This is a genomic window from Bacillus sp. FMQ74, from assembly GCF_001875785.1.
In the GTDB taxonomy this organism is placed as follows: domain Bacteria; phylum Bacillota; class Bacilli; order Bacillales; family Bacillaceae; genus Bacillus; species Bacillus stercoris.
Map to the genome: position 1 here is coordinate 1 of NZ_MOEO01000003.1, position 230,686 is coordinate 230,686.

The 230,686-nt window shown below is 43.6% G+C and carries 215 protein-coding genes, 1 tRNA gene, 1 other RNA gene, 5 pseudogenes and 1 other annotated feature (1 of these 223 cut by a window edge); of the genes and pseudogenes, 179 read left to right on the forward strand and 43 right to left on the reverse strand.

Annotation, left to right across the window (positions count from 1 at the left end):
- The 4 genes and pseudogenes from BLL41_RS06875 to tagH all read left to right on the forward strand — a co-directional run.
- Positions 1–419 (forward strand): annotated as a pseudogene (locus BLL41_RS06875) (glycosyl transferase family A); the annotation flags it as partial.
- Positions 420–553: 134 nt separating this feature from the next.
- Positions 554–3,256 carry a poly(glucosyl N-acetylgalactosamine 1-phosphate) glucosyltransferase gene (locus tag BLL41_RS06880; protein ID WP_071577274.1) on the forward strand — a complete coding sequence of 901 codons (2,703 nt, stop codon included), beginning with the start codon at positions 554–556 and terminating at the stop codon, positions 3,254–3,256.
- 171 nt (positions 3,257–3,427) lie between these two features.
- Positions 3,428–4,255, forward strand: coding sequence for a teichoic acids export ABC transporter permease subunit TagG (gene tagG, locus BLL41_RS06885; protein ID WP_014665585.1), 828 nt, complete (start codon positions 3,428–3,430; stop codon positions 4,253–4,255).
- A gap of 19 nt (positions 4,256–4,274) precedes the next feature.
- On the forward strand, positions 4,275–5,858 hold the full coding sequence (gene tagH / locus BLL41_RS06890) for a teichoic acids export ABC transporter ATP-binding subunit TagH (RefSeq protein WP_071577275.1): 1,584 nt from the start codon (positions 4,275–4,277) through the stop codon (positions 5,856–5,858).
- A gap of 38 nt (positions 5,859–5,896) precedes the next feature.
- On the opposite strand, the gene galU is transcribed toward tagH, so the two are convergent.
- Positions 5,897–6,775, reverse strand: coding sequence for a UTP--glucose-1-phosphate uridylyltransferase GalU (gene galU, locus BLL41_RS06895; RefSeq protein ID WP_003227944.1), 879 nt, complete (start codon positions 6,773–6,775; stop codon positions 5,897–5,899).
- Between the two features lie 341 nt (positions 6,776–7,116).
- On the opposite strand from galU, the gene BLL41_RS06900 reads away from it, so the two are divergent.
- From BLL41_RS06900 to wecB, 4 genes are all read left to right on the forward strand, one after another.
- On the forward strand, positions 7,117–8,481 hold the full coding sequence (locus tag BLL41_RS06900) for an alpha-glucosyltransferase N-terminal domain-containing protein (protein WP_071577276.1): 1,365 nt from the start codon (positions 7,117–7,119) through the stop codon (positions 8,479–8,481).
- A 34-nt stretch (positions 8,482–8,515) separates the two neighbouring features.
- On the forward strand, positions 8,516–10,036 hold the full coding sequence (locus tag BLL41_RS06905) for a glycosyltransferase (RefSeq protein ID WP_071577277.1): 1,521 nt from the start codon (positions 8,516–8,518) through the stop codon (positions 10,034–10,036).
- A 75-nt stretch (positions 10,037–10,111) separates the two neighbouring features.
- Complete coding sequence (locus BLL41_RS06910) at positions 10,112–12,022, forward strand: glycosyltransferase (protein WP_071577278.1); 1,911 nt, start codon at positions 10,112–10,114, stop codon at positions 12,020–12,022.
- A gap of 21 nt (positions 12,023–12,043) precedes the next feature.
- Positions 12,044–13,186, forward strand: a complete 1,143-nt coding sequence (gene wecB / locus BLL41_RS06915; RefSeq protein WP_071577279.1) for a non-hydrolyzing UDP-N-acetylglucosamine 2-epimerase — start codon at positions 12,044–12,046, stop codon at positions 13,184–13,186.
- Positions 13,187–13,226: 40 nt separating this feature from the next.
- Here the strand turns inward: wecB and tagU are convergent, their stop codons facing one another.
- A complete protein-coding gene (gene tagU / locus BLL41_RS06920; protein WP_071577280.1) occupies positions 13,227–14,147 on the reverse strand; it encodes a polyisoprenyl-teichoic acid--peptidoglycan teichoic acid transferase TagU in 921 nt (306 codons plus the stop codon).
- A gap of 212 nt (positions 14,148–14,359) precedes the next feature.
- Here tagU and BLL41_RS06925 point away from each other — a divergent pair, with 212 nt between their 5' ends.
- The 13 genes from BLL41_RS06925 (at position 14,360) to BLL41_RS06985 (ending at position 31,053) form a co-directional block, all read left to right on the forward strand.
- On the forward strand, positions 14,360–14,683 hold the full coding sequence (locus tag BLL41_RS06925) for a hypothetical protein (protein ID WP_014665577.1): 324 nt from the start codon (positions 14,360–14,362) through the stop codon (positions 14,681–14,683).
- Between the two features lie 27 nt (positions 14,684–14,710).
- On the forward strand, positions 14,711–16,864 hold the full coding sequence (locus BLL41_RS06930) for a SpoIID/LytB domain-containing protein (RefSeq protein WP_071577281.1): 2,154 nt from the start codon (positions 14,711–14,713) through the stop codon (positions 16,862–16,864).
- An 88-nt stretch (positions 16,865–16,952) separates the two neighbouring features.
- Positions 16,953–18,440, forward strand: a complete 1,488-nt coding sequence (locus BLL41_RS06935; protein WP_071577282.1) for an N-acetylmuramoyl-L-alanine amidase — start codon at positions 16,953–16,955, stop codon at positions 18,438–18,440.
- Between the two features lie 206 nt (positions 18,441–18,646).
- Complete coding sequence (gene tarQ / locus BLL41_RS06940) at positions 18,647–20,551, forward strand: (poly)ribitol-phosphate teichoic acid beta-D-glucosyltransferase TarQ (RefSeq protein WP_071577283.1); 1,905 nt, start codon at positions 18,647–18,649, stop codon at positions 20,549–20,551.
- Between the two features lie 236 nt (positions 20,552–20,787).
- Entirely contained in the window at positions 20,788–21,447 is a 660-nt protein-coding gene (locus BLL41_RS06945; protein ID WP_003242561.1) for a sugar transferase, read from the forward strand.
- A 55-nt stretch (positions 21,448–21,502) separates the two neighbouring features.
- Positions 21,503–22,954 carry a teichuronic acid biosynthesis protein TuaB gene (gene tuaB / locus BLL41_RS06950; RefSeq protein WP_071577565.1) on the forward strand — a complete coding sequence of 484 codons (1,452 nt, stop codon included), beginning with the start codon at positions 21,503–21,505 and terminating at the stop codon, positions 22,952–22,954.
- Positions 22,951–24,120: a teichuronic acid biosynthesis protein TuaC gene (gene tuaC / locus BLL41_RS06955; protein ID WP_071577284.1), complete on the forward strand. Its 1,170-nt coding sequence runs from the start codon at positions 22,951–22,953 to the stop codon at positions 24,118–24,120. Before tuaB ends, tuaC begins: the two co-directional genes overlap by 4 nt.
- Before the next feature lie 62 nt (positions 24,121–24,182).
- Positions 24,183–25,568, forward strand: coding sequence for a UDP-glucose 6-dehydrogenase TuaD (gene tuaD / locus BLL41_RS06960; protein ID WP_083427965.1), 1,386 nt, complete (start codon positions 24,183–24,185; stop codon positions 25,566–25,568).
- Positions 25,569–25,652: 84 nt separating this feature from the next.
- Positions 25,653–27,119, forward strand: a complete 1,467-nt coding sequence (gene tuaE, locus BLL41_RS06965) for a teichuronic acid biosynthesis protein TuaE (RefSeq protein ID WP_071577286.1) — start codon at positions 25,653–25,655, stop codon at positions 27,117–27,119.
- Between the two features lie 28 nt (positions 27,120–27,147).
- Positions 27,148–27,828: a teichuronic acid biosynthesis protein TuaF gene (tuaF, locus tag BLL41_RS06970; protein ID WP_071577287.1), complete on the forward strand. Its 681-nt coding sequence runs from the start codon at positions 27,148–27,150 to the stop codon at positions 27,826–27,828.
- A 23-nt stretch (positions 27,829–27,851) separates the two neighbouring features.
- Positions 27,852–28,610 (forward strand): teichuronic acid biosynthesis protein TuaG, encoded by a 759-nt coding sequence (gene tuaG, locus BLL41_RS06975; RefSeq protein WP_071577288.1) that lies wholly within the window; start codon positions 27,852–27,854, stop codon positions 28,608–28,610.
- Between the two features lie 28 nt (positions 28,611–28,638).
- Positions 28,639–29,832 carry a teichuronic acid biosynthesis protein TuaH gene (gene tuaH, locus BLL41_RS06980; protein WP_083427966.1) on the forward strand — a complete coding sequence of 398 codons (1,194 nt, stop codon included), beginning with the start codon at positions 28,639–28,641 and terminating at the stop codon, positions 29,830–29,832.
- A 144-nt stretch (positions 29,833–29,976) separates the two neighbouring features.
- On the forward strand, positions 29,977–31,053 hold the full coding sequence (locus BLL41_RS06985) for an MraY family glycosyltransferase (protein WP_071577290.1): 1,077 nt from the start codon (positions 29,977–29,979) through the stop codon (positions 31,051–31,053).
- Between the two features lie 71 nt (positions 31,054–31,124).
- Here the strand turns inward: BLL41_RS06985 and tagV are convergent, their stop codons facing one another.
- Complete coding sequence (tagV, locus tag BLL41_RS06990) at positions 31,125–32,300, reverse strand: polyisoprenyl-teichoic acid--peptidoglycan teichoic acid transferase TagV (RefSeq protein WP_071577291.1); 1,176 nt, start codon at positions 32,298–32,300, stop codon at positions 31,125–31,127.
- Entirely contained in the window at positions 32,300–32,953 is a 654-nt protein-coding gene (locus BLL41_RS06995; RefSeq protein ID WP_071577292.1) for a YigZ family protein, read from the reverse strand. The genes tagV and BLL41_RS06995 overlap by 1 nt, the downstream gene beginning before the upstream one ends.
- Positions 32,954–33,169: 216 nt before the next feature.
- Here BLL41_RS06995 and degS point away from each other — a divergent pair, with 216 nt between their 5' ends.
- The 30 genes from degS to minJ all read left to right on the forward strand — a co-directional run bounded on the left by degS (position 33,170) and on the right by minJ (position 59,354).
- Positions 33,170–34,327, forward strand: coding sequence for a two-component sensor histidine kinase DegS (gene degS / locus BLL41_RS07000; RefSeq protein ID WP_003227983.1), 1,158 nt, complete (start codon positions 33,170–33,172; stop codon positions 34,325–34,327).
- Positions 34,328–34,409: 82 nt separating this feature from the next.
- Entirely contained in the window at positions 34,410–35,099 is a 690-nt protein-coding gene (gene degU / locus BLL41_RS07005; protein ID WP_003219701.1) for a two-component system response regulator DegU, read from the forward strand.
- A 97-nt stretch (positions 35,100–35,196) separates the two neighbouring features.
- On the forward strand, positions 35,197–36,042 hold the full coding sequence (locus BLL41_RS07010) for a DegV family protein (RefSeq protein WP_003227986.1): 846 nt from the start codon (positions 35,197–35,199) through the stop codon (positions 36,040–36,042).
- Between the two features lie 106 nt (positions 36,043–36,148).
- Positions 36,149–37,531, forward strand: a complete 1,383-nt coding sequence (gene comFA, locus BLL41_RS07015; protein WP_071577293.1) for an ATP-dependent helicase ComFA — start codon at positions 36,149–36,151, stop codon at positions 37,529–37,531.
- A gap of 68 nt (positions 37,532–37,599) precedes the next feature.
- Complete coding sequence (gene comFB, locus BLL41_RS07020) at positions 37,600–37,896, forward strand: late competence protein ComFB (RefSeq protein ID WP_071577566.1); 297 nt, start codon at positions 37,600–37,602, stop codon at positions 37,894–37,896.
- Positions 37,860–38,582 carry a double zinc ribbon domain-containing protein gene (locus BLL41_RS07025; RefSeq protein WP_071577294.1) on the forward strand — a complete coding sequence of 241 codons (723 nt, stop codon included), beginning with the start codon at positions 37,860–37,862 and terminating at the stop codon, positions 38,580–38,582. Before comFB ends, BLL41_RS07025 begins: the two co-directional genes overlap by 37 nt.
- A 73-nt stretch (positions 38,583–38,655) precedes the next feature.
- Positions 38,656–39,075: a TIGR03826 family flagellar region protein gene (locus BLL41_RS07030; RefSeq protein WP_071577295.1), complete on the forward strand. Its 420-nt coding sequence runs from the start codon at positions 38,656–38,658 to the stop codon at positions 39,073–39,075.
- Between the two features lie 80 nt (positions 39,076–39,155).
- A complete protein-coding gene (gene flgM, locus BLL41_RS07035; RefSeq protein ID WP_014665557.1) occupies positions 39,156–39,422 on the forward strand; it encodes a flagellar biosynthesis anti-sigma factor FlgM in 267 nt (88 codons plus the stop codon).
- A 14-nt stretch (positions 39,423–39,436) separates the two neighbouring features.
- Positions 39,437–39,919 carry a flagellar protein FlgN gene (flgN, locus tag BLL41_RS07040; protein WP_071577296.1) on the forward strand — a complete coding sequence of 161 codons (483 nt, stop codon included), beginning with the start codon at positions 39,437–39,439 and terminating at the stop codon, positions 39,917–39,919.
- An 18-nt stretch (positions 39,920–39,937) separates the two neighbouring features.
- Positions 39,938–41,461: a flagellar hook-associated protein FlgK gene (flgK, locus tag BLL41_RS07045; RefSeq protein ID WP_071577297.1), complete on the forward strand. Its 1,524-nt coding sequence runs from the start codon at positions 39,938–39,940 to the stop codon at positions 41,459–41,461.
- Between the two features lie 10 nt (positions 41,462–41,471).
- Positions 41,472–42,368, forward strand: coding sequence for a flagellar hook-associated protein FlgL (gene flgL, locus BLL41_RS07050; RefSeq protein ID WP_040081667.1), 897 nt, complete (start codon positions 41,472–41,474; stop codon positions 42,366–42,368).
- Between the two features lie 46 nt (positions 42,369–42,414).
- Positions 42,415–42,990, forward strand: a complete 576-nt coding sequence (locus BLL41_RS07055; protein ID WP_071577298.1) for a DUF6470 family protein — start codon at positions 42,415–42,417, stop codon at positions 42,988–42,990.
- Between the two features lie 20 nt (positions 42,991–43,010).
- Positions 43,011–43,442 (forward strand): flagellar assembly protein FliW, encoded by a 432-nt coding sequence (fliW, locus tag BLL41_RS07060; RefSeq protein ID WP_071577299.1) that lies wholly within the window; start codon positions 43,011–43,013, stop codon positions 43,440–43,442.
- The gene (csrA, locus tag BLL41_RS07065) at positions 43,436–43,660 is read left to right on the forward strand and encodes a carbon storage regulator CsrA (protein WP_071577300.1); all 225 of its coding nucleotides are present in this window, start codon (positions 43,436–43,438) and stop codon (positions 43,658–43,660) included. The genes fliW and csrA overlap by 7 nt, the downstream gene beginning before the upstream one ends.
- A gap of 144 nt (positions 43,661–43,804) precedes the next feature.
- Entirely contained in the window at positions 43,805–44,716 is a 912-nt protein-coding gene (gene hag / locus BLL41_RS07070) for a flagellin Hag (RefSeq protein ID WP_071577301.1), read from the forward strand.
- A 233-nt stretch (positions 44,717–44,949) separates the two neighbouring features.
- Entirely contained in the window at positions 44,950–45,279 is a 330-nt protein-coding gene (gene flaG / locus BLL41_RS07075; RefSeq protein ID WP_071577302.1) for a flagellar protein FlaG, read from the forward strand.
- 16 nt (positions 45,280–45,295) lie between these two features.
- Positions 45,296–46,792 (forward strand): flagellar hook-associated protein 2, encoded by a 1,497-nt coding sequence (locus tag BLL41_RS07080; protein WP_071577303.1) that lies wholly within the window; start codon positions 45,296–45,298, stop codon positions 46,790–46,792.
- A 21-nt stretch (positions 46,793–46,813) separates the two neighbouring features.
- Positions 46,814–47,215 (forward strand): flagellar export chaperone FliS, encoded by a 402-nt coding sequence (fliS, locus tag BLL41_RS07085; protein WP_014481041.1) that lies wholly within the window; start codon positions 46,814–46,816, stop codon positions 47,213–47,215.
- Entirely contained in the window at positions 47,212–47,553 is a 342-nt protein-coding gene (fliT, locus tag BLL41_RS07090) for a flagella biosynthesis regulatory protein FliT (protein WP_071577304.1), read from the forward strand. The genes fliS and fliT overlap by 4 nt, the downstream gene beginning before the upstream one ends.
- A gap of 9 nt (positions 47,554–47,562) precedes the next feature.
- Positions 47,563–47,940, forward strand: coding sequence for a DUF8042 domain-containing protein (locus BLL41_RS07095; protein ID WP_014665547.1), 378 nt, complete (start codon positions 47,563–47,565; stop codon positions 47,938–47,940).
- 188 nt (positions 47,941–48,128) lie between these two features.
- Positions 48,129–48,698: a ribosome hibernation promotion factor gene (hpf, locus tag BLL41_RS07100; protein WP_071577305.1), complete on the forward strand. Its 570-nt coding sequence runs from the start codon at positions 48,129–48,131 to the stop codon at positions 48,696–48,698.
- A 167-nt stretch (positions 48,699–48,865) separates the two neighbouring features.
- Positions 48,866–51,391 (forward strand): preprotein translocase subunit SecA, encoded by a 2,526-nt coding sequence (gene secA, locus BLL41_RS07105; protein ID WP_071577306.1) that lies wholly within the window; start codon positions 48,866–48,868, stop codon positions 51,389–51,391.
- A gap of 69 nt (positions 51,392–51,460) precedes the next feature.
- A protein-coding gene (gene prfB / locus BLL41_RS07115; protein ID WP_101172229.1) for a peptide chain release factor 2 occupies positions 51,461–52,562 on the forward strand; the annotation gives its coding sequence in 2 pieces (ribosomal slippage) (positions 51,461–51,532 and positions 51,534–52,562; 1,101 coding nt in all).
- Positions 52,563–52,728: 166 nt separating this feature from the next.
- Positions 52,729–53,574, forward strand: coding sequence for a YitT family protein (locus BLL41_RS07120; protein WP_071577307.1), 846 nt, complete (start codon positions 52,729–52,731; stop codon positions 53,572–53,574).
- Positions 53,575–53,622: 48 nt separating this feature from the next.
- The gene (gene cccB / locus BLL41_RS07125) at positions 53,623–53,961 is read left to right on the forward strand and encodes a cytochrome c551 (protein WP_063334742.1); all 339 of its coding nucleotides are present in this window, start codon (positions 53,623–53,625) and stop codon (positions 53,959–53,961) included.
- 232 nt (positions 53,962–54,193) lie between these two features.
- On the forward strand, positions 54,194–54,880 hold the full coding sequence (gene ftsE, locus BLL41_RS07130) for a cell division ATP-binding protein FtsE (protein ID WP_071577308.1): 687 nt from the start codon (positions 54,194–54,196) through the stop codon (positions 54,878–54,880).
- Positions 54,873–55,763, forward strand: coding sequence for a permease-like cell division protein FtsX (gene ftsX / locus BLL41_RS07135; protein WP_071577567.1), 891 nt, complete (start codon positions 54,873–54,875; stop codon positions 55,761–55,763). Before ftsE ends, ftsX begins: the two co-directional genes overlap by 8 nt.
- A gap of 139 nt (positions 55,764–55,902) precedes the next feature.
- Positions 55,903–57,345, forward strand: coding sequence for a carboxy-terminal processing protease CtpB (gene ctpB, locus BLL41_RS07140; protein ID WP_071577309.1), 1,443 nt, complete (start codon positions 55,903–55,905; stop codon positions 57,343–57,345).
- 383 nt (positions 57,346–57,728) lie between these two features.
- Positions 57,729–58,082: a swarming motility protein SwrAA gene (gene swrA / locus BLL41_RS07145; protein WP_015251121.1), complete on the forward strand. Its 354-nt coding sequence runs from the start codon at positions 57,729–57,731 to the stop codon at positions 58,080–58,082.
- 78 nt (positions 58,083–58,160) lie between these two features.
- Positions 58,161–59,354: a cell division topological determinant MinJ gene (minJ, locus tag BLL41_RS07150; RefSeq protein WP_071577310.1), complete on the forward strand. Its 1,194-nt coding sequence runs from the start codon at positions 58,161–58,163 to the stop codon at positions 59,352–59,354.
- Between the two features lie 47 nt (positions 59,355–59,401).
- On the opposite strand, the gene BLL41_RS07155 is transcribed toward minJ, so the two are convergent.
- From BLL41_RS07155 to BLL41_RS07165, 3 genes are all read right to left on the reverse strand, one after another.
- The gene (locus BLL41_RS07155; RefSeq protein WP_071577311.1) at positions 59,402–60,736 is read right to left on the reverse strand and encodes an MFS transporter; all 1,335 of its coding nucleotides are present in this window, start codon (positions 60,734–60,736) and stop codon (positions 59,402–59,404) included.
- 30 nt (positions 60,737–60,766) lie between these two features.
- Entirely contained in the window at positions 60,767–61,336 is a 570-nt protein-coding gene (locus BLL41_RS07160; protein ID WP_071577312.1) for a TetR/AcrR family transcriptional regulator, read from the reverse strand.
- A gap of 74 nt (positions 61,337–61,410) precedes the next feature.
- On the reverse strand, positions 61,411–63,906 hold the full coding sequence (locus tag BLL41_RS07165; RefSeq protein ID WP_071577313.1) for a PEP/pyruvate-binding domain-containing protein: 2,496 nt from the start codon (positions 63,904–63,906) through the stop codon (positions 61,411–61,413).
- A 172-nt stretch (positions 63,907–64,078) separates the two neighbouring features.
- Here BLL41_RS07165 and BLL41_RS23010 point away from each other — a divergent pair, with 172 nt between their 5' ends.
- The 5 genes from BLL41_RS23010 to hag (BLL41_RS07185) all read left to right on the forward strand — a co-directional run bounded on the left by BLL41_RS23010 (position 64,079) and on the right by hag (BLL41_RS07185) (position 70,824).
- Positions 64,079–64,201: a hypothetical protein gene (locus BLL41_RS23010; protein ID WP_256252398.1), complete on the forward strand. Its 123-nt coding sequence runs from the start codon at positions 64,079–64,081 to the stop codon at positions 64,199–64,201.
- A gap of 148 nt (positions 64,202–64,349) precedes the next feature.
- Complete coding sequence (locus BLL41_RS07170; RefSeq protein WP_003228053.1) at positions 64,350–64,580, forward strand: CsbA family protein; 231 nt, start codon at positions 64,350–64,352, stop codon at positions 64,578–64,580.
- A gap of 184 nt (positions 64,581–64,764) precedes the next feature.
- Positions 64,765–66,750, forward strand: a complete 1,986-nt coding sequence (gene uvrB / locus BLL41_RS07175) for an excinuclease ABC subunit UvrB (protein ID WP_003228054.1) — start codon at positions 64,765–64,767, stop codon at positions 66,748–66,750.
- A 7-nt stretch (positions 66,751–66,757) separates the two neighbouring features.
- Entirely contained in the window at positions 66,758–69,631 is a 2,874-nt protein-coding gene (gene uvrA / locus BLL41_RS07180) for an excinuclease ABC subunit UvrA (RefSeq protein WP_071577314.1), read from the forward strand.
- Positions 69,632–69,954: 323 nt separating this feature from the next.
- Complete coding sequence (gene hag, locus BLL41_RS07185; RefSeq protein ID WP_071577315.1) at positions 69,955–70,824, forward strand: flagellin Hag; 870 nt, start codon at positions 69,955–69,957, stop codon at positions 70,822–70,824.
- 199 nt (positions 70,825–71,023) lie between these two features.
- On the opposite strand, the gene BLL41_RS07190 is transcribed toward hag (BLL41_RS07185), so the two are convergent.
- Positions 71,024–71,254, reverse strand: a complete 231-nt coding sequence (locus tag BLL41_RS07190; RefSeq protein ID WP_003235419.1) for a hypothetical protein — start codon at positions 71,252–71,254, stop codon at positions 71,024–71,026.
- Between the two features lie 217 nt (positions 71,255–71,471).
- Between BLL41_RS07190 and yvlA the strand changes: the two genes are divergently transcribed.
- The 5 genes from yvlA (at position 71,472) to BLL41_RS07215 (ending at position 77,553) form a co-directional block, all read left to right on the forward strand.
- Positions 71,472–71,798, forward strand: a complete 327-nt coding sequence (gene yvlA, locus BLL41_RS07195) for a protein YvlA (RefSeq protein ID WP_014665526.1) — start codon at positions 71,472–71,474, stop codon at positions 71,796–71,798.
- Positions 71,799–71,822: 24 nt separating this feature from the next.
- Positions 71,823–72,920 carry a DUF4097 family beta strand repeat-containing protein gene (locus BLL41_RS07200; RefSeq protein WP_040081688.1) on the forward strand — a complete coding sequence of 366 codons (1,098 nt, stop codon included), beginning with the start codon at positions 71,823–71,825 and terminating at the stop codon, positions 72,918–72,920.
- A gap of 4 nt (positions 72,921–72,924) precedes the next feature.
- Positions 72,925–73,122: a PspC domain-containing protein gene (locus BLL41_RS07205; RefSeq protein ID WP_003228065.1), complete on the forward strand. Its 198-nt coding sequence runs from the start codon at positions 72,925–72,927 to the stop codon at positions 73,120–73,122.
- 1 nt (position 73,123) lies between these two features.
- A complete protein-coding gene (locus tag BLL41_RS07210) occupies positions 73,124–73,483 on the forward strand; it encodes a phage holin family protein (RefSeq protein WP_071577316.1) in 360 nt (119 codons plus the stop codon).
- Between the two features lie 200 nt (positions 73,484–73,683).
- Positions 73,684–77,553, forward strand: coding sequence for a lamin tail domain-containing metallophosphoesterase family protein (locus BLL41_RS07215; protein WP_071577317.1), 3,870 nt, complete (start codon positions 73,684–73,686; stop codon positions 77,551–77,553).
- Between the two features lie 18 nt (positions 77,554–77,571).
- Here the strand turns inward: BLL41_RS07215 and nagR are convergent, their stop codons facing one another.
- Genes nagR through nagA form a run of 3 tightly spaced genes read right to left on the reverse strand, consistent with a single transcriptional unit; the run spans position 77,572 to position 80,236 of the window.
- Complete coding sequence (gene nagR / locus BLL41_RS07220) at positions 77,572–78,303, reverse strand: N-acetylglucosamine utilization transcriptional regulator NagR (RefSeq protein WP_071577318.1); 732 nt, start codon at positions 78,301–78,303, stop codon at positions 77,572–77,574.
- A gap of 17 nt (positions 78,304–78,320) precedes the next feature.
- A complete protein-coding gene (gene nagB, locus BLL41_RS07225; protein WP_071577319.1) occupies positions 78,321–79,049 on the reverse strand; it encodes a glucosamine-6-phosphate deaminase in 729 nt (242 codons plus the stop codon).
- Positions 79,046–80,236, reverse strand: coding sequence for an N-acetylglucosamine-6-phosphate deacetylase (nagA, locus tag BLL41_RS07230; RefSeq protein WP_071577320.1), 1,191 nt, complete (start codon positions 80,234–80,236; stop codon positions 79,046–79,048). The genes nagB and nagA overlap by 4 nt, the downstream gene beginning before the upstream one ends.
- A 181-nt stretch (positions 80,237–80,417) precedes the next feature.
- Between nagA and hprK the strand changes: the two genes are divergently transcribed.
- The 5 genes from hprK to hprF are packed head-to-tail and all read left to right on the forward strand — an operon-like array spanning position 80,418 to position 84,304.
- Complete coding sequence (hprK, locus tag BLL41_RS07235) at positions 80,418–81,350, forward strand: HPr(Ser) kinase/phosphatase (protein ID WP_071577321.1); 933 nt, start codon at positions 80,418–80,420, stop codon at positions 81,348–81,350.
- Between the two features lie 13 nt (positions 81,351–81,363).
- Positions 81,364–82,173: a prolipoprotein diacylglyceryl transferase gene (lgt, locus tag BLL41_RS07240; protein ID WP_071577322.1), complete on the forward strand. Its 810-nt coding sequence runs from the start codon at positions 81,364–81,366 to the stop codon at positions 82,171–82,173.
- A gap of 23 nt (positions 82,174–82,196) precedes the next feature.
- On the forward strand, positions 82,197–83,135 hold the full coding sequence (locus BLL41_RS07245) for a nucleoside recognition domain-containing protein (RefSeq protein WP_071577323.1): 939 nt from the start codon (positions 82,197–82,199) through the stop codon (positions 83,133–83,135).
- Positions 83,132–83,782: a pyrophosphatase PpaX gene (ppaX, locus tag BLL41_RS07250; RefSeq protein ID WP_071577324.1), complete on the forward strand. Its 651-nt coding sequence runs from the start codon at positions 83,132–83,134 to the stop codon at positions 83,780–83,782. Before BLL41_RS07245 ends, ppaX begins: the two co-directional genes overlap by 4 nt.
- A 3-nt stretch (positions 83,783–83,785) precedes the next feature.
- Entirely contained in the window at positions 83,786–84,304 is a 519-nt protein-coding gene (hprF, locus tag BLL41_RS07255) for a heptaprenylglyceryl phosphate O-acetyltransferase (protein ID WP_071577325.1), read from the forward strand.
- A gap of 19 nt (positions 84,305–84,323) precedes the next feature.
- Here the strand turns inward: hprF and BLL41_RS07260 are convergent.
- Positions 84,324–84,991: pseudogene (locus BLL41_RS07260) on the reverse strand (pectate lyase).
- A gap of 241 nt (positions 84,992–85,232) precedes the next feature.
- Entirely contained in the window at positions 85,233–85,985 is a 753-nt protein-coding gene (locus BLL41_RS07265; protein ID WP_071577326.1) for a C39 family peptidase, read from the reverse strand.
- Between the two features lie 250 nt (positions 85,986–86,235).
- Between BLL41_RS07265 and BLL41_RS07270 the strand changes: the two genes are divergently transcribed.
- From BLL41_RS07270 to BLL41_RS07370, 21 genes are all read left to right on the forward strand, one after another.
- On the forward strand, positions 86,236–87,411 hold the full coding sequence (locus BLL41_RS07270; protein WP_071577327.1) for an ATP phosphoribosyltransferase regulatory subunit: 1,176 nt from the start codon (positions 86,236–86,238) through the stop codon (positions 87,409–87,411).
- On the forward strand, positions 87,404–88,045 hold the full coding sequence (gene hisG / locus BLL41_RS07275) for an ATP phosphoribosyltransferase (RefSeq protein ID WP_071577328.1): 642 nt from the start codon (positions 87,404–87,406) through the stop codon (positions 88,043–88,045). The genes BLL41_RS07270 and hisG overlap by 8 nt, the downstream gene beginning before the upstream one ends.
- The gene (gene hisD, locus BLL41_RS07280; protein WP_071577329.1) at positions 88,042–89,343 is read left to right on the forward strand and encodes a histidinol dehydrogenase; all 1,302 of its coding nucleotides are present in this window, start codon (positions 88,042–88,044) and stop codon (positions 89,341–89,343) included. The genes hisG and hisD overlap by 4 nt, the downstream gene beginning before the upstream one ends.
- The gene (gene hisB / locus BLL41_RS07285; protein WP_071577330.1) at positions 89,321–89,905 is read left to right on the forward strand and encodes an imidazoleglycerol-phosphate dehydratase HisB; all 585 of its coding nucleotides are present in this window, start codon (positions 89,321–89,323) and stop codon (positions 89,903–89,905) included. The genes hisD and hisB overlap by 23 nt, the downstream gene beginning before the upstream one ends.
- On the forward strand, positions 89,906–90,544 hold the full coding sequence (gene hisH, locus BLL41_RS07290; protein WP_071577331.1) for an imidazole glycerol phosphate synthase subunit HisH: 639 nt from the start codon (positions 89,906–89,908) through the stop codon (positions 90,542–90,544). It abuts the gene before it with no gap.
- The gene (hisA, locus tag BLL41_RS07295) at positions 90,541–91,278 is read left to right on the forward strand and encodes a 1-(5-phosphoribosyl)-5-[(5-phosphoribosylamino)methylideneamino]imidazole-4-carboxamide isomerase (protein WP_071577332.1); all 738 of its coding nucleotides are present in this window, start codon (positions 90,541–90,543) and stop codon (positions 91,276–91,278) included. Before hisH ends, hisA begins: the two co-directional genes overlap by 4 nt.
- A complete protein-coding gene (hisF, locus tag BLL41_RS07300) occupies positions 91,275–92,033 on the forward strand; it encodes an imidazole glycerol phosphate synthase subunit HisF (RefSeq protein WP_071577333.1) in 759 nt (252 codons plus the stop codon). The genes hisA and hisF overlap by 4 nt, the downstream gene beginning before the upstream one ends.
- Positions 92,030–92,659 (forward strand): bifunctional phosphoribosyl-AMP cyclohydrolase/phosphoribosyl-ATP diphosphatase HisIE, encoded by a 630-nt coding sequence (gene hisIE / locus BLL41_RS07305; RefSeq protein WP_071577334.1) that lies wholly within the window; start codon positions 92,030–92,032, stop codon positions 92,657–92,659. Before hisF ends, hisIE begins: the two co-directional genes overlap by 4 nt.
- Positions 92,660–92,904: 245 nt before the next feature.
- On the forward strand, positions 92,905–93,627 hold the full coding sequence (locus BLL41_RS07310; protein ID WP_071577335.1) for a lipoprotein YvcA: 723 nt from the start codon (positions 92,905–92,907) through the stop codon (positions 93,625–93,627).
- Positions 93,628–93,632: 5 nt separating this feature from the next.
- Positions 93,633–95,540 (forward strand): DUF6792 domain-containing protein, encoded by a 1,908-nt coding sequence (locus tag BLL41_RS07315; RefSeq protein WP_071577336.1) that lies wholly within the window; start codon positions 93,633–93,635, stop codon positions 95,538–95,540.
- 14 nt (positions 95,541–95,554) lie between these two features.
- Entirely contained in the window at positions 95,555–95,914 is a 360-nt protein-coding gene (locus tag BLL41_RS07320) for a hypothetical protein (protein ID WP_071577337.1), read from the forward strand.
- A 166-nt stretch (positions 95,915–96,080) separates the two neighbouring features.
- The gene (gene bmrA / locus BLL41_RS07325) at positions 96,081–97,850 is read left to right on the forward strand and encodes a multidrug resistance ABC transporter ATP-binding protein/permease BmrA (RefSeq protein WP_071577338.1); all 1,770 of its coding nucleotides are present in this window, start codon (positions 96,081–96,083) and stop codon (positions 97,848–97,850) included.
- A 125-nt stretch (positions 97,851–97,975) separates the two neighbouring features.
- On the forward strand, positions 97,976–99,430 hold the full coding sequence (locus BLL41_RS07330) for a tetratricopeptide repeat protein (protein ID WP_071577339.1): 1,455 nt from the start codon (positions 97,976–97,978) through the stop codon (positions 99,428–99,430).
- A gap of 379 nt (positions 99,431–99,809) precedes the next feature.
- A complete protein-coding gene (cwlO, locus tag BLL41_RS07335; protein ID WP_071577340.1) occupies positions 99,810–101,219 on the forward strand; it encodes a peptidoglycan DL-endopeptidase CwlO in 1,410 nt (469 codons plus the stop codon).
- Between the two features lie 205 nt (positions 101,220–101,424).
- Positions 101,425–102,375: a thioredoxin-disulfide reductase gene (gene trxB, locus BLL41_RS07340; protein WP_003228139.1), complete on the forward strand. Its 951-nt coding sequence runs from the start codon at positions 101,425–101,427 to the stop codon at positions 102,373–102,375.
- 318 nt (positions 102,376–102,693) lie between these two features.
- The gene (locus BLL41_RS07345; protein ID WP_014481002.1) at positions 102,694–103,170 is read left to right on the forward strand and encodes an 8-oxo-dGTP diphosphatase; all 477 of its coding nucleotides are present in this window, start codon (positions 102,694–102,696) and stop codon (positions 103,168–103,170) included.
- 25 nt (positions 103,171–103,195) lie between these two features.
- A complete protein-coding gene (gene rapZ / locus BLL41_RS07350) occupies positions 103,196–104,083 on the forward strand; it encodes an RNase adapter RapZ (protein WP_003235371.1) in 888 nt (295 codons plus the stop codon).
- Position 104,084: 1 nt separating this feature from the next.
- Complete coding sequence (gene mgfK, locus BLL41_RS07355) at positions 104,085–105,038, forward strand: gluconeogenesis morphogenetic factor (RefSeq protein ID WP_071577568.1); 954 nt, start codon at positions 104,085–104,087, stop codon at positions 105,036–105,038.
- Between the two features lie 22 nt (positions 105,039–105,060).
- Entirely contained in the window at positions 105,061–106,011 is a 951-nt protein-coding gene (whiA, locus tag BLL41_RS07360) for a DNA-binding protein WhiA (RefSeq protein WP_071577341.1), read from the forward strand.
- Positions 106,012–106,034: 23 nt separating this feature from the next.
- Positions 106,035–106,292, forward strand: a complete 258-nt coding sequence (locus BLL41_RS07365) for an HPr family phosphocarrier protein (protein ID WP_003219835.1) — start codon at positions 106,035–106,037, stop codon at positions 106,290–106,292.
- Entirely contained in the window at positions 106,293–107,057 is a 765-nt protein-coding gene (locus tag BLL41_RS07370; protein WP_083427953.1) for an arylamine N-acetyltransferase family protein, read from the forward strand. It begins immediately after the preceding gene.
- Positions 107,058–107,092: 35 nt separating this feature from the next.
- Here the strand turns inward: BLL41_RS07370 and BLL41_RS07375 are convergent, their stop codons facing one another.
- Complete coding sequence (locus BLL41_RS07375; RefSeq protein ID WP_071577343.1) at positions 107,093–107,302, reverse strand: hypothetical protein; 210 nt, start codon at positions 107,300–107,302, stop codon at positions 107,093–107,095.
- 146 nt (positions 107,303–107,448) lie between these two features.
- On the opposite strand from BLL41_RS07375, the gene psdR reads away from it, so the two are divergent.
- The 4 genes from psdR to psdB all read left to right on the forward strand — a co-directional run bounded on the left by psdR (position 107,449) and on the right by psdB (position 112,003).
- On the forward strand, positions 107,449–108,162 hold the full coding sequence (gene psdR / locus BLL41_RS07380) for a two-component system response regulator PsdR (protein ID WP_071577344.1): 714 nt from the start codon (positions 107,449–107,451) through the stop codon (positions 108,160–108,162).
- A complete protein-coding gene (gene psdS / locus BLL41_RS07385; protein ID WP_071577345.1) occupies positions 108,156–109,226 on the forward strand; it encodes a two-component sensor histidine kinase PsdS in 1,071 nt (356 codons plus the stop codon). The genes psdR and psdS overlap by 7 nt, the downstream gene beginning before the upstream one ends.
- A gap of 82 nt (positions 109,227–109,308) precedes the next feature.
- Complete coding sequence (gene psdA, locus BLL41_RS07390) at positions 109,309–110,088, forward strand: lantibiotic ABC transporter ATP-binding protein PsdA (protein WP_071577346.1); 780 nt, start codon at positions 109,309–109,311, stop codon at positions 110,086–110,088.
- The gene (psdB, locus tag BLL41_RS07395; protein WP_071577347.1) at positions 110,063–112,003 is read left to right on the forward strand and encodes a lantibiotic ABC transporter permease PsdB; all 1,941 of its coding nucleotides are present in this window, start codon (positions 110,063–110,065) and stop codon (positions 112,001–112,003) included. Before psdA ends, psdB begins: the two co-directional genes overlap by 26 nt.
- A gap of 34 nt (positions 112,004–112,037) precedes the next feature.
- Here psdB and BLL41_RS07400 read toward each other — a convergent pair whose 3' ends face one another.
- The gene (locus tag BLL41_RS07400; protein WP_083427954.1) at positions 112,038–113,015 is read right to left on the reverse strand and encodes a 2-hydroxyacid dehydrogenase; all 978 of its coding nucleotides are present in this window, start codon (positions 113,013–113,015) and stop codon (positions 112,038–112,040) included.
- A gap of 382 nt (positions 113,016–113,397) precedes the next feature.
- On the opposite strand from BLL41_RS07400, the gene BLL41_RS07405 reads away from it, so the two are divergent.
- Both BLL41_RS07405 and BLL41_RS07410 read left to right on the forward strand, forming a co-directional pair.
- Complete coding sequence (locus BLL41_RS07405) at positions 113,398–113,988, forward strand: beta-class carbonic anhydrase (protein WP_083427955.1); 591 nt, start codon at positions 113,398–113,400, stop codon at positions 113,986–113,988.
- 21 nt (positions 113,989–114,009) lie between these two features.
- Positions 114,010–115,602 carry a SulP family inorganic anion transporter gene (locus BLL41_RS07410; RefSeq protein WP_014665482.1) on the forward strand — a complete coding sequence of 531 codons (1,593 nt, stop codon included), beginning with the start codon at positions 114,010–114,012 and terminating at the stop codon, positions 115,600–115,602.
- A gap of 27 nt (positions 115,603–115,629) precedes the next feature.
- Here the strand turns inward: BLL41_RS07410 and BLL41_RS07415 are convergent, their stop codons facing one another.
- A complete protein-coding gene (locus BLL41_RS07415; RefSeq protein ID WP_071577350.1) occupies positions 115,630–115,950 on the reverse strand; it encodes a MazG nucleotide pyrophosphohydrolase domain-containing protein in 321 nt (106 codons plus the stop codon).
- A gap of 116 nt (positions 115,951–116,066) precedes the next feature.
- Between BLL41_RS07415 and BLL41_RS07420 the strand changes: the two genes are divergently transcribed.
- The 10 genes from BLL41_RS07420 to pgmB all read left to right on the forward strand — a co-directional run bounded on the left by BLL41_RS07420 (position 116,067) and on the right by pgmB (position 128,694).
- Positions 116,067–116,642: an LOG family protein gene (locus tag BLL41_RS07420; RefSeq protein ID WP_071577351.1), complete on the forward strand. Its 576-nt coding sequence runs from the start codon at positions 116,067–116,069 to the stop codon at positions 116,640–116,642.
- A gap of 199 nt (positions 116,643–116,841) precedes the next feature.
- Positions 116,842–117,792 (forward strand): LacI family DNA-binding transcriptional regulator, encoded by a 951-nt coding sequence (locus BLL41_RS07425; RefSeq protein WP_071577352.1) that lies wholly within the window; start codon positions 116,842–116,844, stop codon positions 117,790–117,792.
- A gap of 110 nt (positions 117,793–117,902) precedes the next feature.
- Positions 117,903–119,672, forward strand: a complete 1,770-nt coding sequence (mdxD, locus tag BLL41_RS07430) for a maltogenic alpha-amylase (protein ID WP_071577353.1) — start codon at positions 117,903–117,905, stop codon at positions 119,670–119,672.
- A 95-nt stretch (positions 119,673–119,767) separates the two neighbouring features.
- Complete coding sequence (gene mdxE / locus BLL41_RS07435) at positions 119,768–121,021, forward strand: maltodextrin ABC transporter substrate-binding protein MdxE (RefSeq protein ID WP_071577354.1); 1,254 nt, start codon at positions 119,768–119,770, stop codon at positions 121,019–121,021.
- A gap of 39 nt (positions 121,022–121,060) precedes the next feature.
- Positions 121,061–122,368 (forward strand): maltodextrin ABC transporter permease MdxF, encoded by a 1,308-nt coding sequence (gene mdxF, locus BLL41_RS07440; protein WP_071577355.1) that lies wholly within the window; start codon positions 121,061–121,063, stop codon positions 122,366–122,368.
- Positions 122,369–123,205 carry a maltodextrin ABC transporter permease MdxG gene (gene mdxG, locus BLL41_RS07445; RefSeq protein WP_071577356.1) on the forward strand — a complete coding sequence of 279 codons (837 nt, stop codon included), beginning with the start codon at positions 122,369–122,371 and terminating at the stop codon, positions 123,203–123,205. It begins immediately after the preceding gene.
- A gap of 4 nt (positions 123,206–123,209) precedes the next feature.
- Positions 123,210–124,094, forward strand: a complete 885-nt coding sequence (locus tag BLL41_RS07450) for a DUF1189 domain-containing protein (RefSeq protein WP_071577357.1) — start codon at positions 123,210–123,212, stop codon at positions 124,092–124,094.
- A complete protein-coding gene (locus tag BLL41_RS07455; RefSeq protein WP_071577358.1) occupies positions 124,072–126,345 on the forward strand; it encodes a glycoside hydrolase family 65 protein in 2,274 nt (757 codons plus the stop codon). The genes BLL41_RS07450 and BLL41_RS07455 overlap by 23 nt, the downstream gene beginning before the upstream one ends.
- The gene (gene malL, locus BLL41_RS07460) at positions 126,338–128,023 is read left to right on the forward strand and encodes an oligo-1,6-glucosidase (RefSeq protein WP_071577359.1); all 1,686 of its coding nucleotides are present in this window, start codon (positions 126,338–126,340) and stop codon (positions 128,021–128,023) included. Before BLL41_RS07455 ends, malL begins: the two co-directional genes overlap by 8 nt.
- Positions 128,020–128,694, forward strand: coding sequence for a beta-phosphoglucomutase (gene pgmB, locus BLL41_RS07465; protein ID WP_071577360.1), 675 nt, complete (start codon positions 128,020–128,022; stop codon positions 128,692–128,694). Before malL ends, pgmB begins: the two co-directional genes overlap by 4 nt.
- 42 nt (positions 128,695–128,736) lie before the next feature.
- On the opposite strand, the gene clpP is transcribed toward pgmB, so the two are convergent.
- Positions 128,737–129,330, reverse strand: a complete 594-nt coding sequence (gene clpP / locus BLL41_RS07470) for an ATP-dependent Clp endopeptidase proteolytic subunit ClpP (protein WP_003228214.1) — start codon at positions 129,328–129,330, stop codon at positions 128,737–128,739.
- A gap of 268 nt (positions 129,331–129,598) precedes the next feature.
- Here clpP and BLL41_RS07475 point away from each other — a divergent pair.
- From BLL41_RS07475 to BLL41_RS07515, 7 genes are all read left to right on the forward strand, one after another.
- Positions 129,599–129,674 (forward strand) — tRNA-Arg (locus tag BLL41_RS07475).
- An 813-nt stretch (positions 129,675–130,487) separates the two neighbouring features.
- Positions 130,488–130,622, forward strand: coding sequence for an IS3 family transposase (locus BLL41_RS23275; protein ID WP_141770194.1), 135 nt, complete (start codon positions 130,488–130,490; stop codon positions 130,620–130,622).
- A gap of 956 nt (positions 130,623–131,578) precedes the next feature.
- Positions 131,579–131,893, forward strand: coding sequence for a hypothetical protein (locus BLL41_RS07495; protein ID WP_015483734.1), 315 nt, complete (start codon positions 131,579–131,581; stop codon positions 131,891–131,893).
- Positions 131,894–131,947: 54 nt separating this feature from the next.
- The gene (locus tag BLL41_RS07500) at positions 131,948–132,616 is read left to right on the forward strand and encodes a DUF5819 family protein (protein ID WP_071577362.1); all 669 of its coding nucleotides are present in this window, start codon (positions 131,948–131,950) and stop codon (positions 132,614–132,616) included.
- 21 nt (positions 132,617–132,637) lie between these two features.
- Complete coding sequence (locus BLL41_RS07505) at positions 132,638–133,987, forward strand: DCC1-like thiol-disulfide oxidoreductase family protein (RefSeq protein ID WP_071577363.1); 1,350 nt, start codon at positions 132,638–132,640, stop codon at positions 133,985–133,987.
- Between the two features lie 4 nt (positions 133,988–133,991).
- Positions 133,992–135,074, forward strand: coding sequence for a serine hydrolase (locus tag BLL41_RS07510; RefSeq protein WP_071577364.1), 1,083 nt, complete (start codon positions 133,992–133,994; stop codon positions 135,072–135,074).
- A gap of 413 nt (positions 135,075–135,487) precedes the next feature.
- Entirely contained in the window at positions 135,488–136,000 is a 513-nt protein-coding gene (locus BLL41_RS07515) for a DUF3231 family protein (RefSeq protein WP_071577365.1), read from the forward strand.
- A 35-nt stretch (positions 136,001–136,035) separates the two neighbouring features.
- Here BLL41_RS07515 and BLL41_RS07520 read toward each other — a convergent pair whose 3' ends face one another.
- The 6 genes from BLL41_RS07520 to sacB all read right to left on the reverse strand — a co-directional run bounded on the left by BLL41_RS07520 (position 136,036) and on the right by sacB (position 142,171).
- Positions 136,036–136,356, reverse strand: a complete 321-nt coding sequence (locus BLL41_RS07520) for a DMT family transporter (protein ID WP_071577366.1) — start codon at positions 136,354–136,356, stop codon at positions 136,036–136,038.
- On the reverse strand, positions 136,356–136,691 hold the full coding sequence (locus BLL41_RS07525) for an SMR family transporter (protein WP_071577367.1): 336 nt from the start codon (positions 136,689–136,691) through the stop codon (positions 136,356–136,358). Before BLL41_RS07525 ends, BLL41_RS07520 begins: the two co-directional genes overlap by 1 nt.
- Before the next feature lie 81 nt (positions 136,692–136,772).
- Entirely contained in the window at positions 136,773–137,357 is a 585-nt protein-coding gene (locus tag BLL41_RS07530; protein WP_003244443.1) for a TetR/AcrR family transcriptional regulator, read from the reverse strand.
- Positions 137,358–137,452: 95 nt separating this feature from the next.
- Entirely contained in the window at positions 137,453–139,015 is a 1,563-nt protein-coding gene (gene aspP, locus BLL41_RS07535; protein WP_015384716.1) for an aspartate/proton symporter AspP, read from the reverse strand.
- Positions 139,016–139,122: 107 nt separating this feature from the next.
- A complete protein-coding gene (gene levB, locus BLL41_RS07540) occupies positions 139,123–140,673 on the reverse strand; it encodes a 2,6-beta-fructan 6-levanbiohydrolase (RefSeq protein ID WP_071577368.1) in 1,551 nt (516 codons plus the stop codon).
- A gap of 76 nt (positions 140,674–140,749) precedes the next feature.
- The gene (gene sacB / locus BLL41_RS07545) at positions 140,750–142,171 is read right to left on the reverse strand and encodes a levansucrase (RefSeq protein ID WP_071577369.1); all 1,422 of its coding nucleotides are present in this window, start codon (positions 142,169–142,171) and stop codon (positions 140,750–140,752) included.
- A gap of 673 nt (positions 142,172–142,844) precedes the next feature.
- Between sacB and BLL41_RS07550 the strand changes: the two genes are divergently transcribed.
- The 4 genes and pseudogenes from BLL41_RS07550 (at position 142,845) to padC (ending at position 144,742) form a co-directional block, all read left to right on the forward strand.
- The gene (locus tag BLL41_RS07550; RefSeq protein ID WP_071577370.1) at positions 142,845–143,411 is read left to right on the forward strand and encodes a C1q-like domain-containing protein; all 567 of its coding nucleotides are present in this window, start codon (positions 142,845–142,847) and stop codon (positions 143,409–143,411) included.
- Between the two features lie 62 nt (positions 143,412–143,473).
- Positions 143,474–143,647, forward strand: a pseudogene (gene racX / locus BLL41_RS07555) (broad specificity amino-acid racemase RacX); the annotation flags it as partial.
- Between the two features lie 131 nt (positions 143,648–143,778).
- Positions 143,779–144,234, forward strand: coding sequence for a DUF3237 domain-containing protein (locus tag BLL41_RS07560; protein WP_071577371.1), 456 nt, complete (start codon positions 143,779–143,781; stop codon positions 144,232–144,234).
- Between the two features lie 22 nt (positions 144,235–144,256).
- The gene (gene padC, locus BLL41_RS07565) at positions 144,257–144,742 is read left to right on the forward strand and encodes a phenolic acid decarboxylase (protein ID WP_003219868.1); all 486 of its coding nucleotides are present in this window, start codon (positions 144,257–144,259) and stop codon (positions 144,740–144,742) included.
- A gap of 27 nt (positions 144,743–144,769) precedes the next feature.
- Here padC and BLL41_RS07570 read toward each other — a convergent pair.
- The 3 genes and pseudogenes from BLL41_RS07570 to slrR form a co-directional block, all read right to left on the reverse strand.
- A pseudogene (locus BLL41_RS07570) lies at positions 144,770–144,978 on the reverse strand (hypothetical protein).
- Positions 144,979–144,980: 2 nt separating this feature from the next.
- Positions 144,981–146,450: a para-nitrobenzyl esterase gene (pnbA, locus tag BLL41_RS07575; protein ID WP_071577372.1), complete on the reverse strand. Its 1,470-nt coding sequence runs from the start codon at positions 146,448–146,450 to the stop codon at positions 144,981–144,983.
- A 75-nt stretch (positions 146,451–146,525) separates the two neighbouring features.
- Positions 146,526–146,984 carry an HTH-type transcriptional regulator SlrR gene (gene slrR, locus BLL41_RS07580; protein WP_014665457.1) on the reverse strand — a complete coding sequence of 153 codons (459 nt, stop codon included), beginning with the start codon at positions 146,982–146,984 and terminating at the stop codon, positions 146,526–146,528.
- Between the two features lie 245 nt (positions 146,985–147,229).
- Between slrR and BLL41_RS07585 the strand changes: the two genes are divergently transcribed.
- The 15 genes from BLL41_RS07585 to BLL41_RS07655 all read left to right on the forward strand — a co-directional run bounded on the left by BLL41_RS07585 (position 147,230) and on the right by BLL41_RS07655 (position 162,972).
- Positions 147,230–147,934, forward strand: a complete 705-nt coding sequence (locus BLL41_RS07585) for a YveK family protein (RefSeq protein WP_071577373.1) — start codon at positions 147,230–147,232, stop codon at positions 147,932–147,934.
- Positions 147,935–147,939: 5 nt separating this feature from the next.
- Positions 147,940–148,623 carry a protein tyrosine kinase EpsB gene (epsB, locus tag BLL41_RS07590; protein ID WP_071577374.1) on the forward strand — a complete coding sequence of 228 codons (684 nt, stop codon included), beginning with the start codon at positions 147,940–147,942 and terminating at the stop codon, positions 148,621–148,623.
- A gap of 236 nt (positions 148,624–148,859) precedes the next feature.
- Complete coding sequence (locus BLL41_RS07595; protein WP_177230634.1) at positions 148,860–150,680, forward strand: polysaccharide biosynthesis protein; 1,821 nt, start codon at positions 148,860–148,862, stop codon at positions 150,678–150,680.
- 11 nt (positions 150,681–150,691) lie between these two features.
- A complete protein-coding gene (locus BLL41_RS07600; protein ID WP_071577375.1) occupies positions 150,692–151,837 on the forward strand; it encodes a glycosyltransferase family 4 protein in 1,146 nt (381 codons plus the stop codon).
- On the forward strand, positions 151,834–152,670 hold the full coding sequence (gene epsE, locus BLL41_RS07605) for a glycosyltransferase EpsE (protein WP_071577376.1): 837 nt from the start codon (positions 151,834–151,836) through the stop codon (positions 152,668–152,670). The genes BLL41_RS07600 and epsE overlap by 4 nt, the downstream gene beginning before the upstream one ends.
- The gene (locus tag BLL41_RS07610) at positions 152,663–153,817 is read left to right on the forward strand and encodes a glycosyltransferase family 1 protein (protein ID WP_071577377.1); all 1,155 of its coding nucleotides are present in this window, start codon (positions 152,663–152,665) and stop codon (positions 153,815–153,817) included. Before epsE ends, BLL41_RS07610 begins: the two co-directional genes overlap by 8 nt.
- Entirely contained in the window at positions 153,814–154,917 is a 1,104-nt protein-coding gene (gene epsG / locus BLL41_RS07615) for a biofilm exopolysaccharide biosynthesis protein EpsG (protein WP_003228259.1), read from the forward strand. Before BLL41_RS07610 ends, epsG begins: the two co-directional genes overlap by 4 nt.
- 24 nt (positions 154,918–154,941) lie before the next feature.
- Positions 154,942–155,976 (forward strand): glycosyltransferase family 2 protein, encoded by a 1,035-nt coding sequence (locus BLL41_RS07620; RefSeq protein WP_071577378.1) that lies wholly within the window; start codon positions 154,942–154,944, stop codon positions 155,974–155,976.
- Positions 155,977–155,980: 4 nt separating this feature from the next.
- The gene (locus BLL41_RS07625; protein WP_071577379.1) at positions 155,981–157,057 is read left to right on the forward strand and encodes a polysaccharide pyruvyl transferase family protein; all 1,077 of its coding nucleotides are present in this window, start codon (positions 155,981–155,983) and stop codon (positions 157,055–157,057) included.
- Entirely contained in the window at positions 157,054–158,088 is a 1,035-nt protein-coding gene (locus tag BLL41_RS07630; RefSeq protein WP_071577380.1) for a glycosyltransferase, read from the forward strand. Before BLL41_RS07625 ends, BLL41_RS07630 begins: the two co-directional genes overlap by 4 nt.
- Positions 158,085–159,602 (forward strand): MATE family efflux transporter, encoded by a 1,518-nt coding sequence (locus BLL41_RS07635; RefSeq protein WP_071577381.1) that lies wholly within the window; start codon positions 158,085–158,087, stop codon positions 159,600–159,602. The genes BLL41_RS07630 and BLL41_RS07635 overlap by 4 nt, the downstream gene beginning before the upstream one ends.
- Positions 159,599–160,207: a sugar transferase gene (locus tag BLL41_RS07640; RefSeq protein WP_071577382.1), complete on the forward strand. Its 609-nt coding sequence runs from the start codon at positions 159,599–159,601 to the stop codon at positions 160,205–160,207. The genes BLL41_RS07635 and BLL41_RS07640 overlap by 4 nt, the downstream gene beginning before the upstream one ends.
- Positions 160,204–160,854 carry an acetyltransferase gene (locus BLL41_RS07645; RefSeq protein WP_071577383.1) on the forward strand — a complete coding sequence of 217 codons (651 nt, stop codon included), beginning with the start codon at positions 160,204–160,206 and terminating at the stop codon, positions 160,852–160,854. The genes BLL41_RS07640 and BLL41_RS07645 overlap by 4 nt, the downstream gene beginning before the upstream one ends.
- A 4-nt stretch (positions 160,855–160,858) precedes the next feature.
- Positions 160,859–162,025: a DegT/DnrJ/EryC1/StrS family aminotransferase gene (locus BLL41_RS07650; protein ID WP_071577384.1), complete on the forward strand. Its 1,167-nt coding sequence runs from the start codon at positions 160,859–160,861 to the stop codon at positions 162,023–162,025.
- A complete protein-coding gene (locus BLL41_RS07655; RefSeq protein WP_071577385.1) occupies positions 162,004–162,972 on the forward strand; it encodes a polysaccharide pyruvyl transferase family protein in 969 nt (322 codons plus the stop codon). The genes BLL41_RS07650 and BLL41_RS07655 overlap by 22 nt, the downstream gene beginning before the upstream one ends.
- Before the next feature lie 9 nt (positions 162,973–162,981).
- Here the strand turns inward: BLL41_RS07655 and yvfG are convergent, their stop codons facing one another.
- Positions 162,982–163,200 carry a protein YvfG gene (yvfG, locus tag BLL41_RS07660; RefSeq protein WP_003219905.1) on the reverse strand — a complete coding sequence of 73 codons (219 nt, stop codon included), beginning with the start codon at positions 163,198–163,200 and terminating at the stop codon, positions 162,982–162,984.
- Between the two features lie 78 nt (positions 163,201–163,278).
- Here yvfG and rpoN point away from each other — a divergent pair, with 78 nt between their 5' ends.
- Positions 163,279–164,589, forward strand: a complete 1,311-nt coding sequence (rpoN, locus tag BLL41_RS07665) for an RNA polymerase factor sigma-54 (protein ID WP_071577386.1) — start codon at positions 163,279–163,281, stop codon at positions 164,587–164,589.
- A 222-nt stretch (positions 164,590–164,811) separates the two neighbouring features.
- Here rpoN and lutP read toward each other — a convergent pair whose 3' ends face one another.
- A complete protein-coding gene (gene lutP / locus BLL41_RS07670) occupies positions 164,812–166,503 on the reverse strand; it encodes an L-lactate permease LutP (RefSeq protein WP_071577387.1) in 1,692 nt (563 codons plus the stop codon).
- Positions 166,504–166,730: 227 nt separating this feature from the next.
- Between lutP and lutR the strand changes: the two genes are divergently transcribed.
- The 7 genes from lutR to ganB all read left to right on the forward strand — a co-directional run bounded on the left by lutR (position 166,731) and on the right by ganB (position 175,633).
- Positions 166,731–167,453 carry an L-lactate utilization/bacilysin biosynthesis transcriptional regulator LutR gene (gene lutR / locus BLL41_RS07675; protein WP_071577388.1) on the forward strand — a complete coding sequence of 241 codons (723 nt, stop codon included), beginning with the start codon at positions 166,731–166,733 and terminating at the stop codon, positions 167,451–167,453.
- Positions 167,454–167,633: 180 nt separating this feature from the next.
- On the forward strand, positions 167,634–168,632 hold the full coding sequence (gene ganR, locus BLL41_RS07680) for a galactan degradation operon transcriptional regulator GanR (RefSeq protein ID WP_071577389.1): 999 nt from the start codon (positions 167,634–167,636) through the stop codon (positions 168,630–168,632).
- Between the two features lie 134 nt (positions 168,633–168,766).
- Complete coding sequence (gene ganS / locus BLL41_RS07685; protein ID WP_071577390.1) at positions 168,767–170,032, forward strand: arabinogalactan oligomer ABC transporter substrate-binding protein GanS; 1,266 nt, start codon at positions 168,767–168,769, stop codon at positions 170,030–170,032.
- A gap of 39 nt (positions 170,033–170,071) precedes the next feature.
- The gene (ganP, locus tag BLL41_RS07690; protein ID WP_071577391.1) at positions 170,072–171,328 is read left to right on the forward strand and encodes a galactooligosaccharide ABC transporter permease GanP; all 1,257 of its coding nucleotides are present in this window, start codon (positions 170,072–170,074) and stop codon (positions 171,326–171,328) included.
- A 3-nt stretch (positions 171,329–171,331) separates the two neighbouring features.
- A complete protein-coding gene (gene ganQ / locus BLL41_RS07695) occupies positions 171,332–172,183 on the forward strand; it encodes a galactooligosaccharide ABC transporter permease GanQ (protein ID WP_071577392.1) in 852 nt (283 codons plus the stop codon).
- Between the two features lie 18 nt (positions 172,184–172,201).
- Complete coding sequence (gene ganA / locus BLL41_RS07700) at positions 172,202–174,265, forward strand: beta-galactosidase GanA (RefSeq protein WP_083427957.1); 2,064 nt, start codon at positions 172,202–172,204, stop codon at positions 174,263–174,265.
- A gap of 78 nt (positions 174,266–174,343) precedes the next feature.
- Complete coding sequence (gene ganB, locus BLL41_RS07705; protein WP_071577394.1) at positions 174,344–175,633, forward strand: arabinogalactan endo-beta-1,4-galactanase; 1,290 nt, start codon at positions 174,344–174,346, stop codon at positions 175,631–175,633.
- 53 nt (positions 175,634–175,686) lie between these two features.
- Here ganB and rsbP read toward each other — a convergent pair whose 3' ends face one another.
- On the reverse strand, positions 175,687–176,898 hold the full coding sequence (rsbP, locus tag BLL41_RS07710; protein ID WP_071577395.1) for a phosphoserine phosphatase RsbP: 1,212 nt from the start codon (positions 176,896–176,898) through the stop codon (positions 175,687–175,689).
- Between the two features lie 34 nt (positions 176,899–176,932).
- Positions 176,933–177,742, reverse strand: coding sequence for a sigma factor SigB/phosphatase RsbP regulator RsbQ (gene rsbQ / locus BLL41_RS07715; protein WP_071577396.1), 810 nt, complete (start codon positions 177,740–177,742; stop codon positions 176,933–176,935).
- Positions 177,743–178,023: 281 nt separating this feature from the next.
- On the opposite strand from rsbQ, the gene BLL41_RS07720 reads away from it, so the two are divergent.
- The 9 genes from BLL41_RS07720 to BLL41_RS07760 all read left to right on the forward strand — a co-directional run bounded on the left by BLL41_RS07720 (position 178,024) and on the right by BLL41_RS07760 (position 187,383).
- Complete coding sequence (locus tag BLL41_RS07720; protein ID WP_083427958.1) at positions 178,024–178,929, forward strand: ABC transporter ATP-binding protein; 906 nt, start codon at positions 178,024–178,026, stop codon at positions 178,927–178,929.
- Positions 178,930–179,667: an ABC transporter permease gene (locus BLL41_RS07725; protein ID WP_071577398.1), complete on the forward strand. Its 738-nt coding sequence runs from the start codon at positions 178,930–178,932 to the stop codon at positions 179,665–179,667.
- Between the two features lie 3 nt (positions 179,668–179,670).
- Positions 179,671–180,786, forward strand: a complete 1,116-nt coding sequence (yvfT, locus tag BLL41_RS07730) for a two-component system sensor histidine kinase YvfT (protein ID WP_071577399.1) — start codon at positions 179,671–179,673, stop codon at positions 180,784–180,786.
- 16 nt (positions 180,787–180,802) lie between these two features.
- Positions 180,803–181,405: a two-component system response regulator YvfU gene (gene yvfU, locus BLL41_RS07735; protein ID WP_071577400.1), complete on the forward strand. Its 603-nt coding sequence runs from the start codon at positions 180,803–180,805 to the stop codon at positions 181,403–181,405.
- A 188-nt stretch (positions 181,406–181,593) separates the two neighbouring features.
- On the forward strand, positions 181,594–182,310 hold the full coding sequence (gene lutA, locus BLL41_RS07740) for a lactate utilization iron-sulfur protein LutA (protein WP_071577401.1): 717 nt from the start codon (positions 181,594–181,596) through the stop codon (positions 182,308–182,310).
- Positions 182,311–182,336: 26 nt separating this feature from the next.
- Positions 182,337–183,776 (forward strand): lactate utilization iron-sulfur protein LutB, encoded by a 1,440-nt coding sequence (lutB, locus tag BLL41_RS07745; RefSeq protein ID WP_071577402.1) that lies wholly within the window; start codon positions 182,337–182,339, stop codon positions 183,774–183,776.
- Positions 183,776–184,498 carry a lactate utilization protein LutC gene (lutC, locus tag BLL41_RS07750; protein ID WP_071577403.1) on the forward strand — a complete coding sequence of 241 codons (723 nt, stop codon included), beginning with the start codon at positions 183,776–183,778 and terminating at the stop codon, positions 184,496–184,498. The genes lutB and lutC overlap by 1 nt, the downstream gene beginning before the upstream one ends.
- 109 nt (positions 184,499–184,607) lie before the next feature.
- Entirely contained in the window at positions 184,608–185,642 is a 1,035-nt protein-coding gene (locus BLL41_RS07755) for a glycosyl hydrolase family 18 protein (protein ID WP_071577404.1), read from the forward strand.
- A 97-nt stretch (positions 185,643–185,739) separates the two neighbouring features.
- Positions 185,740–185,971, forward strand: a binding site (T-box leader).
- 68 nt (positions 185,972–186,039) lie between these two features.
- The gene (locus BLL41_RS07760; RefSeq protein ID WP_071577405.1) at positions 186,040–187,383 is read left to right on the forward strand and encodes an amino acid permease; all 1,344 of its coding nucleotides are present in this window, start codon (positions 186,040–186,042) and stop codon (positions 187,381–187,383) included.
- A gap of 40 nt (positions 187,384–187,423) precedes the next feature.
- Here the strand turns inward: BLL41_RS07760 and BLL41_RS07765 are convergent, their stop codons facing one another.
- Entirely contained in the window at positions 187,424–188,341 is a 918-nt protein-coding gene (locus BLL41_RS07765) for a DMT family transporter (protein WP_071577406.1), read from the reverse strand.
- Between the two features lie 99 nt (positions 188,342–188,440).
- Here BLL41_RS07765 and BLL41_RS07770 point away from each other — a divergent pair, with 99 nt between their 5' ends.
- Both BLL41_RS07770 and BLL41_RS07780 read left to right on the forward strand, forming a co-directional pair.
- Positions 188,441–189,319 carry a LysR family transcriptional regulator gene (locus BLL41_RS07770; protein ID WP_071577407.1) on the forward strand — a complete coding sequence of 293 codons (879 nt, stop codon included), beginning with the start codon at positions 188,441–188,443 and terminating at the stop codon, positions 189,317–189,319.
- A gap of 156 nt (positions 189,320–189,475) precedes the next feature.
- Positions 189,476–190,486: an LLM class flavin-dependent oxidoreductase gene (locus BLL41_RS07780; RefSeq protein WP_071577408.1), complete on the forward strand. Its 1,011-nt coding sequence runs from the start codon at positions 189,476–189,478 to the stop codon at positions 190,484–190,486.
- 49 nt (positions 190,487–190,535) lie between these two features.
- Here BLL41_RS07780 and araR read toward each other — a convergent pair whose 3' ends face one another.
- The gene (gene araR / locus BLL41_RS07785) at positions 190,536–191,624 is read right to left on the reverse strand and encodes an arabinose utilization transcriptional regulator AraR (protein ID WP_071577409.1); all 1,089 of its coding nucleotides are present in this window, start codon (positions 191,622–191,624) and stop codon (positions 190,536–190,538) included.
- A gap of 204 nt (positions 191,625–191,828) precedes the next feature.
- On the opposite strand from araR, the gene araE reads away from it, so the two are divergent.
- The 8 genes and pseudogenes from araE to BLL41_RS23280 all read left to right on the forward strand — a co-directional run.
- A complete protein-coding gene (araE, locus tag BLL41_RS07790; RefSeq protein WP_071577410.1) occupies positions 191,829–193,223 on the forward strand; it encodes an arabinose-proton symporter AraE in 1,395 nt (464 codons plus the stop codon).
- A 297-nt stretch (positions 193,224–193,520) separates the two neighbouring features.
- Positions 193,521–194,543: a gapA transcriptional regulator CggR gene (gene cggR / locus BLL41_RS07795; protein ID WP_071577411.1), complete on the forward strand. Its 1,023-nt coding sequence runs from the start codon at positions 193,521–193,523 to the stop codon at positions 194,541–194,543.
- Between the two features lie 46 nt (positions 194,544–194,589).
- Positions 194,590–195,597: a type I glyceraldehyde-3-phosphate dehydrogenase gene (gene gap / locus BLL41_RS07800; protein WP_003219957.1), complete on the forward strand. Its 1,008-nt coding sequence runs from the start codon at positions 194,590–194,592 to the stop codon at positions 195,595–195,597.
- 315 nt (positions 195,598–195,912) lie between these two features.
- Entirely contained in the window at positions 195,913–197,097 is a 1,185-nt protein-coding gene (locus BLL41_RS07810; protein WP_003243051.1) for a phosphoglycerate kinase, read from the forward strand.
- Between the two features lie 30 nt (positions 197,098–197,127).
- On the forward strand, positions 197,128–197,889 hold the full coding sequence (gene tpiA / locus BLL41_RS07815) for a triose-phosphate isomerase (RefSeq protein ID WP_014478011.1): 762 nt from the start codon (positions 197,128–197,130) through the stop codon (positions 197,887–197,889).
- Entirely contained in the window at positions 197,882–199,417 is a 1,536-nt protein-coding gene (gene gpmI, locus BLL41_RS07820) for a 2,3-bisphosphoglycerate-independent phosphoglycerate mutase (protein ID WP_071577413.1), read from the forward strand. The genes tpiA and gpmI overlap by 8 nt, the downstream gene beginning before the upstream one ends.
- 29 nt (positions 199,418–199,446) lie before the next feature.
- Positions 199,447–200,739 (forward strand): phosphopyruvate hydratase, encoded by a 1,293-nt coding sequence (gene eno / locus BLL41_RS07825; protein WP_041850522.1) that lies wholly within the window; start codon positions 199,447–199,449, stop codon positions 200,737–200,739.
- Between the two features lie 97 nt (positions 200,740–200,836).
- Positions 200,837–201,146, forward strand: a pseudogene (locus tag BLL41_RS23280) (MFS transporter); the annotation flags it as partial.
- Here the strand turns inward: BLL41_RS23280 and BLL41_RS07830 are convergent.
- On the reverse strand, positions 201,128–201,592 hold the full coding sequence (locus BLL41_RS07830) for a GNAT family N-acetyltransferase (protein WP_071577414.1): 465 nt from the start codon (positions 201,590–201,592) through the stop codon (positions 201,128–201,130). The pseudogene BLL41_RS23280 and the gene BLL41_RS07830 overlap by 19 nt on opposite strands.
- Positions 201,593–201,718: 126 nt before the next feature.
- Between BLL41_RS07830 and BLL41_RS07835 the strand changes: the two genes are divergently transcribed.
- The gene (locus tag BLL41_RS07835; RefSeq protein WP_071577415.1) at positions 201,719–203,536 is read left to right on the forward strand and encodes a zinc ribbon domain-containing protein; all 1,818 of its coding nucleotides are present in this window, start codon (positions 201,719–201,721) and stop codon (positions 203,534–203,536) included.
- A 35-nt stretch (positions 203,537–203,571) separates the two neighbouring features.
- Here BLL41_RS07835 and BLL41_RS07840 read toward each other — a convergent pair whose 3' ends face one another.
- Both BLL41_RS07840 and BLL41_RS07845 read right to left on the reverse strand, forming a co-directional pair.
- Complete coding sequence (locus BLL41_RS07840; protein WP_071577416.1) at positions 203,572–204,270, reverse strand: zinc ribbon domain-containing protein; 699 nt, start codon at positions 204,268–204,270, stop codon at positions 203,572–203,574.
- Positions 204,271–204,402: 132 nt separating this feature from the next.
- Positions 204,403–205,017: a PH domain-containing protein gene (locus BLL41_RS07845; RefSeq protein ID WP_071577417.1), complete on the reverse strand. Its 615-nt coding sequence runs from the start codon at positions 205,015–205,017 to the stop codon at positions 204,403–204,405.
- Between the two features lie 150 nt (positions 205,018–205,167).
- Between BLL41_RS07845 and BLL41_RS07850 the strand changes: the two genes are divergently transcribed.
- The gene (locus BLL41_RS07850) at positions 205,168–205,803 is read left to right on the forward strand and encodes an NAAT family transporter (RefSeq protein ID WP_083427959.1); all 636 of its coding nucleotides are present in this window, start codon (positions 205,168–205,170) and stop codon (positions 205,801–205,803) included.
- Between the two features lie 17 nt (positions 205,804–205,820).
- Here BLL41_RS07850 and opcR read toward each other — a convergent pair whose 3' ends face one another.
- Positions 205,821–206,378, reverse strand: a complete 558-nt coding sequence (gene opcR / locus BLL41_RS07855) for an opuC operon transcriptional regulator OpcR (RefSeq protein ID WP_071577419.1) — start codon at positions 206,376–206,378, stop codon at positions 205,821–205,823.
- Positions 206,379–206,641: 263 nt separating this feature from the next.
- Here opcR and opuCA point away from each other — a divergent pair, with 263 nt between their 5' ends.
- Genes opuCA through opuCD form a run of 4 tightly spaced genes read left to right on the forward strand, consistent with a single transcriptional unit; the run spans position 206,642 to position 210,083 of the window.
- Positions 206,642–207,784, forward strand: coding sequence for an osmoprotectant ABC transporter ATP-binding protein OpuCA (gene opuCA, locus BLL41_RS07860; RefSeq protein WP_071577420.1), 1,143 nt, complete (start codon positions 206,642–206,644; stop codon positions 207,782–207,784).
- Positions 207,785–207,806: 22 nt separating this feature from the next.
- A complete protein-coding gene (gene opuCB, locus BLL41_RS07865) occupies positions 207,807–208,460 on the forward strand; it encodes a glycine betaine/carnitine/choline/choline sulfate ABC transporter permease OpuCB (protein WP_003228349.1) in 654 nt (217 codons plus the stop codon).
- A 13-nt stretch (positions 208,461–208,473) separates the two neighbouring features.
- Entirely contained in the window at positions 208,474–209,391 is a 918-nt protein-coding gene (gene opuCC / locus BLL41_RS07870; protein ID WP_071577421.1) for an osmoprotectant ABC transporter substrate-binding lipoprotein OpuCC, read from the forward strand.
- 17 nt (positions 209,392–209,408) lie between these two features.
- Positions 209,409–210,083 carry a glycine betaine/carnitine/choline/choline sulfate ABC transporter permease OpuCD gene (gene opuCD, locus BLL41_RS07875; RefSeq protein ID WP_071577422.1) on the forward strand — a complete coding sequence of 225 codons (675 nt, stop codon included), beginning with the start codon at positions 209,409–209,411 and terminating at the stop codon, positions 210,081–210,083.
- A gap of 31 nt (positions 210,084–210,114) precedes the next feature.
- On the opposite strand, the gene BLL41_RS07880 is transcribed toward opuCD, so the two are convergent.
- Complete coding sequence (locus BLL41_RS07880) at positions 210,115–210,648, reverse strand: GbsR/MarR family transcriptional regulator (protein WP_014478002.1); 534 nt, start codon at positions 210,646–210,648, stop codon at positions 210,115–210,117.
- A gap of 283 nt (positions 210,649–210,931) precedes the next feature.
- Here BLL41_RS07880 and opuBA point away from each other — a divergent pair, with 283 nt between their 5' ends.
- The 4 genes from opuBA to opuBD are packed head-to-tail and all read left to right on the forward strand — an operon-like array spanning position 210,932 to position 214,373.
- Positions 210,932–212,077, forward strand: coding sequence for a choline ABC transporter ATP-binding protein OpuBA (gene opuBA, locus BLL41_RS07885; protein ID WP_071577423.1), 1,146 nt, complete (start codon positions 210,932–210,934; stop codon positions 212,075–212,077).
- A gap of 14 nt (positions 212,078–212,091) precedes the next feature.
- Complete coding sequence (gene opuBB, locus BLL41_RS07890; RefSeq protein WP_071577424.1) at positions 212,092–212,745, forward strand: choline ABC transporter permease OpuBB; 654 nt, start codon at positions 212,092–212,094, stop codon at positions 212,743–212,745.
- A gap of 11 nt (positions 212,746–212,756) precedes the next feature.
- Positions 212,757–213,677 (forward strand): choline ABC transporter substrate-binding lipoprotein OpuBC, encoded by a 921-nt coding sequence (gene opuBC / locus BLL41_RS07895; RefSeq protein WP_071577425.1) that lies wholly within the window; start codon positions 212,757–212,759, stop codon positions 213,675–213,677.
- 15 nt (positions 213,678–213,692) lie between these two features.
- Complete coding sequence (opuBD, locus tag BLL41_RS07900) at positions 213,693–214,373, forward strand: choline ABC transporter permease OpuBD (RefSeq protein WP_071577426.1); 681 nt, start codon at positions 213,693–213,695, stop codon at positions 214,371–214,373.
- Between the two features lie 39 nt (positions 214,374–214,412).
- Here the strand turns inward: opuBD and BLL41_RS07905 are convergent, their stop codons facing one another.
- The 4 genes from BLL41_RS07905 to rghR all read right to left on the reverse strand — a co-directional run bounded on the left by BLL41_RS07905 (position 214,413) and on the right by rghR (position 217,519).
- Positions 214,413–216,113: a methyl-accepting chemotaxis protein gene (locus BLL41_RS07905; RefSeq protein WP_071577427.1), complete on the reverse strand. Its 1,701-nt coding sequence runs from the start codon at positions 216,111–216,113 to the stop codon at positions 214,413–214,415.
- 131 nt (positions 216,114–216,244) lie between these two features.
- Entirely contained in the window at positions 216,245–216,571 is a 327-nt protein-coding gene (gene catR / locus BLL41_RS07910) for a catDE operon transcriptional regulator CatR (RefSeq protein ID WP_003242888.1), read from the reverse strand.
- 91 nt (positions 216,572–216,662) lie between these two features.
- Entirely contained in the window at positions 216,663–217,082 is a 420-nt protein-coding gene (locus tag BLL41_RS07915) for a helix-turn-helix domain-containing protein (RefSeq protein WP_071577428.1), read from the reverse strand.
- A gap of 29 nt (positions 217,083–217,111) precedes the next feature.
- Positions 217,112–217,519: a transcriptional repressor RghR gene (gene rghR, locus BLL41_RS07920; protein WP_014665397.1), complete on the reverse strand. Its 408-nt coding sequence runs from the start codon at positions 217,517–217,519 to the stop codon at positions 217,112–217,114.
- 151 nt (positions 217,520–217,670) lie between these two features.
- On the opposite strand from rghR, the gene BLL41_RS07925 reads away from it, so the two are divergent.
- On the forward strand, positions 217,671–217,904 hold the full coding sequence (locus BLL41_RS07925; protein WP_009968172.1) for a helix-turn-helix domain-containing protein: 234 nt from the start codon (positions 217,671–217,673) through the stop codon (positions 217,902–217,904).
- A gap of 33 nt (positions 217,905–217,937) precedes the next feature.
- Here the strand turns inward: BLL41_RS07925 and BLL41_RS07930 are convergent, their stop codons facing one another.
- Entirely contained in the window at positions 217,938–218,711 is a 774-nt protein-coding gene (locus BLL41_RS07930; RefSeq protein ID WP_071577429.1) for an alpha/beta fold hydrolase, read from the reverse strand.
- 148 nt (positions 218,712–218,859) lie between these two features.
- On the opposite strand from BLL41_RS07930, the gene secG reads away from it, so the two are divergent.
- The 6 genes from secG (at position 218,860) to BLL41_RS07965 (ending at position 224,575) form a co-directional block, all read left to right on the forward strand.
- On the forward strand, positions 218,860–219,090 hold the full coding sequence (gene secG, locus BLL41_RS07935; protein ID WP_003220028.1) for a preprotein translocase subunit SecG: 231 nt from the start codon (positions 218,860–218,862) through the stop codon (positions 219,088–219,090).
- Positions 219,091–219,221: 131 nt separating this feature from the next.
- Complete coding sequence (locus BLL41_RS07940) at positions 219,222–219,962, forward strand: alpha/beta hydrolase (protein WP_003242610.1); 741 nt, start codon at positions 219,222–219,224, stop codon at positions 219,960–219,962.
- 18 nt (positions 219,963–219,980) lie between these two features.
- Positions 219,981–222,320, forward strand: coding sequence for a ribonuclease R (gene rnr / locus BLL41_RS07945; protein ID WP_071577430.1), 2,340 nt, complete (start codon positions 219,981–219,983; stop codon positions 222,318–222,320).
- 144 nt (positions 222,321–222,464) lie between these two features.
- On the forward strand, positions 222,465–222,935 hold the full coding sequence (smpB, locus tag BLL41_RS07950; RefSeq protein ID WP_003220025.1) for an SsrA-binding protein: 471 nt from the start codon (positions 222,465–222,467) through the stop codon (positions 222,933–222,935).
- A 176-nt stretch (positions 222,936–223,111) separates the two neighbouring features.
- Positions 223,112–223,474: a transfer-messenger RNA gene (gene ssrA, locus BLL41_RS07955) on the forward strand.
- A gap of 516 nt (positions 223,475–223,990) precedes the next feature.
- On the forward strand, positions 223,991–224,575 hold the full coding sequence (locus tag BLL41_RS07965; protein ID WP_071577431.1) for a hypothetical protein: 585 nt from the start codon (positions 223,991–223,993) through the stop codon (positions 224,573–224,575).
- Positions 224,576–224,608: 33 nt separating this feature from the next.
- Here BLL41_RS07965 and BLL41_RS07970 read toward each other — a convergent pair whose 3' ends face one another.
- Entirely contained in the window at positions 224,609–224,839 is a 231-nt protein-coding gene (locus BLL41_RS07970; protein ID WP_021480611.1) for a hypothetical protein, read from the reverse strand.
- A 1,100-nt stretch (positions 224,840–225,939) separates the two neighbouring features.
- On the opposite strand from BLL41_RS07970, the gene BLL41_RS07975 reads away from it, so the two are divergent.
- The 6 genes from BLL41_RS07975 to azoRB form a co-directional block, all read left to right on the forward strand.
- The gene (locus BLL41_RS07975) at positions 225,940–226,734 is read left to right on the forward strand and encodes an SDR family NAD(P)-dependent oxidoreductase (RefSeq protein WP_071577432.1); all 795 of its coding nucleotides are present in this window, start codon (positions 225,940–225,942) and stop codon (positions 226,732–226,734) included.
- 110 nt (positions 226,735–226,844) lie between these two features.
- On the forward strand, positions 226,845–227,417 hold the full coding sequence (locus tag BLL41_RS07980; protein ID WP_071577433.1) for a TetR/AcrR family transcriptional regulator: 573 nt from the start codon (positions 226,845–226,847) through the stop codon (positions 227,415–227,417).
- Complete coding sequence (locus BLL41_RS07985) at positions 227,414–227,773, forward strand: DMT family transporter (RefSeq protein ID WP_071577434.1); 360 nt, start codon at positions 227,414–227,416, stop codon at positions 227,771–227,773. Before BLL41_RS07980 ends, BLL41_RS07985 begins: the two co-directional genes overlap by 4 nt.
- A complete protein-coding gene (locus BLL41_RS07990) occupies positions 227,770–228,171 on the forward strand; it encodes a YvaD family protein (protein ID WP_071577435.1) in 402 nt (133 codons plus the stop codon). The genes BLL41_RS07985 and BLL41_RS07990 overlap by 4 nt, the downstream gene beginning before the upstream one ends.
- A gap of 172 nt (positions 228,172–228,343) precedes the next feature.
- Positions 228,344–230,245: an FUSC family protein gene (locus BLL41_RS07995; protein WP_071577436.1), complete on the forward strand. Its 1,902-nt coding sequence runs from the start codon at positions 228,344–228,346 to the stop codon at positions 230,243–230,245.
- 158 nt (positions 230,246–230,403) lie between these two features.
- On the forward strand, positions 230,404–230,686 hold the 5' portion of the coding sequence (azoRB, locus tag BLL41_RS08000) for an FMN-dependent NADH-azoreductase AzoRB (protein ID WP_069150319.1). The gene runs 353 nt beyond the window's last position; 283 of the gene's 636 nt are visible here — the first part of the coding sequence; the start codon lies at positions 230,404–230,406; its stop codon lies beyond the right edge, outside the window.

Consider the following 230,686-nt stretch of genomic DNA (forward strand, 5'->3'; position numbering starts at 1 on the left):
TGCCTATGTACTATAAAGAGTTTATGTTTAATCTATTGGAAGCAAATACAGTAACTCTTGAAAACATAAAAAAAGAAAAAGTACTACAAAGTTCATGTACTATTACTTCGATCAAAATAAAAGGGCTTAAACTTGAATTAACAGGGCACTTTATTAATCAATACTATGAGATGCAAGAAAATGATTGGATATATATAAAATATTTTAATAGATTAAAAAAGTGCAAGCGTAAAGAACTGGAAAGAACAATTGAAGTGTGGGGATTTAAATTACGAGATTTTAGATATGCCGGTTTTATTGTTGAAATACCAATTTGGGCCTGTGCTTTTGATTTTGTCCTAAAAACACCTAATGATGTTTTAGACCTTAATCGTGTCAATATTTTTAAAAGTTTGCTTACAAAGATTTTTAAAAAATAGCAAGGAATGCTTTCAATTCATTTTACTACAGTAAATTATTGTTTTTCAAAAATTTAACACTCTATATTTTAATTGTTTTATCTTATTTACCCGGATTCTTTTATATATAAACATTTTGTTAGGAGTAATCTTTTATGAACGAAAAGAGTTTTAATTATGATTTCAGTGTTATAATGCCGATTTATAATGTTGAGTTGTATCTGACTGATGCTATAGAAAGCGTTATTAACCAGACGGTTGGTTTTGAGAATATTCAGTTAATACTTGTGAATGACGACAGCCCTGATAAAAGTGAAATTATTTGTAAAGAATATGCCCAAAAATATCCCAATAACATTATATATGTGAAAAAACAGAATGGCGGAGTGAGCAGTGCCCGAAATTATGGATTAAAGTATGCTGAAGGTAGATATATTCAATTTTTGGATCCAGATGACTTAGTTTCAAAAGAAACTTTCGAAAATGTTTTAAATTTCTTTGAACAACATAAGAATGAAATTGATATTGTAGCAATTCCTATTTTTTTTGAAGAAGGAAGAACGGGAGAACATAATCTAAATAACAAGTTTTCTTGTACAAGAATATTGGATGTGGAAAAAGAACCACAGTATATATTAACCCATTGCTGTTCTACATTTATAAAAAAAGAAGCCTTAAAAAATATCAGATTTGATGAAAACTGTAAAATAGGTGAAGATGCAAAGCTAGTCAATTTAATTATATCGCGAAAGAAAAAATATGGGCTGGTTAAGGAAGCCAAATATCACTATAGAGTCAGAGAAGATGGATCTTCTGCCATGCAAACAGCTAAGGCTAATAAGAATTGGTTTAACCATTCACTTAACACCTTCTCCAAGAGTTTAATTGATATCACAAAGAATCATGAACAGAAAATACCGTTGTTTCTTCAATATATGGTTATGCATGATTTGAAATGGAAATTATTGATCAAGGATATTAGTGAAACACCCCTAGATGAAGATGAATACCAAGAATTTATAACGTTGATTCGAGAAGTGCTATCGTATATTGACGACGATGTCATAATTGATACACAAAGTGTAAGCCATTTTTATCTGTATCATGCTTTGAAAATAAAGCACGGTGAAAATTATAGTAAGTATGTATATGAAAAAGAAACTGAACAAGATTATTTTTTATATAGAGAAGATGAAGTTGTTTCGAAATTATCGAATCAAACTCTAACTATTGAGATTTTAGAAGAAAATAAGGATTCTGTTCATATTGAAGGATTTTGGAGCTCTCTCTTTAATTCTAAAGGCTTTAATTTTTATGCTAAAATTGGAGAAACAAAAATAAAAGCAAAGAAAATAAAAAGAAGTCATAACGATTATATAAGTTTAGGAGAGGTAATAAAAAAATATCCTGGTTTTTCTATAGATATTCCCAAAAGCTATCTTGCTGGCAATCACCATATTGAATTTTTTATAGCTAAAGGTAAAAAAAGAAAAATGGCAAAGCTTCGATTCTTTAAGTATTCAGGTTTGTCAAATGACCTATTTAATGCTTATGCAGCTAAAAAGGATTATATCTTTTATTATAATTATAAAAAATTAATGTTCGAAAAAAACAATGTAAAAAATAGATTTATAAAAGAGTTTCGTTTCTTAAAATCCCTTCATAAATCAGGGGGGAAATCAAAAAAACGAAAATCAGCGATTAAGAAGGCACTTGTGGCAAGAATAGCACACCATGTTTTCACTATTTTTAATAGGAAACCAGTATGGTTATTCATAGACAGACAAGACAAAGCTGATGATAATGCCGAGCACCTCTTTAAATATGCAATCAACAAGAATGATGGGGTAAAAAAATACTTTATAATAAAAAAAGATAGCAAGGATTACGACAGAATTAAAAAATACGGAAAGGTTATACCATACAGATCTTTTAGACATAAAATTTTAACCTTATCCTCTTCCAAAGTAATATCGACACATGCAGATATATGGGTTGTAAATCCATTTTTCAATATGGAGATTTATTTTAGAGATTTATTTAATTTTGAGTTTGTCTTTTTACAGCATGGAATAACAATGGCAGATCATTCTGAATGGTTAAATAAATACAGCAAGAATATCAAATTATTAGTCACTTCAGCGAAACCTGAATACCGGTCTATTGTAAAAGGGAATTACAATTATAAAAGAGAAAACATCTTTTTGGGCGGATTTCCGAGATACGATAATCTTACGAAGAGTGAAGGGGAAAAGCAGCTTTTAATAATGCCGACTTGGAGAAAAGATATTGTATTACCGAAAGATCAGGCAAAAGGAGTAAGACCGTACAACCCCAAATTTAAAGATAGTGAATACTTTGTTAGGTACAATGCCTTGATTAATGATGAGCGGCTAATCGAATTTGCTAAGAACAATAATTATAAAATAACTTTCTTCCCGCACCCAGACATTCAGCAACAGATTGAGGACTTTGAAAAGCATGAGTATGTGGAGTTTGCCGACTATAACAGCAGCTATCAAATGTTATTTAATTCTTCTAATATAATGATTACTGATTTTTCATCAGTTGCGTTTGATTTTGCATACGAGAAAAAGCCTGTGATCTATTATCAATACGAAAAGTCATACCATTTTAAACTTGATTACTATGATTATAAAAAAATGGGGTTTGGTGATGTAATAGAAGATCATAATAGCTTAGTTGATAAAGTTATCTATTATATGAAAAACAATAGTCGTATGGAAGAGAAGTATAGAAAAAGAGTAGATAACTTTTTTGCATATACTGATAAAAATAATAGGAATCGTATTTATAAAGCTATTTTGGAATTAGATAATAATAAAGTTGCTAAGTGAGTTTAATTAGCCCTATATTGACACTTTAATGTAAAGAGAAGTTCTGCGGGACTTCTCTTTACTTTTTAAAAGTGAAAAAAACCTCAATATCTGTTACAATATTCACCGGTGCTTTCAAATTTCTTTAACCGAAAGATCCAAAAAATCATTTAAGTCTAAGGAAGATAAACAATGAATGCATTAGTAAGAATCGTAAAAGAGCAAGTGACATCGTTTCCTTTAATTTTGCGCTTAGCTTCGTATGAGACAAAGTCTCAGTATCAGATGAATTATCTTGGCGTATTATGGCAGTTTCTCAATCCTCTCATTCAAATGCTGGCGTATTGGTTTGTATTTGGTATGGGGATTCGTAACAGCAAGCCAGTCATAACAGGTATTGGAGAAGTGCCTTTTATTGTTTGGATGCTGGCTGGTTTGATCCCGTGGTTTTTTATTAGCCCGACGATCCTCGATGGATCAAACAGTGTATTTAAACGTATCAATATGGTTGCGAAAATGAATTTTCCGATCAGTTCACTGCCTTCTGTCGTGATTGCTTCAAATTTATTTAGTTATTTTGTAATGATGGGTGTTTATGTCATTGTCCTTTTAGCAAGCGGTGTTTACCCTAGCTTGCATTGGATACAATATATTTACTATTTAATCTGCATGATTGTGTTTATGTTTTCATTTAGTTTGTTTAACTCTACAATCAGTGTGCTTGTCAGAGATTATCAATTTCTGCTGCAGGCCGTAACGAGATTATTGTTCTTTTTACTTCCGATTTTTTGGAATATCTCAGAGCAGCTCGGGAAAAACCACCCGAATCTTCTGCCTGTGCTTAAGCTGAATCCGATTTTCTATCTGATAGAAGGATTTAGGAACAGCTTCTTAGACGGAAAATGGTTTTTCCAAGACATGAAGTACACGCTGTACTTCTGGCTGTTCACATTCCTTTTATTGTTGGTAGGTTCTATCCTGCATATGAAATTCAGAGACAAGTTTGTTGACTTTCTTTAATACGTAAGGAGATTGTACGATGAAACTAAAAGTTTCGTTTCGAAATGTTTCAAAGCAATATCATTTGTATAAAAAACAATCGGACAAGATTAAAGGATTGTTTTTTCCGGCTAAGGATAATGGTTTTTTTGCTGTGCGGAATGTCTCCTTTGACGTGTATGAGGGAGAGACAATCGGCTTTGTAGGGATAAATGGATCAGGGAAATCGACCATGTCTAACCTGCTGGCTAAAATTATTCCGCCGACCAGCGGTGAAATTGAAATGAACGGCCAGCCGTCGCTGATTGCGATTGCTGCCGGTTTAAATAACCAATTAACGGGCCGGGACAATGTCCGGCTTAAGTGTTTAATGATGGGGTTAACCAATAAAGAAATTGATGATATGTATGACAGCATTGTGGAATTTGCCGAAATTGGCGATTTTATTAATCAGCCGGTTAAAAACTATTCCAGTGGTATGAAGTCGCGTCTCGGTTTCGCGATTTCCGTGCATATTGACCCTGACATCTTAATTATTGACGAAGCGCTCTCCGTAGGGGACCAAACGTTTTATCAGAAGTGTGTAGACAGAATAAATGAGTTTAAAAAGCAAGGAAAAACCATTTTCTTTGTCAGCCACTCGATCGGCCAGATTGAAAAGATGTGTGACCGCGTCGCTTGGATGCACTACGGCGAGCTACGGATGTTTGATGAAACAAAAACGGTTGTGAAAGAGTATAAAGCATTTATTGACTGGTTTAATAAGCTGTCGAAAAAAGAAAAAGAGACATATAAAAAAGAGCAAACGGAAGAGCGGAAGAAAGAAGATCCTGAAGCGTTTGCCCGTTTCCGCCAAAAGAAGAAAAAGCCGAAATCACTGACTAATGCGGTTCAAATTGCTATTTTGTCTATCCTGACTGTATTTATGGCAGGAACGATGTTCTTTAATGCCCCGCTTCGTACAATTGCTTCGTTTGGCGCTATCCCGCAAAATGAAGTAAAGAATCATCATGGCAATGCAAAGGGCAAGTCAGAGGAACGCTTAACTGCAGTCAATAAGCAAGGGTTTATAGCAAATCAAAAAGCCCCTGCTTATAAGGATCAAGGTTTAAAACAGAAGGCTGACGTTACACTGCCATTCGGTACAGAGGTGACGGTAGCTGCAAAGGGCAAACAAGCAGCGAAAATAAAGTTTAACGGACAGTCTTATTTTGTGAAAAAGAGCGCTGTTGCAACTAACATGAAACATGCTAAATTGCATGCTGCTGTCTTTACGCCTTATGTCTCGCAAAACGCAGCATCTTCCTATGAATACTTTCTGAAATTCCTGGGAGACAGCAGAACCAGCATTCAATCGAAATTAAATGGATATACTGAAGGAAATACAGCTGACGGCAGAAAAACGTTAGATTTTGATTATGAAAAAATCAGCTATGTACTGGAGAATGATAAAGCATCAGAGCTTATTTTTCATAACATTTCTCCTATCAACCCGGCGTCACTATCCTTGAGTGATAGCGATGTATTGTATGACAGCAGCAAGAAGCGTTTTCTTGTGAATACAGCTGATCAGGCTTTTGCAGTTGATAATGAAAAGCATACACTGACTTTGATGTTGAAATAAAAAAAGGCTATTGGATGAATGTCCAATAGCCTTTTTGTTTAGATTTCTTCTTTGTTTAGTAAACCTTCCATAAATGGAACGAGCTGATCGCGAAGCTCTTTATCCTGCATCGCAAACTCAAGAGTGGTTGTGATAAAGCCTAGCTTTTCACCAACATCATAACGCTTGCCTTCAAAATCGTAAGCAAACACTCTTTGAATTTCATTCAGTTTTTGAATGGCGTCTGTGAGCTGAATTTCTCCGCCGGCGCCAACCTGCTGCTCCTCTAAGTACATGAAGATCTCAGGCGTGAATACGTAACGGCCTAAGATGGCAAGATTAGAAGGTGCTGTGCCTTTAGGCGGTTTCTCAACGAAGTTTTTCACCTGATAACGGCGGCCTTCACTTGTCAGCGGGTCAATAATGCCATAGCGGTGTGTTTCTTCTTCGGGCACCTGCTGAACTCCGATAATAGAAGAAAGTGTTTTTTCATATTCATCCATTAATTGGCGCAACCCTGGTGTTTCAGCCTGAACAATATCGTCTCCAAGCAGTACCGCGAACGGCTCATCGCCGATAAAGTTACGCGCGCACCAGACAGCATGTCCGAGACCTTTAGGTTCTTTTTGGCGGATATAGTGAATGTCAGCCAGGTTAGAAGCCTTTTTCACTTTTTCAAGCAGCTCAGTTTTTCCTTTTTCTTCTAGGTTTCTTTCAAGCTCAGGAGAGTAATCAAAATGATCCTCAATCGCACGCTTGCTTTTTCCTGTTACGATAATAATATCCTCAATACCGGCTTCAACAGCTTCTTCAATTATGTATTGAATGGTAGGTTTATCAACGATAGGAAGCATTTCTTTCGGCATTGCTTTTGTAGCCGGCAAGAATCTCGTTCCGAGACCTGCGGCAGGGATTATGGCTTTACGTACTTTTTTCAATTTCAAAGCACCTTCCTTAAGAACAGATTTAGGGTCACTCTTTTGAATGCTGAGTATTTAAAATGTTTAAGTTTCTTTTCTCATCAATACCCTATTTTCATTCTGTTAAACACATTTAATCATATAAGAAAAACCAATATTAAACAAGAGTCAATTCAGTGACTTTGGGGTCGAGGAAATACAAAAAATATCATCAATTGATAGATAAAACAGTTTCAACTGATCCGGTATTTCAAGAAATATAACAGCTTCTTCATCTCTAGAGCCTGCTCAGCAAAAGTGATATAATGTAGTTCTGAAAATATGACGTACGAATTTATTTGAAAGGTATTAAATAGACGATGACGATTAAGGTTTCTACTCCTAAATTAGCATATGTTTGTCAAGAGCTGAATGATGCAAAAAAGTTTAATATCACTACTAACGATTGGAATTATCCAATGGAAATTGTCACTTTACATCATGAGCCCAATGGACCTTCTTCTTTTAAAGATACTGCTGTTATTAATATGTACAGCTACTTTAAAGGTTCTGAACCTCAGAAAGATAAAATCAAGCATCCGATTGAACAAGACGGTTTAACATATATTCAAGAACCAAATAAGCCAATTTACCGCTATTACAATAATGGACGTTATATCAAATATCAAAGGTTTACAGCATCAGGAGAACTTGCTGTTATTGACTACTTTAATGAAAGCAGGCAAAGATTTAAAAGGGAAGAATATGATTCGTCTGGATATGTACACAGCTTAATGTACATGGATCTTGAGACTAACAAACCGAAGCAGCACCTTTATTTAAGGGCAGATGGCACTTGCTATATGACAAAATGGTATAAGAATGATGGAACAACTGAAAAAATTGTCATTTTCGACGAAAAAGAGAATATAGTCAGTGTATTGTATTCAGAAAATGAACTTTCCCGTTATTTTCTAAGCAGCGTAATAAAGGAAACGGATTATTTATTTTTAACTTCTGAAGTCAAGTTATATACAACACTAAAGTCTCTTTCAGTTGAATATTCTTCCATGTATCTAGGTTTTATAGAGACGAATGAGATGTTGGAAAACCCTGAAAAGGAAATAGGCCACCTTGATGCTTTCGTGGTTCCTTCCTTGAAGCGATATCATGACATAATGAAAAGTACGGGGCCACGCACAAACATTTATTACGTTTCTGAAGAGCCGTTTACCCGCAAGCGTTTTGTGGACAAACTCATTGATCAGGTGCCATTTAATAATCAATTGAAAGATATGAATGTTGAGCTGTTAACAGTTGAATGGCAGTCGAAATCTGATTTATATTTGTCAGCCAAGGTTAAATTTAAAGGCGACGTTCCGCCCCATTCTGTTGGCCGTCATAAAATGTATTGGAAGTTAAAAAATAAGAAGAGCGGCACTGAGAGCACATTTGACGCAAAAGTAAACAGCGAGGAAGAACTGACATTTACTGCAAGTGGTATACTTCGTGTTCACTCTGTATTAGATCAGTTGTCCACTCTTGAATTGTATCTCTGTTCTGAGTGGGATAATAGCTTCTTTGCATCCGGTGTGCGAATAACCAATCAAAAGGAAATTCCATTATCAAAACAAAGTATTTCGGGCTGGCAAATTCATTTGGCAGAAGAAAATGATGATTTGCATGTTCAGACAGCCGAGGGATTTCGGAGAAAATTAATGAGACGGCTGTTTGTAAAAAAATAGCAGACAAGGTTTTACCAGAAGAAGGAGCTTGAAGATGAGAAGGATCTTTTCACTAATATATGAAATAGACATTGAAAAAGGCGGCATTACAAGCTCTATGATGTCAAGATCTTTTACATTTGCGGAGCGCGGCCATAAAATCGATTTGGTCACACTTGATTATAAGGATAATTATGATCAGATTGAAAAAGTGCTGAAGAGCGCTGGAAGGCTGCATGCTGATGTAAATATCCTCAATATTTATGATGACTATAAAAATCAGCATAAGCATATAAAAATCGGGGATGCACAACAAAGATATTTTGATCAAAATCGTAATCGCTTTGAAGAGCCATATGCCGTGTATCATAATGAGGAAAAATTAGAAACGGAATACTTTAAGAATGGTTTATATATGAAAAAGAAAAAATGGGATGAGTCAAATAACCTTTTATATGTAGATCATTTCAATGAAAATATGCAAATGACAAAGCGGGAATTCTTTCATGGCGGTTATGTAAATAAAACTGTGATTTTCGATACAAGAAGCAGAAAAATCAATCAAATTCACTACACAGCACCCGACGGTTTCTGTTATTTAACAGAATGGTACCATTTTAAAACAGGAGCCAGTCAAGGTGTTATGCTGTTTGGCCGTGATGAAAAGGAAGCTGTGTTTTTTAAAAACAAGCACCAGTTTCATACACATTGGCTTGAAACGTTATGTAAGAAAGAAAAGGACCCTATTATCATCTGTGACGGAGTCGGAAGTGCTTCAAAAGTAAATGAAATGCGTGCAGGATTGGCAAAACGATATTACTGTGTTCACTCAAATCATTTAGATTATCCTTATATGGTAGGCAGCAAAGTTCGAAACAATCATCAATATGCGATGGAGCATATTAAGGATTATGACGGGCTGATCGTATTAACGAATGAACAAAAAGAAGATATCATGAAGGATTTTGAGTCGAACAATAACATTTTTGTTATTCCTCATGCACCAAGAAGGCTTGAAAAATTACAAACTTATGAAAAAAAGAAAAACGAGTTTGTCATGGTGGCCAGATATCATGAGGAAAAAGGGATCGATAAGGTCATAAAAGCAATGGGAATCGTAAAAAAATACCGGCCGGATATTGTCCTTAATATATATGGCAGCGGTCCCGGCCACGAGGAATACCAGCAATTGATCGATGATCTCAAGTTAGATAATGTACATTTAAAAGGGTATGTCGCAAATCCAGCTCCATTTTATCAACAGGCGCTTGCCACATTATTAACATCAAAATTTGAGGGGTTTAGTCTTGCCATTTGTGAATCGTTTTCGTGCGCAACCCCTGTTATCAGTTTTGATGTGAAATACAGCCCAAGAGAGCTCATAAAAGAACACGAAACGGGAATGCTTGTAGAACCTGATGATATTGAAATGCTGGCTGAAAGTATCATTTATTTGTACGACAACCCTGAGAAAGCCATTCAATATGGAAAAAACGCAAAGAACTTAATGGATACTGAATATAGTGAAGCCCGATTATTTGAAAGATGGGAAGAAGTATTTGAAATGACGAAATAGTGCTTTTTTATACTGTTTTTGTTCATTATATGAGCTTTTGTGAATGAAATAGAAGCGGATAAGGATAGAGGTGTCATGGTGAAAATTACTGCAGCAGTACCCACATACAACTCAGAACATTTTATCTCCCGCTGCCTGGATAGTCTGGTACAACAAACCATGCCGAATAATGAGTACGAAATTATTTGTGTAGATGATTGTTCTCAGGATGGCACGGTTTCAATATTAAAAAAGTACAGTGAACAGTATTCTAATATAACGGTTATAGAACGAGAAAAAAACTCGGGAGGGCCGGGAGAGCCGCGAAATCAAGCGATACGTGCCGCGAACGGTGAATACATTTTTTTTATTGATTCCGATGATTATGTAGGAATCGAAGCGTTTGAGAGAATGTATCAATTTGCAAAACAGCACGATTCAGATATTGTGCTTGGAAAAATGGTTGGTGTAAACGGCAGATCGGTCCCGCAAGCTATTTTTAAGGAAACAAAACCTGAGGCGGATCTTGTAAAATCTCCGCTTGTTTACTCAATCGGACCGACAAAACTTTTTAAAGTCTCTCTGCTTAGAATGCATGACATATATTTCCCCTCTAATATACAGGCTACGGAGGATCAGGTATTTGTCATGCAAGCCTATTTAGAAGCGGACAAAATTTCTGTCTTGGCCGATTATGATTATTACTATGCTGTACAGCATGACGGTGAGCATATGACGTTTGCATACGTTGCGCCTCAAAGCTACTATGGCGCAATGAAGGTAATCATAGATATGATTCGTAATAGCCGTCTTTCTCATAACCGCAAAATGAAGTTTTTGGCGAAGTTTTTAAATCGTCATTTTGATTTTTCTAGAACAACGGACTTTACCGTAACAATTGAGGATGAACAAGAGCAGCAAACATGGATGACAGAGCTTCATCATTTTGTTGAACAAAATATACCACGGGAAATTGATAAGCTTGTTCATTCTCATACGCGGTTAAAATTATACTTTGTACGCAATAATGACCTAAAAGGCTTAAAACAGTTTGAAGCTGATAAAGAAAATATGATCCACTATACGTTAGTTAAAAATGGTCATATCATAGCAAATTACCCCAGCCTTATCCCGTATCATTTAACAGAGAACGAACGGATCATTGATGACAGAAACAAAATCAGTCATTACGTGAGCGAATTTCAAATGAAGGACAACACTTTCACATTAAGAGGGTCGGTTACCCACACGGCTTTACAACCAGAGCAACAAGCAATGCAATCTTTATTCGGCATTTGGGTGCACCGTGATAGAAAAACTGAAAAAATTATTTCTCCGGTGTATGCCAAGGACGGGGAATTTGAATTTCTCACGAAGTTTACTGATTTGGCCGTTAATGAAGAAGATATTGGAGTTTGGGACTTCTTTATTGAATCAGAGATTGACGGTTATAAAAAACGCGCCCGAATTGGCAGCAGCAGAGAAAAATATCCCTATTCAAAGCATGCTAAATATATTGGGAATAACGGGGAATATGCTTTCAGCGCACGGCCGTACTTTACTAAAACCTATGATAATTTATCGGTGGATATCCGAAAGCAGGAAGTTCTGAAAGTCGAATTCAGAAATAATGATTCGGACCAGCATTTAACGTTCATCTTTCCTGGAAGCCAATTGTTTTTTCCGAAGCAATCCTTATTATTGGTTGAGTGTAATAACCAAGAGTTTTTAATACCAATAAAAAATCAAATCAGTTCAGCTGATGGGACAGTGATACAGGTTGATCGGAATCTCGTTGAGCAAAAGTTTGCCCCGGCTTATTTACAAAACACCAATATTGTTTTATCCATTAATTCATATAAAACAACATTGGTTCCGAAAAAGGATGTCAGTGTATACTTTTGCAGTAAAAATATTGAAAAAAAGCTATGGTGCTTTAAAATAAAGAAGAAAGTAGACCTATTTATACAATCGGATCAATCAAAATTCTATCTAACAGCCCGTTAAACAAAGAAACCAGGTGACAATATGAAAAAACTAAAAGTTATGACCGTTTTCGGGACCAGGCCTGAAGCGATCAAGATGGCACCTCTAGTGCTTGAATTGAAAAAATATCCTGAAATAGATTCCTACGTAACGGTCACTGCACAGCACAGACAAATGCTCGATCAGGTGTTAGATGCGTTTCACATCAAGCCTGACTTCGATTTGAACATTATGAAGGAGCGGCAGACACTGGCAGAGATTACGTCTAACGCACTTGTGAAATTGGATGAGCTGTTTAAAGATATCAAACCCGATATTGTGCTTGTCCATGGTGATACGACGACGACGTTTGCCGGTAGCCTAGCCGCTTTTTATCATCAAATTGCTGTTGGCCATGTGGAGGCAGGGCTCCGTACAGGGAATAAGTATTCCCCGTTTCCGGAAGAGCTCAATCGCCAGATGACAGGAGCGATTGCTGATTTGCATTTTGCCCCGACAGGCCAGGCGAAAGACAATTTATTAAAAGAAAATAAAAAGGCCGACTCTATTTTTGTAACGGGAAATACAGCGATTGACGCACTTCGCACAACGGTTAGAGACGGATATTCACATCCTGTACTCGACCAGGTGGGTAAGGATAAAATGATTCTCTTGACCGCGCACCGCCGGGAAAATTTGGGTGAACCAATGGAAAACATGTTCAAGGCCATTCGCAGAATTGTTGAGGAGTTTAATGATGTACAAGTCGTTTACCCTGTGCACCTGAATCCTGTTGTTCGAGAAGCGGCGCAGAAGCATTTTGGTGATTCTGACAGAGTGCATCTGATTGAACCGTTAGAGGTGATTGATTTCCATAACTTTGCGGCAAAATCGCATTTTATACTGACGGATTCGGGCGGTGTGCAGGAGGAAGCTCCATCTCTCGGGAAACCGGTGCTTGTTCTGCGTGATACGACGGAACGGCCTGAAGGAGTGGAAGCGGGAACGTTGAAACTTGCGGGGACGGATGAGGAAAACATTTATCAGCTGGCGAAACAGCTGTTAACTGATCATGATGAGTACAAGAAAATGTCCCAGGCTTCTAATCCGTATGGAGATGGAGAGGCTTCCCGCCGAATTGTGGAAGAATTGCTGTTTTATTACGGGTATCGGAAAGAACATCCGGATTCATTTATAGGCAAATAAAAAAGAAGCTTTGCACATTGTGCGAAGCTTCTTTTTTGTATTACTTTTCGAGGCTTTCCTTCAGCTCTTTTGTGATATCTGAAAGTGCGCTTTCATCAGCTTGGTAATAGTAAATCCCATTGATTTTCGTGCCTGTACCTTTTAGTTCGTGCTGTTTAATATGTTTGCGCGCACCTTTGTAGTCAGACTGGATATCCCACATGTTATCGAAGGTCAAATTCGTTTTCACATTATTCTCAACAACTTTAAACATATCCCCGAATTTCGTGATGGAAGAGATATTAGCGCCTTTATTAATAATGCCTTGGATGACTTGGCGCTGGCGGTCCTGGCGTCCGAAGTCGCCTCTCGGATCCTCTTTTCTCATCCGGGTATAAGCGAGCGCTTCTTTTCCGTTCAGCGTGATTTCTCCTTTGCCGAACGAATAACCGTCATAGCTGAAGGCGAATGTGCTGTTAACGGTAATGCCGCCAAGTGTATCAACAACGTCTCTAAAGCTTTCCATGTTCACTTTTACAAAATAATCAACTGGAACATCAAGGAAGTTCTCAACCGTGTCAACCGTCATCTGCGTGCCGCCGAAAGCGTATGAATGGTTGATTTTATCCATTGTGCCTTTTCCGATAATTTTTGTATACGTGTCACGCGGAATGCTGACCATGTCGGTTGTATTCGTTTTTGGGTTAACGGTCATATAAATGAGCGTATCGGCACGGCCTTTATCGCCGTCGCGTTCATCCACACCCATGATTAAGACGGAAAAAGGATCCTTTTTATTGATACTGACCTCTTTATCCCTCTTTTTCGATTTATCAATGCTTTCATGAATACTTGCCACGGTTGATGCTGCTTTATGCCATAAGTAGTATGCATAGCCGCCAGTTCCGAGTACAAATACGGCCACAATGGCTAAAATGACAAGTAATGCCTTTCTTTTTTTCTTTCTTTTTTCAGCTCTCATTATAAAGTCCTCACTTTTTTGTAATCTAGTACGATTATAAGTTTCTTAATATTTGAAAACAACTAAAATTTGTCTGATTCTTTACAATAGACGGCTGCTTGTAACAAATGTTTCGGTATTTTAAGAAAATCCGCAAAAACTTTTCGTTGTTTTGAAAGAAATCTTAAAATAAGCTTAAAATTGTCGATAAAAAGTGGAGAGGTGATATAGGAATGAAAAAAATTGCTATTTTAATGTTCTCAATGCTGCTTCTTTTGTCTGCGTGCGGCACAGCTCAGAACTCATCAGGAGCAGAAACAAATTCAGACAGCCAGGATACGTCTGCAGAAGAGACTGTAACGAAGGAAGGCACTTTTGCCGGTTTGGCGGACAGCCATACGATTGCAGTTACTATTGATGATAAAGAGACTTCGATTCAGGTTGGTTCAGACCTTCAGGACAAAATGAACAGCATTTCGGAAGGGCAAAAAGTTGTTGTCAAATATACAAAAGATTCAAATGGCGCCTTAATGCTTAAGGATCTTGAGACAAAGTAATAAAAAACTCTTAGGGGGTTCCATGTTTTGAAAAAAATGAAGCTCTTGCTTCTATCATCAGTCACTGCGGCGGTTATAGCATGTCCGGCGTTTATGCAGTCTGCGAAAGCCGCTGATAAAACCATTTCGGTTAAGCTGAGTAATTATGTAGGCAGCAAATCAAGTTTGGATGTCGATATCACAGGCGGCTATGAAATTCCCGGCTCACGAATAGCGGATACGGAGCGATATGGAGGAGCCACCCGTTTCGATGTTGCCAATAATGTAGCTTCTGCCGGGTGGACAAACCCAACGACTGTGGTCATTGTGAATCGGGACGCTTTTGCAGATGCGCTCTCAGCAACACCGCTTGCTAAAAAGTACGATGCACCGATTTTATTAACAGACGCAGATTCGCTAACACCAAAAACAGAAAGCGAAATTGCAAAATTAAATCCTGACAATATTCTCATCATTGGTGGGACAATCAGTGTTTCTAAAAATGTAGAAAACACATTAAAAAAATATGGTTCTATCGATCGAATTGGCGGAGCAACCCGTTACGAGGTTTCTAAAAACATAGCCGATCGGATGGGGAATTACAGCCAGGCAGTAGTGGCCACAGGCATGGTCTTTACGGATGCCTTGTCCATCGCGCCATATGCTGCAATGAACGGTTATCCGATTTTACTTGCGGGAGACAATAACATCCGCAGTGATTACAAAATTCCAAGCAAGGTTACGATTGTCGGCGGTCCGTTGAGTGTCAGCACTGTCGTGGAAGCTACATTAAAAAAGCAGGCAACTGTGAAACGGATTGGCGGGGTGTCCCGATATGAGGTATCTGCCAATATCGTAAAAGAATTAAATATGAAAGCAACAAAGGTATTTATGTCAAATGGTCAAACATTTGCGGATGCATTGACGGGGTCTGTGCTTGCAGCAAAGCAGGGAAGCCCTTTACTGCTGGTTGAATCAGACAGCCTGCCGTCGCCAGTCGCTGATGTAGTGGCGTCAAAAGGAACTCAGTCATTTGCTCTGCTTGGAGGAAGCATCTCTGTCAGTGATGCGCTAAAGAACAAACTGGCAGATACTTTTGCAGGAACTGGGTATACAGTCAAGTTAACCGGCGGAAATCTGGTGCTTTATAAAAACAGTACTGCAATCAAGACGCTTGGAACTTCTTTCACAGCTCAGCCTAAAAAATATGCAACTACAAATTCTATCAGTCTGAATGGAACGCCATATCTCGGAAACATGAAATTTACAATAGAGTCAGGCAAATATATTCGTCCGATCAATGTGAATATCCCCTTTGAAGATTATTTAAAGGGTGTTGTTCCTCATGAAATGCCGGCCAGCTGGCAGAAAGAAGCGCTTAAAGCCCAAGCTGTCGCAGCGAGAACTTATTCCATTAGTTCGGCTGGAAAAGAAGTACAAGACACCACTGCTTTTCAGGTATATGGAGGATATGACTGGAATTCGAAAACTTCAGAAGTCGTTGAAGCTACAAAAGGAAAAGTTTTGAAATACAATGGGAATTTGATTTCAGCTACGTATTCTTCAAGCAACGGCGGCTATACAGAAGCGAGCGGCGAGGTGTGGAGCAGCCAGCTTCCTTATTTAATCGCTAAAAAAGATACATACGACCCGCAAATCAGCTGGTCTCTGTCTTTAAATAAAACCCAGATTGATAAAAGTGCTCTGAATCTGAAAAGCCCTGGATCTTGGTGGAGCTCTAAAAATGAAACAAACTCAGCATATTTGAGCGGTTTGAAAAGCTGGTTTATTAAAAATAAATACAGCAATGCCGAGTCTATCAAAATCACGAAAATATCCAGTGTGAAATTCAGCACGGAGAAAACTGCCGGTCAGCGGCCGGAAACAGCGAGCGTCACATTCTCATATTTCGTGAAAGAAAAATCAAATGGCTATATCCTGTCAAATGGAAGCCTCAGTGAAAAAACTGCAACAATTACTGTACCTGCAACGGAGCTGAGAACGATGCTTGGCGCTTCAAATATGAAGAGTACATACGCTTCTGTCTCAAGCAATACAAACGCCTTTCTCATTAGCGGTAAAGGATACGGACACGGCATAGGCATGAGTCAGTACGGAGCCAATGCCAGAGCAGCGGCCGGACAATCTTTTACAGCGATTTTAAGTTTTTACTATCCGGGAACAACTCTATCAAGCTATTAAAAGATTGATAGAAGTCCAAGGAGGCGAGATGCCTCCTTCGTTCGTTATTTGATTTATGAATCATTATCAATCTTTGGAGGGACTATCTTTGCGGATCTTTCTTAAAAGCATACCCATGCTGATACTAGGAGTCGTGTTATTTGTACCAAATGCGTTTGCGGCCAACTCTGTTACAAGGCTGGATGGAGCAAGCAGATATGAGGTTGCAGTAAATGTATCAAAACAAGGCTGGAGCAGTGCGGACACGGTTGTTGTAGCAAACGGAACAGCATATGCCGATGTATTAACTGCTGCTCCTTTAGCTTATAAATACAATGCCCCGATTCTATTGACAGAATCATCTAAACTGACTGTGCCGACGAGAGACAGAATCAGCCAGCTTAAACCGAGCAAGGTCATCGTCATCGGCGGAACGATCAGTGTTTCTAACAACGTTGTAAGTGACATTAAAAAATTGGGTATTTCCAATGTGGAACGGATCGGCGGAAGAAGCCGCTATGAAGTTGCCCAAAATATTTCTAAAAAATTGTCTTCAAATTCAAAAGCAGTAATCGCAAATGGAACGGCATATGCTGACAGTCTGGCAATCGGTTCGTATGCTGCCCGTAATGGTATTCCAATACTTCTGACGACTGCAAGCTCTATTCCCGAACCAACGAAAAATGCGATGAACAGCAAAGGAACAACATCGACTATTGTGGTCGGGGGAGAAATCAGTGTCTCAAAAAGCGTTTACAGCCAGCTGCCATCACCAACAAGAATCGGCGGGAACAGCCGTTTTGAAGTGGCAGCCAACATAGCGAAAAAGTATTATTCTTCATCAAAAGCAGCATTTGTCAGTAACGGCTATCAATATGCCGATGCTTTAGCCGGTTCTGTTCTGGCGGCGAAGCAAAATCGCCCAATGCTATTTACTGACGCCGGTTCACTGCCGACTGCGACTAGAACAGTCATCGGATCAAACAGCAAGAATACTTTCACAGTTCTTGGGGGAACCATTTCAGTTACCACAAATGTTGTGAACCAGCTGAAAAATGTGATTGTTGGCAAAAAGGTATTTGTGGATGCAGGACATGGTGGTTATGACAGCGGAGCGATCGGTAATGGTTTAAAGGAGAAAGATGTTAACCTTGCCGTTGCTAAGCTTGTAAACAGCAAACTTTCCAATGGCGGAGCAATTCCGATTATGGCCAGATCTACAGATGTTTTCTTAGAGCTTTCTGAGCGGGTTGCAAAAGCAAAAAGCAATAATGCAAACCTGTTTGTGAGCATTCACGCCAATTCAGCGAGCCCGGCAGCAACAGGTACTGAAACCTACTATTATACAAAGTATGAGTCAGAAAACAGCAAACGGCTTGCAACAGAAATACAAAGCAGACTTTATAAAGCGCTCAATACGCAAAACCGCGGTGTGAAAATCGGGAATTTCCATGTCATCAGAGAATCAACGATGCCAAGCAGTTTAGCCGAGCTGGCATTCATATCAAATGTAAACGACGCAAGTAAGTTAAAGAGCGCTTTGTACCAAGAAAAAGCAGCTCAAGCAATATATGAAGGAATTATTGGCTATTATTAATAAGAAATAAGGCGGCTTGCCGGCAGAACCTATCAGGAATTGCCGGCAAGCTTTTTTATACGATAAAATGAGAAAAATTTTAAAGTATACATGCTATGTAAAAGTTTAACAAAATTTAAGGTTCGGCCTATTCTTATTGACAGATGTTTTTGATATAATTATCTGGGCAAAAATATAACCGAACCATTAGGGTAGTGAGGTAATCGATGAAAATAAGCATTGTTATCCCTGTATATAATTCAGAAGATCTTATTTCCGAATGTCTTGACAGCTTAGTTAATCAAACGATGCCAAAAGAGGATTATGAGATTATATGTGTTGATGATAAATCTACGGATTCATCTTTAGACATTTTGAATCAATATAAAAAGAAATATGAAAATATAGTTGTTATTGAAAGAACGGTAAATTCAGGCGGTCCAGGTGCCCCCCGGAATGATGCAATAAAAATTGCCAAGGGTGAATACATTCTATTTGTGGATTCTGATGACTATCTAGGCAATGAAGCATTGTTAAGATGGTACAATTTCTCAAAAGAGAATCAATCAGATATTACATTAGGAAAGTTAAAAGGGATAAACGGCCGAGGTGTTCCCAAATCAATGTTTAAGGAAACGAACCCGGATGTTGATTTGGTTGATTCCAAAATTGTTTTTACATTGGGACCCCAAAAACTGTTTAAAGCATCACTTTTAAAAGAAAATAAAATTACCTTCCCTACTCACATAAAAGCAGCGGAAGATCAAGTCTTCACAATGAACGCTTATTTAAAAGCAAAGAAGATTTCTGTTTCAGCTGACTATGATTATTACTATCTGGTCAAAAGAGACGGTGAACATATGAGTGTTGCTTATGTTCCCCCAGAGAACTTTTATGGAGCAATGGAAGATATTATCTCTGCTATCAAGGCTAGTGATCTGGAAGAAGCAAGAAAAATTAAACTGATGGCAGTATTTTTAAACAGGCATTTCGATTTTTCACGGACAAAAAATGTCACAATAAAAATGAAGACCGATGAAGAAAGAGCTGAATGGTTTAAATATTTGTCCTCATTTATTCATACAGTACCTGAAGAGGCTGACCAATTTGTGCTTCCGCATATCAAGTTGCGGCTGCTATTTATTCGGAATAATGATTTGCAGGGATTAACCCAGTATGAGCGTGAAGAACAAGACATTAAAAAGTTCTGTGTTGTAAATAACGGGGATTTAATTGCACGTTATCCGAGCTTAGAACGCTATCCAATTTCTGAAGAGTTATTAAAAGTAAATTATAAAAATAAGCTTGAACATCACCTGCAGAATATTGAATTCAAAGATTACAGCCTCAGCATAGAGGGAACTATTAAACACAAATTGTTGGATGATGAAACGAATCAAAATCAATCTCTGACAGGAGTATTTGTTCATCGCGATACAAAGGCGGAAAAATACATTGCGCCGGCTAAGTATGAAAATTCAACATTTACATTTGAGTGCAAGTTTGATGAACTGGCATCTGCAGAAGAAGATTTAGGCGTTTGGGATTTCTTTATTGAATCGTCGATAGACGGCTACAAATTAAGGGCGAGAATCGGAAACAAGCGTGCTGCGTACAAGTATTCAACCAAAACGATGTATTTAGGGCATAATGCGTTGTTTGTCTTCAGTGCAAGACCATATTTCACAATGAACTACGATAATCTTTCGATTGATATAAAGAAACATGCCTATACAGAAGCAGAACTTTCATATGAAACAGAATCAAAAGACTTATCATTTATTTTTAAAGATAAGCAAATTTGTTTGCCATATCATTCGAAAATCATTGTGAATACCGGACAGTCTGAAATATCATTACCAGTAAAGCGTATTGATTTAGAGCCTAATTGCACAAAATTGACGGTAAACGTGCAGAGTTTGCTTGAACAGCTAGCTCATGTAAAGAAAGAGCGTTTAATTGAATTTGCGATAAACACTTCTCAAAATAAAATCAGTGCAAAAGTGGATAACCAAGCAATTATCCTAGACACAAAAAGTGTGGAACGAAAATCCATGTTATTCTTCAATAAAATGGTTGAAGTTCAGTACAAGCTGTTAACCTCTAAATCAAAATTTTATTTTCAATATTAAATGCTTCACAACGAAAAGAGAGACAAATCAGTAAAATGATTTGTCTCTTTTTTTATACAATATGCTTAATTTTTAAAAAAAGTGTCTAAAACAATAAAAAGTTTACGGATAAATGTCAGAAAAAATAACAAATTCACACTTCTTAACATACCATTTACATCCAATTAACATCCGTCTGCTAAACTGACTGGCATAGGTCATCATAACATCCCAAACAAATCGTGAGGTGTGTGTCAGTGAGTGCAGAGAAAAGCATGAATGTGAGTCGTGAATTCTCAGTTCAGCAAATACATTCTTTTACATTATCTGAAAAGACGGCTCGTTATTTGGCAATAAAGCGCGTAATGGATATTTGGTTTGCGCTCATTGGGTTGGCGATTGCGCTGCCAATGATTGCGGTATTTTCAATATTGATTTGTTTGGAGACGCCGGGGCCTGCCATTTATACGCAGGAACGCGTAGGGAAAGGCGGGAAACCATTTAAGCTTTATAAGCTTCGTTCCATGAAAATAGATGCCGAGAAGTCTGGTGCGGTTTGGGCACAGAAGCAAGATCCGCGGGTGACAAGGATCGGTGCTTTTATCAGAAGAACGAGAATTGACGAGCTTCCTCAGCTGTTTAATGTGCTGAAAGGCGATATGAGTATGATTGGCCCTCGTCCGGAACGTCCCGTTTTTACGGAAAAATTCCAGAATGAGATTCCGGGCTTTACGCAGCGTCTGGCTGTTAAACCGGGATTGAGCGGCTGGGCTCAGGTGAACGGCGGTTACGATATGACGCCGAAGGAAAAGCTGATATTTGATTTATATTACATTCGCAACCTGACTTTCACTTTAGAATTAAAAATTATGTTAAAAACTTGTAAAGTAGTCTGGACAGGTGATGGTGCAAGATAAAATGGAATGCCGGTATTCACCATCAATCTGAGCTTAAAAAGAAGTAGGGAATATGATGCCAAGTATTACAAAACAAATTATGAGCGGCGCAAAGTGGACAAGTATTTCAACTATGTGTATTACAATCATACAAATTGTTCAGTTTGCCCTGCTTGGAAATATGATGACCTTAACAGAATTCGGGCTCGTCGGCATGATCACAACGGTTACAGTTTTCGCCCAGATTGTGCTTGATATGGGTTTTGGCGCAGCGTTAATTCAGAGAGACGACGCGACGGAGCGTCAGCTGTCCACATTGTATTGGCTTAACATTATGACGGGCGTTTTGCTGTTTGTTCTTTTATATGTGAGCAGTCCTGTCATTGCGGGATTTTATCAAAGAGAAGAGCTGGTGTTTCTGGTTCGGATTCTGGCGATTATGTTTTTGATCGCGCCGATTGGACAGCAGTACCAGTATATGCTGCAAAAGCAGCTGCATTTTAATACGTTAAGCAAAATAGAGATTTTTTCAAATGTATTGTCATTCGGATATTTAGCGATAGCGGTTTTTATGATGGATGCGATTTTGGCGTACGTGATTTCTCAGGTCCTGCTCCAGTCCAGTAAAGGGATTTTATATTGGGCCGTATACCGGAAAAAGTGGCATCCTGCTTTTGTTTTTGATTTGAGAGGCATGAAGGAGTTCTTTTCTTTTGGAGCCTTTCAGCTTTCTTCTCGTCTTGTGAACAGGCTGGGAGCAAATATCGATATGATTTTGATCGGCCGGTTTATTGGTGCAGAAGCATTGGGGATTTATAACCTCGCTTATCAGATTGTCACCATTCCGGTTTTGAAGATCAATCCGATTGTCACACGGGTGGCATTCCCTGTTTTCGCAAAAAACAAATATGAAAACAGCGTGATCAGAGAAGGCTTTCTGAATATGACAAAAATGCTGGCGCTTGTTTCGTTTCCGCTGCTAATCGGGCTCGTGTCTGTGTCAGATGCCTTTATCACAGCGGTTTTCGGAGAAAAGTGGCTTGCTGCTGTTCCGATCCTAAATGTTCTGGCCATTGTTGGGATACTAAGAGTGCTCATGAATCCAAATGGATCCGTGCTGCTTGCTAAAGGAAGAGCTGACTTAGCGTTTTATTGGGATTCCGGCGTGCTGCTGCTGTATGGATTATCACTGTTTGCAGCTGTACAGACGGGAAGCCTGCTGACAGTCGCATGGGTGTATGCCACTATCAGCGTTGTCAATTTCCTGATTGGGCGCTGGCTCCTGGCATATGTTATCAAGCTTAACCTTTCAGCTTATTTCCAGTCGATTATAAAGCCGTTTCTGATTACTGCGGCGATGGGCGTCATCGCGTTTGGTGTAAGCCTGAGTACGGAACACTTCAGTATGCAGGCAGAAATGCGGCTGGCCATTTCAGTTGCGGCCGGGGTGCTGTGCTATCTCTTTCTTTTGGTAAAAGCGTACCCTCAAGCGAAAAGCAAACTACTAAGAAAAGGACGTTTGTCATGAAGATTCTGTGGATCACAAGCGTATATCCGAGCAGTCTGAAACCTGGTGAAGGCGTGTTTCATGAGACACAGGTGCAAGAGCTGCAGAAACTCGGGCTTGATATCACTGTGATATGCCCAAGGCCTTTTCATTCAGCACCTGTCCGTATGCTGAAAAAGACATATCGAAAAAAGGATGCCAGACCGGAGTATGAGATTAGGAAGGGGATACCGATTTACCGGCCTTTCTATCGGGCAGTTCCCGGCCAGCTGAAGTGGGCGCAGCCTCACCGGAGAATCGCATCAGCCATTTTAAAAACCATGAAACAGCGCGACTTATATCCGGATCTGATCCATGCGCATTTTGCCATGCCATCGGGCGGGGCTGCGGCAGTCGTGTCAGAGTCAGCGCAAATTCCTTATGTCCTGACCTTGCATGGCAGTGATGTGAATGTCTATCCGCATTACAGCAAAGGAGCGTTTAAAGCCTTCAAGCGTGCCGTAGGTTCAGCGTCAGTTGTTTTAGCAGTCAGCCACAAGCTTCAGGAAGAAGCCAAAAAGCTTTCGGGCTTTGACAGCTCGGTTTTGCCGATCGGCATACAGCTCAGCCGCTTTCAAGAGAATGAGCAGACTAAAGAAGAACTCAGAAAAAAACTCGGGCTGCCACTCGATCAGCGTCTGGCTGTCTATGTCGGCCGGCTGGTCAGGGAGAAAGGCATTTTTGAACTGTCCGAAGCCATCGAATCCCTGCAGGACCCTCCTCAGGCAGTCTTTGTTGGGGATGGTCCCGCAAAATCGATGCTGACGCAGAAGGGGCATATCGTCACAGGCCAAGTTCCAAATCATCAGGTAAGAGACTATTTGCTTGCGGCAGACCTATTCGTGCTTCCTTCTTACAGTGAGGGAATGCCGACTGTTGTAATTGAGGCGCTGGCGCTAAGGATTCCTGTCATCTGTACAGATGTTGGCGGAGTGGCATCTTTATTCGGAAAGCATCAGCATCTGCTGATTAAGCCAAAATCCGCTCAAGCCTTAGCGGAAGCGATCACTCGGTACGAACATGAGCAAATATGGAAGCCGGAAGTGGCAAATGATTTGTATGAAACTGTGCAGGCTCAATTTGACGCAGGAAAAAATGCCAAGGCCTTGCATCATCAGTATCAGACGGTCATGAAAACGTCCGTTTAATCGTTATAAACTGCGACCAATATAAACAGGAAGATGAATTTTACAGGAGAGGGATGAGCGCTGTGAAAAAAATAGCTGTCATTGGAACAGGTTATGTAGGACTTGTGTCAGGCACTTGCTTTGCGGAAATCGGCAATAAAGTTGTTTGCTGTGATATCGACGAATCAAAAATCAGAAGTCTGAAAAATGGAGTAATCCCAATCTATGAACCAGGGCTTGCAGACTTAGTTGAAAAAAATGTGCTGGATCAGCGCCTGTCCTTTACGAACGATATCCCGTCCGCCATTCGGGCCTCAGATATTATTTATATTGCAGTCGGAACGCCTATGTCCAAAACAGGTGAAGCTGATTTAACGTACGTCAAAGCGGCGGCGAAAACAATTGGTGAGCATCTTAACGGCTACAAAGTGATTGTAAATAAAAGCACAGTCCCGGTCGGAACAGGGAAACTGGTGCAATCTATCGTTCAAAAAGCCTCAAAGGGAAGATACTCTTTTGATGTTGTATCTAACCCTGAATTTCTTCGGGAGGGCTCAGCAATTCATGACACGATGAATATGGAGCGTGCCGTGATTGGTTCAACAAGTCATAAAGCCGCTGCCATCATTGAGGATCTGCATCAGCCATTCCATGCTCCTGTCATTAAAACAAACTTAGAAAGTGCAGAAATGATTAAATATGCTGCGAATGCGTTTCTGGCAACAAAGATTTCCTTTATCAACGATATTGCAAACATCTGTGAGCGAGTCGGCGCAGACGTTTCAAAAGTTGCTGATGGCGTTGGGCTTGACAGCCGGATCGGCAGAAAGTTCCTTAAAGCTGGTATTGGGTTTGGCGGTTCATGTTTCCCTAAGGATACAACAGCACTGCTGCAAATCGCAAAATCGGCCGGCTATCCATTCAAGCTCATTGAAGCTGTCATTGAAACAAACGAAAAGCAGCGTGTTCATATTGTAGATAAACTTTTGACTGTTATGGGAAGCATCAAGGGAAGAACCATTTCAGTCCTTGGATTGGCCTTCAAACCGAATACGAACGATGTGAGATCTGCTCCAGCGCTTGATATTATCCCAATGCTGCAGCAGCTGGGCGCCCATGTAAAAGCATACGATCCGATTGCTATTCCTGAAGCTTCAGCGATCCTTGGCGAACAGGTCGAGTATTACACAGATGTGTATGCTGCGATTGAGGACACTGATGCATGCCTGATTTTAACGGATTGGCCGGAAGTGAAAGAAATGGAGCTTGTGAAAGTGAAAACCCTATTAAAACAGCCTATCATCATCGACGGCAGAAATTTATTTTCGCTTGAAGAGATGCAGGCAGCCGGATACATTTATCACTCTATCGGCCGTCCCGCTGTTCGGGGAACAGAACCCTCTGACAAGTATTTTCCGGGCTTGCCGCTTGAAGAATTGGCTAAAGACTTGGGAAGCGTCAATTTATAAAAAGAAAAAGTGTTACTTGGTTGAAGCTGCCGGCTGCTAGGCTCGGCCGCCGGCTCCTGAAACATCAGGAAAGGGGTTAAACATGTGAGTATCAAACGATCAGCGGTCCATACGCTAGCGTTACTGGCCGCTGCTATATTAGGAGTCGTTCTATTAGTGGGAGCCATCCATAAAGATGTAGGTTTCATGCAGATGGCCGCTGTGCTTGCGGTGTTGGCAATTGGTCTGTTTGCGCTGACGCTTGCAACCGCATTTACAACAAAAGAACGGCTCTTTATGGCTGTAATCTATATTTTGATCGCCTGCACTTTTTTAAATAATGCATTTTTCGCCATTCATCTTGGATTTTTCAGTTTGTTCCTTTACAGGCTTCTGCTTATTGCCGCCGGGTGCCTTCACATTATTGGCATGGTTCGGAATCGTACCCATATCGAAAGATGGAATGGGCTGCAAGTGAAAGGGATATTGCTCTTTTTCGCCTTTTGGTTTATATACGGCCTTGTTTCTCTGCTGTGGGCCAAGTCGGTAACAGCCGGCCTCAAATATTTGGCCTTATTGGCAATGGGAATTTTCTTCATTTATCTCATTGTCATGTACGTGCAAAAAATCGAGCGGCTGATGATTGTTTATGCCATTTGGCTGGTGATGACAGTATTTCTGATGATTATTGGTTTTTACAATCATATCACCCACCATCATCTTGCGAGTTCCACATTGTACAGCGGACCGGAGTACAAGCAGCATTATCCGACATCAGTCTTTTTTAATCAAAATGACTTTGCAACCTTTTTATCGATCAGCTTCTTTTTTTACATCACGATGATGAAAAACAGTAAGAATGGATACATCAAGGCGATTGGCCTTGTGCTCTCGCTCTGTGCGTTGTATTTAATTTTTGCTACTGGTTCAAGAGCCAGCCTTCTGGGGATTTTTGCAGGTGTTGCAGTTTACATTTTCATTGTTTTGCCGCCTATTTTAAAGAAAATGGCCATCTGGCTGTCGGCGGCGGGAATTGCTCTTTTCGGAGTTCTTTTCGCCAGCAAAATGTATTCAAAGTTTTGGGAGCTGTTTCTGGCCCCGCAGACGCTGCATTCATTTCATGACAGGCTTCCATCAAATGTGGCCCGGGCCAATCTGCTGAAAAACGCTTGGCATTTCTTCCTGGATTCATACGGGTTCGGAGTCGGGGCAGGAAATGTATCCTATTATCTTGAGCATTATGCTTTATATGATACTGACAATGTGGCAGAGGTGCATAACTGGCTCGTTGAAATCCTTGCTAATTTTGGCTTGTTCATCATGCTGGGATATCTGGCCGTTTATGCCTACCTCATATGGGTGCTTTACAAGTTTTATGAAAGAAAATTAGTAAATCAGTCAAAACTGATCACAGAAGGGCTTATTACCGCTATGGTCAGTTTCCTGGTATCAAGTATCAGCCCAAGCTCTGTTTCAAATTTATTTTTCCATTGGGTGTTTATGGCGCTCGTCATCGCCGCCGTGAATGTGTTAAGGCGGTCCAGACAAATGCCTGAGCCGATGTACAGATAAACAGACTACAAAAAGCAGGGAGACTTATATGAACGATATATTGATAAGAATAGCCCGTCGCATGAAAAAAAATATCATTTGGATCATAGCGGTGCCAATTATATTAGGTGCGGCTGGGTATATCCTGCCGTCACAGATCGCTGATCAAAAGAGCTATACAGCTGAAGATACTTTGGCTGTGGGGAGCTATGATCATCCGGTTTATAACAGCACAGAAGAGATTCCGCTTCTGCTAAAGAGCGACTCTTTTTTGAAGGAGGCGCTTCCTGATGAAAAGGACGAAGATTTAGCAGAAATCAAAGAGAAGCTTACCATCAAAACGGAATCCAAATCGTTACTGACTTTAAGCTATAGCGACGAGGATAAGGATAGAACGGAATCTGTCTTAAACGCCATATCCTCCACCTTCCTCAAAAACGATCAAAAGCTGTATGCAGAAAGAGAAGCCGTCATCCGCAGCAGCATAGACGCGCTTGAAGGCGAGTCGGTGAGCGAGGATTCCAAAGTGGATAAAGAGAGATTTTTATATGAGCTCAAAAACACACAGCTTAACCTGAAAGCGGCAAGTGTTACTGATTCCGAAACCGTAAGTGAGACAGCAGGCGGCGGAATGTCTCCGAAAAAGAAAGCAGTTCTCGGCGTTATGATTGGCCTTACGATTGCCTTTATGTTCGTTGTCATTCCTGAATTTTTCAGAGAATCCTTTTAAAATCATACGATGGAGATGTGATCATGACCAATTGGAAACCTCTCGTATCTGTCATTACACCTTCCTATAATGCGCGTGACTATATTGAAGACACGGTTCATTCGGTTTTAGATCAGAGCCACCCTCATTGGGAAATGATTATCGTGGATGATTGCTCAACGGATGGGACCCGCGACATTTTACAGCAGTATGAAAAGATAGATGAAAGAATTCATGTGATTTGTCTGGAGGAAAACAGCGGAGCTGCGGTTGCTCGCAACAAAGCATTGGAACGCGCTCAAGGGCGCTACGTAGCATTTTTGGACAGTGATGACAAATGGAAAAAAGACAAACTGGAAAAGCAGCTTGCGTTTATGATGGAGCGCTCCTGTGCGTTTTCTTTCACGGGCTACAGCTTAATGGCGCAGGACGGGTCCCCGCTCAATAAATTCATTCATGCGCCTGAAAGCCTGACGTACGATGACGCTCTGAAAAATACAATTATCGGCTGCTTGACGGTGATGATTGACAGGGAGCAAACGGGACAGATCCAAATGCCGAATATCAGAACGAGACAGGACTTAGCCACTTGGCTGTCTCTTTTAAAAAAAGGATTTACTGCCTATGGAATGAATGAATGCCTGGCTGAATATCGGCTTGTCAACAACTCAATATCCAGCAACAAATGGAAGGCTGCAAAAAAAACGTGGTTTGTCTATCGGGAGATCGAACGGCTTCATTTTATGAAAGCAACATGGTGTTTTGTTCAATATGCAAAAAACGCGGTGAAAAAAAGATTATAGCCGCAAACAGAGAGAAAAGGTGATGAAGGTGGAAACAAAAGAAGCAATCATTCATGTCATCGTTGCCACTGCTGAATGGGGAAAAGACCAATTGAGATACAGAAGGCACCGGCTGGCAGAATTTTTAGCTGCTCAGGAGGAAACGAAGGAAGTCATTTGGGTATGTCCGGCTCCGCGTGCCCAGGGGAAAGAATTTCAGGAAGTCCATTCTGGCATCAGGCAATTCGCTGTCAAAGACCTTCTGGAGAAAAAAATGTTTCGTTTCGGACGATATACAGATGTTTTTTACAGACATAAGCTCTCCCCTTTACTCGATGAGCTTGCATCTGTTTCTTCAAACGGTGAACACTGCTGTTTATGGTACACGTTTCCCGGATTCCCGCTGCTGTCTTCGCTGTATTCTTGGGATCAGGTCATTTATGACTGCAGTGACCTATGGGCTGCGCCGATCAGCGGGCGTTCAAATCTGCTGTCTGAATTCCGGCGAAAAGTCATTAAATCGGCAGAGCTGAGAATTATACAACGAGCAGATTCAATTACCTGTTCATCGGATTATCTTCATAAGGAAGTAGGCAAAAAACTGACTGCGGGACGAGAAAAGGTTCATACTGTGGAAAACGGTGTGGAGTTTGAACTGTTTTCTGCAAATAAACAAGCTCCCGATCGAAGTATACTGCAGGGGAGAGAAGGAACGGTGTTAGGTTTTATCGGTGGAATTAAACCGAAGCTCGATTTTAAAATGATTGAAGAAGCCGCCCTGCAAAAGCCAGATTGGACATTTTTATGGGTTGGCCCGGATGCCACCAATGGTGACGTTTCTTTTCAAGAGCTGCTGAGACTTCCCAATGTTATATGGACCGGTCCGGCAGATCCAAAAGAAGTGCCTTATTTTATGGAGCTTATCGACATTGGCATCATGCCATATAAACAATCACCGTATAATCAAGCTGTGTTTCCGCTGAAACTATTTGAATTTTTAGCGGCAGGAAAACCTGTTGTAGGCACTAATCTTCCGTCAACCTCAAAAATGCAAAAGCCGTATGTATACGAATATGTAGAGGGCGATCATCCGATTGATTTTATAGCCGCTTGTGAAAAAGTTCTCGGACAAAACGAAGACGAGACCTATAAAGAAATGCGCCGAAACATCGCCCGGACACAAGATTGGAATTGCTTATTTAGACAAATTATGAAATATACAGGGATTCAAAAACATGCGTAGTCCTATAAATTGGGATGCGCGTTTTTTGATTATACATGTTTCTTTTTGATGAAGCTTGTTATAATAACTAAGGAGAAGGTATAATGGAAGGAACGGTTCTCTATATAAATAAAGACTTCATTTAATTCCAAAGGAGACTTCTTTATGCTTGACGAACGCATGATTCGCATTGTTGTTGCGTTTATTGTCTCGCTGCTGACAGTTTTAATCATAACCCCAATCGTAAAAAGGATTGCGATTAAAATAGGTGCAGTTGACCAGCCCAGCAATCGAAAAGTACATGACAAAATCATGCCCCGGATGGGCGGGCTGGCCATATTTATCGGGGTGGTTGCAGGCGTGCTTGCATCCGGTATATACACTGAAACAAGGATGACGGCTATTACAGTCGGAGCATTCATCATTATTGTGTTAGGTATTCTTGACGATAAATATCAATTAAGTGCAAAAGTTAAGTTTTTGATTCAATTAGGTGTAGCCATTATGATTGTAAGCACTGGCTTAAAAATGGACTTTTTCTCAGTACCTTTTTTAACAGAACGATTTGAATTAGGATGGCTGGCTTATCCGCTGACAGTATTATGGATTGTCGGCATCACGAACGCAATTAACCTGATTGACGGATTGGATGGCCTTGCTGCCGGTCTTTCTGTTATCGGTCTGTCAACGATCGCTGTCATGGCCCTATCCGGCGGAAAAGTGCTCATTCTGTCACTCTCATTAGTCGTTATTGCCAGCACGCTTGGGTTTTTGTTTTACAATTTCCATCCGGCAAAAATCTTTATGGGAGATACGGGCTCACTTTTTTTAGGGTATAGTATTTCGATTCTTTCATTATTAGGCTTGTATAAAAGTGTCACATTGTTCAGTATCGTTATCCCGATTATTATATTAGGCGTACCGATTTTTGATACAACATTTGCTATCATCAGGAGAATCTTAAACAAACAGCCGATTTCAGCGCCTGATAAGTCACATATCCACCATAGACTGATGGCCTTTGGCCTTTCACATCGGATGTCGGTCTTAGTTATTTATCTGATTGGATTTATTTTCAGTATCAGTGCGATTGTGCTTAAAAGTGCCACAATTTGGCTCTCTTTGTTTATTATCTTCATTTTAATCATTTTTATGCAAATCATAGCAGAAGTGACAGGACTCGTGAATGAAAAATTCAAGCCGTTTACGAAATTTTATAAACGGCTGGTGAAAAGGAATTAAAAACTCCGGCTTATGTGCCGGAGTTTTTTTCTGCGCAAAGATGCCCGATCCTCTAAAGGACCGGGCATCTTTTAATAGGATGAACCAGTTGTTGAATTCGTTGTACCGTTTGAGCTTGTGCTGCTGTCATTCGAATAGCTGCTTCCGCTCGTCGTACCGTCAGTTGTTGTGCCAGTGCTGCCAGAACTGCTTGAACTGTCAGTCCCGTCTGTTGAACTTCCGGTACCCGAAGTGCCAGTGCTGCTTGTATCTGGAGTATAATCTAAATGCTCTTGAAGCGTTTTTCTGACTTTCTCGAGATTTGTAGCATCAGGTTCAAAGTAATACGTGTTGTTAGGCCCTAAATACAAATCAGACCCTGTAATGCTCAACGTGTCGATTTTTTTGCTGGTAAAGCCGCTGTAAATCTGCTGAAGCGCTAAACCTTCAGTAATACGAATATTGGTTTCAACGTTTTCGCTGGCTTTTTCTGCGATTTTATCAATTTTAGCAATGTTGCTTGCACTTGACATTTGGTCAATCAGCGCGTTTAAGATTTGTTTCTGTCTGTCATTACGGCCAAAGTCTCCGCGTTTATCCTGTTTTCTCATCCGGGCATATGCCAAGGCTTGTTCGCCGTTTAAATGCATCTCGCCTTTTTTGAAGTAAATCCGTTTGCTTTCGTTTACGTCACTTTTTTCATCGAAATCGAAAGGCACGTCTACATCAATACCGCCTACTTCATTAATCACATCTTTAAATCCGTCAAAATCAACTGTGACATATTTATCAATCGGGATTTGCAAGAAGTTTTCAACAGTTTCAACTGTTTCATCTTTACCGCCTTTACTGTAAGCGGCATTGATCTTTGTCTTGCTTCCGGTTGTGTCACCGGCTAATTGCACACGTGTATCACGCGGAATACTCAGCATTTTCATGGTTTTATTTTTAGGATCCAGGGTAACTACAATAAGAGAGTCTGATCTCCCTTTTTGTCCTTTAGTCGCGTAATCCTCTATTCCCATAAATAAAATAGAAAACGGTTTTTTCTTCATGTCTACAACTTCGTTGCGAAGATTTGATTTATTCCCGCGGGATAGGGCATCGTACGATTCATCCGCAGCGTTAATGGTTTTATAAAGTTTATATCCGCCAAGCCCTACAACTACCAATAGTGCAAGGGCAAACAATAACATAATTCTTTTTAAAATTTTCCTGCGTTTGCTCTTTTTCTTTTTTCGCACACGCACTCTAACGCGTTCAGCCATTATTCAGTCTCCTTTATGTGATTGACGGCTTTTTCAAGATACGTCAACTCTCCCTCTTTAATATCACTCTTTCCATTTGTCAGTTCTGTCATCCATTCAGAAAAAGCATTTGTTTCCTTTTCTTCCACGTATGTTTCGAATTCAACATTTTCTGAATAATGGATTTCCTTTAACAGAAATTGTGACTCCCTTAATTCATTTTCAATCTTGCCAAGCCATGTGTAATCTGCAGAAGTATGCATGATTCGCATAAGCTTCCGTTCTACAACACCTATATGATTTAATCCTTCAGACACTGATTTCCCATAAGCGCGAATCAATCCGCCAGCCCCAAGCTTAATGCCTCCGAAGTACCGTGTAACGACGGCGCAAGTATCTTTAAGTCCGCGTTTTTTTAATACCTCGAGCATCGGCACTCCCGCTGTACCGCTTGGTTCTCCGTCATCATTGGCTTTTTGGATATGATCATTTTCGCCAATAACGTAAGCCGAGCAATTATGAGTCGCATTCCAGTGCTGTTTCTTTATTTTCTGTATAAATTCCTGTGCCTCTTGTTCGGTAGAAACACGGCTTAAATGACAGATAAAACGCGATTTTTCTATAATAATCTCGTGTTTTCCTGCTTCTTTCACAGTAAAATAGCTGTGCAGCATGCTAGCTGACCCTCCTGCTAAGCATAAAAGACTGCCTATACAAATTCGTACAGTCTTTAGAATTTTTGTGCGTATTTTGGTATCATAAAGAGTAGATAGTATATAAAAATGTTTTTTTCTAGAATATACGCATTCTTTCATTATAATTCGACATAATTTGCAGATCAATTACATTTATAATAAAAATATATGACAACGCCGTGACGGAGGGAAATTATGAATAAAACAAAGATGGATTCCAAAGTGTTGGATTCTATTTTGATGAAGATGCTGAAAACCGTTGACGGGAGCAAGGACGAGGTTTTTCAAATCGGGGAGCAGTCACGCCAGCAGTATGAACAGCTGGTTGAAGAACTGAAACAAATTAAGCAGCAGGTGTATGAAGTGATCGAGCTTGGCGATAAACTTGAAGTACAAACCCGCCATGCGAGAAACCGTTTATCCGAGGTCAGCCGTAATTTTCATAGATTCAGTGAAGAGGAAATCCGCAATGCTTATGAAAAAGCCCATAAGCTGCAGGTAGAATTGACGATGATCCAGCAGCGTGAGAAGCAATTGCGCGAACGGCGGGATGATTTGGAGCGCAGATTGCTAGGGCTTCAGGAAATCATTGAGCGGTCAGAATCATTAGTAAGCCAAATTACAGTTGTGCTTAATTACTTGAACCAAGATCTGCGCGAAGTCGGACTGCTTCTTGCAGATGCTCAGGCAAAACAGGACTTTGGCTTAAGAATTATTGAGGCGCAGGAAGAAGAGCGAAAAAGAGTTTCAAGAGAAATCCATGACGGACCAGCTCAAATGCTGGCGAATGTTATGATGAGATCGGAATTAATCGAGCGGATTTTCCGTGATCGGGGTGCTGAGGACGGATTCCAAGAAATTAAAAATCTCCGTCAAAATGTTCGGAATGCCCTTTACGAAGTGAGAAGGATTATATATGATTTAAGACCGATGGCCCTTGATGACCTAGGCCTGATTCCAACTTTAAGAAAATATCTATATACAACCGAAGAATATAACGGGAAGGTCAAAATACATTTTCAGTGTATTGGAGAAACAGAGGATCAGCGGCTAGCGCCTCAGTTTGAAGTTGCGCTCTTCAGGCTCGCACAGGAAGCTGTGTCTAATGCGCTAAAGCATTCTGAATCTGAAGAAATTACAGTCAAAGTTGAGATCACAAAGGATTTTGTGATTTTAATGATAAAAGATAACGGTAAAGGGTTCGACCTGAAGGAAGCGAAAGAGAAGAAAAACAAATCATTCGGCTTGCTGGGCATGAAAGAAAGAGTAGATTTATTGGAAGGAACGATGACAATAGATTCGAAAATAGGTCTTGGGACATTTATTATGATTAAGGTTCCGTTATCTCTTTGACTATGATTTGTAAAATAGAGCCAAAAGGCATATTGACCGAATGCTAGAGTATATAGAACAATAATACAAGGAGGCGTGGCTTGTGACTAAAGTAAACATTGTTATTATCGACGACCATCAGTTATTTCGTGAAGGTGTTAAACGGATATTGGATTTTGAACCTACCTTTGAAGTGGTAGCCGAAGGTGATGACGGAGACGAAGCGGCTCGTATTGTTGAGCACTATCATCCTGATGTTGTGATCATGGATATCAATATGCCAAACGTAAATGGTGTGGAAGCTACAAAACAGCTTGTTGAGCTGTATCCTGAATCTAAAGTAATTATTCTATCAATTCACGATGACGAAAATTATGTAACACATGCCCTGAAAACAGGTGCAAGAGGTTATCTGCTGAAAGAGATGGATGCTGATACATTAATTGAAGCGGTTAAAGTAGTTGCCGAGGGCGGCTCTTACCTTCATCCGAAGGTTACGCATAACCTCGTTAACGAATTCCGCCGCCTTGCAACAAGCGGAGTTTCTGCACATCCTCAACATGAGGTTTACCCTGAAATCCGCAGACCATTACATATTTTAACTAGGCGGGAATGTGAAGTGCTGCAGATGCTTGCAGACGGAAAAAGCAACCGCGGTATTGGTGAATCATTGTTTATCAGTGAGAAAACCGTTAAAAACCATGTCAGCAATATTTTACAAAAAATGAATGTAAACGACCGGACGCAAGCCGTTGTGGTCGCCATTAAAAATGGCTGGGTAGAAATGAGATAGTATATGAGGAGACTTGCCTTTTTCTAGGCAGGTCTTTTTTTAGGCTGCCGTTTCCCTTACAATAGAGCTATAAAGCAATAAGGCAGGTATCGAAGCTATGAATATTGCAGTCGTAACAGACAGCACAGCATATATTCCGAAAGAAATGCGTGAACAACATCAGATACATATGATCCCTCTCCAGGTTGTTTTTGGGGAGGAGACTTACCGTGAAGAAATTGAGTTGGACTGGAAAAGCTTTTACGAAGAAGTGAAAAAACATAATGAGCTTCCGACGACTTCTCAGCCGCCAATCGGCGAGCTGGTTGCGTTGTATGAAGAGCTTGGCAAATCTTATGATGCGGTCATCAGTATCCATCTTTCCAGCGGGATCAGCGGAACATTCAGCAGTGCAGCAGCGGCTGATTCGATGGTCGACAATATTGATGTGTATCCATTTGACTCAGAGATCAGCTGCTTGGCTCAAGGATTTTATGCCCTTAAAGCTGCTGAATTAATCAAAAACGGAGCATCATCGCCGGAAGATATTATAAAAGAACTGGAAGAAATGAAAAAAACAGTTCGAGCTTATTTTATGGTAGATGACTTAGCTCATCTTCAGCGCGGCGGGCGATTAAGTAGCGCCCAAGCCTTCATTGGTAGTCTTCTAAAGGTAAAGCCTATCCTTCATTTTGACAATAAGGTAATTGTGCCTTTTGAGAAGATTCGCACACGTAAAAAAGCCATTTCGCGAATTTATGAGCTTTTAGACGAAGATGCGAGTAAAGGGTTGCCTATGCGTGCTGCTGTTATCCACGCTAATCGAGAGGAAGAAGCAGCGAAAATCATTGAAGAGCTTTCTGCAAAATATCCTCATGTTGAATTTTATAACAGCTATTTTGGCGCGGTAATCGGCACTCATTTGGGTGAAGGTGCGCTAGGAATTTGCTGGTGTTTTAAATAAGGCCAAATCTCCGTTTTAGCAGCGGAGATTTTTTTATATTCCTATTTTGATTGTTCGACAGAAACTATTCATTCAGGCATACTGTCTCGAAAGGAGGCGGTGCTATGTGAAGGTGCCAACTGAAAAAAACATTTCCTTTTCCAGAGAATTGCAGCAGACGCTTCAAAGCCATCATTTGCTCAGGACTGAGCTCCCATTTTCCGATGAGATGATTGAATGGCATATCAAGAATGGCTATATCACCGCTGAAAACTCTATATCTATAAATAAACGGGGATATAGATGTAATAGGTGCGGCCAAACTGATCAGCGGTATTTTTCTTATTATCACTCATTTGGAAAAGAACAGCTGTATTGCCGTTCCTGTGTCATGATGGGCAGAGTGAGTGAGGAGGTTCCTTTATATTCATGGAAAGAGGAGGATGAACCAAACTGGAAGTCTGTTAAGCTGACATGGGACGGCAAGCTTTCAAGCGGACAGCAAAAAGCCGCAAATGTTTTAATGGAAGCAATATCAAAAAAAGAAGATCTCCTCATCTGGGCGGTTTGCGGCGCTGGCAAAACAGAAATGCTGTTTCCCGGTATAGAATCAGCGTTAAATCAAGGGCTGCGTGTATGTATTGCAACTCCTCGCACCGATGTTGTATTAGAGCTTGCTCCAAGACTCAAGGCTGCCTTTCAGGGTGCTGACATTTCAGCGCTTTTCGGAGGAAGCGATGACAAAGGTCGTCTATCTCCGCTCATGATTTCCACCACGCATCAGCTATTGCGATATAAAGATGCATTCGATGTTATGATCGTTGATGAGGTTGACGCTTTTCCGTATTCTGTTGATCAAACCCTTCAATTCGCTGTTCAAAAAGCAAGAAAGAAAAACAGCACCCTCGTTTATTTAAGTGCAACACCTCCTAAAGAATTAAAAAGAAAAACACTGGATGGACAGTTACATTCAGTTCGCATCCCCTCAAGACACCACCGGAAACCTTTACCCGAACCGCGTTTTATATGGTGTGGAAACTGGAAGAAAAAATTAAACCAAGATAAAATTCCGCCAGCGGTGAAAAGATGGATAGAGTTTCATGTGAAAGAAGGGAGGCCTGTTTTTTTATTCGTTCCCTCCGTTTCTATTCTGGAAAAGGCTGCTGCTAGCTTTAAAGATGTAAATTGCCGAACCGCGACTGTGCATGCGGAAGACAAGCATAGAAAGGAGAAAGTACAGCGATTCAGAGATGGTCAGCTCGATCTATTAATCACAACAACAATACTGGAAAGAGGCGTTACGGTTCCCAAGGTGCAAACGGGTGTACTGGGAGCGGAATCGCCTATCTTTACGGAAAGCGCACTTATTCAAATCGCAGGAAGAACCGGCCGGCATAAAGAGCATGCAGACGGCGATGTCATTTACTTTCACTACGGCAAAACAAAGAGTATGCTCAATGCAAAAAAGCATATAAAAGAAATGAACGACTTGGCAGCAAAAAATGAATGAACAGACTAGCCATTATTTGAAAACGTGGTACAGTATACTCATATAACCGATGATGAGGAGCTGTAAAAATGCTTGTCAATTCAAAAGAAATCGTAATGAGAGAACTGCTCGACCGTTATATGGACCAGCTTCATATGGCCTGCACTTGCCAAGTATGCCAAAACGATGTACTGGCACTTTCTTTAAACAAAGTGAGACCATCCTACGTTACTGATCTTAAAAAGATCGCATATACGAAAGCAGAGATGGTAGATAAACAAAAAAATACGGCTATGCTTGTCATTTTGGCTGAATCTGCAGCTGTGGTATCAGAAAGTCCAAGCGATTTATGCCAAACAAAGCAGGAGGAGGCATTCATAAACTGATCTGTCTGCTATGCGATTCGCAATTTTCTCAAGCTGTTACATGGAGAGCCCTTTTTTTATTAAAGCCTGACGAAAAGGTCTGTCATTCCTGCAGAAGCAAATTGAAGAAAATTACAGGGCATATCTGCACAATATGCGGCAGACCTCAATCCGTTTATGCAGTATGCAGGGATTGTCAGGCGTGGAAATCAAGGGTCAGTCACAGCTTGCTGCTCCGCCAAAATCGTTCAGTTTACACATATAATGATATGATGAAAGAAACGCTCTCCCGTTTTAAATTTAGAGGAGATGCAGAAATCATAAATGCTTTTAAATGCGATTTTTCTTCAACCTTTTCAAAGGTCTACCCCGATAAGCATTTTGTTCTTGTTCCTATTCCGCTAAGCAAGGAACGGGAAGAGGAGCGCGGATTTAATCAGGCACAGCTCTTGGCAGAATGTTTAGGCAGGCCTATCCACCATCCCCTCATCCGCCTGAATAATGAGAAACAGTCTAAAAAAAAGAAAACAGAACGCCTGGTTTCAGCGCGTATTTTTGATACAAAAAACAATTCAGCAGAAGGTATGAATATCATTTTAATAGACGATCTTTATACAACAGGCGCCACTTTGCATTTTGCAGCGCGCTGCTTATTAGAAAAAGGAAAAGCCGCTTCAGTGGCATCTTTTACCTTAATCAGAAGCTAAATGATTCTGTTTTTACGCCGATATAATCACTAGAAATTGACACAGGCATATTATCGAATAAGGAGAAAAAAAGATGGGAGAACTGGCGAATTGTCCGAAATGTAATGCTTTATTTTTAAAGACAAAGCTGCAAACCGTATGTAAGGCGTGTATTAAGGAAGAAGAAAAATCTTTTGAGACCGTTTATAAGTTTTTAAGAAAACAGGAAAATCGGCAATCAACTTTGAACCGGATAACTGAGGAAACAGGTGTGGAAGAAGAGCTGATATTGAAATTCATCAGGCAGAAGCGAATTCAAATCACTCATCTTCCTAATTTGGCATACCCTTGTGAAAGATGCGGAACATCAATTCGAGAAGGCAAGTTCTGCAAGGCTTGCCAGTCCGATATCAAGGCTCAAATGGATCATTTGAACCATGAGGACGCTCTGAAAACCGAGAAAGAAAATAGTAAAAAAGACACATACTATGCCTATAATACCAAAAACAGCTGATTCCCTAAACTAACTGAAAACGCAGTCGATAAAAGGGTTAAGATTGTTTAAAGACTGCAACGGAAAGCGAGAGGAATCCTATGAAAATCAATCAATTTGGAACACAATCCGTTAATCCATATCAAAAAAATTATGAAAAGCAAGCGGTGCAAAAAACTGCTGCACAGCCTCAAGATAAAATTGAAATTTCGTCACAGGCTAAAGAAATGCAAAATGCATCCGACGCAGTCGCTGGTTCACGACAGGAAAAAATTGCGCAGCTTAAAGCGCAAATCGAAAACGGGTCATACAAAGTAGACGCAAATCACATAGCGAAAAATATGATTAATTTTTATAAAAAGCAATAAAAAGGAGAAAGCCCATGTCAGCAAAGGCAATTATTGAACAATTGAAGCGGCTTTGCGTTCTGCATGAGCACCTGCTCACGCTGTCTGAGGAAAAGACGGAAGCGCTCAAAGCCGGCAAAACAAAGGAGCTTTCAAACCTTTTGACAAAAGAGCAAAAATATATACAAGCGATCACGCAGACAGAAGATGACCGGATCAATGCAACCTCCGCCTTTCTCGGATACAGCGAAAATAACACCATTACCGCATGTATCGCCAAAACCTCAGGCAGTGAAAAGGAAGAGCTGGAACAACTATACGAATCTCTTTCTATAGTTCTCGGACGTCTGAAAAAAGTAAATGAGATGAATAGGCTGCTGACGAGAGACGCACTGCAATTCATCTCTATTTCGTACGATATGCTGGTTCCTAAGGAAAATAACTTCAATTACAGCAAATCAATTAAAGCTGAGCTGCCGAAGAGCAGCCGAATGAAACTTTTTGATTCAAAAGCTTAGCAGAAAGGAATTCAGAAAATGACATCTACCTTTATGGGGCTTGAAACTGCAAGGCGGGCGTTAAGCGCTCAGCAGGCAGCGTTAAGCACTACTGCAAATAACGTGGCAAATGCCAATACTGATGGTTATACAAGACAGCGGGTCTCATTGGAAGCAACTGATTATTTCCCGACGGTGTCCAAAAACGCTGAAAAAACTGCAGGACAAATGGGTACGGGAGTTCAAGGGAAGTCAGTTGAGAGAATAAGAGATATCTTTCTTGACTATCAATACCGTCTTCAAAACAACAGTGCCGGATACTACGATACGAAGGCTAAAGCGCTGTCCCAAATGGAAGGCATCTTAAATGAGACAGACGGCAGCGGCTTAAACAGTGTGCTTAATTCGTTTTGGAATTCTTTGCAGGAATTATCAAATAATACAAACGAAGATAGTGCGCGTTCTGTTGTTGCGGAAAAAGGAAAAGCTCTAGCAGAAACGTTTAACTATCTTTCTGAATCACTTACAAATGTTCAATCGAACTTAAAAGCAGAGCTAGATACGACTGTGTTGGATGTCAATTCAGTGCTTTCCCAATTAAACAGTTTAAATAAGCAAATTGCACAGGTGGAGCCGGTCGGGCTTCTGCCAAATGGTTTATATGATCAGCGGGATTTGCTCATCGATAAATTATCTTCAATGGTTGATATTAAAGTGAGCTATAACAAATCAGGCGGTAATGCACTTGCTTCTGCTGAAGGAACTGTATCAATTGAAATCCTTGATAAAAATAAACAGTCGCTGGGAACTGTTTTGGACGGTGAAAATTACACGGTTTCAGAACTTGCAGCCAACTACGATAATAAAACTGGTTTAGTATCAAGTATTTCAATCGGGAACACCGCTGTACAGGCTGAGTCATTCAGCAGTAAGGGCTCTCTTTTAGGGTTTATAGAATCTTACGGTTATGTAACAGCAGACGGCGAAGAAAAAGGCGTATATCCGGACATGCTTTCTGACCTTGATAATATGGCATTTGAATTCGCAAAAGCTTTCAATGAGGTACACCGAAATGGTTTGACCAAGAGCGGCACACAAGGCGGGGACTTTTTTGAATTTACCGGCGGTGAAACTGAATCGGCAAAGGGAGCAGCAGGCAAGATTAAAGTAGCTGCTAACATATCAGATTCAAGCGGTGCGAATATTGCTTTCTCACTGACCGGCGCAGCCAACGATAATTCGAATGCAATAAAACTAGCTAATGTGTTAACAGGTGATATAACCATTAATGGTAAAAAAACAAGTGTGCTAGATTACTATTCAGGTCTGATTGGCGAGCTTGGAATTAAAGCACAAGAAGCGAATCGGCTTTCGGCTAATACAGAAACACAGCTGAATGATGCAGACATAAACCGTCAGCAAATGAGCGCAGTTTCTTTAGACGAAGAAATGACCAATATGATTCAATTCCAACACGCATACAATGCAGCTGCAAGAATGGTGACTTTACAAGACGAAATGCTTGATAAAGTGATCAACGGCATGGGTGTTGGGGGAAGGTAGGTAAAGTCACATGAGAGTAACACAAGGCATGATACAGCAAAACTCACTGAGATATATCGGTTCTAGCTACTCGAAGCTGGATAAACTCCAGTCGCAGATTTCTTCAGGGAAAAAAATCTCAAAAGCTTCCGACGATCCTGTAGTAGCAATGAAAAGCTTAAAGTATAATACGCAACTGTCTCAAGTGCAGCAGTACAAAAGCAATGCTTCTCAAGCCTTTACCTGGCTCGAAAACACAGAAACAAACATTACAGAAGGAATTGACATCTTGTCAAAGGTAAGGGAATTAGCGGTTGAAGCCCAAAATGATACAAACGGCGAGGCGGAGCGGCAAGCGATTGGCGTAGAAGTGAAGCAGCTAAAGGAACAGCTTTTAAATATTGCGAATACACAAGTGAACGGCAGATATATCTTTAACGGGACAAATTCAGATAAGCCTCCGGTTACAGATAACGGAGACGGAACTTATACAATTTCTGATACAGCTGATGTCGTAGTCAATATATCAAATAATATGTCATTGAAAGTGAATTCAGATCCAAAGTCAGCTTTTGGAGGCACTTCTGAAAGCGGGCAGAATGTATTTGAAATGCTTGATTCTTTTGAGAAAGCATTAAGTTCTGGTTCATTGGATGGCATGGACAGTGTTTTAGATGATATTGATCATTTCTCTGACGGCATGAGCGCTGAACGCTCTGATCTTGGAGCGAGATATAATCGTCTTGAACTGGTTAATACAAGACTTTCAGCTCAAGAAGAAACAGCTACCAAAGTGTTGTCAGACAATGAAGATGTAGAGCTGGAAGAAGTAATAACTGAATTTATTGCGCAGCAAAGTGTGCACAGGGCTACTCTGGCTGTTAATGCGCAAATTGTTCAGCCTACATTGATTGACTTTTTAAAGTAAGCGGCTCTTAGGAGTTCGCTTTTTTTATAGTTCAGGAGGTAGAGTGATGCAGATTCCCAGATTGATTATGCATAGTGTTCAAGGAAAAATTGGTTTAACAACGACGCCCGCCAGCTTAAAAATGGAGCAGCCGCAAGCCGATCTAGAGATCCAACAGCCAAGCGCGGAAATGGATATATCGGTGACACCTGGGAAACTCACGATTGACCAGACGCAAGCATGGGAAGAATTAGACAGAAAACATGTATTCAAACGGATTGAAGAGGCCGCCCAACAAGGACATGAGGATGTTATGGAGGGGATAGCCCGTACTGCCGAAGAGGGAGACGAGCTTATGAGAATTGAAAATAAGGGGAACCCAAGCGCTTCACAAGCAAGGAGGAACTCTGAAATGCACCAAATTCAATTAGGCGAACATTATGCTCCTTCTCTTTCAAGGGTGAAAATACAATATACTCCGTCACAGCTTGATGTTCAGATTACGCCGCGAAAGCCTGTTATTCAGGCTGAGCCGCATAAGCCAATTGTTGAATATACGCCAGGAAATGTTAAGGTTGACATGCTCCAATACCCTGATTTAAATATAGATGTAGAATACCCGAAAGAATCACCCGAAAAGTAAAAAGAAAAGGATCGTGAACAATGATCATTCATACGAAGTACCATGGCCAAATGAACGTAAAAGAAGAACAAATCATTCTTTTTGAAAACGGAATTCCAGGTTTTTTAGAAGAAAAACAGTTCGTCATTCTTCCGCTTTCGGAAGACTCTCCATTCGTGGCACTGCAGTCCGTCACTTCAGAAAATCTTGCGTTCATCGTTGTAAGTCCGTTTATCTTTTTTAAGAATTATGAATTTGACCTTGATGAATCAACTGCAGAACTTTTGGATATTGAAAATATTGAAGATATAGAAGTCATGACAATACTGACCATGGCAGAGCCATTCGAAAAGTCTACTGCGAATTTATTGGCTCCCATTATTGTGAATCGCAAGAACATGATGGCTAAGCAAGTCGTTTTACACGACTCCTCATATACGACAAAGCATCCGATTGGAGGAGAATCATGCTAGTTTTATCGCGGAAAATAAACGAAGCGATTCAAATAGGCACTGATATTGAAGTGAAAGTGATTGCGGTTGAGGGAGATCAAGTGAAGCTTGGAATTGAGGCCCCAAAGCATATTGATATTCATCGGAAAGAGATTTATTTAACCATTCAGGAAGAAAATAACCGTGCAGCATCATTATCCAGCGGCGTGATCTCCGCATTATCCTCACAAAAAAAGTGAGGATTTTTTTATTTTTGTATTAACAAAATCAGAGACAATCCGATATTAATGATGTAGCCGGGAGAGGGCGCGAATCGCTCCGCCGATTACAAAATTGAGGCACAAGGACGTGCCTTAACAACATATTCAGGGAGGAACAAAACAATGAGAATTAACCACAATATCGCAGCGCTTAACACACTGAACCGTTTGTCTTCAAACAACAGTGCGAGCCAAAAGAACATGGAGAAACTTTCTTCAGGTCTTCGTATCAACCGTGCGGGAGATGACGCAGCAGGTCTAGCGATCTCTGAAAAAATGAGAGGGCAAATCAGAGGTCTTGATATGGCTTCTAAAAACTCTCAAGACGGAATCTCTCTTATCCAAACAGCTGAGGGTGCATTAACTGAAACTCACTCAATTCTTCAGCGTGTCCGTGAGCTAGTTGTTCAAGCAGGAAACACAGGTACTCAAGATGGTACTGACCTTCAAGCCATCCAAGACGAGATCTCTTCACTTGTTGAAGAAATCGGTGGCGGCAGTGGGGCAAATGGTATTTCTGATCGTACTGAGTTTAACGGAAAAAAACTTTTAGACGGATCTTTCAGCTCTACAGGTACTAATAAGCTTACATTCCAAATCGGAGCAAACGGCGGTCAGCAGCTTTCTGTTAATATTGAAAGTATGGCTGCTACTGCAATCGGAGCAGTAGATGCCGGGGGAGCTCTTGTTACTGGACAAGCAGTATCGGATATCGATGTAAAAAAATTCTCAAGCACTGCAGCTAATGCAGCCGGTGGATTCGACGAACAGCTTAAAATCGTTGACGATGCTATTAATACAGTTTCTACTCAACGTTCAAAACTTGGTGCGGTACAAAACCGTCTTGAGCATACAATCAACAACTTAAGCGCTTCTGGTGAAAACCTGACAGCTGCTGAGTCTCGTATCCGTGACGTTGACATGGCGAAAGAAATGAGCGAGTTCACAAAGAACAACATTCTTTCTCAAGCTTCTCAAGCAATGCTTGCTCAAGCAAACCAACAGCCACAAAACGTACTTCAATTGTTACGTTAATTTTAAAGAAGACCTTGGCGTTGCCAAGGTCTTTTATTATATTTCTAACTCCGAAACATTCTCCTTGCTTTCTCTAACTCATGATATAATAACTGGATTCTCTCCACTGATTTTTTATAAATGCATTTCCGAACATGAAATCTAAAACAGATGAGTTTTTTTCCAAAAATATGTGTAATCTTATCTCGACTCAGTCGATATAAACGATAGATTGGGGCATAGGGGATGATCAATTGAACATTGAAAGGCTCACTACGTTACAACCTGTTTGGGATCGTTACGATACTCAAATACATAATCAGATAGACAATGAGAATGCGGTTCCTGTTCATCAAGTTTCATTTACCAACCTTTCTGAAATGGTTGGGGAAATGAACAAGCTTTTGGAACCTTCGCAAGTTCATCTCAAGTTTGAGCTTCATGAGAAGTTAAATGAATACTATGTAAAAGTAATAGAGGACTCTACAAATGAGGTCATCCGCGAAATTCCGCCAAAACGGTGGCTTGATTTTTATGCGGCAATGACTGAATATCTTGGGTTATTTGTAGATGAAAAAAAGTAGATTAGGAGTGGTTTGAATGGTCACGAGAATAACAGGTCTGGCTTCAGGAATGGATATAGATGATATTGTCTCAAAGCTGATGAAGACAGAAAGAGCACCGCTTGACAGGCTGACACAAAAAAAACAGACTCTTGAATGGCAGCGTGACAGCTATCGTGAAGTAAATACAAAAATAAAAGAATTCCAAGATTATATGTCTAAAAATACGCTGACATATCCGAGTACGTATCAGAGCAAAACTGTGACAAGCTCAAATGAATCTGTGTTAACTGCTACAGGAAGCGCAAGTGCGCCAAACTCTTCTTCTACTGTTGAAGTAGCGAGCTTGGCAACCGCAGCAACGTATAAGGCAAATAGTTATACGGGATACACACAAGGCGATTATAATTTGGCATTTAACGTTGTGGCGCCTGGCGAGACAACTGCAAAAACAGTGAACATCAGTGTGACGAGCGCTGATACGATTGATAATGTGATTTCTAAACTTAACAGTTCAGATCTGGGAGTATCAGCATTTAAAGATAAAATTTGGAATGGTACTGAGTATGTGGAAACAATTGCTTTTTCATCTAAAGCAACAGGTGCAGGAGGCAGCATACAGGCAGCAGACTCTGCTACAGCAAATTTTATGTCCGGTCAGCTAGGTTTTTCTTTGGAAGCTGATAATAAGCTTACTGCTTACAAAGAAGGCACAAATGCAAAAGTCACGATCAATGGCTTTGAAATGGAGAAGCTGTCAAACAATTTCACAGTTAATGGCGTTACCTATTCGATCAAAAATACAACTGCAGCAACAGGCCCTGTTACCACATCTGTTTCAACTGATGTTGACGGGATTTACAACCAAATTAAAGAGTTTGTAGATAAATACAATGAACTGGTTGACAGCCTGAATGAAAAGCTGCAAGAAGAAAAATACAGAGACTATGCGCCGCTGACGAGTGAACAAAAAGAAGCCATGTCCGATAAAGAGATAGAACTCTGGGAAGAGAAGGCAAAAAGCGGTTTGCTGAGAAATGATAGCAGCATCAGCACAGGTACGAACCAAATGCGGACGGATTTTTATTCTAAAGTGAATGCGGATGGAAAATCCTATCAATTAACTGAATTTGGTATCACAACGTCTGGTGCTTACCAAATGCGAGGACATTTAGAGATTAATGAAGACAAACTGAAAGCTAAAATACAAGAAGATCCGCAAAGTGTCGCCGCTTTATTTACAAGCGGAACGAACAGCAGTGCCTATAGTGATAAAGGGATTATGAAACGCATTGGTGACACACTGAAAAGTACGGTGAAAAGCATTGAAGCCAAAGCCGGCAATTCGACAATGGGAACCAATGACTACTCAATCGGTAAAAATTTAAACACGATCAGCACTGATATCACCAAAATGCAGGACCGATTGACCGCGATAGAAAACCGCTATTATACAAAATTTAGTGCAATGGATTCTGCGATTCAAAAAATGAACGAACAAGCGTCCTATTTATCACAGCTTCTTGTACAATAAATGTAATTTGGAGGATGACACATGGCGATCCAAAATCCTTATACAGCCTATCAGCAAAATTCAGTGAATACGGCTACACCCGGTGAGCTGACGCTTATGCTGTATAATGGCTGTTTGAAATTTATAAGACTTGCCTCTCAGGCCATTGAAAATGATGATATGGAACGTAAAAATGAAAACCTGATTAAAGCGCAAAATATCATTCAGGAATTAAATTTTACACTTAACCGTAACATAGAGCTTTCCGCTTCTATGGGTGCGATGTACGATTATATGTATCGAAGATTGGTACAGGCAAATATCAAAAATGATACGGGCATGCTGGCTGAGGTTGAAGGTTATGTAACAGATTTTCGCGATGCTTGGAAACAAGCCATTCAAAGTGAACGGAAGGACCGGCACGGATCAGGCGGGATCGCATGAATAACATAGATCAACTATATACTGAGACGAAGAGTATGCTGTCACACATACAAGATGCGCCGGAAAGCGATGAACTTTTAAAGCGAATTGAAGACTTTGTGGCTACACGGTCTGAACTGATTCAGGAGATATCTCTGCCGCTTTCAGAAGAAGAGCGAAAGCAGATGAAACTCATCTTGACATGGGATCAGCTGATTGTGAAGGAAATGGAAAGACTGAAGCAGTCAATCGCAGCAGAACTTCAGCAAATGAAAAGAAAACGTGTGATGCATACGACGTATTTAAATCCTTATAACAACATTACGATTGACGGCACATATTATGACAAGCGTAAATAGGTGAGTGCCTTGAAGAGCATTGAAGATTATACGCTTTTATCAGCTTATTATCATCTTCTTTTTACCATTGAAGAAGGGTTGTGTTATTTGATAGAGGCTGAAGAGAATTTATCAAAAACAGAAGGGGATCGGATCTATCAAGATCTGATCCAAGCCTTTTTTTATTTGGATTCAACACATTCAACACTTCTCTTCATTATGGATACGCGATGTGCTGAAATTTGTGTGAAAGCATTTGATCAAATTTTTGCGGAGTTTGATCAATTGGTCTCTTTCTCTTTTCCCTCTCATGAGTTCTGCGAGTATTTAAAAGAACATTTTCTGATTCACTATAGAAAATGGATGCTGTCTATTCATCAATGTATGGAACCCTTTTTAATCAATTAGGCGTATGTGAGGTATTTGTTTTGTTCAATCAGCATATACATATACCTCCGAACCGCCAAGAGCAGCAAATACAAACAACATTCGACAAAGTTCACTGAATTTTCACAAAAGATTTATGTTTCAGCAGGAATTGTAAAGGGTAAAAGAGAAATAGATACATATCCTTAATAAAAGGGAGGCGTTCTTTGATGAACTATCACATCAGAGGAGAAAATATTGAAGTGACACCTGCGTTAAAGGATCATGTCGAAAAGAAAATCGGCAAGCTGGAGCGTTATTTTGACCATAGCGTGAATGCCGATGTGAACGTCAACTTGAAGTTTTACAATGACAAGGAGTCTAAGGTTGAGGTTACGATTCCGATGACAGATCTGGCGCTTCGGTCCGAGGTGCATAACGAGGATATGTACAACGCAATTGATCTCGCAACAAACAAACTGGAACGTCAAATCCGTAAGCATAAAACGAAAGTAAACCGTAAATTCCGTGAGCAGGGCTCTCCGAAATATTTATTGGCCAACGGCGTTAGCTCTGATACAGATATTGCGGTTCAGGATGATATAGAAGAGGAGGAGAGCTTGGACATTGTCCGTCAGAAACGCTTTAATTTAAAGCCGATGGATAGTGAAGAAGCGATCTTGCAAATGAATATGCTCGGCCATAATTTCTTTGTTTTCACAAATGCGGAAACAAACCTTACAAATGTCGTGTACCGCAGAAATGACGGGAAATATGGTTTAATTGAACCGACTGAATAATGAAGAGAAGCCTTCCGTGATGTCCGCGGAAGGTTTTTGTTTTTCTTATTTGCAAATTCTTTGGAAATAACAAAAGGTATGATATGATAATGAGAGGTATACATGGACTAGTAAATTATTTATACATGCCTCTAAAATAGGCATGTGATGATAGAGGAGCGTTATAAATGCTTGGAATTTTAAATAAAATGTTTGATCCAACAAAACGTACGCTGAATAGATACGAAAAAATTGCTAACGATATTGATGCGATTCGCGGAGACTATGAAAATCTCTCTGACGACGCGTTGAAACATAAAACGATTGAATTTAAAGAGCGCCTTGAAAAAGGGGCGACAACGGATGATCTTCTTGTTGAAGCATTCGCTGTTGTTCGGGAAGCTTCGCGCCGCGTAACAGGCATGTTTCCGTTCAAAGTCCAGCTCATGGGGGGCGTGGCGCTTCATGACGGAAATATCGCGGAAATGAAAACAGGGGAAGGGAAAACGCTAACGTCAACTCTGCCTGTTTATTTAAATGCGCTAACAGGTAAAGGTGTACACGTCGTGACTGTCAACGAATACCTGGCAAGCCGTGATGCTGAGCAGATGGGGAAAATTTTCGAGTTTCTCGGTTTGACTGTCGGCTTGAATTTAAACTCAATGTCAAAAGACGAAAAACGGGAAGCTTATGCCGCTGACATCACTTATTCCACAAACAACGAGCTTGGCTTCGACTACTTGCGTGACAATATGGTTCTTTATAAAGAGCAGATGGTTCAGCGCCCGCTTCATTTTGCGGTAATAGATGAAGTTGACTCTATTTTAATTGATGAAGCGAGAACACCGCTTATCATTTCTGGACAAGCTGCAAAATCCACTAAGCTGTACGTACAGGCAAATGCTTTTGTCCGTACGTTAAAAGCGGAGAAGGATTACACGTACGATATCAAAACAAAAGCTGTACAGCTTACTGAAGAAGGAATGACGAAGGCGGAAAAAGCGTTCGGCATCGATAACCTCTTTGATGTGAAGCATGTCGCGCTCAACCACCATATCAACCAGGCCTTAAAAGCTCACGTTGCGATGCAAAAGGACGTTGACTATGTAGTGGAAGACGGGCAGGTTGTTATTGTCGATTCCTTTACGGGACGTCTGATGAAAGGCCGCCGCTACAGTGAGGGGCTTCACCAGGCAATTGAAGCGAAGGAAGGGCTTGAAATCCAAAACGAAAGCATGACCTTGGCGACAATTACGTTCCAAAACTACTTCCGGATGTACGAAAAACTTGCCGGTATGACCGGTACGGCAAAGACAGAGGAAGAAGAATTCCGCAATATCTACAACATGCAGGTTGTCACGATCCCTACCAACAGGCCTGTTGTCCGTGATGACCGCCCGGATTTAATTTACCGCACGATGGAAGGAAAGTTTAAGGCGGTTGCGGAGGATGTCGCACAGCGTTACATGACGGGACAGCCAGTACTTGTCGGTACGGTTGCCGTTGAAACATCTGAATTGATTTCTAAGCTGCTTAAAAACAAAGGAATCCCTCATCAAGTGTTAAATGCCAAAAACCATGAACGTGAAGCGCAGATCATTGAAGAGGCTGGCCAAAAAGGCTCAGTTACGATCGCGACTAACATGGCAGGGCGCGGAACGGACATTAAGCTTGGCGAAGGTGTAAAAGAGCTTGGCGGACTCGCTGTTGTCGGAACAGAACGACATGAATCACGCCGGATTGACAATCAGCTTCGAGGACGTTCCGGACGTCAGGGAGACCCGGGGATCACTCAATTTTATCTTTCTATGGAAGACGAATTGATGCGCAGATTCGGAGCTGAGCGGACAATGGCAATGCTCGACCGCTTCGGAATGGACGACTCTACCCCAATTCAAAGCAAAATGGTATCTCGCGCGGTTGAATCGTCTCAAAAACGAGTCGAAGGCAATAACTTCGATTCGCGTAAGCAGCTTCTGCAATATGATGATGTTCTGCGCCAGCAGCGTGAGGTCATTTATAAGCAGCGCTTTGAAGTCATTGACTCAGAAAACCTGCGTGAAATCGTTGAAAATATGATCAAGTCCTCTCTTGAACGGGCAATTGCCGCCTATACACCAAGAGAAGAGCTTCCTGAGGAGTGGAAGCTTGACGGTCTTGTTGAGCTTGTCAACACGACTTATCTTGATGAAGGCGCACTTGAGAAGAGCGACATCTTCGGCAAAGAGCCGGATGAAATGCATGAGCTCATCATGGACCGCATCATGACCAAATATGATGAAAAAGAAGAAAAATTTGGCGAAGAACAAATGCGTGAATTCGAGAAAGTCATCGTGCTTCGTGCCGTTGATTCCAAATGGATGGATCATATTGATGCGATGGATCAGCTTCGCCAGGGGATTCACCTTCGTGCTTATGCGCAGACAAACCCGCTTCGTGAGTATCAGATGGAAGGCTTTGCGATGTTTGAGCATATGATTGAATCAATTGAGGACGAAGTCGCAAAATTTGTGATGAAAGCTGAGATTGAAAACAATCTGGAGCGTGAAGAGGTTGTACAAGGCCAAACCACAGCCCATCAGCCGCAAGAAGGCGACGATAACAAAAAAGCAAAGAAAGCACCGGTTCGCAAAGTGGTTGATATCGGCCGAAATGCCCCATGCCACTGCGGAAGCGGGAAAAAATACAAAAATTGCTGCGGCCGTACTGAATAGTTCGCCCCGGCACGTTTACTGACCGCGGCGCCTGCAGGCGCCTGCGGATCTTTTAATGAGGTGAATGAAATGGAATTATCAGAAATCAGAGCAGAGCTCGAAAATATGGCTTCTCGTTTAGCGGACTTTAGGGGGTCTCTTTGACCTCGAATCAAAGGAGGCCCGCATTGCTGAGCTAGATGAACAAATGGCTGACCCGGAATTCTGGAATGATCAGCAAAAAGCTCAAACGGTTATAAATGAAGCAAACGGTTTAAAGGATTATGTCAATTCGTATAAAAAATTGAATGAATCCCATGAAGAATTACAAATGACTCATGATCTTTTGAAAGAAGAGCCGGACTCTGATCTCCAGCTTGAGCTTGAAAAAGAACTAAAATCATTAACAAAAGAGTTCAATGAGTTTGAGCTTCAGCTTCTTCTCAGCGAGCCGTATGATAAAAATAACGCGATTTTAGAACTGCACCCTGGTGCTGGCGGTACAGAGTCACAGGACTGGGGCTCTATGCTTCTTAGAATGTATACAAGATGGGGAGAGCGCCGCGGCTTTAAAGTAGAAACGCTCGATTACCTTCCAGGTGACGAGGCGGGAATTAAGTCAGTGACATTGCTCATCAAAGGACATAACGCTTACGGATATCTCAAAGCGGAAAAAGGTGTCCATCGTCTCGTGCGGATTTCACCGTTTGATTCATCAGGCCGCCGTCACACGTCTTTCGTGTCCTGTGAAGTCATGCCTGAATTTAACGATGAGATCGATATTGATATCCGTACGGAGGATATTAAAGTTGATACGTACCGTGCCAGCGGAGCGGGCGGACAGCACGTCAATACGACGGATTCAGCCGTTCGGATTACTCACTTGCCGACGAATGTGGTTGTGACGTGCCAAACGGAGCGCTCACAAATTAAAAACCGTGAAAGAGCCATGAAAATGCTGAAGGCCAAGCTGTATCAGCGCAGAATTGAAGAGCAGCAGGCAGAGCTGGATGAAATTCGCGGTGAACAAAAAGAAATCGGCTGGGGAAGCCAAATCCGTTCTTATGTATTCCACCCGTATTCCATGGTAAAAGACCATCGGACTAATACAGAAATGGGGAACGTTCAAGCTGTAATGGATGGTGACATTGATACATTTATTGATGCCTATCTGCGTTCTAAGCTTTCATAAGCTGAAAAACACACCTGATGCATACGGGTGTGTTTTTTTATTCCTCATATCCTTGATTTCACTGCTGCTTTAGCATATTACCACTGTATTTGGGTGTTATTTACATCTAATCAGGGAAGGATTAAAATGCTATCGGAGAGCATTGAAAGAAACGGAGGATATTTTAATGGACGTACGGAATAAAACATTATGGATTTTGCGGGATTATGTATACATATTGATAGGAGCAGCAATTACAGCCGTGTCCTTTAATGTATTTTTGCTTCCGAACAAGATCGCCGCCGGCGGTGTCAGCGGGATCAGTACGATTTTACAATCATATGGTTTTGAAGCAGCGTATGTACAGTGGATTATTAATATTCCTTTATTTATTGCGGGTGTCATTTTGCTCGGCGGGAAATTTGGATTAAAGACACTTGCAGGTTCTGTTTTTTTGCCGCTAGTAGTGTTTTTGACAAGGGATATTCAGCCGGCCACTCACCAGGAACTCTTGGCGGCGATTTTTGGCGGTGTCGGGATAGGTGTCGGAATTGGCATTGTGTACTTAGGGAAAGGTTCGACAGGAGGAACAGCCTTGGCTGCACAGATCATTCATAAGTACTCCGGTCTGTCATTGGGGAAGTGTCTCGCCATCATTGACGGAATGATCGTTGTTACGGCTATGATCGTATTTAATATTGAGCAAGGCTTATATGCCATGCTTGGCGTCTATGTGTCCAGCAAAACCATTGATGTTGTGCAAGTCGGCTTTAATCGTTCCAAAATGGCGCTCATTATTACAAAGCAGGAGCAGGCTGTCAAGGAGGCTGTCTTACAGAAGATTGACAGAGGCGTGACGAAAATTTCAGCTGTTGGCGGATATACTGACGATGACCGTCCGATTTTAATGTGCGTGGTGGGGCAAACTGAATTCACCAAATTGAAACAAATCGTCAAACAGATTGATGAGTCTGCTTTTGTGATTGTAGCAGACGCGAGCGAGGTGCTGGGCGAGGGTTTCAAACGCGCTTAAACGAGGTTATAATATGGAAGAGATCGTAAAGGAGTTGTGCTTCTCAATATGAAATCAAAGTTATCGATACTAATGCTTGGATTTGCGCTTTCTGTTCTGTTGGCTGCCTGCGGTTCAAACGATGCAAAAGAAGAGAAGACAGACACCGGCAGCAAGACGGAAGCCACTGCATCTGAAGGGGAAGAATTATATCAGCAAAGCTGCGTTGGCTGCCATGGCAAGGATTTAGAAGGTGTGTCAGGACCTAATCTCCAAGAGGTCGGAGGCAAATATGACGAACACAAAATTGAAAGCATAATTAAAAACGGCCGCGGCAATATGCCAAAGGGGCTTGTAGATGATAACGAAGCCGCTGTTATTGCCAAATGGCTGTCAGAAAAAAAGTAAGATGAGAAAATCCTTGCCGAGTGCTGGCAAGGATTTTTTATACCTTAACCATATGAATGAAAAGAAACTGTAATAGTATTATGTCTAAATTTGACGTATAATGAAGTGTATTGAAAAAGGAAACTTTCAGATTTTTCATCTTTTTACAAATGAATGGGTCATAAATTGTCGAATGCATTCGAAGAGTATGACCGTGTGATAGATAAAATGATATAAAAGATTAGGTGATTTCATGATAGAAATGAAGGAAGTATATAAAGCCTATCCGAACGGCGTAAAAGCGCTCAATGGGATTTCTGTTACCATTCATCCCGGCGAGTTTGTGTATGTTGTCGGTCCGAGCGGAGCGGGTAAATCTACTTTTATTAAAATGATTTACAGAGAAGAAAAACCGACAAAAGGACAAATTTTAATCAATCATAAAGATCTCGCGGCAATTAAAGAAAAAGAGATACCTTTCGTGCGCCGTAAAATTGGCGTTGTCTTTCAGGATTTCAAGCTTTTGCCGAAACTTACTGTTTTTGAAAATGTGGCATTTGCCCTTGAAGTGATTGGAGAACAGCCGTCTGTCATTAAGAAACGGGTGCTTGAAGTGCTTGATCTCGTGCAGCTGAAGCATAAAGCGAGACAATTTCCTGATCAGCTTTCAGGCGGGGAGCAGCAGCGTGTATCTATTGCCAGATCAATTGTGAACAACCCTGATGTTGTGATTGCTGATGAACCGACAGGAAACCTTGATCCGGATACGTCTTGGGAAGTCATGAAGACGCTGGAGGAAATTAATAACCGCGGGACAACAGTCGTGATGGCGACACATAATAAAGAAATCGTAAACACCATGAAGAAACGTGTCATTGCAATCGAAGATGGTATCATTGTGCGTGATGAGTCAAGAGGGGAGTATGGTTCATATGATTAAAATTCTCGGGCGCCACTTGCGTGAGAGTTTTAAATCTCTCGGGAGAAACACATGGATGACATTTGCATCCATTAGTGCTGTAACCGTTACGCTGATTTTGGTCGGCGTGTTTTTAGTGATTATGCTGAATTTGAATAACATGGCTACGAATGCTGAGAAACAAGTCGAAATCAAAGTGTTGATTGATTTGACTGCAGATCAGAAGGCACAGGACAAGCTTCAGAACGATATTAAGGAACTGAAGGGCATTCAGAGTGTCACGTTTTCATCTAAAGAAAAAGAGCTTGACCAGCTGGTTGACAGCTTTGGTGACAGCGGAAAATCCCTGACGATGAAGGATCAGGAAAACCCGCTTAATGATGCGTTTGTCGTCAAAACGACAGATCCGCATGATACGCCGAACGTGGCGAAAAAGATCGAAAAAATGGATCATGTTTATAAAGTCACTTATGGAAAAGAAGAGGTCAGCCGTTTGTTTAAAGTAGTCGGCGTTTCCCGCAACATCGGAATCGCGTTAATTATCGGCCTGGTATTTACGGCGATGTTCTTAATTTCCAACACCATTAAAATTACAATTTTCGCAAGAAGAAAAGAAATTGAAATCATGAAGCTTGTCGGCGCGACAAACTGGTTTATCCGCTGGCCGTTTTTCCTTGAAGGGTTGCTGCTAGGCATATTTGGTTCTGTGATCCCGATTGCGTTGGTGCTGAGCACTTACCAATACGTCATCGGATGGGTCGTTCCAAAGGTTCAAGGATCATTTGTCTCTCTTCTTCCTTATAATCCATTTGTATTCCAAGTTTCGTTAGTGCTGATTGCAATCGGCGCAGTAATTGGAGTATGGGGAAGTCTGACTTCCATCCGCAAGTTTCTGCGAGTATAAAGTGAAAAAGCCGTCCCGTTTTCGGGGCGGCTTTTCATTTGCCTTCTTTTTCTTCTATGATTACATGAAATCTCCATCCTTTACATATACTATCTCTAGGTTTTGAAAAAGACAGTCTGGCATACAGGAGGAGTAAAGGATGAATCAAAAAATAATGGCTGTGATAGCAGCAGGGAGCATGCTGTTCGGAGGCGCCGGTGTATATGCGGGAATAAACCTGCTTGAAATGGATAAGCCCCAGACTGCAGCAGTTCCCGCGACGGCACAAGCTGACTCTGAACGGGATAAAGCTATGGACAAAATCGAAAAAGCGTATGAGTTAATTTCGAATGAGTACGTAGAAAAAGTTGATAGAGAAAAGCTGCTCGAGGGAGCCATCCAGGGAATGCTGTCTACGCTAAATGATCCTTATTCTGTTTACATGGACAAGCAGACAGCTAAGCAATTTTCTGATTCTCTTGATTCCTCATTTGAAGGCATCGGGGCTGAGGTTGGCATGGAAGACGGCAAAATTATTATTGTTTCCCCATTCAAGAAATCGCCAGCGGAAAAAGCCGGGTTGAAGCCTAATGATGAAATTATCAGCATCAATGGAGAATCGATGGCCGGCAAGGATTTAAACCACGCTGTGTTAAAAATTAGAGGAAAGAAAGGGTCCAGTGTTTCAATGAAGATTCAGCGGCCCGGAACGAAGAAACAGCTGTCATTCCGGATCAAAAGAGCTGAGATTCCGCTCGAAACAGTTTTTGCATCAGAGAAAAAAGTGCAGGGGCATTCTGTCGGATATATTGCCATCTCTACTTTTTCTGAGCATACCGCAGAGGATTTTGCAAAAGCATTGAGAGAGCTTGAGAAAAAAGAAATAGAAGGACTAGTCATTGATGTACGCGGCAATCCGGGCGGATATCTTCAAAGTGTGGAAGAAATACTTAAGCATTTCGTTACAAAGGATCAGCCGTATATACAGATTGCTGAACGCAATGGAGATAAAAAACGTTATTTCTCAACATTGGCCCATAAAAAAGCGTACCCTGTCAATGTGATTACGGATAAAGGAAGTGCCTCCGCATCAGAAATTCTTGCCGGCGCATTAAAGGAGGCTGGCCATTATGATGTTGTAGGCGATACGTCTTTTGGCAAGGGAACGGTTCAACAGGCTGTGCCAATGGGGGACGGCAGCAACATCAAATTAACGCTTTACAAGTGGCTGACGCCAAATGGAAACTGGATTCATAAGAAAGGAATTGAGCCGACCATTGCGATTAAGCAGCCCGATTATTTCTCCGCAGGGCCATTGCAGCTGAAAGAGCCGCTTAAAGTGGACATGAACAATGAAGATGTCAAGCATGCGCAGATATTGTTAAAAGGTCTCAGCTTTGATCCGGGACGTGAGGATGGCTATTTCAGCAAAGACATGAAAAAAGCGGTTATGGCCTTTCAGGATCAAAACAAGCTGAATAAAACGGGTGTAATCGATACGCGCACTGCGGAGGCACTGAATCAGCAGATAGAAAAGAAAAAATCAGATGAAAAAAATGATTTGCAGCTTCAAACAGCGTTGAAATCATTATTTGTCAATTAGAGGAGATGGTATTCCATCTCCTGTTTCTTTATGCTTAAAGAGATTATGGATCATAAGTCACATAAAAAATGAGTTTTTGACAAGAAATTAAAAAAATTTTCACAAATAAACATTTATAAAGGACTGTTATTACCCGATATCAATATATGAGAGAGACTTTCTAACGAGTTAATATGCATTTAAAATGAAACTTTTGCAAGTTGCCTAGTCTTTGTTTACTTCATACAATATAAGAAGGTTCTAAAAAGAACAGTAATCAGGTTTATGGCAGCTGAACGACAGGTATTTAAAGAGTAACGTTAGCGAGAATGCTTGTTAGCACTCCAGTACTGCTGCGTATACTGGCCCGTGCTTATCTGTATAAAGAAAATGGGGGTTCACAATTGAAGAGGGCAAGTATTGTGCGTGAGAAAAAATATTATGAATTAGTGGAACAATTAAAAGACAGAACACAAGACGTAACATTTTCAGCTACAAAAGCACTAAGTCTTCTTATGCTGTTCAGCAGATATTTGGTCAATTACACCAATGTCGAATCAGTAAATGACATTAATGAGGAATGTGCCAAACATTATTTTAACTACTTAATGAAAAACCATAAGCGATTAGGAATTAATCTGACAGATATAAAAAGGTCGATGCATCTAATCAGCGGGTTACTGGATGTGGATGTAAACCACTATTTAAAGGATTTTTCACTATCGAATGTCACGCTGTGGATGACGCAAGAGAGATAAACTCTCCTGAGGATATCCAAGCCATTTAATATTTGATAGAATATGAGTAACATGTTTGGCTTGAGGCGGTGAGAGATAGTGTCTGTTCAATGGGGAATTGAACTGTTAAAAAGCGCGGGCCTGTTCTTCTTACACCCGCTTTTCTGGTTTTTTATCATCATAACCCTGGCTTTCGGCTATGTAAGAATCAAACGGGAACGCAAAACCTTTCATACAAGAATAGCAGATATTTATGATGATCTGAAATTTACATATACAAAGGGACTGATTCCAGGTTTTCTTTTGTCAGTTGTTTTAGGTGGACTCGGAATATCGATTCCTCTCGGTTTACTTGCGATTATTGCCGTTATCACTGCAGCGGCAGCGTTCACTCTTCGCGCAAACTGGATGTCTGCTGCATATATCGTCAGTGTGAGTATGCTGATAGGTTTTGGACTGCAAGTCTATCAGGCGGAGCCCTTTCTGGAGAGATTTCCGCAAGGATTTGCAGTTGTTTGGCCGGCTGTGGCTGTGTTTCTAGGTTTGCTGATTATCACTGAAGGAGCGGTTGCTTATCGTTCTGCGCATGTGAGAACATCACCGGCACTTGTCGTAAGCAGCCGCGGTTTGCCGATCGGACAGCAGCTGGCAAACCGGGTTTGGCTTTTGCCGCTGTTCCTTCTCGTGCCCGGTAATGGTTTAGAATCGCATCTTAGCTGGTGGCCTGTGTTTACTGTTCCCGGCGGCTCATTCCATTTTTTATGGATTCCTTACTTTGTCGGATTCGGACAAAGGGTACAGGGGTCGCTGCCTGAAACGAGTATAAGGATCACAGCGAAACGCGTTTGTATTCTCGGCCTTTTCGTCACAGTTCTCGGTGCAGCGAGCTTATTGTGGACGCCGCTTGCGGGTGCAGCTGTCTGTACAGCTTTGTTAGGGCGTATTTTTCTGTCTATAAAGCAAAGGGTGAATGATAACGGCGCTCCGTTTTATTTCTCGAAACGGGATCAGGGCTTAATGGTGCTTGGGATTATCCCCAATACGCCGGCTGAGGACCTGGAATTGAAAATCGGAGAAATCATTACAAAAGTCAACGGGATACCGGTTAAAAACGTTTCCGATTTCTATGAGGCGCTCCAGCATAACCGTGCATATGTGAAGCTTGAAATTATCGGTTTGAATGGCGAAATTCGTTTTGACCAGCGAGCTTCTTATGAAGGAGAACATCATGAATTGGGCATCCTCTTCGTAAAGGATGAACATGAAGACGAAGCAGCTGCTTCGGGATCATAAAAGGCAGCCCGGCACCGCAGGAAGATGCGGTGCCGGGCTGTTTTGTATTACGCTGAGTTTTTTTCTATCTGTGCCGTTTCATCAGATTTGATGCCCAATGAAACAAAAACGCCGATAATGGATACAGCAAAGAGAATCATAAATAGGGTGTGATATCCCGAAATCAGGCCGATTAAGGCTGATGAAATGATGCTTCCGAAATAGCGGAAGGTCGAGAAAATGCCGGATGCCACTCCTGACATACTGGGATCTACTGTGGCAAGGGATGACACCTGCATGCTGGTCAGACCGATTCCGGAAGCAAGCCCGCCAAGGATAAGAGACAGCATGAGAAACAAGACGGAATGCGAGCTGCTTAACAGCAAAAATAATAGATTCGCTCCAGCCATCATAGCAAATGAAAGAAAAATGATTTTTTTTGCTCCCCACTTGTGATGGAACTGTGCGCCCACCCAGTTGCTGGCTGACATGAAGATCGAAAATACAGAAAGCGCCATCCCGCTGTTAGACGTAGTAAGCCCAAATTGGTTCGTCATGAATAACGGCATGATCAATAAGACGGCATACATCATTAAATTGCTTAACAAGACTGATAGATTGGCATTTGTAAAGGTTGAGCTTCTAAACAGTGCAAAGTCAATGATGGGATGCTGCGTACGTTTTTCTCTTCTGAAAAAAAGCGGAACAAAAAGAAGTATTAATACACTGTATACCGCATAACCCCACGAAGCCTCATTTTTCGTCAGCAGGATAATGGAAACGATGCTGCCTGCAAGCAAGAGAGAGCCGATGATATCCAGCGGCGCGTCAGATTTATTTTCTTTATATTGAGGAAACATCGTTAATGCTGTAAATAAAGCAATGGCGAGGAACGGGATGTTGACCCAAAAAATCGAATGCCAGCTGAAGCTGTCAATCAGTATAGAGCCGATAAAAGGCCCGAGTGCTGCACCAAGTCCCGCGCCCAGCCCGAAAAATCCAAACACTTTCGGCAGGCGTTTTTCAGAAACCACATGCCGGATAATGGCAATGCTGTTTGGCGTAAGCAATGCCCCGCCGACTGCCTGCAATGCCCGAAAGACAATTAACAGGAGCAGACTTGGTGAGAGAGCGCAGCCTAGGGATGCGAATAGAAATAGGCCGACTCCCCATAAGTACATTGTTTTATTGCCGTACATGTCACCGAGCTTTCCTGCAATCGGCTGTGTGACTGCCATCACGATTAAATAAACGGTAACCACCCAAGTGATGCTTGCGAGGGATTCGTTATACGTATGGGAAATAGATGAGAGCGCGACCGCGATCATCGTTGAGTTAATGGGAACCAGAATGGCCCCTAATAATAGCGAGACGATCAGCGCCCATTCTTTTCTTGAGCTCATTGGGATCCTCCTTTTTATTATGCCAAGGAGTTAATCAGCAGAAATTCCTTTGACAAATAGAGCTGTGCTGTGCTCCAGCATTTTTTCCTGGGGCATTGATATGACCCGATTTCCTAAATGGAGACGGTGAATGAAATAACCGAAGATAATCGACATAAACACGTCGGCATGCTCCGCTTCATTTCCTGTCTGAATAACCCCTTTTTCACCCATCGTTTTGAGATAATCAACCAATAGCTGTTTCATAGATTGGGGATATTCAGTGACGTGGTTAATGACATCCTGAAACATGGCCGGTTCACGAAAGCTGATTTTAATGATATCTTTTCTTTGTTCGAGTTCCTCCAAGAGACAGGTTCCGATATGAAGCAGGTCTTTGTACAAATCCCCTTCGGTTTGTTCCAAAATGCTGCTTCTGTTTGGAGAATGCTGAGAAAGCAAAGCCTCAACTAGTCCTTGTTTGTTTTTAAAGTTCCTGAAAATCGTCGCTTCACTTACATTTGCTTTTTCTGCGATTTCTTTTGTAGTCGTTGCGCGATATCCTTTTTTGACGAGAAGCTGCATGGCAGCGTCAAGGATTCTCTTGTTTGTCGGTCTCAATACGTTTCACCTCACGAATATACTGGCAGGACAAGTATACACCTGCCCCGCTTGTATAAGAAAGAGGGGACGCATTAGGACCGGCTGACAACTGTGATTTTGCCGCTGCTTCCGTCAACCGTGATGATGTCTCCGTCTCGCAGTCTTTCTGTTGCCGTGCGTGTGCCGAGAACGGCTGGAATGCCGTATTCACGGGCAATAATCGCAGCGTGAGACAAAATGCCGCCTGTGTCTGTAATAACCGCTTTGGCGTCTTGAAACAGGCTGGTCCACAGCGGTGTGGTCATTTTGCAAACGAGTACGTCCCCAGGCGCGAATTGCGAAAATTCACTGGCGTCCCGAATGATCTTCACCGGGCCTGTCGCAATGCCGCTTGATGCCGCAATGCCAAAAATATGATTCTCTGTGTTTTTTTCATCCTCTATCACAGCGCCGACGATTTCTTCAGCAGCTTTGAGCTGTTCTTTTGTCGGGGTGCCGAGATAGGCAGGGGCCTGGGCCAGCTCATACTCATGAAAGGTCTGCCTGCGTTTTTCAGCCTTTTCTTGCAGGGATACAGGGTGAAGAAGCGCGTGTTCCACTTCGTCGTCATATAAGAACCAAAGATCCTCACGATCTTGAATAACACCGTTTTCCGCCAGCAATTCACCTACCTTCAGCAGAAAGATTCTCGCCTTGGCATCCAGCATGGCGTCAATATAAAAGTGGTGATCATCTTTTATATTTGCAGAGTTCAGCGTCCATTGATAGAGGCGGTCAAATTCTGTGCGTAAATCGGGATCTTCTATGTTTTCCAAGAATTCATTGTATAATTTCTCTCGTTTTTCTTTCGTTTTCTGAAATTCATTGTCAAAATGATAGCCATTACGGACATAATTTTGAATATTGGCCAGAGCAAAATACGGATTTTCCGCCCAGATTTGTTCAACCAGATCATGACTTTTAACAGATCTCCATCCGTATTCTTGCAAGAATTCATGGATGTTCTTCAGGAAGTGTCTTCCCTCATCTGTTTGTTCCAATTTCTCTTGGAGCTGTTCAGGCTTGTTGTTTTCAAAAATGGCCAAGAGATGCGGATTCTCCTGAACTTCAACGGAAAATAGCCATAGGCGACGGTCAGTTTCCAGCGATTTGTTCATTTTCCCTGTCAGCATCTCGTAAAAATGAGCGTTTTCGGACTCTCCTTGAATGTCCTGATACATCGCTTGCAGTTTGTTTGTTAGAAGGATTTGCGGGAAAACGATATTGAAGTGCTCTTCATATGCCGTGGGATAAAAGGCCTTTAGTTGTCGAAAAGCATCCAGTGCGCTTTCTGCGGTATGCTCAGTTTGCGCGAGCTGATCTAGCGTCTCGTAAAATGGAAGGTACGTGTGATTGATGATGTCATACATACGCTCCGATAAAATTGGAAAAAGCTCTTTGCCACAGTCTTCAGCAGGTGGCTGCTGCCCTCCTTGGTTTTTCGAATAAATATGTCCGCGATAAAGTTTTACTTCATCAACAACTACACCAATCGGAAACTTTTGCATGCTCTTCTTCAAGCCATATTCCAATGCCGGCACGATGAAGGATGAAAATAACGGACTCACCGGACCTTCAATATTAGACTCCATGTTAAGCCAGAAATCATTCATATCAGCGTCGGTAATCATGAAGCTGCGTTTTTCTTCTGCCGCCCTTTTGTCCTGTTCAATGGTTGTAATCGGGCGAGCTTGCAGAAGGTATACTTGATGATCAGCAATTCCAAATTCTATATCAACAGGATACCCGTACAGGTTTTCAGTTTTTTTTGTGATCTCAGCCAATTCAATCACTTGTTCATCTATAAGGCAAAAACGGCTCCGCATGTCTTCACTCGTTTCCTTTTCAGCAATTCCCTCTGCCGCAGACTCCATGTAGATTTCCTTTGCCCCTATTTCTTTCTGAATCTGAAACGAAGATTTATGAACAATGAACGTGTCTGGGGTAACACTTCCTGAAACGACAGCTTCACCCAACCCGTAGCTGGCGCTGATTAAAAGCTCTCTATCATCATGGGTAACAGGGTTGCGGCTGAAAATAACACCTGACACTTCTGAATTGATCAGGCCCTGAACGACCACTCCCATTAACGGCTCTGTGATTTGGTTGTTCATTTTTTTCTTATAGCTGCTGACTCGCCCTGAAAAAAATGAGGCCCAGCATTCTTTCACTTTAGCCAGAAACTCTTCCTCTGTTTTGATATTTAAGTAGGTTTCATACTGACCCGCGAATGAGGCGCCTTCTAAATCTTCCGAAGCAGATGAAGAACGCACGGCTACGGATCGATATGATTCTCTAAGCTGATAAAAGGAACTAGTCAGCTCATCTTTCAGCTCATCCGAAAATGTTCCGGAAATGATCCCGCTTTCGACGTTTTCACTAGTCTCATGAAGCTGGTTGTCCTCCATAAAACGTGCGAGCGCGTTCGTTTGAATAATAAACCCGTCCGGAACAGGAAGACCGTGTTTGGTCAATTTAATCAAATTCATTCCTTTTGCTCCAGCCATCTGGCTGGACTCTTCTGCCTGGCGAAATAAAACAGAATACATAGTTGAAAACCCCTCTTTCCTTCATTTTATTTTTCTCTCTAGTCTTTTTATGGCGGAGCCTGTGTTTAAAAAATGATAGTAAACACTATCATTCCATTGTAGGTTTTCAGGAAAATGCTGTCAAACGCAGAAAGTCCTAAATAAAATGAATAGTAAAGTTGGTTATATTATCATGAAATATACGGACGCACTGGTGCTGTATACCTATTTTCTTTTATTCTCGGAATCTGGCGGCGGACTTGATGATGTAAACAAAAAAAGTGCTGCTGTGTGGAACAGCAGCACAATGGAATAAGTATTTTCCGGCACCAAAATGCAAATATGGTGATTGATTTTGGCTGAAAAGGGGTATGGTGTAGGAGAGGGAGCGAATGGACGATTGTCCGATTCTTCATTTTTTACTATAATCAGATCAGATGAAGAATCCCTGAGGAGGGTTTTTGTTGATTACAAAAGCCGTTTTTGCATTGTTTTTCCCTTTTATGCTTGTCGTTCTATTTACTAGAGTCACTTTTAATCATTATGTGGCGATCGCTCTAACAGCTGCATTGCTGTTTGCCTCTTATTTAAAAGGCTATACAGAAACGTATTTTATTGTAGGATTGGATGTTGTATCTCTTGTGGCTGGCGGACTGTATATGGCCAAAAAAGCTGCAGAGAAAAAAGAAGAATAAATCGGACATAATGAATATAAAGACCGAATACCTGCTTTTACGTTTAAAAAGCAGGTTTTTTATACACAAAAACAAATGGAAATAAAAACCACCGAACTTTAGTTCGTATTTTTAGTGATTTTGCTTTCCATTGTGTTACTATATCTATAGGAAGATTTCGTTAAAGAAACGGAGGCTTATTTTTGTGAAAGATCGCTTTGAGTTAGTCTCGAAATATCAGCCCCAGGGAGATCAGCCGAAAGCCATTGAAAAGCTTGTAAAAGGAATTCAGGAGGGCAAGAAGCATCAGACTCTGCTGGGTGCGACAGGAACTGGGAAAACATTTACGGTGTCCAATTTGATTAAAGAAGTCAATAAGCCGACTCTCGTGATTGCCCATAACAAAACCCTTGCCGGACAGCTTTACAGTGAGTTCAAGGAATTTTTTCCGAACAATGCTGTCGAGTACTTTGTCAGTTACTATGATTATTATCAGCCGGAGGCGTATGTGCCTCAAACGGATACATTTATAGAGAAAGACGCAAGTATTAATGATGAAATTGATAAACTGAGACACTCCGCCACATCGGCTCTGTTTGAGCGTAGAGATGTCATTATTATTGCGAGTGTGTCTTGTATATACGGCCTCGGTTCGCCTGAGGAATACCGGGAAATGGTCGTGTCGTTGCGGACTGAAATGGAAATTGAGCGCAACGAGCTGCTCAGAAAACTTGTAGACATCCAATATGCCCGCAACGATATCGACTTTCAGCGCGGTACATTTCGTGTGCGCGGGGATGTAGTGGAAATCTTCCCGGCATCCCGTGATGAGCATTGTATCAGAGTTGAATTTTTCGGTGACGAAATTGAACGGATTCGGGAAGTGGATGCGCTGACAGGAGAAATTCTCGGCGACCGTGATCATGTTGCGATATTCCCGGCGTCCCACTTCGTAACGCGGGCCGAGAAAATGGAGAAAGCGATCCAAAATATCGAGAAAGAGCTTGAGGAACAGCTGAAGGTCATGCACGAAAACGGCAAGCTGCTTGAAGCGCAGCGTTTAGAGCAGCGGACAAGATATGATCTTGAAATGATGCGTGAAATGGGTTTCTGTTCCGGCATCGAGAACTATTCAAGACATTTGACTCTGCGGCCTCCAGGTTCAACGCCGTATACACTTCTTGATTATTTCCCGGACGATTTTATGATCGTGGTGGATGAGTCGCATGTAACCATTCCTCAGGTGCGCGGCATGTTTAACGGAGACCAGGCGCGGAAACAGGTGCTCGTGGATCACGGCTTCCGGCTTCCATCAGCCCTTGATAACCGTCCGCTTCGTTTTGAGGAATTTGAAAAGCATATGCACAATATCGTGTATGTATCAGCAACACCAGGGCCGTACGAGATTGAACATACAGATGAAATGGTCGAACAGATCATTCGTCCGACGGGGCTTCTTGACCCGCTTATCGATGTCCGTCCAATCGAAGGCCAGATTGACGACTTGATTGGCGAAATTCAAGCAAGGATCGAGCGGAATGAACGGGTGCTTGTAACAACTTTGACGAAGAAGATGTCAGAGGATCTGACTGATTATTTAAAGGAAATCGGCATTAAAGTAAATTATCTGCATTCTGAGATCAAGACGCTTGAACGGATTGAAATTATTCGTGACTTGCGCCTTGGCAAGTACGATGTGCTTGTCGGCATCAACCTGCTGAGGGAAGGGCTGGACATTCCCGAAGTATCCTTAGTTGCGATTTTGGATGCGGATAAGGAAGGCTTCCTTCGTTCGGAGCGTTCGCTGATCCAGACCATTGGGCGGGCAGCGAGGAATGCGGAAGGCCGCGTCATTATGTACGCCGATAAAATAACGAAGTCTATGGAAATTGCGATCAATGAAACAAAACGACGCCGCGAGCAGCAGGAGCGGTTTAATGAAGAGCACGGCATTACGCCGAAAACGATAAATAAAGAAATTCGCGATGTCATTCGTGCCACAGTAGCAGCTGAGGATAAAGCGGAATACAAAACAAAAGCCGCGCCGAAGCTGTCGAAAATGACGAAGAAAGAACGCCAGAAAGTCGTTGAACAGATGGAGCATGAAATGAAGGAAGCCGCCAAGGCGCTTGACTTTGAAAGAGCCGCGGAGCTTCGCGATTTACTTTTAGAGCTAAAAGCGGAAGGATGATGAACAAATGGCTATGGATCGGATAGAGGTGAAGGGAGCCAGGGCGCATAACCTGAAAAATATAGATGTAACAATTCCGAGAGATCAGCTTGTCGTTGTCACAGGTTTGTCTGGATCAGGAAAATCCTCCCTTGCCTTTGACACGATATATGCTGAAGGACAGAGACGGTATGTCGAGTCGCTGTCTGCTTATGCCCGCCAGTTTTTAGGGCAAATGGATAAGCCTGATGTTGATGCAATTGAGGGACTGTCTCCCGCCATCAGCATCGATCAGAAAACAACGAGCCGCAATCCGAGGTCTACTGTCGGTACGGTAACGGAGATTTATGACTATCTGCGTCTTTTATATGCGAGAGTAGGGAAGCCTCATTGCCCGGAGCACGGAATTGAGATTACATCCCAGACCATCGAGCAAATGGTGGACAGAATTCTGGAATACCCGGAACGGACGAAGCTTCAGGTGCTGGCGCCGATTGTATCCGGCAGAAAGGGCGCCCATGTCAAGGTGCTTGAACAGATTAGAAAACAAGGCTATGTCAGAGTCAGAATTGACGGCGAGATGGCTGAGCTTTCTGACGATATCGAATTAGAAAAGAATAAGAAGCATTCCATTGAGGTTGTCATTGACCGGATTGTGGTGAAAGAAGGCGTGGCTGCCCGTCTGGCAGATTCATTGGAAACGGCGCTCCGTTTAGGTGAAGGACGGGTTATGATTGATGTCATCGGTGAGGAAGAGCTGATGTTCAGCGAGCATCATGCCTGTCCGCACTGCGGATTTTCAATCGGTGAGCTTGAGCCGCGCCTGTTTTCGTTTAACAGTCCGTTCGGGGCGTGTCCGACGTGTGACGGTCTCGGAATGAAGCTTGAAGTGGATGCTGACCTTGTCATCCCCAATCAAGATTTGTCATTGAAGGAGAATGCGGTCGCCCCTTGGACACCGATCAGCTCGCAATATTATCCTCAGCTGCTTGAGGCAGTCTGCACCCACTACGGGATTGATATGGATGTGCCGGTCAAAGATCTGCCGAAGCATCAACTGGATAAAGTGCTGTACGGCAGCGGAGATGACCTGATTTATTTCCGATATGAAAATGATTTTGGACAAATCCGTGAAGGTGAAATTCAATTTGAAGGCGTATTGCGCAACATTGAAAGACGCTATAAGGAGACAGGCTCTGATTTTATCCGTGAGCAAATGGAGCAGTATATGTCCCAAAAATCTTGTCCGACATGCAAAGGCTATCGGTTAAAGAAAGAGGCGCTTGCCGTATTGATTGACGGACGCCACATCGGAAAAATTACCGAGCAGTCTGTGGCCGACGCACTCGCCTTTTTCAAAGGCCTTACCCTTTCTGAGAAGGATATGCAGATCGCCAATTTGATTTTGCGCGAAATTGTGGAGCGCTTAAGCTTTCTGGACAAAGTCGGCCTTGATTACCTGACATTGAGCAGGGCAGCGGGAACGCTGTCCGGTGGAGAGGCACAGCGCATCAGGCTGGCGACTCAAATTGGCTCGCGCTTATCCGGTGTGCTTTATATTTTAGATGAGCCGTCTATCGGTCTGCATCAGCGTGATAACGACCGCTTGATCAGCGCACTGAAAAATATGAGAGACCTCGGGAACACGCTGATTGTTGTCGAACATGATGAGGACACGATGATGGCAGCGGACTATTTAATAGATATTGGACCGGGTGCCGGCATTCACGGCGGACAGGTGACATCTGCAGGTACGCCGGAAGAAGTGATGAAAGATCCAAACTCATTAACTGGCAGCTATTTATCAGGGAAAAAGTTTATCCCATTGCCTCCTGAAAGAAGAAAGCCGGACGGACGGTACATTGAAATTAAAGGCGCTTCAGAAAACAACCTGAAAAAAGTGAATACCAAGTTCCCGCTTGGGACGTTTACAGCAGTTACAGGTGTTTCCGGTTCAGGAAAGAGTACACTCGTTAATGAAATTTTGCATAAGGCACTGGCGCAGAAGCTTCATAAAGCGAAAGCGAAGCCCGGCAGCCATAAAGAGATAAAAGGTTTGGATCATTTAGACAAAGTCATCGACATTGACCAGGCGCCAATCGGTAGAACGCCGAGATCTAACCCTGCGACATACACCGGTGTGTTTGATGACATTCGTGATGTATTCGCGCAGACAAATGAAGCGAAGGTCCGCGGCTACAAAAAAGGCCGTTTCAGCTTTAACGTGAAGGGCGGGCGATGTGAAGCCTGCCGCGGAGACGGGATTATTAAAATTGAAATGCACTTCCTTCCTGACGTATACGTTCCATGCGAGGTGTGTCACGGCAAACGCTATAACCGGGAAACGCTTGAAGTGACGTACAAAGGAAAAAGCATCTCTGATGTGCTTGATATGACGGTTGAAGATGCTCTTTCTTTCTTTGAAAATATCCCGAAAATCAAACGCAAGCTTCAAACCCTTTATGATGTTGGATTAGGTTATATTACGCTCGGCCAGCCGGCGACGACCTTGTCGGGCGGAGAAGCGCAGCGCGTGAAGCTCGCATCAGAGCTGCACAAACGCTCGACCGGACGCACGCTCTATATTTTAGATGAGCCGACGACAGGTTTGCATGTCGACGATATCGCCAGACTTCTTGTCGTGCTGCAACGGTTGGTAGACAACGGAGATACTGTACTGGTTATTGAGCACAACCTTGATATCATTAAAACGGCCGATTACATTGTGGATCTGGGCCCGGAAGGCGGAGCCGGAGGCGGAACCATTGTCGCGTCAGGAACACCTGAGGAAATCACTGAAGCGGAAGAATCGTATACAGGCCGTTATTTGAAGCCTGTTATGGAGCGTGACAAAAAACGCATGAAGTCGCTCTTGGAAGCGAAAGAAACGGCTACATCTTAAAGAGAGAACAGCTTGCCAGCAAGTCCATCCAAGGGCTTAGCAGGCAAGCTTTTTCTTTACGATAATAGGTTTAGAATCGTCTTTGGGTAAAATTTCTTTGGGAAAACGCCTAAACATTTACAAATTGCTGTCGATATATGAATTGAAAGGCGGATGATGATTTCCAAATTAAGCAGACAAACCCTATTAAGGGGTTTAAAGGCACCTTTAATCAATAACTGAATCTACATAGGCTAGAAGCTTTAGTGGAGTCTCATACGCCAGAAATCAAAGAAAAGGAAGTCTTTGATTTCAAAATAAATACACATGGAGGTAATTTACACATGAGAATCAACCACAATATCGCAGCACTTAACACATTAAACCGTTTGTCCTCAAACAACAGTGCGAGCCAAAAGAACATGGAGAAACTTTCTTCAGGTCTCCGTATCAACCGTGCGGGAGATGACGCAGCGGGTCTTGCGATCTCTGAAAAAATGAGAGGACAAATCAGAGGTCTTGAAATGGCTTCTAAAAATTCTCAAGACGGAATCTCTCTTATCCAAACAGCTGAGGGTGCATTGACTGAAACTCATGCGATCCTTCAACGTATGCGTGAACTTACTGTTCAAGCAGGAAACACAGGGACACAAGATACTACTGACCTTCAAGCGATCCAAGACGAAATGGACTCTTTAATTGAAGAGATCGGTGGGCAAGACGGAAGTAAAGGTATTGCAGACCGTACGCAATTTAACGGTAAAAACCTGTTAGACGGTTCTTTTTCAGAAGCAAGCGGTAAACAGCTTACATTCCAAATTGGAGCAAATGGCGGACAGCAGTTAAGTGTAAACATTGAGAGCATGAAAGCTGCTGACTTAGGTTCAGACGCTATTAAAATTAAAGATATTAAAGTAACAGATTTCACAACTAATTCATTTGACGATCAACTTGGAGCTATCGACGCAGCAACGAATCAAGTATCTGCTCAACGTGCTAAACTTGGTGCGGTACAAAACCGTCTAGAGCACACAATCAACAACCTTGGTGCTTCTTCTGAAAACTTAACAGCTGCTGAGTCTCGTATCCGTGACGTTGACATGGCGAAAGAAATGAGCGAATTCACAAAGAACAACATTCTTTCTCAAGCTTCTCAAGCGATGCTTGCTCAAGCAAACCAACAGCCGCAAAACGTACTTCAATTGTTACGTTAATTTCTGAAAAGCTATCTCTTTCTGATAGTCACAGCTTGCCGACAGAGTCCATTAACTGGATGTGCCGGCAGGCTTTTTTTGTTACAATCATGGTGTGACAGCCAGGGAATCACTTGTATTTTCAAAACAAAAAAGGCAAGATATTGTCATCTAACCTTTAGATTTGTTTCAGTTATCATAAATGAAATGTTTTCTGCAATTACAAAGTCTTCTTATACAGCTGCTTACTTACACTCATTAAATCTTGAACAATATGCGTGTTGCTGCTATCGAGCAGCACTTTTATATATTGGATATCGTGAGAGATCGGGAAGGGGCCATGAATCTGCTCAAGCTCGGCGATCATTTCACGATTCATTCTTTTTTGTTCATGAATCAGCTTTAACACTGATTCTTGTGTTACTGTATAGTCACTGGGATCTTTCTCCATTGCTTGTCCAGCCTCCTTGGTTGCCGTAAGCTTTTTACATATTGTAATCGGTATAGCCGGAAGATTCTACTTCTAAAACTTTTTAAAATCCAATTTCCGTAAATCGGAGCATGTCTAAAGAATGAATTTGAAACCTGAAGAGATTTTAAACGTATAAATAAGTAAAACGTCCCTGATCTTTTGTCATGGGCAATTCACAATAGGAGTGTGGAATGAATTGAACCGTAATCAAGCTATTATTGCATCACTTTGTTATTTCAGTGTGTTCATTGCGCCAATCATTGTGCCGATTGTCGCTTATTTTGTAGTAAATGAGAAAGAAACAAAACGCCATGCGATACGTTCTCTTATTTCTCACATTGTTCCGTTTGTCGGCTGGCTGTTCCTTTTTATTGCTTTACTTGGCGGAGCCATTGCGATTGATGGAGACAGCCTTCTTCCTGTATTTGTCATCATTGGGGGAGCGGTTATTTATTTCTTAGTTGTCATTGGCATTATCATTTGGAATGTGATTCAGGGCATTAAGGTCCTGCGTGCAGCATAAGTAGACAATGGGGAGGAGATCGTAATGAAGCAAGAAAAGGAACGAATCCTTAAGCTTGTTGAGGAAGGGAAGCTTACAGCACAAGAGGCTTTGACACTGATTGAAAAGCTTGACAGCGACTATAAGGAAAAAGAAGAGAAAATCACAGCGCTCTCAGTTCACGTTCATGACGAGGAAGAGCCATTTACAACGGCAAAAAAAGAAAGCGGCAAGCCGTCTTTAGGAGCCAAGCTGTTTGACTGGATTGATTCTGCTGTGAAAAAGGTCAAGGAAGTTGACCTTGATTTAAACTTCGGCCATGCATATGATGTTCAGCACATTTTTCAATTTAAAGATACTGACTTTTCCAGTGTTGAGCTGCAAATTGCCAATGGCAGCGTGAATATCGTCCCTTGGGAAGATGAGGATATCAGAGCGGAATGCCAGGCAAAGGTATATCGCGCTGACAGCCAGGATGCGGCGAGACATGCATTTCTTCAGCATATTGAATGCGAAATCAAAGGAAATAAGTTTTTTATCCGTACTGAGAAAAAGACGATGAAAACGAATGTCACTTTGTATATTCCTCAAAAGGAGTATGATAAGATTCGGGTGAAGCTGTTTAATGGACCGATCAGAGGGGAACATTTACATGTAAAAGAGTTCTCAGCGAAAACGACAAACGGCGTGCTGTCGTTCTCGCATTTAACAGCTGAAAAAGCCATAGCTGAAACGGCCAACGGGCAAATTAAGCTCGCCAGCCACAGCTGCGGAACGATAGAAGCGGAAACCATTAACGGATTGATCGATCTCCGAGGGAAAAGCGAATCCATTGACGTTCAAAGCTTTAACGGAAATATTGCGATTAACGTAACAGAATCAGACTGCCGCTCCATTTATGCAAAAACAACGACTGGGAGTGTGGAGCTTGCGATTCCAGACGATCTCGCAGTGAAGGCAGAGCTGAAAAGCAATCTTGGTTCGCTGTCCCATGAATTAATGGATGTTGAGATGTTGAAGGAAAAAAATGAAACCATTCAAAAAGAAATGATGTTCACTTCAAATCAGGCACATGATCAAAACATCACCGTCTTCTCAGAATCATTAACAGGCGCCATCAAACTAAAGTACTCACAGAGGTGATCGAATGAATAAGCTTTATCGTTCAGAAAAAAATAAGAAAATCGCCGGTGTCATCGGAGGTCTCGCGGAATATTTCAATTGGGATGCATCACTCCTTAGAGTCATAACTGTCATCTTAGCGATTATGACAAGTGTCTTGCCGGTTTTGCTCATTTATATCATTTGGATTTTTATCGTCCCGTCAGAAAGGGATATGAAATGACATGGTAAAATGGGCAGTCAGCATTTTAGTCAATGCATTGTTATTAATCGTCATTGATGGATATATTGACTCCATCCATATCAGCAGCATTGGGGCAGCGATTATCGCCAGCCTCATTTTATCGATCTTAAACGTGCTGATTAAACCGCTTTTAATTATCTTTACACTGCCGGTCACCATGGTGACGCTTGGGCTATTCTTGTTTGTGATTAACGCCATCACGCTGATGATGACTGCGGCCATTATGGGTGACAGCTTTCAAATCGACGGCTTCGGCACAGCGATATGGGCATCCGTTATCCTGTCGGTCTTCCATTTGCTGATTCAAAAAGGCATTTTAGAGCCGCTTAGAAAAAAATAAAAAAAAGCTGCCCGCAAAGGCAGCTTTTTTACATGGTCTGCAGCCTCCTTAAAAAATGTGAAGTAAAGTGTTCGCTTTTTGTTCAGCAGTCCCACGTATATGTCGTATACCATCTGCCTTGTCAGATTGGACATTGTTTAAAAATGAACTCATAAGCTTCCCTGTTCAGACGCAAAATACATGAAAAGGGAGGTGTTTTGGTGAGGAAATACACAGTTATCGCTTCTGTACTATTGTCTTTTCTTTCCGTTTTGTCTAGCGGCCATCATGAATCGAAAGCCTTTCCTGTTACACAGCAGGAACCATTTCAAACGCCTCATTACATACCTTTGCTTGAAAATCCTCCTCAAATTGATGTGAAAGCTGAAATGAGAAGCAACCTAATGATTGAGGCTCAAGTTCGCGACAATTCGTATCAAGCATTTTCCGCCTTTCTTTTTTATAAACAAAGTAATGAGCTGGGCTACAAAATGGTGCCGATGGATCCGACACCCGGGGCGGTCCGCAAGTTTTTGGCGCAAATTCCGAAACGTTTGATTTGGAACAGCGAGATTGAGTATTACATTGTGATGTCGAATGGGAAGCAGCGGGTGGAGTCGGAGACGCAGAAACTGAAGCTTGAAGGATACCAGGCTGACCTTGCGCATATTCCAGAGCTTCTGATCACAGAGCTGGCGGTTGATACGAAGAACATAGGACGCGCAGACGGTTATGAATTTATTGAGATTTTTAATACGACTGACAGAACGATTGATTTTAAAGACTACCATATCCGTTACCGCTACCCAAAAGAAGGGCCAGACTCCGATTTGATTTGGAGAACTGATGAAAAGATTTTGATACCATCCGGCGAAACGTTTGTCATATGGCTGAAGCCTGCCGGGCATCCAGAATTGACGTCGGAGGATTTTAATCGGTATTATCAAACACAATTAATAGAAGGAAAAAATCTCGCGGTGATAGACGAGACAGAGGGTATGGCCAATACGAGGCCGCGGGCGGTTGTGATATCAACGAATACAGGAAAGGATATTTCGGCAGCGCATTATCGGAAACATGCGCTGCGCCGGCTGTCATCTGTGCTTTACAAGTATCCGCTAAACGGAACTGCAGAACTTTTGAACATTTCAATCGGGGAAAAAAATCCGTCTCCCGGAACCGTATTACAGGCACAGGTACCCGAGCAGAAACGGAAAATCAAGCTGGATAAAGAAAAGCCGGTCATTGAGGATTTGACTGACCGCAAGCCTGTCCGCCCTGCTGAAAGCATTGAGCTGCGGGCTGACATAAGGGATCGCAGTCTGGTGAAAACAGCAGCCTTTTACTACCGGACAGATGAAAACAAACCGTTTAAGCGAATTCTCGCTGAAAAAGACCGCAACGATAATCTCTACCATTATATTGTGTATTCGCCTGAATTGATCGGGAAGAATCAGCTAGAGTATTACGTGGCGGCAGGGGACGGGATTAATGAAGCAAGAACGCCTGTTAAAATGATTGATATTAAACAAACAAGCAAGTCGCACGGTTTGCGGATGAACATTGAAAACAGAGACACGCTGTCGGGAACTCAGTTTCTCAAAGCCACGACAGACGGGCGAGCTGACAGCATTAAGCTATGGATTGACGGAAAAAAACAAGTGACAGAGCCCGCGATGGAGAAAGAAGTGTATTTTGCGTTTGATACGAGGAAAACGAATCTTTATTTTAAAAACGCGGTAACGATGGAAGGCAAAGTATTAAAAGTGTTCGATGATACGACAAATAAATACCGCACCTATTCTGTTCCATTGCCGGAGACGCTGCTGCGCAAAGGGAAGCAGCTGCAGCGTATTACAATACGATCGGGTTCAAAGGTGTCGCCGTTTGATACGGCTGAAAACCGTGATGATTTCTTAGTCAAAAACGCCCGGTTGGTATTATCAGATGGGACGGTCATCAGGGATGAGAGGGTTTCCCCTGAGAAGGAACTCTTGATTGGCGATAATCAGCGCTCGAATAAAAGCTGGCAATTTCAATTCAATCTGCCTGACGGACTGTTTACATCACAGTTGCTGGAGTGGGATACATCAAAGCTTTCTGAAGGCGCTCACCATATTCAAGCAAGCAACGGCAAGGAAAATGTCAGCCTGGTTGTAAGGCTAGATAATTCAGGGCCTCACATTGAGCCGAATATTACCGAGGGGCAAACGTATAAAGGAAACCTTATCCTGCAGGCGGATATGTATGATAAATGGAGCAAAATTGAGGAGGCTGAAGCATTTTTAGATGGGGAAAGCATTACACTTCCATATCATACGTCATCCTCTGAACTTCTGCCGGGAAAACATTCTCTAAAAGTGACAGCAACGGATCTTGCGGGCAATAAAACAGTTATTGAGAGGACGTTTAGTACAGAACGAGAACATCCGTACCAGCCGGAGGTTATAGACAACGAAGCTGACACGCATAAGGCCAAGCTTTCTGTCCGGGTGAAGGATCCAACGAATGACGCCATGGATGTTGCTTTTTATAGGGGATTTCAGTATACAGCGCGAAACAATGTGAAAATATTTAAGCACGCGTCACTGACTGAACCGCCGAAAAGCTTTATGCCGGAAAGTGAGACTCCGTTTACGAATAAAGAATTGGAGCGGGTATCTGCTGCTGATGGAAAAACAGTATCGACAGAAAAGAAGGAGCTATTCCCTTATCACCGCTTTGAAGTGACTGTTGATCAATCCGTGGATGAGAATGATTTGGCGGAAGCGGTTTGGAAGGGCAGTTCTTTGCCGGGGAGAAAGGTGACGATGTATGCTTGGAATTATCGGACAAATGAATGGCAGCCGGTTGACAGCTTTGTCGCCAAGGATGACAAATCATTTACGCTGAAGGCGTCTGTGATCGCCTCCGATTTTGTGCGAGAGTCGAAAATGAACGTGATTGTACAGGATGAAATTCCTCCTGCGAAGGATATGTATACATTTGTCTGGATGTCTGATACACAGTATTACGCCGAAAGCTATCCGCATATTTTTGATAAACAGACCGAATGGATAAAAGATAACCAAAAGCAGCTCAATATCAAATATGTGTTCCACACGGGTGATATTGTAGATGATTCCGCCGATATCAGACAGTGGAAAAACGCTGATCGGTCAATGTCCGTTCTGGATAAGAGCGGAATTCCATACGGCGTGCTGGCCGGTAATCACGATGTCGGACATAAGGACGGTTCCTACAGGGCGTTTGGCAAGTATTTTGGCAGCGATCGTTTTGATAAAAAATTGCATTACGGCGGTTCCTATAAAAACAACCGCGGGCATTATGACCTGATTTCGAGCAATGGCAACGATTATCTCATGCTTTACATGGGATGGGGCATAACGGATCAGGACATCGCTTGGATGAATCAGGTGCTGAAGAAGCATCCTGACCGGATGGCCATTTTAGCTTTTCATGAGTATTTGCTGGTCAGTGGAAACAGAAGCCCGATCGGAGAGAAAATATTCAAAGAAATCGTAAAGCCGAACCCGAATGTTGTCATGGTGTTAAGCGGGCATTATCATAGTGCGATGCGAAAGACAGATGAGCTTGATGATGATGGTGATGGGAAACCGGATCGTCTTGTGCATCAAATGCTGGCCGATTATCAGGGCGGGCCAGAAGGCGGGCAAGGGTATTTGCGTTTGCTTCAATTTGATCAGGCCAATGACATGGTGCATGTATCGACGTACTCTCCGTATGTAAAGGATAAGAATTACTATGATACGGATACCTATGGCAACAAGGATGAATTTTCCCTTACGCTTGATTTGAAGCCAAGAATCAAAAAGGTGGAAACCGATTATTTTGAATGTAACGTATATACCAATGAAGAGCTCGGAAAACGAGAGCAAGTGAAGAGCGGGGATACAGCTGAATTCCGCTGGGATCATCTTGAACCGCAGTCTGTTTATTATTGGTACATTATAGTGGAAGACAGTTTTAACGGCAAAACGAAATCACCGATCTGGAAGTTCAAGACGAAAAAAGAGACATATCGTCCGGCACCAGACCAGTTTGATTTTCGCCATGTCTCCAATCCTTGAAAAGGGTTGGAGGCTTTTTTATGAAAGACGATCCATATAGTGGACAAATGTATAACGGTCGCCTCTGTATATGGATTTTGCATGCTCAAAAGCAGTACCGTTCTGCAGATATGTTGTTCGTTTGATTAATAGGACAGGCGCTCCCTTTTGGATACCAAGAATGTGTGCTTCTTCCGAGGTGGCAGCGCTTGGTTCAAGCTCCTGTTTGGCACGGGAAATCGGTATGCTGTTGTACCTTTCGATATGGTTATAGATCGACGACTGAAAGTGTGATTCGTTTAATTCACCCGCAAGCTCAAAGGGAATATGTGAGGACTCTATCGCCATCGGAATGTCATTTGCCAGCCGCACCCGAGTGATTTTATGGATAGAGGAGGGGTGCCCGCAGCCTAATATAGCTGCAAGCTCCTCAGTTGAATCAATAAGCTGATAATCAATGAGCCTGCTGCCTGGTGTCATTCCGCGGCTTTTCATATCCTCGGTAAAGCTTGTCAGCCCTTGAAGTGCTTGTTCCATTTTTGGCTTGCTGACAAAGGTGCCCCGCCCTTTCAGGCGATAGAGCAAGCCTTCATTCACTAAATTAGAAAGCGCCTGGCGAACCGTCATCCGGCTGATCCCGAATTGTTCGGCATATTCTCGCTCAGAAGGAAGAGGCATATCCGGCTGCAGCTCTCCGCTCTTAATTTGGGTTTTTAGTTGCTCCATAATCTGATAATAAATCGGAATAGGCGATTGTTTATTGATATTCATAAGTCAGCATGTTCCTTTCAAGGTCTTAATGACGCGGCTTCACGATCAATCAAAACCGTAACATCGGAATGCAGGTGCAAAGCAGATGCGGGAAACTCTTCGCTTATGTTTCCTTCTAACAGCTTACTTACAGCTTCCGCTTTGCTTTTTCCAGAAATGAGCAGCAGAATGCGCTTGCTTGAGAGTATCGTTTGAATTCCCATTGTCAGTGCTTTTTTCGGTACGCTGTCTATGGAAGGAAAATATCTTGCATTCGCTTGGCGGGTTTGCTCATTTAATGTCACAATATGAGTTCGCGACTTGAAAGACGTTCCCGGTTCGTTAAAGCCGATGTGTCCGTTTCGCCCGATGCCGAGAAGCTGTATGTCAGTGCCGCCCAGGGATTCAACTAGCTGTTCATACCGTCTGCATTCAGCTTCCAAATCGTCTGCATTTCCATTCGGAATAAAATGCTGTCTAGGCTTGCTGTCGATATGCTGAAAAAAACGGTCGTTCATATAGAAGTGATAGCTGTTCGGATCGTTGCTTGAAAGTCCGGCGTACTCATCCAAATTAACCGTAGTGACGTTTTGAAATGAGAGACTCTCAGTTTGGTGCAGGCGGATCAGCTCGCGATATGTGCCTTCCGGCGTGCCGCCTGTCGCTAAACCGAGAACAGCATCAGGTTTTTCTTTGATTGTATCTGCCGTTATTCTGGCTGCTTTTTGGCTTAGCTCTTCATACGTTTGACATTCCATTACTTTCATATCTGGTCAGCCTCCTTGGATATAAATGCAATGTTTCCGCGGCAAATGGTGAGAATCACCTCGCAATCACTGCTGACAATCACCAGATCTGCATCTTTTCCCACAGCCACACTGCCTTTTCGGTCAAAGATGCCCAGCTGTTTGGCCGCGTTTGCAGAAGTTATATTAGCTATATCCGTCCAAGAGCAATTTGTAAACTCACGCATATGCCGTGCGCCTTCGTTCATTTTGAGGATCGAACCGGCAAGGGTTCCGTCTGAAAGAAGAGCTGTTCGTCCTCTAACCGTCACACTTTGGCCGCCGAATTCATATACGCCGTCCTTCAGTCCTTTTGCCCTCATGGAATCAGTTATTAAAATGAGCTTGCTGCTGCCTTTTGCCAGAAAAGCAAGCTTTGCCGCTAAAGGATGGGAGTGGATGCCGTCGGCGATAAGCTCTGTCACAAACCCATCATGAGCCAGCGCCGTACCGATCACACCGGGCTCTCGGTGATGAAACGGACTCATCGCGTTGTAAAGATGGGTCATATGGGTTGCGCCTGCTTTGGCGGCCTCCGACAGCAATGCGGAATCGGCATCTGTGTGCCCCATGGACGCAATAATCGATTCGTCTTTCAAATGGCGGATCAGTTCAAAATGCTGATCCTCCTCCGGCGCAAGTGTAACAATTTTGATCAGTCCGCCCGCCTCCTGCTGCCACTTTTTGAACAGCGCAACATCAGAAGGCCTGATCCACTCTTTTGGCTGCGCTCCAGCTCTTTTAGGTGAAACAAAGGGGCCCTCTAAATGAATGCCGAGCAGTTCCGCACCTAATAAAGAGGATTCTTCAGCCGCTTTCCACTCTTTTGCATTCACCAATGCTTGAGAAATGTTCCCATGCTCTTGGGTAATCGTTGTGGCTAAAAAGCTCGTCGTGCCTTCTTCGGGCAGTCTTGACGACATGATGTCAAGGGCGGAAAAGCTTGCATCCATCGTATCCGCTCCATAGCCCCCGTGGATATGAATGTCAATCATGCCGGGAAGCAGAACGGAATCCGCAGGTGCTTGAATCTCTTTTGAATATGCCTCCTTGGGCCGTTCTGTTGAGACTGTGCTGATTTTTCCATCATTGATTCCGACATAGCCGTTTTTGATTACTTCATTTTCTGTCACGATCGATATGCCTTTGATAAGAAGACTCTCTGCCATAGATGATCCGCCTTTCTGGAATTTGAATACCTTTATTTTACTCTTTTTCAGACTAGTGATCTAGACCAGCTGAGGTGTTTTCCCGCCTTTTATAAAATCTGTTTTAGGTTCAAGCCTGAAAGTGATAAAATGAAAGTATTGTGAGCAAGCTCGGGGCAGCCCGGAACAGGAGGAACATATCGTGGCAAAGGTTCGCACAAAAGACGTAATGGAACAGTTCAATTTGGAATTAATCAGCGGAGAAGAAGGAATTAACCGCCCGATTACAATGAGTGACCTATCAAGACCAGGCATTGAAATTGCCGGATATTTTACATATTACCCGAGAGAGCGCGTGCAGCTTCTCGGAAAAACAGAGCTTTCTTTCTTTGAACAGCTTCCGGAAGAGGATAAAAAGCAGCGAATGGAGTCTCTGTGCACTGATGTAACACCTGCTATTATTCTTTCTAGAGATATGCCCATCCCACAGGAGCTGATTGACGCTTCTGAGAAAAATGGAGTGCCAGTCCTCAGATCGCCGCTGAAAACGACAAGACTGTCAAGCCGTTTAACCAACTTCCTTGAGAGCCGGCTGGCGCCTACCACGGCGATTCATGGCGTTCTTGTCGATATATATGGTGTCGGCGTGCTGATCACAGGAAAAAGCGGCGTCGGGAAAAGTGAAACAGCGCTGGAGCTTGTGAAAAGGGGGCACCGTCTTGTCGCCGATGATTGCGTTGAAATTCGGCAGGAGGATCAGGATACCCTTGTCGGAAACGCACCGGAATTAATTGAGCATCTCCTTGAAATCAGGGGGCTTGGCATTATCAACGTGATGACGCTGTTTGGTGCCGGCGCGGTCAGAAGCAATAAACGAATTACGATTGTTATGAACCTTGAACTCTGGGAGCAGGGCAAGCAATACGACCGTCTCGGGCTTGAGGAAGAAACCATGAAAATCATTGATACAGAAATCACAAAACTGACGATTCCCGTCCGTCCGGGCCGAAATCTGGCAGTCATCATCGAAGTGGCAGCAATGAACTTTAGATTGAAGCGGATGGGGCTGAATGCCGCTGAGCAATTTACGAACAAGCTGGCGGACGTCATTGAAGACGGTGAACAAGACGAATAGGAGTTGGCGTTAAATGAATGAAGCGATAGAACCACTCAATCCGATAGCTTTTCAGCTGGGGCCGTTAGCCGTCCATTGGTACGGAATCATTATCGGTCTCGGCGCTTTGCTCGGGCTGTGGATTGCGATGAGGGAAAGTGAGAAACGGGGGCTGCAGAAAGACACGTTTATTGATCTTGTCCTGTTTGCCATTCCAATTGCGATTATTTGCGCACGAATTTATTACGTTGCCTTTGAATGGGATTATTATGCGGCACATCCGGGAGAAATCATTAAGATCTGGAAGGGCGGCATTGCCATTCACGGCGGGCTAATTGGCGCCATTTTAACGGGTTATGTGTTTTCGAGAGTGAAAAACCTTTCGTTCTGGAAGCTTGCGGATATTGCCGCGCCAAGCATTTTGCTCGGCCAGGCGATCGGCCGCTGGGGGAACTTCATGAATCAGGAAGCGCACGGCGAGGCTGTCAGCAGAGCCTTTTTAGAAAGCCTGCACCTGCCTGAATTTATCATCAATCAAATGTACATCAATGGGCAATATTATCATCCTACCTTTTTATATGAATCACTATGGAGCTTTGTCGGTGTTATTGTTTTACTGCTTCTGCGCAGAGCGAATTTGCGAAGAGGCGAGATGTTTTTGATCTATATCATTTGGTATTCAATCGGAAGATACTTTATTGAAGGAATGCGGACTGACAGCTTAATGCTGACAGATTCACTTCGCATCGCTCAGGTGATTTCAATCGTATTGATTGTTTTGGCTGTGGCAGCCATCATCTTCAGACGCGCCAAGGGATACTCGAAGGAGCGGTACGCGGAGTAGACGTCAACAAAGGGGGATGAGGGATGAAGAAGATCTTTCTGGCCGGTCTTGCGGCAGGTCTTCAAACAACATGGACACTCGGTAAAGTCATTTTCCCGGTAACGTTATTGGTCACTTTGCTTCAGCATACGCCTGTCATGGATTGGCTTGTACGGCTGATCACACCGGTAATGGGGCTCTTTGGGCTTTCTGGTGAAGCGGCTATTCCGCTGGTACTGGGAAATATGCTGAATTTGTATGCGGGAATTGCCGGGATTTTGACATTGGATTTGTCTGTAAAAGAAGTCTTTATTTTGGCTGTTATGCTTTCATTCTGTCATAACTTGATTATCGAATCGACAGTTGCCGCAAAGGTTGGCATCAGAATTGGCGTTATATTGGCGGTGCGCATCGGTTTGGCCGCTGTGTCAGCCATCGTCATCAACCTCATTTGGCATGGCGGACAGGAAACGGCACAGTACGGTTTTATCGCTGCGAAGAGTGCTGCGCCGGACAGCTGGCTGGCAATGCTGGCAGAAGCCTTAACGAAAGCCGGACTTGGTGTTTTGCAGCTGGCGGCAATCGTGATCCCGCTGATGATCATCATCCAGTTTTTAAGAGATTTAGGCTGGCTGCATCGGTTTTCCAGGTGGCTGTCGCCGTTTACGCAGCTGCTTGGCATGAATAAAAATACGTCTATGACGATGGTGGCGGGGCTGACGATTGGTCTGGCCTACGGAGCGGGTGTCATGATCAAAGCTGTCGAGGATGACGGTGTGAGCAAGCGGGATATGACATTGGCATTTATATTTCTCGTTGCCTGCCATGCGGTCGTGGAAGATACACTTGTCTTTATTCCGCTCGGCATACCGGTCTGGCCTCTTCTTCTTATTCGTGTCACCACAGCAGTTCTGCTGACAATGGCTATTGCGCATACATGGAAAAAGTGGAAACCCTCAGCGGTTGGAAAGGAAGCAATATGAGTGACAAACAAGTAACGACAATTCTGTTTGATTTAGACGGAACGCTTATTAATACGAATGAATTAATTATCGCGTCCTTTTTGCATACACTGGAGCATTATTATCCGAGCAAGTATAAACGAGAAGATGTCCTTGCGTTTATCGGGCCGTCTCTTTTTGAAACGTTCTCCTCGATGGACCCTGATAAATGTGATGATATGATCGCTATGTACAGAGCATACAATCATGACATGCATGATTCACTCGTGACTGAATATGAAACGGTATATGAGACCCTGGATGTATTAAAAAAAGCCGGCTTTCAATTAGGAATTGTGACAACAAAATTAAGAGATACTGTCAATATGGGCCTCAAGCTCACGGGAATCGGCGAATTCTTTGAAACGGTTGTCACCCTTGATGATGTGACAAATGCGAAGCCTGATCCCGAGCCTGTGCTGTTAGCGCTGAAACAGCTAGGAAGCAAGCCCGAGGAAGCGATTATGGTCGGTGATAATTACCATGATGTGTTGGCAGGGAAAAACGCCGGAACAAAAACCGCAGGAGTCGCATGGACGATTAAAGGGCCGGAAATGCTGGCGAAGCATGAGCCTGATTTTATGCTTGAGAAAATGAGTGATCTATTACAAATTGTTGGAGTGAAGTAATCTGTGAGAAAAACAGATCGTCATCCGGTCTCAGGGGCTAACTCACTGTGGCATGTCTATCAAACGGTGCCTTTTTTAAAGGTCGTCAAAAATTTCATTGTCATACAAATTGCGAGATATACACCGTTTATAGGGATGAAAAACTGGCTGTACCGTACATTTCTGCGTATGAAGATTGGAAAACAGACATCCTTTGCCCTCATGGTGATGCCCGATATCATGTTTCCGGAAAAGATCTCAGTCGGAACGAATACAATCATCGGGTACAATACGACCATTTTGGCCCATGAGTATTTGATTCAGGAATACCGGATCGGCAAAGTTCTGATCGGAGACGAAGTGATGATTGGTGCCAACACGACCATTCTGCCCGGGGTGAAAATAGGAGATGGCGCAGTTGTGTCCGCCGAAACGCTTGTCCATAAGGATGTGCCTGAGGGGGCATTTGTTGGCGGTAATCCGATGAGGATCATCTATACAAAGGAAGAAATGCAAGAAAGATTGAAAAAGTCCGCTGAATAAACATCAGCGGACTTTTTTGTTAAAATTGAGTATTGTTGTTTTCGTAAATATGCTGAACGCCAATCATTTTTGACCGACATTAGAGTAGCGTGTGTTTGTCATTCTGACCGTGCTTGTTTTACTGTCCGTCCGGAATATCCCTTCTTTCATGTTTGTGATGGTGCACTTATCGATGATCACATCAACGTGGAAGGCTGAACCACCAAGCTGTCTAATGAACTTTCCGCCATTGTCTGCCGTGAAATTTTTCACTGTGAATGTACTGGCTTTATTGATTTGGAAAATCTTATCAGACGCTTTTTGAGCAGAGCCGCCGTCAATGGTCACTTTTCCTTTCTTCTTCACCGTTAACGCATCCTCACCAACATCTTCCCACTTCACATTCTGAATGTTAACGTTTTCATAAGTGTGCACGCCATCAGCAGCAGGTGCACCAAGCACCACATTTATCAGGGTTGCTCCCTCCTCTTCACACGAAAAACAGGGGTCTTGGTTTTCTGACTGGCTTCCGTCGCCTAGTTCTTTCCCTGCTACAAACCGCTGTCCTTTCCCGTCATCTGTTGTATTTTTTGGTACGATAATTGTTTCGTGAACCACTTTGTCAGCTGCAAAAGCGGTTGATGACTGAAACTGGCTGAAACCCATAACCAAACCGAGCATAAATAGGATAGACACGATTTTTTTCAATGATAAAATCCTCCCCGGATATCTTTCATTTTTTGCAAGAGAAGCGTCAGCGACTTGCTTCGGCTTCTCTCACATAGGTCGGGGCAAGGCTGAATCTGTTTTAATCATAAAAACAGACAGCCTGAAAGTAAAGACAATTTTGGAAAGGAAATGGAAAATTGATCGATCTTACCGATTGAAACAAAAAGCATGAATATCGTCGTGTTTGCTCGGGATAGAGCAAAGTGCGGCTTTCAAATGTTTACTTTTGAATAACGACGGCTTGGCTGCCCATTTGTTTCCACGCTTTTTCAAAGCTCGTCCTATCGGTTTTTCTATTTTTATAGCCATACGGGTCATTGAGATACACATATTTCTCATCATATCCCGTAACGGCGACGCTGTGTTCGCTGTACGTAATCTCTATCGTTCCGCTTGGCGTTTTCCATGTCTGCATGTTGTCAACTGGCGTAAAGTTGGCTGTCGTAATAACCCAAACTGGATTGCCTTTTTCAAGCTGTTCATAAACAGCGGAAATACTTTTTCCAGTCAGATCTGATACTTTGTCTCCGGCATAGGTTTTCGCCAGCTGATAGATCGGTCGATGGTAGACACCGAGACCAGGGCCATTCGCCATATCCCCGACAAATCCGTCATTCGGATTACCCTTTAATCCGCTGCTGTATGTCAAAGGCACTGTGGCAATCTGGTTTGCCAGGGTGTTTTTTGTCACGTCGTATCCCGCGTAATTCAGCACCATCGCAAGGCTTGTTACTTCACAGCCGTTATAGAGACGGGGTGCGTCCATTTGATTGTAAAGGATGACATCCAGCGGTTCGGCGCTTCCCTTCAGCTCCTTTTTGCCGTTCGCGGCCGTGCCCGTGTTGCTATCAGAAACCACTTTTTTAAGGCTGTCCAAAAAAGGAATATCTATATCTTTTGCATCTATTTTAAGTCCGAAAAAAATAACGCCTGAAAGAATCATCAGGACACATAGAGTTCGCAGTGTTTTCATCTTTATCTCCTTGTTCTCTATTTGATTTGTATTATAGCATGCCAAACATAAAGAATTTGAGATATTACGTACCTTTAATACATTGTTCATGATTTTTTCATAATGAGGAGAAGGATATTTGGACTAAAAAAATCCTGACTGAAGTTAAGCATTGATTTTCATTCTTTCATCTGCTAACATATTATCATATTAGCGAACTAAAGGATTCGGAATTTTCCTTCACAAGATGACAACGGAGGTGCGCGGGTTGATGTTTATGTTTGAAAAACCGCACGGCATGAGAGATACACTGCCCGGTTTATACGAAACGAAAAAAAAGGTGAGACGATCGTTAACCGATTTGATTGATAAATGGGGATATCAATTTATGGAAACGCCGACACTGGAGTTTTACGATACCGTTGGCGTCCAGTCAGCAATAGAAGAACAGCAGCTGTTTAAGCTTCTTGATCAGGACGGCAAGACATTGGTGCTTCGACCGGATATGACGGGGCCGATTGCAAGGGTGGCGGCATCAAAGCTTTTGAAACACGATCATCCGCTCAGAGTCGGCTATGCGGCAAATGTATTCAGGGCTCAGGAACGTGAAGGCGGACGTCCTGCAGAGTTCGAGCAGGTCGGAGTGGAGTTAATCGGTGACGGCACGATGAGCGCGGATGCGGAGGTTATTGCTTTAGTCGTCGGTGCATTAAAAAACGCTGGGCTGGCATCCTTTAAAATTGCCATCGGCCATGCCGGTATTGCGGATGCTTTGTTTGTTGAGGTGCTCGGAAACGTTGAACGAGCTGATGTGCTGCGGAGGTTCTTATATGAAAAGAACTACGTCGGCTACAGAGAGCATGTCAAGTCTCTCCCGCTTTCCTCCATTGATAAAAGCAGGCTGCTTGAGCTCCTCGAATTGCGGGGAGGCATAGAAGTATGCGGACGTGCTGAGGAAATTGTCGATTCTGCACAAGGAAAAAGCGTGGTTGATGAGCTGAAGGCGCTGTGGGACATTCTTGAGGATTACGGATGTACGGAAAATGTCCGCCTGGATCTGAATATGGTCAGCCACATGAGCTATTACACAGGGATTTTATTTGAAGTGTACGCTGAGAATGTCGGTTTTGTCATTGGAAGCGGCGGCCGTTATAACAAGCTGCTGGGCCATTTTGATTCACCTGCTCCGGCAACAGGCTTTGGGCTTCGGATCGACCGGCTGATTGAAGCCCTTCATATGAAAGACGAACCTTGTGAAATAGACGCAGTTATTTTCAGCAAAGAGCAGCGGGCGCAAGCCATCGCGTATGCGAATGAAGAACGTATGAAAGGGAACAAAGTGGTTCTTCAAGATTTATCGGGAATAGAAAATATCGACCAGATGACAAAATCTTTTGCAAACGTCACTTATTTTATCGGTGCCAGAAAGGAAGAGCAAAATGGGTAAGTTACTCACAATGGCGATGCCAAAGGGCCGGATATTTGATGAAGCGGCAGGGCTGCTGAGGCAGGCGGGCTACAAGCTCCCTGAGGAGTTTGAAGATTCAAGAAAATTGATCATCGATGTGCCGGAGGAAAATCTCCGTTTCATATTAGCGAAGCCGATGGACGTAACCACGTATGTGGAGCATGGCGTGGCAGACGTCGGAATAGCGGGCAAGGATGTCATGCTGGAGGAAGAGCGCGATGTATATGAGGTACTGGATTTGAACATCAGCAAATGCCACTTGGCAGTCGCCGGACTTCCGAATACAGACTCGAGCGGCGTAGCGCCAAGAATCGCAACAAAGTATCCGAATGTGGCCTCCAGTTATTTCAGAGAGCAGGGAGAACAAGTCGAGATCATTAAGCTCAACGGTTCAATTGAATTGGCCCCCCTCATTGGGCTTGCAGATCGGATAGTGGACATTGTTTCCACAGGACAGACGCTGAAAGAAAATGGGCTTGTAGAAATGGAGCAAATTTGTGACATTACCTCTCGATTTATTGTCAACCCGGTAAGCTATCGAATGAAAGATGATGTGATTGACGAAATGGCATCCCGCCTATCTCTCGTTGTGGAAGGAGAAACGGCAAAATGAAGATCAAAACCATCAGCGGAGCGGAGCGGCTTTCTCTCAAGCGTTCCATCGATGCCGGAACGGAAGAGCAAAGAAAAGCGGTTCGAACCATTATTGAAGATGTAAAGGCAAACGGTGATCAGGCGGTCCGCAGCTATACAGCGAAATTTGACGGTATCGACATAAACAGCCCGCTCGTCACAAAAGAGGAAATTGAGGAGGCATACACCTCGCTGGATTCACATCTTCTTCAGGTGATTAGGCAGGCAATCGAAAATATTAGGGAATATCACGAAAGACAGCTGCAATCCTCCTGGTTTTATCACAGAAAGGACGGCACAATGCTGGGACAGAAGGTGACGGCGCTTGATTCCGCCGGTGTATATGTGCCAGGGGGAACGGCCGCATATCCTTCATCTGTTTTGATGAATGTGATTCCGGCGCTGGTAGCGGGCGTTGAAAGAATCGTTCTCGTCACGCCTCCGGGAAAAGACGGTCGGCTGTCTCCGGGAGTTTTGGTTGCTGCTGCTGAGCTTGGCATAAAAGACATTTACAAAATGGGCGGTGCTCAGGCGATCGCGGCGTTAGCATACGGAACAGAAAGCATTGAGCCGGTGGATAAAATCACGGGTCCGGGCAACATTTATGTCGCGCTTGCCAAACGGGAGGTGTTCGGCGATGTCGATATCGATATGATTGCCGGACCTAGTGAAATCGTCGTGCTGGCTGATGAAACAGCGATACCACATGAAATTGCGGCCGACCTGCTTTCACAGGCGGAACACGATAAGCTCAGCTCATGTGTGTTTGTCACAGATTCCATGGCACTGGCCGAGGCGGTTTCAGCCGAGGTGAATGAGCAGCTGAAAACCCTGCCGCGACGAGAAATAGCGGAAGCTTCAGTGAGTGATTACGGTTGTATCTATGTGGCAGAAACAATGGATGAAGCGATTGATACTGTCAATACGCTCGCGCCGGAGCATTTAGAAATCCTCACACAGTCTCCCGATGCTTTGCTTGGCAGAATCAAACATGCGGGTGCAATTTTCTTAGGCAGATACAGCCCTGAGCCTGTCGGTGATTATTTTTCCGGACCGAACCATGTGCTCCCGACAAACGGAACAGCCAGATTTTCAAGTCCGCTAAACGTAACGGATTTTCAAAAGAAATCGAGTATTATTTCTTACAGCCAATCAGCTTTTGAAGAACATGCCGAAAGCATCGCGGCTTTTGCCAGACTGGAAGGGCTAGAAGCCCATGCAAGATCAATTGAAGCGAGAGAACGGAGGAATCTAAATGAGAAAAGCGGAACGCGTTAGAAAAACAAACGAAACAGATATTGAGCTGGCATTCGCAATAGACGGTGATGGACAGGCGGATATCAAAACAGACGTGCCGTTTATGACACACATGCTGGATTTATTCGCGAAACACGGCCAATTCGATCTTTCCATTAACGCAAAAGGCGATGTTGATATAGATGATCACCACACGACTGAAGATATCGGCATCTGCTTAGGGCAGGCGCTGCTTGAAGCGTTGGGTGATAAAAAAGGAATCAAACGCTATGGCTCGGCGTTTGTGCCGATGGATGAGGCACTTGCTCAAGTTGTGATTGATTTAAGCAACCGGCCGCACTTGGAAATGCGCGCTGACTTCCCGGCTGCTAAAGTCGGAACTTTTGATACGGAGCTTGTACATGAATTTTTGTGGAAGCTGGCGCTCGAAGCCCGGATGAACCTGCACGTCATCGTTCATTATGGCGCAAACACCCACCACATGATTGAAGCCGTTTTTAAAGCGCTGGGACGCGCGCTTGATGAAGCGACAACGATCGATCCGCGTGTTAAAGGAATACCGTCAACGAAAGGGATGCTGTAAATGATCGGTGTGATAGATTACGGAATGGGCAATTTATACAGTGTCTCAAAGGCGCTTGAGCGTGTCGGCGTACCGTACTTTGTTTCTGAAAAGCCCGAGGCGCTGAAAGAAGCCGATGCCTTCATTTTGCCGGGAGTCGGTTCATTTGGAGACGCGATGGACAATTTGCGCCACACGAAGCTCGATCAATTGATTCACGATATGGTCTCAGAGGGCAGGCTGCTTCTCGGGATCTGCCTTGGCATGCAGCTTTTATTTGAAGAAAGCGAAGAAAACGGCACCGCTTCAGGGCTCGGGCTGCTAAAAGGAAAAGCAGTCAGGCTGAAAGCAGAAGATGAAAAAGGAAACAAGCTGAAGGTTCCACATATGGGCTGGAATCGCCTTTTCTTTCATAACGAATCTCCGCTGCTGTCTGAAACAGAACAAGGCTACGCTTACTTCGTTCATTCTTATTACATTGACGGGATGGAGGGGGATGCGCTTCTGGCAAGCGCCGATTATGGTGTGCGAGTGCCTGCTGTAGTCGGAAAAGGGAACGTCTTCGGCGCCCAATTTCACCCTGAAAAAAGCAGCACGGTCGGAATGTCTATTTTAACCCAATTCACGAAATTAGCAGCAGAACAGAAGGTGAAAAAATGAGTGCTTTTACATTATATCCGGCAATTGATATGAGAAACGGCAAATGTGTCCGCCTTGTTCAAGGGGATTATAATAAGGAAACGATATATGGCGATTCACCGTACGACATGGCTGCATTATTTGCGAAAGAGAGTGCCGAATGGATCCATCTCGTTGATCTCGACGGGGCCAAAGAAGGGAAAAGAGTGAATGACCGCCATGTGATTGAGATTGCGCAAAAGCTGAACCTGAAAGTCGAAATCGGCGGCGGGATCCGTTCTGAAAATGACGTCTATGAATATTTATCAGCAGGAGTCGATCGGGTGATCCTGGGAAGCTCAGCAGTTTCTAACCCTCCGTTTGTCAAAAAAATGCTAAAACAATATGGCGAGAAAATTGCAATCGGACTGGATGCGAGAAACGGTTTTGTTTCAACAGAGGGATGGCTGGAAACATCAACCCTTAAGGCAACTGAACTGGGCAAAGAGCTGGCCAATGAAGGTGCGGAAGTCTTTATTTTTACTGACATCGCGACAGACGGAATGCTGTCAGGCCCCAATGTTAAAAGCACGGTCGAGCTTGCTAAGGAAACGGGGAAATCGGTGATCGCTTCCGGCGGAGTCAGCTGCGTCACGGATCTCGAAGCCCTCGCCCGCTATCAGACGGATGGCGTCTCTGGAGCGATAATCGGAAAGGCGCTGTATACCAATCAGTTTACGCTGAGCGAGGCGCTTGAAAGGGTGAAGCGCAAATGATCACAAAACGGATTATTCCATGCCTTGATGTCAAGGAAGGACGCGTTGTCAAAGGAATTCAATTTCTCAAATTGAAGGATGCCGGTGATCCGGTTGAACTTGCCGAAGTGTATGACCGGGAAGGTGCGGATGAACTGGTCTTTCTTGATATCTCCGCCTCGCATGAAGGACGAAAAACGATGGTTGACGTCGTGGAGCAGGTTGCCGCGAAGCTTGCGATTCCGTTTACAGTCGGCGGCGGCATCAATCAGCTCAGTGATATGAAAACGATTCTGCGTGCCGGAGCTGACAAAGTGTCGGTGAATACGGCAGCTGTTCTCCGCCCTGAGCTGATTACAGAAGGAGCCGAGTTTTTCGGTTCCCAATGCATCGTTCTTGCCATCGATGCCAAGTATGACAAAAAATCTGACACATATAAGGTCTACACGCACGGCGGCAGAAAGAAAACAGATTGGGAGGTCACCGAGTGGGCAAAAGAAGGCGTCAAACGCGGGGCAGGAGAAATATTGCTGACAAGCATGGACTCTGACGGTGAGAAAAAAGGGTTTGACCACAGGCTGACAAAGCTTGTTTCTGAAGCTGTCCCCGTCCCTGTTATCGCCTCGGGAGGCGCGGGAAGCGCGCAGCATATGCTTGAGGCTTTTACAAAAGGGGAAGCCGACGCTGCGCTGGCCGCCTCAATTTTTCATTATAAAGAAACATCGATTAAAGAAGTGAAATCATACTTGAAAGAGTACGGGGTGAATGTGAGATGAAACAGGCAGATGAACTGCGTTTTAACGAAGACGGATTAATTCCTGCCATCGTGCAGGATGCGGCAAGCAAAGAAGTGCTGACACTTGCCTATATGAACAAGGAATCGTACGAAAAAACGCTGGAAACGAAGGAAACATGGTTTTACAGCCGCTCACGCCAAGCGCTATGGCATAAAGGAGAAACCTCAGGGAACACGCAAGCGGTTAAAGGTATCCGGTATGACTGCGACCAGGACGCGCTGCTCGTACTCGTAGAACCGTCAGGCCCGGCATGCCACACTGGCAGCTACAGCTGTTTTACAAAGGAACAAACAGAAGAACAGGCCGCGGGCCGATTCGGCATCATGAACGAACTGGAGCGCGTAATCGCGGAACGCCAAGCGGAAATGCCTGAAGGAGCTTATACCACGTACCTTTTCCGTGAAGGCGTCGATAAGATTTTGAAAAAAGTCGGAGAAGAAGCATCCGAAGTCATCATCGCCGCGAAAAACCAGGACCATGAGGAACTCAAATGGGAAGCGGCAGACCTGCTATATCACCTGCTTGTCCTGCTCAGAGAACAAGCCTTGCCGCTAGATGATGTGCTTGATGTCTTGAAAAAACGACATTCTGAGAAAGAAGAGTAAAGAGCCGTATGATACGGCTCTTTTTGTTTTGTGAAAAAAGTAATAGGTATATAGAGGTGTGTGGGGTATTATACATGATTAGTTAATAAAAGGAGACCAAAACCGAGTCTGATTTCCTATTTATCCAAATTCCGCCATGATGTAACATGAAAAAGGATGAAATAATCATCTCTTTACCAGGTCAATAGAATTATTTTTGGTATAAAAATAGAATACTATTCTCACAAAACCCGTGGAGGTTCGTAATGAAAAAGATCATCTTTATTTGCTTCAGCTTATTACTTGCCCTGACAGGAGGATGCAGTATGAATGACAATGATAAAAACAGCACAAATGACAATAAAACAGAAGCGGTAAAACCAAAAGACATGGATCCAAAAGACCTGCCGCAGGTTCCGGCGTTTCAGGACGAGAAAACGAGAGAGTACATGGTGTCAACGAAAGAAGAGGAGCCAGGGTATTATTTGCTGGAATCTAAGCTGAATGGGTTTAGGATGTTGTTTCCGGAGGATGGAGAGTACGTACCTGATCTTTCAAGTAAAGGTGAAAATGAGGAAACAATAGTATTTGATAGTTTCAATAAAAAAACTAACATTCAATATGACGGGCAATTAGATTATCATCAAGAAAAAAGTTTTGCGAATGACAAGGATACAATGCTTGACATTGTAAGCGGCAGAAATAGCTATAAAGGAAAATACGAAGAAAGAGAGCTATCTGATAAAATTGTATATTCTGCTCAAAAGAAAAGCAGTTTTGATGATGTGGATGAAAAGAATAATTTTTCTTATAGATTTTTTGGTTATGTTAAATCTAAAAAAGAGGATTATTTAGGAATAGAGTATTCTTTTCGTTTTTCTTGCTATAAGGGTAAAGAGGTTTGTTCATTAAAGGAAGAAGAAGCAGAAAAAAAAGTTCGGAAAATAATTGATTCTATTACCTTTTTAAAAGTAAAAAAGGAGAAATAGAGAAAATGGAAAATAAGAATATATTTGAAAATGAAAATGTAAAGCTGCGTTTAATTGACTTGGAGTACGATTATAAAGAAAGATTTGCTTCTGATACTGAAAGTGAAATAAAGAGAGCTAAAACAGATTTTGAAGTCGAGGTGCGTCGAATATACAAAGAAGAAACACATCGAGACCTTCCAAAAAGTGTGGAAATATACACATCTAATGAACTTATTAAAAAAAATTCGAAAATAGATATATCAATAAGAGAGTCCGGATATGATGGTACAGCTATTTATATTAAGGATGATAAACAACACGTTAATCAACTTCATATTATTTCAGAGGGGAGTGCTGATAACGAAGACTGGTCATACAATTTCTTTGGTCTCTTTTTAGGGATAGATGACAGCCAGTACCAAGCGACAAAAGAGTTTGTAAGAAATGCCAAAAGAGAAACAGAGAATTCTAATGATTTAAAGACCTTTGCTATGGGGCACTCACTGGCAAATAATAATCAGCTGATGGTTCAATTAATTGACGGAGAATTTGATGAAGTTTATGGGGTTAACGGAGCTCAAATAAGCGTTGACCACCTACTAGCAACTGATTTGAATTTGAGAGATAGGTTAATGCATAAATTTCATATTAGACGCTTAAAAGATATTAATGATATCCCACCAGAAAAGTTAAAAAAAGAAATCCAAAAATATTACAAAGACAAAGGTGTAACAACAAACATCACCCAACGCATCTCAAAAGATGACCCGCTGTATGGAGTCAGCGGCAAGGCCGATTTCATTACATTCGGTGATGTGAAGATGGCAGATACAAATACAAGTGTAAAAGGCATCCGAAACATTATGGATGGGGTTCCTGACGAAGATGTAAGGTCAATTCAAAAATTCCTTCAAAAATATAAGGATGACTATGAAAAAGACGGCTTGAACGGTTTTATAAAGGCTGCCAGCGGGATAGACATAGACCTGATTGAAAGAGTGAAAAACACAGACGGCGCTTTAAAGAAAGTAAGTGTCCTATATGAGCATTTTGATGATGTTAAGCAAATGTATGGCCGAATAAAAGAGGAACTGCCGTCGTTTTTAGGTTTTCTTCATACCTTGTTGAGAAACAGCGGACCGGTCGTAGATCAGTTAGCTGAAAATGGTTATATTGATGAAACGCAAAAGAAAGTGATCAAAAAAGAATTAACGAATATTAATGCGAGTATGCGAGGCATAGAATTACGGTACGAGAATTTCATTGACCATCTAAAGCATGGCCAATTTATGCAAGCTTTAAAAGACGTTGGTGAAATAGTGGACTACGTAAAATCAATTCTGTCCTCATTGAAAACACTCGACACAGAAACAAAAGACGCACTAAAACTCATCGTCGACGGCCACAGCATCGTTCAAATGCTCAACGCCTTGTCGAAGGAAAAAGGCTTCAGCTATAAAGGCTCCGATATTTACTTTACAGGCAAGAGCGGCTCGGGAGAAACGATTCAAGTCAATCTCTCATCCGCTGTCAGAATCTATCAAAACGGTATGAAAATCGTTGAAGATATGGAAGAAGCGATTTCTAAGTACCAGAAGGTTTACAGTCAGGAAATCGATGAAGACTTCATAGACAAAAAACAGGCGATCACCACGGCGATTCATCATATGGAAGAAAACCCTTCGCATTATGCCTTCGATCTTCAATTCCGGCTTGCAGCTGGTTTCAGCCACACATTCGATAAATTGGAGAAAATCTCAGTTCATGAATCATTCCACACTGGTGCGCTTCCTGCTAATGATGGAATTGTTGCTGAATTAAAAAAACAGACAACAGAAAAAAGAGATTTTATCAAAAATATCCGCGAGAGTATTGAAAAGCTGTTTGAAAAAGAAGAAATGATTTCTCAGTTATTTGATTTTCAGCCTTAGGAGGATTTTGAAGAGTGACTTCTTTATTTTCAGAAAGTGAAACAGAAATTGTATCAACCACCTATATGTTTCTGACCAAATATGAAATGAAGGGGAAAGCGGGCACCCTCAATCAACCGATCAACGACTTTCTTAGCCTGACAAAGAAATTTGAGTCTTCATTAAAAGAGGAAATCAAAGGGCAAAAAGGGTTGATTGTAAAAAAAATAAAAGAAGAGCTTGAGTCTAATAGCGAAAAACGAAAAGCTGCCCTTCAGATGATAAAAGAAGAACATACCGCAAAAGTTGATCGGTACAAAATGATAATTGAAGACCTGCGACAGCAGGATGTAACATTGACTTACAGAAAAAAGAAACCAGTAAAAGATGTTTAACATAAAAAATCTCCTATTCAAACAATGAGTGGGAGATCTTTTATTTTCATCACGGCAAAAATATACTGAAAAAGTCTCTCGCCATTGATATGATTGAGAAAGAGTAAAAATCATCCTTTTGCTATGACTTTTCACCTTTCTGAACGTTGAAACAGGAGGAAAATATATGCCAACCCAGAAACAAAAATCTAAAAGTAAATTGAAACCCTTTTTTGCCTTAGTAAGACGGACAAATCCTTCCTATGGAAAGCTCGCCTTTGCGCTTGCCCTCAGTGTTGTAACCACGCTGGTCAGCCTGCTCATTCCATTATTAACGAAGCAGCTTGTCGATGGTTTTTCTATGTCAAATCTGTCAGGCACGCAAATCGGGTTGATCGCACTGGTGTTTTTCGTTCAGGCAGGTTTAAGCGCTTATGCCACCTATGCGCTTAACTATAATGGACAAAAAATCATCTCCGGGCTCCGGGATTTATTATGGAAGAAATTAATTAAGCTTCCTGTCTCTTATTTCGATTCAAATGCTTCCGGAGAAACAGTCAGCCGTGTAACGAACGATACGATGGTTGTCAAAGAATTGATTACAACCCATATCAGCGGATTCATTACAGGCATCATTTCTGTCATTGGATCATTGACAATCTTGTTTATTATGAACTGGAAACTGACACTGCTTGTGTTAGTGGTCGTTCCGCTGGCCGCTCTTATCTTGGTGCCGATTGGACGGAAAATGTTCTCCATTTCACGGGAAACGCAAGATGAAACGGCCCGTTTTACAGGCCTTCTTAACCAAATTCTCCCGGAAATCAGACTTGTCAAAGCTTCAAATGCGGAGGATGTCGAATATGGGCGCGGGAAAATGGGGATTTCCTCATTATTTAAGCTTGGCGTTCGTGAAGCTAAGGTTCAATCACTTGTCGGCCCGCTTATCTCACTCGTGCTAATGGCAGCGCTTGTCGCAGTGATCGGATATGGCGGCATGCAGGTATCTTCAGGGGAGCTCACGGCCGGAGCGCTCGTGGCTTTTATTTTATATTTGTTCCAAATTATTATGCCGATGGGCCAGATTACAACATTCTTCACACAGCTGCAAAAATCAATCGGTGCAACAGAACGAATGATTGAGATCTTGGCAGAGGAAGAGGAAGATACAGTGACGGGAAAACAAATCGAAAATGCGCATCTGCCTATCCAGCTTGATCGCGTGTCTTTTGGATATAAGCCTGATCAGCTGATTTTAAAAGAAATCAGCGCTGTCATTGAAGCAGGGAAAGTGACAGCGATCGTCGGTCCGAGCGGCGGGGGGAAAACGACGCTGTTTAAGCTGCTTGAACGCTTTTATTCTCCGACTGCAGGGACTATTCGGCTGGGGGACGAGCCGGTTGACACTTATTCGCTTGAATCGTGGCGGGAGCATATCGGATATGTATCACAGGAAAGTCCGCTAATGTCGGGGACAATCAGAGAAAATATTTGCTACGGGTTAGAACGAGATGTAACAGATGCTGAGATCGAAAAAGCCGCGGAGATGGCATATGCGCTCAATTTCATAAAGGAGCTGCCGGATCAGCTTGATACAGAAGTGGGCGAACGCGGCATCATGCTGTCAGGCGGACAAAGGCAAAGAATCGCGATTGCGAGAGCGCTTCTCCGTAACCCAAGCATTCTTATGCTTGATGAAGCCACTTCAAGTCTTGACAGCCAATCTGAAAAGTCAGTTCAGCAGGCCCTTGAGGTGCTGATGGAGGGCCGCACAACAATTGTTATCGCTCACCGCCTATCTACCGTTGTAGACGCGGACCAGCTTTTGTTTGTTGAAAAAGGGGAAATCACCGGCCGTGGAACACACCATGAATTAATGGCTTCCCATGGTCTTTATCGTGATTTTGCTGAACAGCAGCTGAAAATGAACGCGGATTTAGAAAACAAAGCCGGGTAAATTTTGGTCGAATCAGCCAATAAAAAAGAGGAGGGAATTTCCCAATCCTTCCTTTTGAACTATTGAGGGGCTTACGATTTATGGTATACTACTGACGGTAATATTGTATAAAACGGAGGGTAGTTGTGGGAAAACACACTTCTGAACATAAAAATCACGCACAAATTGTCCAGCTGCTTCAAGATGGACAATATTTTTTTCATAAAGGCTTGAAAGCGTATAAAGAGCGCAATCTGAAACGGGCAAGCAAACTGATCCAGCGCGCGGTTCATTTGGAGCCGGAGGATTCAGAGATGCTTTCACAGCTTGCGGTCATTTACTCGGAAATGGGCCAGTATCAAGAGTCGAACGATCTTCTTGACTATATTATGGCTAATCTGGAGGCCGAAATGCCGGAGTGCCATTACTTTAAAGCGAACAACTTTGCCCATCTGGGGCTCTTTCAAGAAGCTTATAAAGAAGCGGCTGCTTATTCTGATGCGGACCCGGACGGTGAATTCGCGGAAGAAAACGATAGTCTGCTTGATTTGCTCGATCTAGGAGACGATGGTATTGAGGATTCGTTGTATGATCAGGATGAACTGCTGGTGAAACAGGATCGGGCAAAATCATTGCTGGAAAGCGGCCAGCTTGCTGAAGCGGTTGCGGCGCTTGAGGAAATCACAGCTGAATATCCGGAGCTTTGGTCAGCATACAACAATCTGGCGCTTGCCTATTTCTATTCCGGAAACGTTGTAAAAGCGAAGCAAACCGCGTATGAAGTGCTTTCTCATAATGAAGGAAATCTTCACGCCTTATGCAATCTTCTCGTTTTCTATTATTATGAAAGAGAAGATGAAAAAGTGGCGGAATTGAGTGAGCAGCTCTCTAATGTCTATCCGATGCTGTTGGAACAGCGTTATAAACTGGGGGCTACTTTGGCGCTTGTCGGCCGTTACGAGCTTGGATATAAATGGCTCAAATCATTATATAAAACCGGCTTTGAAGGTGACGACACATTCTTTTACTGGCTCTCATGCTCCGCTTATTTTACGGGGCATGCCGACTTTGCCGAGACGATCTGGAGAAAAGTCGAGTCGCAATATCCCGGAGAAGACCGCCCTGCCCCTTGGGTTGAGCGGAGGGAAGCACTTCCTTCATCTGTAGAGCAGCGTCTCGCAGCCTATTATATCAGCAGTACAAAGGGAGAAACGGAGCATCTTGAAGCGGTGATACGCTCAAAGAGAATCACTGCTCCTTTTGAAAATCATTTTGTAAAGCTGCTTCTGAATGGAGATTCTGTGGCTGCTGACGTTTCAGAGGATGCGCTTTTCGCCTATCAAACGGTCAAATTATTAGAGCAAGCTGAAAAAGAAGAGATGAAAACAGAAGTCATGAGCTGCTGGGTTTTCCATGTCATCCAGCAAATCCGCGCAGCCGCTCCGCTGAAGAATGAGAAAGGCTGGGCGGCAGCAATCTGTTATATTTGGAAAGAAGCCCATGGCAAGCAAGACACGAAAAAAGCTACAGCGGCCCGATTCGGCATCTCTCCGGCAACGTTAACGAAATATATGAAATATATTGATGATATTCTAGAATAGTATATTTTGAAGAGTCGATTTGTTTAATCGACTCTTTTTTGTTTGGTAGATTATATTAAGAAAATAATATCGACAGTTTTTTTACACGTTTAAGAAAAATGACAAATGATGTGTGACTTGACATCTGTTTGAAATATAAATGTAATAAAATTTATCGCTAATTTGTCGAAACTTGATGGTATAATGATTCTCGTACATAAGGAATTAGTGTTTTTTACATATGATGTGAAATAAACGCTATACAACCAGAATAAGAGATGCACAGAATAATTAACCATAAACAACCATCATTCCTCGTAGAGTATGAGGAACGAAACTTGATGTTCAAAATACGATTCCAAATGAGGACAGGTTCACAGTAAAAGGGAGGATATAAAAAGTGAGAAAGAGTTTATTGACACTTGGTTTGGCTTCCGTCATCGGGACAAGCAGTTTTTTGATCCCATTTACAAGTAAAACTGCATCGGCGGAAACATTAGATGAAAAGAAACAAAAAATCGAAAGCAAGCAATCTGAGGTTGCTTCCAGCATTGAAGCGAAGGAAAAAGAATTAACTGAGCTTCAGGAAAATCAATCAAAGATTGAAAAAGAACTGAAAGACATTAACGCTAAGGCGCTTGATACAAGCAACAAGATCGAAGATAAAAAAGAAGAAAACGATAAAACAAAAGAAGAAATCAAAAAACTGAAAAAAGAGATTAAAGAAACAGAAGCACGCATCGAAAAACGCAATGAAATCCTGAAAAAACGCGTTCGTTCTTTACAGGAAAGCGGCGGATCTCAAGGATACATAGATGTTCTTCTAGGATCAACAAGTTTTGGTGACTTTATCTCTCGTGCGACTGCGGTTTCATCTATTGTGGACGCAGACAAAGATTTAATCAAACAGCAAGAGCAGGATAAAGCGAAGCTCGAAGATTCTGAAGCGGATTTGAATGACAAGCTGAAAGAAGTTCAAGCTGCATTGGCTAAATTAGAAACAATGCAAAAAGACCTTGATAAACAGCTTAATGAAAAAGACAAGCTTTTCGACGAAGCAAAAGCAAGCCAAAAGAAAACGGCTAAAGCGATTTCTGAATTAAAATCAGAGGCGTCTGAACTTGCAAATCAAAAAGCAAATACTGAAGCTGAACAAGCACGTATCAAAAAAGAACAAGAAGCAGCAGCTGCTTTGATCAAAAAGCAGGAAGAAGCACAAAAAGCATCTGATGAAACACAAACAGATGACAGCCAAACGGCTACAACTGAATCAGCAAAAGCAAGCTCAGCTGATGATTCTTCAGACAATTCGTCTAACGGTTCATCAAACAGTTCGTCTAACGGCTCATCTTCTAAGAAGAGCAGCGGCTCAAACAGCGATTCAGGCGGCACTGTTATCAGCAACTCCGGCGGAATTGAAGGCGCGATCAGCGTTGGTTCAAGCATTGTAGGACAATCTCCGTACAAGTTTGGCGGCGGACGCAGCCAATCTGATATCAACAACCGTATTTTTGACTGCTCATCATTCGTACGCTGGGCATACGCTTCTGCAGGTGTTAACCTTGGACCTGTAGGCGGAACAACAACTGATACGTTAGTTGGCAGAGGACAAGCTGTCAGCGCATCTGAAATGAAACGCGGAGACCTTGTGTTCTTTGACACTTACAAAACAAATGGACACGTAGGAATCTACTTAGGAAACGGTACTTTCCTAAACGACAATACATCTCATGGCGTATCTGTTGACTCTATGAGCAATCCTTACTGGAAAAAAGCATTTAAAGGCGTTGTAAGACGTGTTGTTCAATAATAAATATGACAAGGGCCTTCTATAAACAGAAGGCTCTTTCTTTATTAACATATACCCTTTTCGAATACATTTAATCGTGTTGAGCAAAAAAATAGCGTATCACCATGAGATTTTATAGGATATGGGTAAGGAATACGTTTGATGGGGATTCTTATCATATAAGAAAGAGCCCAAACTTGAAAAGATGGTTTAAGGAGTGAATAGTGTGTCAGAAGAAAAAATTTATGACGTGATTATAATCGGCGCGGGCCCTGCTGGGATGACGGCCGCTGTATACACATCAAGAGCGAATTTATCGACATTAATGATTGAAAGAGGAATTCCTGGCGGACAAATGGCCAATACGGAAGATGTAGAAAACTATCCTGGATTCGAAAGTATCCTTGGGCCTGAGCTTTCTAACAAAATGTTTGAACACGCGAAAAAATTCGGCGCTGAATACGCTTATGGCGATATTAAAGAAGTCGTTGACGGCAAAGAGTACAAAGTAGTCAAAGCCGGTTCAAAAGAATATAAAGCGCGTGCCGTCATCATTGCTGCAGGTGCGGAATATAAAAAAATCGGCGTGCCTGGCGAAAAAGAATTGGGCGGACGCGGTGTATCTTATTGTGCAGTATGTGACGGCGCTTTCTTTAAAGGCAAAGAACTTGTCGTTGTTGGCGGCGGAGATTCCGCGGTTGAAGAAGGCGTGTATCTGACTCGTTTCGCTTCAAAAGTAACGATTGTTCACAGACGTGATAAACTCCGTGCTCAAAGTATTCTTCAAGCGAGAGCATTTGATAATGAAAAAGTTGACTTCCTATGGAACAAAACCGTGAAGGAAATTCATGAGGAAAACGGCAAAGTCGGTAACGTAACGCTTGTCGATACGGTAACCGGTGAAGAAAGTGAATTCAAAACAGACGGCGTATTCATTTACATCGGCATGCTTCCTCTGTCTAAACCGTTTGAAAACTTGGGCATTACGAATGAAGAAGGTTATATCGAAACAAACGACCGCATGGAAACTAAGGTTGAAGGGATTTTCGCTGCCGGAGACATTCGCGAAAAATCATTGCGCCAAATCGTAACGGCTACAGGAGACGGAAGCATTGCAGCACAAAGCGTTCAGCATTATGTCGAAGAGCTCCAAGAAACGCTGAAAACCTTAAAATAAAAAGGGCTGTCATACGAGTTTCACATTACGTTACTGGGTTTTAATTCCGCTGTAACACATGTGTAATGCTTTTCGGTTATGATTAATAAAGTAATTGACCCCCTTTTTATAATGAATACACTTTTTTGGCACGGATTCTCCAGTTATCCGTGTCCTTTTTTTGTCCAAAAATAAAAGATGAATGCTGATTACAGCAAAATTATCTGAATTAACGAATGAATATGCTGTAAAATAGAAGAAAAGATTGTCAATGTCTCTTCATTGTGGGAGGCATCTTGAAGCGGTATAATAAAGAGACGATGACAGGACGAAGGTTAGGTGACGTACTTGCAAAGAGTGACAAATTGTGTGCTTCAGACGGATGATAAAGTTCTTCTGCTTCAAAAGCCGAGACGCGGCTGGTGGGTCGCACCGGGAGGCAAGATGGAGAGCGGAGAATCAGTCAGAGACTCCGTCATCAGAGAGTACAGAGAAGAGACTGGTATCTATATCATAAATCCTCAATTAAAAGGCGTTTTTACCTTTATTATTAAAGACGGTGACCACATTGTCTCCGAGTGGATGATGTTTACGTTTGTCGCTGATTCATATACAGGACAAAATGTATCAGAATCGGAGGAAGGGAAACTGCAGTGGCACGATGTCAATGACATTCAGAACCTGCCTATGGCCCCTGGAGACGGCCATATCCTTGATTTTATGATGAAGGGACAAGGGCTGCTGCACGGCACATTTACGTATACACCGGACTTTGAGCTGCTCAGTTATCGTTTAGACCCACAGCACATCAAATAGAAAGACAAGTCAGGGGGGGAGAAAGATGAGTGTTAGTGAATCACATGATATTCAGCTTGTCATTATAACCGGAATGTCGGGAGCGGGGAAAACTGTCGCGATTCAAAGCTTTGAAGATCTCGGCTATTTCTGCGTCGATAATCTTCCGCCTTCATTGCTTCCGAAGTTTTTAGAGCTGATGAAGGAATCAAATTCGAAAATGAGCAAAGTTGCGCTCGTGATGGATCTGCGCGGCCGCGAATTTTTTGACCGGCTGATTGAAGCGCTGGATGAAATGGCCGAAAATCCGTGGATCACACCGCGAATTTTATTCCTGGACGCGAAGGATTCCATTCTCGTCACAAGATATAAAGAAACGAGACGCTCGCATCCGCTGGCAGCGACTGGCCTGCCGCTTGAAGGCATTGCGCTGGAACGAGAGCTGCTTGAGGAATTAAAAGGCCGCTCTCAGATCATTTACGATACATCTGACATGAAGCCGCGTGATTTACGCGAAAAAATTGTAAAGCACTTTGCCTCAAACCAAGGAGAGACATTTACCGTAAATGTGATGTCATTTGGTTTTAAATACGGTATCCCGATTGACGCAGATCTCGTCTTTGATGTCAGATTTTTGCCGAATCCGTACTATATCGAAAGCATGCGGCCGCTGACTGGCAAGGATGAAGAGGTTTCCTCTTACGTCATGAAGTGGAATGAAACGCAAAAGTTCAATGAGAAATTAATTGATCTGCTGAGCTTTATGCTTCCATCTTACAAAAGAGAAGGAAAAAGCCAGGTTGTCATTGCGATCGGCTGCACAGGGGGCCAGCACCGCTCTGTGACATTAGCCGAGAATTTAGCTGATTATTTCAAAAAGGATTACTATACTCATGTTACTCACCGGGACATTGAAAAGAGAAGCCGGAAATAAGATGGGACAAAAGCCGAAAATCGCAATCTTTGGCGGCGGTACAGGTCTTTCTGTATTGCTTCGGGGCCTAAAGCATAAACCCGTTGACATCACGGCCATTGTAACAGTTGCCGATGATGGGGGAAGCTCTGGCCGTCTGCGGAATGAACTGAAAATTCCGCCTCCCGGAGACATCAGAAATGTGCTTGCCGCTTTATCCGATGTGGAGCCGCTTGTTGAAGATCTTTTTCAGCACCGCTTCAATAAAGGGAATGACTTAACAGGCCATTCTCTCGGGAATTTGATTTTGGCAGCGATGACAAATATAACCGGTGATTTTTTTCACGCTGTCACAGAAATGAGCAAGGTGCTGAATGTAAGAGGGAAGGTTTTGCCGGCTGCAAATACCAGTGTTGTTTTGCATGCTGAGATGGAAGACGGTCGCGTGGTCTCAGGCGAGTCAACGATTCCGGCATACGGACAGCGCATTAAGCGTGTTTTTCTCACGCCTGAACAGATTGATCCGCTGCCGGAAACAATAGACGTGATCAGGGAAGCGGATTTGATTATTATCGGCCCGGGAAGCCTCTATACAAGCATTCTTCCCAATTTGCTCGTCCCAAAAATCGGGGAAGAAGTGATAAAGGCGCCGGCGAAAAAAGTATACATTTGCAACGTGATGACTCAGCCCGGTGAAACGCTCCATTACACCGCTGCTGATCATGTGAAAGCGCTCAATCAGCATATGGGCTGCGGTTTTATTGATACGATATTAGTGAACAGTGAAGACATTCCCGACGAAATAAAGCGTAAATACGAAATGGAATCCGCACGTCCTGTTGATTTTGATATCGAAGAGCTGAAAGCGATGGGGCTTGAAGTCATCAGAGACCAAATCGTAACGTATAAAAATGACGTAATTCGTCACGATACACATAAAGTGGCCTCTCTTCTTGTTGATTTACTGAAAGAATGAAGCCTTGAAATGAGGTGGCTATATGTCATTTGCATCAGAAACAAAAAAAGAATTAACCAATTTGGAAGTGAAAGACTGCTGCATTAACGCCGAGCTGTCTGCACTCATCCGGATGAATGGAGCTTTATCATTTACAAACCGCCATCTCGTACTCGATGTTCAAACTGAAAATGCGGCGATTGCCCGCCGCATCTATACATTGCTGAAAAAACAATATGACGTGTCGGTCGAGCTGCTGGTCAGAAAGAAAATGCGGCTGAAAAAGAATAACGTCTATATTGTGCGTTTTTCAGAAAATGCAAAAGCGATCTTAGAGGATTTAAAAATACTCGGGGAGAACTTTGTGTTTGAACGAAGTATTTCGAAAGAGCTGGTCAAAAAGAGATGCTGCAAGCGTTCTTATATGAGAGGGGCATTTTTGGCAGGAGGTTCGGTCAATAATCCGGAAACCTCCTCGTATCATTTAGAAATCTTCTCTCTTTATAAGGAGCATAACGATTCATTATGTGACCTGTTAAATGAGTTTCAGTTAAACAGCAAAACGCTTGAACGGAAAAAAGGCTACATCACCTATTTAAAAGAGGCTGAAAAGATTACAGAGTTTCTGAACATAATCGGCGCTCACAACTCGCTTCTGCGATTTGAGGATGTCAGAATCGTCCGGGACATGAGAAATTCGGTCAACCGCCTCGTCAATTGTGAAACAGCCAACTTAAACAAAACGATCGGCGCTTCGCTGAGACAGGTGGAAAATATTAAATACATCGATGAAAGAATCGGTCTGGAGGCGCTTCCTGAAAAACTTCGGGAAATCGCGCAGCTGCGGATTGATTATCAGGAAGTGACGCTGAAAGAGCTGGGGGAAATGGTAGCAAGTGGGAAAATCAGCAAATCAGGAATCAATCACAGGCTGAGAAAACTTGACGAAATCGCAGAACAGCTGCGGACTGGGCAAACCGTCACTTTAAAATAACCGTAAAGAAAAGGGGAGATCTTATGGTTCAACAGAAAGTGGAAGTTCGATTAAAGACAGGACTGCAAGCACGTCCTGCTGCTTTGTTTGTACAAGAAGCAAACCGGTTTACGTCAGATGTGTTTCTTGAGAAGGATGGGAAAAAAGTAAACGCCAAAAGCATCATGGGACTGATGAGCCTGGCGGTAAGTACAGGCACTGAGGTTACCCTGATTGCCCAGGGGGAAGATGAACAAGAGGCGCTGGAGAAGCTGGCTGCTTACGTTCAAGAAGAAGTTTAGGTGATAAAAATGAGTGACTTTCTAAAAGACTGCTTTCAGAAAATCGGCTGGGAGAAAGACCATGTCAGCTTCGGTGATCTTCCCCTTTTTCTCAAAGCAATGGCATACCGTTTTCCATTTGAAAACCGTGCCGTACTAGCAAAAGAGAACTATAAGATCACAAAAGAAGAGCTGTGGCGACGTCTGCTCAAAGATCAGCACGGCGGCCTATGCTACGATTTAAATGGTTTCCTTTATTTTGTCTTGCGTGAGGCCGGGTTTCATGTGAAGCTCATTCGAGGAACGGTTTATGCAGGCAATCAAGAGGGATGGGCGCTAGAAGGGACGCATGCTGCTGTATTGCTGTCTGCGGAAAACGGCGATTATCTCGTTGATATCGGCTTCGGCATCAACCTTGCGCTCCAGCCGATACCGCTTTCCGGAGAAACGGTACAGTCACCGGTCGGGTTATTCCGAATCAAAAAAGAAGAGACAGAAAAGGGCAGCCATTTGCTGCTGATGGACAAAGGAGAAGGCTGGCAAATTGGGTACGCCTTTACCCTTGAAGAGAGTGATCTCTGTGATTTAGATAACATGAAGGACATGATTCACTCTCATGAAAAATCTCCTTTTAACAAATCACCGCTTGCCTCAAAGCTGACGCCGAGCGGAAGGATGGTCATGTCAGACCGCCATTTGACAATTCATGAAAACGGCGGTGACATTCAAAAAAGGGATATGGGCCCTTCAGAATTTGAAGAGAAATTAAATACTCATTTTTTGTAACGTAAAAAGCTTGCAGGTTAACTGCAGGCTTTTTCTTATGAACAAGTATTGATTGCTGTATCAAATGCGTCTTCCGGGATATACAGTTTTCCCTTTTCGTATTTATAAGGAATTTTATTCTCTTTAAAGCACTCTTTGCTATATTCAGTTAGTGTATCCCCAATTTCTATGTATTTCCCGGTATAGTTGGGCTGACATGCTGAAAGAATTGACGTAATGGCCAGAAACAGCATGATTTTCTTCATCACGACACCTGCCTATTATGAAAATTTTACCTTTATCATTCTATCATAATGAAAAGAAAAAGACCGATTTACTATTCTGCACATGCTATAATAATTTTGGAATCTTCTAGAAAAATCATCGTGATGTACATATAAGGGGGATCAACGTGTATCGGATTTTGCTTGTGGAAGATGATGAGCGGATTGCTTCTTTGCTGGGCGGTCATCTTCAAAAATACGGATATGAAGTGAAAATTGCTGAACAGCTGAATGATATAAAATTGGAATTTGCAGAAATGAAGCCTGATCTTGTCCTGCTTGATATTAACCTGCCTTTTTTTGACGGATTTTATTGGTGCAGGCAAATCCGTACCATTTCCAATGCGCCAATTATTTTTATTTCAGCGCGGACCGATGAGCTGAATCAGGTAATTGCGATTGAAAATGGCGGCGATGATTATATCACAAAGCCGTTCCATCTAGAGGTAGTGATGGCCAAAATCAAAAGCGTCCTGCGCCGCACATACGGTGAATATTCGCCCTCTCTGCCGCAGGAATCAAGAATATTGGAACTTGGCGGGCTGACGATTTATCCTGATCAGAATGAGGCCGAATGGGACAGCACCCGGATTCTATTTTCCCAAAAAGAATTCCAGCTTCTCTCGATTTTTGTGAGGGAGCATAAAAAAATTGTTTCTCGTGATGAGCTATTGGAGGCGTTATGGGATGACGTTGATTTTGTCGATGACAATACGTTAACGGTCAATGTCAACCGGCTGCGGAGAAAACTGGAGAATGCCGGACTGAAAGATTGTATTTCAACAATCAGAGGACAAGGCTATCAATTTCAAGTCAATCGGAAGGATGAAGCGGAGTGTTAAAGACTTATCTCATCGACCGTTTCGCCATTATACTATTTTCATTATTAGGGATAGGGGCCAGCATGCTGATTGCGTATTTAAGCATCATAGAGAGCGGCGCAGAACCATCTAAAGAAAATATGATGTATATATGGATTTTGCCTGGTGTTCTTCTAGCTGCCGGTTTTGCAGCTGACTACGTTCGGCAATATTCCTTTCTCACCTATGTCAAAAAGCTTGCAGAACAAACGTCTGCTGCAAATGACATCGGACAGTCTTTGAAAGCCCGAAAGCCAAGAACAGGAGAGCAAGCGCTTTGGACGAAAATAATCAACGCACTCGGGCAGCAATACGAAAGCAGGCTCTCACAATATATCAATCAGCAAAAGCAGCATTATACCTTCACCAATCAATGGGTCCACCATATGAAAACACCGGTATCTGTCATTTCTTTAATGATTCAAGAAGGAAAAAACGGAACCTCTTCTTCTTTTCCGACGTTTTTAGAGGAGCTGGAGGATGAAAATGAGAGATTTCGCCACGGTCTTGATATGATGCTGCAAACGGCCCGGCTGGAGGAATTCGCCTTTGATGTAAAGCCGCAAACCTTTGATTTGGCCGAAATGGTTCGTTCACTGATCAATCAGGAAAAACGTCAGTTTATTAAACGGCGCCTGTTTCCAACATTACATGTGCCGCCAAATGCCGTTCAGATTTCCAGTGATCAAAAGTGGCTTTCCTTTGTTGTCGAGCAAATCCTTTTCAACGCTTTAAAATATTCAAAGCAAGGTGTGGGAGACCCTATTACAATCCGGATTGAAACACAGGGACATGAGACACGATTGTCGGTTGCTGATAAAGGAATCGGCATACCGCCGCAGGATCTCCCGCGGATTTTTGACGCGTTTTTCACCGGAGAAAACGGACGAACCATGAAAGAGGCAACTGGAATGGGCCTTTATTTAGCCAAACAGGTGTGCAGCCGTCTCGGCCATAAGCTGTATGCGGAATCAAAAGAAGGAACTGGCACTGTGATGACCATCGTGTTTTCAAGTGACACCCTCGTGAATGTGACAGCATTGTAAGGTTGGGGAGCGGAATTGCAAGAAAGTTCGATGGGAGGATGCTGACTTCCTTTTTATAATAAAGAAAAAGGAGGAGCAGAACATGAACGTGTTGCAAACAACGAACCTATCGAAAACGTACTATTCAAATAAAGGGACAATCTCATATCAAGCGCTCAGCGCCTTTGATCTCAGTGTGGCAAAAGGAGAATTTGTCGGGATTATGGGGCCGTCTGGAAGCGGAAAAACCACGCTCCTGAATTTGCTGGCTACCATTGATAAGCCGACGCAGGGCGAGATGATGATCAACGGCATTCAGCCGAAAACGTTAAAGGACCAGGATCTGGCTATGTTTCGCAGAAGAGAACTCGGCTTTGTCTTTCAGGACTTTAATCTGCTTGATACGCTGACGATACGTGAAAATATTCTCTTGCCGCTCGCATTGGATAAGGTAAAGCTGAGAGAAATGGAAGCCCGTTTGGATGAACTGGCGGATACGCTGCAAATCAAGCATATTCTTGACCACCGTACATACGAGGTGTCGGGCGGGCAGCAGCAGCGGGCAGCTTGTGCCAGAGCGATTATTCACAACCCGGCCCTCATTCTTGCAGATGAACCGACAGGAAACCTCGACTCAAAATCGGCAAAGCAAGTGATGAACACACTGGCTCAGCTGAATGAAGAAAAGGAAGCGACGATTTTATTGGTTACGCATGATGCCACAGCGGCAAGCTTCTGTAAACGGATTGTGTTTATTAAAGACGGACGTTTCTTTTCAGAGATTCACAGAGGAACAAACAGGCAGGTGTTTTATCAAAGTATATTGGATACCTTGAGTGTGTTGGGAGGCGATTTTCATGAATTTGAGAACCATCGCCCGTAAAAACATTCTTGGGAATCTGCAACGATATGTTGCCTACTTTTTAAGCTGTGTGTTTGCCGTTTCGGTGTTTTTTGTCTTCACATCTTTTATTTTTCATCCTGATGTCAATGAAGACAATATATATGGCGGAAGCCTTGTCAAAACATGTTTGAGCGCAGCTCTTGTCGTCATCATTGTGTTTTGTATATTTTTCATCACATATTCCAATTCGGCGTTTTTACAGGCAAGAAAGAAAGAGTTTGGCCTGCTGACGCTGTTTGGCACATCAAAGCAGCAGCTTCGCAAGATGATTTATTATGAGCAATCACTTATTTCTCTTGCAGCGATTGCGGCCGGCATTGGAGCAGGCCTTTTATTTTCAAAACTGTTTTTTATGATCATGACATGGATGCTCAGCGTGAAGGTGCCGATTTCGTTTGCCATTGTACCGAAAGCGTTTGTGATGACAGCTGTCGGCTTTCTCATCCTGTTTCAGACGCTGCTCATTTTATCACTGGGGCGGATTCGGAAGCTGGAAATCATTGAACTGATTAAATCGGCCCAAAAGCCGAAAAGCCTGCCGGTCTATTCGAAATGGCTCACTGTGCTGTCTTTGCTTTGTCTTGGCAGCGGCTATTACTTATCTGCAACAGCCAATGCGATCGATATGATGTTTCGTGTCTTTCCAATTTTGATTTTAGTATTAATCGGGACGTATTTCTTTTTTACCCAAAGCAGTGTGGCGTTCTTCCGCATGCTGTACAGAAAGAAAAACAGCTTTTATAAAGGCACGAATATCATTGTGCGTTCCAACATGATATTCAGGCTGAAGGATCATGCACGCATGCTGTTTTTAACCTCTGTCATTACAGCGGTTATACTCACGGCTACAGGTGTCATCTATATGTTTTATTCCGATTTACAAACGCAGGAGGAGCAAAGCATTCCTCAGTCTGTTTCCTGGGTGGAAAAAGACGCGTCGCGATTTCAGGTCATGAAGCCTGAGACGGCTGAGCATACATTGAAAAAAGCTCATGCTGTTATCAAGTATAAGGTCGATACAACAGGGATTCCGGTCACTTTCCAATCAGATTTGCCGTATGGAAACAAGAAAACAGAAACGGAAGCCTTACTGATTCCAGCAAATATCTATAATCAAGTCGCAAAGGAAAAAGGGTTCCCAGTTATTCATTTAGAAGAAAATGAGGCATTTATCAATGTTCCTTTTCAAATGATGGTGAAAGACACATTTGGAGAAGGGGAAACAGCGGCATTTCATATGAAGTCAGGAAAAACACTTTCCTACACTATGAAAAAGCAGCAAAACAAAGGGATACTGATGTCAGTCGACGGAGTCAGCCGTTTATTGGTTGTCAGCGAAAAGAGCTTTGACAGTCTGACACAGAATGTGCCGCTGAAGGAACAGATGAGAGTGGTAGGTTATGAGCTTGAGCATTGGCAGGAGACGGTGGATGTCTCTGAAAAGCTTGAAAACATGGTGCCGAAAGAACATACATCTGATTTTCAAACACGTGCTCCAAGCTATCAAATCGTGAAGCAGGGAGTTGCATTAATGCTGTTTATTGGTCTGTTTGTCAGCGTGCTGTTTTTTATCGTGCAAGGAAGCATGCTGTATTTGCGGATGTTTACAGAAATAGAAGATACAAGAGTGCAAGTTTTAGCATTAAAGAGAATGGGAATTACGGACAAAGAGATTCACTCGATCCTTGGAAAGCAAATTGGATTTTTGTTCTTCATCCCATTTATTGCGGGTACAATTCACGCCGGCTTTGCGTATGCAGCGTTAAGCAATATGCTGAATTCCAACTTATTTCTTGAGGCTGTAATTGTCATCTTCATTTATTTTGTGTTCCAGGCTGTTTATTATATCGTTACCCGCCATATTTATAAGCGTGCTGTTCTTCAGCATAGGTAATATGAAATCCGGTCTGTATCAGACCGGATTTTTTTTATTGAAATTCTCTTGTAAGATTTTTCGGTGTTTGTCCTTGAATGGCTGCGATCATATTTTCGGCAGCCTGTTTGCACATGTTGAACCGCACTTTAGCTGTTGCTGAACCAATGTGAGGAAGTAATGTGACATTATCCAACTGTAAGAGCGGGTTATCTTGGGTAACAGGCTCTTTTTCGTATACATCTAAGCCGGCTCCTCTGATCCAGCCTTCCTGAAGGGCGCGAATCAGCGCTTTTTCATCAACTGTCTTTCCCCGGGAAATATTGACGAAAATTGCTGAATCCTTCATCATCTTAAATTCACGTTCTCCTATCATTTGGTACGTTTCATCTGTCAGCGGCGTAATGAGCAGAATAAAATCAGATTGCTCCAGCAATGTATCAAGCTCAGCGTACTTAACGCCGATGCTGTCTTCCGTTTCTTGTTTGCGATGGCGGTTATGATAAAGCACTTCCATATCAAAACCAAATTTGGCGCGTCTCGCTGCTTGTTCGCCAATTCTGCCCATGCCGATAATGCCTAACGTTTGATGATGAACGTCAACTCCGAAAAGCGCTTCCTCTTCAACGGTTCCCCATTTTCCCGCTCTGACAAAACGGTCCAGTTCGGCAACACGTCTTGCGGAAGACAGAATCAAAGAAAAGGCCAGATCTGCTACTGTGTCATCCAGTGTATAAGGTGTATGAGTGCCGACAACTCCTCTTTCTTTCATTGCTTCTATTTCGAAGTTATCGTAGCCTACTGATTGGTTGCTGACCACTTTGAGCTTGGGCGCGTGTTCAAGCAATTCACGATTGATTGACGGTCCCGACGTTCCTGACGTTAAAAGCCCTTCCGCATCTTTTAATTTCTCAAATAGCACATCGCTCGGAAGCGTATCCTCCTGCCATACTTCATAACGGCAATGTTCACCGATGAATGCTTCAATCTCTTCAGGAATCGGTTTTGTGATAAATACAAATGGTTTCAACAAGGCTCCCCCTTTATGGCTGTTGTCCATTTTATTATATCGGAAATAAATAGATGTTAAAAATATTGCTGCGTCCATTTTGATTTCTGGTTCTTTTGAACTTAAAATGTAGATAGAACAGCTAAATCCGCTTAAAAAAGTTTTTTAATTATCAGAATTCACCTATATTTTTTGTCAGACAAATCATCAATGTCGAGTTGGAGCCAGATTATAGGATTCAATAAATATAAATTTTATTATCTTTGAAAGATATAAATGTTTATGTTTTGATTCTACAGTCCAATTATAGTGTCTTTTTTTGAAAGCCTTTTCGCAGTGAATTCCTATGCTATAATTCCTTACTGTAAGCTGGGGAAGAAGGCTTGCAAAATCATATGGATGGGAGATGAATCAAATGGTTTCTTTAACATCAATTTTGGAACACAATCAGCGGTTTGTCAGAGAGAAGAAGTATGAACCGTACAAAACGACAAAGTTTCCTTCAAAAAAGCTCGTCATTGTCACCTGTATGGATACAAGGCTTACAGAACTTCTTCCGCAAGCAATGGGGCTTAAAAACGGTGATGCTAAAATTGTGAAAAACGCGGGAGCCATCGTTTCTCACCCATTTGGAAGCGTGATGCGAAGCATACTGATCGCGATTTATGAATTGCAGGCTGAAGAGGTTTGCATTGTCGGCCATCATGAATGCGGAATGTCAGGACTGAATGCTTCCTCAATTCTTGAGAAAGCAAAGGAACGCGGAGTAGAGGATAGCTGTCTGAATTTGCTGACGAGCGCGGGACTTGATTTGAAAACGTGGCTGACCGGTTTTCACAGCGTGAAAGAAAGCGTTTCCCACAGTGTGAATCTGATCAAGAACCATCCGTTGCTGCCGAAAAAGGTGCCGGTACACGGGCTTGTCATTCATCCTGAAACAGGAAATCTTGATGTGGTCATTAACGGTTATGAAACTGAGTTTATAAACAATCACTAATAAGGGAGGTTATAACAAAATATGCGATTCTCAGGGAGATTCAAGGGGTACAATTTACAGAAATTTCAGAAAGACTTGATTGCAGGTATCGTAGTAGGTGTCGTGGCAATTCCTTTAGGGATGGCGTTTGCCATTGCCTCGGGAGTCGAGCCTGAATATGGGCTTTACACTGTTGTTATAGCAGGGATTTGTATTTCTTTGTTTGGAGGATCCAAATATCAAATTGGCGGTCCGACAGGTGCCTTTGTCCCGATTCTATTCGGCATTATCATGCAGTATGGATTGGAAAATCTGCTGATTGCCGGGTTTATGGCAGGGGTGATGCTGGTGCTGTTCGGGCTGTTTAAGCTGGGAAAAATAATGAAATTCGTGCCAAAACCCGTTATCATCGGTTTTACAGCCGGAATTGCCGTGTTAATCTTTACAGAACAAATCGCTAATTTTCTCGGATTGAGAAATGTTGAAAAACATGAAAACTTTCATCACAACATGTTTGAAATTGTGCAGCAGCTCGGCACCTTTAACGTGTATGCCATTTTGACAGCTGTGATTGGGCTCGTCATTTTGCTTGTATCCGCCAAAGTGATGCCTAAAGTGCCGGGCGCTTTGTTGGCGCTTCTTATTTCCACAGTGGTCGCGGTTGTCTTTTTCCCTGACCGCATGGCAACGATCGGGTCAACTTATGGAGAAATCCCCCGCCATTTGCCTGAATTTCAGTTTCCTGAGCTTACTCTGGATAAAATGGTCATGCTGTTTCCCGCAGCGCTTGTCATCGCGCTTCTTGGAGGTCTTGAGTCGATTTTGTCAGCAATGGTCGCTGATAACATGAAGGGCTCAAAGCATGACAGCAACAAAGAGCTTGTCGGCCAGGGGATTGCGAATATGGCAGCGCCCTTGTTTGGCGGAATCCCTGCTACAGGAGCGATTGCGAGAACGGCGACCAATATTAAAAACGGAGCGGTCTCCCCTGTTTCCGGCGTCGTTCACGGTGTAGTCGTTCTCCTTGTCCTGCTTGTATTCGCGCCTTATGCATCCCATGTGCCGCTAGCCAGTATGGCGCCGATCCTCATGGTGGTCGCATGGAATATGAGTGAGCGCAAGGAAGTCGCAAATATGCTGAGACTGAAAAACGCTGATTCCTTTATTTTGGCGGCGACCTTCGCCCTTACGGTTCTGTTTGACTTAATCATCGGTGTGGCAACCGGATTGCTGCTTGCATTCGTGTTCTTTATCAGGAGAATGAGCGAAGCGACCCGCATCCACAATCAGGAATCGCATCCTGTTCTGGCGAAGAGAGAAGATCCATCTGTCAGCATGTATGCTATAGAAGGGCCGCTGTTTTTCGGATCAATTGATTCGCTTGAATCGTCATTGCTGGAGCATGTACAGAAAAAACCGAAAACCCTCATCCTGCTCATGAATAAGGTGCACTATATGGATACGTCAGCTGAAGCGGTGCTAGGGAACATTATGAATCGAATTAAACGCCACAATGGAAAGCTGATGATTGTAGGATTACAATCGCAGCCGAAGGAGCTGCTGCATAAAACAGGCCTTTTTCACAAAATAGGAAAGCAGCATTTCTTTGATCACCATGATGAAATCACAGGTTGAAAAAAGCGGCCATTGCGGCCGCTTTTTTTATGCATGCTCAAATCGTTTTGTCAGTTTTTCTTGGTGGGCCTTCATGACGTCTTCTAAAGAGACACCATACATATCAGCAAGAATGGCGATATTTCCGATGACATCTCCCATTTCTTCGATCAATTCTTGTTTTTTCTCGGCGCGTGACGATTCTTTCTGATCCGGCCGGTCTCTGCCGATTTCATACGCCCTGACAGCACGGGCCAGTTCTCCGGCTTCCTCCATTAAAAAGCCGACCCGAATAAACGGCCCGTATTCTGTCCAGCCTCTTTTTTCGTAAAACTCTTTCATCCATTTTTCTGCATCAGCCAGCTGCAACATCATCACTCCTGCATTCTTTATGTATTTCATATTGATATTATCACATGAAGATGGGACAATATATAGTGTCTTTCGAGATGTTTAACACGATATATAGATGCGGAGATGACAAGATGAAAACCATTTGTGTATTTGCAGGGTCAAACCCAGGGGGAAATGAAGCGTATAAAAGAAAAGCGGCAGAGCTTGGCACGTACATGGCTGAGCAGGGAATCGGGCTTGTCTATGGGGGCTCCCGCGTAGGCTTGATGGGCGCGATTGCTGACGCGATTATGGAAAACGGCGGAACTGCAATCGGGGTCATGCCAAGCGGTTTGTTCAGCGGGGAGGTTGTTCATCAAAACCTGACTGAGCTGATTGAAGTAAACGGGATGCATGAACGAAAGGCTAAAATGAGCGAGCTGGCGGACGGTTTTATCTCAATGCCGGGAGGGTTCGGTACATATGAAGAATTATTTGAAGTGCTTTGCTGGGCGCAGATCGGCATCCACCAAAAACCAATCGGACTGTACAATGTAAACGGATATTTTGAACCGATGATGAAAATGGTGAAATACAGCATACAAGAAGGGTTTTCTAACGAATCGCACCTAAAACTGATTCACAGCTCGTCACGGCCGGATGAGTTAATTGAGCAAATGCAAAATTATTCTTATCCGATTTTAGAGAAAAAGTGGACGGAAATTTAAAAAGATCCTTTCTTGTGAAGGGCGTATCTGGTCTCATTGCCGGGCAGAGAATTTATTAAAAATCGAGTTTTTTAACAATGTGAGGTTTCCTGAAGGAAATCTCTTTTTTATTTCTCTTTTGCCTGCATTGTATATTTAGCAGTAATAGAGGACTTTTTCACTAGTTTGGATAATAAGCACAGTTAAGGAGGGGATGAAAATGGCAACGTTGTCAGATGTGGCAAAAAAAGCTAATGTTTCGAAAATGACGGTATCACGAGTGATCAATCACCCTGAGACGGTAACAGATGAATTGAAAAAGCTTGTTCATTCTGCGATGAAAGAGCTGAATTACATCCCTAATTATGCGGCAAGAGCGCTCGTGCAAAACAGAACACAGGTTGTGAAACTATTGATTCTTGAGGAAATGGATACGACAGAACCATATTACATGAACCTGCTGACCGGAATCAGCAGGGAGCTGGATCGCAATCACTATGCTCTCCAGCTTGTGACAAGAAATTCTCTCAATATTGGCCAATGTGACGGCATTATTGCCACCGGCTTGAGAAAGACTGATTTTGAAGGTGTAATAAAAGCGTTTGAGAAGCCGCTCGTCGTATTCGGGCAAAATGAAATGGGCTATGACTTTATCGATGTGAATAACGAGAAAGGCACTTTTATGGCAACCCGCCATGTGATGGGGCTGGGTGAGCGGGAAGTGGTCTTTTTTGGCATTGATTTAGATGAGCCTTTTGAACGTTCAAGAGAACAGGGGTATATACGGGCGATGAATGAAAGCTTTAAAAAGTCGAATATGTTTCGGATCGACAACAGTTCTAAGAAAAGTGAAGGCCTTGCAAGAGAACTGCTGACATCCATGGACAATCAGGCGGCATTTGTCTGCGCATCTGATCGAATCGCGCTCGGCGTTATTCGTGCGGCACAATCTCTTGGAAAGCGAATTCCAGAAGATGTGGCGGTTACCGGGAATGACGGTGTGTTTCTTGATCGCATCTCCTCGCCGCGGTTGACTACTGTCAGACAGCCTGTTGTTGAAATGGGAGAAGCCTGTGCGAAAATGTTACTGAAAAAAATGAATGAAGACGGTGCTGCTCAAGGAAGCCTATTTTTTGAACCAGAGTTAATTGTACGAGAATCAACGCTGTAAACGCCTTATTCTGTTATCGGTAACAGGGGGAAAAGGATTGTTCCTGCTATTCCGTCATGATACTTTCACTATGAGCCGGCTTCAATAAGACGGAAATCAAAGGGGGATACATGATGGAATATGCAGCGATTCACCATCAGCCATTCAGTACTGATGCTTATTCTTATGATGGGCGGACAGTGCATATCAAGATTCGGACGAAAAAAAATGATGCAGATCACATTCGAGTCATTTGGGGTGATCCCTATTGGTACAACGACGGCAGGTGGTTGGCAAACGAGCAGCCGATGAAGAAAATTGCCGCAACAGACGTGCATGACTATTGGTTTGCTGAAGTGGTGCCGCCATTTAGGCGTTTACAATATGCGTTTGTTATAACAGATGATCATGAAGACATCTTTTTCGGAAGTTCGGGTGTATGCTCTTATAATGAAAAAACATTGGAGACAATCCATTATTACTTTAAATTTCCATTTGTTCACGAGGCTGATACATTTCAAGCGCCTGAATGGGTTAAGTCAACGGTTTGGTATCAAATTTTTCCGGAGCGTTTTGCAAATGGACGAGAAGACTTGTCACCGAAGAATGCATTGCCGTGGGGGAGCACGGACCCAGACGTTAATGATTTTTTTGGAGGAGATTTGCAAGGGATTGTTGACAAGCTTGATTATTTAGAGGATTTAGGGGTGAACGGCATTTATCTGACGCCGATCTTTTCCGCGCCTTCTAATCATAAATACGACACACTGGATTACTTTTCTATTGATCCGCATTTTGGGGATCCCGAGCTTTTTCGTACATTGGTCAGCCAGCTTCATCAGCGGGGGATGAGAATTATGCTAGATGCGGTTTTTAACCATATAGGAAGCGCGTCTCCGCAATGGCAGGATGTCGTCAAAAACGGAGCTCAATCCCGCTATAAAGACTGGTTCCATATTCACTCTTTTCCTGTCAGAGAAGACAATTATGACAGGTTTGCTTTTACAGCTGATATGCCGAAGCTAAACACGGCGAATCCCGAGGTGCAGAAATATTTGCTTGATATTGCTTTGTACTGGATTCGGGAATTTGACATTGACGGCTGGCGTTTGGATGTCGCAAATGAAGTGGATCACGTGTTTTGGAAGACATTCAGGAAGGCTGTATCAGCAGAAAAGCCTGATGTTTATATTTTAGGTGAGATCTGGCATTCTGCCGAACCCTGGCTTAGAGGGGATGAATTTCATGCGGTCATGAACTACCCTTTTACAGAGCCTATGATAGAATACTTTGCTGACCAGACGATCCCAGCCTCACGTATGGCCCACCGTGTCAATGCGCATTTGATGAATGGGATGAAGCAGGCCAATGAGGTGATGTTTAATTTACTGGATAGCCATGATACAAAGCGCCTTTTGACCAGATGCGGCAATGATGAGAAGAAAGCACGCGCGTTGCTGGCCTTTATGTTTGCCCAGACAGGCTCACCATGCATCTATTACGGAACGGAAATCGGGCTGGACGGCGAAAATGATCCATTATGCCGGAAATGTATGGTTTGGGAAAAGGAAAAGCAAAACCAAGACATGCTGCGATTTATGAAACGGTTAATTGCTTTACGCAAGCAGGAAAACACTTTATTGACTGAGGGACATCTTGAGTGGAATCTGCTGGACGACAAAAATGATTTTATCAGCTTTTCGCGGACTCTCGATGAAAAAATACTGATTTATTTCTTTAATCAGGGGAATGCAGTTCAACACGTCAGTTTACGAGATTTGAATATTGAAAGGAATAAGAAAATCTGCGATGCATGGACAGAGCAGCCGTTTCATCATCACGATGTCATTGCCGTTCAGCCGGGGGAATTTTTGATTTTGAGTGCTGCCGCTCCTGTATAACATTCTGTTATCGGTAACAAAGCGAAAGTTGTTGTAACCGCTTTCTATAGGACAATACAATTGTTATAGTTTCGTAAATAGAAGGGGGAAAAGAGATGGTTCTTTTTAAAAAGGGGTTCGCCATATTGGCGGCATCATTTCTGGCAATCGGCCTTGCCGCCTGCTCAAGTTCAAAAAATCCAGCAAGCTCTGATGGCAAAAAGGTGCTGACTGTGTCTGTCGAGGAAACGTATAAAGAATATATTGAAAGCATTAAAGCAAAGTTCGAAAAAGAGAATGATGTCACAGTGAAAATTGTTGAAAAGCAAATGTTCGAACAGTTGGAAGCACTTCCTCTTGATGGCCCGGCGGGTAATGCGCCTGATGTTATGCTTGCTGCATATGACCGGATCGGCGGTTTGGGACAGCAGGGGCATTTGCTCGACATTAAGCCCTCTCATACAAAAAGCTTTGGAGAGAAAGAAATGCAGCAGGTGACAGTTGACGGCAAAGTGTACGGAATGCCGCTAGTCATTGAGACACTTATTTTGTATTACAACAAAGATCTTTTAAAAACAGCACCAAAAACATTTAAAGACCTTGAAAAGTTAACGGAGGATCCCCGATTCTCGTTTGCTTCAGAAAAAGGAAAATCAACCGGATTTTTAGCAAAATGGACTGACTTTTATATGTCGTACGGCTTATTGGCTGGATACGGCGGATATGTATTTGGAAAAAACGGCACAGATTCCGGGGACATTGGCCTGAATAACAAAGGTGCTGTGGAAGCGGTGAAATATGCAGAGAAATGGTTTAAAACCTATTGGCCGAAAGGAATGCAAGACAATTCAAGCGCAGACGACTTTATTCAGCAGATGTTTTTAGAAGGCAAAGCGGCTGCGATCATTGGCGGACCGTGGTCAGCTGCCAACTATAAAGAAGCTAAATTGAACTACGGAGCGGCTCCCATTCCGACATTGCCAAATGGAGAAGAATACGCCCCTTTTGCCGGCGGGAAGGGCTGGGTTGCCTCGAAATATACAAAAGATCCCGAGCTGGCTGAAAAATGGATTGAGTATGCTGCAAATGATGCCAATGCTTACGCTTTTTATGAGGATACAAACGAAGTTCCAGCCAACACTGCTGCAAGGAAGAAAGCCGATGAGCAAAAGAATGAACTGACGTCAGCTGTGATTAAACAATATGAAACAGCAACGCCGACTCCAAATATTCCGGAAATGGCTGAGGTATGGACAGGAGCGGAAAGTTTGATTTTTGATGCAGCTTCAGGAAAAAAATCCACACAAACAGCAGCGAATGATGCTGTAAACACCATAAAGGAAAATATTAAAGAAAAGTATGTGAAATAAAACGGCGGGATAGCGTCCGGAAGAATAGAGGGCGGAAAAATGAATAAACATCACACACTTGCAAAGCAAAAACGAAAGGCAGGGCTTTTATCGATTATTCCAGGACTTGGGCAGATTGTGAATCAGCAGTTGTCAAAGGGGATCTTATTTCTTGCCATCACAGGCTTGTTTGCTTTTGAATTATGCGTTTTCGGTATTCAGGCGCTAACCGGATTGATGACATTGGGAAGTGTTCCCGGTGAAGACCACTCGCTGTTTATACTGATTGAAGGCACGCTGCAATTGATCGTGACGGTGATTTTCCTCATGTTCTATATCTTTAATATTCATGATTCGCGTAAGACCGCCGCAATGAAAGCGGCGGGTTTGGAGGTCAATACAACGGCCAAGGATATGCTCAGTTATGCCGGCGATAAAGGGTTTCCATATCTCTTTACACTGCCGGCATATATCATGATGGTATTTGTGATTATCTTTCCGGTTTTGGTAACTCTGTTTGTTGCATGTACAAACTATGATTTTTATCATATACCGCCTAATCGTCTGATTGACTGGGTCGGATTCAAGAATTTCTTAAATATTTTTTTCCTCGGCTCCTATCGTGAAACATTTGTAAATGTACTCGGCTGGACGGTCATCTGGACAATTTGTGCAACAACGCTGCAAATCATTTTAGGTATTGTGACCGCCCTTTTCGTCAATCAGGATTTTATCAAAGGCAAGCGGATATTTCGAATGATTTTCTTATTTCCATGGGCTGTTCCGGCGTTTATTACAATCATGAGTTTTTCCAACATGTTTAACGACAGCATAGGAGCGGTGAATGCACAGGTGATTCCACTATTCAATCACCTGCCGTTTGTTGAGCTGCCTGCGATCGCGTGGAAGACCGATCCTTTCTGGACAAAGACAGCCCTCATTATGATTCAGACGTGGCTAGGCTTTCCATATATTTATGTCATGGTAACAGGAGTGCTTCAGGCGATTCCAGGTGAATTGTATGAAGCGGCAAAGATTGACGGGGCCACTTTTATTCAGCGTTTTCGGCATATTACATTTCCGATGATTTTATTTGCGACAGCACCCGTGATGATTACTCAGTATACGTTTAATTTCAATAATTTCTCGATCATCTACTTATTTAATGAGGGAGGGCCAGGCAGTGCAGGAGCCGGGGCCGGGTCAACCGATATCTTAATTTCGTGGATTTATAAACTGACAACAGGCACATCACCCCAATATTCTGTTGCGGCGGCTGTTACACTGTTAATTTCTTTCATTGTCATTGGAATTTCACTGATTGCTTTCAAAAAATCGAATGCTTTTGGCAATGAGGAGGTTATGTAGGTGAACGCAAGAACTGCCAGATTACTTAATAGAATCTGTACGTATTTCTTTTTGACGCTTTTAAGTATTGTCATTATATATCCGTTGCTGATTACGGCATCATCAGCCTTCCGTGTGGGGAATTCGGCGGCTTTTCAGCTCGATTTTTCGGGTGCTTGGACATTGGATCATTTTAAGCGGCTATTTGACGAAACGCTTTATCTCAATTGGTACAGCAATACACTTGTCATCGCGCTATCGGTTATGGTTTTGCAGGTTGCGATCGTGACGCTTGCCGGGTACTCGTACAGCCGCTATCGGTTTGCGGGCAGAAAAAAGAGCCTGGTATTCTTTTTAATCATTCAAATGGTGCCAACGATGGCAGCGCTGACTGCTTTTTATGTCTTGGCGATGCTGATAGGCGCACTCGATCAATACTGGTTTTTGACAGCCATCTATATCGGCGGCGGAATACCGATGAACACGTGGCTGATGAAAGGTTATTTTGATACTGTGCCGAGAGAAATTGATGAAGCCGCGCGAATTGACGGAGCGGGACATCTGAGGATTTTCGCTTCAATCGTTCTGCCGCTTGTTAAGCCAATGCTCGCGGTGCAAGCGCTTTGGGCGTTTATGGCACCGTTTGGCGATTATTTGCTGGCAAAGTTTTTGCTTCGCTCACCGGAAAGGCTGACCATTGCTGTAGGGCTGCAGTCCTTTATTTCAAATCCGCAGCAGCAAAAAGTCGCTCTATTTGCGGCTGGTGCCATCCTTGCCGCACTGCCGATATGCGTTCTATTCTTTTTTCTCCAAAAGAACTTTGTGTCCGGTTTGACAGCCGGCGGAACAAAGGGGTAATTCGATGAAGAATCTGGAGAATAAAAGCTTTATCATCCGCTGCCTGAAGGCGGTTGCATCTCCTTCAGGTGTTTGCCGCTACGGGAATACCTTCAGCTGGCTGCAACTCTCTTTTCTCTTTATGTTTTTAACGGCCTCCTTGATGGCACCGTTGACAGTTTCGTTTATGAAAATGGATCGTTTCAGCGTTGCATCTTTCATGCCGTCAGCGATTCAAAAGGTTAATGATACATTTGCTGATCAATTACAAGGTGTTCAAATCAGAAATGGAAAACTAACAGGCGGGAAGAGCTTTGAGAGGATTGAAGATGGGCAGAATGTGATGGCGGTCGATATGAAGCATGAATATGAGACAAGCGGTGAAAATGGGCGATTGAAAGTGACTGGATTTGACAACGCCATCGTATTTCAGCCTGATCGACTAGTAATGACCGATCAAAACGGAACAGGGTTTTCTGTTGGCTATGCGAAAATGGACGTTAAGCTCGAGAATCCAAACGCCCATGATGTAGAGGTTTTGATCGATACATTGTGGTTGGCGCAGTATAAGCCGATGATTATGATCCTGGCATCTGCGGTGATTTTTATGATCCAGCTTTTTTTAACGATTGTTCTTGCCGGAGGCCTTTGGATCACAAAAAGATCAAACATGGTCTCTATTGCGTCATTCAAGGAAGCGGCATCTATAGCGATTTGCGCTTCAGCACTGCCGGCTTTTGCGGCATCTGCTATCGGTCTGGTTCATTTTGACTTGATTACTGTATTGATGATCCATTCATGCGGCGTCACTTTGATGATCACTTTTGCATTTAGATATTTGACAAAATCCCGCCGTGATAATGGAAACTTACATTCGGGAGGAAATGATGATAAATCAGCGGTTATTTGAGATTGATGAATGGAAAATCAAAACAAATACATTTCAAAAGGAGCACATACGGCTGCTGGAAAGCCTGACGTCTCTTGCCAACGGCTATATGGGGGTCAGAGGGAATTTTGAAGAAGGCTATTCAGGCGACAGTCACCAAGGGACATATATTGCAGGCGTGTGGTTCCCTGACAAAACGCGAGTAGGCTGGTGGAAAAACGGGTATCCAGAATATTTCGGTAAAGTAATCAATGCGATGAACTTTATGGGCATCGGCTTATTTGTGGACGGTGAAAAAATCGATCTCTATCAAAACCAAATTGAATCATTTGAGGTAGAACTCAATATGAAAGAGGGGATTTTGCGGCGAAGCGCTGTTGTCCGCATTCAGGATAAAACCGTCAGAATCAGTTCGGAGCGATTTCTTAGCCTTGCTGTAAAAGAACTTTGTGCGATTCATTATGAAGCTGAGTGCCTGACGGGAGATGCTGTCATTACGCTTGTTCCATACCTGGATGGTAACGTGGCAAATGAAGATTCTAACTACCAAGAACAGTTTTGGCAGGAAGAAGTGAAAGGGGCTGATTCCCACATCGGCTATTTAGCGGCAAAAACGATCGAAAATCCTTTTAGAACACCGCGCTTTACTGTTTTAGCCGCAATGGCAAACGTGACAGATGGCTTTGTCAGTGAAAGCTCTCAAACAGCGGGGATGTATGTTGAGAATCGTTACAGTTACCAAACGAAGGCTTCTTTGAAAAAGTTTATTATCGTCACGACTTCCCGTGATTTTCGGGAGGAAGAATTGTTAACGAAAGCTAAGGAGCTTTTGGCGAATGTTGTTGAGAACGGTTACGAAGAAGCAAAACGGAGGCACACTGATCAATGGAAGGAAAGATGGTCAAAAGCGGACATTGAGATTAAAGGGGATGAGGAGCTTCAGCAAGGAATCCGCTACAATATCTTTCAGTTATTCTCGACATACTACGGAGGCGATGCCCGTTTGAATATCGGGCCGAAAGGATTTACTGGCGAGAAATATGGAGGTGCCGCATATTGGGACACAGAGGCTTACGCTGTTCCGATGTATTTGGCGACAGCCGAGCCAGAGGTGACGAAAAACCTGCTTTTGTACCGCTATCATCAATTGGAGCCTGCTAAACGAAACGCCGCAAAATTGGGGATGAAGGGGGCCCTTTATCCGATGGTGACGTTCACAGGGGATGAATGCCACAACGAATGGGAGATCACCTTTGAAGAAATTCACCGCAATGGCGCAATCTGTTATGCGATCTACAATTATATCAATTATACAGGCGACCATGGCTATATGGAGGAATATGGGATAGACGTTCTTGTGGCAGTCAGCAGATTTTGGGCCGACCGTGTTCACTTCTCGAAACGAAAAAACAAGTATATGATCCATGGCGTCACAGGGCCGAATGAATATGAAAACAACGTCAACAACAATTGGTATACAAATGTCATTGCGGCTTGGACGTTGGAGTATACATTAGAAAATTTCGAACGTATCTCAGCGGAGAAACGCCGCCTTCTTGATGTACAGGAAGAAGAATTAAGCGTCTGGAGAGAAATCATCCAGCACATGTACTATCCGTATAGTGAAGAACTGCAAATTTTCGTTCAACATGACACATTCTTGGACAAAGACCTGCAAGCAGTGGATGAATTAGATCCAGCTGAGCGGCCTCTTTATCAGAATTGGTCATGGGACAAAATTCTCCGCTCCAATTTTATTAAGCAGGCAGATGTTCTCCAAGGCATGTATTTTTTTAATGACCGTTTTACAATGGAAGAAAAACGGCGACACTTTGAATTTTATGAACCGATGACTGTTCATGAATCAAGCCTATCGCCTTCTGTCCATGCGATTCTCGCAGCCGAACTCAGGCTGGAAAAGAAAGCGCTCGAATTATATAAGCGAACAGCAAGGCTTGATCTTGATAATTACAATCATGATACGGAAGAAGGTTTGCATATTACTTCAATGACGGGAAGCTGGCTGGCAATTGTTCACGGTTTTGCGGGCATGCGCACCGCGAATGAGACGCTGTCATTTCATCCGTTTTTGCCGAAGGAATGGGACGGATATTCATTCAACATCAATTATCGAGACCGATTACTCAATGTGAAGGTTGACGAAATGAGCGCCGTGTTTGAGCTTGTAAAAGGCGACCCGCTGCATATGAAAGTTTATGAGGAACCGGTTGTCCTAAAGGGACGATGTGAAAGGAGAACGCCTAATGAGTGAATGGTGGAAAGAAGCTGTCGTTTATCAAATTTATCCGCGCAGTTTTTATGATGCCAATGGAGATGGATTCGGAGATTTGCAAGGTGTGATTCAAAAGCTGGATTACATCAAAAATCTCGGGGCGGATGTCATCTGGCTCTCCCCGGTGTTTGATTCCCCGCAGGATGACAATGGCTACGATATCAGTGACTACAAAAACATATACGAAAAGTTTGGGACAAATGAAGATATGTTTCAGCTGATAGATGAAGTGCATAAACACGGAATGAAAATCGTCATGGATTTGGTCGTGAACCACACGTCGGATGAGCATGCTTGGTTTGCTGAAAGCCGCAAATCGAAGGACAATCCTTACCGGGATTATTATTTTTGGAGAGACCCTAAACCGGACGGCTCAGAGCCGAATAATTGGGGATCGATCTTCTCAGGCTCAGCGTGGACATACGATGAAGGGACAGGACAGTATTATTTGCACTACTTTTCGAAAAAACAGCCTGATTTAAATTGGGAAAATGAAGCGGTTCGCCGGGAAGTTTATGATGTAATGAGATTCTGGATGAATAAAGGCGTTGACGGCTGGCGAATGGATGTGATCGGCTCTATTTCCAAGCACACCGATTTTCCGGACTACGAAACGGATCACACCCGCAGCTATATCGTCGGCCGTTATCATTCTAACGGTCCCCGTCTTCATGAGTTTATTCAAGAGATGAACAGGGAAGTGCTTTCTCATTACGACTGCATGACGGTCGGAGAGGCAAACGGCTCTGATATTGAAGAGGCGAAAAAGTATACAGATGCAAGCAGGCAAGAGCTGAATATGATTTTTACATTTGAACATATGGATATTGATACAGAACAAAACTCGCCAAATGGGAAGTGGCAGATCAAGCCGTTCGATTTGGTTGCTTTAAAAAAGACGATGACAAGGTGGCAGACCGGGTTAATGAATGTCGGCTGGAATACCTTGTATTTTGAGAACCATGATCAGCCGAGGGTTATTTCCCGCTGGGGCAATGACGGGAAGCTGCGTAAGGAATGTGCGAAGGCATTTGCAACGGTTCTGCACGGCATGAAAGGAACGCCGTTTATTTACCAAGGAGAAGAAATCGGTATGGTTAACAGCGATATGCCTCTGGAGATGTATGATGATCTTGAAATAAAAAATGCATATCGTGAACTAGTCGTTGAAAACAAAACGATGTCAGAAAAAGAGTTTCTCAAAGCCGTGATGATAAAAGGACGTGATCATGCGAGAACCCCGATGCAGTGGGATGCCGGAAAACATGCGGGATTCACAGCCGGAGACCCGTGGATGCCGGTAAATTCCCGCTATCAAGCTATCAATGTGAAAGAGTCCTTGGAAGATCAAGATTCCATTTTCTATTACTATCAGAAGCTCATTCAATTACGAAAGCAATATAAGATCATCATATATGGCGATTATCAGCTGCTGCAGGAGAATGATCCGCAAGTTTTTTCTTACCTCCGAGAATATCAAGGGGAAAAGCTTCTCGTCGTTGTGAATTTGTCGGAAGAAAAGGCGTTGTTCGAAGCGCCTCCGGAACTGATTCATGAGCGTTGGAAAGTGCTGATTTCGAACTATCCGCAGGAGCCGGCTGACTTGAAGAGTATTAGTCTCAAACCTTATGAAGCTGTGATGGGCATTAGCATATGAAAGCGGTCATTTTTGATTTAGACGGAGTCATAACAGATACAGCTAAATATCATTTTCTTGCTTGGAAGCACATCGCAGAACAAATCAATATCCCCTTTGACAGAGATATGAATGAAAGGCTAAAAGGAATCAGCAGAGAAGAGTCACTTGAAAGCATACTGATCTCTGGCGGTGCGAAAACTAGGTATACAAATGCGGAGAAACAAGAACTTATGCTTCAAAAAAATCACGATTATCAAACGCTGATCAGCAAATTGACGCCGGAAGATCTTTTACCGGGGATCGGCAGGCTTCTATGTCAATTGAAAAACGAAAATATAAAAATCGGGTTAGCATCCTCAAGCCGCAATGCCCCCGAGATTTTAAGACGTTTGGCAATTATCGATGATTTTGATGCCATTGTTGATCCGACGACTCTTGCGAAGGGGAAACCTGATCCTGAAATCTTTTTAACAGCTGCAGCACTGCTCGATGTTTCCCCGGCTGATTGCGCGGCAATAGAAGATGCAGAAGCAGGCATTTCCGCAATCAAATCCGCGGGGATGTTTGCGGTTGGAGTCGGTCAAGAACAGTCGATGTTTGGTGCTGATCTGGTTGTGAGGCAGACGAGTGATCTGACACTTGAGCTGTTACACGGGGAATGGGAGCAGCATAGAATCAAAAGTGTTTAAATGAAAAAACCTGCAAGAGACGAGCTCTTGCAGGTTGTGTTATTACTTTTTGTCTTCTGTGTGAGTCAAAATTTTGTCAATCAGGCCGTATTCAAGCGCTTCTTCAGCAGACTTGAAGTTATCACGGTCTGTGTCGCGTTCGATCACTTCAAGCGGCTGGCCAGTACGTTCAGCAAGGACTTTGTTTAATTTGTCGCGAAGCAAGAGAATGCGTTTCGCGGCAATTTCAATTTCTGTCGCCTGACCTTGCGCACCGCCAAGAGGCTGGTGAATCATGACTTCACTGTTTGGAAGCGCATAGCGTTTGCCTTTTTCACCCGCTGCAAGCAGGAATGCGCCCATTGACGCAGCCATACCGATACAAATTGTAGATACTTTCGGCTTAATAAACTGCATGGTATCATAGATCGCCATACCGGCTGTAATAGAGCCGCCCGGGCTGTTGATGTAAAGAGAAATTTCTTTTTCAGGGTCTTCTGCTGCTAAGAATAAAAGCTGTGACACGATGGAGTTCGCAACGTTGTCATCAATCGCAGATCCAAGCATGATGATACGATCCTTTAATAGACGAGAATAAATATCATATGCTCTTTCCCCGCGGTTCGTTTGTTCAATGACTGTAGGTATTAAATTCATAATGCTCCTCCTTCACCTTTTAGGTAAGTATGTAGTTACATGATACATTTTTGGTCAATAAAGGTCAAACAAAAAGCTGGCCTGATATGCAAAGTCGTCTCTTTTTCCCATTTTCCCCAAAAATACAGGGGTTCAAACCATCTTATGTCAAATTGCCAATTAAGATGCTGTGTCTATTTAAAAAACGGCCTATCGAAATAGAGGGTTGTTATTTGAATGGAATTATCGTATAATTAGTTGTGCTGACGTTCCATAACGCAGTCCATATGCGCTCGTAGCTCAGTTGGATAGAGCGGTGGTTTCCGGTACCACGTCTGTCGGGGGTTCGAATCCCTCCGAGCGCGTCCAATAGAACAACAGGAAAGACAAGGGTTTGGCGATTTGCCGCTCTTGTCTTTTTTGTGTGAAGTAATGAAAAACTAAGGATTCTGTTTCCTCTACATATTATAGGAGTAAGAGCTTTCTGATGTGTGAAATATCTTCAGCAGATGTTATAGAGTGCGTACAATCCTAATGCCCTTGAGTGCTTATATAATTTTCGAAATCATTTTTTATACGAAAAAGAGGAAAGAGATCTATAAAAAAGGTTTAAATAAGTTTAATATGAAAAAATAAAACCCGGCAACTGATACTATCCCCTACAAGTTTAACAGCTCACTTTTCGGCAGTGGCTGTCAACTAGTAGGGGATTTTTTAGGGCGCGAAAAGGACAACATTTTTACCACTATACGATAGAAATTAACATGAAAGCCGTCAACTTGCATGTAGAAGGAAACTAAAGCGCTGTAACGCGTTATCTGAAGAATAAGGGCTCACAGTTCAAACCAGCTCAAAAATTGGGTAAAAAACGCCGTGGTCTTTTGAAGAGCAACGGGGAAAGAATAAAAAGTCATACAACCTTTTTATAGGATGCCCTAAGACAACGTTTAAAAGTTGAGGAAGAACGAGATTATCAAAAGGTACAGGTTGAATAACTAAAAAAACGTTACCGATTACATGGCTGGCGGTATCGCCAAGGTGTCAAGATAAGGATACTAAAAATGGTGCAAGACTCAAAGGGTTCGAAAGGCAAGGTATCAGAGAGAGCAGTTGATTAAAGAACACATTATGGCGAATCACCATTCGCGCCCCTTCTATGACTATCCGAATTACTGTAGCTGTTAAAGAAAGAAGGCTTTTCCGTCAACCATAAGCGTGTTGACAGGTTGATGAAAGAGATGAACATCCATCGATCATTCGAAAAAAAGGGACGTTATTCTGGAAGAAAGGCATCGATTGTTCAATCAAACTGACTGAACCGAGAATTTTAAACCAATCGATCTAACCAGCTATATGTAACCGGTATTACCTATATTGTATGTGGACAGCTCCACTCTCTGATCAAGGCTCCCAATACACAACAAAACCATATCATAAGCGATTCGAAACCGTTTGTTTGAAGGGCAGTCATTCTCGTAAGGGTAACTGTCTGGATAATGTATGCATCGAATTGTTTTTCTCACATCATACTTTTCTTCATGCCAAATTGAAAAAGAGCTACAAGAACATTAAAGATTATTCAGTTATATCAACGATTCCAGAAAAATTTAAACCAGTGTGCTCCGATAGAATACCGTAACACACTGGTTGCTTAGTTTTTTTATGCTGTCTACTTGACAGGGTAAGACTAACCTATCGGGTATCTTTTTTACGATTATTTTTATTTTTCGGTGCTATGTAGGTTGGGCCACAAACAAATCCTACAACCATAATAAAGACTCCTACCCACCGGACAGCATAAAAATCAGTATCACGTAGGAAGACGAATGAAAATAAGGTAATGATCGTCCCTATAATCACTGCAACTGCCCAGATATTACTTAATTTCCTCATATAAAAGCTCCTTTATAACTTAATGTTTCAGCTGAGTATTGCGATGTAAAATATAGCATACTGTGGATTAAATGGAAAATCCTAAAGGTAATGATTTGATAGCACTATTTTTAACGAATAACAACTCTATTGAATTAATATCTGAATAAAAAAGTTCTTAATACCCATTTTTTTTTTGAACTCTATTCACAATACAAAATCTAGTCAAAAAAACTTTACTTTAGTTTAATATTAAACGAATCGTAATAGAATGAATTCGTATAAATGAGGTCATTCTCACCTATAAAATGATATTTTCACATTAATTAAGATAATTTGACATATTAAACTTTTATTCCTAATATTGGATTTGAATACAAATAAAAGGAGGAGTTTTGTGAAGCTTAAAAGATTTGTTATAGCTGTTACTATTGGAACTGGAATTCTGGGGTCTGTAATGTATTCATCGGCTTCGGCAGCAACATTAGAAACAAAAAAAGTTGAACTGGAAAATGTCTCTCAGGAAGGCAAAGATGCTAATGCAGCAGGCATTGGGAACTTAGCTCAAAAAGCCTGGGTTTATGGGACTGAAGCTGCAAAGCATTATGGAGGCAAAGCTTTGAATATGTTTTTAGACAATGGAGGGTTAGGTATAGCTAAGCCTTCAAACGAAGAGGTACAAGATATGGATGTTATTTTTGACAAAAAATAATTTATAAGAAGGGGGATTATTATAGTCCCCCTTTTTTTAATAGAGGGGATTTTGATGAATAAAAATAAAACTTTTAGTTTTGGTTTGTTGTTTATTTTATTAGTTACTTTCGTTGTACATTTCTTTTTAATTTTATCTACTGTATTACCCCCTAATCCGTTAGCTCTTGCGGTCAAACCTGTTTCTGATCGTTACACAAATACTTTATTCCAACAGAATTGGCATCTATTTGCGCCGGATCCTATTACAACTAATACAAATATATATATGGAGGTTGATACTGGAAAACCGAGGGGAAAGAACGAGTGGATTGACATTTCTACCCCCTTAAAAGACCAAAATCACACTAAAATCGTAACCCCTTACAATCGAATTGTTAGAATTATAGATGGGCTTTCTTCTGATATTTTTGGAACTAATCAAGATGATGTCATTTTTCAATACGTAAAAAAAGCAGCTGAAAATGATAAACAGGTAAAAGCTATAACAAAAGAGATAGAGAAGAGCCAAAAGATTGGCGAGGAAAATGTGTATCGTTATGCAAGTTCGTATGCTAAATCAATTTATAATCCTAAAACAATAAAAAGAATAAGAGTAAGAATAGATACAGTGAAACCGATTCCGTTTTCTCTACGGGATAACAATGATAAAGGTGAGAAATTAGAACAAAGCACTACATTTAAATGGAAAACGTTCAATAATAAAGTGGTTCCATTTTTTTAATGAGAGTGGAGGAACAATATTATGAATAACAGTATCACTAACAGAGTTATCTCCTATTTTGCAAAAGAACGTTTTTATATTGGGGTGAGCTTGCTTCGTATTGTATTTGGTTTGCTCATTTTATATTTTTATTTAATTCATTATAATCAGAGGTATTTCTTGTTCTCCGATTATGGTATCAATACATTTCATAATGTTATGAAACCAACTACATATTCATTGTATAATGTAACTTCATCCTTAAAATACTTTGATGTGATATATCACGTTGGCATTGTGTCAGCAATTCTATTTACTCTAGGTTTTAAAGGCCGACTCATGGGCATCTTGAATTATGTTTTGTTCTATTCATTATATGTTCGTTTCTCATATATTGGAGACGGTGGCGACAATTTAATGGCAATTACACTTTTTTATCTCTTGTTTGCAAATACTACAAAGTATTTTTCTATAGATGCAGCGTTACGAAAAAAAGTGGCTTATGTATCTGACTGTAGGAAAACTACCGCTAATATTATTCAGTACTTTGTTGTTTTGTTTTGTATAATGCAAGTTTGTATTGTATATGTTACGTCTGCTATATATCAAATTATGGGTGAAACTTGGAATAATGGAACAGCTTTATACTATATATCACAAGTTAAAACGGTTGCGATGCCTTTTCTTCAGTCGGTAGTCAGTCAACACATCTATTTAAGCGTCGTGATTTGTTATTCTAGTGTATTATTAAAAATTGCTTTTCCTTTTCTTATTATAAACAAAAAAACAAAATGGCTTGCTGTCTTAATGGTTTGTTTACTGCATTTAGGTATTGCATTTGGAATGGGTTTATATTCATTCTCTATTGTCATGATTGCGATTGAATTGGTGATTTTTACCGATAAGGAGTACAATCGCTTATTCTTTACTTATCAGCAATTGAAACATAAGCTTAATTGGATGGTAAGAAAAAAATTAATGCGAAAATTTCAAGCTCACTGGAAAATGACTGTATACTATGATGCATGGTGCCCGTTATGTACTAAAACGAAAAAACGTATCGAGAGGGCGGACTGGCTCAATTTAATTGTTTTCGAATCCTTTCGTGATGAGACATCAACTATTAATGATGAGGTAGGTATAGAGGAATTAGAAAAACGAATGCATGGAAAGACGTTGGAAAAAGGCATCGTCTCTGGTGCAGATACTTTTATCGAAATAAGCAAGCGGGTTATTCTGCTATGGGTATTGTATATGATACTCCTCTTGGCTAAGTTGTTTCATGTTAGCGATAGGATATATGATTTGATTGCCTCAAAAAGAAAAATAATTCCTTATGGGCAATGTAATCATGGGGCATGCGGCCTCAATCAGAAGCAGAGAAAGGGGTAATAGTTTGTTCCTCATTGTTTTAATACTAATAGCAGCTGTTTTTATATTCGGTTTTTTTGGCTTAGCGGCATTTTTGAAAAGAAAGGATCGAAATAGAACGGTTGAGGATTTGACACGTTTTATGTTATCTCATCCTGAGCGCTTTTCGCTGACGGTTATACAAAATGATCAAATCCTTTTAAATCATAATGGAAGTAAGATGTTTCCCTTAGCCAGTACAGTGAAAATCCTTTTTTTGCTAGCATTTGTACATGAGGCCAGAAAAAATCAGATAAGTTTCAATGATACTGTCAGTATCATTGAAATAGATAAATTTTATATTCCGAATACTGACGGAGGAGCACACGATAATTGGAAGAGCAAAGAGAATATTGGTCAAATTGTGACGATGAAAGAAGTGCTCATTGGTATGATGAGATACAGTTCAAATGCATGTACTGATTATATTTACTTAAGGATCGGTAAAGACAATGTCCAAAAAATAGTTGATATATATTTGCCTGATAATCACACGCCTGTTTTTTCTATAAACTCTTCGATGTTAGTCGCTCCTTATCTAAAAAAGTATGAAAAGAAAAAAACGAAAGAAATCTCTGGTTATATGAAAGAGATGAAGCAAAAATATTTCATGGATATCTCAGGAAAAACTTTCGATGCCCTTGTGCATGGTAAAGCTGATTCGTTAATATCCTCACTTTCTTCTGCTAATCATATTGATATACAAAGGGAGTTCACGAAGAAACTTCCATCTTCATCCAGTGAAAACTACGCCAGATTAATGTATCGTCTGGGAACCGGGGACCTTTTAAGTGAAGTGGAAAAAGGAATATTAGATGAGATAACAGGACCGCCGAACCTTCAAGAAAACCGTATTTGGTATAAAGGAGGCTCTACCTTATTTGTTATGACGTCGGCTATTTTTAAAGAAACTGCGTCAGATTCCATCTCATTGGCCTTTTTTATTGAGGACATGACTCGTTTAGATATGTTATGGATTGATCATGTTTATCAGCCATTTCTTCAAAAGATAACTAACGACCCCTTATTTCGACAACAATTAATAGCTGATTTAAAGGGAAAATTATAATAATGTTGAATAACGGAACTTTAAAATGAAACCGTCAAATTTACAGATTTAATGTAAAGGAAAATCACAATACGCAAACATTCAATTCATTTTAATTTTTGGTTAAACTTGTAAAACAATATGGGTAACATAGTAATTATAACTAATGAAAATGAAACGTTTAGAAAAGTGTATTATATATTTAAGGATAATAAATATATAATATGAAGTTCTTTAATGGTTTCCGGTACCACGTCTGTCGGGGGTTCGAATCCCTCCGAGCGCGTCCAATAGAACAACAGGAAAGACAAGGGTTTGGCGATTTGCCGCTCTTGTCTTTTTTGTTTCATAAATCTCGCCCGCTGGAACATAAATTTTCCTCCTCCCGGGCAGTTTATCAAATGTGCGATATTGAATTTGCGAGGAGGATGAACATGGGTATTTTAAGCGGAAACCCGCAGGATGAACCGATGCATTATGGTGAGGTATTCGGCTTGTGGAGTTATGTGATGGCGGGCAATAAAATGGTCGGCAATTACCAGATGCTATTGAATCATGTCGGTGATGACGACCTGAAGAAGCTGCTTCGTGAGTCCATTGAGAAGTGCCAAGATGAAATAAAACAGGTTAGTACGATCCTGAAAGAAAACGGGGTGGCGCTGCCGCCGGCTTCTCCTGAACCGCCGACAGCAGATCTTAACGATATTCCGCCTGGCGCACGGTTTCTCGATCCGGATGTGGCGGCCTCCGCGGCAGCGGAAAATGCTGCAGGTCTTGTGACATGCAGCAAAATGATGGGGCAATCGATTCGTGAGGATATTGCCATGATGTTTGGGCAATTTCATATATCGAAAGCGGCAACCGGCGCAAAATACTTAAGGCTGCTAAAAAACAAAGGCTGGCTCATCCCGCCGCCGCTTCATCTTCAAAAACATCACGACGCTTAATGGCAAAGGCATATACAGCTGTATATGCCTTTATTTTATGAAGATGACGTAAGACGCAGGCCGATGACGCCAGCTAGGATAAGGCAAAGAGAAATCACCTGTGAAAGCTGAAACCGCTCCTTAAACCAGATGAGCCCGACCGCCGAAACACCAATGCTTCCAATGCCGGTCCAGACGGCATAAGCGACTCCAGCAGGCAGGACTATCATCGCTTGGGAAAGGCAGTAAAAGGATAAACCGAATCCAGCAGTCATTACAATGATCGGCCATTTTTTTCTTGTGCCGTCAATATATTTCATGGCAACGGCAGCTATAATTTCTTCTATGCCGGCAATCACTAATAAAAACCATGCCATTATTGTTCACCTCCCTGCTGAGATTTGCTTTCTTTCGTAAATAATTTCATTCCTAAAATGCCAGCCAGCAATAAAGCTAAAAAGAACATCTGGGCTGCTGAGAAGGATTCGCCCAGAACAATTCCGGTCATATATGTTCCGACGGTTCCGATACCGACAAACACAGTGTACGCCGCGGCCATCGGGATTTTTCGATAAGAGCGGATCAATAGGAGAAAGCTGATCGCGATCAAGATAAAAATGATGATCCAATCCAAAAGCGAATCGGCATGTTTGAGGGAAGAGGCCCAAACAACTTCTAAAAGTCCTGCAATAAAAACAAGAATCCAATTCAAATGAAACACCTCTCTAATTTATGAATGAACGTCAGTCATTTTCAGGGCGTTAAAAAATGAGCGGTGTTATCCAGTCATTTTTTAAGCAGTACCTAAACTTCGTTTTAAGAAAGTAAAAATTTCTTTTTTATACACTTCAACATTTTCATCTTGTTCAAATCCAATATAGAATCGTTCCGCAGTGTTCTCGACCAAGTTGATAATCGTTCTGGCCGTCCATTTTGAATTGATTCCTTCCGTTACCTCATGGTTTGCAATGGCCTTATTGATGATTTTTTCAAGCCAGGAATAATAAGGCTGATAGATCGTTTCCCATTTTTCCATGGAGTGATCGATCGCAAGCCCGGAATAACAGAGGACAATAATATCCTTATGGCGTTCTGTAATGAGAAAAGTCTCATCAATTAATATATCTAAAACGGTCCAAAAATCCTCGTCTCCATGCAGCCTACCTTTGATTTGATCAAGTGTATGGGTGAGAAGATTTTCTGCAATGGCCGGTATGAGGGCATTTTTAGATGAGAAATACAAATAGAATGTTCCTTGGGCAGTGCCGGCCTTTTTGACAATATCAGAAATAGAAGCTTTGTCGAGGCCTTTTTCAGAAATGACTTCTATGGCTGCTTGCAGAATTTTTTCATATTTGCCCGATGTTTGTTTTGGCATGAAGAACACCTCCTAGAAATGACTGACTCTCATTCATTTTATCGCATGTATGGATGTTTGTAAAGAATAAAGAAGCAAGAAAACCTCTTGCTTCTTTATTTATCATAATCAATAGCGGCTTTTGGGAGCCCGGTATACTTTGCCCAGTAATAGATCGCAAGTGAGCCGATCGCGACTAAAATAAGGTCGACGGGATTGCTGATGATCCCTAAACCATGTCCGAAAGAACCGATGTAGGAAAAGATCAGCATCATAATATAAAACCCGATAAGCCACCAGGCTGATTTCAGCTGCTGAGCAAGGCTGACATCTTCTTTAGGCGTATATTTGCTGAAACAGAGATAGATCAAAAACATCACGAGCTGTGAACCGAGAAGCCAGGAGACTGTTTTCCATCCTGACCAGTAGACGATAAACGCTGTAAATATAAAGGAAAGCGGCCCGATAATGCTCATTCCCTTTAAATAAAACGGCCTGTTTAAGTCCTTCGCGTTGACCCTCAGCGCAGCTGAAGAAATGGGTGCAATCGCATATGAAAGAATGAGCGCGACTGAACAGACATTGACAAGCGCGTTCCACGAGGGAAAGGGAAGGGTCCAGAAAATGGACAGGGCAAACGAAAGCCAAAGCGAAGCTCGGGGTGTCCCCGTATCTTTATTGACCTTTGAGAATATGCCAAATAATGTACCGTTACGCGCCCAGGCGTAAACAAGGCGGGATGTCGTATTCATAAAGATATTCCCGTTTCCTCCGGGAGACAGAATGGCGTCTAAAATGACAAGCGTTGCAAGCCAGCCTAACCCGAGCATGACCGCAATATCCTTAAACGGCAATGAGAACTCCCGGCCAATTGCCGGCCAGCCATGTTTCAGTGTTTCTGTCGGGATTGCACCAATAAAGGTGACCTGTAAAACAGTATAAATGATGGTTGAAACGATGATGCAAATGATTAAAGCGATCGGGATATTGCGTTTTGGATTTTGGACTTCACCTGCTACAGATACAATCGGATGCAGGCCGAGATACGCAAACATTACGCCGCCTGTCGAGATTGCAGCCTGAATACCTGTAAAACCAAACGGTGCAAATCCTTCAACAGATAAATTTTCCGGCTGAAAATGAAAGATCAGTACAATAATGATGGTAATCGGCACAATATATTTAAAAATCGATATGATGAAATTCGCCTTAGCGAAGGTTTTGACGCTCCAATAATTCAACAGGAAAAACAAGCATAATAGGGCAAACTGCAAGATCCAGCCAGAAATGGTCGGCGAATCAGACCCTTTAATGGTCAGGCCGGGAAACCAATAGGCCACATACTGGCGCACAGCTGTCACTTCAATTGAAATCAAGCTTGTATAAGCAACAATCGTGACAAACGAAATTAAGTAGCCGACAAGGTGGCCATGTGAATAAACGGGGTATCGAATGATGCCTCCGGTACGGGGCAGAGCGGCTCCGAGCTCTGCATATACGAGCCCGATTAACAAAATAATGGCTCCTCCAAGGATCCAGGAAAAAGCGCCGGAGGGCCCTGCTTTTGAAGCGACATTACTGACAGCGAACAGCCACGCTGATCCAAAGATGGCTCCCATCCCAATCAAAATCAGATCAAACAGCGACATTGATTTTTGAAAATTTCCTTGTTTAGACATTCGCTTCCTCCTTTGAAACCAGCCTTATATTCCTTACAATGCCCAATATGTAACAGAGAATACCGCTCCTAATAAAAAAACAGGCGCAGCCTGCGCTGCACCTGTTTTTATTCATGAATCGAATCAAAGTGTTTCACTGTTATATTTTTGAAGGAGGCTGTGCCGCCGTCAGAAAAAAGGGTAATTCCTTTATCTTCAGGCTTTGGGAAGACTTCATTTGAAAAAACGGTTTTCCCGTCGCCAACAAATACTTCTATCGTTGTTTTATCGACAAGTATTTTCAAATGCACCTTACGTTTGCTTACATCATAAGGAGCTTTGCTTTCGACAAAGGTATTGCTTTTGTCCGGCTGATTTGTGGCTGCTCTATTGACATATGCATAGCGGCCTTCGGCGAAAATGCCGACATCAATATGGCGTTTTTGGTCTTCTGATTCTCTGAGCCTGACGCCTGTATTCTTTAGCTCAGACCAAGAAAGATCCGTATCAAGCTGGTACGTATCACCTGTTATCGACAGTGTTTTTGATCCGTTCACATCTTGATCCTCTATTTTGTCAGTTGAAACAGTCAGCTGCTCCAAAGCTTCAATCGGCTGTGAGACGAGGCTGTATGTTCCATCCTGCTCCTTCAGCCGGAGTTCGCGTATGACAGAATCTGTGCCGTTAAAGCCATTCTTCATTGTCGGGGTGTTGTTGGCATAATCCCAATTGTTCATCCAGGCAAGCGCATACCGCTTTTCTAATGGATCTGTGCTTTTGCTGTCTTCGAACGTCACACCGCCGTACCAGTCGAAGCCATAGTCAAGCCATTGGGCTTCAGTCTGATCCGCTTTGAATTCTTTTCCGTCGAAGCTTCCGGTCCAGTAGGCGTACGTATTTGGTTTGCCCCACGGTTTGCCGTTCGCGCTGGCGCCGAGAACCCACTTATTCGTTCCGTCGCTTGCCCGCATCATGTAGAGGTCGGGACATTCCACCATTCCCGCCTGTTCTGGGAAGAATCCGTTTGTGTAATGCCAGTCCTTAAGATTATCGGATTCATAAAAGCCGATTTTTGATCCTTCAGCCATGACCATGACCCATTTGTTATCCTGGTCATCCCATATGATTTTCGGATCTCTGAAATCGTCAGTACCCGGATTAGGCATAACGGGATTGCCACTGTAGAATGTAAATGATTTTCCTTTGTCTGTGCTGTACCACAAATATTGCTCCTGTTTTTTGTCTTTGGCTGAGGGCTGTGTCACAATCGCGACAAGCGCATTTTTCCCGAAGCCGGCTGTGTTCTCTTTATCCACCACGACGGAACCGGTCCAAATATCACCGTCTGGGTTTGTATATTTCGGAATCGCCACGCCTTCATCTGTCCAGTGCACCAAATCGTCTGATACGGCATGGCGCCACTCTGTGCCGTTGCCTTTTGGGTAATCCCGGTTATATAGATAGAAATAATGATACTTGCCATCAAAATAGATCGGTTTTTGAGGGTCATTTTTCCATTTATCCGGCGTTGTAAAATGATATGCCGCTCGGTAGTCCGGTTTCTGTGTTGATTTTGTTTTTTTGACAGGTTCTTCTTTTGGAAATAAGTCAATAAACAGCAATATTCCTAAAAAGGTTAGGAATACGGTTAGCCATTTGCCTGCTTTTTTATAGTTCATATGGGATTCACCTTTATGATGTTGATAAGAAATAAAAGAAAATGCCAATAGGATATCGGCATTTTCTTTTGCGTTTTTATTTGTTAACTGTTAATTGTCCTTGTTCAAGGATGCTGTCTTTAACAACAGATGTTTTCTTGCCTTTGATGTTCAACAGGAAGCTTGGCGCAAACGTTGATTGTTTGTCTGCGTAGAATCCTCTGTTTGTCATGTAGCTTGTAATCACGACATTGTTTCCTTTCGCTTGAGGTACAGCGAAGTGTGAGTAAGTAAAGGTCACATCGTTAGGATCAAGGTCCATTTTTAACACAAGGCCTGTTTTGTTCAGCGGTTTGTATGGGCCAGTTAAAGAATTAGAAACATAACCAAGCATGTAAATATCGTTAGACGTGATGCCGTCAATCGTCATTTTTGACCCGCGGGAGTCAGTGAACAGATACCATTTGCCGTTCATTTTAAAGACGTTTGCGCGTTCAATTTCATCTGTTACTGTGTTAGATGCAATCAGCGGTTTCATCACTTTTTTCAGTGTGTAGTCATCGTTTAGCTCAATCATGCCGAGGGCGCCGTTTGCTAACTCAGCCGTGCGTTTTTTATCGCTTTGCAGAAGTTTTTGACTTTCTTGACGGAAGAACGATGTGCTTTTGCCATAGTATGCTTTGTTAAATAAAGATTCTTCGCCTTGGTAGCCATTTTCAGTTCCAGTGTTTGCTTCAAATACTAAGTATTTGTGGCCTTTATCTTCTACGTAGTGAGGATCTCTCAGCGTATGGTTATCGCCTGAGCTGTAGTTGCCTTCATCGATGAACTGCTGTACATTTTGATACGTTTTGCCGTCGCCGTCAAAGATTGATTTATAATCCTCTACACCGTTGATGTTCAAAGAGCTGTCTGATGCTGATACGTTAACCTGTGCAGTTGTCAATGTTTGTTTGCCGTAATGTTTACCGGAGAAATCAGTGTAGAATAAACGAATTTTTCCGTCAGATGTAAATGTAGCTGAACCTGACCATTCTTGCGTTTGGTCTTTTAAGATAGAATCATTTGCATCGAATTTGTCGCTGTCTTTAAAGACGCGGCCAGCATTTTTCCAGCTGTCAATAGAAGTTTCGCCGACTTTTTGATAGAACATGTAAATCGATGTGTCATCCGCATTTTTAGGATCTCCGGCTAATGCAAAGACGATGTGGTAGCCGTGATAGTTTGCGACTGTGCCGTCAGCGTTTTGTAATGGCCAGCTGTCCCAAACGTCCAGGCCTTTTGCAGAAGAGATGTTTTTAATTGTGAACGGATCGAATTCAGGCACTTGATACTTTTCATTTTTTTGCTGTTCAGGGATTTGCAGCATATCATGGCGTGTAATATGGGAAATGCCATACGTTTCCTTATACGGCTTTTGGTTCGTTTCTTTCGCAAACGCTTGAGTTGCGCCTCCTGCCAGCAGTGCAGTAGTAAAGGTTAGTACTGTTGCTTGTTTTGCAAACTTTTTGATGTTCATCGTTCATGTCTCCTTTTTGTATGTACTGTGTTAGCGGTCTGCTTCTTCCAGCCCTCCTGTTTGAAGTTGGCAAGTCAGTTACGCACAATAAAAAAGACCTAAAATATGTAAGGGGTGACGCCAAAGTATACACTTTGCCCTTTACACATTTTAGGTCTTGCCTGCTTTATCAGTAACAAACCTGCGTGATTTACTTTTCGACCTCATTCTATTAGACTCTCGTTTGGATTGCAACTGGTCTATTTTCCTCTTTTGTTTGATAGAAAAACATAAACGGATTTAAAGATTACAGGTCTAAGGAACTAAAATATCTATCGATTTCTTTTCGTTCTCTGCATTTTTTATTGCCTCTGTCGCATGGGCATAAAGTTGCCTTTTTAATAATCATTCAGAAAATAGCACACTATCTCATCCTACTAAAAAAAGTGAACGGCGTGTAGATGTGATCGGTTAAAAAGGATCTCTAACTGAGGTCTTTCATATAAGATCGTCTGATGCCTTGGTGAAGCATGCCTCTTGGATCAAAAGCAGTAATCTGTTTTGGGAACATGCTGCTGTTATTTCTATTTTTAAATACAGTCGGGCAGATACTATGTCTGTAACGATCAATATAATAATGTATTAACTAGCAAACAAATGATAGAAGCGTAAGGCTTATAAGGAGGAAAAAGTTATGCCGCCACGGCCAACTAAATGGATTAAGAGGAACGATCGACCGGAACCTCTTTTATCACCAAGTGTCATGCAAGGCAGAAATGGAAATACCCCACCAGCTCAACAAAACCAGCTTTTCGCACCAATTACTGCAAATAGTAACCAGCCTATTTCTGCTTTCCGAGCTACCAGCAATGCGAATCTGTCAGTGACTGCAAATGCAGCTGCCGAAGTTCTTTTTGAAAATGTACAATTTGATTTAGCGAATGAATATAACCCTAACACATCTAGATTTTCACCGAGAACAGCAGGCGTGTATTCTCTTAATGCATCAGTTGAGTTTCAACCGAATGCAATTGTTGACTTCAACTTAGAAGTCGTATTTCTCGTAAATCAAAATGTGGTAGGCGGAAATAACAAATCTCAAGCAGAGAACATCCCGGCAGTCGTAGCAATAACTGAAATTCTTCAGTTAAACGCCGGAGATACGGTGACAGTTGCAATGAGGAGTACTGCCGCCGGAGTCATTCAAGCGACTACGAGAACCCATTTTGCGGCCGCTAGAGTTCCTTCTCCGACTTCATAAAAGGGGATTTTTTGATTCATGCAGATCTAATACCGCTATATTAAAGTTGATTTTCGTCATATGCAGCATGGCAGACGCTATATGAAGAAATCAGTCAGCATGCAGACATCATCATTTCAGCCTGCACGGATTTAAATGCGGTGTTAGATCATATTCAAAGTGAGATTCCGATGATAGATTCCTCTGCCTGTCTTGCAAAAAGCACTGTCAGCACATATCTTGCTTATCAAAGCTAGCTTCAGACAAGGACTGTCTTCAAACAGTCCTTGTTTTTTTATGTTCCTATTGTTTGACAGTTAACTGCAATGGTGTTAAAGTAAACATGTAAATAGTTACATGATTTTTTTCTGAAGGTGAGGTGGTGCTCATGAAGAATCCGGTTTTAAAACCATTCGCCTCTTTAGAAATCAAGGTTGATCCGCCTATCACGATTGGTGAGACAGGCCTGGGACTGAGACGATTAATTCCGATTCGTTCGGGAACAATAACCGGGGAAGTAAAGGGACGTATTTTGCCGGGCGGTGCCGATTCACAAATGATTCGCGCTGACGGCAGAACTGATTTATCTGCCAGGTATGTGATCGAAACAGCAGATCATGAACTGATTTACATTGAAAACAATGGAATACGGCAAGTCAGCGAACCGTTTCGAAAACAAGCGGCAGCCGGGGAAATCATTGATCCGGAGCATGTTTATTTCCGTACGGTACCGACGTTTGAAACAGGCAGTGAAGCCTATCAATGGCTCCATGACCGCTTGTTTATCGGTTCCGCAGAAAGAACCCCTGATTACGTTCGACTAGACATTTATGAAGTACAGTAAAAGACTAAGGAGAGTGTGAAAGATGGAAAACTTTATCGGAAGCCACATGATTTATACGTATGAAAACGGCTGGGAATACGAGATCTATATTAAAAACGACCATACAATTGATTATAGAATTCATAGCGGAATGGTTGCCGGACGCTGGGTTCGGGATCAGGAAGTGAATATTGTCAAACTGACAGAAGGCGTATATAAAGTGTCTTGGACAGAGCCGACTGGCACGGATGTTTCATTAAACTTTATGCCAAATGAAAAACGCATGCACGGCATTATTTTCTTCCCGAAATGGGTGCATGAACATCCTGAAATTACAGTGTGCTACCAAAATGACCACATTGATTTGATGAAAGAATCACGCGAAAAATATGAAACGTATCCAAAATACGTTGTACCTGAATTTGCGGAAATTACATTTCTGAAAAATGAGGGAGTCGACAATGAAGAAGTGATTTCGAAGGCTCCTTATGAAGGAATGACAGACGATATTCGCGCGGGAAAATTATAAGAAACCTAAAAAACCCGGGAAAGAGAATCACTTCTCTTTCCCGGGTTTTCTTTTTGCTGAGTATGTGGGAACCATCATAATTCCCGCGAAAAACAGTATGATGCCAGTCCAGCGCATAGGCTGGTAATAGGCTGTGTCCCGTAAACATAACACGGCCGACAAAATAATGATACAAGCAAAATAATGATACATGCTGCCACAACAATGGCAGCACCAATATATCCTGTTTTCCTCATGTTTATTCTCCTTTTGAAGGGAATAATTTCTGCCTTTTTTCAGAATCCGGATCGTTTTCGATCACAATCTCCGAATCTAAAATCAGCGTCTCTCTCGTTTCTTCGTGATACGCCGGCCAATTCACAGCTTCGGTGCTTGGGTTTCCTGTTTTGGCGAACGTGATCCATGCTGATTGTATCGTGTGAGAAAGCTGTTTCACCTCATCCGTAACCTCCGCGTTTGCCATTCGTTCCAACCCGTCCAGATTTCCAAAGACAAAAGGAAGCTCTAATGCGTGAAACGCTTTATTGTACGGCGGCTTCTCCGGGTGCCAATCGAACCGGTACATCCAAACCGGAGCGTAGTGGGACTGCGCGGATGCATAGGCGACGGCCGGGCGCCAAAATAACAAATCAGTCATCATGTGAATCTGGCTTTCCAGAGAACGCGGATACAGATCGGCGGCTTTCTTGGCCAGCGGCTGCCCTAATAAATACTCGAGTGCAGCATCAAGCGTTTCCTGAGAATGAACGTCTGAATCCGGGGTGAAAAATAAATATCCTTCATCACGGGTTGTTCCGATTAATAGCGGAATGCCGGCAGCAGCCCCTTCTGCGATCGCTTTTTCTGGTTCAGCAGGCAGCGTTTTCGGATCAAGGGCGGGCTGGAAGAACAGCTGAAAGATATTTTCTTTTTCTGCGATCCGAAGCTGATCCGACGCTTTTAGCAAATCTTCCGCAGAAACAGTATGCAATTTATCCAGTTGGCTCTCGTTAATCCCAAGGACCTGTAAAAAGGCTGCCGCGGTGCTCGCCGCTTGTTCTTTCGTCATCGTTCGAGAAGCGCCGCTTTCCATGATTGCTTTCTGGAACAGGCCTTTTGCCGCAGGCATTGCTAGAAGCGCGGCAATGCTCATCCCGCCGGCGGATTCTCCAAATACTGTTACGTTATCGGGATCACCGCCAAACGCTGAAATATTCTCCCGCACCCATTTCAGTGCGGCGGCTTGGTCTAAAAGCCCAAGGTTATCGGAATACGCCTCATCAAACGAAGACAAGTGCAAAAAGCCAAACGGCCCCAGCCGATAGTTCAATGTCACGACAATGACTTCTCCCTGCGCCGCAAGTTTTGATCCGTCATACAACGGCTCACTGCCTGCTCCAAGATAAAAAGCGCCGCCGTGAATCCACACCATGACAGGCAGGTTTTGACTTGGAGTGTCAGGCGCAAATACATTGAGATACAAGCAATCCTCGGACTGGCGCGGCAGTTCAGCATACGATAGTGAAAGCAAATCAGTCGGCTGCGGGCAAACAGGGCCATAGGCTGTAGCATTAAGTACATCTTCCCACACTTCAGGCGGCTCAGGTGCTTTAAAACGCAATTGTCCGACAGGCGGCTTGGCAAAGGGGATGCCTTTCCATATATGTACGCCGTTTTCCGTTGTGCCTTTTACTTTGCCGTATTGAGTCGTTACTATTTGATGAGTCATTGTGTCCTCTCCCTTTTTCCCCCATTATAAACAGATTTACCCTGAAGATGCGAACGTTAGCCCTCTAGCCGATCATCATCTTCCCATCGTTTTTAAAAAGGATTTGACTTCATGGACAGTCAAGCCGATTTCTCTTGCTTCCGCCATCAGCGCTTTCCATTCTTCTATATTGGATTCCGTCAGTTTACGGTTGCGGTAAGAAGCAGTTTCAGGCTGTTCTTTCTTGAGTCTGTTCGTAAAAGTGAACAATTCTTCCTTTTCCATTCCGGCTTGTACGGCTTGCACTAAATGTACGCGCCACTCCTCTTCACCGCCGCTGATTTTTTCATACATCATTGTTTCTGCGTCAAATAATTCTGTTAATTCCACATCCAGTGTGGCCGAAACTTTTTTTAAAAATTGAACGGACGGATTCGTGTGAACGCCTCTTTCAATCTTGCTTAAATAGGATTTGGATACGCCTGACTCAACCGCCAGCTGATTAATAGAATAGCCTTTTCTTTTACGGTATAAACGGATAATTCTTCCAATCACAATGTGAAATTCTCCTCTATTCCTGTCGTTATTTCGTTCATTATAAGGAATTATTCGTTCTTTATAAAATTTAAAATAGTAAGGGAAGTGTAGTAAATTAGAGGAAAATCATGATTTTGTTCTCTAAAGAGAACTTATTGGCTTATTTTGCAATTTTTAAATAATAAAGTTTTCTTTTATAATCCAATCATTAACAGAAAGGGGCGCGGGAAGCCAGCCGCGGGAAGGCTGAAGGCTATGAATACATGAATGAGAATATGAGTTTCAAAGAATTATATGCGATTGTCAGACACAGATTCGTGCTGATTCTGTTCATAACAATCGGCGTCACCCTTATGATGGGTTTTGTGCAATTTAAGGTCATTCCACCGACCTATCAGGCGTCGACACAGGTTCTGGTTCATGAATCAGACGGTGAAGAAAACTCGAATCTCAGTGACATCCAGCGAAATCTTCAGTATAGCAGCACGTTCCAATCGATTATGAAAAGCACTGCCTTGATGGAAGAGGTCAAGGCGGAATTGCACCTATCTGAATCGGCTTCCTCGCTGAAAGGAAAAGTAATCACCAGCAGTGAAAATGAATCAGAAATTATCACCGTTGCCGTCCAGGATCAAGATCCGGCGAAAGCGGCTGAGATTGCGAACACATTAGTGAACAAGTTTGAAAAAGCAATAGATGAAAGAATGAATGTACAAGGCGTACATATATTATCGGAGGCGAAGGCTTCGGAAAGCCCGATGATCAAGCCGGCCCGGCTGAGAAATATGGTCATGGCTTTTGGCGCTGCTGTCATGGGCGGCATTACACTGGCATTTTTTCTGCATTTTCTCGATGATACGTGCAAAAGCGCACGGCAGCTCAGCGAGAGAACCGGATTGCCATGCTTAGGCTCTGTTCCTGATGTCCAAAAAGGGCGGAATCGCGGGATAAAACATTTCGGGGAGTGAAGCGAGTGATCTTTAGAAAAAAGAAAGCAAGGCGGGGTTTGGCTCAAATATCTGTTTTACACAATAAATCAGTTGTTGCGGAACAATATCGCACCATTCGGACAAACATTGAGTTCTCATCTGTCCAGACCAACTTGCGGTCCATCCTCGTCACCTCCTCTGTGCCTGGAGAAGGTAAATCGTTCAGTGCAGCGAATCTTGCGGCTGTCTTTGCGCAGCAGCAGGAAAAGAAAGTGCTGCTGGTGGATGCCGATTTAAGAAAGCCGACCATCAATCAGACGTTTCAGGTTGAGAATGTAACCGGGCTGACAAATGTATTGGTCGGTAATGCTTCACTCAGTGAGACGGTGCAAAAGACGCCAATCGATAACTTATACGTACTGACAAGCGGGCCGACCCCGCCAAATCCGGCAGAACTGCTGTCTTCAAAAGCAATGGGAGATTTAATATCTGACATCTATGAACAATTCAGCCTCGTCATCTTTGATTCCCCTCCGCTTTTGGCTGTTGCAGATGCTCAGATTCTAGCAAATCAGACAGACGGCAGCGTGCTCGTCGTTTTAAGCGGAAAAACAAAAACCGATACCGTCCTGAAAGCAAAAGATGCACTGGAACAATCCAATGCGAAGCTGTTAGGCGCTCTTTTAAACAAAAAGAAAATGAAAAAATCGGAACACTATTCCTACTAGTTTTTGAAAAAGGTGATGTCTCCTGACCTGTATCAATGGAGGCACTCGGCTCTGCTGTGGGCAGCTGAAGTTGCTGCCTTAGATGCTGGTCGTCGCTGGCGGGGCGTGAGGATGGGTTAAATGCCCACTTATCTGATATATACATAGGACGTGTTATCGGTTTAGCTGCTGCCGATTTTTTGGAGAGACGAAAACCGCCGCAGCTAAACCGATAAAAGAATTAGGGGGGGAATAGGTTGAGTTACCGGAGAAGACTGTCAATGATTATTGCGCTGGATACTTACCTCGTTTTAAATTCAGTTATTGCAGGATATCAATTTTTAAAAGATTCCTATCAATTCTATGACTCCGGAGCATTACTGCTTACCGCTGTCAGCTTGCTCCTCAGCTATCATGTGTGTGCTTTCCTGTTCAATCAGTATAAACAGGTGTGGACATACACCGGGCTCGGCGAGCTGCTTGTCCTGCTTAAGGGCATTTCGCTTTCCGCCGCTGTGACCGGCGTCATTCAGTATGCTGTGTATCATACGATGTTTTTCCGTCTGTTAACCGCGTGCTGGGTGCTTCAGCTTTTGTCCATTGGAGGGACCCGTATTTTATCAAGAGTATTAAACGAAAGCATTAGAAAAAAACGCTGCGCCTCGTCCCGCGCGCTGATTATCGGGGCGGGCTCAGGTGGGACCCTGATGGTCAGGCAGCTGCTTTCGAAAGATGAACCCGATATCATACCTGTCGCTTTTATTGATGACGACCAAACGAAACATAAATTAGAAATCATGGGGCTGCCCGTAATCGGCGGAAAAGAAAGTATCATGCCTGCGGTGCAAAAGCTCAAAATTAACTATATTATTATTGCCATTCCTTCACTCCGCACCCATGAGCTTCAGGTGTTATATAAAGAATGTGTGCGAACCGGAGTAAGCATTAAAATTATGCCTCATTTTGATGAAATGCTGCTTGGCACACGAACTGCCGGACAGATCAGAGATGTAAAAGCTGAGGATTTGCTCGGCAGAAAGCCGGTGACCCTCGACACTAGCGAAATTTCGAACCGCATCAAAGGAAAAACAGTTCTCGTCACGGGAGCGGGCGGATCAATCGGCTCGGAAATCTGCCGGCAGATCAGCGCGTTTTTGCCTAAGGAAATCATTCTGCTCGGCCATGGGGAAAACAGCATTCATTCGATTTATACAGAGCTGAACGGACGATTCGGCAAACACATTGTGTTCCATACGGAAATCGCTGATGTGCAGGACCGCGATAAAATGTTTACCTTGATGAAAAAGTACGAGCCGCATGTTGTCTACCATGCAGCTGCCCATAAGCATGTCCCTTTAATGGAACACAATCCTGAAGAGGCGGTCAAAAACAATATCATCGGAACAAAAAATGTCGCAGAAGCAGCCGATATGTCGGGAACTGAGACATTCGTGCTGATTTCATCAGACAAAGCGGTGAACCCAGCCAATGTAATGGGGGCGACAAAACGGTTCGCGGAGATGATTATTATGAATCTTGGAAAAGTCAGCAGAACCAAATTTGTCGCTGTCCGTTTCGGCAATGTACTCGGGAGCCGCGGCAGCGTCATTCCGATTTTCAAAAAACAAATTGAAAAAGGCGGCCCGGTGACAGTAACACATCCGGCAATGACCCGGTATTTCATGACGATTCCCGAGGCATCAAGGCTTGTGATTCAGGCCGGTGCACTGGCAAAAGGGCGTCAGATTTTTGTTCTCGATATGGGAGAGCCCGTAAAGATTGTGGATCTGGCCAAAAACCTCATCCATTTGTCAGGCTACACGACAGAGCAGATTCCTATCGAATTCACAGGCATTCGTCCCGGCGAAAAAATGTATGAAGAATTACTGAACAAAAATGAAGTCCACGCTGAACAAATCTTTCCAAAAATTCATATCGGCAAAGCGGTTGACGGCGACTGGCCGGTGCTGATGCGCTTTATCGAGGATTTCACTGAACTGTCGGAAGCCGACCTGAGAGCGAGGCTGTTTGCGGCAATCAATACATCAGACAAAATGACGGCTGCCAGTGTTCATTAGGGGGAGTGAAAATGACGAAAAAGATATTGTTTTGCGCGACTGTTGATTATCATTTTAAGGCCTTTCACATCCCTTATTTTAAATGGTTCAAGCGAATGGGCTGGGAGGTTCATGTCGCCGCGAACGGACAAACCAAGCTGCCGTATGTAGATGAGAAATTCTTTATCCCGATTCGCAGGTCACCTTTTCACCCTCAGAATCTGGCCGTTTATAGGCAGCTGAAGAAAGTGGTCGATACCCATGAATACGACATGGTTCATTGCCATACACCGGTAGGCGGCGTTCTCGCCAGACTGGCGGCGAGGCAGGCACGGCGGCACGGAACAAAGGTGCTGTACACAGCGCACGGATTTCACTTCTGCAAAGGGGCACCGATGAAAAATTGGCTTCTTTACTATCCGGTCGAGAAATGGCTTTCAGCATATACGGACTGCCTGATTACGATCAATGAAGAGGATTACACACGGGCGAAAGGACTTCAAAGGCCGGGCGGAAGGACGCAGAAAATTCACGGTATTGGTGTCAATACCGAGCGTTTCCGGCCTGTTAGCCCGAAAGAGCAGCAAAGACTCAGAGAAAAACACGGATTCCGTGAAGATGATTTTATATTGGTTTATCCGGCTGAGCTCAATGTGAACAAAAATCAGAAGCTGTTAATTGAAGCCGCAGCCTTGCTGAAAGAAAAAATTCCTTCGCTCCGCCTTGTGTTTGCCGGGGAAGGGGCAATGGAACAAACGTATCGAACGTTAGCTGAAAAGCTTGGCGCTTCCGCAAATGTCCGTTTTTACGGCTTTTGCAGCGACATACATGAGCTGATTCAGCTTGCGGATGTATCTGTCGCATCCAGCACGAGAGAGGGCCTCGGCATGAATGTGCTTGAGGGAATGGCGGCAGAAAAACCGGCGATCGCCACAGATAACCGCGGGCATCGGGAAATCATCCGCGACGGAGAAAACGGTTTTCTGATCAAAATTGGTGACAGTGCTGCTTTTGCCCGCCGGATTGAACAGCTTTACCATAAGCCGGAACTCTGCCGAAAGCTGGGACAGGTAGGCCGAAAAACAGCCTTGCGCTTTTCGGAGGCGCGAACGGTGGAAGAAATGGCAGATATTTATTCCGCGTACATGGATATGGATACAAAGGAGAAAAGCGTATGAACTCAGGACCGAAAGTTTCTGTCATTATGGGCATTTATAATTGCGAGCGCACTTTGGCAGAAAGCATAGAATCCATTCTCAGCCAATCCTATAAAAATTGGGAGCTGATTTTGTGCGATGATGCGTCAACAGACGGCACGCTCCGCATCGCGAAGCAGTATGCCGCTCATTACAGCGACCGCATCAAACTGATCCGAAACAAAACAAACAAGCGGCTTGCCGCATCATTAAATCATTGTCTTTCGCATGCGACAGGCGATTATATCGCACGTCAGGACGGAGATGACCTTTCGTTTCCGCGCCGTCTGGAAAAGCAGGTCGCGTTTTTAGAAAAACACCGCCACTATCAGGTGGTTGGCACCGGCATGCTTGTGTTTGATGAATTTGGCGTAAGAGGCACTCGGATCCTGCCTTCTGTTCCGGAGCCGGGCATCATGGCAAAAGGGACCCCATTTTGCCACGGCACGATTATGATGAGAGCGAGTGCCTACCGCGCGCTGAAAGGCTACCGGTCGGTGCGGCGGACGAGACGAATGGAGGATATCGATTTGTGGCTTCGCTTTTTTGAAGAGGGCTTCAGGGGCTATAATCTTCAGGAAGCCTTGTATAAAGTAAGGGAAGACAGCGATGCATTCAAACGGCGGTCATTTACGTATTCGATAGACAATGCCATCCTTGTCTATCAGGCGTGCAGACGCTTGAAGCTTCCTGTATCTGATTACATATATATCGCAAAACCGTTAATCCGCGCCTTTATGCCTGCAGCCGTGATGAATCGCTACCACAAAAAAAGAGTAATGAACCAAAAGGAAGGGTTTGTTAAGCATGAATAGCGGCCAAAAACGTGTGCTCCATGTTCTCAGCGGCATGAACAGGGGCGGTGCGGAAACCATGGTGATGAATTTATATCGGAAAATGGACAGAAGCAAAGTGCAATTTGATTTTTTAACGTATCGAAATGATCCGTGCGCTTATGATGAAGAAATTTTATCCTTAGGCGGGCGGCTTTTTTATGTCCCGAGCATTGGGCAAAGCAATCCCCTTACATTTGTGAGGAATGTGAGAAACGCGATAAAAGAAAACGGGCCGTTCAGCGCTGTTCATGCGCACACGGATTTCCAAACGGGTTTTATCGCCCTTGCGGCAAGGCTCGCCGGAGTGTCGGTCAGGGTATGCCATTCCCACAATACGTCTTGGAAGACCGGCTTCAATTGGAAGGATCGCTTACAGCTGATGGTGTTCAGGCGGCTCATCTTTGCGAATGCGACAGCACTATGTGCCTGCGGAGAGGATGCGGGCAGTTTTTTATTTGGACAGTCCAACATGGAGCGGGAGCGTGTTCACCTTCTTCCGAACGGGATTGATCTTGAGATGTTCGCCCCAAATGGGCAGGCGGCTGATGAAGAAAAAGCAGCACGCGGCATTGCAGCCGATCGGCTCATCATTGGCCATGTGGCCCGGTTTCATGAAGTGAAAAACCACGCGTTCCTGCTGAAACTTGCCGCACATCTCAAAGAAAGGGGCGTTCGCTTTCAGCTCGTTCTCGCAGGAGACGGGCCGCTGCGCGGGGAGATAGAGGAGGAGGCGCGGCGGCAGAATCTGCTATCAGATGTCCTCTTTTTAGGCACTGAAGAACGTATCCATGAACTAATGCGTACATTTGATGTGTTTGTCATGCCGTCTCTGTACGAAGGCTTGCCGGTTGTGCTTGTGGAAGCACAGGCGTCGGGGCTTCCATGCATCATTTCAGACAGCATTACAGAAAAAGTTGACGCCAAGCTCGGGCTTGTCACAAGATTAAGTCTTTCTGAGCCGATCAGCGTCTGGGCTGAAACCATTGCAAGGGCGGCCGCCGCAGGCAGGCCGAAGCGCGAACTCATCAAAGAAACACTCGCTCAACTTGGCTACGATGCACAGCAAAATGTAGGAGCGCTGCTGAATGTATATAACATCAGCACGGAAAAGGACCATAACCGATGATTGTATATGCCGTCAATATGGGGATTGTATTTATTTGGTCTTGGTTCGCTAAAATGTGCGGCGGCCGTGACGATTCACTTGCCACAGGGTATCGGCCGAATAAGCTTTTGATCTGGATTCCGCTCGCTTCACTTGTGCTCGTGTCAGGCCTCCGCTATCGAGTGGGCACGGATTTTCAGACGTACACGCTGCTGTACGAATTGGCGGGCGATTATCAAAATGTGTGGCAGATATTCGGTTTCGGCACAGCGAAAACAGCGACTGATCCGGGGTTTACCGCACTCCTTTGGCTGATGAATTTCATTACTGAAGATCCTCAAATCATGTATTTTACGGTTGCAGTCGTGACCTACAGCTTTATTATGAAGACACTCGCCGACTATGGCAGGCCGTTTGAGCTGAGTGTCTTTTTATTTTTGGGAACCTTTCATTATTACGCGTCTTTTAACGGCATCAGGCAATACATGGTGGCAGCTGTTTTGTTTTGGGCGATCCGTTATATCATCAGCGGGAACTGGAAGCGATATTTTCTAATTGTGCTGGTCAGTTCGCTCTTTCATTCGTCGGCGCTAATTATGATTCCAGTGTACTTTATTGTCAGAAGAAAAGCCTGGTCACCGGCGATATTCGGCCTATCCGCTTTATTTCTCGGCATGACATTTTTATATCAAAAATTTATTTCTGTGTTTGTCGTTGTACTTGAAAACAGCTCATACAGCCATTATGAAAAATGGCTCATGACGAACACAAATGGAATGAATGTGATCAAAATCGCTGTTTTGGTTCTGCCGCTGTTCCTTGCATTTTGCTATAAAGAACGACTGCGGAGTCTGTGGCCGCAAATCGATATTGTCGTCAATTTGTGCCTGCTTGGTTTTTTGTTCGGCCTTTTGGCCACAAAGGACGTGATTTTTGCCAGATTCAATATTTATTTCGGTCTGTATCAAATGATCTTAGTCCCTTATTTTGTCAGGATATTTGATGAAAAATCAAACGCCCTTATCTATATCGCTATCGTTGTTTGTTATTTTCTTTACAGTTATTTGCTTATGCCGGTTGATTCATCGGTTCTGCCTTACAGAACGATTTTTTCCCGGTAATTTATGCACGAGGAGCCGGTTATTATGGAAACACCTGCGGTTAGTCTGTTAGTCGCTGTTTATAACACAGAAACATATATCAGAACGTGTCTTGAATCATTGCGGAACCAGACAGTGGACAATATTGAAATCATCATCGTCAATGACGGTTCTCAAGATGCCAGCCCGGATATCGCGGAAGAATACGCCAAAATGGACAACAGGTTCAAGGTGATTCATCAGGAGAACCAGGGTCTCGGTGCGGTTCGGAATAAAGGCATTGAGGCGGCACGCGGCGAATTTATCGCGTTTATCGATTCAGACGATTGGATCGAACCTGATTATTGCGAGCAGATGCTCCGGGAAGCAGGCGATAAAACTGATCTGGTCATTTGCAATTACGCCGCAGAGTTTGAGGACACTGGCAAAACCATGGACTCTGACATTGCCCAAACCTATCAGGATCAGCCTAAGGAGCACTATATCAAGGCATTATTCGAAGGGAAGGTCAGAGGGTTTTCATGGAACAAACTGTACAGAAGAAGCATGATTGAAGCACATCGGCTGTCGTTCCCGCTCCGAGGCGAGCTGGAGCATGTCGAGGATCAGTTTTTTAGCTTCAGGGCTCATTTTTTCGCCCGCTCGGTATCCTATGTAAAAGCGCCGCTCTATCATTACCGAATTCACCTTTCCTCCATTGTGCAGCGCTATCAGAAAAAACTGTTTGAATCAGGGCTTGCGCTGTATGAGGCGAATGCGGCGTTTTTACAGGAGAACAACAAACTGGAGGAGTACCGTAAGGAGCTTGATACCTTTATCGTTCTTCACAGCAGCATCTGTATGCTGAATGAATGGAAAACGAGCGGCAGCCGCCGGCTGTTTGAAAAGCTCAGAAATGTTGGCGTGATATGCGCGGACCCGGTATTTCAAGAAAGTCTTTCGAAAACGGGGACAGCGCCTTTTGACGCAAAACGGTCATGCCTGCTTCTGATGGCGAAATATAGAATGATTCCGTTCGTCGCGATGGCATCGGCTGTGTATCAGCGGGTGATCGAGTACAAAATGAGAAACAGAGGGTGAGGACATGTCGTTACAATCGTTGAAAATCAATTTTGCAGAATGGCTGCTGCTTAAGGTCAAATACCCGTCCCAATATTGGCTGGGAGCGGCAGACCAGCCGGTAAAGGCCGCAGCACATCAGAAAAAAATCATACTGACCCTGCTGCCGTCCCATGACAATTTGGGAGATCACGCAATTGCTTATGCCAGCAAGGCATTTCTTGAGCAAGAATACCCGGACTTTGACATCATCGAGGTCGATATGAAGGACATTTACAAATCAGCAAAAAACCTGATCCGCTCGCGCCATCCGGAGGATATGGTCTTTATCATCGGCGGCGGAAACATGGGGGATTTATACCGTTATGAGGAGTGGACGCGCCGCTTCATCATTAAAACATTTCGTGACTATCGGGTTGTCCAGCTTCCGGCAACGGCTCATTTTTCTGACACGAAAAAAGGGCGAAAAGAGCTGAAGCGGGCACAGAAAATTTATAATTCGCACCCGGGCCTGTTGCTGATGGCACGGGATGAAACAACGTATCAATTTATGAAACAGCATTTTCAAGAAAAAACAATTTTGAAGCAGCCGGACATGGTGCTGTATTTAGACAGAAGCAAGGCCCCCGCAGAGCGCGAAGCGGTTTATATGTGTTTGCGCGAGGACCAGGAAAGCGTGCTTCAGGAGGAGCAGAGAAATCGGGTCAAGGCTGCGCTATATGAGGAATTCGGCGAGATCAAATCCTTTACGACAACGATTGGGCGCCGGGTCAGCCGTGATACACGCGAACAAGAGCTTGAAGCACTGTGGTCGAAGCTGCAAAGCGCAGAAGCCGTCGTCACTGACAGGCTTCATGGTATGATTTTTTGCGCGCTGACAGGAACGCCGTGTGTTGTCATTCGCTCCTTTGACCATAAGGTGATGGAAGGCTATCAATGGCTCAAAGACATCCCATTCATGAAGCTGATTGAACATCCGGAGCCGGAGCGAGTAACAGCCGCAGTCAATGAGCTTTTAACAAAAGAAACACCCCGTGCAGGCTTTCCGAGAGATGTGTATTTTAAAGGTCTGCGTGACAAAATCAGCGGTGAAGCGCAATGACCCCGCTCGTCAGCATTATTGTCCCGATGTATAATGTTGAACCATTTATAGGGGAGTGCATTGATTCTTTGCTTTGCCAAACGCTTTCTGATATTGAAATCATCCTCGTGAATGATGGAACACCGGATCGGTCAGGCGAAATTGCAGAGGACTATGCAAAACGGGATGCGAGAATCCGGGTCATTCATCAGGCAAACGGCGGGCTTAGTTCAGCGCGAAATACGGGAATAAAGGCCGCGCGGGGCACTTACATCGGCTTTGTAGACGGAGACGATTATGTATCTTCCGCCATGTTCCAGAGGCTGGTCGAAGAAGCGGAGCAAAATCGGCTCGACATCGCCGGATGCGGTTTTTACAAGCAGTCACCGGACAGGCGGACATATGTGGCGCCGCAGCTTGAGGCAAACCGCGTGCTGACAAAACCAGAAATGACTGAACGGCTTAAACATGCTCACGAAACGAGATTTATCTGGTATGTATGGCGTTATCTTTACCGTCGTGAGCTTTTTGATAGGGCGAATCTGATGTTTGAGGAAGACATCCGTTTTGCTGAAGACTCTCCCTTTAATTTGTCCGCTTTTCGCGAAGCGGAGCGGGTGAAAATGCTTGATGAAGGATTGTACATTTATCGTGAAAACCCGAACAGCCTGACAGAAATTCCTTATAAGCCGGCGATGGATGAACATCTTCAAAAACAATATCAGGCCAAAATCGCATTCTACAATCACTATGGCTTAGCAGGCGCATGCAAAGAAGATTTAAATGTGTACATTTGCAAACACCAGCTTCCGATGCTTTTGGCAAATGCCTGTGCTTCTTCGAGTTCGCCGAAAGACATCAAAAAGAAGATCAGACAGATTTTATCCTATGACATGGTACGGCAGGCTGTCAGACATACATCGTTTCGGCATGAGAAATTATTAAGAGGAGAGCGTTTGGTATTAGCACTGTGTAAATGGCGGCTCACATTTCTCATCAAGCTGTTTTTCGAGCAGCGGGGGACGATGAAAGGCAGTGCGAAGCAGGCATGAAATTCACGATAAACTTCAGCGCGAATCTCACGGCTTTTCTGTTGTCTGTTTTCCTGTCGGTTTGGATGACACCTTTTATTGTCAAAACGCTCGGTGTGGAAGCGTTCGGCTTTGTTCACTTGACACAAAATGTGATTAATTACTTTTCGGTTATCACTGTGGCTCTCAGCTCGGTTGTCGTTCGCTTCTTTTCTGTTGCTGCCCACAGGGGAGAGCGGGAGAAAGCAAATGCGTATATCAGCAATTATTTAGCGGCCTCTGTTTTGATTTCAATGCTTCTCTTGCTGCCGCTTGCGGGTTCGGCTTTTTTTGTTGACCGCGTCATGAATGTGCCGCAAGCGCTTTTGGCTGATGTGCGTTTGTCGATTTTGATCGGCAGTCTGCTGTTTATCTTAACGTTTCTGACGGCTGGTTTCGGGGCTGCACCATTTTATGCCAACCGCCTTTACATCACCAGTTCCATTCAGGCGGTGCAAATGCTTGTACGCGTGCTGTCTGTGCTGCTCCTGTTTGCATGCTTTGCGCCAAAAATCTGGCAGATCCAGCTTGCCGCTTTAGCTGGTGCTGTCATCGCGTCTGTGCTGTCTTTCTATTTCTTCAAAAAGCTGATTCCGTGGTTTTCGTTCCGTATGAAGGATCTTTCATTCCGCACAAGCAAGGAGCTGTTTCAAGCGGGCGCATGGAGCTCCGTCAATCAAATCGGCGTCCTGCTTTTTTTGCAGATTGATCTGTTAACCGCCAATTTGATGCTTGGGGCGTCCGCATCCGGGAAATACGCGGCAATTATCCAGTTTCCGCTGCTTTTGCGCAGCTTGGCCGGAACGGTCGCATCCCTGTTTGCGCCTATCATGACTTCATATTATTCAAAAGGCGATATGGACGGATTGATGAATTATGCCAATAAGGCAGTAAGGCTGAATGGCCTTTTGCTTGCACTTCCTGCTGCCTTATTAGGCGGATTGGCGGGGCCTTTTCTGACAATCTGGCTCGGACCGTCTTTTTCGTCGATAGCACCGCTTTTATTTATTCATGCCGGATACTTGGTTATCAGCCTCGCCTTTATGCCGCTGTTTTATATTTGGACCGCTTTTAATCAACAAAAAACACCGGCGATTGTTACCCTGCTGTTAGGTGCGGTGAATGTGGCGCTGGCCGTCACGCTGAGCGGGCCGGCTCATCTCGGTCTGTACGGCATAACATTGGCCGGGGCGATTTCCCTAATTTTAAAGAATGCCATCTTTACGCCGCTTTACGTATCCCGCATTACAGGCTGCAAAAAGCACGTGTTCTTTAAAGGCATATTTGGGCCTCTTTCAGCCGCTGTGTTTGCCTGGACGGTCTGTAAGGCTATGCAGTTTGTTGTGAAGATTGACGGCTGGACGTCACTGATAGCGACGGGAGTGACAGTCAGCTTTTGCTACGCTGTTTTCGCTTTTATGCTCGTTTGTACAAAAGAGGAAAGACAGCTGGTACTAAAACGGTTTCGAAAAACGAAAGGAGCTGTGAATCTTTGATCCTGAAACGACTTTTTGATCTGACGGCCGCCATTTTTTTGTTGTGCTGTATGAGTGTGATCATTTTGTTCACCATCGCCGTTGTCAGGCTGAAAATAGGATCACCTGTCTTCTTTAAGCAAGTAAGGCCGGGCCTGCATGGAAAACCGTTCACCCTATATAAGTTCCGGACAATGACGGATGAACGGGACAGTGAAGGAAATCTGCTGCCCGATGAAGTCCGGCTGACGAAAACGGGCAGGCTGATCAGAAAGCTGAGCATTGATGAGCTTCCGCAGCTTCTGAATGTCCTGAAGGGCGATCTCAGCCTTGTCGGGCCGCGCCCGCTTTTGATGGACTATTTGCCCCTTTATACAGAAAAACAGGCCCGGCGCCATGAGGTGAAGCCGGGTATCACTGGCTGGGCGCAAATCAATGGCAGAAACGCGATTTCCTGGGAAAAGAAATTTGAATTAGATGTTTGGTACGTTGACAACCGGTCATTTTTTCTCGATTTAAAAATTCTATGTTTAACGGTGCGAAAGGTTCTTGTGTCAGAAGGGATTCAGCAAACCAATCATGTGACCGCTGAACGGTTTACCGGAAGCGGAGATGTGTCCTCATGAAAAACGTGGCCATTGTGGGTGACGGCGGACACGGAAAGGTGATCAGGGAGCTGATAAACGCCCGCACAGATACGCGTTTAGCCGCGGTGCTGGATGATAAATTCAAAACGTTCGAAGGCGGAAAAGAATGGTACACAGGACCGCCGGAAGCCGTTACTGAACTGCGCAGGCTCATTCCTGATGTGCTGTTTTTGATTGCTGTTGGAAATAACAGTGTCAGAAAACAGCTGGCGGAGCGGCTGGGACTGAAGAAAGATGATTTTATTACATTGATTCACCCGTCAGCCATCGTCAGCAAGTCCGCTGTCATCGGGGAAGGGACAGTGATTATGGCGGGCGCAATCATTCAGGCGGATGCGCGCATCGGCGCCCACTGCATCATCAATACGGGTGCAGTGGCAGAGCACGATAATCAAATCAGCGATTACGTTCATCTGTCCCCGCGTGTCACGCTGTCAGGAGCGGTTTCCGTTCAGGAAGGCGCTCACGTTGGAACCGGTGCGTCCGTCATACCGCAGCTTACAATCGGGGCTTGGAGCATTGTCGGCGCTGGCTCCGCGGTGATCCGTTCCATACCGGACAGGGTAACGGCGGCCGGTGCACCGGCACGCATCATTTCTTCCATTCAAACATCAAACAAAGGATGATTCTATGCATAAAAAAATCTACTTATCTCCCCCTCACATGAGCGGCAGGGAGCAGAACTATATTTCGGAAGCTTTTCGCTCAAACTGGATCGCGCCGCTTGGGCCGCTCGTGAATTCATTTGAAGAACAGCTGGCAGAACGCGTCGGTGTAAAAGCAGCAGCTGCGGTCAGCTCTGGAACAGCTGCGATTCATCTGGCGCTGCGTTTGCTTGAGGTAAAAGAAGGTGACAGCGTGTTTTGCCAGTCCTTCACATTTGTAGCAACTGCCAATCCGATTTTATATGAAAAAGCGGTGCCCGTCTTTATTGATTCTGAGCCTGATACATGGAATATGTCGCCGAAAGCCCTTGAAAGAGCATTGAAGGAAGCGAAAAGAAACGGAACTCTGCCAAAAGCCGTTATTGCCGTCAATCTATATGGGCAGAGCGCGAAAATGGATGACATCGTAAGCCTGTGTGATGCATACGGAGTTCCTGTCATTGAGGACGCAGCCGAATCTCTCGGAACAGTCTACAAAGGGAAGCAAAGCGGGACATTCGGGCGCTTCGGCATTTTTTCATTTAACGGGAACAAAATCATCACCACATCAGGCGGAGGGATGCTCGTTTCAAATGATGAAGCCGCAATTGAAAAAGCAAGATTTCTCGCTTCGCAGGCACGAGAGCCGGCTGTTCATTATCAGCACAGTGAAATGGGGCATAATTACAGGCTGAGCAATATCTTAGCCGGTGTCGGCATTGCCCAGCTTGAGGTGCTGGATGAGCGCGTAGAGAAAAGAAGGGCCATTTTCACGAGGTACAAAAATGCGCTCAGTCACATAGACGGCGTCCGCTTTATGCCGGAGTACGAAGCAGGCGTATCAAATCGCTGGCTCACCACGCTCACGCTTGATAACGGGCTCAGTCCCTATGACGTAGTTTACCGTCTTGCTGAAGAAAACATTGAAGCCCGTCCGCTGTGGAAGCCGCTTCATACCCAGCCGCTGTTCGATCCGGCTTTATTTTATTCCCATGAAGATACAGGAAGCGTATGCGAAGAGCTTTTCAAGCAAGGGATCTGTCTCCCATCCGGTTCAAATATGACAGAAGATGAGCAAGACCGAGTTATTGATGTGCTACTGCACTTATTCCAAAATGCCGAGGTGAAGAAATGGACAGCAAGCATTCGATGATCAGCCTGAAACAGAAACTGTCCGGGCTGCTCGACGTCATTCCGAAACAATCTGAGATCGTATATGCGGACTATCCTCTATATGGGAATGTAGGGGATTTATTTATTATGAAAGGAACAGAAGCCTTTTTTAAAGAACACGGGATTCGGGTCAGAAAACGATGGAATCCCGACAATTTTCCAGTCGGGCGAAAGCTGGATCCTAATCTTATCATCGTCTGCCAGGGAGGCGGAAATTTCGGGGATCTGTATCCGTATTATCAAGGCTTTAGAGAGAAAATCATCCAAACCTATCCGAACCACAAAATTGTGATCCTGCCGCAATCGATTTATTTTCAAAACAAAGACAACCTCAAGCGGACGGCGGAGATATTTTCTAAGCATGCGAATCTCCACATCATTACAAGGGAAAAAGCCTCCTATGCTACGGCACAGGCTTATTTTTCAAGAAATCACATTCAGCTTCTGCCTGATATGGCTCATCAGCTGTTTCCCGTCATTCCCACGCAGCAGCCGTCCAATCAAAAGCTGAGATTTATCCGAACAGATCATGAAGCAAACCAGGAGCTTCAGGAACACGCAAAAGCGGAGAGCTACGACTGGCGCACGGTCCTGTCAGCTTCAGACCGCCGGACGATCGCTTTTCTGCAAACGCTCAACGTCCTGAACAAAAAAGCGGGCAACCCTTTGCCTATTGCCTATATATGGGGAAAATACTCGGATTATATCGTCAAAAAAGCCATTCGGTTTTTCAGCCGTTACGAATCGGTGGAAACATCAAGGCTGCACGGCCACATCTTGTCTTCTCTTCTTCAAAAAGAAAACACGGTCATTGATAATTCCTATGGGAAAAACGCCAATTACTTTCACACCTGGATGGAAGGAGTGCCAGGCACCCGGATGATCCAGGACGCCTCAAAGAAGGAAAACCTTCCTGCTCACGTGTGAGCGGAAGGTTTATTTTGATTCTCCACGTTTGACTTTGTTGTATGCTTCATCTAAGTGCTGAATCCGCTTTAAGACGACCGCGTTTTTGGTCAGCTGGTCTTGCACGAGCGTTGAGACGACGGAACGGTAGTAGCTGTTCATCGCGTGGATTTTATCCTCAGACTGATTCATTTCAATATGCTGTTTTAAATTCTCAATAAAATAAGGGACGGAAAAAAGTTCAGACATTTCTTTGGCAGCTCCTTTTTCATAAATGTATACGGTGTGATCTCAATCATGTACAATGAAGAAAGGGGAGTGAGCAAGATGGATATGAAACTTCAGCAAGTACAAGTATTAAAGCCTCAACTGACACAGGAGCTCAGGCAGGCCATCACGCTGCTTGGCTATCATTCGGCAGAACTCGCCGAGTACATTGATGAGCTCTCACTGGAAAACCCTCTTATTGAACGAAAGGAAACAGACACACCGCCACTATCTTACCATAAAACAAATAAAAACAGGATGAATGCACAGGAAGCGGGCCTTCAATTAAGTGATCCGCAAAAAACATTGCAGGATGCGTTAAAACAGCAGTCACTCGATATGAATCTGTCAAACACTGAAAAAAAGATTTTTAATTATCTGATTCATTCGCTTGATTCAAACGGATACTTGGAAGAAGATGTGGAAGAGGCTGCACAGCGCTTATCTGTATCGGCCAAGGAAACAGAGGCTGTTTTGGCGAAACTCCAGTCACTAGAGCCGGCTGGAATCGGCGCGAGATCTTTGCAGGAATGCATCCTTCTTCAATTACAGCGGCTGCCGAACAGAAATGAACAAGCGGAAATGCTTGTTTCTGCTCATTTTGATGCTTTTGCGCAAAAAAAATGGAAAGCGCTTTCAGTGAAAACTGGAATTCCGCTTGATACCATTCAGGATATCTCAGATGATATAGCGGCTCTTCATCCAAGACCGGGTCTTCTGTTTGCTCGGCCAGAGCAAGATGTGTATATCGAGCCTGACATTTTTATCACCGTAAAAAACGGGCACATCGCAGCGGAGCTGAATACCCGCTCGTTTCCCGAGATCGATCTGCATCCGCAGTACAGAACGCTTTTATCATCCGGCTCCTGTCAGGATACTGTCTCTTATTTATCCGCGAAATATCAGGAATGGCGCTGGCTGAGCCGCGCGCTGCTGCAGCGAAAACAGACAATCACGAGGATAATCAATGAGCTGATCACACGCCAAAAGGATTTCTTTCTGAAAGGACGAAGCGCAATGAAGCCGCTGACTCTCAGGGAGATAGCAGACTGCCTAAATCTTCATGAATCAACTGTGAGCCGGGCCATTAAAGGGAAAACGATACAAACGCCTTACGGGCTGTTTGAGATGAAACTCTTTTTCTCAGCAAAAGCCGAGGCTTCAGGAGATGGAGATGCGTCGAATTATGCAGTCAAAACGCATCTGGAAAACCTGATCAATCAAGAGGACAAAACGAAACCGCTTTCAGACCAAAAGCTTGCCGATTTGCTGTATGAACAACACGGCATCCAAATCTCGAGACGCACCGTGGCAAAATACCGCGATCAGATGAACATTCCGTCTTCGGCGGCGAGAAAACGGTATAAATAAAAACCTCCCATGTTGGGAGGTTTCAGCGTGTCGACAAACCCTCGTATTCGTTGTCAGGACTGCGCTTCGGGGCTCACGAATTAGAACATTCGCTCGCTCCTATGCTCGTCCTTCCTAGACTTCAAGGGTTTTCAATCACGCTGAAAAGATGACAACATCCTAAAATGAATACCATTTTAGGATGTTGTCAACAATCTGAACCTCCCATGTTGGGAGGTTTTTTTAAGGAATCATCCAGCTGAACACATGATGCTGCAAAAAGGTGATGATACAAACGAGCAGCAGCAAAAACAGACTGTGTTTAATGGTAAAGCGGAAAAGATCTGACTCCTTTCCGGCGAGTCCTACCGCGGCGCAAGCCACCGCAATCGACTGCGGAGAAATCATTTTTCCTGTGACACCGCCTGAAGAGTTGGCGGCGACAGACAGAACAGGGTCCATACCGACCGATAACGCGGTGACTTTCTGCAGGTTGCCGAACAGCAGGTTGGCAGAAGTATCCGAGCCGGTAATGAAGACGCCGAGCCAGCCGAGAACAGGCGAAAAGAAGGTAAACATCGAACCCGTCAGCGCGAGTGTCATCCCGAGTGTCGTGCTCATTCCTGAGGAGTTTGTGACATAGGCAAAACCAACGACAGATGCGATGGTCAAAATCGGAAGCTTCAACTCTTGGATCGTTTCTTTAAAAACGGCTCCCCAGTCTTTCCACGAAATCGCCGTGATGAATTTTGAGAGCACAGCTGCAATCAAGATTGCGGTGCCGGCCGAACCGAGCACCTCAAGCTTATAAACCGCTTCAATCGGCGTACCGTCAGCATTGGCAATCTGATTGTTCAAAAAAGGCACAGCAGGGGCAAAAGTCAGTTTTTCCCCAACAGCATTCAGCCATGTCAAGAACACAGCAGAGCCTTCATAGTGCCCGGTCAACGCGGATTTGACAGATGGAATGCCCCATACGGAAATCATCACCGTCAGCAGCAGAAATGGCGACCAAGCCTTGAAAATCAGTCCGCCGCTGTACGCAGGCGCTGTCGGATTCGTTTGCGCCGTTTCAATCGCGGCGGCCGATTCCTGTTCACCGGCAAACCGGAATGTTGTTTTCGGCTTCCACCATTTCAAAAACACAGCAAGCGCAGCCATTGAAACAAGAGCTGACAAAACATCAGGCAGCTCAGGCCCTAAAAAATTGGAACTGAGATATTGAACAACAGCAAAGGAAACACCGGATACGAGAATCGCCGGCCAGACCTCCAAGGCTCTCCTGAACCCGCTCATAATGATGATTAAATAAAGAGGAATAAATACGGATAAAAACGGCAGCTGCCGCCCGACCATTTGCGAAATCTCCATCGCCGGAATCCCTGTCGGCCCTTCTACGGCTGTAATTGGAATCCCAATTGCGCCAAAGGCAACAGGCGCCGTATTGGCGATCAAACAGATCCCCGCCGCATAAAGAGGATTAAAGCCGAGACCGACCAAAAGCGCGGCAGAAATGGCGACCGGCGCTCCGAAGCCTGCTGCCCCTTCTAAAAAAGCACCGAATGAAAAAGCGATCAAGAGGGCTTGAAGCCGCCGGTCATCAGTAATCGAGAGAACCGAACTGCGAATGATATCAAACTGCCCCGTTTTCACAGTGATTTTATACAAAAAAACAGACGTCACAATGATCCAGCCAATCGGCAACATTCCGTATACGGCTCCTTGTGTCGCGGACATCAGTGCTTTTTCCGCGGGCATCCGATAAACCAATACAGCAATGACAAGGGCGATCCCCGATGTGGCCAAGCCCGCTGTATACCCCTTCATCCGTTTAATCGCGAGTGCCCAAAAAAAGAAAATAATCGGTACCAGTGCGGCAAGCGCTGATAAAAGCAAATTTCCCCCTATAGGCGTATATGCCTGTGTCCATTGCATCCCAAACCCCTCCTTGAAACATAAACTGGCGTTGTATGTAAGCGGTTTCCATAGATGATATGATCATCTGATGACTGGGTAATAAGACCAGTTACCTAGCATTATATTTTGAAAAAAATCAAAGTACAAGACTTTTTGACAAAATAGTCAAAATCTTTTGGCGGCCCATAAAACAGAGTATAATAGATCGTAAACAGCCAGACCTACAAGTTACGGGGTGAATTGCATTGAAATACAAACAAATTAAAACAAAAAAAATATATGAAGAAGTAGCTGATGCACTATTAGATATGATCAAAAACGGCGAATTGAAGCCTGGAGATAAACTGGACTCTGTTCAGGCGCTTGCTGAGAGCTTTCAAGTCAGCCGTTCAGCGGTTCGCGAAGCTCTTTCTGCGCTAAAAGCGATGGGGCTTGTCGAAATGAAACAGGGGGAAGGCACGTACCTGAAGGAATTTGAGCTCAATCAAATTTCTCAGCCGCTCTCAGCTGCCCTTCTTATGAAAAAAGAGGACGTCAAGCAGCTGCTTGAGGTCAGAAAACTGCTTGAACTCGGCGTGGCGTCATTAGCTGCTGAAAAAAGGACAGAAGCAGATCTCGAAAGAATTCATGATGCACTAAAGGAAATGGGGAGCATTGAAGCAGACGGGGAGCTGGGAGAGAAAGCGGATTTTGCATTTCATCTGGCGCTTGCTGACGCTTCTCAAAATGAACTTCTTAAACACTTGATGAATCACGTATCATCATTGCTGCTGGAAACAATGAGAGAAACGCGGAAAATCTGGCTGTTTTCCAAGAAGACCTCAGTTCAGCGGCTGTATGAGGAGCACGAACGGATTTACAATGCCGTGGCTGCCGGGGACGGTGCACAGGCGGAAGCCGCCATGCTGGCGCATTTGACGAATGTGGAAGATGTGCTTTCGGGATATTTCGAGGAAAATGTGCAATAACCAACTCATTTCCCGGGCAATTCTGCTGGTTCCAGATGATACGAACAACTGAGACTGAGCCACAAATGGTTCAGTCTTTTTACATGAGGCAGCCAGGGGCTTTGTACACTTGACATTTGCGGAAAAGAAAGTAAAATATTTTACTAAAACAATTCGAGCTGAATAATGGAGGCAGATGCAATGGCGACAATTAAAGATATCGCGCAGGAAGCGGGATTTTCAATCTCAACCGTTTCCCGCGTTTTAAATAACGATGAAAGCCTTTCTGTTCCTGATGAGACACGGGAGAAAATCTATGAAGCGGCGGAAAAGCTCAATTACCGCAAAAAAACAGTAAGGCCGCTGGTGAAACATATTGCGTTTTTATATTGGCTGACAGATAAAGAAGAATTGGAAGATGTCTATTTTAAAACGATGAGATTGGAAATAGAGAAACTGGCGAAAGCATTCAATATTGATATGACCACTTATAAAATATCAGATGGAATCGAGTGCATTCCTAAACATACGGAAGGGTTTATTGCCGTCGGCACATTTTCAGATGAAGAGCTGGCTTTCCTTAGAAATCTCACTGAAAACGGCGTGTTTATCGATTCAACTCCTGATCCCGATCATTTTGACTCGGTAAGGCCTGACTTAGCACAAATAACAAGGAAGACGGTAAACATCCTGACTGAGAAGGGGCATAAGAGCATCGGTTTTATCGGCGGCACATACAAAAATCCGAACACCAACCAGGATGAAATGGACATCCGTGAAGAAACCTTCAGATCCTATATGAGGGAAAAAGGCATGCTGGACGAGCGGTATATTTTCTGTCATCGCGGATTCTCTGTAGAAAACGGCTATCGCCTGATGTCAGCGGCGATCGAGACATTAGGCGACCAGCTTCCGACTGCTTTTATGATTGCAGCGGACCCGATTGCAGTAGGCTGTCTGCAAGCCCTGAACGAAAAAGGAATTGCCATACCGAACAGGGTAAGTATTGTGAGTATCAACAACATCAGCTTCGCAAAGTATGTCTCGCCTCCTCTGACAACGTTTCATATTGATATACATGAATTATGTAAAAACGCTGTTCAATTACTGCTTGAACAAGTGCAGGACAAGAGAAGAACAGTAAAAACATTATATGTGGGCGCAGAATTAATCGTCAGGAAGAGTATGAATGAAGGATGACTTAGGACACTAAGTCATTTTTTATTTAAGTAAAAAACTTTACTGTAAAAGGTAAATAGTTTGTTTACACATTTTCTCAAGCGTGCTATATTATTTTTAAAGCGCTTTCATTTCTACCGGAAGGGTGACAATCAATGAAAATGGCAAAAAAGTATTCAGTATTCATGCTCTGCGCAGCTGTCAGTTTATCCTTGGCGGCTTGCGGCCCAAAGGAAAGCAGCAGCGCCAAATCGAGTTCAAAAGGGTCAGAGCTTGTTGTATGGGAGGATAAAGAAAAAAGCAACGGCATTAAAGACGCCGTGGCTGCATTTGAAAAAGAGCATGATGTGAAGGTCAAAGTCGTTGAAAAACCATATGCCAAGCAGATTGAAGATTTGCGAATGGACGGACCGGCCGGCACAGGACCTGACGTGCTAACAATGCCAGGTGACCAAATCGGAACGGCTGTCACGGAAGGATTACTCAAGGAATTACATGTCAAAAAAGACGTTCAATCACTTTATACTGACGCTTCCATTCAGTCTCAAATGGTTGATCAAAAGCTTTATGGACTGCCTAAAGCTGTCGAAACGACTGTGCTGTTTTACAACAAAGATCTCATCTCAGAAAAGGAATTGCCCAAAACGCTGGAAGAGTGGTACGACTATTCCAAACAGACTGCTGATGGCAGCAAATTTGGCTTTTTAGCCTTATTCGATCAAATTTATTATGCGGAAAGTGTAATGAGCGGATACGGCGGATACATTTTTGGAAAGGACAAAGACGGCAGCTATAACCCGTCAGACATTGGAATCAATAATGAAGGCGCTGTCAAAGGTGCTGCGCTGATGCAGAAGTTTTACAAAGATGACTTATTCCCGGCAGGCATTATTGGAGAACAAGGGATTAACGTGTTGGAATCACTGTTCACAGAAGGAAAAGCCGCCGCGATTATTTCTGGTCCATGGAATGTAGAAGCCTTTTCGAAAGCAGGAATCAATTATGGCATGACGAAACTGCCGAAGCTGGAAAATGGGAAAAACATGAGCTCCTTTATCGGCGTCAAAAGCTACAATGTCAGTGCATTTTCAAAGAATACGGAGCTGGCGCAAGAATTAGCCGTTTTCCTGGCAAATGAAAAAAATTCTAAAACACGATATGAAGAGACGAAAGAAGTTCCTGCTGTGAAATCCCTAGCCAATGACCCGGCTATTATGAAAAGCGAGGCGGCACGGGCTGTTACTGAACAATCCCGTTTCTCAGAGCCAACACCAAATATTCCGGAAATGAATGAAATATGGACGCCGGCTGATTCAGCATTACAGACGGTTGCAACAGGGAAGGCGGATCCGAAACAAGCATTGGATCAAGCAGCTGAAACGGCCAAAGGACAAATCAAGGCAAAGCACAGCGGAAAATAAAGAGAAAGCTAGATTTGTATTGTAAGAGAGGTGAAAACGGTGCAGCATCGTCAAATCGCTTTGTTGCTGTCTATCATCCCGGGGCTCGGGCAATTTTATAACAAGCAATGGATAAAAGGCTTTGTCTTTCTTGTCTTAGGCGCATCGTTTTTTGCGGTCTTTGGAGATCTGCTCAATATGGGGTTCTGGGGAATCTTTACACTGGGAACAGAAGTGCCGCGGGATAATTCCGTTTTCCTGCTGGCGGAAGGAATTATCGCTGTCATCGTGACCTGCTTTGGCCTTGCGGTGTATTATGTGAATCTTCGCGATGCGTTTCAAAGCGGAAAACAGCGTGATGAAAACAAGCCATTAAGTTCCTTAAAGGAACAATACCGGCATATCATTTCTGAGGGCTATCCTTATGTCGTCAGCGGCCCATCTTTGTTTATTTTAATTTTCGCCGTGATTTTCCCTATTTTATTCAGTTTTGCATTAGCGTTCACAAACTATGATTTGTATCATTCTCCTCCTGCAAAATTAATTGATTGGGTCGGTTTTCAAACGTTCGCAAATATTTTCACAGTTGATATTTGGAGGTCGACCTTTTTTGATGTACTGGCTTGGACGGTGGTTTGGACACTTGCTGCATCCACACTGCAAGTCAGCTTGGGGATTTTTCTCGCGATCATTGTGAACCAGAAAGACCTTCGTTTTAAACGCTTTTTCCGGACGATTCTGATTTTGCCATGGGCCGTTCCCGGTTTTGTGACGATTTTAATTTTTGCGGGACTGTTTAATGATAGCTTTGGTGCGATGAATCACGACATCTTGGCCTTCTTCGGGATAGATCCGCTTCCGTGGATGACAGATGCCAATTGGTCGAGGCTTGCGTTGATTCTCATGCAGGGCTGGCTCGGATTTCCGTACATCTTTCTCGTCTCAACAGGCGTATTGCAATCCATCCCGGACGATCTGTATGAAGCAGCTACGATTGATGGCGCTTCTGTCTTTTCAAAGCTGAGATACATTACGCTTCCAATGGTGTTCATCGCCATGGCTCCGATTATCATTACTCAGTTTACGTTTAATTTTAATAACTTTAATATTATCTATCTATTCAATGGCGGAGGTCCGGCTGTAACCGGATCAACAGCCGGCGGGACAGATATCCTCGTTTCATGGATTTATAAGTTGACAATGCAGTCCAGTCAATATTCACTTGCTGCGGCTTTAACGATTTTGTTATCTGTGTTTGTCATCTCCATCGCATTGTGGCAGTTCAGACAGACAAAGTCTTTTAAAGAGGAGGCATGAGGCATGCTGGCAGATATGAAGGTCAGAAAATATATCCGTCTCCTTTTCTCTTACTTGTTGTTAGCCTGTATGGCGGTCATCATTGTTTATCCTCTCCTTTGGACGGCAGGCGCAAGCTTTAACCCCGGCAACAGCTTAATCAGTACATCCATCATTCCGAAGCATCCGACATTCGACCATTACAAGGAATTATTTGCGGGCAAGGAAAGCCTTCAATATGTGCAGTGGTATTTCAACTCCATGAAGATCAGCCTGTTTACAATGGCAGGGTCTTTGCTCTGTGTGACGTTTACGGCCTATGCGTTTTCGCGCTTTCGGTTCAAAGGGAGGAAATACGCTTTAACCCTCTTTTTATTGCTGCAAATGATTCCTCAGTTTTCGGCTTTAATCGCTTTGTTTGTATTGGCGCAAATCTTGGGCATGATCAATAGCCACTGGCTGTTAATCTTGCTTTATATCGGCGGCCTGATCCCGATGAATACGTATTTGATGAAAGGGTATATGGATTCCATTCCGATGGATTTAGACGAAAGCGCCAAGATTGACGGGGCCAGCAGCACCAGAATCTTCTTCCAGATCATTCTGCCATTATCAAAACCGATGGCGGCAGTGGTGGCCATGAACAGCTTTACAGGCCCGCTCGGAGATTTTGTGCTGTCCTCAACGATATTGAGAACGCCTGAATCATATACATTGCCCGTCGGCCTATTCAATTTAGTGAATGATGTCATGGGGGCCAGCTATACGACATTTGCGGCCGGAGCCTTGCTTATCAGCATCCCGGTTGCAGCCATCTTTATCATACTGCAAAAGAATTTTGTGTCCGGATTAACCGCAGGCGGAACGAAGGGCTAAGAGAATAAGGAGGAGAATGTGATGTCAAAGCTTGAAAAAACGCACGTAACCGAAGCGAAATTTATGCTTCATGGGGGAGACTACAACCCCGATCAGTGGCTGGATCGGCCCGATATTTTAGCTGACGATATCAAACTGATGAAGCTTTCTCATACGAATACGTTTTCAGTCGGCATTTTTGCATGGAGCGCACTTGAGCCGGAGGAAGGCGTATATCAATTTGATTGGCTGGATGATATTTTTGAGCGGATTCACAGTATAGGCGGCCGGGTCATATTAGCAACGCCGAGCGGAGCCCGTCCAGCCTGGCTGTCGCAAACCTATCCAGAAGTTTTGCGCGTCAATGCCTCCCGCGTCAAACAGCTGCACGGCGGAAGGCACAACCACTGTCTCACATCTAAAGTCTATCGAGAAAAAACTCGGCATATCAACCGCCTATTAGCAGAACGATATGGCAATCACCCGGCGCTGTTAATGTGGCATATTTCAAACGAATACGGGGGAGATTGCCACTGTGATCTATGCCAGCATGCTTTCAGGGAGTGGCTGAAATCGAAATATGACAACAGCCTCAAAACATTGAACCATTCGTGGTGGACCCCTTTTTGGAGCCATACGTTCAATGACTGGTCACAAATTGAAAGCCCTTCGCCGATCGGTGAAAACGGCTTGCACGGCTTGAACTTAGACTGGCGCCGGTTCGTCACCGATCAAACGATTTCGTTTTATGAAAATGAAATCGTTCCGTTGAAAGAACTAACGCCTGATATCCCTATTACAACAAACTTTATGGCTGACACACCGGATTTGATTCCGTATCAGGGCCTCGACTACAGCAAATTTGCGAAACATGTCGATGTCATCAGCTGGGACGCTTATCCTGTCTGGCACAATGACTGGGAAAGCACAGCTGATTTGGCGATGAAAGTCGGCTTTATCAATGACCTGTACAGAAGCTTGAAGCAGCAGCCTTTCTTATTAATGGAGTGTACGCCAAGCGCGGTCAATTGGCATAACGTCAATAAGGCGAAGCGCCCGGGCATGAATCTGCTGTCATCCATGCAAATGATTGCCCACGGCTCGGACAGCGTTCTCTATTTTCAATACCGCAAATCACGCGGGTCATCAGAAAAATTGCATGGGGCGGTTGTGGATCATGACAATAGCCCGAAGAACCGCGTCTTTCAAGAAGTGGCCAAGGTCGGCGAGACATTGGAACGGCTGTCCGAGGTTGTCGGGACGAAGAGGCCGGCACAAACCGCTATTTTATATGACTGGGAAAATCATTGGGCGCTTGAGGATGCTCAGGGGTTTGCGAAGGCGACAAAACGTTATCCGCAAACGCTTCAGCAGCATTACCGCACATTCTGGGAACACGATATCCCTGTCGATGTCATCACGAAAGAACAAGACTTTTCACCATATAAACTGCTCATCGTCCCGATGCTTTATTTAATCAGCGAGGACACCATTTCCCGTTTAAAAGCGTTTACAGCTGACGGCGGCACCTTAGTCATGACGTATATCAGCGGGATTGTGAATGAGCATGACTTAACATACACAGGCGGATGGCATCCGGATCTTCAAGCAATTTTCGGAATTGAGCCTCTTGAAACTGACACTCTGTATCCGAAGGATCGAAACGCTGTCAGCTACCGCGGCAAAACATACGAAATGAAGGATTATGCAACTGTGATTGATGTAAAGACTGCTTCAACAGAAGCGGTGTACCAAGAAGATTTTTACGCCCGTACGCCAGCTGTCACAAGCCATCAATATCAGCAGGGCAAGGCGTATTTTATCGGCGCGCGTTTGGTGGATCAATTTCACCAGGATTTTTATGAAGGGCTCATCACAGACCTGTCTCTTTCTCCTGTTTTTCCAGTTCGGCACGGAAAAGGCGTCTCCGTACAAGCGAGGCAGGATCAGGATAATGATTATATTTTTGTCATGAATTTTACGGAAGAAAAACAGCTGGTCTCGTTTGATCAGAGTGTGAAGGACATGATGACAGGAGACATATTGTCAGGCGACCTGACGATGGAAAAGTATGAAGTAAGAATCGTCGTAAACACACATTAGGCAGATGTTCCGCTCGATATGGGCGGATTCTTTTTTCTATGAAATAAAAACGCTTACTAAGGCTTGGGGGATGAAATGATGAAAAGCAAAGTAAAAATGTGCTTTGCGGCTGCCATCGTATGGAGTGCATGCAGTTCAACAGGATATGCCGCTGCCATTGAGAAGGAGAAGCACGTGTCAGAGCTTCGGGCAGAGGATCTTTTTGTTAAAAAAGTAGAGGGAATGAACAAGGACTTTATTAAAGGGACAGATGTGTCCAGCGTTATTGCTTTGGAAAACAGCGGTGTCACCTTTTACAATACAAGCGGAAAACGCCAGGACATCTTTACAACCTTAAAACAGGCTGGGGTCAACTATGTTCGCGTCCGCATCTGGAATCACCCGTATGATTCAAATGGCAATGGGTATGGCGGGGGAAACAATGATGTTCAAAAAGCCATCGAAATCGGAAAAAGAGCGACAGCAAACGGAATGAAGGTGCTGGCAGACTTTCACTACTCTGATTTCTGGGCTGATCCAGCGAAACAAAAGGTGCCCAAAGCCTGGGCGAATCTCAGCTTTGAAGCAAAAAAAGCAAAGCTCTATGAGTATACGAAACAAAGCCTGCAAAAGATGATCAGGGAAGGCGTTGACATTGGCATGGTCCAGGTCGGAAATGAAACAACAGGAGGATTTGCCGGTGAGACTGATTGGACGAAGATGTGCCAATTATTTAATGAAGGAAGCCGAGCGGTCAGGGAGACAAATTCCAATATTTTGGTCGCCCTGCATTTTACCAATCCTGAAACGGCTGGAAGGTATTCATTTATTGCGGAAACACTCAGCAAAAACAAAGTGGATTATGATGTGTTTGCGAGCTCCTATTATCCTTTCTGGCATGGGACATTACAAAATTTGACCTCCGTGCTGAAGGTCGTTGCCAATACGTACGGCAAAAAAGTCATGGTGGCGGAGACATCGTACACCTATACCGCTGAGGATGGCGATGGGCATGGAAATACAGCACCAAAAAGCGGGCAGACGCTGCCATATCCAATTTCTGTTCAAGGCCAGGCAACTGCAGTAAGAGATGTAATGGAGGCAGTGGCGAATACGGGCAAAGCAGGACTTGGCGTTTTCTACTGGGAGCCGGCATGGATTCCAGTCGGGCCGAAGACACAGATAGAGAAAAACAAAGTGTTATGGGAAACATACGGGTCAGGGTGGGCCTCCAGCTATGCCGCTGAATACGATCCTGAAGACGCCGGGAAGTGGTATGGGGGAAGTGCTGTAGATAATCAAGCTTTATTTGATTTTAATGGACACCCGCTGCCTTCCTTGCAGGTGTTTCAATATGCGGAGTTAGGACATATTCCAAAGAAACGTTGAAACAAAAAAATCCATGAGATGTAACAAATCATTGTTATGTCTCATGGATCATTTTATTTTACATCAACTAATATAAAACATTCGTCATCACTCTTATGATGAGCTTCCTTTTGATGCTGGAGTGATGTAAGGATTTTCTCCTTCAGGTCAGTGATCGGCGAATCAGGATGTTCTATTAGTAAATCAAATAAATAACATGAAGCCGTAGGATCCATCACGCCATCCGTATACAGAAGCAATCTTCCGCCCTCCGTGAATGAAAGGTTGCTTGACTGAAACACTAAGTCTTCAAACATCCCGATCGGAGGCGAAGTCGCGTGAAGTAGATGTTGATCGCCGCTATCGTCCTGCCATAGTGCCGGTGGATGCCCTGCGTTGACATAATCAATTCTTTGCCGTGATATATTAATCTCGAGATAAATCGCAGTGCAATAATGTCTTGCTTCCTCATCATTTTGAAACAAGCTGTGAAGGTGCCGGTCTAATTCTTTCATGACGTTAACGGGGCTGAGACCTTGTGTGATCTGGCGCTGGAACAAAGGATGAAGAGACATCGTAATCAATGCAGATGAAATTCCGTGCCCCATCACATCAAGGATAATAATGCCATAACGGTGTTCATCGATTTGATAATATCCGTAAAGATCACCTGACAATTCACTCGATGCATTGTAATAAGAGTCAATCTGAACATGATCGTTTACAATCTGTTCAGTCAACGAGTTTTTCTGGATCTTTCTGGCGAGTTCAAGCTCTCTTTTGGTGTTTAATTTATATTGTTGATTTTGTTTGTTGATCTCAAGAAGTTCTTCTTGTTTTGCCTTCAGCGTTTCCAAGGCAATCTCTAACTCCACATTGGCTTTCTGCTTGGCAAGCAAAGCTTCCTGAGCCGCGTTTCTGGCTATCAGCAGCTCATTTTCATATTCATTTCGCTTCTTCATTGGAATAAGCACACAATCGAAGACAGAAGCCCCGCTATCGTGTCTCGCAATAGCATTCACAAGGACGGGGACTTCTTCTCCATCTCTTGCTTTCAGGGAAATATATATTTCTTCGATGTGATGCTCTAATTTCAAAAGCGGAAAAAAATAAAGCTGGCAGAAAAGCTGTGCGGGAACGGTCAACATCGTATTCATATGCTGGCCAATAAGCTGCTCCGCCCCGTAATCCAGAATCTTGATAAGGGTACGGTTGACAGCTAAGATCGACCCCTCTTGTGACAAAGTGAGGAAACCGCATGGTGCATCATTCAATTGTTTGTCCATTAAGAGGGTCACCTCTATCCCTTTCGTTCCTATATCACACGTGTGCTTTTAAATAATCGCCGATCAGCTGTATCGTCTCATCTGGATGGCTCATATGAGGGCAATGACCGCGAGCCTCCATTTGTTTCAGTCTGCTATAAGGCAGATGCTTATGCATATACGCACCTACTGTTGCAGGTGCGATGATATCATCTGCACATTGGAGAATAAGAGAGGGAACCGTTACCTTCGAAAGATCCTCTCGGTGATCAGAAAAAAACGCCGCTTTCGCGAATTGGCGGGCAATGACAGGATCAGTAGAACAAAAACGGCTTTCAAGCTCTTTCTTAATTTCAGGCCGATCTGGCTGATTCAGAACGGTTGCCGCAAATACAGTTGCCCAGCCGATATAATTTTTCTCCATCATCTCCAGCAAGCCAAGGAGCTGCTCCTCTTCAAATCCTCCGTAATACTCAGGCGGATCATTCAAATAGCAAGGAGAAGGCCCCACCATCACCAGATGGGAAAAAAGCTCCGGGCGGCGGATGGATGCTAGCATTCCAATCACGGCTCCGACGGAGTGCCCCACAAACACGGTTTCCTTCAGATCTAAAGCTTCACAAACATCAAGAACATCTTGGGCATAGCCGTCAAGTGTCTGGTAACGATTCAGGTCATATGCGCGCAAATCTGAATGTCCCGAACCGACGTAATCAAATAAAATGACCCGATGATCTTCTTCAAAGGCAGGTGCCACGGCATTCCACACGCTTTGATCGCATCCAAAACCAGGTGCGAACATGATAGATGCTTTGCCGCTGCCTTTCACCTTCACATGATTTCTAGACAAAATCGCTTCGTTCATGATTGGCTCCTTTCAGCCGGAAAGTAATATAAAGTTCAATATGTCTATCATAACACCCGGATGGTTTGAAGAGTGTATCTTTCTATGAAAGTCACAGCAGTTTAAAAGAAAGAGGACATGGGAGATAGAAAAGGTGGACGAATTGGAAGATGCAGGGGGATTGCTTAGATACCGGCGGTGAGAAAGAATATGACATTTGTCACTCATCATCATGACACCCAATACTAACATCGTCTTCTCCGTCATTTTACAATCAATGTAAACGATCAGGAGGTGCTCATGTGATGAAAGAGGCAGTAACAGTAAGCAACGTGACAAAACATTTCCAGCGAAAAACCGCTGTAAACAACATCAGCTTCAGTATTGAAAAAGGAGAAATTGCAGCCATTCTCGGGCCAAATGGGGCAGGGAAGACGACCGTCATCTCTATGATACTAGGATTGCTGAAACCGAGTGAGGGAGAAATCAAACTATTTAACCGGGTTCCCGATGATCAACAGGTTCGTGAAAAAATAGGTGTAATGCTTCAGGAAGTGAGTGTCATGCCGGGCCTTAAGGTAGATGAAATCCTTGAACTCTTTCGGAGTTACTATCCGAATCCATTGTCCATGAAAGAACTCGTTTCGTTAACAGCACTCACCAAAGAAGATTTGAAAACAAGAGCAGAAAAATTATCCGGCGGACAAAAACGCCGTTTAAGCTTTGCTTTGGCTCTTGCCGGGAACCCGGAGCTGCTTATATTTGATGAACCGACAGTCGGCATGGACACTTCATCAAGACATCGATTCTGGCAGACCATTCACGGACTGTCGGACCAAGGAAAAACGATTATTTTTTCAACGCATTATTTACAGGAAGCAGACGATGCCGCACAGCGAATCTTATTTTTTGCTGATGGACGGCTTGTGGCAGATGACTCGCCGATGCAAATCCGCTCAAGAATTCAAAAACAGTCTGTTTCCTTTGCGCTCCATTCAGATGAATCGTTGGAAAAGCTGTCTCGGCACCCGGAAGTAGAGCGAGTGTTCCGTAGGCATCAAAGAATCATCATCCAAACATCAAATACAGACAAAGTGTTGGCGTTGATCTTTCAAGAAAACATCCCAGCACGGGATATTCGAATTGAACACGGAACGCTCGATGAGGCATTTCGCAGGCTGGCTGACGGAAACAGGGAGGCGATGTGAGTGAACATGCTGCAGAAACAAAGCATAGCTGAAATGAAAAGGGTGCTTAGAAATAAGTATTTTGTGCTTTGGTCGCTGATCATGCCAATTGTCTTTTATTATCTCTTTACAAATGTAGTGAATACCAACGTTCCCGACCAACGTGCATGGGACGCCCATTACTTAATGTCGATGACAGTCTTCAGCGTGATGGGTTCCTCTATCATGACACTAGGCATCCGTATGGTTCAAGAACGGTCACAAGGCTGGACTGCCTTTATCCGCCTTACACCTCTTCCAGTTCATATCTACTTATTAGCTCAGATGATCGGACAAAGTGTTATTCACGTTTTATCGATTACCGTCATTTTTCTGTTCGGCGCAATTATCAATGACATTGCCTTGTCACCGTTTGAATGGATGATGAGCGGACTGTGGATTTTGTTTGGCGCATTGCCTTTTTTAGCGTTAGGCACACTAATCGGCCTCATGAGAAAAGTAGAAACAGCGGCCGGAATCAGTAATGTGCTTTATATGCTGCTGGCTTTAGGCGGGGGGATGTGGATGCCATTTGAGGTCATGCCGGATATGATGCAGAACATTGGCCAGTGGCTTCCGTCTTATCATTTCGGGAGCGGAGCGTGGGAACTAGTCCGGGGCGGGAGTCCAACTTGGAAAAATATCCTGATATTAATCGCTTATATGATGTTCTTCATGCTACTATCTAAATATATTAGAAGAAAACAAGAAGCGGTGTAATACATGAAAAAGGCAATATCTATTTTCCCGAAGGAATTCGGATTTTTCCCTTATATCTTTCTGGTATATATCATTATGCCGTTCCTCTCTTTATTAAAAGAATCAGGGGTCAAACAGGTCATTGGATATGGCATCCTGCTTCTATTTATCGCAGCATATCGCCAGTTATTCTGCTGCGTGGGCAGAGCTTCGTTTACGTATTGGCTTATCGTGCAAATGGCGGTTATTTTGATATATAGTGTGTTTTACAATATTACTTATATATACTTAGGTTTTTTCCCAGCAAATTTTGTTGGTTATTACAAAGAGAAAACGAAGTTTAACCGTGCGTTCTGCGCTTTAATCTTTGTCCTGCTTTTTCCATGCCTATACCAATTTATCGGGAATTCGGTCACGCTCCGGGAGCTTTTTTCTGTTCTCCCGTTTCTCGTCGTTATGCTCATTTCTCCATTCGGCATTCGTTCTATGTTTCGGAGAATTGAGCTTGAAGCTAAGCTGGCACAAGCCAACGAACAGATAAAAGAACTCTCTAAAAGAGAAGAGCGTGTTCGAATCGCCCGTGATCTTCACGATACTCTTGGCCATACCTTGTCGCTGCTTACATTAAAAAGCCAGCTCATTCAGCGGCTGGCTGCATCTGATCCAGAACGGACCAAGCTTGAGGCAAAAGAAATGGAAACCAGCTCGCGAGCCGCACTCAAGCAAGTCCGAGAGCTGGTTTCTGATATGAGGACAGTTACGATAACAGAGGAGCTCGCAAACATTCAGCACATATTAAGAGCGGGGAACATTACCTTTCAATACGAAGGAGCCGACGATTTTTCAGCGATATTTCCCGTCACTCAAAATATTATCAGTATGTGTATGCGGGAAGCCGTGACTAACATCATCAAGCACAGCAAAGCAACTCACTGCGCCATCACCATTTCCCAGTTTTCTGACAAAATGAGGATCGTGATACGGGATGACGGAAAGGGAGCGGCGAAGGAGAAAACATTTGGGAATGGCCTGCGGGGAATGGAAGAAAGGCTTATGCTCATTGAAGGGGGATTAACGGTTTCAGATCATAACGGAACGGTTGTGACTCTGACAATTCCGCTTATTAAAAAAGCAGAATGATTGGAGGACGAAAAGAATGATTCGTCTGTTTATTGCTGAGGACCAGCGAATGCTTTTAGGCGCTTTGGGATCTTTGCTTGATTTAGAAGAGGATATGACAGTCATCGGACAAGCGTTAAACGGGGAAGAGGCGCTACATGCTATTTTGAAGCTGGAGCCGGATGTATGCATTATGGACATTGAAATGCCGGTTCGAAGCGGGCTGGATGTGGCGGAGGAATTAATGAAAAAAGGCTGCGTCAGCAAGGTCATTATTTTAACTACCTTTGCCCGCCCCGGATATTTTGAACGTGCGGTAAAAGCCGGTGCACATGGCTATCTGCTGAAAGACGGAGAAATTGACGATCTGGCCGATGCCATTCGAAAATGTGTAGAGGGAAAACGTGTCTTCAGCCCCGAGCTGACGTTTAATATGATGCGAGACGAAAATCCGCTAACCGCTAGAGAGCAAGAAATTCTGAGGCTTGCGGCTTTAGGCAAGACAACAAAAGACATTACGCTGGAGCTCTATTTATCTCAAGGCACAGTCCGAAACTATATCTCAGAAATCATCCAAAAGCTTAATGCGAAAAATCGGACAGAAGCCGCCAGCATTGCTGAGGAAAAGGGCTGGATCTAACCATAAACTTTTCACCATTTACTGCACTCCTGGGAGATCAGGAGTGTTTTTGATATGCCCGCAAATGAAATATCGCCAGAAAACCCTTTCCTTCCATTGTCAGAATAGTGTACGATATTCATATAGTTATTTTAACTCAGGTCATCAGATGACCAGATCATATATTGGGGATGAGAGAGGGGTTCATCATGAAAGTCTCACTTTTTGTCACTTGTCTTGTTGATATGTTTCAAACTAATGTCGGAAAAGCAACGGTTGAGCTGCTGGAGCGGCTTGGGTGTGAGGTTGATTTTCCGGAGGGGCAGATTTGCTGCGGGCAGCCGGCTTACAACAGCGGCTATGTAACTGACGCCAAAAAAGCAATGAAACGGATGATCGAAACGTTTCAGGATTCCGAATATGTTGTCAGTCCTTCCGGTTCCTGCACAACGATGTTCCGGGAATACCCGCACTTGTTTGCGGATGACCCGAAATGGGCCGATAAAGCGCAAAAGCTGGCGGATAAAACGTATGAACTGACAGATTTTATCGTGAACGTCCTTGGGGTAGAGGATGTCGGCGCGACCCTTCATACAAAAGCGACCTTACATACGTCGTGTCATATGACAAGGCTGCTCGGGGTTCGGGAAGAACCGATGAAGCTGTTGAGCCATGTGAAGGGCCTGCAGTTTACAGAGCTTCCGGGCAAACATAACTGCTGCGGATTCGGAGGAACGTTCTCCGTCAAGATGGCGCAGATTTCCGAGCAGATGGTCGATGAAAAAGTCGAATGTGTGGAGGAAACGGGAGCAGAGGTGCTGATCGGTGCTGACTGCGGCTGTTTGATGAATATCGGGGGACGGCTTGACCGAAAAGATAAGAATGTCAAAGTGATGCACATCGCCGAAGTGCTCAACAGCAGATAAAACTGGATTCAGAGGGGGAAAGGATCATGGCGATGAAAATCGGTACTGACGCTTTTAAAGAGCGGGTTTCACAGGGGATTGATAATGAATTTATGAGAGGTGCTGTTTCAGGTGCACAGGAGCGTCTGCGGACGCGGCGCCTAGAGGCAGCCGAAGAGCTGGGAAACTGGGAGGAGTGGCGCTCATTATCAGAAGAAATCAGGCAGCATGTCCTTGAAAACCTTGATTTCTATCTCGGACAGCTTGCCGAAAATGTGGCGAAAAGAGGCGGACATGTCTATTTCGCGGAAACAGCGGAAGAGGCGTCTTCTTATATTCGCGATGTCATTCAAAAGAAGAACGGGAAGAAAATTGTGAAATCTAAATCAATGGTCACAGAGGAAATCAATCTCAATGAGGTGCTGGAGAAGGAAGGCTGTGAAGTCGTCGAAACCGACCTCGGCGAGTATATTTTGCAGATTGATGATCACGATCCGCCGTCACATATCGTTGCGCCAGCCCTTCATAAAAATAAAGAGCAGATACGCGATGTGTTTAAAGAAAGGCTGGACTATCAACATACAGAAAAACCGGAAGAGCTTGTCATGCATGCGCGTGCCATTCTCCGGAAAAAGTTTCTGGAAGCGGATATCGGCATTACCGGCTGTAACTTCGCTATTGCGGACACGGGTTCTGTCAGCCTTGTGACCAATGAAGGAAATGGACGGCTTGTGAGCACCTTGCCGAAAACACAAATTACCGTCATGGGAATGGAACGGATTGTCCCGTCATTTTCTGAATTTGAAGTTCTTGTCAGCATGCTGACAAGAAGTGCTGTCGGACAGCGGCTGACAAGCTATATTACAGCATTGACGGGTCCGAAGCTGGAAAGTGAAGTGGACGGTCCGGAAGAATTCCATCTGGTCATCGTTGACAATGGACGATCCAACATTCTTGGAACGGAATTCCAGTCTGTGCTGCAATGTATCCGCTGTGCCGCCTGTATCAATGTCTGCCCTGTGTACCGCCATGTCGGCGGACACTCATACGGCTCAATCTACTCGGGGCCGATCGGAGCGGTTTTATCACCATTGCTCGGCGGTTATGACGATTATAAGGAGCTGCCGTACGCGTCTTCACTGTGCGCTGCTTGTTCAGAAGCCTGCCCGGTCAAAATTCCGCTTCATGAGCTGCTACTCAAGCATCGCCAGAATATCGTCGAAAAAGAAGGCAGAGCGCCGATCAGTGAAAAGCTTGCAATGAAAGCGTTCGGACTTGGCGCCTCCTCCTTATCACTATACAAAATGGGCTCAAAATGGGCGCCGGCCGCCATGACACCTTTTACAGAGGACGAAAAAATTTCGAAGGGACCCGGCCCGCTCAAAAGCTGGACACAGATCCGGGACTTCCCGGCCCCGCATAAATCGAGATTCAGAGACTGGTTTGCAGACAGAGAAACAAGTGAACGCACGAAGGAGGAGCAGTGATGACGAAGGGAACTATCCAGAATCAAGAGAGCTTTTTAAACCGGATCGCAACCAGCCTCGGCCGTGAAAGAAGAACAGGAGGCGTGGCAGTTCCTGAGTGGGCGCATCAGCCGCAATATAAAACACTTGAAGGATATTCAGCGGATGACTTAGTCAAAGTGCTCAAAAACCATTGTGTCAAAATCCATACAGAACTGATTGAAACGGATTCAACCGGCCTTTACGATGCCCTTCGCGAGCAAGTCAGCCGCTTTTCCGGAGGCCCTGTTATCATTCCGAAGGACCCCCGTTTTGAAGCATACGGACTGAAAAGCCTGCTCACCAAGGACTGGCCGAGCGAGGGAACGCCGGTCTGGGAGTGGGATGCTGACAAAGGCGAGGAAAATATCAAAAAAGCGGAGCAAGCCAATGTAGGGATTACATTCAGCGAAATGACATTGGCTGAGTCGGGGACAGTTGTCCTCTTCTCCTCAAAAGACATCGGCCGGTCTGTCAGCCTTCTGCCGACGACTTATATTGCGATCGTGCCGAAATCAAGCATTGTGCCAAGAATGACGCAAGCCAGTGATATCATCCGCCAAAACATTGCGGACGGTGTCACTGTTCCTTCATGTATTAACTACATTACCGGACCGAGTAACTCAGCCGACATTGAAATGGATTTAGTTGTAGGGGTGCACGGACCAGTAAAGGCAGCATATATTCTCGTCTCTGACCGCTGAACTCAGGAAGCCCGGCAGGCATATGCCGGGCTTTTTGCTTGAAAAAAACTTCAACTTCCAATTTTTTTGGCCGATGAGAAGAGTATGACTTGATACAGGAGGAAATGTGATGAAAAAATGGCTGATCATAGCGGTTTCACTGGCGATTGCGATTGTTCTGTTTATGTATACAAAAGGAGAAGCGAAGGCAGCCGGTATGACATTAGGCTACACGACTGGGGATACAGCTTCATACAATTCTCTTACGAAATATCATACATACATGAATGCCATCGCAACCGATACATTTGCGTTTGAAAAAAACGGCCAAATCATTGGCGATGCCCCAAGCAAGCAGCTGACATATGCGAAAAAGAAAAAAATCAAGACATGGGCTGTCATTTCAAACTATAATGATGCCATTTATGATTTTGACGGAGCTTTAGCAAGTCGGGTCATGAGTAATAAAACAGCGAAAAAACGATTCACTGATCAGCTGATATCTTTGGCTAAAAAGCACTCATACTACGGTATCAATATCGATTTTGAAGCAGTGAATCCAGAAGACCGATCTAAATACTCACGTTTTGTTCAAGATGTCTCACAGGCTCTGAAAAAGAAACATATTCAAACAATGGTATCCGTTCCGGCCAAAAGCGCTGATGATAAAAATGATGACTGGAGCTGGCCGTATGATTATGCGAAAATAGGCAAATATGCCGACTTCGTACAAGTCATGACCTACGACGAACACGGCATTTGGGGCGAGCCGGGGTCAGTGGCAAGCACAAACTGGATCAAAAGCTCTCTACAGTTTTCAGTCAAAAAGATCAAAGCCAATAAAGTCATCATGGGAATCCCTGGGTACGGCTATGACTGGGATGTAAAAGACGGAAGCGGAAGCTCTGTAAGGGAATGGAATGAACTCAAATCCCTCATCCAAAAGCAAAAAGCAAAGCCGGCATTCAACAAAAAATCAGGTTCGATGACGTTTTCTTATGTTGACAAAAAGAAACATAAACATGTCGTGTGGTATGAAAACGAAAAAACCGTTCAAACGAAAAGCCATCTGGCAAAGCAATATAATATAGCAGGTGTTTCAGTCTACGCATTAGGAAACGAGTCAGAATCCTTTTGGAAAGCCATTCAAAAAGGGACAAAATAACAGTTTCTTTTTTCTCTGAAGTTATTGACAGTTAAAAGAGAAGCACGTATATTATGTTAATATATTCAGACCATAAAATTTGAGTTTTTCAGAAAACTAAAACGCATAGATTGGGAGCAGTAAAAGAAAGTGATCAGAACAGAGAGCTGCGGGGTGGTGTGACGCAGCCTGATTCTTCTTTGAACTCGCCCGGGAGTGGTAAGACGGAACGGAATAGATTGAATATTCCCTATGTTTTAACGGCTAACCTTCGTTACAGGTCAAAAGCAGGATTCTTCAGAATCAACAAGAGTGGTACCGCGGTCAGCCGAAGGCTCGTCGTCTCTTTATCTATTAGATTAGATAGGGGACGGCGGGCTTTTTTGTTTTTGAAAACGAGAAGGAGAGGTAGAAGAGGATGAAAAACGACAATCAAACGTTAAAACGCACGATGACGTCCCGCCATATTATGATGATGGCGCTGGGCGGAGCAATCGGCGCAGGTTTATTTAAGGGGAGCAGCTCAGCGATCGATGTGGCAGGGCCATCTGTCATTATCGCATACCTGCTCGGCGGGATTATTTTGCTGTTTATTATGCAGGGTCTGGCGGAAATGGCTGTTCGAAACCGCAACGCCAGAACCTTCCGTGACCTTGTCCAGCAGGTATTAGGGAATTACGCCGCTTATTTCTTGGACTGGATATACTGGAAAATGTGGGTGCTCAACATTGCGGCTGAAGCTGTTGTCGCTGCGATTTTCATTCAATATTGGCTGCCGGGCTGCCCGATCTGGGTGCTGGCATTGGGGATTTCTCTTATCGTCACGATTGTAAACTTGCTTTCTGTTAAAATCTTCGCCGAAACTGAATATTGGCTGGCCATGATCAAGATTACCGTTATTATCATCTTTATTATTTTGGGGTTGCTGCTCTTATTTGTATCATTCGGTGATCATGCAGCTGCCGGATTTTCAAACCTGACAGAACACGGCGGGTTTTTCCCGCACGGCGGCACAGGGCTGATTACGGCGATGCTTGTCGTCATCTACTCTTACGGCGGTACAGAAATTATCGGAGTGACACTTGCTGAGACAAAAAATCCGGAAAAGGTTGTCCCGAAAGCTGTCCGCAGCACACTGACACGGATTGTCGCGTTTTACCTGCTGCCGTTTTTCATCATCGTCAGCCTGATTCCGTGGAACCAAGTCAATTCCGTTCCGGAAAGTCCTTTCGTGATGGTCTTTAAAATGGTAGGCATTCCGGGCGCTGATCATATCATGAACGCAGTCATCCTGCTGGCGATCATTTCTTCTATGAATTCAGGTTTATACGGATCATCACGCATTTTGTATACACAGGCAAGTGACGGAAGGCTTCCGAAGGTCTTCTCGAAGCTTTCATCGAAAAACGTACCGATGTTTGCGATTCTGATGTGCACTTCTTCTCTCTATATTGGTGTGTTGATTTCTCTGTTCGCAGGAAGCCAAACATTTAATTATTTAATGGGATCATTGGGATATACCGTTTTATTCATTTGGCTGATCATCGGATTCGCTCATTTGAAATCGAGAAAACAGCAAACGGAAAAACCGGCTTATTATGTAAAATGGTTCCCGTACACGACATGGTTTGCGATTGTGGCATTACTCGCCATTCTGATCGGGGTCGTCATGACAACGTCAATTGTCATTACCGGCATTACTGCGGCGATCTACCTTTTGATAACCGTTGCGTATTTGGTCAAAGGACGCAAACATCAGTAAATAAGAAACCCTCTCGCCGCATCCGGCAAGAGGGTTTTTATTATTGTGCAGCTTTCTCTTTTATACCAATCGCCGCTGCTTTCTGCGCTTTTGATTTTGTATTCACAAGACAGATGCTTGTGACAATCAGCAGCAGCCCTGCCAAGAGGCTAAGGGTAAGCGGTTCATGCAGGAAAATGGAGCTGGCCACGATCGATATGAGCGGAATCAAAAAAGTATAAGATGCGACCTTGCTTGCTTCTCCTGAACCGACAAGCGTAAAAAAGACAAGCCAACCGAGCGCGATAACGAATACAGAGATGAACAGCAGGCTCGTGATAAACGGAGCTGTCCATTGGATCGCGGAGAAGCTTTCTGTCCAAAAGCCGGAGATAAGCAGAAACACGCTTCCGATCGTCAGCTGCAAAGCGACCATCCAGATAGAATCGACGCGGCTGCCTGTTTTTTTCATATATACCGTCCCGAGCGCCCAGCTGATTGCGGAACCGAGCGCCAGCAGAATCCCAATGACAGAAATATGCCCGCCAAAGCCCGCGGCACTAATGACGGCTACTCCCGCAAAACCGAGGATGAGCCCGACCACTTTCATCGCAAACATGGATTCACCGAGCCACAGCCAAGAAAATACACCCATCAGAACAGGCTGAAAGAAGACGATTGCAGAAAACAGGCCGGCCGGAAGATAATTCAGCCCAATCGTTTGCAGGCCGTAGAATAACGTAATGTTTAAAAGTGCAGAAACAAGATAAATCGGCCACGTTTCTTTTAAACGCAATTTTTGGATACGCGGCAGTGCGACAATGACTAATAAAAGCCCGCCGATCAGCGTTCGGATGCCCGCGAACAATAAGGGCGGCGAATAGGCGAGCGCGGCTTTGGACAGCGGCCAATTGACGCCCCACATGATGACGAGAAATGCGAGCAGGAGAGCTGTCCGCGTTTTTGAGAGCTGCTTCATTGTTCATTCACTCCTTGTAGAACTTTTCCATCATATGATACGGTAGAACATAAGATAAATAAAATGAATCTTTTTTATAAGGAGCATAAGTAAATTGTTATGACCATTACACAATTAAGGGTTTTCGTCAAAATAGCTGAAACAGGAAGCTTTACAAAAGCGGGTCAGGCGCTGAACATGACACAGCCGGCTGTCAGCCATGCGATTTCTGCAATCGAAGCTGAGCTTGATGTAAAGCTGATTATTCGTGACCGCCGCAATGGCCTGATGCTGACTGATACGGGAAAACAGATCTTAGTACACATCAGAGAAGTCCTAAAAGGCATTGAAAAAGTTGAGCAGGTCGCAGCAGCGGAAAAAGGGCTAGAACTGGGTACGATCCATATTGGCACATTCTCAACTGCCTCGGCTTATTTTATGCCGAAGCTGATCAGTGAATTTAAACAAAAATATCCGAAACTGGAGCTTGTGCTGCACGAGGGAACTGTAAATGAAGTAAAGGAGTGGCTTCACACGCGGATGATAGATGTCGGCATTCTTCTGTATCCAACAGAGGAGATGGAGTACATTCATTTGAAAAAAGACAAAATGGCTGTCGTGCTTAGGGATGATCACCCGCTTTGCAGCCGTTCAGCCATTACGCTGAAAGATCTCGATCATGAACCGATGATCGTCTGCGACGGCGGCTATGAATCACCTTTTCACGATATGTTCAGGCAAGCGGGCGCTACGCTGAACACCGCTTTCACAGTCTATAACATGAACACCTCGATCAGTATGGTCAAAGAAGGACTGGGTCTCGCAATTTTATCAGAAATGTCCATGTCGGGCATGCCGCTGCCAGAGCATGTGGTGACCAGAGAGTTGGACCCGCAGGTATACCGTGATGTGCAGCTTGCTGTTCCGTCGCTGAAGGAGGCTTCTCTGGCGGCTAAGCTCTTTATTGAGATGGCTAAGGAGCTGTTTGGAGCAGAATAACGTTCCAAACCGTTCATTTTATATTGTTCGAATTTCATCGAATCAAATTCTTTTATTCCTGAATGCAGTTGTGTTATGGTGTGATAGAAGTTCTTTCGATCATGACCTGACAGCTTTGGGCTGTTTCCTGATAACACATTTGCAAAGGAGAACAATATGTCTAACAACCAACGCAAAGATACCTTGCTTTCTGTCTTGAATTTATCTCCGGTTGTTCAGGGAGGAACGATCGCGGAATCATTCCGAAACAGCATGGACTTGGCGCGCCGTGCGGAGGAATGGGGCTATCACCGTTACTGGCTTGCTGAGCATCATAATATAGAAGGTGTGGCAAGCTCTGCCACCGCAGTTTTGATTGGCCATATTGCCGGAGGCACTAAGAAGATCCGCGTCGGTTCCGGCGGCATTATGCTCCCGAACCACTCTTCATTAGTCATTGCTGAACAATTCGGCACACTGGAAACATTGTATCCCGGGCGGATTGACCTGGGGCTCGGACGTGCGCCGGGAACGGACCAATTGACAGCAAGAGCGCTCCGCAGAAACATTAACAGCGGGGAGGATTTCCCAGAACAATTAGAGGAACTCCGCAATTACTTTAAACCGTCAGGAAATGTGCGCAATCAAGTCCGCGCCATTCCCGGAGAGGGCATAGATGTGCCGATATGGCTGCTGGGCTCAAGCGGTTTCAGTGCCCGCCTTGCAGGTGAACTAGGTCTTCCGTTTGCCTTCGCCGCTCATTTCTCGCCGGCGAATACGGTTCCTGCCTTGGAGCTGTACCGCAATTCCTTCACGCCGTCGGAAGTGCTCGACGAACCGTATGCGATGGTCGGTGTCACCATTATCGCGGCAGATACAAACGAGAAAGCGCAGCACCTTGCGACTTCACATTATCAAAGATTTCTTGATCTTGTCCGCGGTACGCCGAACCAGCTGAAGCCGCCTGTTGAGGATATGGACCAAATCTGGAGCCCGTATGAAAAAGCGATGGTCAATGAGCAGCTAAGCTCCACGATTGTCGGAGGACCGGAAGAAGTGAAGGCGAAGCTTGAAGACTTCGTCAAAACGACACAGGCTGACGAAATTATGGTTAACTCAGAAACCTATGAACACGCAGACAGAATGCGTTCGTTTGAAATCATCGCTGATGTTTGGAAAAACAGATAACAGCTATCAAACAAAGCAATGTAGCGGGGAGACCCATACATTGCTTTTTTTATTCATTCAGTTTTCGTGCGGACTGGCGAATGATCAACTCAGGCTCAAATATAACATCCTCTTGCTTTGGCTTCTTATGCTCTAAACAGTCAATGACATATTTGGCGGCTGCTTTTCCAAGCACCGATTTCGGATGTTTGACAGAGGTTAGTTTCACTTCTGAGATTTGGGCGAAATGTGAATCATCATACCCGACGATAGACATATCCTCCGGCACTTTTAGATCCATCTCCCTCAGCATATCAATCACCTTCAGCGCAATTTCATCGTTATAACAAAGAATGGCTGTCGGCATATGCTTGCTGTTTTTCTCCAGTGTGGCCTTCACTTTCTCCAGAAGTTTTGATTCTTTTTCTTCCGTTGTAAATGTCACAATCATATCTGGAGAGGGGAACAAATCACGCTCCCGGTGCGCCTGTATAAATCCGTTCATCCGTTTCACGCCTTGTGTGTCATCAGCTTTAAAAATACCCATCATGTGCGTGTGGCCGAGAGAAAGCAAATGCTCAGCCGCCATCATGCCGCCTTTCACATCATCCAAGGTAAAACTCGGTGCGGCAAGCTCAGCATATGACGCGTTTATCATCGCAAAAGGAATGCCGTTTTTCTCCAAGTTTAGATAGTAGCCGATGTTTGGGGTTTGCAGGGCGCTTTTTGTCGGTTCTACGATGAGTCCGTCAATATGCTGGGACAGCAGGTTTTCTAAGCCTCTTCTTTCATTGTCCGGGTTGTTGTTTGTGCTTGTCAAAAGCATAGAATATCCCTGCTCGCTTAAATAGGACTCGATTCCTCTGATAATGCTCGGGAAAATATAGTCTGATATGTAGGTTGTCAAAACACCGATCGTTTTATTGGAATGCAGCGCTGACTTCGCAGAGCGTGAAGCGACAAAGGTGCCTCCGCCTTGCACGCTGTACAGCAGGCCTTGTGATACGAGGTCTCCGATCGCTTTGCGAATGGTATGCCGGCTGACGCCGAATTGCTGCATTAATTCGTTTTCGGTAGGGATTTTTTGATCGGGCAGTATTTTGCCTTGATTAATCCATGAACTGATTTCTTCTTTTACTTGCGCGTATTTTGGTAACATATCCATTCCTCCAAAATGTATACGGACAAATTTCAGTATATCATAGCGTTCTTGGTAAGAAAACATTGACAGAAAATACAAACAAGATTATTCTATATTTGTACGTACTAATTAAATGTAATTTTCGTTAAATTTTAATATAAGTACGTACAATTGCAGGATGAAATGAAAACGCTTTACTCAACATTTCGGGAGGGCAGGGAAATGAAGAATACTCCAACTCAATTAGAACCAAATGTTCCTGTAACAAGAAGCCATTCAATGGGATTTGTCATTTTGATCTCATGCGCGGCGGGGCTTGGCGGCTTATTGTATGGCTATGACACGGCAGTGATTTCTGGCGCCATCGGTTTTCTGAAAGATTTATACAGCCTGAGTCCGTTTATGGAGGGACTTGTCATTTCAAGCATTATGATTGGAGGAGTTGTGGGAGTCGGGATATCCGGATTTTTAAGTGACAGATTCGGCCGGAGAAAAATTTTAATGACAGCCGCTTTATTATTTGCGATATCAGCAATCGTTTCAGCGCTTTCTCAAGACGTGTCCACTTTGATCATTGCAAGGATTATCGGGGGCCTGGGAATCGGGATGGGCTCATCGCTCTCTGTTACGTACATTACAGAAGCGGCGCCGCCCGCCATACGCGGAAGTTTATCATCCTTATATCAGCTCTTTACGATACTGGGTATTTCCGCAACATACTTTATTAATCTGGCTGTGCAGCGGTCTGGAACATACGAATGGGGCGTGCACACCGGCTGGAGATGGATGCTTGCTTATGGAATGGTGCCGTCCGTCATCTTTTTCCTTGTCCTGCTCGTCGTTCCGGAAAGTCCGAGATGGCTGGCGAAAGCGGGCAAAACAAACGAAGCTTTAAAGATCCTGACACGTATTAATGGAGAAACTGTTGCAAAAGAAGAATTAAAGAACATTGAGAACTCTTTAAAAATAGAACAAATGGGGTCGCTCTCCCAGCTGTTTAAGCCGGGTCTCAGAAAGGCGCTTGTCATTGGAATCCTGCTTGCGCTGTTTAACCAAGTCATCGGCATGAACGCCATTACTTACTACGGGCCGGAAATCTTTAAAATGATGGGATTCGGGCAAAACGCCGGATTTGTGACGACTTGTATCGTCGGAGTTGTAGAAGTCATCTTTACCGTTATTGCGGTGTTGCTGATTGATAAAGTCGGACGAAAAAAACTGATGTCCATCGGTTCTGCTTTTATGGCTTTTTTTATGATTTTAATCGGGACGTCGTTTTATTTTCAGTTAACAAGCGGGATCATGCTGATCGTCATTATATTAGGTTTTGTCGCTGCTTTCTGTGTCTCGGTTGGGCCGATCACATGGATTATGATTTCTGAAATCTTTCCGAACCATCTGCGTGCGCGGGCTGCGGGCATTGCGACCATCTTTTTATGGGGAGCAAACTGGGCGATCGGACAGTTTGTGCCAATGATGATTGATTCTTTCGGGCTCGCCTATACATTCTGGATCTTCGCGGTGATTAACATCCTTTGCTTCCTGTTTGTCGTAACAATCTGCCCGGAAACGAAGAACAAATCGCTCGAAGAAATTGAAAAGCTTTGGATAAAATGAAAACGCTTTAAAAGAACAGCCCTTTCTATGGGAAGGGCTGTTTATATTGGGATGCACCATTTGGCGTTTTCTGTATAAGATAAAGATATATAGGAAAAAATAGTGCTGGATAAAACGCCGCGGTATGAAAACTCTGCGAATATTGTCGATGAATTGGCTCTTAACAGTTGAATAAACAATTCCACCCTGTTAAAATAATTAAAGAAAGCAGAAATGATTTTTTTTGGCTATGATGGGACGTTTTTTGTCATAGCGGGACATATAATGTCCAGCAAAAAAGGAAGGAACGTTTGAGTCATGAACCAGTTAATACAAGCTCAAAAAAAATTATTGCCTGATCTTCTGCTCGTTATGCAAAAGAGGTTTGAAATCTTGCAGTATATCAGGCTGACAGAACCGATCGGGCGAAGAAGCCTGTCTGCCAGTCTCGAAATCAGCGAGCGTGTGCTGAGGGGCGAGGTTCAGTTTTTAAAGGAACAGAACCTGGTCGATATTAAGACAAACGGCATGACATTGACAGAAGAGGGCTATGAACTGCTTTCTGTTCTGGAAGATACGATGAAAGATGTTTTAGGTTTGACACTTTTGGAAAAGACATTAAAAGAACGTTTAAATCTAAAGGATGCCATTATCGTATCAGGTGACAGCGATCACTCTCCATGGGTCAAAAAAGAAATGGGAAGAGCGGCTGTCGCATGTATGAAAAAAAGATTTTCAGGCAAAAATATCGTCGCTGTAACTGGCGGTACGACAATTGAAGCTGTCGCCGAAATGATGACGCCGGATTCTAAAAACCGCGAACTTTTGTTTGTGCCTGCAAGAGGCGGTTTAGGTGAAGACGTGAAAAACCAGGCGAACACCATATGCGCGCATATGGCGGAGAAGGCTTCAGGCACTTACCGGCTTTTGTTTGTTCCGGGACAGCTGTCACAAGGCGCCTATTCATCTATTATTGAAGAGCCTTCTGTCAAAGAGGTGCTGAACACCATTAAATCAGCGAGTATGCTGGTTCACGGAATCGGCGAAGCTAAAACTATGGCTCAGCGCAGAAACACGCCTTTAGAAGATTTAAAGAAAATAGATGATAACGACGCGGTGACAGAAGCGTTCGGCTACTATTTTAACGCGGACGGCGAAGTGGTCCACAAAGTGCATTCTGTCGGAATGCAGCTGGATGACATAGACGCCATCCCCGATATTATTGCGGTAGCGGGCGGATCATCAAAAGCAGAGGCGATCGAGGCTTACTTTAAAAAGCCCCGCAACACGGTTCTCGTCACAGACGAAGGAGCCGCAAAGAAGTTATTAAGGGATGAATAATCCCTCAATATAAATATCTCTCACTTATTTAAAGGAGGAAACAATCATGGCAGTAAAAGTCGGTATTAACGGTTTTGGTCGTATTGGACGTAACGTATTCCGCGCAGCATTAAACAATCCTGAAGTTGAGGTAGTAGCGGTTAACGATTTAACAGATGCTAACATGCTGGCTCACCTTTTACAATATGATTCTGTACACGGAAAATTAGACGCTGAAGTTTCAGTTGACGGTAACAACCTTGTTGTTAACGGCAAAACAATTGAAGTTTCTGCAGAACGCGATCCTGCTAAACTTAGCTGGGGCAAACAAGGCGTTGAAATCGTAGTTGAATCTACTGGTTTCTTCACAAAACGCGCAGACGCTGCGAAACACTTAGAAGCTGGCGCGAAAAAAGTAATCATCTCTGCTCCTGCTAACGAAGAAGATATCACAATCGTTATGGGTGTTAACGAAGATAAATACGATGCGGCTAACCACGATGTTATCTCTAACGCATCTTGCACAACAAACTGCCTTGCGCCGTTTGCAAAAGTACTTAACGATAAATTCGGCATCAAACGCGGTATGATGACAACTGTTCACTCTTACACAAACGATCAGCAAATCCTTGATCTTCCGCACAAAGACTACCGTCGTGCGCGTGCAGCAGCTGAAAACATCATCCCAACATCAACTGGTGCTGCTAAAGCAGTTTCTCTAGTTCTTCCTGAACTAAAAGGCAAACTGAACGGTGGAGCAATGCGTGTTCCAACTCCAAACGTTTCTCTAGTTGACTTGGTTGCTGAACTGAACCAAGAAGTAACAGCTGAAGAAGTAAACGCAGCTCTTAAAGAAGCGGCTGAAGGCGACCTTAAAGGAATCCTTGGCTACAGCGAAGAGCCATTAGTTTCTGGCGACTACAACGGAAACAAAAACTCTTCTACAATCGATGCTCTTTCTACAATGGTTATGGAAGGCAGCATGGTAAAAGTAATCTCTTGGTACGATAACGAAAGCGGCTACTCTAACCGCGTTGTTGACCTTGCAGCTTACATCGCAAAAAAAGGTCTTTAATTTATAGCTGAAAAAGGACCTGACTTGGTTCTTTTGAATAGAAGCGCTATAATGAAAGCGGACAAGGGAAGGGGACGGACTCCCTTTCCCTTTTTCCATGAAGACCGGCTTTCAGAAAACGCTCTGTGATAGAGAAACGACCGCGTTTTAGCAGCTTTGCCGGCGCTTTCGCCTAAGGCCGCTGCCCTGGCCATTAGACGAACTGCCCTGTGCCGAAAAAGACTGCGATCTGCCCTGGCGGCGTTATCGCTTGAACAGACGGTTTCACGTTTTTCGTGCTGTATGCAAACCATTTTGAAGGAGGATCTCCTAGGCATGAATAAGAAAACTCTCAAAGACATCGACGTAAAAGGCAAAGTTGTATTCTGCCGCGTTGACTTTAACGTTCCAATGAAAGACGGGGAAGTAACAGACGATACACGTATCCGTGCTGCGCTTCCAACAATTAAACACCTTGCAGACCAAGGCGCGAAAGTCCTTCTTGCGAGCCACTTAGGCCGCCCGAAAGGCGAAGTAGTTGAGGAGCTTCGTTTAACTCCTGTCGCTGCACGTCTCGGCGAACTGCTTGGCAAAGAAGTGAAAAAAGCGGATGAAGCTTACGGCGATGCTGTAAAAGCACAAATTTCCGAGATGAAGGACGGAGACGTTCTTGTATTGGAAAACGTACGTTTCTATCCTGGTGAAGAGAAAAATGATCCTGAGCTTGCAAAAGCATTTGCTGAGCTTGCAGATGTATATGTAAATGACGCATTCGGTGCTGCCCACCGTGCTCACGCATCTACAGCTGGAATTGCCGAGCATCTGCCAGCAGTTGCAGGTTTCTTAATGGAAAAAGAGCTTGATGTACTCGGAAAAGCGGTTTCTAACCCTGACCGCCCGTTCACGGCGATCATCGGCGGAGCGAAAGTAAAAGACAAAATCGGTGTCATCGAAAGTCTTCTTGATAAAGTAGACAACCTGATCATCGGCGGAGGTCTTGCTTATACTTTCGTAAAAGCGCTTGGCTATGAAGTCGGGAAATCTCTTCTTGAAGAAGATAAGATCGAGCTTGCGAAATCATTTATGGACCGCGCTAAAGAAAAAGGCGTTAACTTCTACATGCCTGAAGATGTACTCGTTGCAGATGATTTCTCTAACGATGCAAACGTGAAAATTGTGCCGATCTCTGAAATCCCTAGTGATTTAGAAGCAATCGACATTGGTACGAAAACACGCGAAACGTATGCTGACGTCATCAAAAACAGCAAACTTGTCGTGTGGAACGGACCGATGGGCGTATTCGAAATCGACTTGTTCGCTCAAGGAACAAAAGCGGTTGCGGAAGCATTGGCAGAGGCGAAAGATACATACTCTGTCATCGGTGGAGGAGACTCTGCGGCAGCGGTTGAAAAATTCGGCCTTGCTGACAAAATGAGCCACATCTCAACAGGCGGCGGCGCATCCCTTGAGTTTATGGAAGGCAAAGAGCTTCCAGGGGTAGCTGCACTGAACGATAAATAATCTCAAAACTGCTATAAGGAAGTGGAACAGATGAGAAAACCAATTATCGCCGGTAACTGGAAAATGAACAAAACACTCGGCGAAGCTGTCAGCTTCGTTGAAGAAGTGAAATCTTCCATTCCAGCAGCAGACAAAGCTGAAGCTGTTGTTTGCGCGCCAGCGCTTTTCTTAGAAAAGCTTACTTCTGCTGTTAAAGGCACTGACCTAAAAGTCGGCGCTCAAAACATGCACTTCGAAGAAAGCGGCGCGTTCACAGGCGAAATCAGCCCGGTTGCTCTGAAAGACCTTGGCGTTGACTACTGTGTCATCGGCCACTCTGAGCGCCGTGAAATGTTCGCTGAAACTGATGAAACAGTTAACAAAAAAGCACACGCAGCTTTCAAACATGGCATTGTGCCGATCATCTGTGTAGGTGAAACGCTTGAAGAGCGTGAAGCCGGCAAAACAAATGATCTTGTTGCTGACCAAGTGAAAAAAGGCCTTGCTGGTCTTTCTGAAGAACAAGTTGCTGCTTCTGTTATTGCGTATGAGCCAATCTGGGCAATCGGAACAGGCAAATCTTCTACAGCGAAAGATGCGAATGACGTGTGTGCGCATATCCGTAAAACCGTTGCTGAAAGCTTCAGCCAAGAAGCTGCAGACAAGCTTCGCATCCAATATGGCGGAAGCGTAAAGCCTGCAAACATTAAAGAATATATGGCAGAGTCCGATATTGACGGTGCTTTGGTCGGCGGCGCAAGCCTTGAGCCACAGTCATTCGTTCAATTATTGGAGGAAGGTCAATATGAGTAAAAAACCAGCTGCACTCATCATTCTTGATGGGTTCGGATTACGTAACGAAACAGTAGGGAACGCAGTTGCTTTAGCGAAAAAACCGAATTTTGACCGCTACTGGAACCAGTATCCTCATCAAACATTGACTGCTTCAGGCGAGGCTGTAGGCCTACCTGAAGGGCAAATGGGGAACTCCGAAGTAGGTCATTTAAATATCGGTGCGGGACGTATTGTGTACCAAAGCTTAACACGCGTAAATGTTGCCATTCGTGAAGGGGAGTTTGAGCGCAATCAAACATTCCTTGACGCGATCAGCAACGCGAAAGAAAACAACAAAGCCTTGCACCTGTTTGGCCTTTTATCTGACGGAGGCGTGCACAGCCATATCAACCATTTATTCGCACTGTTAAAACTTGCGAAAAAAGAAGGGCTGACAAAGGTTTATATCCATGGCTTCCTTGACGGCCGTGATGTAGGTCCGCAGACAGCGAAAACGTACATCAACCAGTTGAACGAACAAATCAAGGAAATCGGTGTGGGTGAAATCGCCAGCATTTCCGGACGTTACTACTCTATGGACCGCGACAAACGCTGGGACCGTGTAGAAAAAGCGTACCGCGCAATGGCATACGGCGAAGGCCCATCATACCGCAGCGCCTTGGATGTTGTTGATGATTCATATGCGAATGGCATCTACGATGAATTTGTGATTCCATCTGTTATCACAAAAGAAAACGGTGAGCCTGTTGCGACAATCCAAGACGGCGATTCTGTGATTTTCTATAATTTCAGACCGGACCGCGCCATCCAGATTTCCAACACGTTCACAAACAAAGACTTCCGTGAATTCGACCGCGGCGAGAATTATCCAAAGAACCTGTATTTCGTCTGCCTGACTCACTTCAGTGAAACAGTCGACGGCTATGTAGCGTTTAAACCGATAAATCTTGATAACACAGTCGGAGAAGTATTATCTCAGCACGGATTAAAACAGCTTCGAATTGCAGAGACTGAAAAGTATCCGCACGTCACGTTCTTTATGAGCGGCGGCCGTGAAGCTGAATTCCCGGGTGAAGAGCGTATTCTCATCAATTCGCCTAAAGTTGCAACGTATGACTTGAAGCCTGAAATGAGTGCGTATGAAGTGAAAGACGCGCTTGTCAAAGAAATTGAAGCTGACAAGCATGACGCGATCATTCTGAACTTCGCAAACCCTGATATGGTCGGCCACTCCGGAATGGTTGAACCAACAATTAAAGCAATTGAAGCAGTGGACGAATGCTTGGGCGAAGTCGTTGACGCGATTCTCGCTAAAGGCGGACACGCCATCATTACCGCTGATCACGGTAATGCTGACATTCTGATTACGGAATCAGGCGAACCGCACACTGCGCATACAACAAACCCAGTCCCTGTGATTGTAACGAAAGAAGGCATTACGCTTCGTGAAGGCGGAATCCTAGGCGACCTTGCACCAACGTTATTAGACCTTCTCGGTGTTGAAAAACCGAAAGAAATGACAGGAACATCTTTAATTCAAAAATAATTTGAAAATCAAAAGGAGAGACAAAACTTATGCCATACATTGTTGATGTTTATGCACGCGAAGTATTAGACTCCCGCGGCAACCCAACAGTTGAAGTTGAAGTATATACAGAAACAGGAGCTTTCGGCCGCGCTTTAGTGCCAAGCGGAGCTTCTACAGGTGAATACGAAGCGGTTGAGCTTCGTGACGGCGACAAAGACCGTTACCTTGGAAAAGGTGTGTTAACAGCTGTTAACAACGTAAACGAAATCATTGCACCAGAGCTTCTTGGCTTTGATGTAACTGAACAAAACGCAATCGATCAGCTTTTAATCGAGCTTGACGGTACTGAAAACAAAGGCAAACTTGGTGCGAACGCAATCCTTGGCGTATCTATGGCTTGTGCGCGTGCTGCTGCTGATTTCTTACAGATTCCTCTTTACCAATACCTTGGAGGATTCAACTCAAAAACTCTTCCTGTACCGATGATGAACATCGTAAACGGCGGAGAGCATGCTGATAACAACGTGGATATTCAAGAATTCATGATCATGCCTGTAGGTGCTCCTAACTTCCGTGAAGCACTTCGCATGGGCGCTCAAATCTTCCACAGCCTGAAATCAGTATTAAGCGCAAAAGGCTTAAACACTGCTGTAGGTGACGAAGGCGGATTCGCTCCAAACCTTGGTTCTAACGAAGAAGCGCTTCAAACAATCGTTGAAGCAATCGAAAAAGCCGGCTTCAAACCTGGCGAAGAAGTGAAACTTGCTATGGATGCTGCATCTTCTGAGTTCTACAACAAAGAAGACGGCAAATACCATCTGTCTGGCGAAGGCGTTGTGAAAACATCTGCAGAAATGGTTGACTGGTATGAAGAGCTTGTTTCTAAATACCCAATCATCTCTATCGAAGACGGACTTGACGAAAACGACTGGGAAGGCCACAAGCTTCTTACTGAGCGTCTTGGCAAAAAAGTTCAGCTTGTTGGTGACGACCTCTTCGTTACAAACACGAAAAAACTTGCTGAAGGTATTAAAAACGGCGTAGGCAACTCTATCCTGATCAAAGTAAACCAAATCGGTACATTGACTGAAACATTCGATGCAATCGAAATGGCGAAACGCGCAGGCTACACAGCTGTTATCTCTCACCGTTCTGGTGAAACTGAAGACAGCACAATCGCTGATATCGCTGTGGCTACAAACGCAGGACAAATCAAAACAGGTGCTCCGTCTCGTACGGACCGTGTTGCGAAATACAACCAGCTTCTTCGCATCGAAGATCAGTTGGCTGAAACTGCTCAATACCACGGTATTAACTCTTTCTACAACTTAAACAAGTAATAAATAGACCGCCGAGATAAATCTCGGCGGGTTTTTTTATGCAAACTTTCCTAGCACTAGCTTTTATTATCCATCTATTTATTTCCTTGATTTTGTACTTTTTTTGGTGCTAGGCGTTATTATTTCCTATATTGATGTACAAACAGTTTTGTATGTTCAGAAGACTGTCCCGACTGAACTACTTCGGAAGAATTTTTCTCACTTATTTTTTCTATCGTAAAGATGGGAGAACCTCTTTCAGCAGCTGTTTACACAGTCCTTCTAGTGTGTATGGACGCTGATTATATCTTTCTGTCTGCCGGTCTGACTCTCATGCTGGCTTTTTTTATCATATCAGTGAGGCAAGGAATAAGCAGCGGGATACCGGGAAAAAAGCAAATCAGCTCTTTTATGAAAGATCTAAATAAAGCCTCACCATATCGCGGCATTGAATCCCGTTTTCAAAAATTTCTTCATCATAGTGTCTGATAAAGAAATCATGGTCGATCGCCTGAAGGCGGAATCCGCATTTTTGATAGAGAGAAAGCTGATGAATGCTGGAATTCCCCGTGCCGATTTCAATCGTGTCCGCCCCCAGCTCTTTCGCCTTTTCGATGGCGTCAAGTACCATCTGTTTGCCAAAGCCTTTCTTCTGAAGAGATTCTTTTACGGCAATATTTACAATTTCAATTGTTTGCGGCCTTGTTTTTAGCAATACATAAACTCCGGCAAGCTCATCACCGGCCCAAGCTGTGTAACATTCTCCCCTCTCAAGGTATTCATCTACAATGTCTTTTGATGGATCGGCGAGCAGCAATAGATCATACAATTCGTCATTAGTATCTTCTCCTAATTCAATCCTGAGCTTTTGCATATTCTTACCACCTTTTTTAGTCTGATAGACATTTAATTTTTTCATTCGTTCCCAATTTCATTCTGTTTTATTATAAAATATGAAAAGCAGTAAATGTTATCAATTGACTAGAATAGGAGGAAAGTCATGTTTTTTTGTAAGAATTGCGGTACCCAGAATAATGAAGGGGCCAAGTTTTGTAAAGAATGCGGCACCCCGATCGGAGGGAGCAGTAAACAGGCCGATCCAGAAACAGCAAGCACTGCCGAAACGAGGCAGGCTCCGCGAAAACCGATCCCTAAGAAAACCATCATTTTATGGAGCAGTATTGCCGCAGCGTGCGTTATATTATTCGCCGCATATAAAACCGGAGCGTACTTTACTTCAAAGGATAGGTTAATTGACAAGTTTGAACAGGCCGTAAATGATGAGGACAAGGACCAAATCGCGTCTCTTCTCACACCGGTAAATGACAAGCTGAAGCTCACTAAAAATAATGTAAAACCGTTTCTTACATATTTGAAGGACCATCCAGACAAAAAGGATGAACTTTTTGCATCGCTGCGTGATGAAACAGCCCAGAAGGATATCGTATATGCGGAAAAAGACGGGAAAAGCCTGCTGGTATTTGATCATTACGACTTAAAGATAGCACCTGTTTATTTTGAAGTAACTAGCAATTATAAAAATACCGATTTATATGTCAATAAAGAGGAAGCCGGATCTGTAAAGAAAGCCGATCAAGCACAAACCTTGGGTCCGTACATTCCCGGTGAATATACAGTCTCAGCCAAACTGAAAAACGATGTCGTCGATCTTGTGAAAAAGGAAGACATTCAGGCGGTTGGCGATAACAGCTTTCGTGTAGATCTCTCATTGGAAGCAGACGATGTGACATTCAGCTTAGCGGATGACATCAAGAGCGGGAAGGGAGATTTGCTGATTAACGGCAAGTCGATTCATAAAGATCCATTCAAATCCGTAACATACGGTCCGCTGCTAATAGATGGATCAATGACAGCTTCAGTCGAGGCAGAATTTCCGTGGGGAAAAACAAAAACAGCCGGCGTTCCCATCGAACATAAAGAAATGGAGTTAACGTTAATTCCTGATCAAGATACACAGGAACAGATTATGAACACAATTGTCAAAACAACAAAACAATACTCCAAATCGCTATCCGATGGGAATACAGCCCAGATGACAGAGGCAAGTGCCAAATGGAAGGCAGAGACGAAGGATACCGTTGATTCTATGAAAAGTACGGATTCATACTTAAAAGATAGATACTTGGAAACTGATTTTGACCTGGACACATTTGCCATCTCTCAGAAAAACGACGGGACGTGGCAGGTATCGGTAACAGGAAAAGAACTCCACCAATCTTCTTCGTATAGCGACTATTCAAAATCTGAAATGACTGATGACAGTCCGAGTTATGAATATCTTCTTTCATATGATAAAAAACAGAAAAAGTGGATTTTTGAAGACGCAGAATCAACATTCGAATCTGCAGGCACAAATATAAAGAAAATCAAAAATGATAAACCAGAGACATACACATCGGCTTGGGCTGATTCGAAGAACAAAGACAGTGAAAACTCTGCAAGCGGTGATGTTACAGATGAACAAGTGACATTATTTATGGGCAGTTATCTGCAAAGTCAGGCAGATGCCGTGAATCACAATAATTTCTCACTAATGGAAGACAGTCTTGAGAAAGGCAGTTCCCTTTATTCCGACCAGCAGCATCTCGTGGCGAAATTAAATAAAGAGGGGACAACAGAAGACTTTAATAACTATGAAGTGAAAAGCTGGAGCCAAAATGGTTCGGCTATCACGATTAAGACGTATGAGGAATTCTATATCACAAAATCAGGCGGCAGTCCAAAGCTCAGAACATATAATTGGACCTATACCGGCGTAGTGAAGAATAAGAGAATTTACTTAACGTCTATTCAATAAAAGAACCCCATCGCCAGCAGGTGATGGGGTTCTTTTTAAAAGAGCATATAACGGAAAATCTCTTTGACATAGTGTTCGATAATAAGCTGAAATGTGACGCAGATGATCAGATAAATCACAATCGTTGAGTAAATGACATCAACCTTCCCTTTATATGAATGCTGGTAACTGCTCAGCATCGCAGGAGGAATGGCGAAGAATGCACCGATTAAACCAACGGCTAACACGGTGAAACAAATGTCTGTATGTAATAAAAAGAAGAAAAGGGCAAGAATCAAAATAGCCGTAAACGGAATGAGAAACGCTCCGAATCTTGAGAATGAATCTTTAAAAGACACTTGGTTTCCCGCGATTTTCAGGGCGAAAAAAATGCATGCATGCAGGCCAAATAGAAATAAAATAAAATAAATGGTTGGCTCTAAGAAGATTGCTGTAAAGCTTACGCTTCCGGGACCGTCTGAAAAAAGAATATAAAACATCAAAGGGGTCAGCAAACTGAAAAGAACCAGCGTAATCACAGCGCTGATCAACTGCTCTCCGCCTGTTGCTTTACATTCCTGATAAGGGCGTTTCAGGACGGCCAGGACAAATGAACCGAACTGTTTTGCTGCTTGCTTTGCAGCGGCTCCAGTTTGAGATGCCTGCTGTTGGCCTGATTGACCAGGGAGCGGCGATCCGCATTTCTCACAAAACTTTCCGCCATCAGTTTGATGGCCGCATTGAGGACAATACATAAAATAACTCCTTTACTGTAATATAGGGAAAATAGACTAATAGTTTTATTATAAAAGAAAAAAGTTGTAAAGTAATCAATATTCATACAAAAAAAAGACACGAGCCTTATAGCAGCTGTGTCTTTTTTTATGCTAGTTATTAATATATTTCTCAAATACCTCTCCAAAATCTTTGATATGATACTGCGAGCGAACGGATGTCAGCCAAGTGAATCCGAATTCGGTCAGCTCTTTATATTGCGTTTCAATATTGACGTGCTCAGGGCGGGTATGGTGAAGAATCGTCACTGCTTTATCTAAGCTTTGCTCCGCTTGATTGATCAATATGTCATTTTCATAGGTTGTTTCAGCGATGCGGAGAAGAGCTTTATAAAGGTCTTTTAATTTTTCAATCTGGTCTTTGTGAACATCAATGTCGAATTGTTCACCGCCCAGCTTAAACTTTATTTCAACATCCAAATCGACTTTTCCGGCAGTTTCAAGAAAAACGTCAGAGATTTTATATTGCGAATAAGGGTAGCGTTTTAACGTTCGTTTTGAGGAAGTGGCGCGTTCGCCGTCTACATGGATCAGGGCCAGGTTCGTAAAGCAATATTCGTCTGCTTTTGTTTTAATCAAGAAATAAATTTTCTCATTGTCTTCATGCATGACATAGTCATCTGCGTCTGTTTTGTCATAGTCCTGAGGTTCGATAATTTTTCCGATATCAGATAAGCCCAAGGCATCTGCCGCAATTTTTTTGAACATCTGTATACGTCCTTCCTATTCAATTTTGTCACTTCATTGTAGCATGGAGCGTTTCTGACAGGCTATAAAGGTTTACCGGGAAATCGCCTCCGGGTAAAAGGGGGGAGAATAATTCTATTTCCTGTGCAGACACTACCAACAAGGAGGTATATGATGTTCTCATTCATCGTTCACGTCTTCATTTCTTTATTCGCAGTATCAAATCCGATCGGAAACGTACCAATATTTCTGACGCTGACAGAAGGCTATACATCAGCGGAAAGAAAAGCGATTGCCCGGAAGGCAGCTATTTTATCCTTTTTTATTCTCGCGGCTTTTTTGGTTTTTGGCCATCTTATCTTTAAACTGTTTGATATCAACATTCACGCGCTCCGAGTGGCGGGCGGCATATTCATTTTCGGCATTGCCTATAATCTATTGAATGCGAAAGAGTCGCACGTGCAGTCTCTTCATCATGATGAACATAAGGAAAGCAAGGAAAAAGCGGATATATCTGTCACACCTTTATCCATTCCGATCATTGCTGGGCCTGGAACGATTGCAACAGTAATGAGCCTTTCCGCCGGGCATAGCGGTATTGGTCATTATGTGGCTGTCATAATCGGCATAGCCGCCGTTATTGCCCTGACCTTTCTCTTTTTCCACTATTCTGCTTTTATCAGCAGCAAACTCGGAAAAACCGAGATGAATGTGATTACCAGACTGATGGGATTAATCTTAGCCGTGGTTGCGGTCGGGATGATCGGTGCTGGGCTGAAAGGCATGTTTCCGGTCTTAATCTCATGATGCAAAAAGCAGCTCCCTTATTTTAGAGAGCTGCTTTCTTTTGTTTTCGGCACGTACCGAAAGACTTCCTCACTCTCAAAAAATTCAATCAACCTGCTCAGCCAATCATAGTAATGAAGCCATTCTTTTAATTCATTCAGCAGCTGATTGACTTTCTCTTCCGCTTCCGGGGTAAGCCCGTCCCTTTGTAAAAGATCAGTCAGCTCCCGGTTTAATTTTTTATACAGCACTTTGTTTTTGCTCACGACCTTTGTCCAATTCGCCGCAAATAAAGAAATGAAGGTTTGATAATAATCCTGCTCGACGTCATAAAGGTCTTTTCGTACGCCTTTTTCAAACACCTTTTCGGCGATATTGGCATCGATCATTTCACGGACAACCTGGCTCATCCGTGTTTTGCTCATGCCCGTAGCCTCAGAGAGCTCGCTTAAGGTCATCGGTTTTCGATTCATATAAATAATTCCGAGCACACGTCCGACAGTTGAAGGCATTCCAAACGTATGCATATTTTCGGCAATCTTCTCAATGAGATGCTCTTCAGCATGTTCAATGATGTCGAGAGCAGTTTTTTTCACAGCTGATCATCCCTTCAAATGGCAATTGATGGTGTCAATATATCATATTTCTTCCTGATGTTGAAAATAGCTGAATGCAGAGGAAGTGGGAGGTATCCGGCGTAATTGTAAGAACACCCTTTCCGTCTCGGTCATAACAATAAATAATCTATAAATAACATATAATTTCAACACATTGTAAACTTTTTATTTTACAAAGTTCAAATTATAATAAGGATTATACTTTTCAGAAAATTTAATGGAAACCTGCGGAGGTGCACGGATTGCTGAAATTGGAACAAGTGTCAAAAGTATATAAAGGCGGCAAAAAAGCTGTGAACAGCATTGATTTAGATATTGCCAAAGGTGAGTTTATCTGTTTTATCGGCCCGAGCGGCTGCGGAAAAACGACAACGATGAAGATGATCAACAGACTGATAGAACCATCGTCTGGAAGGATCTTTATTGACGGAGAAAATATTATGGAACAGGACCCGGTTGAGCTGAGGAGAAAAATCGGCTATGTGATTCAGCAGATTGGTTTGTTTCCCCACATGACCATCCAGCAGAACATCTCACTCGTACCGAAACTGTTGAAATGGCCTGAGGAAAAACGGAAGGAACGGGCGCGAGAGCTGTTAAAGCTTGTGGATATGGGTCCGGAATATTTAGACCGTTATCCCCATGAGCTCAGCGGCGGTCAGCAGCAAAGAATCGGCGTGCTGCGCGCGCTGGCCGCTGAACCCCCTCTCATTTTAATGGATGAACCGTTCGGAGCGCTTGATCCGATTACGCGTGATTCCCTTCAGGAAGAATTCAAAAAACTGCAGAGAACACTAAACAAAACGATTGTGTTTGTCACCCACGATATGGACGAAGCGATTAAGCTTGCTGACAGAATCGTGATTTTAAAAGCGGGAGAAATCGTTCAAGTCGACACACCTGATGAGATTCTCCGGAACCCGGCAAATGAATTTGTTGAAGAATTTATCGGGAAAGAACGCCTGATTCAGTCAAGACCGGATATCGAGCGGGTAGAGCAAATGATGAACAGAACGCCAGTGACGGTATCTGCGGACAAAACGCTTTCTCAGGCGATTCAGCTGATGAGAGAAAAACGTGTTGACTCGCTGCTTGTTGTGGACCGGCAAAACGTGCTGAAGGGCTATGTTGATGTGGAAATGATTGATCAAAACCGCAAAAAAGCAAGCATCGTTGGCGACGTATACCGCTCAGATATATATACCGTTCAAAAAGGGGCGCTTCTTCGCGATACAGTCCGAAAAATTTTGAAGCAGGGGATCAAATATGTTCCGGTCGTCGATGAACAGAATCATTTAGCAGGGATTGTGACAAGAGCGAGCCTTGTTGATATCGTATACGATTCCATTTGGGGCGACGAGGAAAACCAGCTCATGACGATCTGACCGGGGGAGGAGCTCTTTTAAGATGAATCAAATGATGACTTTTTTACAAACGAACGGCGGAGAGCTGCTGTATAAAACAGGAGAGCATTTATATATTTCACTCATAGCCGTTGTATTGGGCATTATCGTTGCAGTGCCGCTCGGTGTTGCTCTCACCAGAATGAAAAAAGGCGCAGGTGCGGTTATCGGTTTCGTAAACATTGTGCAAACCCTGCCGAGTCTTGCGATTTTAGCCTTTTTTATTCCGCTTCTCGGCGTAGGAAAGGTGCCTGCGATTGTCGCTTTATTTTTCTATTCGGTGCTGCCGATCCTGCGCAATACGTATACCGGCATTAAAGGTGTAAATAAAAACCTGCTGGAATCGGGAAAAGGGATTGGCATGACCGGCTGGGAACAGATTCGGCTCGTCGAAATCCCGCTGGCGATTCCCATCATCATGGCGGGGATCCGCACATCAACGATCTACCTAATCGGCTGGGCGACACTTGCGTCGTTTATCGGGGGAGGCGGCCTCGGGGACTATATTTTTATCGGCCTGAACCTGTATCAGCCTGAATATATTATTGGCGGTGCCGTGCCTGTCACAATTCTGGCCATTATCATTGATTATGTCCTAGCCGTGACAGAACGAAAGGTGACGCCGAAAGGATTGCAAGGGATGAAGGAAGTTTCGTAAGGAGTTGGCTCTGTTGAAAACGAAAAAAATCAAATGGCTTGGCGCGTGCGCTCTCGGCTTTGTCATACTGCTAAGCGGCTGTTCTTTGCCGGGACTCGGCGGCGCTTCAGACGACACGATCAAAATCGGGGCGCAAAGCATGACAGAATCAGAAATTTTAGCGAATATGATCGCGCAGCTTATTGAACATGATACAGATTTGAATACCGCTTTAGTGAAAAACCTCGGGTCAAACTATGTGCAGCACCAAGCGATGCTGGGCGGTGACATTGATATTTCTGCCACGCGCTATTCCGGAACAGATTTAACAAGCACCCTCGGCAAGGAAGCGGAGAAAGATCCGAAAAAAGCGCTGAACATTGTGCAGAATGAGTTTCAAAAGCGGTTTTCTTATAAATGGTTTGATTCCTACGGCTTTGATAACACATATGCCTTCACCGTAACAAAAAAGTTTGCGGAAAAGGAGCACATTAACACCGTGTCTGACCTGAAGAAAAATGCCTCCCAATATAAATTAGGCGTCGACAATGCTTGGCTGAAACGAAAAGGCGACGGATATAAAGGCTTTGTCAGCACATATGGTTTTGAGTTCGGCACAACTTATCCAATGCAGATCGGGCTAGTCTATGACGCAGTCAAAAACGGGAAAATGGACGCCGTTCTGGCTTATTCAACGGATGGACGGATTAAAGCCTATGACTTGAAAATCTTAAAAGATGATAAGCGTTTCTTCCCGCCGTATGACTGTTCACCGGTGATTCCGGAAAAGGTGCTTAAGGCGCATCCCGAGCTTGAGGGTGTGATTAATAAGCTGATTGGGCAAATCGATACGGAAACGATGCAGGAGCTGAACTATGAGGTGGATGGCAAGCTGAAGGAGCCGTCTGTCGTAGCAGCGGAATTTTTAGAGAAACATCATTATTTTGACTAAGAAAAGAGGCGGATCATATGGAAGTACTACAACAGCTTGGCACTTACTATTCGCAAAACGGCGGTTACGTGCTGCAGGAGTTTTACCGCCATTTTCTGATGTCGGTGTACGGCGTTTTATTTGCCGCCATTGTTGGAATTCCGCTCGGCATCCTGATAGCCAGATACAGGAGATTAAGCGGATGGGTTTTTGCGGTCACGAACGTCATTCAGACGATTCCGGCCCTCGCCATGCTCGCCGTGCTGATGCTTGTCATGGGACTGGGCGCTAATACGGTGATATTGTCATTATTTCTGTATTCTCTCCTGCCGATTATCAGAAACACGTATACAGGGATTATCAGCATTGAACATGCCTATCTTGAATCCGGAAAAGCAATGGGGATGACAAAATTTCAAGTGCTGCGGATGGTCGAGCTTCCGCTTGCGCTTTCTGTCATAATGGCCGGCCTGCGCACTGCGCTTGTCATTGCCATCGGCATTACGGCCATCGGGACATTTGTCGGTGCAGGCGGTCTCGGGGACATCATCGTCAGAGGATCAAACGCCACAAACGGAACAGCGATTATATTAGCGGGCGCAATCCCCACAGCTTTGATGGCGGTGATTGCCGATTTGGTCATGGGCTGGCTTGAACGAGCGTTAAGCCCGATTAAAAAGAGAAAGAAGAAAAAACTGGCAGGTGCCGCATAAGAAAAAACGCCTTGTAATGACAGGGCGTTTTTTACGGCTTCGGTACATATTTAAAAATTTCTTCGCTCTCAAAAAACTCAATCAAACGGCTGAGCCAATTATAATAATCGAGCCATTCCTTTAATTCCTTCAGCAGCTCATTCACTTTTTCTTCCGCTTCAGGAGTAAGCTCTTCATCCAACACGCTAAGCAGCTCCCGATTGAGTTTTTTATGCATCATTTTGTTTTTGCTGACGACTTTGCTCCAGGTGGCTGAAAACAGCGTGATAAATGTTTGATAGTAGTCCTGTTCAACCTCATATAAATCTTTTCGGACGCCCTTTTCGAACACCTTCTCGGCAATGTTGGCATCAAGCATTTCCCGCACTACCTGGCTCATGCGTGTTTTGCTCATGCCGGTGGCCTCAGATAATTCCGTAAGCGTCATCGGTTTTCGATTCATATAAATAATGCCCAGCACACGTCCGACGGTAGAGGGCATTCCAAATGCATGCATGTTTTCCGCGATTCTTTCTATAAAATGGTCCTCGGCTTGTTCAATGATCGTTAACGGATCTTTCTCCAACGGTTTCATCCTTTCAGCTAACAATTCCGATGTCAATATACCACATTTTTGATACGGCGAAAATGCTGTCAAAAGAGAATTTGGCAGGAAATTGGAGCAATAAGGAGATCAACACACGTCAATGCGGGTAAATCAGCGTTTACACATACTTTATAAATAATATGAACAAATTGTAAACTTTTTATTTTATAAACTTTATTCTATAATGGGAAGCATTCAATTGTCTGAAAAATTAAATTTAAACTAAACAAATTGAATAAACTTAATTTTGGAGGTGCGATGTTTGCTGACATTAGAAAATGTCTCGAAAACATATAAGGGCGGCAAAAAAGCTGTGAACAACGTGAATCTTAAGATTGCAAAAGGAGAATTTATCTGCTTTATCGGGCCAAGCGGCTGCGGAAAAACGACAACGATGAAAATGATTAACCGATTAATTGAGCCTTCCGCCGGGAAGATTTTCATTGACGGCGAAAACATTATGGAACAGGATCCTGTAGAGCTCAGGCGTAAAATTGGTTATGTGATTCAGCAAATCGGCCTGTTTCCCCATATGACCATTCAGCAGAATATCTCACTCGTCCCAAAACTGCTGAAATGGCCGGAACAGCAACGGAAAGAGCGGGCGCGTGAGCTTTTAAAATTGGTCGATATGGGACCAGAATATTTAGACCGTTACCCTCATGAATTAAGCGGGGGGCAGCAGCAGCGAATTGGTGTATTACGGGCACTTGCCGCGGAGCCGCCGCTTATCTTAATGGATGAACCGTTCGGGGCACTCGACCCGATTACGAGGGATTCCCTTCAGGAAGAATTTAAAAAACTGCAAAAAACCTTACATAAAACCATCGTATTTGTTACCCACGATATGGATGAAGCGATTAAGCTGGCAGACCGGATTGTGATTTTAAAAGCGGGAGAAATCGTTCAAATTGGAACACCCGATGACATTTTGAGAAATCCGGCAGACGAATTTGTTGAGGAATTTATCGGCAAGGAGCGGCTGATTCAGTCATCCAGCCCGGATGTTGAACGGGTTGACCAGATTATGAATACTCAGCCTGTAACGATCACCGCGGACAAAACGCTTTCTGAGGCCATTCAGCTGATGAGGCAGGAACGGGTCGATTCATTGCTTGTCGTCGATGACGACCACGTTCTGCAAGGTTATATCGATGTTGAAATCATTGATCAATGCCGGAAAAAGGCCAATCTCGTAGGAGAGGTTTTACATGAAGATCTATACACAGTATTGGGCGGCACATTGCTGCGCGACACGGTCCGCAAAATTTTAAAACGGGGTGTCAAATATGTCCCTGTTGTGGATGAAGACCGACGTTTAATCGGAATTGTGACGAGAGCAAGTCTGGTCGACATCGTGTATGACTCCCTCTGGGGAGAAGAAAAGCAGCTCGCGGTATTGTCATAGGGAGGGGATAAGTCATGCATCATATAGTTCAATTTTTGCAAACCAACGGAGGCGAGCTTCTTCATAAAACATACGAGCATATTACGATATCGCTAATTGCTGTGATCCTGGGCGTGCTGGTTGCCGTCCCCCTCGGGGTTGTGCTTACCAGAATGAAAAAAGGAGCCGGCACCATTATCGGTATTGTAAATATCATTCAGACGCTGCCGAGTCTGGCTATCCTTGCCTTTTTTATCCCCCTCCTTGGTGTAGGGAAGGTTCCAGCCATTATGGCTTTGTTTTTCTATTCCGTATTGCCGATACTTCGCAACACGTATACCGGCATTCGCGGCGTCAACAAAAATCTGCTCGAGTCTGGTAAAGGCATCGGAATGACGCCGGCTGAACAAGTCCGTTTGGTGGAGCTGCCGCTTGCCGCGCCAGTGATCATGGCAGGAATTAGAACATCGACGATTTACTTAATCGGCTGGGCCACGCTTGCCTCTTTTATCGGAGGCGGCGGATTGGGTGATTACATTTTTATCGGACTGAATTTATATCAGCCGGAATATATCATCGGGGGCGCGGTTCCCGTCACAATATTGGCGATCGTGATTGATTATGTGCTGGCAGTGGCTGAACGAAAACTGACACCTGCCGGCATGCAGAGGTTGAAGGAAGTGTCATAAGGAGGCGGCTCATGAAAAGAAAATATCTTAAATTAATGATCGGTTTAGCACTTGCGGCAACATTGACGTTGAGCGGTTGTTCGCTTCCTGGTCTCAGCGCCGCTCCAGACCAGACCATTAAAATCGGCGCGCAAAGCATGAGCGAATCAGAAATCATCGCCAGCATGCTTGGACAGTTGATCGAACACCATACTGATCTCAAAACAACAACAATTAAAAATCTTGGCTCCAACGCGGTGCAGCAGCAGGCCTTAATGAACGGGGAAATCGACATTGCAGCCACAAGATATACGGGAGACGCACTGACAGGAACGTTGAGGATGCAACCGGAAAAAGACCCGGACAAAGCGCTGGCGCTTACTCAGCGGGAGTTTAAAAAAAGATACGATTTAAAATGGTATGATTCCTACGGGTTTGATAATACGTACGTCTTTACGGTCAGCAAAAAGCTGGCAGATCAATATCATTTAGAAACCGTATCAGACGTAAAAAAACGGGCGCAGCAATTAAAGCTTGGCGTCGATAACTATTGGATGAAGCTCAAAGGAAACGGTTATCAGGATTTTACGAAAACCTACGGCATGACATTCGGCGGCACGTATCCAATGCAGATCGGCCTTGTGTACGACGCGGTAAAAAGCGGAAAAATGGACATTGTGCTTGCGTATTCAACCGATGGAAGAATCAAGTCCTATGGTCTCAAAATGCTGAAGGATGATAAACAGTTTTTCCCGCCATACGACTGCTCTCCGGTTGTTCCGGAAAAGGTGCTCAAAGAACATCCTGATCTTGAAGGCATCATCAAGAAAATGATCGGAAAAATCGACACAGCCACGATGCAGGAGCTTAACTATGAAGTCGACGGCAATCTAAAGGAACCGTCTGTCGTTGCCAAGGAATATTTAGAAAAACATCACTACTTTGAATCGTGAAGGGGGATGAGGTCAATGAACGTGCTTGAACAGTTAATGACGTATTACGCACAGAACAGCAGCTACGTCATGGGTGAATTCGGCCGCCACTTTCTCATGTCGGCTTACGGTGTTTTGTTTGCCGCTGTCGTCGGGGTTCCGGCCGGAATCCTCATCGCGCATTTTCGCCGTTTGTCAGCCTGGGTGTTCGCCGTAACAAACGTTATTCAAACAATCCCGGCGCTCGCCATGCTGGCCGTCTTGATGCTTGTTATGGGGCTCGGCGCAAATACCGTGATTGTATCATTATTTCTGTATTCCCTGCTGCCGATTATTCGAAACACGTACACAGGCATTGTCAGCATTGAGCATGCCTACTTAGAATCGGGAAAAGCAATGGGCATGACGAAATTCCAAGTGCTCAGAATGGTTGAGCTCCCGCTCGCGCTTTCTGTCATCATGGCGGGCCTTCGCACGGCTCTCGTCATTGCCATCGGAATTACAGCAATCGGCACATTTGTCGGCGCCGGAGGCCTTGGCGACATGATCGTCCGCGGCTCAAACGCGACAAACGGAACTGCGATTATTCTAGCTGGAGCGATACCGATTGCGGTGATGGCGGTGGCAGCAGATTTGCTCATGGCCTGGCTGGAGCGGGCATTAAGTCCGGTGAAGAAAAAAAGAACCAGAGCGAAACACGTTCAATCAGCTGCATAGAATAGAAAAAGAGGCTGGACTCCAGCCTCTTTTTTCGATTTAAATTGTAAACTGGTCCATCTTTGCATTAAGCTCCTTCGCCAGCTGCTCCAACTCCTCAGCATTTTGAAGCACTTGATCCATCGAATGGGCGGATTGCTCGGTTATTGAAAATGTTTCTTCAATGCCGGCGGCCGACTCTTCGGATACAGAAGCGATATTTTCAATCGATTGATTGATGGTAATTGATTGGTTTGTTAACTGCTTCAGTCCATCCGTAACTTCCTTAATGCTGTCTGCAACATGAGTGACAGATTGTTTGATATGCTGCATAGCCTGTCCGGTGTCTGTCAGGTTTTCCGTTCCTTTTTCGACTTCTGTAAAGCAGCTTTCCAAGTACGTTATGACAGTGTGGATTTCCTGCTGTGTCCCGTTTACAATCCGGGTAATATCCTGCACGGAATCAGAAACGCCGTCAGCCAGCTTTCTGACTTCATCAGCCACAACGGCGAAGCCTTTACCGCTTTCTCCTGCGCGGGCAGCTTCAATCGCAGCGTTAAGGGATAGCAAATTCGTTTGCTCGGCAATCCCGTTGATGACTTGAACGAGCTTGTTGATATCCTGAGAATGCTGTTCAAGTGATCTCACTTTATGCACGGCTTCTTGAACGATATGATGGATGGTTTTCATTTGCTGTAATGATGTATCCATATTTTCGTTTCCGCTTACCGCGAGTTCGAGAACGTTTTGAGACGTATCGCTGATTGTAATGCCGTGATTATAGGCTTTATCAATACTTTCGGTAAACTCATTCATCGATTCGGCAATCGTCACGGCGTCTTGGGCCTGCTGTTCAGAGCCCTCAGCCATTTCGTTCATCGTTTCAGTAATATGTTTGCTGCCGGATCTTGTTTCATTCGTTGCGGTAGCAAGCACCTGTGAAGAAGAAAGAACCCGGCTTGATATGTCTTTAGAATATCCGACAATATCTCTCAGATTCCCTACCATTTTTTGCAGCGCTTCATTCAGGTCGCCCAGCTCGTCTTTTGAGTTAAGCGGCTCCATGTCGTTCGACAAATCTCCCTCGGCAATATGATTGGCGGATTCCTTCATGCGGGTGATAGGCTTTACAATGTTTCGCGTGATATAAAGCCAGATGAAAATGCTGACGATGATCGAAGCTGCCACAAGCAGGGCAGTATAAATAAGCCCATTTTGATAGACGGCCTTCGTTTCTTTTACTGCTGTGTTGCTGCCTTCTTGATTGTAGTCAACAAGCTGAGTGATTGTTTTTTTCATATCCTCAAAGCTGGCCTCAGTTTGGACCAATAAACCTCTTGCTTTATCCATGTCATTTGTGCGGCCGCTTTCGATAATTTGCGCATGAATATCCATATAGGTGTTCACTTCAGTTTGAAGCTGCTCGAACAGTTTCTGCTCTTTATCAGTGGAGATCGTTTTTTCGTAGTTAGCAAGCTTTTGGTTAATGTCTTCCATGATCTGATTCATTTCTTGATCAAGTGTATCCATTTTGCTTTTGTCTGTATAAATCAGAAAGTCCTTTTCTTTAGAAGAAAGGTGCTCGGTTGCATAATTAATTGATGTAATTCCTTTGATGCCGTCAATCCATTTCGTGTTGATTTCATCTGTTTTTTGAATGATATGCTGCATATTAAGAACGCCGATTCCGCCTATAAGTAAATTGATCAGGATCAGTGTCAAAAATACCAGGCTGAATTTGCGGGAAATCGTCAGTCGCATATAGTGGTCTCCTTTAAAAACGTAATGTGTGGATGTACTATATATCGGCTGAGATATCTTTTTTTCACCTGGAAAATCAAAAATAAAAAACGGCTCTTTTCTCGTCTTTGAGATCAGAACCGTTTTAGCAATTAGTCAAGAAAGGAAGGGTCAATCCATTCAGTCGCCCATTTAGAAATCTCACCTAAAATGGGTGCTAGCGCCTTTCCTTTATCAGTCAATGAATATTCGATCCGAACCGGAGTTTCAGGGATGACATCCCGCTTTACTACTCCTTCAAGCTCAAGTTCTTTCAGCCGTTCTGACAGAACTCTGCCGCTTAGATTTGGAAGTGCTGCTTCAATTTCGCTAAATCGCTGCGACCCGTTCAAGAGCTGAAATACGATTAACGCGACCCAGCGTTTACTTAAGATGTCGACTGCTTTTTCAAATCTAGGACACATTTCTGATTGGTTCATACTTTTCACCTCGTCTGTCACTATTATAACGCAAATAACGAGGGAAGGTATGCAAGCGTGATTGATAAAATGCAGTAAGAGAATCAGGAGATTATGAGGAAGAAGCGCGTTTTTTTGCTTCCGAAGATAAAAAATCGAAGTATTTGCTGAGATCTTCAATATCCTGCTTTGAAAGATGTTCCCATTTTTGGCTATTGAAAATAGGGAGGTGCTCCGCTCCGCGCGTGACAGCCGTTTGGTAAATGTCATAAACGGACTGATAGCTTTCAGATGCTTCGCGGATTTCTTTAGGAAAAGCCTGAATATGGCCTGCGGCGGCCATTAGGTTTTCGTACGGCACCTTCAGGACGGCCGCCAGTTTTTTGATCGTGGCGGGTTTTGGCGTCCCGCGCTTGCCGTTTTCAATTTTTGAAATGGTGGCCGAGCTGATGCCTGAATACACCGCAAGCTGATTCACTGTCAGTTTGCGGGCGCGGCGCAGCTCCCGTAATTGCTGTCCGAACGGTGACATGGTCTATCGCCTCACATTTCTATCAATAGTCAGTCATCAGCAGACCGTTTTTTGGCTTCGTCTGAAATAAACGAAAAATAATGATCAAGCATGAGCAAGTCTTCTTTATTGAGATATTGCCATTTTTCGTTTTCAAGAAGCGCAAGGTTTTTGAGGTCATAGGCCTCCGCTTTTTCCAGCAGCTTGCACTTCGTTTCATAAGGAGCCTTGGCTTCATGCACTTCTTCGATGTAACCAGCTTTGTACATAAGCCCCTCATAAGGAATTTTTAATGCCTCCGCCAGTTTTTTGATGGTGGCAGGTTTGGGAACGCCCCGTTTTCCATTTTCGATTCTGGAGATGCCGGCCGCGCTTACGCCTGAATAAGTCGCCAGCTGGTTGACTGTTAACTTTCTCTCTTCGCGCAATGCCCGCAATTGTTCGCCAAAGCTTTCCATATGTCTCACCCCGTCCCTCACTGTTACTCATATTTTAGTATGTTTATTGACTAAAGGGAATAGGTAGACTGGAAATGTATTGACAAAAGTTAATATAAGCCGTAATGTAAAAGTATAGAAAAAAGTTTTTCAGGAATGGAAGGTGAGGAAAGTGCCAGTAGAAAAGATACAGATTAGACGTGATTATGTCTTGCAGTATATGGTTAATAACGATTATTCCCTTAATCAGCTTGCGCTGGAAATCGGAGTCTCACCCGCCACACTGAGCCGCGTGCTGAATGGTGAAAGGAGGCCGGGTCAACTTGTGATTGGTAAAATGCTTCACTATTTTAATTTGAAATTTGAGGATCTTTTTTACTATGATTTTGTTGACAAAAGTCAATAAAATACAGAAAACGCAAGGAGATCCAAGCGTTTTCTATCTTGAATGATGTGTCAGCACAAACCCTGTCACCAGCTCATTGCACGTTTTCCATTGTTTTGTCGGCAACTGATGTCCCTGATATTCCAATCTGAAAAATTCGGCATGTCTGCACGCCCTTCGGTAATAGCCTGCGTTTGTAAAGGTCCAGTCCCGCAGGCCGCCATACATAAAAAGCATTGGCATGTTTAGCCGGGGCAGCTGTTCAATGCAGTTGTAGCCTAGCGAATCCTGATAATACTGATGCCAATGGGCCTGGTCTGCTTTTTTCATATGGTCTGTTAATATGCTGCGAAGCTGTCTGTCTTTTGTGTGGCTGCCAGCGAGGATTCTCATGAGCAAACCGGGGTTTTTTTCAAGCAGATACATTCCGAGTTTGTGCAGCTTCTGGCCGATTACGTTATGAACAGCGGGGTAGGCGCCGGACAGAATCAGGTGTGAGACTTTGTCCGGGCGGGTGAAGCCGATGTGCTGCGCGATTAAGCCTCCGGCGGAATACCCGAATAATACAGCTTTATCAATGTACAAAGCGTCCATGAACTGCGCGATCTCGTTTGCGTAATAGGAAATAGAGGCTGGCTGATCGATGTGATCACTGTCACCGTGGCTGCTTAAATCGGGAAAAATCACCCTGAAATGCTTGGATAGAAGGCGCTGATAATAAAAAACCTTGCGTCCCATGCCCGGCGGGTGGATAAAAATGATAGGGATTCCCTGTCCATATTCTTCATAAAAAAGATGTTTCCTGCTGTCTATGCTGATAAACGGCATCGCTTTTCTCCTTTGACCTTTTCATATGAATAAGGTAACCAAGATAAAACGTCTTATCCGGCCTTTTGGCGTCTGATACAGCGTGACATGCCAACCCTTTTCATGTAAAATAGAAGTAATGTAGCCAGTGAGTCTGGAGGTGTATGGGATGCACGCAGTTTTGATTACCTTATTGGTTATCGTCAGCATTGCACTTATTATTGTCGTTTTGCTTCAATCCAGTAAAAGCGCCGGATTATCTGGTGCGATTTCAGGCGGAGCGGAGCAGCTCTTCGGGAAACAAAAAGCAAGAGGTCTTGATTTAATTTTGCACCGCATTACGGTAGTGCTGGCAGTCTTGTTTTTCGTGTTAACGATTGCGCTTGCTTATATCCTATAGGGCAATGTTTGTATAAGGTCTGATGTGAAGTCAGGCCTTTTTCACGTTTCTGGATGATATTCAAAACGTTTTTTTCTGATTAAACTGTGGAAAACTAAAATGATCGTGCAGATAGAAAGGGAGACATGAGCATGAAAGTTGTAACACCAAAACCATTTACATTTAAAGGCGGAGACAAAGCGGTGCTTTTGCTGCATGGCTTTACAGGAAATACAGCGGATGTAAGGATGCTGGGACGATATTTGAATGAACGCGGCTATACGTGCCACGCGCCTCAATATGAAGGACATGGCGTCCCGCCTGAAGAACTTGTACATACGGGGCCTGAAGACTGGTGGAAAAACGTAATGGATGGCTATGAATACTTAAAATCTGAAGGCTATGAGAGCATAGCTGCCTGCGGACTGTCGCTTGGCGGGGTTTTTTCGCTGAAATTGGGTTACACTGTACCCATAAAGGGAATTGTCCCAATGTGCGCACCGATGCATATTAAGAGTGAAGAGGTCATGTATCAGGGCGTTCTTTCATACGCTCGCAATTACAAAAAGTTTGAGGGGAAAAGCCCGGAGCAAATTGAAGAGGAAATGAAAGAATTCGAAAAAACGCCGATGAATACCCTCAAGGCGCTGCAAGACTTAATTGCTGATGTGCGGAATAATGTCGATATGATTTATTCACCGACATTTGTGGTGCAGGCCCGTCATGACCACATGATTAATACCGAAAGCGCCAATATTATTTACAACGAAGTGGAAACTGATGATAAACAGCTGAAATGGTACGAGGAATCAGGGCATGTCATTACACTCGACAAAGAACGTGACCTCGTCCATCAGGATGTGTATGAATTTTTAGAGAAGCTTGATTGGTAATCAACAGGAGGTCGGATAATGGAAAAAGAAGCATTTATGGAAAAGCTTCTCTCGTTTATGAAGGAAGAGGCGTACAAGCCTCTGACCGTTCAGGAACTTGAGGAGATGTTAAATATTACGGAAGCCGAGGAGTTTAAAGCGCTCGTCAAAGCGTTAGTCGCCTTGGAAGAAAAAGGGCTTATCGTACGGACGAGAAGCGACCGCTACGGCATTCCGGAGAAGATGAATTTAATAAAAGGAAAGATTTCAGCGCATGCGAAAGGATTTGCCTTTTTGCTGCCTGAGGATACGTCGTTAAGTGATGTGTTTATTCCGCCTAATGAGCTGAATACGGCAATGAACGGCGATATCGTCATGGTGCGTCTGAACTCACAGTCAAGCGGCTCCAGGCAGGAAGGAACCGTCATACGGATTTTAGAAAGAGCGATTCAGCGGGTTGTCGGCACGTATACAGAAACGAGAAACTTCGGTTTTGTCATTCCGGACGACAAAAAAATCACGAGTGACATCTTTATCCCGAAAAATGGGAAAAATGGAGCTGCGGAAGGGCATAAGGTTGTTGTCAAGCTGACGAGCTATCCTGAAGGCCGCATGAACGCTGAGGGTGAGATTGAAACCATTCTCGGCCACAAAAATGATCCGGGCATTGATATTTTATCGGTCATTCATAAGCACGGCCTGCCGGGAGAATTTCCAGCTGACGCGATGGAACAGGCATCAAGTACGCCTGACACAATTAATGAAAAAGATCTAAAAGACCGCCGTGATCTCCGTGACCAGGTGATTGTCACCATTGATGGGGCGGATGCGAAGGATTTGGATGATGCAGTTACCGTGACGAAGCTGGACGATGGAAGCTACAAGCTTGGCGTTCATATTGCTGATGTCAGCCATTACGTAACCGAAAATTCACCCATTGACAAAGAAGCGCTTGAAAGAGGGACGAGTGTGTATTTGGTTGACCGTGTCATCCCGATGATTCCGCACAGATTGTCAAACGGCATCTGCTCCTTAAATCCAAAAGTTGACCGCCTGACGCTTTCTTGTGAAATGACCATTAACAGTCAGGGACAGGTGACAGAGCACGAGATCTTCCAAAGTGTCATCAAAACAACGGAAAGAATGACGTATTCGGATGTGAATAAAATTCTTGTTGATGATGATGAAGAGCTGAAACAAAAATACGAGCCTCTTGTTCCGATGTTCAAAGACATGGAGCGCCTGGCTCAAATTCTGCGTGATAAGCGGATGGACCGCGGCGCCGTTGACTTTGATTTCAAAGAAGCAAAGGTGCTTGTCGATGACGAAGGAGCGGTTAAAGACGTTGTGATCAGAGAACGCTCTGTCGCCGAGAAGCTCATTGAAGAATTTATGCTTGTGGCAAATGAAACAGTAGCGGAGCATTTCCATTGGATGAACGTCCCGTTTATATACCGGATTCACGAAGAGCCGAATGCTGAAAAGCTGCAAAAGTTTTTAGAGTTTGTGACGACATTTGGCTATGTGGTGAAAGGAACGGCGGGAAATATTCACCCGCGCGCCCTGCAAAGCATTCTGGACGCTGTGCGTGACAGACCAGAGGAAACGGTTATATCTACTGTTATGCTCCGTTCGATGAAACAGGCGAAGTACGACCCGCAAAGCTTGGGGCACTTCGGTCTGTCAACGGAATTCTATACGCATTTCACATCGCCGATCCGCCGTTATCCGGACTTAATCGTTCATCGTCTGATCCGTACGTATTTAATCAACGGCAAGGTCGATGAAGCGACACAGGAAAAGTGGGCTGAACGCCTGCCGGATATCGCAGAACATACATCATCAATGGAGCGCCGTGCAGTTGACGCCGAGCGTGAGACGGATGATCTGAAAAAAGCGGAATACATGCTTGATAAAATCGGTGAAGAGTTTGACGGCATGATCAGCTCTGTGACAAACTTCGGAATGTTCGTCGAGCTGCCGAATACAATCGAAGGACTCGTCCACGTCAGCTTTATGACAGATGACTACTACCGTTTTGACGAACAGCATTTTGCAATGATCGGCGAACGGACAGGAAACGTCTTCCGCATCGGGGACGAAATCACAGTCAAGGTTGTCGATGTCAATAAAGATGAGCGCAATATCGACTTTGAAATCGTCGGCATGAAGGGCTCCCCGCGCCGTCCGAGAGAATTGGACAGCAGCCGGAGCAGAAAACGCGGAAAGCCTGCCAGAAAACGTGTTCAAAGCACCAATACACCTGTTTCTCCAGCTCCGTCTGAGGAAAAAGGAGAATGGTTCACTAAGCCGAAGAAGAAAAAGAAAAAACGCGGCTTCCAAAATGCGCCGAAACAGAAACGGAAAAAGAAGAAATAGCAGCTCAACCAGCAAATAGGGCCGCAGCGCTCTATTTGCTTTCTTTCGGAAACAGCTTTTCATTGTAGCGGTACGTGACATTTGGTAAAATAGAGCGTATCGCAAAAGGTGGACAGTTTTTCCTTAGAGAGAGGAGGTTCTGGCATGCCAAAAGGGTCAGGAAAAGTATTATCTCAAAATAAGAAAGCCAATCACGACTATTTTATAGAAGAAACCTATGAAACAGGCATCGTTCTGCAAGGAACAGAAATCAAATCGATTCGCGCCGGCCGTGTCAACCTAAAGGATTCCTTCGCCAAAATCGAACGGGGAGAAGTGTTTCTCCACAATATGCACGTCAGCCCCTATGAGCAGGGAAACCGCTATAACCATGATCCGCTCCGGACAAGAAAGCTGTTAATGCACCGTAAGGAGATTAATAAGCTGATCGGGTTAACAAAGGAAAAAGGCTATTCTCTCGTTCCGCTGAAGCTGTATTTAAAAAATGGCTTTGCCAAAGTGCTTCTCGGCCTTGGAAAAGGGAAGAAGAACTATGACAAACGGGAAGACCTGAAGCGCAAGGACGCGAAGCGGGAAATCGAAAGAGCGTTCAGAGACAGTCAAAAAGGCTTCTAAAGGCATAGTGCTTGATTCGAAAATCAGGCCTGTGCTATACTGTGTTCACGATCAAATCACGACGCCATTCATTTGAAGGATTTGACAATTGAAATGAGCCGTGATCATGTTATAATAAGACTATAGCCAGTTTGAGTGAGAGCTTGATATTTTCTCCCGTATTTCCCTTATATCAAGGGGACGTTACGGATTCGACAGGGATGGATCGAGCTTGAGCTGCGAGCCGAGAGGCGATCTCGTAAACACGCACTTAAATATAACTGGCAAAACTAACAGTTTTAACCAAAACGTAGCATTAGCTGCCTAATAAGCGCAGCGAGCTCTTCCTGACATTGCCTATGTGTCTGTGAAGAGCACATCCAAGTAGGCTACGCTTGCGTTCCTGTCTGAGAACGTAAGAAGAGATGAACAGACTAGCTCTCGGAAGGCCCGCCCGCAGGCAAGAAGATGAGTGAAACCATAAATATGCAGGCTACGCTCGTAGACGCTTAAGTAATCGATGTTTCTGGACGTGGGTTCGACTCCCACCGTCTCCATACATACTTTGAAACCGCAGTGCTATCAAGGCTTTTAAAGCTTTTGAGGGCACTGCGGTAACATTTTGAAAACACTTTTAAAGTTTTTCGTTTTCCATAAAGCCAATAACCTAATGTTATGCAGACGGATAAAGATGACTATATGTGTTCAATGTTTCGGCGGTCGCGAGGAGGTTGAAGGCTTCCTGAAAATTGAGGTCCTCAGCACTTCTGAAGTTGCCGAGATTTTAGGGGTAAATAAGCAGCGCATGAGTAAATTGATAAGTGACAAATGCATTGAAGCTGTAAAAAAAGATAGGGAATACAAGTTTGTCTTTACTGCAGGATGCGGAGGCGTTGAAAGAAAAGCTTGAAACAAATAAAAAATATCGTCCGCATAAATATTTGAGCCCACTCGTATGAGCAGGGCTTTTTTAATGTGTGAAAAGTATAGATGTCACAATTTTGTAATGGAAATAAAATCCCAAATATGATAATATTTAATACGTAACAAATTAGTAGAAAGGAATGATTAAAGGAATGAGTAAGCTAAAAAGTAGCGTGATTGTCATTTTGTCGTCTTTTGCCCTTTTAGTCACTGTCCTCTTAAGCACTCCTGCCAACACCGTAGAAGCAAAATCAATTATGAACAATTTAACATCGGAAGAGAAGGTAAGCGAGGCATTAAAGCATGCAACGGAAGCTGATTTTGAAAAAGCAGAGAAATTTGTCAAAGAAGCTTTAAAACTCAACGATGATTTTACATACAGCGTAGATAAAGAAAAAGCTAAACAAATTGGTTATACTGGTGATGAAATCTTTAACCTTTCATTATTTTATGCTAGCATTCCAACTGAACAGGTTAAATGGTTAGAGCAAAATAAAGGACAAGAAGTCAAAGTTGGAGATGCCTCCACTGCAATTGTTCCAGCACTCCCGTGGGTAGTATATATTGGATTGCAAGAGCTTATTGCTCTTCTTACTGCAATTGGTCTGGCTGGGATAGCTCAACAATTCTTGAAAGAAGTTTATAACGCTGGGATGAATAAAGCTTGCAGAAAATTTGCTAGCAAAAACAAATATATTAAGAGTTTCTGTAAGGCAAATGGTTATCCTACTGAATAAAAACAAGCCTCCTGTAAAGGGAGGCTTGTTATATTACCTAAGTAAAAGCCACAATGCTGAAACAACTGCAACCATAAAATAATCACCATCAGTTAGCTTAGTACCGTTTTTAATAAACACGTTTGCGACCCAATTCGCTTTAGTTCCTTCCGATGTGCTTAGCGCTAATTTTTTACCAATATTGTAATAAGCGACTTTAAATAAATAATAAGCAAAAGAACAGAAGATATAGAGCAATATGAATTTACCTATGAATAGCAACATGTATCAATCACTCTCCTTCATATATCCATTATTTTACCAAATGTAAAATTTATTTTGAAGAGAATATAGCCTATTCATAAAGAAGTCCTACTCATCGAGTAGGACTTTCTAAACAATCTATTTTGGGGATAAGGTTTTCGTGGTATCACGTATTTCCTGTTCACTTTTCCCGGTCTTTCTTTTTTAGTTCTAGTGAAGTCGGATTTTTCCTGTAAATCTGTATATTAACAAAAATCTGATATAACTTGCGTTCAAAATCTGTCATGCTCATTTGTGTTTTCTGTTTCACCCACACCCCATACCCACAGCCGGATCAAATGTTAATTTCATAATATATTCACCTCTATCTTTAAAGTACATATGCACATAATTCAATTATATCTAGTGAGACTTTTTGGCGGAAACCATTTTAAAGGAATGTTTGTCTTTGCTTTTAAATGTTAGAATTACAATCTGGAATCAAGTTCCTTCATTTTTAGAGAGGAATGGAAAAGGCCCTTCCCTAGTGAAGGCCCTTTTTATTTGCAGGCAGAAAGTTCTACAAGGGCGGTTCCTATTAAAGTAGACTTAGATTATGAGTATATTGATAAACAAAGAATATAAAATAAATCAAAGTGTTAGATTCTCTGTAAAAGTTTACCCTTATTTGAATGATAAGGTGGTTATGGGCTAGAAAAGGAAAAATAAGGAAAGTAGAAAACGATCGGTAAATGGACCTACCGCATCGTAGCAGAATTCAAGGTATTGAGTATGTGTGTTAGGTCCATGACATTTGCGGCAACATTTTTATAACAAAAATATAAAATTATAGTTTTAAAACTGATTTTTCATCATACGTAAAGGCTTATATATCAACGGTTTGTAACTATTTTAAAACATAATCATATAATGGTAATAAAACTCCCACCGTCTCCATACATACTGACAATAAAGCAGAACCTCTCAAGAGGTTCTGCTTTATTTTTTCTCCAAACCACAGGCACCAAAAAGTGCGTACTTCCATTTCAATCCCAGCTGTTTCATACTGGTTGCAGAGCAGATGTTTCACTAACCAGATTCCTGTCAATAAATAAGAGGAATCATAAACGGAGGGATGAAGAATGAAGCTGAATTTACAAGGAAAAACCGCACTGGTGACCGGCTCGACATCGGGGATCGGAAAAGCTATTGCCTCTTCGTTAGCTGAAGAAGGGGCCGCAGTGATCATTAACGGACGCCGAAAAGAGAAAGTGAATCAGACGATAGATGAATTGAAAACACAACATGCTGAAGCGGTCCTTTATCCGGCTGCATTTGATTTGGGAACAGAAGAAGGCTGCAATGAGCTGTTTCAGGCCTATCCGCACGTTGATATTTTGATCAACAATTTAGGAATTTTTGAACCGGCGGAGTATTTTGATATTCCCGATGATGAATGGTTTCGTTTTTTTGAAGTGAATATTATGAGCGGTGTAAGGCTGACACGCAAGTATTTGCATAATATGATCGAGAAAAAAGAAGGACGTGTGATTTTCATTGCCAGTGAAGCGGCGATTATGCCGTCACAGGAAATGGCCCATTACAGTGCGACGAAAACGATGCAGCTCTCCATTTCCCGCAGTTTGGCGGAGCTGGCAACCGGCACGAATGTCACAGTCAATACCGTCATGCCGGGTTCTACTTTAACAGAGGGTGTGGAAACCATGCTGAACTCGCTGTATCCTGGTGAAAATCTGACTGTTCAAGAAGCTGAGGCACGTTTTATGAAAGAAAACCGGCCGACATCTATTATTCAAAGACTGATCCGTCCGGAAGAAATCGCCCACTTCGTTACATTTTTAAGCAGCCCGCTTTCCTCTGCGATCAATGGCGCGGCACTTCGGGCGGACGGCGGTTTGGTCCGCAGTGTCTTTTAAACCTCTCCCAATAGGAGAGGTTTTTTTATATATTGTTGATTTCCATAAATTGCTGTCGTATAATTTTGGTACTGAAAGAGTTTTTGTAGTACCGAAAGCGGGGGATTGATATGGATAAAAGAATTCTGGCGGAAACCTTCCGGCTGATCAAGCAAAAAGGATTTTCTTTTACGATGAATGATTTGGCGGCTGCGCTGGGAACGAGCAAGCGGACGCTCTATGCATATTATTCATCTAAAGATAAGCTTGTTGAAGCGGTTGTCGAACAATTTATAGCTGAAATGAAGCAAATGGAAAGAGACATCTATGAAAATGAACGTTTAAATGTGCTCGAAAAGGTGAAAAAAATGCTGATCAGCCTTCCGCAGGGGATGGAACTTCTGAACATGGGATTACTAAGTGATCTCAAGAAATACCATTACGATGCGTGGCTTACTTTAGATACATTTATTAAGGAAGAATGGGCGATTGTCCTAGCATTATTAAACGAGTGCAAACAGCAAAAGAGAATCAGAAACATCAATCCGGATCTATTTGTTCACATGTATATAGGGAGCATCAACCAAGTGTATGACCCTGAATATCCACTGAAACAACAGTTCACGACAGGAGAGGTTCTTGAATCAATTGTCGATGTTTTGTTTAACGGTATAACAGCTGATGAGGAGGCTGATGCGACGTGAATTGGGTGTTTCTATGCTTGGCGATTTTGTTTGAGGTTGCGGGAACGGTCAGCATGAAGCTATCGTCTGGTTTTACAAAGCTTATTCCCAGTGTGCTGTTGATTTTCTTTTACGGAGGGAGTCTTTTCTTTCTGACGCTTACGCTAAAATCAATAGATGTATCTGTTGCTTATGCTGTATGGTCAGGGATGGGAATCGTCCTGATTACAGTCGTTGGTTTTTTGTTTTTTCAAGAACATGTTAGTATCATGAAAGTCATTTCAATTGGATTGATTATTGCCGGTGTTGTTTCTTTAAACCTGATCGAGCAGGCTGGGGTGTCTGAGCCGGTACATAAAAGCGGGCAGTACAAATGAGATATATGAAGCTCTTTTTTCTTGTGACTGATATCGGCTTTATCTTGTACTGGCTGTCAGCCGGGTTTTCGCTCATACCGGAAAACTGGGCCTTTAAACATCATGACCATCCGTTTATGATTGCCTGGAACTGGTCTTTTTTTCCGCTGGATATCCTGATCTCTGTCACAGGGTTGTACAGCTTGTACCTACAGCGGGTGAATCGTGCTGAGTGGAAGCTGATGGCGCTGATTTCTCTTGTGCTGACCTGTTGTTCAGGTCTGCAGGCGATATCATTCTGGACATTCAGCAGGGACTTTGATCTTGTGTGGTGGCTGTTTAATGGGTATCTATTGATTTATCCTTTATTTTTTATTCACCTGCTCTTAAAGGAAAGCAGATGGACAAAGCAGTTCTGATTTGCGCCGCTTTGATGATATTGCGAATAAACTGATGTCATGCAAGCAGAGACGGTCTAAGTCTCTGTTTTTTTATCGGGCGCACCAATTGAGGAGCTAACCGCGTTTATGGGCATACTAAAGCGAAGAAACGGGAAGAGTTCTACACATTCATTGAAAAGGATTTTGTCAAATGAACAAAACTGCTGAGAACAATCAAAGAATCATGCCCATCGTGAAGGATGCCTTTCGCATTCATGCGAATCCATTTCCTTGGAAAAAGGCTATCGGATCAGGTTTGGCTTCAGGGTTTCCTGTGCTGGTCGGCGCATTAGCAGGTCACACGGATTACGGATTAACTGCAAGTATCGGAGGCTTTGTTTATTTATATGCGGGCGGTGAATCGTACAAAAAGCGCGCTTTGAAGCTGCTCTTGGTTTCCTTTGGGATCGCCCTCTCATTTGGATTAGGGACGCTTTTGTCGGGGACGCTTTGGATGATGGCGGCTGTTTTGGGGCTGATCGGTGCAGCGGCGATGTTTATTTTTAGCGCGCTCGGCATTCAAGGCCCTGCGCCGATGTTTTTTGTCCTAGCCTTTTTAGTCAGTTCCGGGCTGCCGGCCGATCCTTCACAAGCGTTGTTCAGAGCGGGACTGACGTTTCTCGGAGGCATTTTCGCCATGGGCATCGCGCTAATCGGCTGGTTATGGAACAAGCATGGACCGGAGAAAGCGGTGCTGCAAAAAACATATGATCAGCTGGCTGCATGTCTTTCAGCCGTCGGAACACCAGGTTTTCATCATGCGCAGCATCAGACGGTGCTCATGCTCAGAACAGCCCGCCAAACCGTTCTAGGGAAAGGGAACAGACGGAAACAATCGCGGCATGATGAACGGTTTTTCCGCCTGCTTGAAAAAGCTGACGACATATTCCTGGCCATTATTCATTTTTCAGCTGAAACGCCGGACAGAGAGACCGCGCAGATTGAAAAGGCACTTCGTCAAACCGGAGATATGCTTGCACATGCACGGGTTTCCAATACGTTTCAGATTAATGAAAATGAATCTGAGCCAAGACGAAAGCTGTTTGAAGAAATCAACGAGGTTTTGCATATCGCTTCAGGACGTTTTGATAATGATAAGCAGCTTGATGGGGAACCGAGCCGCCTGCCATCCTCTTTTTACTTTTTGAGAAATGCCTTTGACTGGAAGTCCCCGGTTTTGATTAGAGCGTTAAAGTACGGAATTGTGCTGTTTGCCGCCGATATGCTTGCCCTCGAATTCGGCTTTGCACGCTCCTATTGGATTCCGCTTTCGGCAGCAGCGGTCATGCTTGGCACTACGGTTGTTTTTACGCTTCACAGGGCTATTCAGCGTTCGGCCGGAACGGTGATCGGTGTTATACTGGCAGGCGCAATCCTGTTTTTTAAGCCGAGCGGTGTTTATATTGCGTTTAGTATTGCAGCGCTGCAATGTCTCCTTGAGATGCTGATTGTCCGCAATTATGCGCTGGCTGTTCCCTTTTTAACCGCAAATGCGCTTGTTATCACAGAAAGTATGCATGGTGGCGCGGGCGCCGGTTATTTTATGATAGCGAGGCTGACGGACGTAGCTGTCGGCAGCGTGATCGGGCTATTGGGAACAATGCTTTTGTGGAGGCGGTTTTCAACGAAGCGGCTGCCTGAACTGATGAGGAACGTCATTCGGCTGGAGGGGCAGTTTATGGAGAAACTGTTAACCGGCCAGAATGCCGACGAACACAAGTTAAGGGTGAGCCTTGTCAGGCTTCGGGATGCGTATGACAAGGCGCTTGGGGAGTTTCCTCATGCAAATGCGGATGCACTCTGGCCTGCCATTTCCAGTGCTCAGCACTTAGGGTATTATTTGCTCTCAGCGCAAGCTCACCGCCGCCCGCCTGCTCCGTTTTCTGATGAAGAGATCAACCAGCTGCGGGCGTTTTTTGAACAGGCTGAGCAATCCTTTAACGTGAAAAGGATGCCGGCGGATATTCAAGTGCCGCATGTCCCTCATTATCCTCGGATCAGTAAAGAATTATCCGCGCTGTATTCCGGCTTGAGAACTGCTTTTGAAAAGTAAGCTGTTTGGGAAAGGTAAATAATCTTTAATTCGAGATGTTTTACTTGAAAGTAAATTTCTTTGTCTCTATAATAAAGTCTAAGAGAGACAGAATAATCATTATGCATCTGTATGATAATAATTGATGTGTGATTTTTAAAACGAAAGGGCTGGTAAAAATGGCAAAAGTATTATATATCACTGCTCATCCGCATGACGAAGCAACTTCGTACAGTATGGCAACAGGTAAAGCATTTATCGAATCTTACAAAGAAGCGAATCCAAATGATGAAGTTGTACATATCGATTTGTACAAAGAAAACATCCCGCACATTGACGCAGATGTATTCAGCGGATGGGGAAAGCTTCAGTCAGGTACAGGCTTTGAAGAGCTTTCTGAAAACGAAAAAGCGAAAGTAGGCCGTTTGGGAGAGCTTAGCGATCAATTTGCATCAGCTGATA

Bases quoted from the DNA above. Each gene is read 5' to 3' on its own strand.
- yvfT (WP_071577399.1), top strand. From the start codon at position 179,671: ATGAAAAAGGCAATATCTATTTTCCCGAAGGAATTCGGATTTTTCCCT.
- BLL41_RS07610 (WP_071577377.1), top strand. From the start codon at position 152,663: ATGAATAGCGGCCAAAAACGTGTGCTCCATGTTCTCAGCGGCATGAAC.
- yvfG (WP_003219905.1), bottom strand. From the start codon at position 163,200: ATGTCTGAACTTTTTTCCGTCCCTTATTTTATTGAGAATTTAAAACAG.
- tagH (WP_071577275.1), top strand. From the start codon at position 4,275: ATGAAACTAAAAGTTTCGTTTCGAAATGTTTCAAAGCAATATCATTTG.
- BLL41_RS07200 (WP_040081688.1), top strand. From the start codon at position 71,823: ATGAAGCAAGAAAAGGAACGAATCCTTAAGCTTGTTGAGGAAGGGAAG.
- malL (WP_071577359.1), top strand. From the start codon at position 126,338: ATGAGTGAATGGTGGAAAGAAGCTGTCGTTTATCAAATTTATCCGCGC.
- opuBC (WP_071577425.1), top strand. From the start codon at position 212,757: ATGAAAAGAAAATATCTTAAATTAATGATCGGTTTAGCACTTGCGGCA.
- clpP (WP_003228214.1), bottom strand. From the start codon at position 129,330: ATGAATTTAATACCTACAGTCATTGAACAAACGAACCGCGGGGAAAGA.
- BLL41_RS07845 (WP_071577417.1), bottom strand. From the start codon at position 205,017: ATGTTCAAAAAAATTGCGGCAGATGCCTTGGGCTTATCTGATATCGGA.
- tarQ (WP_071577283.1), top strand. From the start codon at position 18,647: ATGAAAATAAGCATTGTTATCCCTGTATATAATTCAGAAGATCTTATT.
- smpB (WP_003220025.1), top strand. From the start codon at position 222,465: ATGCCAAAAGGGTCAGGAAAAGTATTATCTCAAAATAAGAAAGCCAAT.
- epsG (WP_003228259.1), top strand. From the start codon at position 153,814: ATGATTGTATATGCCGTCAATATGGGGATTGTATTTATTTGGTCTTGG.
- ganB (WP_071577394.1), top strand. From the start codon at position 174,344: ATGAAAAGCAAAGTAAAAATGTGCTTTGCGGCTGCCATCGTATGGAGT.
- BLL41_RS07770 (WP_071577407.1), top strand. From the start codon at position 188,441: ATGACCATTACACAATTAAGGGTTTTCGTCAAAATAGCTGAAACAGGA.
- pgmB (WP_071577360.1), top strand. From the start codon at position 128,020: ATGAAAGCGGTCATTTTTGATTTAGACGGAGTCATAACAGATACAGCT.
- eno (WP_041850522.1), top strand. From the start codon at position 199,447: ATGCCATACATTGTTGATGTTTATGCACGCGAAGTATTAGACTCCCGC.
- hisA (WP_071577332.1), top strand. From the start codon at position 90,541: ATGAGTGCTTTTACATTATATCCGGCAATTGATATGAGAAACGGCAAA.
- BLL41_RS07755 (WP_071577404.1), top strand. From the start codon at position 184,608: ATGAAAAAATGGCTGATCATAGCGGTTTCACTGGCGATTGCGATTGTT.
- comFB (WP_071577566.1), top strand. From the start codon at position 37,600: ATGCTTGTCAATTCAAAAGAAATCGTAATGAGAGAACTGCTCGACCGT.
- levB (WP_071577368.1), bottom strand. From the start codon at position 140,673: ATGAACTATAAAAAAGCAGGCAAATGGCTAACCGTATTCCTAACCTTT.
- BLL41_RS07760 (WP_071577405.1), top strand. From the start codon at position 186,040: ATGAAAAACGACAATCAAACGTTAAAACGCACGATGACGTCCCGCCAT.
- mgfK (WP_071577568.1), top strand. From the start codon at position 104,085: ATGGGACAAAAGCCGAAAATCGCAATCTTTGGCGGCGGTACAGGTCTT.
- BLL41_RS06900 (WP_071577276.1), top strand. From the start codon at position 7,117: ATGACGATTAAGGTTTCTACTCCTAAATTAGCATATGTTTGTCAAGAG.
- BLL41_RS06985 (WP_071577290.1), top strand. From the start codon at position 29,977: ATGCTTGACGAACGCATGATTCGCATTGTTGTTGCGTTTATTGTCTCG.
- tuaF (WP_071577287.1), top strand. From the start codon at position 27,148: ATGAACGATATATTGATAAGAATAGCCCGTCGCATGAAAAAAAATATC.
- ctpB (WP_071577309.1), top strand. From the start codon at position 55,903: ATGAATCAAAAAATAATGGCTGTGATAGCAGCAGGGAGCATGCTGTTC.
- BLL41_RS07425 (WP_071577352.1), top strand. From the start codon at position 116,842: ATGGCAACGTTGTCAGATGTGGCAAAAAAAGCTAATGTTTCGAAAATG.
- catR (WP_003242888.1), bottom strand. From the start codon at position 216,571: ATGAACCAATCAGAAATGTGTCCTAGATTTGAAAAAGCAGTCGACATC.
- BLL41_RS07265 (WP_071577326.1), bottom strand. From the start codon at position 85,985: ATGAAAACACTGCGAACTCTATGTGTCCTGATGATTCTTTCAGGCGTT.
- hisB (WP_071577330.1), top strand. From the start codon at position 89,321: ATGAGAAAAGCGGAACGCGTTAGAAAAACAAACGAAACAGATATTGAG.
- tpiA (WP_014478011.1), top strand. From the start codon at position 197,128: ATGAGAAAACCAATTATCGCCGGTAACTGGAAAATGAACAAAACACTC.
- BLL41_RS07530 (WP_003244443.1), bottom strand. From the start codon at position 137,357: ATGCCAAAACAAACATCGGGCAAATATGAAAAAATTCTGCAAGCAGCC.
- lutC (WP_071577403.1), top strand. From the start codon at position 183,776: ATGACGAAGGGAACTATCCAGAATCAAGAGAGCTTTTTAAACCGGATC.
- rapZ (WP_003235371.1), top strand. From the start codon at position 103,196: ATGAGTGTTAGTGAATCACATGATATTCAGCTTGTCATTATAACCGGA.
- sacB (WP_071577369.1), bottom strand. From the start codon at position 142,171: ATGAACATCAAAAAGTTTGCAAAACAAGCAACAGTACTAACCTTTACT.
- BLL41_RS07980 (WP_071577433.1), top strand. From the start codon at position 226,845: ATGGATAAAAGAATTCTGGCGGAAACCTTCCGGCTGATCAAGCAAAAA.
- opuCD (WP_071577422.1), top strand. From the start codon at position 209,409: ATGGAAGTACTACAACAGCTTGGCACTTACTATTCGCAAAACGGCGGT.
- tagU (WP_071577280.1), bottom strand. From the start codon at position 14,147: ATGAGAGCTGAAAAAAGAAAGAAAAAAAGAAAGGCATTACTTGTCATT.
- BLL41_RS07120 (WP_071577307.1), top strand. From the start codon at position 52,729: ATGGACGTACGGAATAAAACATTATGGATTTTGCGGGATTATGTATAC.
- BLL41_RS06910 (WP_071577278.1), top strand. From the start codon at position 10,112: ATGGTGAAAATTACTGCAGCAGTACCCACATACAACTCAGAACATTTT.
- hpf (WP_071577305.1), top strand. From the start codon at position 48,129: ATGAACTATCACATCAGAGGAGAAAATATTGAAGTGACACCTGCGTTA.
- BLL41_RS07165 (WP_071577313.1), bottom strand. From the start codon at position 63,906: ATGTATTCTGTTTTATTTCGCCAGGCAGAAGAGTCCAGCCAGATGGCT.
- ganS (WP_071577390.1), top strand. From the start codon at position 168,767: ATGAAAATGGCAAAAAAGTATTCAGTATTCATGCTCTGCGCAGCTGTC.
- tagG (WP_014665585.1), top strand. From the start codon at position 3,428: ATGAATGCATTAGTAAGAATCGTAAAAGAGCAAGTGACATCGTTTCCT.
- BLL41_RS07810 (WP_003243051.1), top strand. From the start codon at position 195,913: ATGAATAAGAAAACTCTCAAAGACATCGACGTAAAAGGCAAAGTTGTA.
- pnbA (WP_071577372.1), bottom strand. From the start codon at position 146,450: ATGACTCATCAAATAGTAACGACTCAATACGGCAAAGTAAAAGGCACA.
- rghR (WP_014665397.1), bottom strand. From the start codon at position 217,519: ATGGAAAGCTTTGGCGAACAATTGCGGGCATTGCGCGAAGAGAGAAAG.
- BLL41_RS07850 (WP_083427959.1), top strand. From the start codon at position 205,168: ATGATGTTCTCATTCATCGTTCACGTCTTCATTTCTTTATTCGCAGTA.
- BLL41_RS07645 (WP_071577383.1), top strand. From the start codon at position 160,204: ATGAAAAACGTGGCCATTGTGGGTGACGGCGGACACGGAAAGGTGATC.
- uvrA (WP_071577314.1), top strand. From the start codon at position 66,758: ATGGCTATGGATCGGATAGAGGTGAAGGGAGCCAGGGCGCATAACCTG.
- ganR (WP_071577389.1), top strand. From the start codon at position 167,634: ATGGCGACAATTAAAGATATCGCGCAGGAAGCGGGATTTTCAATCTCA.
- BLL41_RS07025 (WP_071577294.1), top strand. From the start codon at position 37,860: ATGCCAAACAAAGCAGGAGGAGGCATTCATAAACTGATCTGTCTGCTA.
- nagA (WP_071577320.1), bottom strand. From the start codon at position 80,236: ATGGCAGAGAGTCTTCTTATCAAAGGCATATCGATCGTGACAGAAAAT.
- BLL41_RS07310 (WP_071577335.1), top strand. From the start codon at position 92,905: ATGAAAAAGATCATCTTTATTTGCTTCAGCTTATTACTTGCCCTGACA.
- secG (WP_003220028.1), top strand. From the start codon at position 218,860: ATGCACGCAGTTTTGATTACCTTATTGGTTATCGTCAGCATTGCACTT.
- yvfU (WP_071577400.1), top strand. From the start codon at position 180,803: ATGATTCGTCTGTTTATTGCTGAGGACCAGCGAATGCTTTTAGGCGCT.
- BLL41_RS07630 (WP_071577380.1), top strand. From the start codon at position 157,054: ATGACCCCGCTCGTCAGCATTATTGTCCCGATGTATAATGTTGAACCA.
- aspP (WP_015384716.1), bottom strand. From the start codon at position 139,015: ATGTCTAAACAAGGAAATTTTCAAAAATCAATGTCGCTGTTTGATCTG.
- lgt (WP_071577322.1), top strand. From the start codon at position 81,364: ATGAATGAAGCGATAGAACCACTCAATCCGATAGCTTTTCAGCTGGGG.
- BLL41_RS07600 (WP_071577375.1), top strand. From the start codon at position 150,692: ATGACGAAAAAGATATTGTTTTGCGCGACTGTTGATTATCATTTTAAG.
- lutA (WP_071577401.1), top strand. From the start codon at position 181,594: ATGAAAGTCTCACTTTTTGTCACTTGTCTTGTTGATATGTTTCAAACT.
- BLL41_RS07010 (WP_003227986.1), top strand. From the start codon at position 35,197: ATGAATATTGCAGTCGTAACAGACAGCACAGCATATATTCCGAAAGAA.
- BLL41_RS07970 (WP_021480611.1), bottom strand. From the start codon at position 224,839: ATGTTGCTATTCATAGGTAAATTCATATTGCTCTATATCTTCTGTTCT.
- BLL41_RS07655 (WP_071577385.1), top strand. From the start codon at position 162,004: ATGGACAGCAAGCATTCGATGATCAGCCTGAAACAGAAACTGTCCGGG.
- BLL41_RS07520 (WP_071577366.1), bottom strand. From the start codon at position 136,356: ATGGCATGGTTTTTATTAGTGATTGCCGGCATAGAAGAAATTATAGCT.
- BLL41_RS07515 (WP_071577365.1), top strand. From the start codon at position 135,488: ATGGGTATTTTAAGCGGAAACCCGCAGGATGAACCGATGCATTATGGT.
- secA (WP_071577306.1), top strand. From the start codon at position 48,866: ATGCTTGGAATTTTAAATAAAATGTTTGATCCAACAAAACGTACGCTG.
- mdxE (WP_071577354.1), top strand. From the start codon at position 119,768: ATGGTTCTTTTTAAAAAGGGGTTCGCCATATTGGCGGCATCATTTCTG.
- hag (WP_071577301.1), top strand. From the start codon at position 43,805: ATGAGAATTAACCACAATATCGCAGCGCTTAACACACTGAACCGTTTG.
- BLL41_RS07450 (WP_071577357.1), top strand. From the start codon at position 123,210: ATGAAGAATCTGGAGAATAAAAGCTTTATCATCCGCTGCCTGAAGGCG.
- BLL41_RS07500 (WP_071577362.1), top strand. From the start codon at position 131,948: ATGAATAAAAATAAAACTTTTAGTTTTGGTTTGTTGTTTATTTTATTA.
- BLL41_RS07915 (WP_071577428.1), bottom strand. From the start codon at position 217,082: ATGTCACCGTTCGGACAGCAATTACGGGAGCTGCGCCGCGCCCGCAAA.
- degS (WP_003227983.1), top strand. From the start codon at position 33,170: ATGAATAAAACAAAGATGGATTCCAAAGTGTTGGATTCTATTTTGATG.
- BLL41_RS07030 (WP_071577295.1), top strand. From the start codon at position 38,656: ATGGGAGAACTGGCGAATTGTCCGAAATGTAATGCTTTATTTTTAAAG.
- csrA (WP_071577300.1), top strand. From the start codon at position 43,436: ATGCTAGTTTTATCGCGGAAAATAAACGAAGCGATTCAAATAGGCACT.
- tuaB (WP_071577565.1), top strand. From the start codon at position 21,503: ATGCCAAGTATTACAAAACAAATTATGAGCGGCGCAAAGTGGACAAGT.
- BLL41_RS07650 (WP_071577384.1), top strand. From the start codon at position 160,859: ATGCATAAAAAAATCTACTTATCTCCCCCTCACATGAGCGGCAGGGAG.
- araR (WP_071577409.1), bottom strand. From the start codon at position 191,624: ATGTTACCAAAATACGCGCAAGTAAAAGAAGAAATCAGTTCATGGATT.
- tagV (WP_071577291.1), bottom strand. From the start codon at position 32,300: ATGGCTGAACGCGTTAGAGTGCGTGTGCGAAAAAAGAAAAAGAGCAAA.
- whiA (WP_071577341.1), top strand. From the start codon at position 105,061: ATGTCATTTGCATCAGAAACAAAAAAAGAATTAACCAATTTGGAAGTG.
- BLL41_RS07365 (WP_003219835.1), top strand. From the start codon at position 106,035: ATGGTTCAACAGAAAGTGGAAGTTCGATTAAAGACAGGACTGCAAGCA.
- BLL41_RS07975 (WP_071577432.1), top strand. From the start codon at position 225,940: ATGAAGCTGAATTTACAAGGAAAAACCGCACTGGTGACCGGCTCGACA.
- ppaX (WP_071577324.1), top strand. From the start codon at position 83,132: ATGAGTGACAAACAAGTAACGACAATTCTGTTTGATTTAGACGGAACG.
- hisF (WP_071577333.1), top strand. From the start codon at position 91,275: ATGATCACAAAACGGATTATTCCATGCCTTGATGTCAAGGAAGGACGC.
- mdxD (WP_071577353.1), top strand. From the start codon at position 117,903: ATGATGGAATATGCAGCGATTCACCATCAGCCATTCAGTACTGATGCT.
- BLL41_RS07455 (WP_071577358.1), top strand. From the start codon at position 124,072: ATGATAAATCAGCGGTTATTTGAGATTGATGAATGGAAAATCAAAACA.
- ganQ (WP_071577392.1), top strand. From the start codon at position 171,332: ATGCTGGCAGATATGAAGGTCAGAAAATATATCCGTCTCCTTTTCTCT.
- BLL41_RS07190 (WP_003235419.1), bottom strand. From the start codon at position 71,254: ATGGAGAAAGATCCCAGTGACTATACAGTAACACAAGAATCAGTGTTA.
- flgM (WP_014665557.1), top strand. From the start codon at position 39,156: ATGAAAATCAATCAATTTGGAACACAATCCGTTAATCCATATCAAAAA.
- flgK (WP_071577297.1), top strand. From the start codon at position 39,938: ATGACATCTACCTTTATGGGGCTTGAAACTGCAAGGCGGGCGTTAAGC.
- ftsX (WP_071577567.1), top strand. From the start codon at position 54,873: ATGATTAAAATTCTCGGGCGCCACTTGCGTGAGAGTTTTAAATCTCTC.
- fliW (WP_071577299.1), top strand. From the start codon at position 43,011: ATGATCATTCATACGAAGTACCATGGCCAAATGAACGTAAAAGAAGAA.
- padC (WP_003219868.1), top strand. From the start codon at position 144,257: ATGGAAAACTTTATCGGAAGCCACATGATTTATACGTATGAAAACGGC.
- BLL41_RS07635 (WP_071577381.1), top strand. From the start codon at position 158,085: ATGAAATTCACGATAAACTTCAGCGCGAATCTCACGGCTTTTCTGTTG.
- ftsE (WP_071577308.1), top strand. From the start codon at position 54,194: ATGATAGAAATGAAGGAAGTATATAAAGCCTATCCGAACGGCGTAAAA.
- hisG (WP_071577328.1), top strand. From the start codon at position 87,404: ATGGGTAAGTTACTCACAATGGCGATGCCAAAGGGCCGGATATTTGAT.
- BLL41_RS07210 (WP_071577316.1), top strand. From the start codon at position 73,124: ATGGTAAAATGGGCAGTCAGCATTTTAGTCAATGCATTGTTATTAATC.
- hag (WP_071577315.1), top strand. From the start codon at position 69,955: ATGAGAATCAACCACAATATCGCAGCACTTAACACATTAAACCGTTTG.
- araE (WP_071577410.1), top strand. From the start codon at position 191,829: ATGAAGAATACTCCAACTCAATTAGAACCAAATGTTCCTGTAACAAGA.
- tuaG (WP_071577288.1), top strand. From the start codon at position 27,852: ATGACCAATTGGAAACCTCTCGTATCTGTCATTACACCTTCCTATAAT.
- BLL41_RS06995 (WP_071577292.1), bottom strand. From the start codon at position 32,953: ATGCTGCACAGCTATTTTACTGTGAAAGAAGCAGGAAAACACGAGATT.
- BLL41_RS07995 (WP_071577436.1), top strand. From the start codon at position 228,344: ATGAACAAAACTGCTGAGAACAATCAAAGAATCATGCCCATCGTGAAG.
- BLL41_RS07620 (WP_071577378.1), top strand. From the start codon at position 154,942: ATGGAAACACCTGCGGTTAGTCTGTTAGTCGCTGTTTATAACACAGAA.
- lutB (WP_071577402.1), top strand. From the start codon at position 182,337: ATGGCGATGAAAATCGGTACTGACGCTTTTAAAGAGCGGGTTTCACAG.
- hisH (WP_071577331.1), top strand. From the start codon at position 89,906: ATGATCGGTGTGATAGATTACGGAATGGGCAATTTATACAGTGTCTCA.
- BLL41_RS07055 (WP_071577298.1), top strand. From the start codon at position 42,415: ATGCAGATTCCCAGATTGATTATGCATAGTGTTCAAGGAAAAATTGGT.
- BLL41_RS07205 (WP_003228065.1), top strand. From the start codon at position 72,925: ATGAATAAGCTTTATCGTTCAGAAAAAAATAAGAAAATCGCCGGTGTC.
- BLL41_RS07930 (WP_071577429.1), bottom strand. From the start codon at position 218,711: ATGCCGTTTATCAGCATAGACAGCAGGAAACATCTTTTTTATGAAGAA.
- psdA (WP_071577346.1), top strand. From the start codon at position 109,309: ATGAACGTGTTGCAAACAACGAACCTATCGAAAACGTACTATTCAAAT.
- BLL41_RS07245 (WP_071577323.1), top strand. From the start codon at position 82,197: ATGAAGAAGATCTTTCTGGCCGGTCTTGCGGCAGGTCTTCAAACAACA.
- fliS (WP_014481041.1), top strand. From the start codon at position 46,814: ATGGCGATCCAAAATCCTTATACAGCCTATCAGCAAAATTCAGTGAAT.
- rpoN (WP_071577386.1), top strand. From the start codon at position 163,279: ATGGATATGAAACTTCAGCAAGTACAAGTATTAAAGCCTCAACTGACA.
- BLL41_RS07835 (WP_071577415.1), top strand. From the start codon at position 201,719: ATGTTTTTTTGTAAGAATTGCGGTACCCAGAATAATGAAGGGGCCAAG.
- rsbQ (WP_071577396.1), bottom strand. From the start codon at position 177,742: ATGAACGAAGCGATTTTGTCTAGAAATCATGTGAAGGTGAAAGGCAGC.
- BLL41_RS07830 (WP_071577414.1), bottom strand. From the start codon at position 201,592: ATGCAAAAGCTCAGGATTGAATTAGGAGAAGATACTAATGACGAATTG.
- BLL41_RS06905 (WP_071577277.1), top strand. From the start codon at position 8,516: ATGAGAAGGATCTTTTCACTAATATATGAAATAGACATTGAAAAAGGC.
- BLL41_RS07405 (WP_083427955.1), top strand. From the start codon at position 113,398: ATGAATCAAATGGTTTCTTTAACATCAATTTTGGAACACAATCAGCGG.
- tuaC (WP_071577284.1), top strand. From the start codon at position 22,951: ATGAAGATTCTGTGGATCACAAGCGTATATCCGAGCAGTCTGAAACCT.
- BLL41_RS07990 (WP_071577435.1), top strand. From the start codon at position 227,770: ATGAGATATATGAAGCTCTTTTTTCTTGTGACTGATATCGGCTTTATC.
- cggR (WP_071577411.1), top strand. From the start codon at position 193,521: ATGAACCAGTTAATACAAGCTCAAAAAAAATTATTGCCTGATCTTCTG.
- flgN (WP_071577296.1), top strand. From the start codon at position 39,437: ATGTCAGCAAAGGCAATTATTGAACAATTGAAGCGGCTTTGCGTTCTG.
- gap (WP_003219957.1), top strand. From the start codon at position 194,590: ATGGCAGTAAAAGTCGGTATTAACGGTTTTGGTCGTATTGGACGTAAC.
- BLL41_RS23010 (WP_256252398.1), top strand. From the start codon at position 64,079: ATGAAATATACGGACGCACTGGTGCTGTATACCTATTTTCTTTTATTC.
- flgL (WP_040081667.1), top strand. From the start codon at position 41,472: ATGAGAGTAACACAAGGCATGATACAGCAAAACTCACTGAGATATATC.
- BLL41_RS07505 (WP_071577363.1), top strand. From the start codon at position 132,638: ATGAATAACAGTATCACTAACAGAGTTATCTCCTATTTTGCAAAAGAA.
- BLL41_RS07410 (WP_014665482.1), top strand. From the start codon at position 114,010: ATGCGATTCTCAGGGAGATTCAAGGGGTACAATTTACAGAAATTTCAG.
- BLL41_RS07270 (WP_071577327.1), top strand. From the start codon at position 86,236: ATGTTTATGTTTGAAAAACCGCACGGCATGAGAGATACACTGCCCGGT.
- BLL41_RS07550 (WP_071577370.1), top strand. From the start codon at position 142,845: ATGCCGCCACGGCCAACTAAATGGATTAAGAGGAACGATCGACCGGAA.
- opuBD (WP_071577426.1), top strand. From the start codon at position 213,693: ATGAACGTGCTTGAACAGTTAATGACGTATTACGCACAGAACAGCAGC.
- BLL41_RS06880 (WP_071577274.1), top strand. From the start codon at position 554: ATGAACGAAAAGAGTTTTAATTATGATTTCAGTGTTATAATGCCGATT.
- BLL41_RS07420 (WP_071577351.1), top strand. From the start codon at position 116,067: ATGAAAACCATTTGTGTATTTGCAGGGTCAAACCCAGGGGGAAATGAA.
- rnr (WP_071577430.1), top strand. From the start codon at position 219,981: ATGGAAAAAGAAGCATTTATGGAAAAGCTTCTCTCGTTTATGAAGGAA.
- BLL41_RS07765 (WP_071577406.1), bottom strand. From the start codon at position 188,341: ATGAAGCAGCTCTCAAAAACGCGGACAGCTCTCCTGCTCGCATTTCTC.
- BLL41_RS07315 (WP_071577336.1), top strand. From the start codon at position 93,633: ATGGAAAATAAGAATATATTTGAAAATGAAAATGTAAAGCTGCGTTTA.
- BLL41_RS07625 (WP_071577379.1), top strand. From the start codon at position 155,981: ATGTCGTTACAATCGTTGAAAATCAATTTTGCAGAATGGCTGCTGCTT.
- psdB (WP_071577347.1), top strand. From the start codon at position 110,063: ATGAATTTGAGAACCATCGCCCGTAAAAACATTCTTGGGAATCTGCAA.
- BLL41_RS07840 (WP_071577416.1), bottom strand. From the start codon at position 204,270: ATGTATTGTCCTCAATGCGGCCATCAAACTGATGGCGGAAAGTTTTGT.
- fliT (WP_071577304.1), top strand. From the start codon at position 47,212: ATGAATAACATAGATCAACTATATACTGAGACGAAGAGTATGCTGTCA.
- cccB (WP_063334742.1), top strand. From the start codon at position 53,623: ATGAAATCAAAGTTATCGATACTAATGCTTGGATTTGCGCTTTCTGTT.
- rsbP (WP_071577395.1), bottom strand. From the start codon at position 176,898: ATGGACAAACAATTGAATGATGCACCATGCGGTTTCCTCACTTTGTCA.
- BLL41_RS07780 (WP_071577408.1), top strand. From the start codon at position 189,476: ATGTCTAACAACCAACGCAAAGATACCTTGCTTTCTGTCTTGAATTTA.
- BLL41_RS07080 (WP_071577303.1), top strand. From the start codon at position 45,296: ATGGTCACGAGAATAACAGGTCTGGCTTCAGGAATGGATATAGATGAT.
- BLL41_RS07965 (WP_071577431.1), top strand. From the start codon at position 223,991: ATGAGTAAGCTAAAAAGTAGCGTGATTGTCATTTTGTCGTCTTTTGCC.
- gpmI (WP_071577413.1), top strand. From the start codon at position 197,882: ATGAGTAAAAAACCAGCTGCACTCATCATTCTTGATGGGTTCGGATTA.
- hisD (WP_071577329.1), top strand. From the start codon at position 88,042: ATGAAGATCAAAACCATCAGCGGAGCGGAGCGGCTTTCTCTCAAGCGT.
- BLL41_RS07905 (WP_071577427.1), bottom strand. From the start codon at position 216,113: ATGCGACTGACGATTTCCCGCAAATTCAGCCTGGTATTTTTGACACTG.
- BLL41_RS06925 (WP_014665577.1), top strand. From the start codon at position 14,360: ATGAAAAAAATTGCTATTTTAATGTTCTCAATGCTGCTTCTTTTGTCT.
- opuBB (WP_071577424.1), top strand. From the start codon at position 212,092: ATGCATCATATAGTTCAATTTTTGCAAACCAACGGAGGCGAGCTTCTT.
- epsE (WP_071577376.1), top strand. From the start codon at position 151,834: ATGAACTCAGGACCGAAAGTTTCTGTCATTATGGGCATTTATAATTGC.
- BLL41_RS07940 (WP_003242610.1), top strand. From the start codon at position 219,222: ATGAAAGTTGTAACACCAAAACCATTTACATTTAAAGGCGGAGACAAA.
- BLL41_RS07560 (WP_071577371.1), top strand. From the start codon at position 143,779: ATGAAGAATCCGGTTTTAAAACCATTCGCCTCTTTAGAAATCAAGGTT.
- lutP (WP_071577387.1), bottom strand. From the start codon at position 166,503: ATGCAATGGACACAGGCATATACGCCTATAGGGGGAAATTTGCTTTTA.
- opuCB (WP_003228349.1), top strand. From the start codon at position 207,807: ATGAATCAAATGATGACTTTTTTACAAACGAACGGCGGAGAGCTGCTG.
- hisIE (WP_071577334.1), top strand. From the start codon at position 92,030: ATGAAACAGGCAGATGAACTGCGTTTTAACGAAGACGGATTAATTCCT.
- BLL41_RS07375 (WP_071577343.1), bottom strand. From the start codon at position 107,302: ATGAAGAAAATCATGCTGTTTCTGGCCATTACGTCAATTCTTTCAGCA.
- nagR (WP_071577318.1), bottom strand. From the start codon at position 78,303: ATGAATATCAATAAACAATCGCCTATTCCGATTTATTATCAGATTATG.
- BLL41_RS07585 (WP_071577373.1), top strand. From the start codon at position 147,230: ATGAATGAGAATATGAGTTTCAAAGAATTATATGCGATTGTCAGACAC.
- BLL41_RS07155 (WP_071577311.1), bottom strand. From the start codon at position 60,736: ATGAGCTCAAGAAAAGAATGGGCGCTGATCGTCTCGCTATTATTAGGG.
- nagB (WP_071577319.1), bottom strand. From the start codon at position 79,049: ATGAAAGTAATGGAATGTCAAACGTATGAAGAGCTAAGCCAAAAAGCA.
- bmrA (WP_071577338.1), top strand. From the start codon at position 96,081: ATGCCAACCCAGAAACAAAAATCTAAAAGTAAATTGAAACCCTTTTTT.
- mdxF (WP_071577355.1), top strand. From the start codon at position 121,061: ATGAATAAACATCACACACTTGCAAAGCAAAAACGAAAGGCAGGGCTT.
- wecB (WP_071577279.1), top strand. From the start codon at position 12,044: ATGAAAAAACTAAAAGTTATGACCGTTTTCGGGACCAGGCCTGAAGCG.